Source organism: Streptomyces luteoverticillatus, assembly GCF_003970715.1.
Lineage (GTDB): Bacteria > Actinomycetota > Actinomycetes > Streptomycetales > Streptomycetaceae > Streptomyces > Streptomyces abikoensis.
On record NZ_CP034587.1, the window covers coordinates 4700934 to 4926572 of the forward strand.

Annotated in this window: 213 protein-coding genes, 2 tRNA genes, 3 pseudogenes and 1 riboswitch (2 of these 219 running past the window's edge); of the genes and pseudogenes, 115 read left to right on the top strand and 103 right to left on the bottom strand. The window is 71.8% G+C overall.

Annotation, left to right across the window (positions count from 1 at the left end):
• A protein-coding gene (locus EKH77_RS20995) for a TIGR00730 family Rossman fold protein (RefSeq protein WP_126915877.1) crosses the window boundary here: on the top strand, positions 1-424 show its 3' portion. Its footprint begins 326 nt before the window's first position; only the last 424 of its 750 coding nucleotides appear in the window; its start codon lies beyond the left edge, outside the window; its stop codon occupies positions 422-424.
• A gap of 10 nt (positions 425-434) precedes the next feature.
• Here EKH77_RS20995 and folP read toward each other — a convergent pair whose 3' ends face one another.
• Positions 435-1295: a dihydropteroate synthase gene (gene folP / locus EKH77_RS21000; protein WP_126915878.1), complete on the bottom strand. Its 861-nt coding sequence runs from the start codon at positions 1293-1295 to the stop codon at positions 435-437.
• 115 nt (positions 1296-1410) lie between these two features.
• Between folP and EKH77_RS21005 the strand changes: the two genes are divergently transcribed.
• Together EKH77_RS21005 and EKH77_RS21010 are read left to right on the top strand one after the other, a co-directional pair.
• Positions 1411-1839 (top strand): DivIVA domain-containing protein, encoded by a 429-nt coding sequence (locus EKH77_RS21005; protein WP_240667462.1) that lies wholly within the window; start codon positions 1411-1413, stop codon positions 1837-1839.
• The gene (locus tag EKH77_RS21010; protein ID WP_126915879.1) at positions 1836-2432 is read left to right on the top strand and encodes a DNA-3-methyladenine glycosylase I; all 597 of its coding nucleotides are present in this window, start codon (positions 1836-1838) and stop codon (positions 2430-2432) included. The genes EKH77_RS21005 and EKH77_RS21010 overlap by 4 nt, the downstream gene beginning before the upstream one ends.
• 6 nt (positions 2433-2438) lie before the next feature.
• Here EKH77_RS21010 and EKH77_RS21015 read toward each other — a convergent pair whose 3' ends face one another.
• The gene (locus tag EKH77_RS21015) at positions 2439-3239 is read right to left on the bottom strand and encodes an enoyl-CoA hydratase-related protein (RefSeq protein WP_126915880.1); all 801 of its coding nucleotides are present in this window, start codon (positions 3237-3239) and stop codon (positions 2439-2441) included.
• 314 nt (positions 3240-3553) lie between these two features.
• Between EKH77_RS21015 and EKH77_RS21020 the strand changes: the two genes are divergently transcribed.
• Positions 3554-3721: a DUF3117 domain-containing protein gene (locus EKH77_RS21020; protein ID WP_126915881.1), complete on the top strand. Its 168-nt coding sequence runs from the start codon at positions 3554-3556 to the stop codon at positions 3719-3721.
• A gap of 193 nt (positions 3722-3914) precedes the next feature.
• Here the strand turns inward: EKH77_RS21020 and EKH77_RS21025 are convergent, their stop codons facing one another.
• Positions 3915-4586, bottom strand: coding sequence for an O-methyltransferase (locus EKH77_RS21025; RefSeq protein ID WP_126915882.1), 672 nt, complete (start codon positions 4584-4586; stop codon positions 3915-3917).
• Between the two features lie 188 nt (positions 4587-4774).
• Here EKH77_RS21025 and sigE point away from each other — a divergent pair, with 188 nt between their 5' ends.
• The 6 genes from sigE to EKH77_RS21055 all read left to right on the top strand — a co-directional run bounded on the left by sigE (position 4775) and on the right by EKH77_RS21055 (position 9847).
• Positions 4775-5554 carry an RNA polymerase sigma factor SigE gene (gene sigE / locus EKH77_RS21030; RefSeq protein ID WP_126915883.1) on the top strand — a complete coding sequence of 260 codons (780 nt, stop codon included), beginning with the start codon at positions 4775-4777 and terminating at the stop codon, positions 5552-5554.
• A complete protein-coding gene (locus tag EKH77_RS21035; RefSeq protein WP_126915884.1) occupies positions 5551-6327 on the top strand; it encodes a zf-HC2 domain-containing protein in 777 nt (258 codons plus the stop codon). Before sigE ends, EKH77_RS21035 begins: the two co-directional genes overlap by 4 nt.
• Before the next feature lie 133 nt (positions 6328-6460).
• A complete protein-coding gene (locus EKH77_RS21040) occupies positions 6461-8104 on the top strand; it encodes a trypsin-like peptidase domain-containing protein (protein WP_126915885.1) in 1644 nt (547 codons plus the stop codon).
• Between the two features lie 178 nt (positions 8105-8282).
• Complete coding sequence (locus tag EKH77_RS21045; protein ID WP_126915886.1) at positions 8283-8741, top strand: sec-independent translocase; 459 nt, start codon at positions 8283-8285, stop codon at positions 8739-8741.
• Positions 8742-8858: 117 nt separating this feature from the next.
• Positions 8859-9551 (top strand): hypothetical protein, encoded by a 693-nt coding sequence (locus tag EKH77_RS21050; RefSeq protein WP_126915887.1) that lies wholly within the window; start codon positions 8859-8861, stop codon positions 9549-9551.
• 104 nt (positions 9552-9655) lie between these two features.
• Positions 9656-9847: a YegP family protein gene (locus EKH77_RS21055; RefSeq protein ID WP_126915888.1), complete on the top strand. Its 192-nt coding sequence runs from the start codon at positions 9656-9658 to the stop codon at positions 9845-9847.
• A 63-nt stretch (positions 9848-9910) separates the two neighbouring features.
• On the opposite strand, the gene EKH77_RS21060 is transcribed toward EKH77_RS21055, so the two are convergent.
• The 3 genes from EKH77_RS21060 to EKH77_RS21070 all read right to left on the bottom strand — a co-directional run bounded on the left by EKH77_RS21060 (position 9911) and on the right by EKH77_RS21070 (position 13015).
• Positions 9911-11071 (bottom strand): Mrp/NBP35 family ATP-binding protein, encoded by a 1161-nt coding sequence (locus EKH77_RS21060; protein ID WP_126915889.1) that lies wholly within the window; start codon positions 11069-11071, stop codon positions 9911-9913.
• 43 nt (positions 11072-11114) lie between these two features.
• Positions 11115-11639 (bottom strand): DUF1003 domain-containing protein, encoded by a 525-nt coding sequence (locus EKH77_RS21065; RefSeq protein WP_240667779.1) that lies wholly within the window; start codon positions 11637-11639, stop codon positions 11115-11117.
• A gap of 89 nt (positions 11640-11728) precedes the next feature.
• Positions 11729-13015 (bottom strand): magnesium transporter MgtE N-terminal domain-containing protein, encoded by a 1287-nt coding sequence (locus EKH77_RS21070; protein ID WP_126915890.1) that lies wholly within the window; start codon positions 13013-13015, stop codon positions 11729-11731.
• 185 nt (positions 13016-13200) lie between these two features.
• Between EKH77_RS21070 and EKH77_RS21075 the strand changes: the two genes are divergently transcribed.
• Complete coding sequence (locus tag EKH77_RS21075) at positions 13201-14016, top strand: hypothetical protein (protein ID WP_126915891.1); 816 nt, start codon at positions 13201-13203, stop codon at positions 14014-14016.
• 11 nt (positions 14017-14027) lie between these two features.
• Here the strand turns inward: EKH77_RS21075 and EKH77_RS21080 are convergent, their stop codons facing one another.
• Positions 14028-14537 carry a hypothetical protein gene (locus tag EKH77_RS21080; RefSeq protein ID WP_126915892.1) on the bottom strand — a complete coding sequence of 170 codons (510 nt, stop codon included), beginning with the start codon at positions 14535-14537 and terminating at the stop codon, positions 14028-14030.
• 35 nt (positions 14538-14572) lie between these two features.
• Between EKH77_RS21080 and EKH77_RS21085 the strand changes: the two genes are divergently transcribed.
• Positions 14573-15550 carry a DMT family transporter gene (locus EKH77_RS21085; protein ID WP_397612350.1) on the top strand — a complete coding sequence of 326 codons (978 nt, stop codon included), beginning with the start codon at positions 14573-14575 and terminating at the stop codon, positions 15548-15550.
• A gap of 3 nt (positions 15551-15553) precedes the next feature.
• Here EKH77_RS21085 and EKH77_RS21090 read toward each other — a convergent pair whose 3' ends face one another.
• Positions 15554-16669, bottom strand: coding sequence for a magnesium and cobalt transport protein CorA (locus tag EKH77_RS21090; protein WP_126915893.1), 1116 nt, complete (start codon positions 16667-16669; stop codon positions 15554-15556).
• 497 nt (positions 16670-17166) lie between these two features.
• Here EKH77_RS21090 and EKH77_RS21095 point away from each other — a divergent pair, with 497 nt between their 5' ends.
• The 4 genes from EKH77_RS21095 (at position 17167) to EKH77_RS21110 (ending at position 20272) form a co-directional block, all read left to right on the top strand.
• Entirely contained in the window at positions 17167-17766 is a 600-nt protein-coding gene (locus tag EKH77_RS21095) for a suppressor of fused domain protein (protein ID WP_126915894.1), read from the top strand.
• Positions 17767-17873: 107 nt separating this feature from the next.
• Positions 17874-18515: a DUF6758 family protein gene (locus EKH77_RS21100; protein ID WP_126915895.1), complete on the top strand. Its 642-nt coding sequence runs from the start codon at positions 17874-17876 to the stop codon at positions 18513-18515.
• Positions 18516-18596: 81 nt separating this feature from the next.
• Complete coding sequence (locus EKH77_RS21105) at positions 18597-19460, top strand: PHP domain-containing protein (RefSeq protein ID WP_126915896.1); 864 nt, start codon at positions 18597-18599, stop codon at positions 19458-19460.
• Between the two features lie 206 nt (positions 19461-19666).
• The gene (locus EKH77_RS21110; protein WP_126915897.1) at positions 19667-20272 is read left to right on the top strand and encodes a MarC family protein; all 606 of its coding nucleotides are present in this window, start codon (positions 19667-19669) and stop codon (positions 20270-20272) included.
• 86 nt (positions 20273-20358) lie between these two features.
• Here EKH77_RS21110 and EKH77_RS33045 read toward each other — a convergent pair whose 3' ends face one another.
• Entirely contained in the window at positions 20359-20511 is a 153-nt protein-coding gene (locus EKH77_RS33045; RefSeq protein ID WP_164737832.1) for a hypothetical protein, read from the bottom strand.
• 269 nt (positions 20512-20780) lie between these two features.
• Between EKH77_RS33045 and EKH77_RS21115 the strand changes: the two genes are divergently transcribed.
• Positions 20781-21560, top strand: a complete 780-nt coding sequence (locus tag EKH77_RS21115) for a VOC family protein (protein ID WP_126915898.1) — start codon at positions 20781-20783, stop codon at positions 21558-21560.
• Here the strand turns inward: EKH77_RS21115 and EKH77_RS21120 are convergent.
• Positions 21557-22432, bottom strand: coding sequence for an alpha/beta fold hydrolase (locus EKH77_RS21120; RefSeq protein ID WP_126915899.1), 876 nt, complete (start codon positions 22430-22432; stop codon positions 21557-21559). The genes EKH77_RS21115 and EKH77_RS21120 overlap by 4 nt on opposite strands.
• Positions 22433-22650: 218 nt before the next feature.
• Complete coding sequence (locus EKH77_RS21125; protein ID WP_126915900.1) at positions 22651-25344, bottom strand: DEAD/DEAH box helicase; 2694 nt, start codon at positions 25342-25344, stop codon at positions 22651-22653.
• 517 nt (positions 25345-25861) lie between these two features.
• On the opposite strand from EKH77_RS21125, the gene EKH77_RS21130 reads away from it, so the two are divergent.
• Complete coding sequence (locus EKH77_RS21130) at positions 25862-26596, top strand: ferritin-like fold-containing protein (RefSeq protein ID WP_126915901.1); 735 nt, start codon at positions 25862-25864, stop codon at positions 26594-26596.
• A gap of 64 nt (positions 26597-26660) precedes the next feature.
• Here EKH77_RS21130 and EKH77_RS21135 read toward each other — a convergent pair whose 3' ends face one another.
• The 4 genes from EKH77_RS21135 to EKH77_RS21150 all read right to left on the bottom strand — a co-directional run bounded on the left by EKH77_RS21135 (position 26661) and on the right by EKH77_RS21150 (position 28606).
• Positions 26661-26939 (bottom strand): hypothetical protein, encoded by a 279-nt coding sequence (locus EKH77_RS21135; RefSeq protein ID WP_206279896.1) that lies wholly within the window; start codon positions 26937-26939, stop codon positions 26661-26663.
• 203 nt (positions 26940-27142) lie between these two features.
• Positions 27143-27370 (bottom strand): DUF3107 domain-containing protein, encoded by a 228-nt coding sequence (locus EKH77_RS21140; RefSeq protein ID WP_126915902.1) that lies wholly within the window; start codon positions 27368-27370, stop codon positions 27143-27145.
• A gap of 193 nt (positions 27371-27563) precedes the next feature.
• Positions 27564-28196 carry a TetR/AcrR family transcriptional regulator gene (locus EKH77_RS21145; protein ID WP_126915903.1) on the bottom strand — a complete coding sequence of 211 codons (633 nt, stop codon included), beginning with the start codon at positions 28194-28196 and terminating at the stop codon, positions 27564-27566.
• A 182-nt stretch (positions 28197-28378) separates the two neighbouring features.
• Positions 28379-28606 carry a hypothetical protein gene (locus tag EKH77_RS21150; RefSeq protein ID WP_126915904.1) on the bottom strand — a complete coding sequence of 76 codons (228 nt, stop codon included), beginning with the start codon at positions 28604-28606 and terminating at the stop codon, positions 28379-28381.
• Between the two features lie 153 nt (positions 28607-28759).
• On the opposite strand from EKH77_RS21150, the gene EKH77_RS21155 reads away from it, so the two are divergent.
• The 12 genes from EKH77_RS21155 (at position 28760) to moeZ (ending at position 42538) form a co-directional block, all read left to right on the top strand.
• The gene (locus tag EKH77_RS21155; protein ID WP_126915905.1) at positions 28760-29752 is read left to right on the top strand and encodes an alpha/beta fold hydrolase; all 993 of its coding nucleotides are present in this window, start codon (positions 28760-28762) and stop codon (positions 29750-29752) included.
• A complete protein-coding gene (locus EKH77_RS21160) occupies positions 29745-31100 on the top strand; it encodes a DUF3152 domain-containing protein (protein WP_240667463.1) in 1356 nt (451 codons plus the stop codon). The genes EKH77_RS21155 and EKH77_RS21160 overlap by 8 nt, the downstream gene beginning before the upstream one ends.
• Positions 31101-31165: 65 nt before the next feature.
• On the top strand, positions 31166-31258 hold the full coding sequence (locus EKH77_RS34575; RefSeq protein WP_346429068.1) for an Ms4533A family Cys-rich leader peptide: 93 nt from the start codon (positions 31166-31168) through the stop codon (positions 31256-31258).
• Positions 31259-31420: 162 nt separating this feature from the next.
• Complete coding sequence (locus tag EKH77_RS21165) at positions 31421-33145, top strand: ABC transporter substrate-binding protein (RefSeq protein WP_126915906.1); 1725 nt, start codon at positions 31421-31423, stop codon at positions 33143-33145.
• On the top strand, positions 33142-34146 hold the full coding sequence (locus EKH77_RS21170) for an ABC transporter permease (protein WP_126915907.1): 1005 nt from the start codon (positions 33142-33144) through the stop codon (positions 34144-34146). Before EKH77_RS21165 ends, EKH77_RS21170 begins: the two co-directional genes overlap by 4 nt.
• Positions 34143-35132 carry an ABC transporter permease gene (locus EKH77_RS21175; RefSeq protein WP_126915908.1) on the top strand — a complete coding sequence of 330 codons (990 nt, stop codon included), beginning with the start codon at positions 34143-34145 and terminating at the stop codon, positions 35130-35132. The genes EKH77_RS21170 and EKH77_RS21175 overlap by 4 nt, the downstream gene beginning before the upstream one ends.
• Positions 35129-36760, top strand: a complete 1632-nt coding sequence (locus EKH77_RS21180) for an ABC transporter ATP-binding protein (protein ID WP_126915909.1) — start codon at positions 35129-35131, stop codon at positions 36758-36760. Before EKH77_RS21175 ends, EKH77_RS21180 begins: the two co-directional genes overlap by 4 nt.
• 155 nt (positions 36761-36915) lie before the next feature.
• Positions 36916-38454, top strand: coding sequence for a DUF3492 domain-containing protein (locus EKH77_RS21185; protein WP_126918200.1), 1539 nt, complete (start codon positions 36916-36918; stop codon positions 38452-38454).
• A 98-nt stretch (positions 38455-38552) separates the two neighbouring features.
• A complete protein-coding gene (locus EKH77_RS21190; protein ID WP_240667464.1) occupies positions 38553-39482 on the top strand; it encodes a hypothetical protein in 930 nt (309 codons plus the stop codon).
• Between the two features lie 96 nt (positions 39483-39578).
• A complete protein-coding gene (locus tag EKH77_RS21195; RefSeq protein WP_126915910.1) occupies positions 39579-40493 on the top strand; it encodes an NAD-dependent epimerase/dehydratase family protein in 915 nt (304 codons plus the stop codon).
• Positions 40481-41275 carry a spherulation-specific family 4 protein gene (locus tag EKH77_RS21200; RefSeq protein WP_126915911.1) on the top strand — a complete coding sequence of 265 codons (795 nt, stop codon included), beginning with the start codon at positions 40481-40483 and terminating at the stop codon, positions 41273-41275. The genes EKH77_RS21195 and EKH77_RS21200 overlap by 13 nt, the downstream gene beginning before the upstream one ends.
• A gap of 84 nt (positions 41276-41359) precedes the next feature.
• Positions 41360-42538, top strand: a complete 1179-nt coding sequence (moeZ, locus tag EKH77_RS21205) for an adenylyltransferase/sulfurtransferase MoeZ (protein ID WP_126915912.1) — start codon at positions 41360-41362, stop codon at positions 42536-42538.
• A gap of 56 nt (positions 42539-42594) precedes the next feature.
• Here the strand turns inward: moeZ and EKH77_RS21210 are convergent, their stop codons facing one another.
• The 7 genes from EKH77_RS21210 to EKH77_RS21240 all read right to left on the bottom strand — a co-directional run bounded on the left by EKH77_RS21210 (position 42595) and on the right by EKH77_RS21240 (position 53079).
• Entirely contained in the window at positions 42595-44190 is a 1596-nt protein-coding gene (locus EKH77_RS21210; RefSeq protein WP_126915913.1) for an alpha/beta hydrolase, read from the bottom strand.
• A gap of 64 nt (positions 44191-44254) precedes the next feature.
• Positions 44255-45295, bottom strand: a complete 1041-nt coding sequence (locus tag EKH77_RS21215; protein WP_126915914.1) for a hypothetical protein — start codon at positions 45293-45295, stop codon at positions 44255-44257.
• A 123-nt stretch (positions 45296-45418) separates the two neighbouring features.
• Positions 45419-46975: an alpha/beta hydrolase gene (locus EKH77_RS21220; protein ID WP_240667465.1), complete on the bottom strand. Its 1557-nt coding sequence runs from the start codon at positions 46973-46975 to the stop codon at positions 45419-45421.
• Between the two features lie 90 nt (positions 46976-47065).
• On the bottom strand, positions 47066-49045 hold the full coding sequence (locus EKH77_RS21225) for an ABC transporter permease (RefSeq protein ID WP_126915916.1): 1980 nt from the start codon (positions 49043-49045) through the stop codon (positions 47066-47068).
• Positions 49042-49806 (bottom strand): molybdate ABC transporter substrate-binding protein, encoded by a 765-nt coding sequence (gene modA, locus EKH77_RS21230; RefSeq protein WP_126915917.1) that lies wholly within the window; start codon positions 49804-49806, stop codon positions 49042-49044. The genes EKH77_RS21225 and modA overlap by 4 nt, the downstream gene beginning before the upstream one ends.
• A gap of 12 nt (positions 49807-49818) precedes the next feature.
• The gene (locus EKH77_RS21235) at positions 49819-50214 is read right to left on the bottom strand and encodes a TOBE domain-containing protein (RefSeq protein ID WP_126915918.1); all 396 of its coding nucleotides are present in this window, start codon (positions 50212-50214) and stop codon (positions 49819-49821) included.
• 162 nt (positions 50215-50376) lie between these two features.
• Positions 50377-53079: a lysylphosphatidylglycerol synthase transmembrane domain-containing protein gene (locus EKH77_RS21240; protein ID WP_126915919.1), complete on the bottom strand. Its 2703-nt coding sequence runs from the start codon at positions 53077-53079 to the stop codon at positions 50377-50379.
• A 189-nt stretch (positions 53080-53268) separates the two neighbouring features.
• Between EKH77_RS21240 and EKH77_RS21245 the strand changes: the two genes are divergently transcribed.
• The 5 genes from EKH77_RS21245 (at position 53269) to nudC (ending at position 62863) form a co-directional block, all read left to right on the top strand.
• Positions 53269-53625, top strand: a complete 357-nt coding sequence (locus EKH77_RS21245; protein ID WP_276319234.1) for an MGMT family protein — start codon at positions 53269-53271, stop codon at positions 53623-53625.
• A gap of 210 nt (positions 53626-53835) precedes the next feature.
• Positions 53836-57117 carry an ATP-dependent helicase gene (locus EKH77_RS21250; RefSeq protein ID WP_126915921.1) on the top strand — a complete coding sequence of 1094 codons (3282 nt, stop codon included), beginning with the start codon at positions 53836-53838 and terminating at the stop codon, positions 57115-57117.
• 31 nt (positions 57118-57148) lie between these two features.
• The gene (locus tag EKH77_RS21255; RefSeq protein WP_126915922.1) at positions 57149-60385 is read left to right on the top strand and encodes an ATP-dependent DNA helicase; all 3237 of its coding nucleotides are present in this window, start codon (positions 57149-57151) and stop codon (positions 60383-60385) included.
• Between the two features lie 47 nt (positions 60386-60432).
• Positions 60433-61857 (top strand): dipeptidase, encoded by a 1425-nt coding sequence (locus EKH77_RS21260; protein WP_126915923.1) that lies wholly within the window; start codon positions 60433-60435, stop codon positions 61855-61857.
• Between the two features lie 64 nt (positions 61858-61921).
• Entirely contained in the window at positions 61922-62863 is a 942-nt protein-coding gene (gene nudC, locus EKH77_RS21265; protein WP_126915924.1) for an NAD(+) diphosphatase, read from the top strand.
• Between the two features lie 36 nt (positions 62864-62899).
• Here the strand turns inward: nudC and EKH77_RS21270 are convergent.
• From EKH77_RS21270 to EKH77_RS21310, 6 genes and pseudogenes are all read right to left on the bottom strand, one after another.
• Positions 62900-62995 (bottom strand): annotated as a pseudogene (locus EKH77_RS21270) (NrdH-redoxin); the annotation flags it as partial.
• A gap of 248 nt (positions 62996-63243) precedes the next feature.
• Entirely contained in the window at positions 63244-63720 is a 477-nt protein-coding gene (locus EKH77_RS21275) for a hypothetical protein (RefSeq protein ID WP_126915925.1), read from the bottom strand.
• Positions 63721-63802: 82 nt separating this feature from the next.
• Positions 63803-64027, bottom strand: a complete 225-nt coding sequence (locus EKH77_RS21280; protein WP_126915926.1) for a DUF397 domain-containing protein — start codon at positions 64025-64027, stop codon at positions 63803-63805.
• Between the two features lie 802 nt (positions 64028-64829).
• Positions 64830-65678, bottom strand: coding sequence for a helix-turn-helix domain-containing protein (locus EKH77_RS21295; RefSeq protein ID WP_126915928.1), 849 nt, complete (start codon positions 65676-65678; stop codon positions 64830-64832).
• Positions 65679-65696: 18 nt separating this feature from the next.
• On the bottom strand, positions 65697-66221 hold the full coding sequence (locus tag EKH77_RS21300; protein ID WP_126915929.1) for a DUF6879 family protein: 525 nt from the start codon (positions 66219-66221) through the stop codon (positions 65697-65699).
• Between the two features lie 410 nt (positions 66222-66631).
• Entirely contained in the window at positions 66632-66889 is a 258-nt protein-coding gene (locus tag EKH77_RS21310; protein ID WP_126915931.1) for a mycoredoxin, read from the bottom strand.
• Positions 66890-67056: 167 nt separating this feature from the next.
• Between EKH77_RS21310 and EKH77_RS21315 the strand changes: the two genes are divergently transcribed.
• From EKH77_RS21315 to EKH77_RS21335, 5 genes are all read left to right on the top strand, one after another.
• Entirely contained in the window at positions 67057-69267 is a 2211-nt protein-coding gene (locus EKH77_RS21315) for an ATP-dependent DNA helicase UvrD2 (protein ID WP_276319235.1), read from the top strand.
• Between the two features lie 145 nt (positions 69268-69412).
• Positions 69413-69715, top strand: a complete 303-nt coding sequence (locus EKH77_RS21320) for a hypothetical protein (protein ID WP_164737833.1) — start codon at positions 69413-69415, stop codon at positions 69713-69715.
• 133 nt (positions 69716-69848) lie between these two features.
• The gene (locus tag EKH77_RS21325; RefSeq protein ID WP_126915934.1) at positions 69849-70211 is read left to right on the top strand and encodes a WhiB family transcriptional regulator; all 363 of its coding nucleotides are present in this window, start codon (positions 69849-69851) and stop codon (positions 70209-70211) included.
• Entirely contained in the window at positions 70208-70528 is a 321-nt protein-coding gene (locus EKH77_RS21330) for a hypothetical protein (RefSeq protein ID WP_126915935.1), read from the top strand. Before EKH77_RS21325 ends, EKH77_RS21330 begins: the two co-directional genes overlap by 4 nt.
• 92 nt (positions 70529-70620) lie before the next feature.
• Positions 70621-70833: a hypothetical protein gene (locus EKH77_RS21335; protein WP_126915936.1), complete on the top strand. Its 213-nt coding sequence runs from the start codon at positions 70621-70623 to the stop codon at positions 70831-70833.
• A 52-nt stretch (positions 70834-70885) separates the two neighbouring features.
• Here the strand turns inward: EKH77_RS21335 and EKH77_RS21340 are convergent, their stop codons facing one another.
• Positions 70886-72250 carry an ABC1 kinase family protein gene (locus EKH77_RS21340; protein WP_126915937.1) on the bottom strand — a complete coding sequence of 455 codons (1365 nt, stop codon included), beginning with the start codon at positions 72248-72250 and terminating at the stop codon, positions 70886-70888.
• Complete coding sequence (locus EKH77_RS21345; protein ID WP_126918203.1) at positions 72243-73457, bottom strand: ThiF family adenylyltransferase; 1215 nt, start codon at positions 73455-73457, stop codon at positions 72243-72245. Before EKH77_RS21345 ends, EKH77_RS21340 begins: the two co-directional genes overlap by 8 nt.
• 250 nt (positions 73458-73707) lie before the next feature.
• Here EKH77_RS21345 and EKH77_RS21350 point away from each other — a divergent pair, with 250 nt between their 5' ends.
• The 5 genes and pseudogenes from EKH77_RS21350 (at position 73708) to EKH77_RS21365 (ending at position 77674) form a co-directional block, all read left to right on the top strand.
• On the top strand, positions 73708-74304 hold the full coding sequence (locus EKH77_RS21350; protein WP_126915938.1) for a M48 metallopeptidase family protein: 597 nt from the start codon (positions 73708-73710) through the stop codon (positions 74302-74304).
• A 104-nt stretch (positions 74305-74408) separates the two neighbouring features.
• Positions 74409-74858 (top strand): annotated as a pseudogene (locus EKH77_RS34770) (TerD family protein); the annotation flags it as partial.
• A gap of 524 nt (positions 74859-75382) precedes the next feature.
• A complete protein-coding gene (locus tag EKH77_RS34775; protein ID WP_430980997.1) occupies positions 75383-76177 on the top strand; it encodes an AIM24 family protein in 795 nt (264 codons plus the stop codon).
• 17 nt (positions 76178-76194) lie between these two features.
• Entirely contained in the window at positions 76195-76896 is a 702-nt protein-coding gene (locus EKH77_RS21360) for an AIM24 family protein (protein WP_397612544.1), read from the top strand.
• Positions 76897-76915: 19 nt separating this feature from the next.
• A complete protein-coding gene (locus tag EKH77_RS21365) occupies positions 76916-77674 on the top strand; it encodes an AIM24 family protein (RefSeq protein WP_126915939.1) in 759 nt (252 codons plus the stop codon).
• Positions 77675-77749: 75 nt separating this feature from the next.
• On the opposite strand, the gene EKH77_RS21370 is transcribed toward EKH77_RS21365, so the two are convergent.
• Together EKH77_RS21370 and EKH77_RS21375 are read right to left on the bottom strand one after the other, a co-directional pair.
• Positions 77750-78271 (bottom strand): NUDIX hydrolase, encoded by a 522-nt coding sequence (locus tag EKH77_RS21370; RefSeq protein ID WP_126915940.1) that lies wholly within the window; start codon positions 78269-78271, stop codon positions 77750-77752.
• Positions 78268-79731: a zinc-dependent metalloprotease gene (locus EKH77_RS21375; RefSeq protein WP_126915941.1), complete on the bottom strand. Its 1464-nt coding sequence runs from the start codon at positions 79729-79731 to the stop codon at positions 78268-78270. Before EKH77_RS21375 ends, EKH77_RS21370 begins: the two co-directional genes overlap by 4 nt.
• Positions 79732-79935: 204 nt before the next feature.
• Between EKH77_RS21375 and EKH77_RS21380 the strand changes: the two genes are divergently transcribed.
• The 4 genes from EKH77_RS21380 (at position 79936) to EKH77_RS21390 (ending at position 83340) form a co-directional block, all read left to right on the top strand.
• A complete protein-coding gene (locus EKH77_RS21380) occupies positions 79936-81102 on the top strand; it encodes an SDR family oxidoreductase (RefSeq protein WP_126915942.1) in 1167 nt (388 codons plus the stop codon).
• 200 nt (positions 81103-81302) lie between these two features.
• The gene (locus EKH77_RS21385) at positions 81303-81794 is read left to right on the top strand and encodes a molybdenum cofactor biosynthesis protein MoaE (RefSeq protein ID WP_126915943.1); all 492 of its coding nucleotides are present in this window, start codon (positions 81303-81305) and stop codon (positions 81792-81794) included.
• Between the two features lie 197 nt (positions 81795-81991).
• Complete coding sequence (locus EKH77_RS33050) at positions 81992-82165, top strand: hypothetical protein (RefSeq protein WP_164737834.1); 174 nt, start codon at positions 81992-81994, stop codon at positions 82163-82165.
• A gap of 86 nt (positions 82166-82251) precedes the next feature.
• Entirely contained in the window at positions 82252-83340 is a 1089-nt protein-coding gene (locus EKH77_RS21390; RefSeq protein WP_126915944.1) for a YlbL family protein, read from the top strand.
• A gap of 71 nt (positions 83341-83411) precedes the next feature.
• Here EKH77_RS21390 and EKH77_RS21395 read toward each other — a convergent pair whose 3' ends face one another.
• The gene (locus EKH77_RS21395; RefSeq protein WP_240667466.1) at positions 83412-83996 is read right to left on the bottom strand and encodes a PPA1309 family protein; all 585 of its coding nucleotides are present in this window, start codon (positions 83994-83996) and stop codon (positions 83412-83414) included.
• Positions 83997-84185: 189 nt separating this feature from the next.
• Between EKH77_RS21395 and EKH77_RS21400 the strand changes: the two genes are divergently transcribed.
• The 4 genes from EKH77_RS21400 (at position 84186) to EKH77_RS21415 (ending at position 89595) form a co-directional block, all read left to right on the top strand.
• A complete protein-coding gene (locus EKH77_RS21400; protein WP_126918206.1) occupies positions 84186-87074 on the top strand; it encodes a UPF0182 family membrane protein in 2889 nt (962 codons plus the stop codon).
• Between the two features lie 44 nt (positions 87075-87118).
• A tRNA-Met gene (locus EKH77_RS21405) sits at positions 87119-87192 on the top strand.
• 365 nt (positions 87193-87557) lie between these two features.
• Entirely contained in the window at positions 87558-89414 is a 1857-nt protein-coding gene (locus EKH77_RS21410) for a tetratricopeptide repeat protein (protein WP_430980998.1), read from the top strand.
• 107 nt (positions 89415-89521) lie between these two features.
• Positions 89522-89595, top strand: a tRNA-Met gene (locus EKH77_RS21415).
• A 41-nt stretch (positions 89596-89636) separates the two neighbouring features.
• Here the strand turns inward: EKH77_RS21415 and EKH77_RS21420 are convergent.
• The gene (locus tag EKH77_RS21420) at positions 89637-90053 is read right to left on the bottom strand and encodes a Fur family transcriptional regulator (protein WP_126915945.1); all 417 of its coding nucleotides are present in this window, start codon (positions 90051-90053) and stop codon (positions 89637-89639) included.
• Positions 90054-90213: 160 nt separating this feature from the next.
• Between EKH77_RS21420 and EKH77_RS21425 the strand changes: the two genes are divergently transcribed.
• Complete coding sequence (locus EKH77_RS21425) at positions 90214-91689, top strand: catalase (protein ID WP_126915946.1); 1476 nt, start codon at positions 90214-90216, stop codon at positions 91687-91689.
• A gap of 115 nt (positions 91690-91804) precedes the next feature.
• Here the strand turns inward: EKH77_RS21425 and EKH77_RS21430 are convergent, their stop codons facing one another.
• Both EKH77_RS21430 and hisN read right to left on the bottom strand, forming a co-directional pair.
• Positions 91805-92209: a CBS domain-containing protein gene (locus tag EKH77_RS21430; RefSeq protein WP_126918208.1), complete on the bottom strand. Its 405-nt coding sequence runs from the start codon at positions 92207-92209 to the stop codon at positions 91805-91807.
• Between the two features lie 201 nt (positions 92210-92410).
• Positions 92411-93217: a histidinol-phosphatase gene (gene hisN, locus EKH77_RS21435; protein WP_126915947.1), complete on the bottom strand. Its 807-nt coding sequence runs from the start codon at positions 93215-93217 to the stop codon at positions 92411-92413.
• A gap of 137 nt (positions 93218-93354) precedes the next feature.
• Here hisN and EKH77_RS21440 point away from each other — a divergent pair, with 137 nt between their 5' ends.
• On the top strand, positions 93355-94062 hold the full coding sequence (locus tag EKH77_RS21440) for a TetR family transcriptional regulator (protein WP_126915948.1): 708 nt from the start codon (positions 93355-93357) through the stop codon (positions 94060-94062).
• A gap of 13 nt (positions 94063-94075) precedes the next feature.
• Here the strand turns inward: EKH77_RS21440 and EKH77_RS21445 are convergent, their stop codons facing one another.
• The 4 genes from EKH77_RS21445 to EKH77_RS21460 form a co-directional block, all read right to left on the bottom strand.
• Positions 94076-94399 carry a DMT family transporter gene (locus tag EKH77_RS21445; protein WP_126915949.1) on the bottom strand — a complete coding sequence of 108 codons (324 nt, stop codon included), beginning with the start codon at positions 94397-94399 and terminating at the stop codon, positions 94076-94078.
• 125 nt (positions 94400-94524) lie between these two features.
• Entirely contained in the window at positions 94525-95529 is a 1005-nt protein-coding gene (gene rsgA / locus EKH77_RS21450; protein WP_126915950.1) for a ribosome small subunit-dependent GTPase A, read from the bottom strand.
• 17 nt (positions 95530-95546) lie between these two features.
• Positions 95547-96893 (bottom strand): 3-phosphoshikimate 1-carboxyvinyltransferase, encoded by a 1347-nt coding sequence (gene aroA, locus EKH77_RS21455; RefSeq protein WP_126915951.1) that lies wholly within the window; start codon positions 96891-96893, stop codon positions 95547-95549.
• A gap of 27 nt (positions 96894-96920) precedes the next feature.
• The gene (locus EKH77_RS21460; protein ID WP_126915952.1) at positions 96921-97637 is read right to left on the bottom strand and encodes a M50 family metallopeptidase; all 717 of its coding nucleotides are present in this window, start codon (positions 97635-97637) and stop codon (positions 96921-96923) included.
• Between the two features lie 41 nt (positions 97638-97678).
• Between EKH77_RS21460 and EKH77_RS21465 the strand changes: the two genes are divergently transcribed.
• The 8 genes from EKH77_RS21465 (at position 97679) to def (ending at position 105645) form a co-directional block, all read left to right on the top strand.
• Positions 97679-98509 (top strand): SOS response-associated peptidase, encoded by an 831-nt coding sequence (locus tag EKH77_RS21465; RefSeq protein ID WP_126915953.1) that lies wholly within the window; start codon positions 97679-97681, stop codon positions 98507-98509.
• A 44-nt stretch (positions 98510-98553) separates the two neighbouring features.
• Entirely contained in the window at positions 98554-99195 is a 642-nt protein-coding gene (locus EKH77_RS21470; protein WP_240667467.1) for an alpha/beta hydrolase family protein, read from the top strand.
• A gap of 310 nt (positions 99196-99505) precedes the next feature.
• Positions 99506-100186 (top strand): sigma-70 family RNA polymerase sigma factor, encoded by a 681-nt coding sequence (locus tag EKH77_RS21475; protein WP_189451773.1) that lies wholly within the window; start codon positions 99506-99508, stop codon positions 100184-100186.
• Complete coding sequence (rsrA, locus tag EKH77_RS21480) at positions 100183-100515, top strand: mycothiol system anti-sigma-R factor (protein WP_126915955.1); 333 nt, start codon at positions 100183-100185, stop codon at positions 100513-100515. The genes EKH77_RS21475 and rsrA overlap by 4 nt, the downstream gene beginning before the upstream one ends.
• A 165-nt stretch (positions 100516-100680) precedes the next feature.
• Positions 100681-102027, top strand: a complete 1347-nt coding sequence (locus tag EKH77_RS21485; protein ID WP_126915956.1) for an HD-GYP domain-containing protein — start codon at positions 100681-100683, stop codon at positions 102025-102027.
• Positions 102028-102446: 419 nt separating this feature from the next.
• On the top strand, positions 102447-103694 hold the full coding sequence (locus EKH77_RS21490; protein ID WP_240667468.1) for an HD-GYP domain-containing protein: 1248 nt from the start codon (positions 102447-102449) through the stop codon (positions 103692-103694).
• 225 nt (positions 103695-103919) lie between these two features.
• Entirely contained in the window at positions 103920-104912 is a 993-nt protein-coding gene (locus tag EKH77_RS21495) for a tetratricopeptide repeat protein (RefSeq protein ID WP_126915957.1), read from the top strand.
• 91 nt (positions 104913-105003) lie between these two features.
• Positions 105004-105645 (top strand): peptide deformylase, encoded by a 642-nt coding sequence (def, locus tag EKH77_RS21500; protein WP_126915958.1) that lies wholly within the window; start codon positions 105004-105006, stop codon positions 105643-105645.
• Between the two features lie 63 nt (positions 105646-105708).
• Here the strand turns inward: def and EKH77_RS21505 are convergent, their stop codons facing one another.
• The 4 genes from EKH77_RS21505 to EKH77_RS33905 all read right to left on the bottom strand — a co-directional run bounded on the left by EKH77_RS21505 (position 105709) and on the right by EKH77_RS33905 (position 111478).
• Complete coding sequence (locus tag EKH77_RS21505) at positions 105709-106725, bottom strand: ribonucleotide-diphosphate reductase subunit beta (protein WP_126915959.1); 1017 nt, start codon at positions 106723-106725, stop codon at positions 105709-105711.
• Positions 106725-109127, bottom strand: coding sequence for a ribonucleoside-diphosphate reductase subunit alpha (locus EKH77_RS21510; RefSeq protein WP_126915960.1), 2403 nt, complete (start codon positions 109125-109127; stop codon positions 106725-106727). Before EKH77_RS21510 ends, EKH77_RS21505 begins: the two co-directional genes overlap by 1 nt.
• A gap of 158 nt (positions 109128-109285) precedes the next feature.
• Positions 109286-109412, bottom strand: a riboswitch (cobalamin riboswitch).
• 180 nt (positions 109413-109592) lie between these two features.
• Positions 109593-111224: a monocarboxylate uptake permease MctP gene (gene mctP, locus EKH77_RS21515; RefSeq protein WP_126915961.1), complete on the bottom strand. Its 1632-nt coding sequence runs from the start codon at positions 111222-111224 to the stop codon at positions 109593-109595.
• Positions 111221-111478: a DUF3311 domain-containing protein gene (locus EKH77_RS33905; RefSeq protein WP_276319236.1), complete on the bottom strand. Its 258-nt coding sequence runs from the start codon at positions 111476-111478 to the stop codon at positions 111221-111223. The genes mctP and EKH77_RS33905 overlap by 4 nt, the downstream gene beginning before the upstream one ends.
• Positions 111479-111985: 507 nt before the next feature.
• On the opposite strand from EKH77_RS33905, the gene EKH77_RS21525 reads away from it, so the two are divergent.
• Together EKH77_RS21525 and EKH77_RS21530 are read left to right on the top strand one after the other, a co-directional pair.
• Complete coding sequence (locus EKH77_RS21525) at positions 111986-112597, top strand: carbonic anhydrase (protein ID WP_126915963.1); 612 nt, start codon at positions 111986-111988, stop codon at positions 112595-112597.
• A gap of 100 nt (positions 112598-112697) precedes the next feature.
• A complete protein-coding gene (locus EKH77_RS21530; protein ID WP_126915964.1) occupies positions 112698-114203 on the top strand; it encodes a SulP family inorganic anion transporter in 1506 nt (501 codons plus the stop codon).
• A gap of 65 nt (positions 114204-114268) precedes the next feature.
• Here EKH77_RS21530 and EKH77_RS21535 read toward each other — a convergent pair whose 3' ends face one another.
• From EKH77_RS21535 to EKH77_RS21545, 3 genes are read right to left on the bottom strand one after another with little or no spacing between them, the layout of a single operon-like run.
• Positions 114269-115225 carry an ALF repeat-containing protein gene (locus EKH77_RS21535; protein WP_240667469.1) on the bottom strand — a complete coding sequence of 319 codons (957 nt, stop codon included), beginning with the start codon at positions 115223-115225 and terminating at the stop codon, positions 114269-114271.
• Positions 115226-115277: 52 nt separating this feature from the next.
• Entirely contained in the window at positions 115278-115652 is a 375-nt protein-coding gene (locus tag EKH77_RS21540; protein ID WP_126915965.1) for a hypothetical protein, read from the bottom strand.
• A 39-nt stretch (positions 115653-115691) separates the two neighbouring features.
• The gene (locus EKH77_RS21545) at positions 115692-118928 is read right to left on the bottom strand and encodes an ALF repeat-containing protein (RefSeq protein WP_164737835.1); all 3237 of its coding nucleotides are present in this window, start codon (positions 118926-118928) and stop codon (positions 115692-115694) included.
• 452 nt (positions 118929-119380) lie between these two features.
• Between EKH77_RS21545 and EKH77_RS21550 the strand changes: the two genes are divergently transcribed.
• The 4 genes from EKH77_RS21550 to EKH77_RS21565 all read left to right on the top strand — a co-directional run bounded on the left by EKH77_RS21550 (position 119381) and on the right by EKH77_RS21565 (position 125294).
• Positions 119381-119896 carry a hypothetical protein gene (locus EKH77_RS21550; RefSeq protein ID WP_126915967.1) on the top strand — a complete coding sequence of 172 codons (516 nt, stop codon included), beginning with the start codon at positions 119381-119383 and terminating at the stop codon, positions 119894-119896.
• Between the two features lie 128 nt (positions 119897-120024).
• Positions 120025-121572, top strand: coding sequence for a S1 family peptidase (locus EKH77_RS21555; protein WP_164737836.1), 1548 nt, complete (start codon positions 120025-120027; stop codon positions 121570-121572).
• 122 nt (positions 121573-121694) lie between these two features.
• Positions 121695-123584, top strand: coding sequence for an FG-GAP-like repeat-containing protein (locus tag EKH77_RS21560; RefSeq protein ID WP_126915969.1), 1890 nt, complete (start codon positions 121695-121697; stop codon positions 123582-123584).
• 78 nt (positions 123585-123662) lie between these two features.
• A complete protein-coding gene (locus EKH77_RS21565; protein WP_126915970.1) occupies positions 123663-125294 on the top strand; it encodes a lytic transglycosylase domain-containing protein in 1632 nt (543 codons plus the stop codon).
• A gap of 3 nt (positions 125295-125297) precedes the next feature.
• On the opposite strand, the gene EKH77_RS21570 is transcribed toward EKH77_RS21565, so the two are convergent.
• From EKH77_RS21570 to EKH77_RS21580, 3 genes are all read right to left on the bottom strand, one after another.
• Positions 125298-125801, bottom strand: a complete 504-nt coding sequence (locus EKH77_RS21570) for a hypothetical protein (protein WP_126915971.1) — start codon at positions 125799-125801, stop codon at positions 125298-125300.
• On the bottom strand, positions 125798-126025 hold the full coding sequence (locus tag EKH77_RS21575) for a hypothetical protein (protein ID WP_126915972.1): 228 nt from the start codon (positions 126023-126025) through the stop codon (positions 125798-125800). The genes EKH77_RS21570 and EKH77_RS21575 overlap by 4 nt, the downstream gene beginning before the upstream one ends.
• Positions 126026-126171: 146 nt before the next feature.
• Positions 126172-126942: a GntR family transcriptional regulator gene (locus EKH77_RS21580; RefSeq protein WP_126915973.1), complete on the bottom strand. Its 771-nt coding sequence runs from the start codon at positions 126940-126942 to the stop codon at positions 126172-126174.
• Positions 126943-127196: 254 nt separating this feature from the next.
• Here EKH77_RS21580 and EKH77_RS21585 point away from each other — a divergent pair, with 254 nt between their 5' ends.
• The 5 genes from EKH77_RS21585 (at position 127197) to EKH77_RS21605 (ending at position 133289) form a co-directional block, all read left to right on the top strand.
• Complete coding sequence (locus tag EKH77_RS21585; protein WP_126915974.1) at positions 127197-128468, top strand: extracellular solute-binding protein; 1272 nt, start codon at positions 127197-127199, stop codon at positions 128466-128468.
• Positions 128469-128631: 163 nt separating this feature from the next.
• Positions 128632-129612 carry a carbohydrate ABC transporter permease gene (locus EKH77_RS21590; protein ID WP_126915975.1) on the top strand — a complete coding sequence of 327 codons (981 nt, stop codon included), beginning with the start codon at positions 128632-128634 and terminating at the stop codon, positions 129610-129612.
• Complete coding sequence (locus EKH77_RS21595) at positions 129609-130448, top strand: carbohydrate ABC transporter permease (protein ID WP_126915976.1); 840 nt, start codon at positions 129609-129611, stop codon at positions 130446-130448. Before EKH77_RS21590 ends, EKH77_RS21595 begins: the two co-directional genes overlap by 4 nt.
• 10 nt (positions 130449-130458) lie before the next feature.
• A complete protein-coding gene (locus tag EKH77_RS21600) occupies positions 130459-131982 on the top strand; it encodes a glycoside hydrolase family 3 protein (protein ID WP_126915977.1) in 1524 nt (507 codons plus the stop codon).
• A gap of 263 nt (positions 131983-132245) precedes the next feature.
• A complete protein-coding gene (locus EKH77_RS21605; protein ID WP_126918211.1) occupies positions 132246-133289 on the top strand; it encodes an alpha/beta hydrolase in 1044 nt (347 codons plus the stop codon).
• Between the two features lie 70 nt (positions 133290-133359).
• On the opposite strand, the gene nagB is transcribed toward EKH77_RS21605, so the two are convergent.
• Positions 133360-134145 (bottom strand): glucosamine-6-phosphate deaminase, encoded by a 786-nt coding sequence (nagB, locus tag EKH77_RS21610; protein ID WP_126915978.1) that lies wholly within the window; start codon positions 134143-134145, stop codon positions 133360-133362.
• 452 nt (positions 134146-134597) lie between these two features.
• Here nagB and EKH77_RS21615 point away from each other — a divergent pair, with 452 nt between their 5' ends.
• The gene (locus EKH77_RS21615; protein WP_126915979.1) at positions 134598-136067 is read left to right on the top strand and encodes a sensor histidine kinase; all 1470 of its coding nucleotides are present in this window, start codon (positions 134598-134600) and stop codon (positions 136065-136067) included.
• Between the two features lie 136 nt (positions 136068-136203).
• Here EKH77_RS21615 and EKH77_RS21620 read toward each other — a convergent pair whose 3' ends face one another.
• Positions 136204-136461 carry a WhiB family transcriptional regulator gene (locus tag EKH77_RS21620; protein ID WP_004937597.1) on the bottom strand — a complete coding sequence of 86 codons (258 nt, stop codon included), beginning with the start codon at positions 136459-136461 and terminating at the stop codon, positions 136204-136206.
• A gap of 324 nt (positions 136462-136785) precedes the next feature.
• The gene (locus EKH77_RS21625; RefSeq protein ID WP_126915980.1) at positions 136786-137754 is read right to left on the bottom strand and encodes a diacylglycerol/lipid kinase family protein; all 969 of its coding nucleotides are present in this window, start codon (positions 137752-137754) and stop codon (positions 136786-136788) included.
• A gap of 82 nt (positions 137755-137836) precedes the next feature.
• On the opposite strand from EKH77_RS21625, the gene EKH77_RS21630 reads away from it, so the two are divergent.
• Positions 137837-138322 carry a hypothetical protein gene (locus EKH77_RS21630; RefSeq protein WP_126915981.1) on the top strand — a complete coding sequence of 162 codons (486 nt, stop codon included), beginning with the start codon at positions 137837-137839 and terminating at the stop codon, positions 138320-138322.
• A 34-nt stretch (positions 138323-138356) separates the two neighbouring features.
• Here the strand turns inward: EKH77_RS21630 and EKH77_RS21635 are convergent, their stop codons facing one another.
• The 4 genes from EKH77_RS21635 to EKH77_RS21650 all read right to left on the bottom strand — a co-directional run bounded on the left by EKH77_RS21635 (position 138357) and on the right by EKH77_RS21650 (position 140869).
• Complete coding sequence (locus tag EKH77_RS21635; protein ID WP_240667785.1) at positions 138357-139220, bottom strand: RNA polymerase sigma factor SigF; 864 nt, start codon at positions 139218-139220, stop codon at positions 138357-138359.
• Positions 139221-139440: 220 nt separating this feature from the next.
• Positions 139441-139857, bottom strand: a complete 417-nt coding sequence (locus EKH77_RS21640; RefSeq protein WP_126915983.1) for an anti-sigma regulatory factor — start codon at positions 139855-139857, stop codon at positions 139441-139443.
• Between the two features lie 198 nt (positions 139858-140055).
• Positions 140056-140580, bottom strand: a complete 525-nt coding sequence (locus EKH77_RS21645; RefSeq protein WP_126915984.1) for a GNAT family N-acetyltransferase — start codon at positions 140578-140580, stop codon at positions 140056-140058.
• 28 nt (positions 140581-140608) lie between these two features.
• Entirely contained in the window at positions 140609-140869 is a 261-nt protein-coding gene (locus EKH77_RS21650) for a UBP-type zinc finger domain-containing protein (RefSeq protein ID WP_126915985.1), read from the bottom strand.
• A gap of 53 nt (positions 140870-140922) precedes the next feature.
• Here EKH77_RS21650 and EKH77_RS21655 point away from each other — a divergent pair, with 53 nt between their 5' ends.
• The gene (locus EKH77_RS21655; protein ID WP_126915986.1) at positions 140923-142530 is read left to right on the top strand and encodes a Na+/H+ antiporter; all 1608 of its coding nucleotides are present in this window, start codon (positions 140923-140925) and stop codon (positions 142528-142530) included.
• A gap of 43 nt (positions 142531-142573) precedes the next feature.
• Here EKH77_RS21655 and EKH77_RS21660 read toward each other — a convergent pair whose 3' ends face one another.
• Positions 142574-143491, bottom strand: coding sequence for a 1-aminocyclopropane-1-carboxylate deaminase/D-cysteine desulfhydrase (locus tag EKH77_RS21660; protein ID WP_126915987.1), 918 nt, complete (start codon positions 143489-143491; stop codon positions 142574-142576).
• Positions 143492-143554: 63 nt separating this feature from the next.
• On the opposite strand from EKH77_RS21660, the gene EKH77_RS21665 reads away from it, so the two are divergent.
• Positions 143555-144466, top strand: coding sequence for a glutaminase (locus tag EKH77_RS21665; RefSeq protein WP_126915988.1), 912 nt, complete (start codon positions 143555-143557; stop codon positions 144464-144466).
• Between the two features lie 298 nt (positions 144467-144764).
• The gene (locus EKH77_RS21670) at positions 144765-144989 is read left to right on the top strand and encodes a hypothetical protein (protein ID WP_126915989.1); all 225 of its coding nucleotides are present in this window, start codon (positions 144765-144767) and stop codon (positions 144987-144989) included.
• Between the two features lie 14 nt (positions 144990-145003).
• Here EKH77_RS21670 and EKH77_RS21675 read toward each other — a convergent pair whose 3' ends face one another.
• The 3 genes from EKH77_RS21675 to tatA form a co-directional block, all read right to left on the bottom strand.
• A complete protein-coding gene (locus EKH77_RS21675) occupies positions 145004-145942 on the bottom strand; it encodes a beta-ketoacyl-ACP synthase III (protein ID WP_126915990.1) in 939 nt (312 codons plus the stop codon).
• 174 nt (positions 145943-146116) lie between these two features.
• Positions 146117-147472, bottom strand: a complete 1356-nt coding sequence (locus tag EKH77_RS21680; RefSeq protein ID WP_126915991.1) for an alkaline phosphatase — start codon at positions 147470-147472, stop codon at positions 146117-146119.
• Between the two features lie 96 nt (positions 147473-147568).
• Positions 147569-147838, bottom strand: a complete 270-nt coding sequence (gene tatA / locus EKH77_RS21685) for a Sec-independent protein translocase subunit TatA (protein ID WP_126915992.1) — start codon at positions 147836-147838, stop codon at positions 147569-147571.
• 168 nt (positions 147839-148006) lie between these two features.
• On the opposite strand from tatA, the gene EKH77_RS21690 reads away from it, so the two are divergent.
• Positions 148007-149485 carry an LCP family protein gene (locus tag EKH77_RS21690; protein ID WP_126915993.1) on the top strand — a complete coding sequence of 493 codons (1479 nt, stop codon included), beginning with the start codon at positions 148007-148009 and terminating at the stop codon, positions 149483-149485.
• Between the two features lie 112 nt (positions 149486-149597).
• Entirely contained in the window at positions 149598-150974 is a 1377-nt protein-coding gene (locus tag EKH77_RS21695) for a hypothetical protein (protein WP_126915994.1), read from the top strand.
• 121 nt (positions 150975-151095) lie between these two features.
• On the opposite strand, the gene mgtA is transcribed toward EKH77_RS21695, so the two are convergent.
• A complete protein-coding gene (gene mgtA / locus EKH77_RS21700) occupies positions 151096-153699 on the bottom strand; it encodes a magnesium-translocating P-type ATPase (protein ID WP_126915995.1) in 2604 nt (867 codons plus the stop codon).
• On the bottom strand, positions 153683-154090 hold the full coding sequence (locus EKH77_RS21705; RefSeq protein ID WP_126915996.1) for an ArsR/SmtB family transcription factor: 408 nt from the start codon (positions 154088-154090) through the stop codon (positions 153683-153685). Before EKH77_RS21705 ends, mgtA begins: the two co-directional genes overlap by 17 nt.
• 149 nt (positions 154091-154239) lie before the next feature.
• On the opposite strand from EKH77_RS21705, the gene EKH77_RS21710 reads away from it, so the two are divergent.
• Positions 154240-154500: a GlsB/YeaQ/YmgE family stress response membrane protein gene (locus EKH77_RS21710; RefSeq protein ID WP_126915997.1), complete on the top strand. Its 261-nt coding sequence runs from the start codon at positions 154240-154242 to the stop codon at positions 154498-154500.
• Between the two features lie 16 nt (positions 154501-154516).
• Here the strand turns inward: EKH77_RS21710 and EKH77_RS21715 are convergent, their stop codons facing one another.
• From EKH77_RS21715 to EKH77_RS21725, 3 genes are all read right to left on the bottom strand, one after another.
• A complete protein-coding gene (locus EKH77_RS21715) occupies positions 154517-155152 on the bottom strand; it encodes an HAD family acid phosphatase (protein WP_126915998.1) in 636 nt (211 codons plus the stop codon).
• A 95-nt stretch (positions 155153-155247) separates the two neighbouring features.
• Positions 155248-155904, bottom strand: a complete 657-nt coding sequence (locus EKH77_RS33055; protein WP_164737837.1) for a DUF3592 domain-containing protein — start codon at positions 155902-155904, stop codon at positions 155248-155250.
• Between the two features lie 79 nt (positions 155905-155983).
• Positions 155984-156682: a VC0807 family protein gene (locus tag EKH77_RS21725; protein WP_206279897.1), complete on the bottom strand. Its 699-nt coding sequence runs from the start codon at positions 156680-156682 to the stop codon at positions 155984-155986.
• A 204-nt stretch (positions 156683-156886) separates the two neighbouring features.
• Between EKH77_RS21725 and EKH77_RS21730 the strand changes: the two genes are divergently transcribed.
• The gene (locus EKH77_RS21730; protein WP_126915999.1) at positions 156887-158029 is read left to right on the top strand and encodes a methyltransferase; all 1143 of its coding nucleotides are present in this window, start codon (positions 156887-156889) and stop codon (positions 158027-158029) included.
• Between the two features lie 87 nt (positions 158030-158116).
• On the opposite strand, the gene sodN is transcribed toward EKH77_RS21730, so the two are convergent.
• Positions 158117-158512 (bottom strand): superoxide dismutase, Ni, encoded by a 396-nt coding sequence (gene sodN, locus EKH77_RS21735; RefSeq protein ID WP_126916000.1) that lies wholly within the window; start codon positions 158510-158512, stop codon positions 158117-158119.
• Positions 158513-158655: 143 nt separating this feature from the next.
• Here sodN and sodX point away from each other — a divergent pair, with 143 nt between their 5' ends.
• Positions 158656-159120, top strand: a complete 465-nt coding sequence (gene sodX / locus EKH77_RS21740) for a nickel-type superoxide dismutase maturation protease (RefSeq protein ID WP_126916001.1) — start codon at positions 158656-158658, stop codon at positions 159118-159120.
• Here the strand turns inward: sodX and EKH77_RS21745 are convergent.
• From EKH77_RS21745 to EKH77_RS21760, 4 genes are all read right to left on the bottom strand, one after another.
• Entirely contained in the window at positions 159012-159653 is a 642-nt protein-coding gene (locus EKH77_RS21745; RefSeq protein ID WP_126916002.1) for a CGNR zinc finger domain-containing protein, read from the bottom strand. The genes sodX and EKH77_RS21745 overlap by 109 nt on opposite strands.
• 151 nt (positions 159654-159804) lie before the next feature.
• A complete protein-coding gene (locus tag EKH77_RS21750) occupies positions 159805-160566 on the bottom strand; it encodes an amino acid ABC transporter ATP-binding protein (RefSeq protein WP_126916003.1) in 762 nt (253 codons plus the stop codon).
• Positions 160563-161702, bottom strand: a complete 1140-nt coding sequence (locus EKH77_RS21755; protein WP_397612386.1) for an amino acid ABC transporter permease — start codon at positions 161700-161702, stop codon at positions 160563-160565. Before EKH77_RS21755 ends, EKH77_RS21750 begins: the two co-directional genes overlap by 4 nt.
• A 59-nt stretch (positions 161703-161761) precedes the next feature.
• Entirely contained in the window at positions 161762-162730 is a 969-nt protein-coding gene (locus tag EKH77_RS21760) for an ABC transporter substrate-binding protein (RefSeq protein WP_126916004.1), read from the bottom strand.
• A gap of 588 nt (positions 162731-163318) precedes the next feature.
• Here EKH77_RS21760 and EKH77_RS21765 point away from each other — a divergent pair.
• Positions 163319-164533 (top strand): NAD(P)-dependent malic enzyme, encoded by a 1215-nt coding sequence (locus tag EKH77_RS21765; protein ID WP_126916005.1) that lies wholly within the window; start codon positions 163319-163321, stop codon positions 164531-164533.
• Between the two features lie 84 nt (positions 164534-164617).
• Here the strand turns inward: EKH77_RS21765 and EKH77_RS21770 are convergent, their stop codons facing one another.
• Complete coding sequence (locus EKH77_RS21770) at positions 164618-165961, bottom strand: PD40 domain-containing protein (RefSeq protein WP_126916006.1); 1344 nt, start codon at positions 165959-165961, stop codon at positions 164618-164620.
• 177 nt (positions 165962-166138) lie between these two features.
• On the opposite strand from EKH77_RS21770, the gene EKH77_RS21775 reads away from it, so the two are divergent.
• From EKH77_RS21775 to EKH77_RS21790, 4 genes are all read left to right on the top strand, one after another.
• Positions 166139-167101: a zinc-binding dehydrogenase gene (locus tag EKH77_RS21775; RefSeq protein ID WP_126916007.1), complete on the top strand. Its 963-nt coding sequence runs from the start codon at positions 166139-166141 to the stop codon at positions 167099-167101.
• A gap of 7 nt (positions 167102-167108) precedes the next feature.
• Entirely contained in the window at positions 167109-168527 is a 1419-nt protein-coding gene (locus tag EKH77_RS21780; protein WP_126916008.1) for a cellulase family glycosylhydrolase, read from the top strand.
• Between the two features lie 134 nt (positions 168528-168661).
• Positions 168662-171310 carry an ABC transporter substrate-binding protein gene (locus EKH77_RS21785; protein WP_126916009.1) on the top strand — a complete coding sequence of 883 codons (2649 nt, stop codon included), beginning with the start codon at positions 168662-168664 and terminating at the stop codon, positions 171308-171310.
• A 238-nt stretch (positions 171311-171548) separates the two neighbouring features.
• Complete coding sequence (locus tag EKH77_RS21790) at positions 171549-174191, top strand: ABC transporter substrate-binding protein (RefSeq protein ID WP_240667472.1); 2643 nt, start codon at positions 171549-171551, stop codon at positions 174189-174191.
• 129 nt (positions 174192-174320) lie between these two features.
• Here EKH77_RS21790 and EKH77_RS21795 read toward each other — a convergent pair whose 3' ends face one another.
• Together EKH77_RS21795 and EKH77_RS21800 are read right to left on the bottom strand one after the other, a co-directional pair.
• Complete coding sequence (locus EKH77_RS21795; RefSeq protein ID WP_126916011.1) at positions 174321-175319, bottom strand: PadR family transcriptional regulator; 999 nt, start codon at positions 175317-175319, stop codon at positions 174321-174323.
• On the bottom strand, positions 175319-176173 hold the full coding sequence (locus tag EKH77_RS21800) for a DUF4097 family beta strand repeat-containing protein (RefSeq protein ID WP_126916012.1): 855 nt from the start codon (positions 176171-176173) through the stop codon (positions 175319-175321). The genes EKH77_RS21795 and EKH77_RS21800 overlap by 1 nt, the downstream gene beginning before the upstream one ends.
• 131 nt (positions 176174-176304) lie before the next feature.
• On the opposite strand from EKH77_RS21800, the gene EKH77_RS21805 reads away from it, so the two are divergent.
• On the top strand, positions 176305-177126 hold the full coding sequence (locus EKH77_RS21805; protein WP_126916013.1) for a hypothetical protein: 822 nt from the start codon (positions 176305-176307) through the stop codon (positions 177124-177126).
• 48 nt (positions 177127-177174) lie between these two features.
• On the opposite strand, the gene EKH77_RS21810 is transcribed toward EKH77_RS21805, so the two are convergent.
• From EKH77_RS21810 to EKH77_RS21835, 6 genes and pseudogenes are all read right to left on the bottom strand, one after another.
• The gene (locus tag EKH77_RS21810; RefSeq protein ID WP_126916014.1) at positions 177175-177354 is read right to left on the bottom strand and encodes a DUF6104 family protein; all 180 of its coding nucleotides are present in this window, start codon (positions 177352-177354) and stop codon (positions 177175-177177) included.
• Between the two features lie 71 nt (positions 177355-177425).
• Positions 177426-178436 carry a ketoacyl-ACP synthase III family protein gene (locus EKH77_RS21815; protein ID WP_126916015.1) on the bottom strand — a complete coding sequence of 337 codons (1011 nt, stop codon included), beginning with the start codon at positions 178434-178436 and terminating at the stop codon, positions 177426-177428.
• Between the two features lie 111 nt (positions 178437-178547).
• Positions 178548-182360: a multifunctional oxoglutarate decarboxylase/oxoglutarate dehydrogenase thiamine pyrophosphate-binding subunit/dihydrolipoyllysine-residue succinyltransferase subunit gene (locus tag EKH77_RS21820; RefSeq protein ID WP_126916016.1), complete on the bottom strand. Its 3813-nt coding sequence runs from the start codon at positions 182358-182360 to the stop codon at positions 178548-178550.
• Positions 182361-182602: 242 nt separating this feature from the next.
• Positions 182603-183703, bottom strand: a complete 1101-nt coding sequence (locus tag EKH77_RS21825) for a HAMP domain-containing sensor histidine kinase (RefSeq protein ID WP_126916017.1) — start codon at positions 183701-183703, stop codon at positions 182603-182605.
• A gap of 49 nt (positions 183704-183752) precedes the next feature.
• Positions 183753-184490, bottom strand: a complete 738-nt coding sequence (locus tag EKH77_RS21830) for a response regulator transcription factor (protein WP_126916018.1) — start codon at positions 184488-184490, stop codon at positions 183753-183755.
• 101 nt (positions 184491-184591) lie between these two features.
• Positions 184592-185271, bottom strand: a pseudogene (locus tag EKH77_RS21835) (spermidine synthase).
• Positions 185272-185446: 175 nt separating this feature from the next.
• Here EKH77_RS21835 and EKH77_RS21840 point away from each other — a divergent pair.
• Positions 185447-186280 carry a rhomboid-like protein gene (locus EKH77_RS21840; RefSeq protein ID WP_206279898.1) on the top strand — a complete coding sequence of 278 codons (834 nt, stop codon included), beginning with the start codon at positions 185447-185449 and terminating at the stop codon, positions 186278-186280.
• A 144-nt stretch (positions 186281-186424) separates the two neighbouring features.
• Positions 186425-188836: an endopeptidase La gene (gene lon, locus EKH77_RS21845; protein ID WP_126916019.1), complete on the top strand. Its 2412-nt coding sequence runs from the start codon at positions 186425-186427 to the stop codon at positions 188834-188836.
• Positions 188837-188894: 58 nt separating this feature from the next.
• Here the strand turns inward: lon and EKH77_RS21850 are convergent, their stop codons facing one another.
• Positions 188895-189323 carry a MarR family winged helix-turn-helix transcriptional regulator gene (locus EKH77_RS21850; protein WP_126916020.1) on the bottom strand — a complete coding sequence of 143 codons (429 nt, stop codon included), beginning with the start codon at positions 189321-189323 and terminating at the stop codon, positions 188895-188897.
• An 80-nt stretch (positions 189324-189403) separates the two neighbouring features.
• Here EKH77_RS21850 and EKH77_RS21855 point away from each other — a divergent pair, with 80 nt between their 5' ends.
• A complete protein-coding gene (locus tag EKH77_RS21855) occupies positions 189404-190306 on the top strand; it encodes an MBL fold metallo-hydrolase (RefSeq protein WP_126916021.1) in 903 nt (300 codons plus the stop codon).
• Positions 190307-190366: 60 nt separating this feature from the next.
• Here EKH77_RS21855 and EKH77_RS21860 read toward each other — a convergent pair whose 3' ends face one another.
• The gene (locus EKH77_RS21860; protein ID WP_126916022.1) at positions 190367-190777 is read right to left on the bottom strand and encodes a VOC family protein; all 411 of its coding nucleotides are present in this window, start codon (positions 190775-190777) and stop codon (positions 190367-190369) included.
• 69 nt (positions 190778-190846) lie between these two features.
• On the opposite strand from EKH77_RS21860, the gene EKH77_RS21865 reads away from it, so the two are divergent.
• Complete coding sequence (locus EKH77_RS21865; RefSeq protein ID WP_126916023.1) at positions 190847-191293, top strand: MarR family winged helix-turn-helix transcriptional regulator; 447 nt, start codon at positions 190847-190849, stop codon at positions 191291-191293.
• Here EKH77_RS21865 and EKH77_RS34780 read toward each other — a convergent pair.
• The 6 genes from EKH77_RS34780 to EKH77_RS34785 form a co-directional block, all read right to left on the bottom strand.
• Positions 191178-191540, bottom strand: a complete 363-nt coding sequence (locus EKH77_RS34780) for a DUF6255 family natural product biosynthesis protein (protein ID WP_430980999.1) — start codon at positions 191538-191540, stop codon at positions 191178-191180. The genes EKH77_RS21865 and EKH77_RS34780 overlap by 116 nt on opposite strands.
• Entirely contained in the window at positions 191537-191863 is a 327-nt protein-coding gene (locus tag EKH77_RS21870) for a hypothetical protein (protein ID WP_126916024.1), read from the bottom strand. The genes EKH77_RS34780 and EKH77_RS21870 overlap by 4 nt, the downstream gene beginning before the upstream one ends.
• A gap of 128 nt (positions 191864-191991) precedes the next feature.
• A complete protein-coding gene (locus EKH77_RS21875; protein WP_240667473.1) occupies positions 191992-193239 on the bottom strand; it encodes a helix-turn-helix domain-containing protein in 1248 nt (415 codons plus the stop codon).
• 109 nt (positions 193240-193348) lie between these two features.
• The gene (locus EKH77_RS21880) at positions 193349-193624 is read right to left on the bottom strand and encodes a hypothetical protein (RefSeq protein WP_126916025.1); all 276 of its coding nucleotides are present in this window, start codon (positions 193622-193624) and stop codon (positions 193349-193351) included.
• Between the two features lie 329 nt (positions 193625-193953).
• The gene (locus EKH77_RS21885; protein ID WP_126916026.1) at positions 193954-194250 is read right to left on the bottom strand and encodes a hypothetical protein; all 297 of its coding nucleotides are present in this window, start codon (positions 194248-194250) and stop codon (positions 193954-193956) included.
• On the bottom strand, positions 194250-194459 hold the full coding sequence (locus EKH77_RS34785) for a toxin glutamine deamidase domain-containing protein (protein ID WP_126916027.1): 210 nt from the start codon (positions 194457-194459) through the stop codon (positions 194250-194252). The genes EKH77_RS21885 and EKH77_RS34785 overlap by 1 nt, the downstream gene beginning before the upstream one ends.
• Positions 194460-194621: 162 nt before the next feature.
• Between EKH77_RS34785 and EKH77_RS33910 the strand changes: the two genes are divergently transcribed.
• A complete protein-coding gene (locus tag EKH77_RS33910; RefSeq protein WP_240667474.1) occupies positions 194622-194792 on the top strand; it encodes a hypothetical protein in 171 nt (56 codons plus the stop codon).
• On the opposite strand, the gene EKH77_RS21900 is transcribed toward EKH77_RS33910, so the two are convergent.
• Both EKH77_RS21900 and EKH77_RS21905 read right to left on the bottom strand, forming a co-directional pair.
• Entirely contained in the window at positions 194764-195351 is a 588-nt protein-coding gene (locus EKH77_RS21900) for a GNAT family N-acetyltransferase (protein ID WP_126916029.1), read from the bottom strand. The genes EKH77_RS33910 and EKH77_RS21900 overlap by 29 nt on opposite strands.
• Before the next feature lie 98 nt (positions 195352-195449).
• The gene (locus EKH77_RS21905) at positions 195450-195842 is read right to left on the bottom strand and encodes a MerR family transcriptional regulator (RefSeq protein ID WP_126918215.1); all 393 of its coding nucleotides are present in this window, start codon (positions 195840-195842) and stop codon (positions 195450-195452) included.
• Positions 195843-195902: 60 nt separating this feature from the next.
• On the opposite strand from EKH77_RS21905, the gene EKH77_RS21910 reads away from it, so the two are divergent.
• The 3 genes from EKH77_RS21910 to EKH77_RS21915 all read left to right on the top strand — a co-directional run bounded on the left by EKH77_RS21910 (position 195903) and on the right by EKH77_RS21915 (position 199784).
• Entirely contained in the window at positions 195903-196811 is a 909-nt protein-coding gene (locus EKH77_RS21910) for an NAD(P)-dependent oxidoreductase (RefSeq protein WP_126916030.1), read from the top strand.
• Positions 196812-197036: 225 nt separating this feature from the next.
• Positions 197037-197876 (top strand): hypothetical protein, encoded by an 840-nt coding sequence (locus EKH77_RS34790; protein ID WP_430981000.1) that lies wholly within the window; start codon positions 197037-197039, stop codon positions 197874-197876.
• Positions 197877-197882: 6 nt separating this feature from the next.
• Positions 197883-199784: a M4 family metallopeptidase gene (locus EKH77_RS21915; RefSeq protein ID WP_430981001.1), complete on the top strand. Its 1902-nt coding sequence runs from the start codon at positions 197883-197885 to the stop codon at positions 199782-199784.
• A gap of 83 nt (positions 199785-199867) precedes the next feature.
• Here EKH77_RS21915 and EKH77_RS21920 read toward each other — a convergent pair whose 3' ends face one another.
• Positions 199868-200746 (bottom strand): lysozyme, encoded by an 879-nt coding sequence (locus tag EKH77_RS21920; RefSeq protein WP_126916031.1) that lies wholly within the window; start codon positions 200744-200746, stop codon positions 199868-199870.
• 223 nt (positions 200747-200969) lie between these two features.
• On the opposite strand from EKH77_RS21920, the gene EKH77_RS21925 reads away from it, so the two are divergent.
• Positions 200970-201494, top strand: a complete 525-nt coding sequence (locus EKH77_RS21925) for a MarR family winged helix-turn-helix transcriptional regulator (protein WP_126916032.1) — start codon at positions 200970-200972, stop codon at positions 201492-201494.
• A gap of 170 nt (positions 201495-201664) precedes the next feature.
• Here EKH77_RS21925 and EKH77_RS21930 read toward each other — a convergent pair whose 3' ends face one another.
• Positions 201665-202438: a protein phosphatase 2C domain-containing protein gene (locus tag EKH77_RS21930; RefSeq protein ID WP_126916033.1), complete on the bottom strand. Its 774-nt coding sequence runs from the start codon at positions 202436-202438 to the stop codon at positions 201665-201667.
• A 155-nt stretch (positions 202439-202593) separates the two neighbouring features.
• Here EKH77_RS21930 and EKH77_RS21935 point away from each other — a divergent pair, with 155 nt between their 5' ends.
• The 5 genes from EKH77_RS21935 (at position 202594) to EKH77_RS21955 (ending at position 208339) form a co-directional block, all read left to right on the top strand.
• Complete coding sequence (locus tag EKH77_RS21935) at positions 202594-205446, top strand: sensor histidine kinase (protein WP_240667476.1); 2853 nt, start codon at positions 202594-202596, stop codon at positions 205444-205446.
• A gap of 65 nt (positions 205447-205511) precedes the next feature.
• Positions 205512-205970, top strand: coding sequence for a roadblock/LC7 domain-containing protein (locus EKH77_RS21940; protein WP_397612547.1), 459 nt, complete (start codon positions 205512-205514; stop codon positions 205968-205970).
• A complete protein-coding gene (locus EKH77_RS21945) occupies positions 205967-206407 on the top strand; it encodes a DUF742 domain-containing protein (RefSeq protein WP_126916035.1) in 441 nt (146 codons plus the stop codon). Before EKH77_RS21940 ends, EKH77_RS21945 begins: the two co-directional genes overlap by 4 nt.
• A complete protein-coding gene (locus EKH77_RS21950; RefSeq protein ID WP_126916036.1) occupies positions 206388-207092 on the top strand; it encodes a GTP-binding protein in 705 nt (234 codons plus the stop codon). The genes EKH77_RS21945 and EKH77_RS21950 overlap by 20 nt, the downstream gene beginning before the upstream one ends.
• The gene (locus EKH77_RS21955; RefSeq protein ID WP_126916037.1) at positions 207074-208339 is read left to right on the top strand and encodes a styrene monooxygenase/indole monooxygenase family protein; all 1266 of its coding nucleotides are present in this window, start codon (positions 207074-207076) and stop codon (positions 208337-208339) included. The genes EKH77_RS21950 and EKH77_RS21955 overlap by 19 nt, the downstream gene beginning before the upstream one ends.
• Here EKH77_RS21955 and EKH77_RS21960 read toward each other — a convergent pair.
• The 5 genes from EKH77_RS21960 to EKH77_RS21980 form a co-directional block, all read right to left on the bottom strand.
• Positions 208297-209454, bottom strand: coding sequence for a C40 family peptidase (locus EKH77_RS21960; protein WP_240667477.1), 1158 nt, complete (start codon positions 209452-209454; stop codon positions 208297-208299). The two genes, EKH77_RS21955 and EKH77_RS21960, sit on opposite strands and share 43 nt — an antisense overlap.
• A gap of 154 nt (positions 209455-209608) precedes the next feature.
• Positions 209609-209887, bottom strand: a complete 279-nt coding sequence (locus EKH77_RS21965) for a hypothetical protein (protein WP_126916039.1) — start codon at positions 209885-209887, stop codon at positions 209609-209611.
• Positions 209888-209937: 50 nt separating this feature from the next.
• The gene (locus EKH77_RS21970; RefSeq protein WP_126916040.1) at positions 209938-210693 is read right to left on the bottom strand and encodes an AAA family ATPase; all 756 of its coding nucleotides are present in this window, start codon (positions 210691-210693) and stop codon (positions 209938-209940) included.
• 58 nt (positions 210694-210751) lie between these two features.
• Positions 210752-211474 (bottom strand): TetR/AcrR family transcriptional regulator, encoded by a 723-nt coding sequence (locus EKH77_RS21975; RefSeq protein WP_126916041.1) that lies wholly within the window; start codon positions 211472-211474, stop codon positions 210752-210754.
• A 51-nt stretch (positions 211475-211525) separates the two neighbouring features.
• A complete protein-coding gene (locus EKH77_RS21980; protein WP_126916042.1) occupies positions 211526-212464 on the bottom strand; it encodes an AurF N-oxygenase family protein in 939 nt (312 codons plus the stop codon).
• A gap of 267 nt (positions 212465-212731) precedes the next feature.
• Here EKH77_RS21980 and EKH77_RS21985 point away from each other — a divergent pair, with 267 nt between their 5' ends.
• Together EKH77_RS21985 and EKH77_RS21990 are read left to right on the top strand one after the other, a co-directional pair.
• The gene (locus tag EKH77_RS21985) at positions 212732-213826 is read left to right on the top strand and encodes a ferritin-like domain-containing protein (protein WP_126918217.1); all 1095 of its coding nucleotides are present in this window, start codon (positions 212732-212734) and stop codon (positions 213824-213826) included.
• Between the two features lie 151 nt (positions 213827-213977).
• On the top strand, positions 213978-214844 hold the full coding sequence (locus EKH77_RS21990; protein ID WP_240667478.1) for a polysaccharide deacetylase family protein: 867 nt from the start codon (positions 213978-213980) through the stop codon (positions 214842-214844).
• Positions 214845-215235: 391 nt separating this feature from the next.
• Here the strand turns inward: EKH77_RS21990 and EKH77_RS22000 are convergent, their stop codons facing one another.
• Positions 215236-215583: a DUF6247 family protein gene (locus tag EKH77_RS22000; protein WP_126916043.1), complete on the bottom strand. Its 348-nt coding sequence runs from the start codon at positions 215581-215583 to the stop codon at positions 215236-215238.
• A gap of 995 nt (positions 215584-216578) precedes the next feature.
• Between EKH77_RS22000 and EKH77_RS33915 the strand changes: the two genes are divergently transcribed.
• Positions 216579-216794: an endonuclease domain-containing protein gene (locus tag EKH77_RS33915; RefSeq protein WP_276319259.1), complete on the top strand. Its 216-nt coding sequence runs from the start codon at positions 216579-216581 to the stop codon at positions 216792-216794.
• A 613-nt stretch (positions 216795-217407) separates the two neighbouring features.
• The gene (locus tag EKH77_RS22010) at positions 217408-217803 is read left to right on the top strand and encodes a hypothetical protein (RefSeq protein ID WP_126916045.1); all 396 of its coding nucleotides are present in this window, start codon (positions 217408-217410) and stop codon (positions 217801-217803) included.
• A gap of 101 nt (positions 217804-217904) precedes the next feature.
• On the opposite strand, the gene EKH77_RS22015 is transcribed toward EKH77_RS22010, so the two are convergent.
• From EKH77_RS22015 to EKH77_RS22035, 5 genes are all read right to left on the bottom strand, one after another.
• The gene (locus tag EKH77_RS22015) at positions 217905-218663 is read right to left on the bottom strand and encodes a hypothetical protein (RefSeq protein WP_126916046.1); all 759 of its coding nucleotides are present in this window, start codon (positions 218661-218663) and stop codon (positions 217905-217907) included.
• A 213-nt stretch (positions 218664-218876) separates the two neighbouring features.
• Complete coding sequence (locus EKH77_RS22020; protein WP_126916047.1) at positions 218877-219716, bottom strand: DUF1932 domain-containing protein; 840 nt, start codon at positions 219714-219716, stop codon at positions 218877-218879.
• The gene (locus EKH77_RS22025) at positions 219713-220300 is read right to left on the bottom strand and encodes a guanylate kinase (protein ID WP_126916048.1); all 588 of its coding nucleotides are present in this window, start codon (positions 220298-220300) and stop codon (positions 219713-219715) included. Before EKH77_RS22025 ends, EKH77_RS22020 begins: the two co-directional genes overlap by 4 nt.
• Positions 220297-221304 (bottom strand): AAA family ATPase, encoded by a 1008-nt coding sequence (locus EKH77_RS33060; protein WP_164737838.1) that lies wholly within the window; start codon positions 221302-221304, stop codon positions 220297-220299. The genes EKH77_RS22025 and EKH77_RS33060 overlap by 4 nt, the downstream gene beginning before the upstream one ends.
• A gap of 240 nt (positions 221305-221544) precedes the next feature.
• Positions 221545-221895 (bottom strand): GntR family transcriptional regulator, encoded by a 351-nt coding sequence (locus EKH77_RS22035; protein WP_164737839.1) that lies wholly within the window; start codon positions 221893-221895, stop codon positions 221545-221547.
• 614 nt (positions 221896-222509) lie between these two features.
• On the opposite strand from EKH77_RS22035, the gene EKH77_RS22040 reads away from it, so the two are divergent.
• From EKH77_RS22040 to EKH77_RS22070, 7 genes are all read left to right on the top strand, one after another.
• Positions 222510-222689 carry a hypothetical protein gene (locus tag EKH77_RS22040; protein ID WP_126916050.1) on the top strand — a complete coding sequence of 60 codons (180 nt, stop codon included), beginning with the start codon at positions 222510-222512 and terminating at the stop codon, positions 222687-222689.
• Positions 222690-222795: 106 nt separating this feature from the next.
• Positions 222796-223563, top strand: coding sequence for a DUF4097 family beta strand repeat-containing protein (locus EKH77_RS22045; RefSeq protein WP_126916051.1), 768 nt, complete (start codon positions 222796-222798; stop codon positions 223561-223563).
• 75 nt (positions 223564-223638) lie between these two features.
• On the top strand, positions 223639-224028 hold the full coding sequence (locus tag EKH77_RS22050) for a RapZ C-terminal domain-containing protein (protein ID WP_126916052.1): 390 nt from the start codon (positions 223639-223641) through the stop codon (positions 224026-224028).
• Positions 224029-224133: 105 nt separating this feature from the next.
• Complete coding sequence (locus tag EKH77_RS22055) at positions 224134-224433, top strand: hypothetical protein (protein ID WP_126916053.1); 300 nt, start codon at positions 224134-224136, stop codon at positions 224431-224433.
• Positions 224433-224984 (top strand): DUF6303 family protein, encoded by a 552-nt coding sequence (locus tag EKH77_RS22060; protein ID WP_126916054.1) that lies wholly within the window; start codon positions 224433-224435, stop codon positions 224982-224984. Before EKH77_RS22055 ends, EKH77_RS22060 begins: the two co-directional genes overlap by 1 nt.
• A complete protein-coding gene (locus EKH77_RS22065) occupies positions 224981-225622 on the top strand; it encodes a GGDEF domain-containing protein (protein ID WP_126916055.1) in 642 nt (213 codons plus the stop codon). Before EKH77_RS22060 ends, EKH77_RS22065 begins: the two co-directional genes overlap by 4 nt.
• Positions 225619-225639 carry the 5' end (the start) of a DUF2637 domain-containing protein gene (locus EKH77_RS22070; RefSeq protein WP_126916056.1) on the top strand. 1002 nt of this gene lie beyond the right edge of the window, so 21 of the gene's 1023 nt are visible here — the first part of the coding sequence; its start codon is at positions 225619-225621; its stop codon lies off the right edge, out of view. Before EKH77_RS22065 ends, EKH77_RS22070 begins: the two co-directional genes overlap by 4 nt.

Genomic DNA, 225639 nt, shown 5'->3' on the forward strand with positions numbered 1-225639 from the left:
GCCCGGCGCGATGGAGGCCGCCAACAAGGGCGCGATGGAGGCCGGCGGGATCTCCGTCGGCCTCGGCATCGAGCTGCCCTTCGAGCAGGGCCTCAACCCCTATGTGAACCTGGGCGTCGACTTCCGGTACTTCTTCGTGCGGAAGACGATGTTCGTGAAGTACGCGAGCGGCTTCGTGGTGCTGCCGGGCGGCCTGGGCACCCTCGACGAGCTCTTCGAGGCCCTCACGCTCGTCCAGACGAAGAAGGTCACCCGCTTCCCCATCGTCCTCTTCGGCACCGACTACTGGCGGGGCCTGCTCGACTGGCTGGAGCACACGCTCGTCGACCAGGGCAAGGTGAGCGCCGCCGACCTCCAGCTCTTCCACGTCACGGACGACGTGGAGGAGGCGATCGGGTTGGTGACGAAGGAAGCCGGGACCTGACGGGCCCTGCCTACGCCAGCCCTCGCCGGGCCACCGCGGGCGCGCGGTGGCCGGCGATGGCCGCCACCATGTCCAGCACCTGCTTCGTCTCCGCGACCTCGTGCACGCGGTAGACCTGAGCGCCGAGCCACGCGGACACCGCCGTCGTGGCGAGGGTGCCGACGACCCGCTCCTTCACCGGCCGGTCGAGGGTCTCGCCCACGAAGTCCTTGTTGGACAGCGAGACGAGCACGGGCCAGCCCGTCTCCGTCATCTCGCCCAGCCGGCGCGTGGCCTCCAGTGAGTGACGGGTGTTCTTCCCGAAGTCGTGCCCCGGGTCGATCATGATGCCGTCGCGCCGCACACCCAGCTCCACGGCCCGCTCCGCCAGCCCCACCGTCACCCGCAGGATGTCCGCCATCACGTCGTCGTACTCGACGCGGTGCGGCCGCGTCCGCGGCTCCACGCCGCCCGCGTGGGTGCACACCAGGCCCGCGCCGTAACGGGCGGCCACCTCGGCCAGCTTGGGGTCCACGCCGCCCCACGCGTCGTTCAGCAGGTCCGCGCCGGCCTCGCAGACCGCCTCGCCCACGTCATGCCGCCAGGTGTCGACGCTGATCACCACGTCCGGGTGGCGCCGCCGGACCTCCGCCACGAACCCGACCGTGCGCCGGGCCTCCTCCTCGGCCGTCACCTCGGCGCCGGGGCCCGCCTTCACCCCGCCGATGTCGATGATGGCGGCGCCCTCCGCCACGGCCTGCTCCACCCGGGCGAGCGCCGGCTCGTCGCGGAACGTCGCCCCCTGGTCGTAGAAGGAGTCCGGGGTCCGGTTGACGATCGCCATGATCACCGGTTCGTGGGTGTCGAACTCGCGTCGTCCAAGCCGCAGCATTTTCCGTTCTTCCTCTCCCTGGTCCGCCAGCGACCTTAACTGTCAGTGGGGCATGGCACGATCGGAGTCGACGGTTTGGCCGACGCCGGCCTGTGGACGCAACGAGGGGACGGCCGTGTTCTGGTTCTTGCTCATCGCGCTGGTCGTGGTGGTCGCCGCGGTCACGCTCGCCGTCGCCGGGGGAGGCGGTGACGGCGCCGGCGGGGAGGCCGCCCTGCCCGAGGCCGTCCACGACCGGATGGCCTGGCCGCTGCCCGCCGCCCGTCCGCTGGGCCGGGCCGACGTCGAGGAGCTGCGGCTGCCCCTGGCCCTGCGCGGCTACCGCATGGCCGAGACGGACGACGCCCTGGACCGGCTCGGCGCGGAGCTCGCCGAGCGCGACGCCCGCATCGCCGAGCTGGAGGCGGCGCTCGCCGGGGCGCAGGCGGCGGCGATAGGGGTGCGGGGGCTGCTGGAGCGCGAGAGCGGCGGTGCGGCGGAGGAGCGGGAGCGGCCGGAGGAGCAGGAGCCGCAGGACAGCCCGGGGAAGGGGAAGACGTCATGAGCGGCGCCAGTGGAGTCGTCATCGGGGCGGACGGCCTGGCCCGTTGCCCGTGGGGGCTGGAGGGGGAGACCCTCGCGGACTACCGCGTCTACCACGACACCGAATGGGGCCGCCCGGTCCACGGCGACGACGCCCTGTTCGAACGGATCTCGCTGGAGGCCTTCCAGTCGGGCCTGTCGTGGCTGACGATCCTGCGGCGCCGCGAGGGCTTCCGGGCCGGGTTCGCCGGCTTCTCCATCGAGAAGGTGGCGGCCTTCACGGAGGAGGATGCCGAGCGGCTGCTGGCCGACCCGGGCATCATCCGCAACCGCGCGAAGATCGCGGCGACGCTGGCCAACGCGCGCGCCGCCGCGGAGCTGGCGCCGGGGGAGCTGGACGCCCTGGTGTGGTCCCACGCCCCCGACCCGGCCACCCGGCCCGCGCCCCGCTCGTCGGCCGACGTCCCGGCGGTCACGCCGGAGTCGACGGCGCTGGCCAAGGCCCTCAAGAAGCGGGGCTTCCGCTTCGTGGGGCCCACGACGGCGTACGCCCTGATGCAGGCGTGCGGCCTGGTCGACGACCACCTGGCGGGCTGTCACGTACGGACGGGCTGAGGCCCCCTAGCGGCCCACGAACCGCGGCTTCTCCTTCGCCAGGAACGCCGCCACGGCGATCCCGTGGTCCTCCGCCGTGGCGGCGGCGCGCTGCAGCCCCTCCTCCTTGGCCAGGGTCTCCTCCAGGCCGTGCGCCGCCCCATGGGCGAGCGACTCCTTGATCGCCGCGTACGCGGCCGTCGGCCCCTCGGCCAGCCGGCGGGCGACCTCCGTCGCCGCCGCGGCCAGCTCGGCCGCCGGGACGACCCGGTTCGCGATGCCCAGCTCGTACGCCTCCTGGGCGCTCACATTGCGCGGGAAGAGCAGCAGGTCGGCGGCGCGGCCGTGGCCGACGAGGCGGGGAAGGGTCCAGGAGACGCCCGAGTCGGCGGTGAGCGCCACCCCGGCGAAGGACGTGTTGAAGGCGGCCGAGTCCGCGACCACGCGGTAGTCCGCCGCGAAGGCGAACCCCGCGCCGGCGCCCGCCGCCACACCGTTCACCCCGGCCACGACCGGCTTGGGCATCCGGGTGATGGCGGTGACGATGGGGTTGTAGTGGTCCCTGACGGTGTCCATCGTCGACCGGGTGCCGTGCTCGCGGTCGGCGGCCAGCGAGGCCACGTGCTCCTTGAGGTCCTGACCGACGCAGAAGGCCCGCCCGGTGGCGGTCAGCAGCACGGCCCGTACGGCGGCGTCGTCGGCCGCCTGCCGCAGGACGTCGCGGAGGGCGATCTTCGTCTCGGTGTTCAACGCGTTCATGGCGTCGGGACGATTCAGTGTGATCGTCGCGAGCCCGTCGGTCACCTCGTAGAGCACGGTGTCCGCCATGGTGCGGTCCCTCCCTGGGTCGGCTTTGGTGCGATGCGTGCTCAGGATGCCGGAGATCATCGGGGCCGGATATGTGACCTGCGTCAAAGAATCGGCCATCGTGACGGCCGTGAGAGCGACGCACGAATACCGCGCGATCCCCGAATTGGGTGGTTTTGCGGCAGCGCGTTGCCGAAGGGATGCGGACTGATGTTGGTCATTGGGTCGCGCGATGCGGGATAATGGCCTGGAAGCAATGTGTTCGATGCCGGTGACGCGTGCCCTTCCCGGGGCCGTCGGCTGACGATGAGCTGGTTTCAGGAAGGGGAACGAGCATGGCGGCCATGAAGCCGCGGACGGGCGATGGCCCGCTCGAGGTGACCAAGGAGGGGCGGGGCATCGTCATGCGGGTTCCGCTCGAAGGCGGCGGTCGTCTCGTCGTCGAGCTGACCCCCGACGAGGCCAAGGCTCTCGGCGAGGCCCTGGAGAAGGTCGTCGTCTGACGCCCTTGGCCCTCGGCCACGGGCCACAGGCCCATAATCCTCTCGCACCGCCCCGGTCGCCGGCTTGTCCCGGCACCGGGGCGGTGGCGTATCCGCGTCCGGCCCGCCGGCCGGCGCCTCCGGCCCGTGCTTGCGGTAGGGCGGCGCGGTGCCGGGCCGCACCCGGCCACCGCCCCCGGCTACGCCGGTGCGGCTACGCCGGACCGCGCCTGACGGCGCACAGCAGCCCGTCGCCCACCGGCAGCAGGGACGGTACGAGCGCCGTGGACTCCCGGACGGCCCGCAGCAGTTCACGCAGCCGCTGGACCTCGGCGGGCGGCACCGCCGAGTCGACCGTCCGGCCGTCCGCGAAGACGCCCTCGAAGCAGACCAGCCCGCCCGGGCGCAGCAGGCGCAACGATTCGGCTAGGTAGTCGAGGGACTCCATCCGGTCACCGTCGCAGAAGACCAGGTCGTATCCGCCGTCCGCGAGCCGGGGCAGCACCTCCAGGGCCCGGCCGGGGATGAAGCGCGCCCGGTTGCCGGCGAAGCCCGCCGCGCGGAAGGCCTGGCGGGCGAACTGCTGGCACTCCGGGTCGCTGTCCACCGTGGTGAGCACCCCGTCCGGCCGCATGCCGTGCAGCAGGTGGATGCCGGAGACCCCGGTGCCGGTGCCGATCTCGGCGACGGCCTTGGCGTCCACAGCGGCGGCGAGCAGGCGCAGCGCCCCACCGGTGCCGTTCGACACCGAGTTCAGCCCCGCCTCGTAGGCCCGGTCCCGGGCCCAGCGCAGTGCCTCGTCCTCGGCGACGAACACATCGGCGAACGCCCAGCTCGTCTGCTGGTTGCCGGTAATGGCCCTCTCCTGTCCCCGTAGTCGACGCAACCGTGACTGTATCCGCTGCCCACGGGAACCCGCAGATGGGACCGGGCGTTGGAGAGTACGGAACGCAGGCGGAAGGGGGCGGGGACCGGCGGGAACCACCGGCGCGGGCCGTTCGTCACGGATGACAACGGATCAAGACCAAAATCCGGGTCAAAATTGCTTATCCGGAGCTAACGGGCGAGGTGGATATGGTAGGGGCTCCACTGGACACCACCAGAGCCGACAGGGGAGGTGCGGCTGCGGTTGGCGACCGCCGCGGAGTGCTCAGGCGCCTCCGCAGGTCCGCTCCCGAGCCGAAATCCGTGACCTACACCGCTGACCGTTCCAACGCCGCCGCCCGCACCGCGAACACCGCGACTTTCGCCACCGACGCGGACGCGCAGGCGTGGACTCCTCCCAGCTGGGAGGAGATCGTCAGCACGCACAGCGCCCGGGTCTACCGTCTCGCCTACCGCCTCACCGGCAACCAGCACGACGCCGAGGACCTCACGCAGGAGGTCTTCGTCCGCGTCTTCCGCTCCCTGTCCACGTACACCCCGGGGACGTTCGAGGGCTGGCTGCACCGCATCACCACGAACCTGTTCCTGGACATGGTCCGGCGCCGTCAGCGCATCCGCTTCGACGCGCTGGGCGAGGACGCCGCCGAGCGGCTCCCCAGCCGTGAGCCGTCCCCCCAGCAGCACTTCAACGACACCCACTTCGACGCGGACGTCCAGCAGGCGCTGGACACCCTCGCGCCGGAGTTCCGCGCCGCGGTCGTCCTGTGCGACATCGAGGGGCTCTCCTACGAGGAGATCGCCGCGACCCTCGGCGTCAAGCTCGGCACCGTGCGCAGCCGTATCCACCGCGGCCGTTCCCACCTCCGCAAGGCGCTCCAGCACCGCTCGCCCGCCGCCCGGGCCGAGCAGCGCGCGGTGGCGGTGCCGGCCGCCGGCGTTCCTCTCGGTGGGGAGGTCGGGATCGCGTGACCACCTCCGGCGGTCAGTCCCCCGCCGAGCACCATCTCGGCGACCGCCTCGCTGCCCTCGTCGACGGGGAGTTGGGGCACGATTCTCGGGAGCGGGTGCTGGCGCACCTCGCCACCTGCTGGACATGCAAAGCGGAAGCCGACGCGCAGCGTCGGCTCAAGAACGTGTTCGCGGAGGCCGCGCCGCCGCCGCTCTCCGACTCGCTGCTCGCACGGCTGCAAGGGCTGCCGGGCGGCATGAGCGGCCCGCCCGGGCCTTCCGGGCTGTCCGGGCCTTCCGGTGACGAGGGCGAAGGCGGCCACCCGGCCGTGGGAAGAGGCGCCTTCGGCGCCGAGGCGGAGGCCTTCGCCCTGCTGCCGGCGGTCGCCCCCCAGCCGCGTGACCGGGGCTTCCGCACCCACCCGGTGGGGCAGGGCGGCTCGCGCGGCCGCCGGTTCGCCTTCGCGGCGGCCGGGGCGGTCTCGCTGGCCGCGATAGCCCTGGCGGGCGCGCAGCCGCTGGAGACGCCCGTGGCGTCGCGGCAGGCCCGTGGCGACGGCACCAGCGCGGCCACGAGCTCCCTCGGCTCGGCGCAGGGCGTGCCCCTGGACCAGCGCGATCTGGGCCGGGCGCAGCCGGCGGCGCAGGAGCTGTCGGCGACGTTCGCGGCGCCGCTGGCCGCGGGCGTCTCCCTGCTGCGTCCCTCCGGCGCGCGGCTGCTGCCGCCGATGGTCCGCAAGCCCGCGACTCTCGCCGCGCAGCCGCAGGCCCGGCCGCCGGTACAGCCCCGCTGATCACGGCCGGGATCCCCGCCGGGATCCCGGCGGGCTCCCCCCTCCGCACCCGGCCGGGGACCTGGTGTAATCGTCTGTGGGGCGCGCGTGTTTCCGGCATGCGCGCCTCCGCGACGAACGGTGGGGATGAGGAATGGACGAGGGGAAGGCGCGGGCGTCCGCGCCCAAGCCGCACTGGTGGCACCGCCGCCGCACGCCGGAGGGCGTCCCGCCGCAGCCACTCGCGGGCCCGGGCGACACCCCCGCCGCGCCGCTGCACGCCCCCGACCCGTACAGCACCCCGCCCTACGGCCGCCCCGGCCCCTGGGCCCCGGCGCCCCCGGTCCAACGCCCCACCCTCACCCCGCCCCAGGGCACCCCGCTGGTGCCGGGGGCGACGCCGCCCCCGACGCCCCCCGCGGCCTACGCGCCGCCGCCGCCCGCCGAGCCGGCCACCCAGCCGCTGCCGCCGGTGCCCGGTGACGTGCCGTCGGCGGCCCACCCCCAGGACGGCCCCGGCGGCTTCGCCGAGCCCGAGGCCCCGGCCGCGCACCCGCGGCCCCAGCCGTACCCCGCGACGCCCCCCGACCCCGCCCCTCCCGTCGACCCGTGGGCGTACGACCCCTGGGCCGCCGGCGGCGCGCTGCCCGGGTACGGGAAGCCGGAGCCCGTCAAGCAGGTGACCGTGGCCCGGAGCCGGATCGTGGGCGGGGCCGTGGTCGTGGCGCTGGTGGCCGGCGGGATCGGCGGCGGGATCGGGATGTACCTGGAGCGGGACGGCGGCGTCGCCGGGCGGGTGACGCTGCCGCAGGCCGGGGCCGGGAGCGCCGACCGCGCGCCCGGGAGCGTCGCCGGGATCGCCGCGCGGGCGCTGCCCGGCGTCGTCACGATCCATGTGCGCGGCGGCGGCGACCAGAGCACCGGCACCGGCTTCGTGCTCGACAAGAAGGGGCACATCCTCACCAACAACCACGTCGTGCAGTCCGCCGCGTCCGGCGGCGGCTCCATATCCGTGACGTTCAACGGCGGCCAGACCGCCAAGGCGGAGCTCGTCGGCCGCGACGGCGGCTACGACCTCGCCGTGATCAAGGTGTCCGGGGTGTCCGGCCTCAGCCCGCTCGCCCTCGGCAATTCCGACTCCGTGCGCGTCGGCGACTCCGTCATCGCGATCGGCGCGCCCTTCGACCTCGCGGGCACCGTCACCACCGGGATCATCAGCGCCAAGGACCGCCCGATCACCGCGGGCGGCCGCAAGCAGGACGGCGCCGACATCAGCTACGTCGACGCCCTCCAGACCGACGCCCCGATCAACCCCGGCAACTCCGGCGGCCCCCTGGTGGACTCCCAGGCCCGGGTCATCGGCATCAACAGCGCCATCCGCTCCGCCGGGGACTCCGAGTCCGGCGGGGCGGGCGGGCAGGGCGGCAGCATCGGCCTCGGCTTCGCGATACCGGTCAACTCCGCCCGGCGGGTCGCCGAGGAGCTGATCAACACCGGGAAGGCCACCCATCCGGTGATCGGCGTGTCACTCGACATGGCCTATGCGGGTGACGGCGCACGGGTGAACACCGACGGCTCCAGGACCCCGGCGGTCACCCCCGGCGGTCCCGCCGACAAGGCGGGCATCCGGCCCAAGGACGTCATCAGGAAGGTGGACGGCGTCCCCGTGCACGCCGCCCAGGAGCTGATCGTCAAGATCCGCGGTCACCGACCGGGCGACAGCCTCGCCCTCACCCTTGACCGGGACGGCCGGGAGGAGACCGTCCGTCTGACGCTCGGCTCCGCGACCAGCGGCTGACCGGCGGCCGACCGGCGGCCGAGGGCGGCGTCGGCCGCCCATCCGCCGCCCACCGCGCGCTCACGATCCCCGAACCTTCGCCCGATTTTGACCGTCGTGTCTCCCGTCGCCCCCACCGGGCCAGGTACCGTGATACCCGGCCGGCCCGGCCGTCCACACCCCCAAGGAGCTGAGCAACGTGCTCGACATAGGACCCCTCGAGCTGATCACGCTCATCGTCCTTGCCGTGCTCATCTTCGGTCCCGACAAGCTGCCGAAGATGATCCAGGACGTGTCGCGCACGCTGCGCAAGATCCGGCAGTTCTCCGAGAACGCCAAAGAGGACATCCGCTCCGAGCTCGGCCCCGAGTTCAAGGACTTCGAGTTCGAGGACCTCAACCCCAAGACGTTCGTGCGCAAGCACGTGCTGGAGAAGGACGAGCTGGGCCTGAAGGAGATCCGCAACGGCTTCGACTTCAAGTCCGAGGTGGCCGAGATGGCCGAGGTCACCGACACGGCCCACGGCCGGACGGCCTCTTCGTCCTCGACCGCCTCCACTGGTTCCTCGAGCGGCTCCGGCACCCCGGACCTGCTCAAGAAGCGCGAGAGCGGCCTTCAGCCGGGAGAGCGTCCTCCGTACGACGCCGACGCCACCTGAGCCGTCGATGCGGGGCCCCATTGACGGGGGTGGCTATCCTCCCTTTGTTTGGGGTGCGGCCGGGAGCGAGCGGTCGGCGCGCCCAGGACGTCGGGGCTATGAGGAGGCGCCGCGCAGATGGAGACGACGAGTCGGGTAGGGGCGCGAGGGGCCGGCGAGGCCGACGCGTCCGCCGCGGGGACGCCGGACGGGCAGGGCGGGTCCGGTAACCGGCGCTCGGTCGACGGCTATCTCCTGGCGTCGTTCCCGTGGTACGGCCTGGACGAGGCCTACACCGGGCCGCGCTGGCTGATGCAGGTCGGCGCCGCCGCCGACGGCACGGTGGAGCACGGCTCCACGGGCCACGGCGCCGAGCCGCAGCTGCGCATGGGCCGCGTCGAGCACGACACCGCCACCCAGCGCTTCGCGGTCGTGGTCACCGTCGCCAGCCGTCCGGTGCGGCGCAGCGCCGACGGCACGGGCGTGCTGGAGGCCACCTCGGTCTCCTCGGCCGCCTGGCTGGCCGGCTCGGGGCTGCTGGCCTGCACCTGGCCCTCCCAGATGGAGCGCGCCCTGCGCCAGGACTGGCTGGACCAGCAGACGGCCCTCGCCTGGGAGCTCGCCGACCACATGGAGGATCCGGCCTGGTCGACGCTGTCGCTCCCGGTGGACGGGGTGCCCACGGACTTCCGCTACCGGGAGTCGGAGTACGGCTGGGTGCTCGCCGGTTCGGCGGAGGGCGTGCTCCTCGGCGCGTACGGGCGGGGCATGAGCGCGTACGGCATGGGTTTCGCGGTGATCCCGGACATCAGGGTCTACGACGCGGACTGAGCCGGCCGGGCTCGGGTCACCCGTCGGGCCGCCCCGGGCTGCGTGGCCCGTGGGGCCGGGCTTGAATGCCCGCAGGGGGCCGACTTCCGAGAGGGTGACGCACCATGCCGGGCAGGTTCGAGATGTACGAGGACAGGACGGGCCACTACCGCTACCGGCTGAAGGCGGGCAACGGCGAGATCATCGCCGTCGGCGAGGCCTACAACAGCCGGGCGGCGTGCGAGAAGGGCATCGAGTCGGTGAAGCGGAACGCCGCGACGGCGACCGTGAAGGATCTGGGCCACCAGGAGAAGTAGCCCGAGGACGTGCGGAGGGCGCCGGGCGGAATCCGCCGGGCGCCCTCCGCACACCCGCAAGGGTCAGAACTTGTTGCGCGGCGTGATGCCCAGCGACATGCCCGACAGGCCGCGCTGCCGCCCGCCGAGCTTGCCCGCGATGGCGCGCAGCGCGCTGCCCGCCGGGGAGTCGGGGTCGGTCAGGACCACCGGCTTGCCCTCGTCGCCGCCCTCGCGCAGCCGGACGTCGATCGGGATGGAGCCCAGTACGGGGACGGTCGCGCCCGTGGTGCGGGTGAGGCCTTCGGCGACCTTCTGGCCGCCGCCCGTGCCGAAGACGTCGACCATCTCGTCGCAGTGCGGGCACGGCAGCCCGGACATGTTCTCCACGACGCCGACGATCTTCTGGTGGGTCTGCACGGCGATCGAGCCGGCCCGCTCGGCGACCTCGGCGGCGGCCTGCTGAGGGGTCGTCACCACGAGGATCTCGGCGTTGGGGACCAGCTGGGCCACGGAGATGGCGATGTCGCCCGTGCCCGGCGGCAGGTCGAGGAGGAGCACGTCCAGGTCGCCCCAGAAGACGTCCGCGAGGAACTGCTGGAGGGCGCGGTGGAGCATGGGGCCGCGCCAGACGACGGGGGCGTTGCCCGGGGTGAACATGCCGATCGAGATGACCTTCACGCCGTTCGCCGACGGCGGCATGATCATGTTCTCGACCTGGGTGGGACGGCCGTCCGCGCCCAGCATGCGGGGCACCGAGTGGCCGTAGATGTCGGCGTCCACGACACCGACCTTCAGGCCGTCGGCCGCCATGGCGGCGGCCAGGTTGACCGTCACCGAGGACTTGCCGACGCCGCCCTTGCCGGAGGCGACCGCGTAGACGCGGGTCAGCGAGCCCGGCTTGGCGAAGGGCACCTCGCGCTCGGTCTGGCCGCCGCGCAGCGACGACGCGAGCTCGCGGCGCTGCTCGTCGCTCATCACGTCCAGCTCGACGGTGACGCCCGTGACGTTCTCGACCCGCGAGACGGCCTCGGTCACCATCGAGGTGATCTTGTCGCGCATGGGGCAGCCGGCGACCGTCAGATAGACCGCCACCGCGACCGTGCCGTCCGCCGCGATCCCCACCGATTTGACCATCCCCAGCTCGGTGATGGGGCGCTGGATCTCGGGGTCGTTGACCGTCGCGAGCGCGGCGCGGATCGCGTCCTCACTCGGCGCGGCGGTGTCGTACGTGTCGGTAGCCATAGCTCCGATGGTACGGCTCGGCACAGGGCCTCGGGAAAGCCTCTCAGCGGTCGCCTTCCTCACTCTCCGCCGGGAATACGCGCCGCTGCTCCAGCTCCCTGACCAGGTCCTGGAATTCCGAGCGGATCCAGTCCCGGGTCGCGACCTCGCCGAGGCCCATACGCAGCCCGGCGATCTCCCGCGTCAGGTACTCGGTGTCCGCGATGGAGCGCTCGTTCTGTTTGCGGTCCTGCTCCAGGTTGACCCGGTCGCGGTCGTCCTGCCGGTTCTGCGCCAGCAGGATCAGGGGCGCGGCGTACGAGGCCTGGAGGGACAGCACGAGGGTCAGGAAGATGAACGGATAGCGGTCGAACCGCAGGTTCCCGGGGACCGAGGTGTTCCACACGACCCACAGGACGATGACGACCGTCATCCAGACGATGAAGCGGCCCGTGCCCAGGAAACGGGCGATCCGCTCCGACATCCGCCCGAAGGCCTCCGGGTCGTACTCCGGCAGCCAGCGGGAGCGCTTCACCCGGGGCAGGTCCAGCCGGGCGCGCGGTGGCGGCGGGTGGGAGTGCGGGTGCACCGCCGCCGACTCGGCCTTGGCCCGGTCGGCGGACCGGTCCGGACGCAGCGCGGGCGCGGTGGCGCGGGCCCGGTCGCGGTCCCCGGGCCTCACGGCTCGCCGCCCTGGAGGTCCATGCCGAACGCGCCGTGGTGAAGCTCGGTCTCCCGCCAGTCGTCCGGCAGCAGATGGTCGAGGACGTCGTCCACGGTGACCGCGCCCAGCAGCGAGCCGCTGTCGTCCACGACCGGCACGGCGACCATGTTGTACGTCGCCAGGTAGCTGGTGACCGCGCGCAGCGGCATGTCCGGCGGCAGCGGCCGCAGCTCGGTGTCGGTCATCGAGCCGACGAGCGTGAACGGCGGGTCGCGCAGCAGCCGCTGGAAGTGCACGGTGCCCAGGAACTTGCCCGTCGGCGTCTCGTCCGGCGGACGGCACACGTACACCTGGGCGGCCAGCGCGGGGGACAGGTCGGGGTTGCGCACCCGCGCGAGGGCGTCGGCGACGGTCGCGTCCGGGCGCAGCACGATCGGCTCGGTGGTCATCAGACCGCCCGCCGACAGCTCCTCGTAGGACATCAGCCGCCGCACGTCGGCGGCCTCGTCCGGCCGCATCAGCGTCAGCAGCCGCTCCATCTCCTCCTCCGGCAGCTCGGAGAGCAGGTCGGCCGCGTCGTCGGGGTCCATGGCCTCCAGGACGTCGGCGGCGCGCTCCTCCTTCAGCTTGCCGAGGATCTCGATCTGGTCGTCCTCCGGCAGCTCCTCCAGGACGTCCGCGAGCCGGTCGTCGTCCAGGGCGGCGGCGACCTCGGCGCGCCGCTTGGGGGAGAGGTGGTGGAGGACATTGGCCAGGTCGGCGGGGCGCAGACGCTCGAAGGTGGCCAGCAGGTTCTCGGCGCCCTGGCCGTGCTCCTCCAGCGAGAAGCCGGTGACGGCGGACCACTCCACCGTCAGCGTCTCCCCCTTGCGGCGCAGGGCGCCGCCCTTGCCCCGGCGGACGAAGACCTTGTCGATCTCCCAGTCGCGGCGGGCGGGCAACTGGGTGATGGACACGTCGAGGACGGTCACCTCCTCGTCCGTGCCGACCATCCGCACGCGGCGGTCGAAGAGCTCGCCGAAGACCAGCGTCTCCGTGGGCCGCTGCTCGAACCGCCGCATGTTCACCACGCCCGTGGTGATCACCTGCCCGGACTCCACACCGGTCACCCGGGTCATCGGCAGGAAGATCCGCCGCCGGCTGACCACCTCCACGACCAGCCCCAGCACCCGGGGCGGCCGCTTGCCCACGCGCAGCATCGCCACGACGTCGCGGACCCGGCCCACCTGGTCCCCGTTGGGATCGAAGACGGCCACGCCCGAGATGTGCGAAACGAACACCCGGGGGGCGCCTGCTGCCATGGCCGCGTACCTCCTCCCACGCCGGGTGGTGTCCGATTCAGGCTAGCGTGACCGGCTTCGCCGGGCGCGGGAGAGACCGCCGTACGGAGCCTGTACGGATCCTGTACGGACTCCCCGCTTCCGCCTGTCGGCGGCACGGGTACGCTGCGCCGTAGCCCACCGGTGACCGGAGGACAGGAGCAGAGGTGCGAACGCGGAACGCGGCTCTCGTGGGAGCCCTGTGCGTCGGCCTGTCGGCCGTGCTCACGGCCTGCGGCGGCGGAGCCGAGGACCCGGACGCGGGGACCAACGGCGTCGGCAAACTCGAACCCGCCGCCATCCAGGACAAGGCCCGCGCCGCCGCGCGCGGCGCCGAGGCCGTCCACCTGTCCGGCAACGTCGTCAGCCAGGGCCGCACCTACCGCATCGACATGCGGCTGAAGAAGAACGGCGGCACGGGCCGGGTGTCCTCCTCCGCCGCCAGCTCCTTCGAGCTGCTGCGCGTGGGCGACGACCTCTACCTCAAGGCGCCCGCCGGGTTCTGGGCCAAGGGAGCCACGCCCGCGCCCTCCGCCACGGCCAAGGGCGACGCCTCCTCCGCCGCCGGCAAGCTCGACGACAAGTACGTCAAGGTGCCGGGCGACGACCCCGCCTACCAGCAGTTCCGGGGCTTCACCGACAAGGACGTCCTCCTCGACGGCCTGCTCGCCCTCCACGGCACCCTCGCCCGGGGCGACCACGGCACGGTCGGCGGCGTCCGCACCATCCGCGTCACGGGCGCGAAGGGCGGCGGCGGCACGATGGACGTCTCCCTCACCGGCACCCCGTATCCCGTGCGGGTACAGCGCGCGGGCGGCGCGGGCCAGCTGGAGCTGGACGGCTGGGGCAAGGACTTCGCCCTCGCCGTCCCCGACAAGAACCAGACCGTCGACTACGGCAAACAGCTGCGCATCCCCTCGGGCGGCGCCCTCCCCTCCTCGAAGGAAGGTTCCTCGGGAGAGGGCGCGAACCCGGGAGGCTGACCGGGCGCGCGTCAGCGCCCCGCGCGGCGCCCCCGGCGCAGCAGCCGCGGCAGTGCCGCCGGCATGGGCTCGCGCGTCGTCGCCGGCGTCGCCAGCGGAACCGCCACCAGGGAACCGTCCGGCAGCTCCGCGGTGGCACCGGACGGCGTCAGCCGCAGCACCCTGCACTCTTCGGCCCAGCGGTCCTCGAGCCGCTCCGCGTCGGGCGCGTTGAGCCGCTTGCCCTTCAGCTCGGCGACGGCCGCCGCCCACTCCTCCCCGCGCGCCGGGAGCTCGCTCACCGACGCCGTCCAGGAGACCAGCCGACCGCCCTTGTCCTTGCTGCGCACGGTCACCGTGGCCGTCGCGCCCTCGGCGAGCCCCAGCTCGTCCACGGGCTGCTCGCCCGGGCCGCCCACGAGGTGCGCGGCACCCTCGTGCCAGACGTGCCACAGCGCCCGGCTGGGCCCGGCCGGACCCTTCACCCAGATGAGGCCGGACTTCTTCGTGGCCTCTTCGATCAGCGCCTGCGTCATCGTCATGCGCCCTACCTTACGCAGCGCCCTAGGCTGGGTCCGTGAGTGCTGCCCGCGCGCGACGAGACGCGATACCGACGCCCAGGACGACCACCGGACCGGCGGAGGCATCCGGCGTATCCGGCGCGCCAGTGGCGTCCGTCCGCACCGAGCTGCTCCTCCTCGCCGTCGCCATCGCCGGCGTCTCCCTCTCCGCGCCGCTGATCGCGGCCACCGCCGCGCCGGCCCTGGCCATCGCCTTCTGGCGCAACGCCATGGCCGTCGGCGCGCTCACCCCCGTCGTCCTGTTCCGCCCGCGCCACCGCGCCGAGCTGCGCGGCATCGGCCGGCGGACGGCACTGCTGGCCGTCGCCGCCGGGGCGCTGCTCGCCGTCCACTTCGGGGTCTGGCTGCCCAGCCTCCAGATGACCTCCGTCGCCTCGTCCACGGCGCTGGTCACCACCACGCCCATCTGGACCACCCTGCTGCTGCGGCTGCGCGGCCACCGCCCGCCCGCGCTGGTCTGGGCGGGTACCGCGCTGGCCTTCCTCGGGGTGCTGACGCTCACGGGCGTCGACCTGTCCCTCTCCCCGCGCGCCCTCGCCGGGGACGGCCTCGCGCTCGCGGGCGGCGTCGCGGCCGCCGGGTACGTCCTGCTGGGCGCGGAGGTACGCCGGACGGTGGGCACGGTCGCCTACACCTACATCTGCTACACGACCACGACCGTGCTGCTGCTCGCCGCGTGCCTGTGCGGGGGAGTGTCCCTCGGCGGCTACAGCGGGGAGACCTGGCTGAAGCTGGCGGTGCTCACGATCGCGGCCCAGCTGCTCGGCCACTCGCTGATCAACAGGGTGGTCAAGGGCCTGGGCCCGTCCGTCACGTCCACGGCGATCCTGCTGGAGACGCCGGGGGCGGCGCTGATCGCGGCGCTGTGGCTGGGGCAGGAGCCGCCCGCCGTGGCGTACCCGGCGCTGGCCGTGATCATGGCGGGCCTGGCGCTGGTCATCATGGGCGGCAGAAGGGACAAGGCCCAGGCGTAAGCCCTAAAGCCACCCGTTCCGCTTGAAGCCGCGGTGGATGGCGACACAGATCACGACGGTGACCGCCATGACCCCCGGATAGCCGTACTTCCAGTGCAGCTCCGGCATGTGGTCGAAGTTCATGCCGTAGATCCCCGCGATCATCGTCGGCACGGCGAAGATCGCCGCCCACGAGGTGATCTTGCGCATGTCCTCGTTCTGCGCCACCGACGCCTGCGCGAGGTTGGCCTGGAGGATGGAGTTCAGCAGGTCGTCGAAGGAGACCACCTGCTCGTGGACGCGCGCCAGGTGGTCGGCGACGTCACGGAAGTACTTCTGGATGTCCGGGTCGACCAGCCGCATCGGCCGCTCGCTGAGCAGCTGCATCGGCCGCATCAGCGGGGTGACCGCGCGTTTGAACTCCAGCACCTCGCGCTTGAGCTGGTAGATGCGGCCCGCGTCGCCGCCCCGCCGGCTGCCCTTGCTGGGCTCGGAGAAGACGTCGATCTCCACCTCGTCGATGTCGTCCTGCACGGCGTCGGCCACGGCTATGTAGCCGTCGACCACCTGGTCGGCGATGGCGTGCAGCACGGCCGAGGGGCCCTTGGCGAGCAGCTGGTCGTCCTCCTCCAGCCGGTGGCGCAGGGCGCGCAGCGAGCCCTGGCCGCCGTGCCGGACGGTGATGATGAAGTCCGGGCCCGTGAAGCACATCACCTCGCCGGTCTCCACCACCTCGCTGGTGGCGGTGAGTTCGGCGTGCTCCACGTAGTGGATGGTCTTGAAGACGGTGAAGAGCGTGTCGTCGTAGCGCTCCAGCTTGGGCCGCTGGTGGGCGTGGACCGCGTCCTCCACGGCCAGCGGGTGGAGCCCGAACTCGCGGGCTATCCCCGCGAACTCCGCCTCCGTGGGCTCGTGCAGCCCGATCCACGCGAACCCGCCGTAGCTTCGCACCCGCCGCAGCGCCTCGGCGGGACTGATGAGCTCGCTGACGCGCTTGCCGTCGCGATAGACGGCGCTGTCCACCACGGCGCTGCTGACGGAGGCGTCCCGGGTGGTGCCGTAGCCGCCACCGCCGCTCTTGTCGGGCACCCGGCGCAGGGCGGGGCGGACTACGGCACGCAGGTCACGGATCATCGACATGGCTGGCTCCTTCACGGGCCGGCCGCCGGCCACGACGCGGGCGCAACGCTGCCTGGAAGGAGGACGTGGCCGGGCGCCCTGGGCGCAGGGGATCACGTCCGCGAATCAGGTGGCGCTTCGCGCGGTGCGTGCGACCGGCGACAGTTCGCGGAGAGTTCGCAGAGGACTGCGGAGAACACGGAACAAAGCGAGGGCAGGCGCTCTTCCGTCAAGTGCCGCGGGCGTGAAGGGACTTCCGGGATTCGGATCCGGCGAAGAGGGCCGGCCGCGGAAGCCTCGGGTCACGGGATGACGCTCGTCCGGGGCGAGGAGACGGGAGAACTGTCGGTACTGCACGGTCGACTAGGATCCACCGCAGCCCCACCTCCTCCGGCCGGTCCCCGCGTAAGGGACGATCGTCACGCCTGGACCAGAGGCCGAGGCGAGTCAAGGCTAGCAGTCGCCCGACACGTCAAGGCCCCGCTTTGCCTGTTCGATACGCGTTCTATGCTCACTGCATGTCAGACGTTCTCGCACTGGTCGAGGCCCGGCTGCTGACGGCCCTCGGTGAACCCGACGCGCGCGCCGCGATCACTTTCCTGGGCACCGACCGGATCGAGGTACTCCGGTTCGCTGCCTCCGACGACGCCGGGGACATCGTCCGCTACGCCACCCTCGGCATGTCCGCCCACCCCATGACCGACCCCACGGCCTCCCTCGCCGACCCCCTGCGCGGCCCCCGCGCCGAGCTGGTCCTCTCCGTGCGCGCGGGCCGCGCCGACACGGACAAGGTGCTCCGCCCGCTCGCCGTCCTCGCCGCGTCGCCGCAGGTGGAAGGGCTCGTGGTGGCCCCCGGCGCCTCCTTGGACACCGGCGAGCCGCTCTGGCCCGGCGCGCCCTTCACCTCCGTGCTCGTCGCGGAGTCCGGCGGCCTCGTCGAGGACCTGGAGCTGGACGCCCCGCTGGACCCCGTCCGCTTCCTCCCCCTGCTGCCGATGACGCCCAACGAGGCCGCGTGGAAGCGCGTCCAGGGCGCCGCCGCGCTGGAGGAACGGTGGCTGCGGCACGGCACCGATCTGCGCGACCCGCTGCGCGCCGGGGTACCGCTCGGCGACTGACCGGCGGCCGGCCGCCGGACGGGGTGTCCCGAAGGGTGGGAACGCCCCGACTCCGGACGGGTGATCGTCCTTGACGCGGGGGCGCCCTGGTAGGACCGTTGGAGGCTATGAGGGGCGAACCCAGTTGCCCGAAGTGCGGTGGCCGGGTGCGCGCGCCCGGTCTCTTCGCCGACTCGTGGCAGTGCGCCGTGCACGGCACCGTGCACCCTCTGCAGCCGGTCGTCCCGCCCAGCGTCGAGGCCCTGGGCGTCGCGGTGGGGCGCGCCCGGGTCCCGGTCTGGATGCCCTGGCCCCTGCCCGTCGGCTGGCTCTTCACCGGTGTGGCCTGCGCGGGCGACGACCGCTCGGGCGCGCGGGCGACCGCCGTCGCCTGCTCCGGGCCCAGCCCGCTGGGCGGCCCCGGCGAGCTGCTGCTCGTCGCCGAGGAACTCGGCGTCGGCCTCGGCGCCCGCTACGCCGGCGTCGACGGCCCCGACCCCGGCCCGTACCTCCGCGTCGACCTCTCGCCGCACGCCAAGGTCCACGCGGCGGGGCGGCCCACGCCGCTCTGGCACGTCGAGGGCGCCCCCGGCGACCGGGCGGTCTTCGCGGGCGAGGCGCGGGGGCTGTGGCTCTGGGCGATCGTGTGGCCCGAGCGGTCGGGGTTGCTGATGTACGACGAGCTCGTGCTGACCGATCTGCGGGACGCGGGGGCGGAGGTCGACCTCCTGCCGTGCGGGGCGCTGTCGCCGCGGATCCTCTCTCCCTGAACCGGCGCTCCGCACCACGCCTCCCACGACCGTTATCCTGAATCGGTCCTGTCGTGTTCCGGTGCTGTTGGGAGTCGTGTCGTGCGCATCGATCTGCACACCCACTCCACGGCCTCGGACGGTACGGACACCCCCGCCGAGCTGGTCCGCAACGCGGCCGCCGCCGGGCTGGACGTCGTCGCGCTGACCGACCACGACGGGGTCGGCGGCCACGCCGAGGCCATCGCGGCCCTCCCCGCCGGGCTCACCCTCGTCACCGGCGCCGAGCTCTCCTGCCGCTTCGACGGCCCCGACGGCTTCAGCGTCCACATGCTGGCCTACCTCTTCGACCCCCACGAGCCGGAGCTCGCCCGCGAGCGCGAGCTCGTGCGCGACGACCGCGAACCGCGCGCCCGCGCCATGGTCGCCAAGCTCAACGAGCTCGGCGTGCCCGTCGCCTGGGAGCGCGTCGCCCGCATCGCCGGCGACGGGGCCGTCGGCCGCCCGCACGTGGCCACGGCCATGATCGAGCTCGGCGTGATCGACAGCGTCTCCGACGCCTTCACCTCCGAGTGGCTCGCCGGTGACGGCCGGGCCTTCGTCGCGAAGCACGAGCTCGACCCCTTCGAGGCCATCCGCCTGGTCAAGGCGGCCGGCGGCGTCACCGTGCTCGCCCACCCCTTCGCCCTCAAGCGCGGCCGCTGCGTCGACGAGCGGGGCATAGCCGAGCTGGCCGCGGCCGGCCTGGACGGCATCGAGGTGGACCACATGGACCACGACGCCGCCACCCGCGCCCGGCTGCGCGGCCTCGCCGCCGACCTGGGCCTGCTGCCCACCGGCTCCAGCGACTACCACGGCAGCCGCAAGAGCTGCCGCCTCGGCGAGTTCACCACCGACCCGGAGATCTACGGGGAGATCACGCGCCGTGCGACGGGCGCGTTCCCCGTCCCGGGCGCCGGCGGCTGACCACTCAGCGCTCCGGTCCCGGCCGTCCGTCCACGGACGTCCACGGTCGGGCGAGCGCGCCCGTACGTCCCTTCCCCTCTCACCGCGTCGACGCGTACGCGTCGATCGTCCGAGGCGTACGAGCCGTTCGCGCACGCCCTTCCCGGCCCGGGCCCCTCATACCTCCCCCCACCGCTCCTGCTCGCTCCGCAATCGCAAGGCCTCACGTGTTCGACATCGCTGTCTTCGGCTCGCTCTTCCTCACCCTGTTCGTGATCATGGACCCGCCCGGGATCACGCCGATCTTCCTCGCCCTCACCGCGGGCCGCCCGGCCAAGGTCCAGCGGCGCATGGCCTGGCAGGCGGCGACGGTCGCCTTCGGCGTGATCGCCCTCTTCGGCATCTGCGGCAAGCAGATCCTCGACTACCTCCACATCACCACGCCCGCGCTGATGATCGCGGGCGGACTGCTCCTGCTGCTGGTCGCGCTGGACCTCCTCACGGGCAAGTCGGAGGAGCCCAAGCAGACCAAGGACGTCAACGTCGCGCTCGTGCCGCTGGGCATGCCGCTGCTGGCGGGCCCCGGTGCGATCGTCTCGGTGATCCTCGCGGTGCAGCGCGCCGACTCGGTGGCCTCGCAGGTCTCGGTGTGGTGCGCCATCGCGGCGATCCACGTCGTGCTGTGGGTGGTGATGCGGAACTCGCTGCACATCATCCGCGTGATCAAGGACGGCGGTGTGGTCCTGGTGACCCGGCTCGCCGGCATGATGCTCTCGGCGCTGGCCGTCCAGCAGATCATCAACGGCATCACCCAGGTGATCCAGCACCACTGACGCGCTTCCGTGCTTCCGCGCTTCATGCGGAACGCCCCCGTACGGTCGTCGTACGGGGGCGTTCGGCTTTCCGGAGCGCGTCGGCGCTACCGGACCGAGGAGTCGGCCGGGCGGATGTATATGCGTTGGCCGATGGAAGCGGCCTGCTGCACGATCCGGTTGACGGAGGCGGCGTCCACGACGGTGCTGTCGACGGCGGTGCCGTCGACGTCGTCCAGGCGCATGATTTCGAAGCGCATGCGCTTCTCCCTTCGTCTTGATCCTCCTGCGGAGAACTGTGAACAGTGACGCGCGCGGCGACATTGCGGCGCGCGTTCCAAGAGTGTCCAACGAGTTTAACCCTCGAAACATTCCCTACGCTAAGGAAATTTTTAACATGACTAATGAGTGACCGGATGGTGACCGGTTCACCCGGGCGACCCACCTGCCGGCCGCGCGTGCCGGAGTGCGTTCGGGGGAGCGAGTGGAACCCTGGAGACTCCCGGACACGGAAACGAGGCGATCGGCGATGGCGGCCACGGAGGGTGCCGGGCTGGGACAGCCCTGCTGGGTGAGCCTGCTGACCGCCGACCTCAAGGCGTCGCAGGAGTTCTACGCGGCCGTGCTGGGCTGGACGTTCCGGGCCGGGTCGTTCGGCGAGGGCTTCTCCGTCGCCATCTCCGAGGGCAAACCCGTCGCCGGGCTGAGCGACGCCGCCAGCAGCCTGGGCGTGGCCGTCTCCTGGACCTCGTACTTCGCCGTCGACGACGCCGACATGGTGGCCGCCCGGGTCCGGGAGCGCGGCGGCACGGTCGCGGTGGGCCCCCTCGCGGTCGGCCGCGGCCGCGTCGTCCTGGCGGCGGACCCGATGGGCGCCGTCTTCGGCTTCTGGGAAGGCGAGAACCTCCCCGGCTGGCGGATCGGCTCCGGCTCCGCGCCCGCGTGGCTGGAGCTCCGCACCCGCGACGCCTTCGCGGCCGCCATGTTCTACGGCGAGATCTTCGACTGGGCGATGGACCGCCCCGGCCGCTGCGAGGTCCGCTACGAGGACGACGCCGTGACCGTCCGCGCGGGCGGCCGCACCGTGGCCTCGCTGCGCGGCGGGGCCGTCGAGGCCGACCCCGACCCGCGCATCCGCCCCCGCTGGCACGTGTACTTCTGCGTCGACGACGTCGAGAAGGCCGTGGAGGCCGCCCTGGCCGAGGGCGGCGCGGTCGTCGCCGAGCCGTCCCGCTCACGGGTGGGCCGCGAGGCGACCCTGCGGGACCCCGAAGGGGGCCTCTTCACGGTCACGCAGAGGGCGGGCTAGGCCGCGTCGTTCCGGGGCGCGTCGTTCCAGAAGCGGACGAGCGCCTCGGCCGTGGCGGCCGGCTGCTCGGCGTTGGGGGAGTGGCCCGCGCCCCGGATCACCGTACGGACCGCCGACAGCTTCTCGGCCATCGCGTCGATCTCCGGCACCGGCCAGGCGTAGTCCAGCTCCCCGGAGACCACGTGCTTGGCCAGCGGCACCCCCGCCAGCTCGGCGGTACGGTCCGGCTCGACCGTCAACTGGACGCCGGTCGCCATCAGTTGCTCGGGAACCGTGAGCAGCCAGCGCCGGTGGAGGAACTCCGTCAGCTCGGCCGGGGTGTCGAGGGCCGCCGCGGCCTCCGCGCCCTCGCGCTGCATCTCCCGCCAGACGCTCTCCATGTCCAGCAGGCCGAGGGCCTGGACGAGCAACTGTGTACGGGCCTGCTGCGAGGCGGAGATCGCCCCGGGGCCGCTGCTCATGACGGTCAGCGAGCGGAAGGGCGACGCGTCCGAGAGGACGGCGGCGCGGGTGATCAGGCCGCCGAGCGAGTGCCCGAGCAGATGCACGTCGCCGCCGAGCGCGGCCGCTTGCGCGAGGACGTCGCGGGCCAACTCGTCCTGCGCGTACGCGGCCTCGTCGCGCGGGCCCGGGCTCTCGTGCTGCCCCCGCCCGTCCACGGCCACCGCCCGGAACCCGGCGGCGGCGAGCGGCTCCAGCAGCGCGATGAAGTCCTCCTTGCTGCCGGTGAACCCGGGCACGAGGAGGGCGGTGCCCCGGGCGGGGGCCGCGGGGGCCGGGCGGGCGTCGTGCACGGCGAACTCCCCGCGGGCGGTGGTGAGGAGGTATGCCTCGGCGCACGGCGGGAGGGCGAGGAAGGGGGGCCGGCTCATGGCACGAGGCTAGCGCGGGGGGTGGGCGGGGCCCTTTCCGGGTGCCGGGGCCGCCTGCGGGGCTGCCTGCGGGGGAGGGGGCCCCGATCCCGCCCCTTCACCGTTTCTTCCAGGGGCTTCGCCCCCGGCCCCTTCGTGCCGAAACACGAGCGCCGGGGCGGGCTGAGACCAGCCCGCCCCGGCGCTCGAGGGCGACGCGCGTCAGCGCGGACCTGCTATCAGGCGTCGGCCTTCGGGGCCGCTGCCTTCCGGGTGCGCTTCGGCTTGGCCTCGGCGGTCTCGACGGCGTCGGTCGTCGCTGCGGCAGCCTTCTTCGCGGTGGTGCGGGTCCGCTTGGGGGCGGTTTCCGCTGCCTCGGCGGTGGCGTCGGCGACCTTCTTGGCCGCGGCGCGGGTGCGCTTGGGCTTGGCCTCGGCCGTCTCGGCCGTGTCGACGGCCTCGGCGACGGCGACGGCCTTCTTGGCGGTCGCGCGGGTGCGTCGGGGCTTCGTCTCGGTCGCCTCGACGGCGTCCGCGATCACCTCGGCGGTCTTGACCGCGCGGGTGCGCTTCGGCTTCGCCTCGGCGGTGTCGACAGGGGCTTCGGCCTTCTTCGCCGTGGCGCGGGTGCGCTTCGGCTTCGCCTCGGCGGCTTCGGTGTCGACGACGGCTTCGGCAGCCTTGGCCGCCGTGGCACGGGTGCGCTTGGGCTTGACCTCCACCGCTTCGGCGGTGTCGACAGCGGCTTCGGCAGCCTTCTTCGCGGTGGTGCGGGTCCGCTTGGGGGCGGTTTCCGCTGCCTCGGTGGCGGCCTCGGCGACGGCCTTCTTGGCCGTGGCGCGGGTGCGTCGGGGCTTCGTCTCGGTCGCCTCGACGGCGTCCGCGACCACCTCGGCGGCCTCGACGACGGCCTCCGCCTTCTTCGCCGTCGCACGGGTGCGCTTGGGCTTGGTCTCCGCGACCTCAGCGGCGCGCTTCGGCGCGGCCTCCACCGCCTCGACGGTGTCAACGACGGCCTCGGCGGCCTTCTTCGCCGTCGCGCGCTTGCGCGCCGGCTTGGTCTCCGCCACGACCTCGGCCGTCTCGGCGGCCGTCTCGACGACCTCAACGGTCTCGACCGCGGCGACGGCCTTCTTGGCCGTGCGCGTGCGGTTACGGGCGCGCTTCGGCTTGGCCTCGGTGGTGTCCACCGGCGCCACCGTCTCCACGGCCTCCGCCACACGGGCGGCCGGGACGGCCAGGGCCGCCGCGGCGCTCTCGACGGTCTGGAAGTCGAGGGCGTCGCTCACCGGGGCGACGACCGGCCGCACGCGGCGGCGCGGACGGGCCGGAGCCTTGGGCTCCGCCGCCGGGGCGGCAGCCGGGGCGGCAGCCGGGGCCGGGGCGGCGGTCACGGCGACGGGCGCCGCGGCCACGGGCGCACCCGTACCGCCACCCGCACTGCCACGCGTGCGGCGACGGCGACGCGGACGCGCCGGGGTCTCCGGGGCACCGGAAACAGCGGCGGACGTACCCGACACGGCCTCGGTCGCCGTGGCCGGCTCCGCCGGAGTCACGGGCGTGACGGCCGCCACGGCCGCCGGAGCGTCCGTGCCGAGCGTCGCTCCGCCCCGCGTGCGGCGCCGCTGGCGCGGCGCACGGGCCGGACGCTCCTCCTCCACGCGATCGCGGTCGCGGCCGCCGTCGCGGCCGCCGTCACGGCCACGACGGGCGCCGTCACGCCCGCGGCCACGGCCGCCGCCGACCTCGCCGAGGTCCTCGATCTCCTCGGCCGCGAGGCCGGCGAGGGTGCGCTCGGAGCGGGGCAGGATGCCCTTGGTGCCGGCGGGGATGCCCAGCGCCTCGTACAGGTGCGGGGACGTGGAGTACGTCTCCTCCGGGTCGTCGAAGGACAGCTCCAGCGCCTTGTTGATCAGCTTCCAGCGCGGGATGTCGTCCCAGTCGACCAGCGTGACGGCCGTACCCGACTTGCCCGCGCGGCCGGTGCGGCCGATGCGGTGGAGGTAGGTCTTCTCGTCCTCGGGGGTCTGGTAGTTGATCACGTGCGTGACGTCGTCGACGTCGATGCCGCGCGCGGCGACGTCGGTGCAGACCAGGACGTCGACCTTGCCGTTGCGGAAGGCGCGCAGCGCCTGCTCGCGGGCGCCCTGGCCGAGGTCGCCGTGGACGGCGCCGGCGGCGAAGCCGCGCCGGGTGAGCTGCTCGGAGATGTCGGCGGCCGTCCGCTTCGTACGGCAGAAGATCATCGCGCGGTTGCGGCCCTCCGCCTGCAGGATGCGGGCGACCATCTCCGGCTTGTCCATGTTGTGGGCGCGGAAGATGTGCTGCGCGATGTTGGCGTGCGTCTGGCCCTCGTCGTCCGGCGAGGTGGCGCGGATGTGCGTGGGCTGCGACATGTAGCGACGGGCGAGCGAGATGACCGCGCCGGGCATGGTCGCGGAGAAGAGCATCGTCTGGCGCTTGGCCGGGAGCATCGTGATGATGCGCTCGACGTCGGGCAGGAAGCCCAGGTCCAGCATCTCGTCGGCCTCGTCGAGGACGAGCGCCTTGACGTGGGCGAGGTTCAGCTTCTTCTGGCCGGCGAGGTCGAGCAGTCGGCCGGGGGTGCCGACGATCACGTCGACGCCCTTCTTGAGGGCCTCGACCTGGGGCTCGTAGGCACGGCCGCCGTAGATCGCCTGGACGCGGACGTTGCGGACCTTGCCGGCGGTGAGGAGGTCGTTGGTGACCTGCTGGCAGAGCTCACGGGTGGGGACCACGATGAGCGCCTGCGGGGCGTCGGTCAGCTGCTCGGGCTTCGCCCGGCCCGCCTCCACGTCGGCGGGGACGACGACGCGCTCCAGCAGGGGCAGGCCGAAGCCCAGGGTCTTGCCGGTGCCGGTCTTGGCCTGGCCGATGACGTCGGAGCCCGAGAGGGCGACCGGAAGCGTCATCTCCTGGATGGGGAACGGATTCACGATGCCTACGGCCTCGAGGGCCTCGGCGGTTTCGGACAGAATCCCAAGATCGCGGAAAGTGGACAGAGTCTTGCCTCTTCTGTGAGACGCGGCGCGAGGCGGCGAAGGGGGTCGTACGTGAGGGACGTACGGACCGCGCCGGGGTACTGAGCCGGCCACCGGATGGGGCCGGGCGCGGCGCGGGACCACTGCCTTCGCTCGAGCACACGTGCCGCGAGCGGATCCCTCCAGGTACGCACGACTCGTGCGCACCGCGCGGAGGGCGGTCGGTTGTGTGGAAGCCGATCGGGCCACCGACCGGGCATCCGCTGGAGTCCTGGAGACTCGCCTCCAGAAGACACAGCATGAGTTGGGCCGGCCGAATACTCGGCTGGCCTATTAGCACTGTACCCCGGAAAGGCGCATGTGTGTCCGGACAATCCCGTGTCCGGATCGGGATGAACTGTCTGACCAGGGGGTTCGCCGTGTCGTATGGCGGGCTATCGTTCGCTGCATGGAGACGCCCGACACACCCGAGAACGCCACCGAGCCCACCGGAATCGCCGCCCAGGACTGGGCCACGGCCTCCGCCGACCCGCGGTACCGGGCGGCCGTCGTGGATCTGCTCGGCGCCCTCGCCTACGGTGAGCTGGCCGCCTTCGAGCGGCTGGCGGAGGACGCCGCGCTCGCGCCCAGCCTGGACGACAAGGCCGCCCTGGCCAAGATGGCCGCGGCCGAGTTCCAGCACTTCCAGCGGCTGCGGGACCGGCTGGAGGCCATCGACGCGCCGCCGACCCCCGCGATGGAGCCCTTCGCCGCCGGCGTGGACGAGTTCCACCGGCTGACCGCGCCCTCGGACTGGCTGGAGGGCCTGGTCAAGGCGTATGTGGGCGATTCCATCGCCAGTGACTTCTACCGCGAGGTGGCGGCGCGGCTGGACTCCGACACCCGGGCGCTGGTGCTGGCCGTGCTCGACGACACGGGCCATGCCTCGTTCGCGGTCGAGAAGGTGCGGGCGGCCATCGAGGCCGACCCCCGTGTGGGCGGGCGGCTCGCGCTCTGGGCGCGCCGGCTGATGGGCGAGGCCCTCTCGCAGGCGCAGCGCGTGGTCGCCGACCGTGACGCCCTGTCGACGATGCTCGTGGGCGGGGTGGCCGACGGCTTCGATCTGGCCGAGGTCGGGAAGATGTTCTCCCGGATCACCGAGGCGCACACCAAGCGCATGGCCGCGCTGGGCCTGGCGGCATAACCGGCACCGGAGCAGCGGGACGGTCAACGCTCACCACCGGTATCCCGTCGCGGGCCCGCGGTCGTCAGGCCGTGGCCGAGCGGCGGGGCCGGCCGGTGGGGCGCAGCAGCAGCGAGAGCAGCGCGACGCAGACGCCCAGGGAGACGCCCAGCGTGGCGAGGGTGTGGCCCGGGCCCAGCACGGTATGGCCCAGGAGGGCGCCGAAGAGGGCCGCGCCCGGCCCGGTGGACAGGGCCAGGCCCCGGGAACGGATCTGCCCGAAGCGCGCGGGAAGCCAGCGCAGGGCCGCGTAGGAGACGGCGAGGCCGATGAGGACCGAGCCGAGCGCTTCCCAGAGGATCATGCTCAATACCCTCCCAGTGAGGTGGCCGAGAAGCGGGGTGCAAATCGGTCGTAGCGGTCTTACCCCGGGTCCGCCCCGGGCAACCCTCGGCCACGATCCCGGTACGCCGCTGTTGACGGCCCCGTACCGGATACGAACAACGGCGGGGCCCCGGTGAATTCCACACCGGGGCCCCGCCGTTCGTCATTCCGCCGGGCAGCGGGTCACATCGCGCCGAAGCCGACCTTACGGGTCGTCGGCTCGCCGATCTCCACGTACGCCAGGCGGTCGGCCGGCACCAGGACCTTGCGGCCACGGTCGTCCGTCAGGCTCAGCAGCGCGGACTTGCCGGCGAGCGCCTCGGCCACCATGCGCTCGACTTCTTCGGCAGCCAGCCCGCTCTCCAGAACGATCTCGCGGGGCGCGTGCTGCACGCCGATCTTGACCTCCACGGTCTGTCCCTCCGAAGGTTGGGGTCCCCCATGGCTGAGCCCAGGGGAGGGGTGCGCGGACCAGCCGCGCCGTACGTTGCACACATTAGCCCGGTACGGGCGGTCCGCCGGGCCCCGCCCGCACGCTCGCAGCGAACACACGGGACACGCCCGGCCGCGGGGTGCGGCGCCCGGCCGGACGCCCCGGCCGGGGCTACTCGGGCGCGACCTTGGGGAAGCCCGCGATGCCCCGCCAGGCCAGCGACGTCAGGAGCTGGACGGCCGTCTCGCGCGGGACGGCGCTCTCGCTGGAGAGCCAGTAGCGGGCGACCACCTGGGAGACGCCGCCGAGGCCCACGGCCAGCAGCATGGCCTCGTCCTTCGACAGGCCGGTGTCCTCGGCGACGACCTCGCTGATCGCCTCCGCGCACTCCAGCGAGACCCGCTCGACGCGCTCGCGCACGGCCGGCTCGTTGGTGAGGTCGGACTCGAAGACCAGACGGAAGGCGCCGCCCTCGTCCTCGACGTAGGCGAAGTAGGCGTCCATGGTGGCCGCCACGCGCAGCTTGTTCTCGTTGGTGGAGGCGAGCGCCGTGCGGACCGCCTGGAGCAGGTTGTCGCAGTGCTGGTCCAGCAGGGCCAGGTAGAGGTCCAGCTTGCCCGGGAAGTGCTGGTAGAGGACCGGCTTGCTCACGCCCGCGCGCTCGGCGATGTCGTCCATCGCGGCCGCGTGGTACCCCTGCGCCACGAAGACCTCCTGGGCCGCGCCCAGGAGCTGATTGCGTCGGGCTCGGCGCGGCAGGCGTGTGCCCCGCGGGCGCGCCTCGGTCTGCTCGATGGCTGTCACGCCGCCTCCCATGTCGTTTTCTGTGCTCCCCCCGGCGGCAGCCGGGAGGTGCCCGGTGTGCACGCGCCCGCCATCGTACTTTTGGGTAACCGGGGCGTGCGCGGTCGGAGCGGAGAATTTCATGGACCGGACGCTGTGGGAAATCGACAAATCACCGATTATCGGCACAGGTGTCCCGCGGGTCAGCGGTAGTCGTCCTCGTCCAGCTCCACCACCCGGGCCTGTTCCGCGCGGTCCGCCTCGTTCGCCGCGGCCGGGTCGACGTGCGTGAGCGGGTCGTCCTCGTGCGGGGACAGGTCCGCGTGCTGCTCGGCGGCGTCCGCCTCCGGGGTCTCCGCGTCGAACTCCATGGCGACCTCCTCTTCGTCTGCTTCTTCGAAGGTGTCCGGGTCGGTCGGGTCGACAGGCATGAGTGGGATCCCTTCCGGTATCCGGTGTGAGCGCCCCTCTTACTCCTTGATACTCCCTGTTGGGCAGCCTAGGAGAGAGTGCCCCGCGCCGCCAGGCGATCTGTGACCCCCGCCACAAGGGCCCCGGCGTGATCGTCTCGTAACATTGCCCGCATGTCATCGACCGAGTCGCCGGACACCGGTGCCGTGCCCGTCGTGCCGCCCACGCGGTCCTCGCGGGTCAGCCCGGGGGAGGTGCTGCGCACGGTGGCCCTGCCCGGGGTCACGCTGACCGTCCGCGCCCGCCCGCCCGTCCGCGCCGGCCTGGCCCCCGCGCTCTTCGTCCACGGCCTCGGCGGCTCCTCGCAGAACTGGTCCGAGCTGATGGACCGGCTCGCCGACACCGTCGACGGCGAGGCCCTCGACCTGCCGGGCTTCGGCGACGCGCCCCCGCCGGAGGACGGCGACTACTCCATCACGGCGTACGCCCGCGCGGTCATCCGCCACCTCGACAGCAGCGGCCGCGGCCCCGTCCACCTGTTCGGCAATTCGATGGGCGGCGCCGTCGCCACCCGCGTCGCCGCGGTCCGGCCCGACCTCGTCCGCACGCTCACCCTCGTCTCGCCCGCCCTGCCCGAGCTGCGCCCCCAGCGCACCGCGGTGCCCACCGGGCTGCTGGCCGTGCCCGGCGTCGTCTCCCTCTTCGCCCGGATGACGAAGGAGTGGACGGCCGAGCGCCGCACCCGCGAGGTGCTCGCCCTCTGCTACGGCGACCCCGCCCGGGTGACGCCCGAGGGCTTCGCCCTGGCCGTCGCCGAATACGAGCGGCGCCTGGAGCTCCCCTACTTCTGGGACGTCATGGCCCGTTCGGCGCGCGGCATCGTCGACGCGTACACGCTCGGCGGACAGCATTCGCTGTGGCGTCAGGCGGAGAAGGTCCTTGCCCCTACTCTGCTCGTGTACGGAGTGCGCGATCAGCTCGTGTCCATCCGCATGGCCCGCCGCGCGAGCAAGGCTTTCCGCGACTCGCGGCTGCTGACGCTTCTCGAGGCGGGGCATGTCGCGATGATGGAGGACCCGGACACGGTGGCTCGCGCCTTCCGGGAACTGCTCGCGGACACCGCCACGACACCGACACCGGAACGGAGCGCCCCGCCCCGTGGGTAAACACAGCGCACGCGCCGACCGGCCCCCCTACGGGGGCGCCGCGGGCGCGGCCCCCGGCTCGGGCCGCCGCCGTACCGAGGGCGGGCCCGGCCCCGCGGCCTCGCTGCCCGACGCCGGGCAGCCCGTGCCCGGTCCCGGCCCGGGGCGCCGGCGCGGTACCGCCTCCGGCCGGGAGGCGGCGGAGCTCGCCGCCGATTTCGACGCGGGCTTCGAGGCCGGCTTCGACCGCGAGTACGACGCCGGCTACCACGCGGGCTACAGCTCGGGCTTCACCCCGCAGGCGGCCGCCGAGCCGCGCGAGCCGGTGCTGGGCTGGGGCGTCATCGGCGCCCAGCGCGCCCAGGCGGCCCCCGGCGCGGCCGAGCCCGCCGTCCCGCCGGCCGGGCCCACCCGCTACACCACCGGATACGCGCCCGCCGACGCCCTCCACGGTGACCCCCTCCCCACGGTCCCGGCCCCTGCCGGACCGCCGGCCGAGCCCGCCCCGCCCCGGCCCCGCCGTGAGGGCGGGCGCTCGGCGGCCCGTGGCGCCGGGACCCGCGGCGGACGCGGGCGGACGGTGATCGGCGTCGCGGCGGCCCTGGTGACGGCCGTCCTCGCGGTGACGGTGACCACCCAGCTGCGCGACGGCGGGGACGACGCGGCACGGGCGCGCGCCGCGGACGTCGGCAAGCGCGTGGACCCCGACACCGCCTCGCGCTCCGACAGCAGGCCCACGCCCAAGGGCGGCGCCGAGGTGCCCGCCACGTACGAGCAGAAGATGGCGAAGAAGTACCCGCTGGAGGCCGACGCGGGGGCCTCGGGTGAATTCGTGACCGTGGCGGGTCATGACAAGGCCCCCGGTAAGGGTGATGTTCTCCGGTACCGCGTTGACGTGGAGAAGGGGCTGCCGTTCGACGGCTCGCTCTTCGCCACCGCCGTCCACCGCACCCTCAACGACGACCGCAGCTGGGGTCACGGCGGCAAGCGCACCTTCGAGCGCGTCTCCTCGGGCGACGCCGACTTCGTCGTCACCCTCGCCAGCCCGAAGACGACGGCCGCGTGGTGCGCCAAGTCCGGCCTGGACACCACGGAGGACAACGTCTCCTGCGACTCGGCCGCGACCGACCGGGTGATGATCAACGCCTATCGCTGGGCACAGGGCTCGCAGACCTTCGGCGACCGGATGCACGAGTACCGGCAGATGCTGATCAACCACGAGGTCGGCCACCGCCTCGGCCACGATCACGAGACCTGCCCCAAGGAGGGCGCGCTCGCGCCCGTGATGATGCAGCAGACCAAGTTCCTCACGACCGACGGGAAGACCTGCCGCCCCAACGCCTGGCCCTTCCCGGGATCCGGTTCCTGAGACGATCGGTCTCGCGACCTGAGACACCTTTGCGGCGGGGCGAAAATTCGTTCAGTCTTCTCGGCATGTCGTCCCGCCCCGCCTTCGAGAACGCCGCCTTCGAGCTGGCGCTGATCGGCGTGGCCGCGCACTCCGTCGCCGACATTCACTGTCGCTGAACGACCCGTTCCGGCATCTCCCCGCGTACTTCCGCGCGCCTTCACGCGTCGCGTCCGCCGGGGGCGGTACGGGCGCTTCCGCGCGCTCTTCTCCCACCGCCTTCCGCCGAACGCGTTCCGCGCTCTCCTCCCCTCGCATTCCCGCGAAAGGCCTGACCTGTCATGCGTCAACTGTCCGTCATATCCCGCCGCGTGGCCGCGGCAGCCGTCAGTGTGGTCCTGGTCGGCGGCGCGGCGGCGTGCGGCCCGAAGGGGAGCGGCGGTGACTCCGCCGGTGGCGGCGCCGACGGCGCGCCGAAGAAGGGCGGCACGCTCACGGTCCTCAACAGAGCGCCGCAGAAGCAGTTCGACCCCGCCCGCCTCTACACCTCCGGCGGCGGCAACATCCCCTCGCTCGTCTACCGCACCCTCACCACCCGCAACCGCGAGAACGGCGCCGAGGGCACCAAGGTCGTCCCCGACCTCGCCACCGACACCGGCACCCCCAGCGACGACGCGAAGACGTGGACGTACAAGCTCAAGGACGGGCTGAAGTACGAGGACGGCACGCCCATCACCGCCGCCGACGTCAAGTACGGCGTCGAGCGCTCCTTCGCCCCCGAACTCTCCGGCGGCGCCCCCTACTTGCGTGACTGGCTCATCGGCGGCGACACCTACCAGGGCCCCTACAAAGAGCAGAAGGGCCTCGACTCCATCGAGACCCCCGACGCGAAGACCATCGTCTTCAAGCTGAAGAAGTCCGAGGGCGACTTCCCCTACTTCGCGACCTCCACCCAGTTCGCCCCCGTGCCCAAGGCCAAGGACACCGGCGCCAAGTACGCCGAGCACCCCGTCTCCTCCGGCCCGTACAAGGTCGTGAAGAACGCCAACGACGGCGAGCAGATGGTCCTGGAGCGCAACCCCAACTGGTCCGAGGAGACCGACAAGGAGCGCCACGCCTACCCCGACCGCATCGAGGTGAAGTCCGGCCTGGCCCCGGCGGTCATCAACCAGCGGCTCTCCGCCGGCCAGGGCGCGGACGCGGCCGCCGTGACCACCGACACCAACCTCGGCCCCGCCGAGCTCGCCCAGGTCACCGGCGACAAGAAGCTGGCCGCCCGCGTCGGCACCGGCCACTTCGGCTACACCAACTACTTGGCCTTCAACCCCAAGGCCAAGCCCTTCGACGACCCGAAGGTGCGCGAGGCCATCGCCTACGCCGTCAACCGCACCAGCGTCGTCAACGCCGCCGGCGGCTCCGCGCTGGCCGAGCCCGCGACCACCTTCCTGCCCAACCAGAAGTCCTTCGGCTTCACCCCCTACGACCCCTTCCCGGCCGGCGCCACCGGCAACGCCGCGAAGGCCAAGGAGCTGCTGAAGGAGGCCGGTCACGCGGACGGCCTGGACATCACCCTGACCCACTCCACCGCCCAGAACTTCGAGACCAGCCCGGAGATCGCCACCGCGCTCCAGGCCGCCCTCAAGGAGGCCGGCATCCGGGTCAAGCTGGAGGGCCTGGAGGAGAACGACTACGACGAGAAGACCCACAGCGTCGACAAGCAGCCCGATCTCTTCCTCGCCCACTGGGGTGCCGACTGGCCCTCCGGCGGTCCCTTCCTCGCCCCGATCTTCGACGGCCGGCAGATCGTCAAGGACGGCGCCAACTTCAACGCCTCCCGCCTCGACGACTCCGCGGTGAACAACGAGATCGACGAGATCAACAAGATCACCGACCATGACGCCGCCGCCAAGCGCTGGGGCGCCCTGGACCAGAGGATCGGCGCCCAGGCGCTGACCGTGCCGCTCTTCCACCCGGTCTACAAGCGCCTCGTCGGCAAGGACGTCAAGAACGTCGTCATCAGCGACTGGACCGGTGTCCTCGACGTCTCCCAGGTCGCCGTCAAGTGACCACGGAACTGATCACCACCCAGGAACCGGAGGCGGGAGTCGCTCCCGCCTCCGGCGCCCGGCAGGTGTGGCGGCGGCTGCGCGCGCGCAAGTCCGCGCTCGCGGCCGCCGCCGTGCTGGGCCTGCTCGCGCTCCTCGCCCTCGGCGCGCCCCTGCTGGCCGCCCTGGAGGGCCAGGACGCCAACAGCTACCACGACACCCTCGTCGACTCCGCCCGCGGCGGCGTCCCGCTCGGCGGCCTCGGCGGCATCAGTGCCGAGCACTGGCTGGGCGTCGAACCCGGCACCGGCCGCGACCTGTTCGTCCGCCTCCTGTTCGGCGCCCGCGTCTCGCTGCTCGTCGGCATCGGCGCCACGCTCGTCCAGGTGCTCCTCGGCCTCGCCGTGGGCCTCGCGGCCGCGCTCGGCGGCCGCGCCGTCGAGAGCGCGCTCGGCCACCTCACCGACGTCATGGTGGCCATGCCCCTGCTGGTCTTCGCCATCGCCCTGATGGCCGTCGTCCCGGCCGACTTCCCCCGGCCCGTACTGCTCGTCATCGCCATCGGGCTGCTCAACTGGGGCGGCATGGCCCGGCTCGTCCGCGCCCAGGCCCTGGGCCTGACCAAGCTCGACTTCGTCTCGGCCGCCCGGCTCACCGGCGCCTCCCGGCGCCGCATCGCCCGCCGGGAACTGCTGCCCTCCCTCGCCGCCCCCGTGATCACCTACGCGGCCGTGCTGCTGCCGGCCAACATCGTCATCGAGGCGAGCATGTCCTTCCTCGGCGTCGGCGTGAAGCCGCCCACCCCCTCCTGGGGACAGATGCTCTCCACGGCCACCACCTGGTTCCGCGCCGACCCCATGTACGTCCTGCTGCCCGCCCTCATGCTCTTCGTCACGACCCTCGCCTTCACCGTCTTCGGCGACGGACTGCGCACGGCGCTCGACCCGCGCCAGGCGTCCCGGCTCGGCGTCGGCCGCAAGCGGCGCACGACCCGCACGAGCGGCGCGGGAGGCACCGCATGACCGGCTACTTCCTGCGACGCGCCCTCGGCGCGCTCGCCGTCGTCCTCGTCCTCTCCGCCGTCGTCTACGCGACCTTCTACATCGCCCCCGGCGACCCCGCGCGCCTGGCCTGCGGCCCCCGCTGCAACCCCGAACAGATCCGCCAGGTACGCGAGCAGCTCTCCCTCAACGACCCCGTGTACCTCCAGTACTGGCACTTCCTCCAGGGCATCGTCAGCGGGCACGACTACTCCACCGGCACCGGCGTCCTCCACTGCCAGGCACCGTGCTTCGGATTGTCGTACCAGAACGACCAGCAGGTCACCGACCTGATCGTCCAGCGGCTGCCCGCCACCGCCTCCCTCGCGACCGGCGCCATGGTCGTCTGGCTGCTGCTCGGCACCGGCACCGGACTGCTGTCCGCGCTCCGCCGAGGCGGCCTCACCGAGCGCGTGCTCACCTGGCTCACGCTCGCCGGCACCGCCACCCCCGTCTTCATCAGCGGCCTCGGCCTGCTGATGCTGTTCTGCGCCTACCTGGAGTGGCTGCCCTTCCCCACCTATGTGCCGCTCATGGACGACCCCGAGCAGTGGGCCTGGAACATGCTGCTGCCCTGGCTCGCCCTCGGCCTCCTCGAGTCGGCGAAATACGCCCGGCTGACCCGCAGTTCCATGCTGGAGACGCTGGCGGAGGACCACATCCGCACCTTCCGCGCCTACGGGGCCACCGAGCGCTCCCTGATCGCCCGGCACGCCCTGCGCGGCGCCGTCGCCCCCGTCGTCGCGCTCACCGCCGCCGACTTCGGGTCGATGTTCGGCAACGCGATGCTCACCGAGATGATGTTCGGCCTGCCCGGCATCGGACAGCTCCTGGTGAACGCCACCCGCACCATCGACCTGCCGGTCGTCGTCGCCGTCGTGATGGTCACCGGCACCGCCGTCGTGATCGCCAACATCGTGGCGGACCTCCTCTACGCCGCCGCCGACCGAAGGGTGGTGCTGCGATGACGACCGTTACCGATACGCCCCTCGTCGTCGTGGACGATCTGTCCGTCCGCTTCCCCACCGGCACGGGCGACGGCGTCGTCCGGGCCGTCTCCGGGCTCTCCTTCACCCTCGCCCCCGGCGGCGCCCTCGCCGTCGTCGGCGAGTCCGGATCCGGCAAGTCCACCGCCGCCTACGCCCTCCTCGGCCTCCACCGGGGCACCGGAGCCGAGGTCACCGGCACCGTGCGCGTCGCCGGCCAGGACGTCCAGGCCGCCGACGACACCGCCCTGCGGAAGCTGCGCGGCGGCGTCGCGGCCATGGTCTTCCAGGACCCGCTGTCCTCCCTCGACCCCTACCAGGCCATCGGCGACCAGATCGCCGAGGTCCACCGGCTCCACCACCCGGGCGCCGGCCGCCGCGCCTCCCGCGCCCGCGCGGTCGAGGTCCTCGACCGCGTCGGCATCCCCGACGCCGCCCGGCGCGCCCGCTCCCGCCCGCACGAGTTCAGCGGCGGCATGCGCCAGCGCGCCCTCATCGCCATGGCGCTGGCCTGCGAACCCCGGCTCCTCGTCGCCGACGAGCCCACCACGGCCCTCGACGTCACCGTCCAGGCCCAGATCCTCGGCCTCCTGCGCGAACTGCGCGAGGAGACCGGCATGGGACTCATCCTGGTCACCCACGACCTGGGCGTGGCCGCCTCCAGCGTCGACGAGCTGCTGGTGATGAAGGACGGCCGGGCCGTCGAGCACGGCCCGGCGCGCGAGATCCTCGCCCGCCCCCGGGAGGACTACACCCGCGAGCTGTTGGCCGCCGTTCCGCGCGTAAACGTCCGCCGCGAGACCGTCAGCACTCCGACGGACGACGACTCCGTCCTGCTCGAAGCCACGGGCCTCCGGCGGGAGTTCGGGCGCGGGAAGAAGACCGTCACCGCCGTCGACGACGTCTCGCTCACCATCCGGGCCGGGGAGACCGTCGGCATCGTCGGCGAATCCGGCAGTGGCAAGACCACTCTCGGCCGGATGCTGGTCCGTCTGCTGGAACCCACCGGCGGCGAGCTGCGCTACGAGGGCCGCGACATCGGCGGCCTGAAAGACCGTGAGCTGCGCTCCTTCCGCAGTGAGCTCCAGATGGTCTTCCAGGACCCCGTCTCCTCGCTCAACCCGCGCCGCAGCGTCGGCGAGTCGATCGCCGACCCGCTGCGGGCCGCCGGGCGCCTGGACGACGCCGCGATCGTCGCCCGCGTAAGGGAACTCCTGGAGCGCGTGGGCCTCGACCCCGACGCCTACCACCGCTACCCCCACGAGTTCAGCGGCGGCCAGCGACAGCGCGTGGGCATCGCCCGGGCACTGGCCCCCGAGCCCAAGCTGATCGTGTGCGACGAGCCCGTCTCCGCGCTCGACGTCACCACGCAGGCGCAGGTCGTGCGGCTGCTGGGCGAGTTGCAGCGCGAGCTGGGGCTGGCCGTGGTCTTCATCGCCCACGACCTCGCCGTCGTCCGCCAGGTCAGCGACCGGCTCGTCGTCATGCGCGGTGGCCGGATCGTCGAGGAGGGCCCCGCCGACACGGTCTACGAGCGGCCCCGGCACGCCTACACCCAGGGCCTCCTCGCGGCGGTGCCCCGGCTCGAACCGGCGGAAGCCACCGCATAGCGCGGATCAACGCCGCATCTGGCCGAAAGTCACTTGCGTTCACCCCTTCCGGTGGCGCGACGGACAACCGTCCGCCGCGCCACCGGGAAGCGCGCATAGCGTGCTCCCCGCTGCCGTAACGGCGGTTGCCGACAAGGGAGAACGGGGGTGTGTTCGTGCGCGTGGGACTGCTTTCCGAAGGCGGTTACCCATACGCCGCCGGCGAGGGCGGAGAGTGGTGCGACCGCTTGGTGCGCGGGCTCGGCCAGCACGACTTCGAGCTCTACGCGCTGAGCCGGACGGCCCGTCAGGAGGACAGCGGCTGGTACGCGCTGCCCGGCAACGTCCGCCGAGTGAGAGCGGCCCCCCTGTGGGGCGGACCCGCCCCCGGAAGCAGCGGCCGAGCCTACGGCGCGTACGGGCGCGACCAGCGACGGCGGTTCACCGCGCACTTCGGGGACCTCGCGGCGGCCATCACCCTCCCGGGAGATCAGGCGTACCGTTTCGCCGACGGCCTGGGCGGCCTCGCCGACCTCGCCCGCGAGGAAGGCGGCCTCGCGGCGGCCCTCCGCTCCGAACTGGCCCTGCGCGCCCTGGAGACCGCCTGCCGAGCACCCGGCGCCCACCCCGCCGCCTACGGCACCCGCGTCACCGACCTCCTCGTCGTCTCCGGACTGATCGAGCGCGCCCTGCGCCCGCTCTCCCTCGACTGGTACGGCACCGCCGACGGCGACCGCGGCCTGGCCGCCGTCGACCTGTGCCACGCCACCTCCGCCGGCTCCGCCGCCCTCCCGGGACTCCTGGCCAAACGCTTCTTCGGTACCCCCCTGCTCGTCACCGAGTACGAGATCGGGCTCCGCGAGTACTACCTGTCCTCCGCCCCCGCCGACCTCTCCCCGTCCGTCCGCACCCTCCTCTCCGCCTTCCACCGCCGCCTCACCGCGCTGATCTACTCCGAGGCCGCCGTGATCACCGCCGGGGACGGCCAGGGCCGCCGCTGGCAGGAGCGCTGCGGCGCCGACCGCTCCCGGCTGCGCACCGTCCACCCCGGCATGGACGCCAGCCTCTACGAGGCCGTCGGCGAGGGCGACGAGAGCGCCGCCCCCCACACCGACGGCCCGCCCACCCTGGTGTGGGTCGGCGGCGGTACCGAACCCCACCTGTGGGAGGCCCTCGCCACCCTCCGCGCATCCGAACCGGAGCTGCGGCTCAGAGTGGTCGGGGTGCCCCCGGATACCGACACCACCCCGGAAGGCGTCTCCTTCGGCCCCGCCTGCGGCCCCGAGGACTACGCGGCGGGCAGCGTCGTCCTCCTCTCCGGAGCCGTCGACGGCTTCCCCGCCGCCCTCGCCGAGGCGATGTTCTGCGCCCGCGCCACGGTCTCCCCGGACGTCGGCGCCGTCCGCGAAGTCATCGGCGGCACGGGCCTGATCGTCCCCCCGCGCGACCCGGCCGCCCTCGCCGCCGCGTGCCTGGCGCTGCTGGGCGACCCCGAGCGCCGCGCCCGGCTGGGCGCCGCCGCCCGCGCCCGCGCGCTGGAGCTCTTCACCGTCGAGCAGAACGTCGCCGGGTTCGGGGCGATCTACCTGGAGGTCCTCTCCCGCGCCCCCGTCCACCTCGGCCACCCCGACCCGTCCGTCCCCTTCTCCCACGCGGCGGCCCCCCTCTCCGCGACCTCCCGCACGGCCTCACCGACATGGGCGGGCCGCCGATGACGACGTCGATAACTGAAGACACCGTGTGGGCAGGCGTTCCGCAGGGCGGAACGGGTGGGCACACGCCACCCACGGACGCGCGCGGGCAAGCGGACCCGGTGAAGACGCTGCTCCAGCGCCACCACCGGCTGTGCGCCAGAGCGGTGGACCCGCTGGAGATCGCCGCCGGCCTGGAGGCACGCGGCATCTGCGACCGCCTGGCCGCCACCGACTACCGCCACCGCGACGTCTTCTCCCTCGCGGAGGAACTCCACGCGAGAGTGGAACGCACGGAGAGCGACGTGCCGCTCCACGCCGCACCCGGCGAAGGCAAGGGCCACCGCCCAGGCCCGTGCGCGGCCCTCCGCACAGGATGGGGCCCCGCCGGCGCCCTGGCCTGCCTCTGGCTGACCGCCTACGCCCTCGTGGGCGACCCGCTGCTCACGGCCCTGCTCCACGGCCACCGGGCCCTGGCCGGCCGGACGGGCCCGCTCCCGGCCGCCCTGGCCGGGGCGGCGCCCACCGCCCTCGCCCTGGCCTGCGCCGTCGCCCCCGCCGCCTGGTGCGCCCACTGGTTCGCGGCCAGGGCGCGCCGGGTGCTCCCGGCCAGCCGGGACCTCGCAGAGTTCGGCAGGAGGACACGGCCCGCTCTGCTGGTGGCGGTGACGCTCTTCCTGGGCGCCCTGCTCGCGTTCCTGTGGCCGGCCCGCTCGGCCGTCCCGGCCACCCCGAACCCCGTCCTCCACTACCTGACCGCGGCGGCGCTCGGCCTGCTCCTCTTCCTCGCCGGGCTGCTCACCGCCCACGGGCTGCCCCGGGCGGCCGTCGCCGCCACCCTGGCCGCCGCCGCGGCCGAGGCCCTGCCCCCGCTCACCCTGCTCGCCGCCCGGCTACCGGGCTGCGAAGCCCTGCGCTGGCCCGTCGGCTGGGCGGCCGGGGCCTTCGGCCCCACCGCCCTGTCGCTCGCCGCGTGCGTCCCGCCGGCCCTCGCCCTGCTGGCCCACGCCGTCTCCGCGCTGTCCCGGGCCTCGGTCCACGGACACCGGTGACGTCACCACCCGCCCCACCCCGTCGTCAGGAGAGAGAGCAAGCACGATGACCGTTTCCCCTCCGCGCACCACCGGGCGAGAGCGAGGGCCCGACCGATGAGAGTCCTGCTCCTCGGCGCCAACGGCTACCTCGGCCGCTTCGTGGCCGACCGGCTGCTCGCCGACCCCGCCGTCCAGCTCACCGCCCTGGGCCGGGGCGACGACGCGGACGTCCGCTTCGACCTGGCCTCCGGCAGCCCCGGTGCCCTCACCCGCTTCCTCAACGCCGTCCACCCCGGCGTCGTCATCAACTGCGCGGGCGCCACCCGGGGCGGGGCGCGCGAGCTCACCCGGCACAACACCGTCGCCGTCGCCACCGTCTGCGAGTCGCTGCGCCGCAGCGGCTGCGGCGCCCGGCTGGTGCAGGTGGGGTGCTCCTCCGAATACGGGCCCTCGCAACCCGGCTCGTCCACCGCCGAGGACGCGGTGCCGCGCCCGGGCGGCCCGTACGGGGTGAGCAAGCTCGCCGCCACCGAGCTGGTGCTCGGCTCCGGGCTCGACGCGATCGTGCTGCGGGTCTTCTCCCCGGTCGGGCCCGGCACCCCCGCCGGCTCGCCGCTGGGCCGGCTCGCGGAGGCCATGCGACGGGCGATGCAGAGCGGCGACAACGAGCTGAAGCTCACCGGCCTCGGGGTGCAGCGCGACTTCGTCGACGTCCGCGACATCGCCCGGGCCGTCCACGCCGCCTCCCTCTCCGCCGCCCAGGGCGCCGTCAACATCGGCACCGGCCGCGCCGTACGGCTCCGCGACGCCGCGACGCTGCTCGCCCGGGTCGCGGGCTTCGGGGGCGCCCTCCACGAGCTGGACGACCCCCACCTGGGCAGCCCGCCCGCGTACCCCTATCCGGACGGCTGCGGCGGCTGGCAGCAGGCCGACGTGCGCACCGCCCGGGACCGCCTCGGCTGGCGGCCGCGCATCGCCCTGGAGGAATCGCTGGCCGACATCTGGATGGAGGCGGCGTGTCGTATCTGATCTCCCCGGGATACCGTCGCGCCCTCGCCGCCCGCAAGGCCCCGCTGCGCCTCGCCGTGCCGGGCTTCGCGCATCCGCTGGTGGCCCCCGCCGAGTGGGGCGGCCTCCAGCGGGCGGGCCTCCCGCTGGACTGGGTGGCGATCGGCGGCGGCACGCCGGGGGAGCGCACGGCGGGGGAGCCCGACGGCACGAGCGGCGGCCCCGGCTCCCGGCAGGACCCGTACTGGCTGTCCGCCGTCGTCCCGCTGCGCACGTCCGGCGTCCGGGTGCTGGGCCAGCTGGACGCCCGGTACGGCACCCGGTCCTTCGGGGAGCTGCTCTCCGACGCGCAGCGCTACCTCAACTGGTACCGGGTGGACGGCTTCACGCTGGCCCGCTGCCCGGACGACGAGGCCGGGCTCTCCGGCATCCGGCGGATGACCGGCGCGCTGCGCACTCTCCTCGACGGGGCGTATCTCGTGCTGTCCCACGGCACCCATCCCAGCCCCGGATACGCCGACGTGGGCGATCAGTTGGTGACGTACGCGGGCCCCTGGTCCGGGTACCGCTGGTCCCGGGCCGCCGAGTGGACGGCCGACCATCCGCCCGAGCGCTTCTGCCACCTGGTGCACGGCGTGCCGCGCACGCATCTGGACGAGGCGCTGCGCGTCGCCCGCTGGCAGGGCGCGGGCACCGTCTACTTCACGGACCGCACCGACCGCGACGCCCTGGACCCCTGGGAGTCCCTGCCCGGCTACTGGGACGATTTCGTCTCGCGCATCGGACCTGGTGTCTCGGAATGAGACGGGGCGTGGCAGTGTTACGGGGGAAGAACGCACTGTTGCCTCTACCTTCCCCACGGCCGTGGGGATGATCCTGGAGTCCCCGTGTCGCTGCCACCCCTGGTCGAGCCGGCATCCGAGCTCACCGTCGACGAGGTCCGTCGGTACTCCCGCCACCTGATCATCCCGGACGTCGGGATGGACGGACAGAAGCGCCTGAAGAACGCGAAGGTGCTCTGCGTGGGGGCCGGCGGCCTCGGCTCGCCCGCCCTGATGTACCTGGCCGCGGCCGGCGTCGGCACCCTGGGCATCGTGGAGTTCGACGAGGTCGACGAGTCGAACCTCCAGCGCCAGATCATCCACAGCCAGGCCGACATCGGCCGCTCCAAGGCCGAGTCCGCGCGCGACTCCGTGCTGGGGATCAACCCCTATGTGAACGTCGTCCTGCACGAGACCCGGCTCGAGGCCGACAACGTGATGGAGATCTTCTCCCAGTACGACCTGATCGTCGACGGCACGGACAACTTCGCCACCCGCTACCTCGTCAACGACGCGTGCGTGCTGCTGGGCAAGCCGTACGTGTGGGGCTCCATCTACCGCTTCGACGGCCAGGCGTCCGTCTTCTGGAGCGAGCACGGCCCCTGCTACCGCTGCCTCTACCCCGAGCCCCCGCCGCCGGGCATGGTCCCCTCCTGCGCCGAGGGCGGCGTGCTGGGCGTGCTCTGCGCGTCGATCGGCTCGATACAGGTCAACGAGGCCATCAAGCTGCTGGCGGGCATCGGCGACCCGCTGGTCGGCCGGCTGATGATCTACGACGCCCTGGAGATGACCTACCGGCAGGTCAAGGTCCGCAAGGACCCCGACTGCGCGGTCTGCGGCAAGAACCCGACCGTCACCGAGCTCATCGACTACGAGGCCTTCTGCGGCGTCGTCTCCGAGGAGGCCCAGCAGGCCGCCGCCGGCTCGACGATCACGCCGCTCCAGCTGAAGGAGTGGATCGACGAGGGCCGGGACATCGACATCATCGATGTCCGCGAGCCCAACGAGTACGAGATCGTCTCCATCCCCGGCGCCCGGCTGATCCCCAAGAACGAGTTCCTGATGGGCAGCGCGCTCCAGGGGCTGCCGCAGGACAAGAAGATCGTCCTGCATTGCAAGACGGGTGTCCGCTCCGCGGAGGTGCTGGCCGTCCTGAAGTCCGCGGGCTTCGCGGACGCGGTGCACGTGGGCGGCGGCGTGATCGGCTGGGTCCACCAGGTGGAGCCGCAGAAGCCGGTGTACTGACGGTCCGGGTGTGAACCGGCCCTGCTCGCCCGGTGGCGAGCAGGGCCGGTCGGTGCTTACGGGCAGGTCGTGCCGTCCGCCGGGAGCCTGCCGTCGAGGAACGCGGCGTCGATGGTCTTCGTGGCGCACGCGTCGACGCCGTACGTGCCGTGGCCCTCGCCCTTGACGGTCAGCCGGACCCCGACGCCCTTGCCGAGCCGCTCCGCCATGTTCGCCGCGCCGGCCACCGGCGTCGCCGGGTCGCCCGCGTTGCCGACGACCAGGATCGGCGCGGCTCCCGCGGCGCTCACCTCCGGGGTCTTCCACTTGCCCTTCACCGGCCAGCCCGTGCACGACAGCAGCGACCACGCGGCGGACTCCCCGAAGACCGGCGAGGCCGCCTTGAACTCCGGCAGCAGCCGCCGGACGTCGTCCACGCTGTAGCGGTCCTGTGAATCGGCGCAGGAAATGGCCCGGTTGGCGGCCTGGAGATTGTTGTAGCGGCCGTCGGGCGCACGGCCCGCCATGGAGTCGAAGAGCAGGAGCAGGGTGTTGCCCGTGCCCTTGACCCTCGCCTCCTGGAGCCCGGCGGTCAGGTACTTCCAGGTGTCCTTGGAGTACAGCGCCGTCGCGATGCCGTTGGTGGCCTCGTCCTGGGTGAGCTCGCGCCCCTGGCTCGTCGGCAGGGGCTTCGCGTCGAGGTCCTTGAGGAGCGTGGTGATCTCGTCGAGGGTCGGGCAGCGGCCGCCGGTGCCCGCGGCGCCCGCCGAGGCGCAGTCCTTGAGGTAGTCGTCCAGCGCGAGCTGGAAGCCCTTGGTCTGGCCGAGGTCGCCCTGCACGGTGTCCTGCGTCGGGTCCACCACCGCGTCGAGAACGGTGCGTCCGACGTTCTTCGGGAACAGATGGGCGTAGACGCCGCCGAGTTCGGTGCCGTAGGAGATGCCGAAGTAGTGGAGCCTGGACTCGCCGAGCGCGGCCCGGATCCGGTCGAGGTCGCGGGCGGCGCTGACGGTGTCCACGTACGGCAGGACCTTGCCGGAGTTCTTGGCGCAGGCGTCGATGTACGCCTTGTTGACCGCGAGGGTCTGTTTGAGCTCGGCGTCGTCGTCGGGGGTGCCGTCCACTTGGTACGCCGCGTCGAGCTCCTTGTCGCTCTGGCAGCGCACGCCCGCGCTCTCGCCGACGCCGCGCGGGTCGAAGCTCACCAGGTCGTAGCGGGCGTGGAGGGTGGCGTAGCCGTCGGCGAGGGCGGGCAGCGCGGAGACGCCCGAGGCGCCGGGGCCGCCGAAGTTGAAGACGAGCGAACCGACGCGGTGGGACGAGTCCGTGGCCTTGCCGCGGATCAGCGCGAGGTCGATCTTCTCGCCGTCCGGCTTGGTGTAATCGAGCGGCACCGGGAGCTTCGCGCACTGCCAGGCCCTGCCGGGGGCCTTGCCCGTGCCCTGCGCGGCGGTCGGGGCGTCGCACGTCTTCCAGCTGAGCTTGACCACGGGGGAACCGTTCTTGCCCCCGTTGGTGTCTCCGCCGCTGCCGGCACCGCTGCCGCTGCCGCTGTTCCGGCCGTTCGCTCTGTCGCCGCCGTTGTCACCGCATCCGGTGGCGGCGAGGGCGATCACGAGGACGGTGGCGGCGAGGGAGGCGAGGGCCGTGACCCGGGGCCGTGTGGGACTCATTCCACCGACTCTACGGATGAATCGCCCTTTCCCGACCCCCTGACGACCCGGCGTACGGGCGTTGTCAGGCGGAGCGCAGGGGCGCACAGCCGATCCGGCCCGCGACGGCGTCGACGAACGCCGGGAAGGCGTGGCGCGGATCGTCGGCCCGGGTGCCGGTGCGGCCGGGTCCCGTGCGCATGGTGAACACCGTGGGGCGGCCCGCGCAGTCGGCCCGTATGAGCGCGCCCGTCGCCTCGATCCGCCCGTGGGCACGCCAGCCGGGCGCGGGTGGGCTGTCGCCCGTGAGCCCGTCGAACAGGGCGACGATCCTGGGCCGGGCGGTCATCGCGAACCGGGCCGCCCAGCGGAACGCGTCCGTCGCCGCCAGCGCGCACGTCTCGAAGTCGGGCTCGGAACTGCCCGTTCCGGCGGGTCTGCCCATCCCTGGGCCCGCTATGCCCGGTATTGCGCAGGCCCCGGGCGCGCGGGGTGACGCCAGTGGCCGCGCCTGCCGGGCGCATCCCGTCATCTTCGCGGCCCGGTTGGCCACGTCCAGCAGGAGCCTGCCCGTCCGTGCCGGGGAGGCGTCCGGGAACGATCCTGTCAGCGTGACCACCGACGGCCGGCCGCGCACGTCGCACGACTTCGGCAGCACCAGCGTGCCCGAGGAGGCCGTGACGAAGCCCGGGAGGGCGTCCGGGAGCGGCGAGTCGCCCCCGGCGAACAGCCCCGTCAGCCAGGCCCGGCGCTCGTCCGGCGCCTCGGGGCCCGTGCCGTAGCTGACCTCCAGTCGGTGCTCGACCCAGTGTTTGTTGCCGTTGCCGTTGCCGTTGCCGTCGTGGTCGTTGCCGGGGTCGTTGCCGCGCCAGCTCAGCGTGCACCGGCCGTGGGGGCGGCCCGGGCCCGGCGCGCTCTCCTGGGACACCCGATGCCGGGCGCCCCCGGCCTCCCCGCGGAACGGGCCGCTCTCCTCCGACCATGTGCCCCAGCAGTAATCCTGCCTGGCCAGCGGCCTGAACTGCGTCTGCCACAGCGCCATCAGGGCCGCCAGCAGCGCCGCTATGGCCAGGGCGCCGGTGAGCAGTCTGGCCCTGCGGCCCGGGTGTTCGGCCGTGCGTAACACCTCTGTCCCCCTCCGTCGCCCGTGCTGCCGGTCCGAGTGAAACTCTGTGCGGGCGATGGTAGTGCGGGCCACTGACATTCGAGCCGCAGGAGTTCGTAGTACCGGTGTGATGTGCTATGGGTGCTATGAGCACACCTTCCCGGGTGCCGGAACAGTACCTTCCAGCAGGTATGCGTCAACCGCGCTCTTCACGCACGCGTTGCCGCTGTCGTACGCGCCGTGGCCTTCTCCCCGGTACGTCATCTCGACTCCGACGCCCTTGCCGAGCTCCTGGGCCATCTTGCGCGCTCCCTCGTAAGGAGTCGCAGGATCACCGGTGTTGCCGACGACGAGGATGGGCGCCGAGCCCTTCGCGCTGACGTCGGGCGTCTGCCATTCGCCCTTTACGGGCCATCCGGTGCACTGCAGCAGGCTCCACGCCATGAAGTCCCCGAAGACCGGTGACGCCTTGTGGAACTCCGCCGCCCTCCGCTCGATGTCCGCCGCCGTGTAGCGCTGGGAGAAGTCGGCGCATGTGATGGCATTGAGCGACGCCTGGAGGGAGCTGTAAGTGCCCTCCTGGCCACGGCCGTTCATGGAGTCGCCCAGCATGAGGAGGATCTTCCCGTCACCGTTCTCGGCGTCCTCGACGCCCTCGGTGAGGTAGTCCCAGAATTCCTTCGAGTAGAGCGACTGCGCGATGCCGCTGGTCGCGAGCGACTGCGTGAGGTCGCGGCCCCCGCCGCCCGGCACCGGCTTCTTCTCCAGCCGCTCGAGGAGCGAGTTGATCTGCTGCTCGGTGGGGCAGTTGTCCGACGTCTTCGTGCAGGCCGCCATATAGTCGCCGAGGGCGAGCTGGAACCCGGCGGCCTGGGCGAGAGCGCTCTGCAGCGGATCGCTCGACGGGTCCACCACGCCGTCCATCAGCGCCCGGCCGACGTTCTTGGGGAACAAGTGGGCGTAGACGCCGCCCAGTTCGGTGCCGTACGAGACGCCGAAGTAGTGGAGCTTGTCGTCGCCCAGGACCTGGCGCATGAGGTCCATGTCCCGGGCGGCGTTCGTGGTACCGATGTGGGGGAGGAACTTGCCCGAGCGCTTCTGGCAGCCCTCCGCGTACTTCTTCACCCGGTCCACGAGGGCGTTCTGCTCGGCGGGGGTGGCCGGGGTGGCGTCCGCCGCGTAGTACGCGTCCAGTTCCTTGTCCGGCAGGCACGTCACCCCGTTGCTGCGGCCGACCCCGCGCGGGTCGAAGCTGACCAGGTCGTAGCGGGTGCGCAGGGTGCGGTAGTCGTCGGCGAACGCCGGGAGCGTCGTCACTCCCGATCCGCCGGGGCCGCCGAAGTTGAAGAGGAGCGAGCCGATGCGGTGCGACTGGTCGGTGGCCTTCGCCCGGATCATGGCGATGCCGATCTTCTCGCCGTCCGCGTGGGCGTAGTCGAGCGGCGCGCGCAGGGTCGCGCACTCCCAGTCCGGGCCGGGGGGACGGCCGGCGGTGCCCGCGTCCTCGCTGCGGCTGGGGGGTGGGCAGGGTTTCCAGTCCAGTTTCTGGTTCTGGAGGGGGGCGGCGGCGCCGGCCGTGGCGGCATTCGTGGCGGAGGGCGTCACCTGCCGTGCTTCGCCGTCGGCGTCGCCGCTGCAACCGGCGAGCCCGGTGACCGTGGTCAGCAGCGCGGCGGCGAGCAGCGCTCGCCCTCTGGACACGCGTACGGATCTGGACACGCCTCCCACTTTTGGGCGGCGGGGGCCGGGGCGCGCGCAGGGCGGGCCGTATGGGTTACGGCGGGCCTGTGGTTACAGAGCGACGAACCTTACTTCCGTCGCCTTCGCGCCGGCCCAGACGGGGGTGGCCTCCGTGAGCTTCAGCTCCGCTGCGGCGGCGGGGGTGATCTCAGCGACGATCTCAAGGTCGGCGTCCACGAGGACGCGCATTCTGCTGCCTTGTGAGGTGAGCTCGCGGACCTTGCCCTGCCAGACATTGCGGGGGCTGCTGGTGGTGGCCGTGGGGTGGGCGGTGTGGAGCGACACCGCTTCGGGGGTGATCACGGCTAGGCCCGGGCCGGGGGTGGGGGGTGGGTCCGCCGTGGTCAGGGTCGCGCCGTTGGGCAGGCGGAGGGTGCCGTCGGCTGTCGCCTCCGTCGGCCACGCGTTGAGGCCCAGCATGCGGGCCACCCAGGGGGAGCGGGGGTGCCGGGCCAGCTCGGCAGGGGGCGCGTACTGGGTCGTCCGGCCGTCCTCCAGGACGAGCACCTGGTCGGCGAGCGAGACGGCTTCCACGGGGTCGTGGGTAACGATCAGGCACACACCGGGAAAGTCGGCGAGGTGGGTGCGCAGGGTGTGGCGCACCTGGGCGCGGGTCGACTGGTCCAGGGCGGCGAGGGGTTCGTCGAGGAGGAGCAGGCTCGGGCCGGCGGCGAGGGCCCTGGCCAGGGCCACGCGCTGGGCCTGGCCGCCGCTGAGCAGGCCGGGCCTGCGGTGGGCGAGGTGGCCGATGCCCAGGTGGTCCAGCCACTGCTGGGCGGTGGCGTGGGCCTCGTTCTTCGGGGTGCCCTGGGCGCGCAGGCCGTAGGCGGTGTTGGCCAGGGCCGTGAGGTGCGGGAAGAGGGCGCCGTCCTGGGGGACCCAGGCGATTCGGCGGCGGTGGGGTGGGGCTGCTGATACGTCTTGGTCGCCGAGTGTCAGCGTTTCCGCCTTGGCGCGGTTTGTCAGGGCCAGGAGGGTGCGGAGGAGTGTTGTTTTGCCCGCGCCGTTGGGGCCTACTACGGCGATGGTGGTGCCGGCTTGGGCGGTGAGCGTTGTTTCCACAGCGCCGGTGACCGTGGTGCGCAGGGGGCGGGGGGTGGGTGCGGTCGGGGCCGGTGCGGGGCGGACCCCTCTGGGACTGAACTCTTCGTGGCCTCGGGCATCACGTGACGTCGTACCCGGCACGCGCCACGAAGAGTCCTTTACGTCCCTGCCGGGGCCCGCCCCGCCCCGGCCCCGACCTCCCGCCGTCGGCGTCTGCGGCCAGTGGCCCCGGAGGGTGAGGAGCACGGCTGTCGCTATGGCCAGGAGGAGCAGGCTTACGGCTGTCGCTCCTTCCGGGTCGTCCTGGAGGAGTAGGTAGACCTGGAGGGGGAGCGTCTGCGTGACGCCCGGAAGGTTGCCCGCGAATGTGATCGTCGCCCCGAACTCGCCCAGGGCGCGGGCCCAGCAGAGGGCCGCTCCCGCGAAGAGGCCCGGCGCGATCATGGGCAGGGTGATCGTGCGGAAGGTGTGGAGTGGGGTCGCTCCCAGGGAGGTTGCCGTCTCCTCGTAGCGGGGGTGGAGTCCGTTGAGTGCTCCTTCCAGGCTGATTACCAGGAAGGGCATGGCCACGAAGGTCGAGGCCGTGACCGCTGCTGTGGTGGTGAAGGGGATCGTGATGCCGAACCACTCGTCCAGCCAGGGGCCCAGGACGCCCCGGCGGCCGTAGCCCTGGAGGAGGGCCACGCCCGCGACGGTGGGCGGGAGGACCATCGGCAGCATCACGAGGGAGCGGACGAGCGCCTTGCCCGGGAAGTCCACCCGGGCCAGCAGCCAGGCGAGCGGGACCCCCAGGACGAGGGACAGCGCCAGGGAGTACGCCGAGACCGTGAGGCTCAGCGCGAGGGCCTGGGTGACCTCGTGGGAGGTCAGGCGGGACGGGAGGCTGCCCCATGGTGTGCGGGTCAGGACGCCTGCCAGGGGGAGGAACAGGAAGCCGATGGCGAGGACGGAGGGGATCGCCAGGGGCAGGGGCGTACGGGCCCTCATGGCTGCTGGAAGCCCGCTCCACGGAGGAGCTTCTGGGCCTCGGCCGAGCCGAGCCACTTGACGAAGTCGGCCGACTCCTTGGTGTGCTTCGAGCCCTTGAGGGTCGCGGCGGGGTAGGCGGCCACCGCGTTCTGGTCGTCGGGGATGGTGACGGTCGCGACCTTGTTCCCGGCGGCGGTGGCGTCCGTGACGTACACGATGCCCGCGTCCGCCTCGCCGAGGGTGACCTTGCTCAGCACGGCGCGGACGCTGGGCTCCTGGGAGACCGGCTTGACGTCGACGTGTTGCTGGTCGAGCACCTTCTTGCTGTAGCGGCCCGCGGGTACTTCGGGCGCCGCCAGGACCACCTTGAGGGTGGGGTTGGAGAGGTCGGAGAGGCCCTGGATCTTCTTGGGGTTGCCGGGGGCCGTGGCGATCGTCAGGCGGTTCTTCGCGATGGTGGTGGGGGCGTTCGTCTGCTGGGCGAGCCCGTCCATCGTCTTGGTGTCGGCCGTCACGAGGGCGTCGGCGGGCGCGCCCTGGCGCACCTGGGCGGCCAGCTCCTGGGAGCCCGCGAAGGAGAAGTTCACCTTGGTGCCGGGGTGCTCCTTCTCGTAGAGGGCCCCGGCTTGTTTGAAGACGTCCGTGAGGGAGGCGGCGGCGAGGACCGTCAGGGTGGTCCGCTGCTTGGCGTCGTCGCTCTTGTCGCCGCTGCCGCAGGCCGTGGCCAGGGGGAGGAGGAGCGCTGCCGCCAGGGCCGTGCGTACGAGGGTGCGGGGCATGGACTCTCCTGGTCAGGCGCGGTCGATGTGGACGTTGGTGGCCTTCACCCGGGCCACGGCCTCCATGCCCACGGCCAGGCCCAGCTCCTCCACGGCCTCGCGGGTGAGGAGGGAGACGAGGCGGTGCGGCCCGGCCTGGATCTCCACCTGCGCGGCCACGTCGCCGAGCTTCACGGCGGTGATGATCCCGGGGAAGGCGTTGCGGGCGCTGGTGTGCGGCTCGTCGTCGCTCTCGTTCGCCTCGGCGGCGAGGCTCACGGAGAAGGCCGCGAGGTCGGGCCCCTCGACGATCCGCTTGCCGGCCTCGTCGCGCCGGGTGGGGATCCTGCCCGCGTCGGCCCAACGCCGGACGGTGTCGGGACTCACGCTCAGCAGACGGGCTGCCTGCCCGATGGTGTACGACCGCATGTGCGGCACGTTATGTCGATTCAGCTCGCATCTGCAAGGCTGGATGTATCCCCTGCCGGGTAAATCCAGCCCCTCCGGCGTTTGAGGAGCGGGGGTCCGGGGGCGGAGCCCCCGGGAAACGGTGAAAGGGCGGGACTGGGGCCAGCCCCGCAGGGCCGCCCCCTAGATCGCACCCTTCCGCGTCAGATGCGTGAACGACGCCCAGCCGGGCAGTACGGGAAGCCAGAGGGTCATCAACCGGAACAGCAGCACGGCGGGAGCCGCCTGCTCCGCCGGCAGCCCCGCAAAGGTCAGCGCACCCGTCAGCGCGAACTCCACCGCCCCCACACCGCCCGGCGTCGGCGCCGCCGACCCCAGCGCGTTGGCGGTGAGGAAGACGACCGCGATACTCGCGTAGCTGAGGTCGCCCCCGAACGCCCGGATCGACGCGTCCAGGCACATGACGTTCGCCGCCGTCAGCAGCAGCATCCCGCCGATGCCGAAGAAGAGCTTCTGCGGCCGCTGGAGCACGTCCAGCATGCGCGGCACGACGCCCGCGAACAGCGACCGCACCCGGGTCGAGACGAACTTCCGCAGCACCGGGATCGCGGCGACCACCAGCACCAGGACCGCGGCCGTCAGCAGGCCGCCGATCACGGTCCGGGAGGGGCCCAGGGACGAGCTGCGTTCCGTGCCCGTCACATAGCCGAAGGACAGCAGCAGCATGATGTGGCAGGCCAGGCCGAAGAGCTGGGACGCCCCGACGCTCGCCACGGCCAGGCCCGGGCGGATGCCCGCCCGCTGGAGGAAACGGGTGTTCAGGGCCACGCCGCCCACCGCGGCGGGGGCGACGATCTTCACGAACGAGCCCGCGACCTGCGCCATGACCGTCCGGCCGAAGGTCACCTTCTCGGGGACGAAGCCGAGGAGGCTCATCGCGGCGGCCACATAGGTCAGCGCCTGGAAGGCCACGGCCATCGCGACCCACGCCCAGTTGGCCTTGTCGACGAGATCGCCGAACTTGACGTGCGTGAGCTGGGACAGCAGGAAGTACGCGGCGATCGCGCCCGCGACGAAGCTGATCAGCGTGCGGGGCTTGATCCGCTCCAGGCGCACCGGCTCTATCGGCGCCTGCGGCCGGATGAGCAGGACCTGGCGGCGGATCTGGGCGAGGAGGTCCTCCTCGCGGGCCTCCTCGAGGGCCTCGCCGAGCGCCTTCTTCTCCGCCTGGCGCTCGGCCTTGAGGGCCTTGCGGCCGGCCTCGACGGGCTCCGCCTCGGCGGCGCGTTCGGCCTCGCGGGCCTCCTTGGCCAGGCGGGCGTTCTCCAGCACCCGTTCGCGCTCGCGCTCCGACCGCTCGCGGGCGAGCTGGCGCAGGGTCGCGCGGCTGACGCGGGTGAGGGCGAGGGGTTGGAGGAGGGGGAGGCTGTCGGCCACGGCGTCGGGGCCGAGGACCTCGACGGCGGTGGCCACGGCCCGTTCGGCGCCGACCCGCAGGCCGAGGGTGACGAGGAGCTGGGCGACGTCCATGCGGAGCACGAGGTCGCCGGCCGCGATCTCGCCGCCGCGCAGGTCCGTGAGGACCACATTGCCGGAACGATCCACCAGCAGGGCGTCGCCGTCGAGCCTGCGGTGGGCGATGCGGCGCGACTGGAGGGCCTTGAGCTGGTGCCAGGCGCCCCGCATCAGCTCGTCGGTGATCTCCTCGGTGGGGACGGAGACCAGCGGGCGGCCGCCGATGTGCTCGTAGACGAGCATGACGGCGTCCGGGCCCAGCTCGGAGGTGGCGATGAGCTTGGGCGCGTTCGCGCCGGCGGCGATGGCCGCGTAGGCGAGCAGCGCCTCCTGCTCGAGGGCCTGGCGCAGCGACAGCAGGCTGCGGCGCTGGATGATCCCGCGCAGGGCCAGGCGCTGCCAGACGCGGTAGAAGAAGCCCTGGGCCTGCTGCTCGCGGTCGACGACGGTGACGTCGAGGGGCGGGCCCTCCTCCAGGGTGACGATGTAGCGGCGGCCCCGGTCGGGGTGCTGCTCGGCGGTCTCGGTGTCCTCGGCGCGCAGCGCGGTCTCCGGGCGGAAGCCGACGCGCCGGAGCCCGGCGAGGAGGTGCTGGCCGGTGGGGCGGACGTTGGGGGAGCCGACGGCGTAGAGGGTGGCGTAGGCGACGGTCCAGCCGATCAGGACGGTGATGGCGATGGAGAACGGCGTGGTGTAGCCGTTGACCAGCACCGCGAAGGCGTCCAGGAGGAGGACGGCCCACATGGCCACGCGCCAGCGGGGCCGCCGGGACATGCCGACGGCCGTCATATAGGCGATCACGGGCGCCAGGTAGCCGTGCACCGGGTCGGTGAAGCCGCCGGCGGGCGAGGGCTGGGAGAGCGCGGCGCGGATGGACTCGGGCGCCGAATCGGCCACCCACAGGTCGGTGGCCAGGGACACGCCGTGGGCCAGCACGGCGGCCAGGACGCCGTCGGCGATGCGCAGCCCGTCGCGTTTGATCAGCCGTTCGATGGCGAAGGCCACCGGGACGATGAAGACCGCGATGTTCGCCGTGAGCCCGGCGAAGCTGGCCAGCAGATGGGGCGCCTTGCCGGTGCTCGCGCTGATGTCCTGCGCCAGGCCGGAGGTGGTGGCGTGGGCGAAGGCCGCGAGCGCGAGCACGAGGGCGATGCCCACGATGCCCAGGAAGAGCCGGACCAGATCGGCCGGGCGGTGGACACGGGCGGGGAGCAGCGGCTCGTCGCCGGAGACCTTGTCGATGTGGCCCTCACCGTCCTCGCACGGGTACGCGCCGGCGCGCCCGTCACAGGGCAGCACTTCGCGGGCGCGGGCCTCGTCCGGAGGCTGCGCGCCCTGCTGCTCGTCGGTCTCTTCTCGGTCTCGTATCACCAGTCACCGCCCGGAAGATGGTGGCATGGCCCGGCCGGGCAAGGGGGTATCAGGGTGCATTTCGGGGGGCGCGGACTCCGGATCGTACGCCCTGTAGTGCGATGACGCACTCTGGGTGATCTTGCGGACCGCCCGGTTCCGGCCGCCGGGGCGGCCCCGCCGGGCGGGCGATGCGGCAGTATGCACCGGATGGACGAGCTTCCCGAGTACGCGGAACGGGTGCTGGCCGTCGCCGAGCTGATTCCGGCCGGCCGGGTGATGACCTATGGGGACGTCGCCGAGTGGCTGGACGAGGGCGGCCCCCGGCAGGTCGGCCGCGTCATGGCCCTCTACGGCGGGGCCGTGCCCTGGTGGCGCGTCGTGCGGGCGGACGGCCTGCTGCTGCCGGGACACGAGCGGGACGCCCTGGCCCACTACCGCGCCGAGGGCACCCCGCTGCGGGAGCCCGGCCGGGCCGCCGGGGGACGGATGCCCCGGATCGCCATGGCCCGCGCCCGCTGGGACGGCGGCGGGGATGTGACTCCGCCCACGACTCCGCGCACCTGACGGCCGGAGGACCGCCGCCACCGGGCCGCGCCCCGGCCCGTGACCGCAAGGCGTTACCCGAACGGATGAGGTCACCCGGGAGGGACGAAGGCACCCGGGACGCACTGCGCCACACGGGTCTCCTGGCGTAGCGTCGGGGGTCGCCCTCCGCGCCGTGACACGTCCCGGCCGACCGACCACCCGTACCTCCCCCCAGGACCGGCGACACACGTGAGCTCCTCCTCGTCCCACCAGCGGCCCGACACGGGCGCGTACCGCCTCGTGCGCACGCCGCCGGGCCCGGTGGTCCCTCCTGAGCTGGACGCGTGCCAGCGCGCGGTGGTTGACCACGGGCGGGGGCCGCTGCTGGTGCTCGCCGGACCGGGCACGGGCAAGACGACCACGCTCGTCGAGGCCGTGGCCGAACGGGTGCGGCGGGGCACCGACCCCGCGCGGATCCTCGTCCTCACCTTCAGCCGCAAGGCGGCCGTCGAACTGCGCGACCGGATGGCGGCCCGGCTCGGCGGCGCCCAGGGCCCGCGAGCCACCACCTTCCACTCCTACTGCTACGCGCTGGTCCGCGCCCACCAGGACGTCGAACTGTTCATCGAGCCCACCCGGCTGCTGTCCGGCCCGGAGCAGGACGTCATGGTGCGCGAGCTACTGGAGGGCGAACTGCAGCTCGGCAAGGAGGGGCGCGGCCGGGTGCGCTGGCCCGACGAGCTGCGCGCCTGCCTGACCACACGCGGCTTCGCCGACGAGATGCGCGCCGTCCTCGCCCGCAGCCGGGAGCTAGGCCTCGGCCCCGGCGAGCTCGACGCCTTCGCCCGGCGCGCCGGCCGCCCCGACTGGCGCGCGGCCGCGTCCTTCCTCGCCGAGTACCTGGACGTCCTCGACGCGCGCGGCGTCCTCGACTACGCCGAGCTCGTCCACCGCGCCGTCCTCCTCGCCGGGCGCCCCGAGGTCGCGGCCGAACTGGGCCGGAGCTACGACGCCGTCTTCGTCGACGAGTACCAGGACACCGACGTCTCCCAGCTCCGGCTGCTGCGCGCGCTGGCGGGCGGCGGCCGCACCCTGATCGCCTTCGGCGACCCCGACCAGTCCATCTACGCCTTCCGGGGCGCGGACGTCGGCGGCATCCTCGACTTCCCGCACGCCTTCCCGCGCGCCGACGGCACGCCCGCCCCCGTAGCGGTCCTCAACACCTCGCGCCGCTCCGGCGCCGCCCTCCTCGCCGCCACCCGGCTGCTCACCCACCGGATGCCGCTGACCCGGCTGCCGGCCGCCGCCGTACGCGCCCACCGCGAACTCGCGCCCGTACGGGACGGGGGCCGGGTGGAGGCGTACACCTACCCGACGGCGGGCGCCGAGCTCGACAACATCGCCGACATCCTCCGCCGCGCCCACCTGGAGGACGGCGTCCCCTGGCAGGACATGGCCGTCCTCGTCCGCGCGGGCTCCCGCTCGATACCGTCCCTGCGCCGCGCCCTGACCTCGGCGGGCGTCCCCATCGAGGTCGACGGCGACGACATCCCCCTCCGCCACGAACCAGCGGTGGCCCCCTTGCTGACGGCGCTACGAGCGGTGGCGGATGCCTCAACGGGTGGGCGGGTGGGAGACACCGCGCCGAAGGCGCGGAACTGGCTCACGCCGGAGACGGCGCTCACCCTCCTCACGTCCCCCCTGGGCGGCATGGACAGCGCGGACCTCCGCAGACTGGGCCGCGCCCTGCGGGACGAAGAACGGGCCGCGGGCGAAACCACCCCGCGTCCCTCGGACACCCTCATCGCCGAGGCCCTCGCAGACCCCGCACGCCTGGTCGCGCACGACCCCGCGTACGCGCGCCCCGCCCAGCGCCTGGGCGCCCTCCTCGCAGGGGCGCGTGAGCTCCTGGCGCGCGGCGGCACGGCCGAGGAAGCCCTGTGGCACCTCTGGGACGGCACTCCCTGGCCCACCCGCCTGCGACGCGCCGCGCACCGCGGCGGCCCGGCCGGCCGCAACGCCGACCGCGACCTCGACGCCGTCTGCGCTCTCTTCGAGACCGCCGCCCGCGCCGAGGAGCGCACCGGCGGCCGCGGCGCCCTGAACCTCCTCGACGAGCTCGACGCCCAGGACATCGCCGCCGACACCCTCACCCGCAGGGCCGTGCGCCCCGACGCCGTCCGGCTGATGACCGCGCACCGTTCCAAGGGCCTGGAGTGGCGGCTCGTCGTCGTCGCGGGCGTCCAGGAGGGCCTCTGGCCCGACCTGCGCCGCCGCGGCTCGCTCCTGGAGGCCGACCGCATCGGCCGCGACGGCATCGCCGAGCCCCTCGGCGCGGGCGCGCTCCTCGCCGAGGAGCGCCGGCTGTTCTACGTGGCCGCCACCCGCGCCCGCGACCGGCTCGTGGTCACGGCGGTCAAGGCGGCCGCCGAGGACGGCGACCAGCCTTCCCGCTTCCTGACCGAGCTGGGCACCGAGCCCGTCGACGTCACCCAGCGCCCGCGCCGCCCCCTGGCCGTGGCCGCGCTCGTCGCCGAGCTGCGTGCCACCACCGTCGACCCCGCCGCCGCAGGCGCCCTGCGGGCCGCCGCCGCCGAACGGCTCGCCCGGCTCGCCGCCCTGCGCGACGAGGAGGGCCAGCCGCTCGTCCCCGCCGCGCACCCCTACCGCTGGTGGGGCCTGCACGAGCCGACCCACAACGAGGTGCCGCTGCGCGACCCGGAACGGCCCGTCACGCTGTCCGGCTCGGCCCTCGGCCAGCTCACCGAGGACGGCTGCTCCCTCCAGTGGTTCCTGGGCCGCGAGGTCAAGGCGGACGCCCCCGCCACCGCCGCCCAGGGCTTCGGCAACGTCGTCCACGTCCTCGCCGACGAGGTCGCCTCCGGCCGCACCCCCGCCGACCTCGCCGTGCTCATGGAGCGCCTGGAGACCGTCTGGGAGTCCCTGGCCTTCGACGCCCCCTGGAAGTCGCGGCAGGAGAGGGAACAGGCCCGCGCCGCCCTGGAGCGCTTCCTGCGCTGGCACGTGATGGAACGCGCCCGCGACGCCGTCGTCACCGAGCACCCCTTCGACGTCACCCTCAAGGCCCGGCAGTACCAGGTGCGCATCCGCGGCTCCATGGACCGCGTGGAGCAGGACGACCAGGGCCGCGCGTATGTCGTCGATTTCAAGACCGGCAAGAACGCGCCCTCCGCCAAGGACGTCGAGCGCCACCCCCAGCTCGCCGTCTACCAGCTCGCCGTCGCCGAGGGCGCCGTGGACGACGCCTTCGGCGGCGCCCGGCCCCGGCCCGGCGGCGCCGAACTCGTCCACCTGCGCCAGGGCGCGGCGAAGAAGGACGGCGGGGAGACCCTGCCCAAGGTCCAGGCGCAGGAGCCCCTCGACGGCGAGTGGATCGGCGAGCTGCTCGCCGAGGCCGCGGGCCGGGTCCTCGAGGAACGTTTCACTCCCCGCCCCGGCCGGCAGTGCGACCACTGCTCGTTCCGCGCCTCGTGCAGTGCCCGGCCCGAGGGCCGGCAGATCGTGGAGTGAGATGTCAGTGCCTCCCGCTAACGTCACCGGCATGCCCGCGCGCCTGACCGATCCCGAGCAGCTCAAGGAGCTCCTCGGCATCCCCTTCACCCCGGAGCAGACGGCCTGTATCACCGCGCCGCTCGCCCCGCAGGTCATCGTGGCCGGCGCGGGCTCCGGCAAGACCACGGTCATGGCCGCGCGCGTCGTCTGGCTGGTCGGCACCGGGCAGGTCGCGCCCGAGGAGGTCCTCGGCCTGACGTTCACCAACAAGGCGGCGGGCGAGCTCGCCGAGCGCGTCCGCAAGGCCCTGGGGAAGGCCGGCATCGGCCTGGAGCCCTCCGAGGGGGAGACCGGCGGCGAGCCCCGGATCTCCACCTACCACGCCTTCGCCGGCCAGCTCCTCAAGGAGCACGGCCTGCGCATCGGCCTGGAGCCCACCTCCCGCCTCCTCGCCGACGCCACCCGCTTCCAGCTCGCCGCCCGCGTCCTGCGCTCCTCGCCGGGCCCGTACCCGGCCCTCACCCGCCCCTTCGCCGACCTGGTCACCGACCTGCTGGCCCTGGACGGCGAACTGGCGGAGCACCTGACCGAACCGGAAGAGCTCCGCGCCCACGACCACGACCTGCTGGAAACCCTCGGCCGCGCCAAGCTCACCAACGCGGACCTGCGCAAGATCCCGGAGACGGCGCGCGCCCGCCTGGAGCTCCTGGAGCTCGTCGAGGCGTACCGCGAGGAGAAGCGCTCCCGCGACCTCCTCGACTTCGGCGACCAGATCGCCCGCTCCGCCGAGCTCGCCCGCACCCGGCCCGAGGTGGGCCGCCTCCTTCGCGAGCAGTTCAAGGTCGTCCTCCTCGACGAGTACCAGGACACGTCCGTCGCCCAGCGCCTGCTGCTGGCCGGTCTCTTCGGCGCCGGCACGGGCCACGCGGTGACCGCCGTCGGCGACCCCTGCCAGGCCATCTACGGCTGGCGCGGCGCCTCCGTGGCCAACCTCGACGACTTCCCGGCCCACTTCCCGCACCCCGACGGGCGGCCCGCCGAGCGCTACTCCCTCAGCGAGAACCGCCGCAGCGGCGGCCGCCTCCTGGACCTGGCCAACACCCTCGCGGCCCCCCTCCGCGCCCGCCACGAGGGCGTCGAGGCCCTGCGCCCGGCCCCGGGCGCCGAGCGCGACGGCGTCGTCCGCTGCGCCCTGTTGCCCACCCACGCCGAGGAGCTCGACTGGCTCGGGGACTCCCTCGCCCACCTCGTCCGCACCGGCACCCGCCCGGGCGACATCGCCGTCCTGTGCCGCACCGCCACCGACTTCGCCGAGATCCAGGCCGCCCTGGTCCGGCGCGACATCCCCGTGGAGGTCGTCGGCCTGTCCGGTCTCCTCCACCTCCCCGAGATCGCCGACCTCGTCGCCGTCTGCGAGGTCCTCCACGACCCCACGGCCAACGCCTCCCTGGTCCGCCTGCTGACGGGCCCCCGCTGGCGCGTCGGCCCCCGCGACCTGGCCCTGCTGGGCCGCCGCGCCAGGACGCTCGTCCCCTACGGCCCCACCGGCACCGACCCCGACCGCCGCCTGGCCGAGGCCGTGGAGGGCGTGGACCCCACGGAGACGACGTCCCTGGCCGACGCCCTCGACACCTTCCTGTCGGCCGCCCCCGAGGACGACCTGCCCTTCTCCACCGAGGCCCGCGTCCGCTTCGCCCGCCTCGCGGCCGAGCTCCGCGACCTCCGCCGCAGCCTCGGGGACCCCCTCATGGACGTCCTCCACCGCGTCCTTGCCACCACGGGCCTGGAAGTCGAGCTCTCCGCGTCCCCCCACGCCCTGGCGGCCCGCCGCCGGGAGACCCTCACCCAGTTCCTGGACATCGCCGCCGGCTTCGCCGCCCTCGACGGCGAGGTCACCCTGGCCGCCTTCCTCGGCTTCCTGCGCACGGCCGCGCAGTACGAGAAGGGCCTGGACAGCTCGCTGCCCGGCGGCGAGGACACCGTCAAGATCCTCACCGCGCACAAGTCCAAGGGCCTGGAGTGGGACGTGGTGGCCGTCCCGGGCCTGGTCGCGAAGACCTTCCCCAGCGAGCAGTCCCGCGACTCCTGGACGTCCCAGCCCAAGGTCCTCCCGCACGCCCTGCGCGGCGACGCCGACACCCTCCCCGACGTCACCGACTGGACGGCCAAGGGCCTGACGTCCTTCAAGGCCGCGATGAAGGCCCACCAGCACACCGAAGAGCTGCGCCTGGGCTACGTCACCTTCACCCGCCCCCGCAACCTCCTCCTGGGCTCCGGCCACTGGTGGGGCCCGAACCAGAAGCGGACGCGCGGCCCGTCGGAGTTCCTGGAGGCCCTCCGCGAGCACTGCGAAGCGGGACACGGCGAGATCGAGGCATGGGCGGACGCTCCGGAAGAGGCCGCGGAGAACCCGGCCCTGACCCGGGAGACGAACCACGCCTGGCCCCTGCCGCTGGACAAGGCTTCCCTGACCCGCCGACGGGAGGCGGCGGAAGCAGTCCTGCAGCACTTGAAGCACCTGGAAAGGGAGGGCCCTGCCCGCCCCGGCCCCGCCCGACCCACGACGCACCCGCTGCTCCCCGAGGAGACCCGCACCGTCGCGTCCTGGGACCGCGATCTGAACGCCCTCGCCGGCGAACTCCAGCGCACCCGCGCCAAGGTCCACGACGTAGTCCTGCCCTCCAGCCTGACCGCCACCCAGCTGATGCACCTGGCCGCCGACCCCGACGGCTTCGCGAGCGACCTCGCGCGCCCCATGCCGCGCCGCCCCCAGCCCGCCGCCCGCCGGGGCACCCGCTTCCACGCCTGGCTGGAGTCCCGCTTCGAGGCGCTCCCCCTGCCGTTCCTGGACCTGGACGAACTGGACGAGCTGCATCTGGACGGGCTCCCCGGCGTTCCCGAGATCACCGACGAGCAGGACCTGGCCGAACTCAAGGAGGCCTTCCAACGCACCCCGTACGCGAACCGCACCCCGTACCGGGTGGAGGCCCCCTTCCAGCTCACCCTCGCGGGCCGCACGATCAGGGGCCGCATTGACGCGGTGTACCGCGAGCGGGACGCCGGCCACGACACGTACGAGATCGTCGACTGGAAAACGAGCCGCACCCGGACCGCCGACCCCCTCCAGCTGGCGATCTACCGCCTGGCCTGGGCCGAGCAGCAAGGACTGCCGCTCTCCTCCGTGACGGCCGCGTTCGTGTACATCCGCGACGGCGAGAAGGCGATCCCGCCGGACCTGCCGGACCGGGCCGGGCTGGAACGGATCCTCCTGGGGGAGGACGTGTGACGAAACCCGGTCCTGGTCGCCCCGCGTGTCCGGATAGGCTCGATGGCATGAGCACTGCCCCGGACAACGCCGTCCGCGCGTACATCGACGTGCACCGCGCCGCCTTCCTCGCCGACCTGGCCGAGTGGCTGCGCATCCCTTCCGTGTCGGCCGACCCGGCCAACGCGGCCGATGTGCGCCGGAGCGCCGAGTGGCTGGTGGCGAAGCTCAAGGAGACGGGTTTCCCGACGGCGGAGATCTGGGAGACGGGAGCCGGGAACGGCGCCCCCGCCGTGTTCGCGGAGTGGCCCTCCGGCGAGGAGGACGCACCCACGGTCCTGGTCTACGGCCACCACGACGTCCAGCCCGCCGCCCGCGAGGACGGCTGGCACACGGACCCGTTCGAGCCGACGACGATCGACGGCCGGCTGTACGCGCGCGGCGCGGCCGACGACAAGGGCCAGGTGTTCTTCCACACCCTGGGCGTCCGCGCCCACCTGGCGGCCACCGGCCGCACCGCCCCGGCCGTCAACCTCAAGCTGATCGTGGAAGGCGAGGAGGAGTCGGGCTCGCCGAACTTCCCCGCGCTGATCGCCGCGCACGCGGACCGGCTCGCCTGCGACGCCGTGATCGTCTCGGACACGGGCATGTGGTCGGAGGACACCCCGACGGTGTGCACGGGCATGCGCGGCCTGGCCGAGTGCCAGATCGACCTGTACGGCCCGGACCAGGACATCCACTCCGGTTCCTTCGGCGGCGCCGTGCCCAACCCGGCCACGGAGGCCGCCCGCCTGGCGGCCGCCCTCCACGACGAGGACCGTAGGGTGACGATCCCGGGGTTCTACGACGGGGTCGTGGAGCTGACCGACCAGGAGCGCGAGCTGATCGCCGAGCTGCCGTTCGACGAGAAGCGCTGGCTGCGTGCCGCGCACTCGCACGGCACCCTCGGCGAGGCGGGCTACAGCACCCTGGAGCGGGTGTGGGCCCGTCCGACCGCCGAGGTCAACGGCATAGGCGGCGGCTACCAGGGCCCCGGCGGCAAGACGATCGTCCCGTCGTCGGCCCGGCTGAAGCTGTCCTTCCGGCTGGTCGCGGGCCAGGACGCCGACCGCGTCCAGGAGTCCGTGCGCGACTGGGTGGCGGCCCGCCTCCCGGAGGGCGGCGGCATCCGCCACGAGATCACGTTCACCGGCTCGACCCGCCCCTGTCTGACCCCGCTGGACCACCCGGCGCTCCAGTCGGTCGTACGGGCCATGACCAAGGCCTTCGGCCAGAAGATCCGCTTCACGCGCGAGGGCGGCTCGGGCCCGGCGGCGGACCTCCAGGACGTCCTGGGTGCCCCGGTGCTGTTCCTCGGCATCTCGGTGCCGTCGGACGGCTGGCACGCGCCGAACGAGAAGGTCGAGCTGGACCTCCTCATGAAGGGCGTGGAGACGGCCGCCCACCTGTGGGGAGACCTGGCCGCCACGGCCCGCACGGGCGCCGGCGCCTAGGGGCCATGCGCGGGCCCGCGCCCAAAAGCACAAACACTGTCAAGAGGGGGAGTTGGAAGCAGCCGTGACCACCTGGACCGAATTCACCGCCACCCGGCCCGACACGCTCGACGTCGCACTGAGCGGCGCGAGCGGCATCGACCGTGCCGCGCACCACCGTCTGGACGAGGCGTGGCTCGCCGCCGCGTGGAGCCACCCCACGACGCGGGTCTTCGTGGTCTCCGGCGGTCAGGCGCTGATCGACGACACCCCCGACGGCCGCACCGAGCTGGTGATGACACCCGCCTTCGAGGCGCCGGTCACCGAGACCCACCGCTACTTCCTCGGCAAGGACGAGGACGGCGTGGCCTACTTCGCGCTCCAGAAGGACGCGCTGCCCGGCCGCATCGACCAGTCCGCGCGCCCGGCGGGCCTGCGGGAGGCCGGCCTGCTGCTGTCCCCGCGCGACGCGGGCCTGCTCGTCCACGCCGTGGCCCTGGAGAACTGGCAGCGGCTCCACCGCTTCTGCTCGCGCTGCGGCGAGCGCACGGTGATCGCGGCCGCGGGCCACATCCGCCGCTGCCAGGCCTGCGGCGCCGAGCACTACCCCCGTACCGACCCCGCCGTGATCATGCTGGTCACGGACGAGAAGGACCGGGCGCTGCTGGGCCGCCAGATGCACTGGCCGGAGGGCCGCTTCTCGACGCTCGCGGGCTTCGTGGAGCCGGGGGAGTCCATCGAGGAGGCGGTGCGCCGGGAGGTCTCCGAGGAGGCGGGCGTCGTCGTCGGCGACGTGGAGTACATCGCCAGCCAGCCGTGGCCGTTCCCGTCCAGCCTGATGCTGGGCTTCATGGCCCGGGCGACGTCCTCGGACATCCAGGTGGACGGCGAGGAGATCCACGAGGCGCGCTGGTTCTCCCGGGACGAGCTGCGGGCCGCGTTCGAGAGCGGGGAGGTCCTGCCTCCGACCGGCATCTCCATCGCGGCCCGCCTGATCGAGCTCTGGTACGGCGAGCCGCTCCCGTAGGGGAGCGCCGCCACCAGGCGCCGACGCCCATGGGCGTCAGGCGCCGACCTTCGCCTTCACCTGCGCCAGCGAGGGGTTGGTGAGCGTGGAGCCATCGGCGAAGAGCACGGTGGGCACGGTCTTGCGTTTTCCCGTCGGGATAAGGTCCATAACGGACAAAGCCCGATGCAAGGAACAAGAACGCAGTGAAGCGCGCACTCGGAGTCATACGACTCTCAGTCGGCAACGTCGGTCAGACAGGAGACGATACCCAGCGGCGGCGCATTGACAAGCGCATCGCGGCCGTCTCCCGAGCCACCCTCTACCGGCACATCGGTGAGAGCGCCTGAGACAGGCGCACGCGGACATGAGCAGGCCCCCGGCATCACGTCGGGGGCCTGTCACGCGTAGGTCTGCCTGGCTGGGCACGGGAGCTCGGGAGCAGCACGGTTCGGGGAGCACGTCACGAGGGCGACGGAGTGGAAGACAGTGCCGTTCAGGTAGTGGCCAAGGGACACGTCGCCTCCCCACGTAAGCCGCTCGACTGCGGCCTTCACCAGGACAACCAGCCTGGTCACCTCCCGGTCCTCCTCGGAGGCGAACCTGGGGGCGAACTCCGCGAGCTGGAGGCCGAGCCAATGGCCGGCATCCTTGGGCTCCTCCCACGTTCCCCGGATCATCGAGGGCGGTTTCATCAGCCAGTGCGCCGTCTGGATCGGCGGCACGTCGGACGTCGGGAACACGGCCACAGCCTCCCGGTACCGGTCGACGACATCCTTGTCACTGGTCGCCGTCGGGGCCTGGCCGGGTGGTCTGCGGATGCTCTCCTTGTCGAAGGTCTTCTTCTCCCCGAGCCATGCGTAACCGTGATGGTGCACTCCCGCTCCGTTCCATGGGAATGGCGACGGCCCCGCCCGTCGGCGCGAGGGCAGGGCCGTCAGTTCAGGTGGTCCGGGTGGTTCAGGCGGACAGTTCGAAGCGAGCGGGGTCGATGCCCGCCGCGTTCAGCTCCGCAGTGGTGAAGCGCAGCGGTACGGCGCCTGGGCGCTTGCTGTCGCCCATGGCCCACGCGTCCGGCCCGATCTTCGCGAGCGTTACGCATGCCTCGCCGTCCGGGTGGGTGTTGCCGCCGCACGCCTTGGAGAACTCGGCTCCGTCGATGGGGAGCTCGTACAGGTCGGTCATCGCTGTGTGTCCTTCCTGATCTGCCTGACGGCCGTTGGAGGCCGTCCTCCGCCCTCGGTGGGCGGAAGTTTTGAAGGTGGGGGGCTCCGGCTTCCCTGGGTCCGGAGCGATGCCCTCACCGCCCAGGGCGGCACCCCAGCCAAGGGGCGGACCGGGGGAGAGAACCTGAGCACGTCAGCTCAGACGGGACACGTCCTGTCCCTGTTCAAGCCTTGTCCGGTCGGGGGCGTACCTGTCACTCCGCCGGGGAGACGGAGCAGTGACAGGAACCTGTGCACACTCACGGAGTCGAGGGCGCTCTCAGCGCCTGCGCGATCCGCTCGATGGCGTCAGCCGGAAGCATCCCGAGATGCACGTAGGGACGGCCGGTGTGCGTCACCGTCGGGCGTATGCCGCTCCACACGGACTCGGGGAGACCGAGAGCGGACAAGGCCGCCCGCATCGCTTCCGTGGCGTCAGAGGCCCGCGTACGGCCGTCTCTCCACGTCCGCATGTCCATCACGCCGCAGCCGTTCCCCGCCGGGGGCACTTCCCCGCATGCCGGTACACCACCACGGGCGGACCCGAAGCGCGCTCAATGGTTCCCCTGCGGACCGGGTCGAGAGGCTTCACGCCACAGCGGCACACGGAACACTTCTCACCCTGGGGCGCGTAGGTCACGTACTCCCATGCGCCCGGGTCACGCTCCGGCGTCTTCCCATTCGCCGATGCCATATCGCCGCCTCCGCGTAGCTTGGTGTGCGGACGACGCTAGAGACGGGGCTGTACGCGGCTCCACCTTGTTGCACCCCGTTGCACGGAATCACCCAAGAGCGGTGAGAGCCTCGCGAATGAGGTCGCGAGCTGGCTCCCCTCGTACAGCCGACTGGGAAAGCTCTGTGAAGGCGCGTAGGTAGGTACGGATCTCCCCAGGGGTGGTCAGGTTGATCTCGGCGGTGAGCGTCTCGACGGCCACCTGTTGGTCATCGAACGCGTAGAAGGCTTCGAGGGGCCACACCGTCCGAGACGCTCGCTTCGGGATGATGCCGAGCGAGACATTCGGTCGCTTCATGATGGTCAGCAGATGGCCGAGCTGCTCGCCCATGGCCTCGTCATCGCACACCCGGTAGTAGAGGACCGTCTCTTCGAGGAGCAGGGCGAACCGGTGGTCACCTTCACGGACGACCCGGGACCGGTCGAGTCTCGCTTTCACCGCGTCGGCCACGTCATCCGGCGTCCCCTGGAAGGCGGTGATCGTCCCGAGAAGTCCTGTCGCGTATCCGGCGGTCTGGAGCATGCCCGGCACCACGTTCGACGCGTAGACACGAAATGAGCGGGTCCGCTGGTACAGCGGCACGGTCTTCTCATGAACCCGCCGCATGCCGTCTTTGTGGATCTGCTTCCACTCGACATACATGGACTCGGCGTTCCGCGAAGCGGCGATGATGTCCGCCGCCTGGTCTTCGGCGCCACAGGCTATGCACCACGCACGAATGTCGGCGTCCGAAGGCGGCGTGATGCCCCGTGCGATGCGGGATGACTTGGCCCGGTGCCAGCCGCACCGGACGGCCAGCTCATGCCCTGAGAGCCCAGCGTCCTTCATCAGCCCCTGGAGGCGGGTGGCGACGGCCTTGCGCGCGGCTTGGGCGCTGGAGAGCGGAGAGGTAGGCATGAGCTGGTCGTCCAGGGATCAGACGGTGTATTTCTCGTGAGGGATCGCGCGCTCCCACACGGCTTCAAATGCTGCGGCGCACTGAGCGGCGACGGCAGGATCTTCCGTCTGGTCCGTGTGCACCCACCGGCCGATGCCATCGAAGATGTTGAACTGGACGAGCCGACCGTCGAACAGCCAGAAGTCGTTCCCTGGCAAGAGGAGGTCGGACGCGGCGCGACGCGGCAGCCAACGAATCTGCTCCCCGGCCGCGACGTTGGTGAACGTGCCCGAGTGCTCGAAGGCGATGTAATCGCTGACCGGCTCGGACACGATCCGGGCCCGCCGGATCAGTACTCCCTTCGCCGTCACCTCCTGCACGAGGTCGAGCCAAGGCAGCCACCAGGACGCCCGGTCGTCCGGGTCCAGCCGGTGACCTGCCTTCCACGCGGCGAAGCCTTCGATCTCGTTGTCGACGCCGTAGCCGTCCCGCATCTCCAGATGCACGGCCGACTCCCGGACCGACCTTATGAGGCTGGAGAAGTCAGTCAGACTCTGCGACACGGAGCGCCTCCCGGAGAAGCGGGATCATCCGCTTCGGAACCCTGATCACCGACTCGTGGCCAGGGATCGGAACATCCCGCGAGCTTGCACTCGTGGTCTCCTCGTCCGCCGTCCACCCCTGCACGACGAGATCCCTCGTCTCCTCGTCCACCCACACAGCGGGTGATCCGTGATCTCCGGACTCGGGATCTTTACCGACGAACCGTAAGGCCATGGCGTCCCTCCCTGTCGAGCGCGTTGCGCCTGGTTGCACGCCCTCACTCTGCCCGAGAGGCGCGGTTGAAGAGGGGGAATCCGCGATGCCGATCAGCCGCGAAGCACAGCCTCACGCTGAGGATGCTCATGGACGCGACCCGGGCATGAGGAAGCCCCCGCCGTAGCGGGGGCTCCTTGCCTCGGAAGATCAGGGATCAGGCGCCGATGGCCTGCTTGACCTGGGCCAGGCTCGGGTTCGTCATGGTGATAGCCTCGCCACCCCCGGAGGGAACGATGTGGACCGTCGGGACCGTCTGGTTCCCGCCGTTCGCCTTCTCCACGAAGGCCGCCGACTCGGGGTCGAGCTCGATGTTGATCTCGTTGTAGGCGATGCCCTCGCGGTCCAGCTGGGTCTTCAGACGGCGGCAGTAGCCGCACCAGGTGGTGCTGTACATCGTCACGGTGCTCGGCATGCGACCCGCGCTCCTTCTTCCTCGGGGGGAGATTCCGGAGGAAGAACGCACACCCGCGGCCCAGCATTCCCGACCGTTCCCGACGCATCGCGGTATTAGTACGACCGGTCTGCCCCACCTGTGGACGACATTCCCGGTCGCCCCGCCGGACCTGGCAGCATGGCGGGGTGACAGCAGCAACGCACTCCACTCTCTTCCCGCAGGTGCCGGACTCGGCCGACGCGGTGCTCGACGGGCTCGACCCCGAGCAGCGCGAGGTCGCCATGGCCCTGAGCGGGCCGGTGTGCGTGCTGGCCGGGGCCGGTACGGGCAAGACCCGTGCGATCACCCACCGCATCGCCTACGGCGTCCGGTCCGGTCTGCTCCAGCCCGCGAGTGTGCTCGCCGTCACCTTCACCAACCGGGCGGCGGGCGAGATGCGCGGGCGGCTGCGCCAGCTGGGCGCGGGCGGGGTCCAGGCCCGTACATTCCACTCGGCCGCGCTGCGCCAGCTCCAGTACTTCTGGCCCAAGGCGGTCGGCGGCGAGCTGCCCCGGCTGCTGGAGCGCAAGGTCCAGGTGGTGGCGGAGGCGGCGGCCCGCTGCCGGATCCGGCTCGACCGCAATGAGCTGCGCGATGTGACGGGCGAGATCGAGTGGGCGAAGGTCACCCAGACCGTCCCCGAGGACTATCCGGCCGTCGCCGCCAAGACCGGCCGGGAGGTCCCCCGGGACCCGGCCGAGATCGCCCTGGTCTACGGGACGTACGAGCAGCTCAAGCGCGAGCGCGGCGTGATCGACTTCGAGGACGTGCTGCTGCTGACCGTGGGCGTCCTCCAGGACCGGCACGACATCGCCGAGACCGTCCGCCGCCAGTACCAGCACTTCGTGGTCGACGAGTACCAGGACGTCAGCCCGCTCCAGCAGCGGCTGCTCGAGCTGTGGCTGGGCGACCGCGACAATCTGTGCGTGGTCGGTGACGCCAGCCAGACGATCTATTCGTTCACCGGCGCCACCCCCGACCACCTGCTGAACTTCCGGGTCCGGCATCCGCACGCCACCGTCGTCAAGCTCGTCCGCGACTACCGCTCCACCCCCCAGGTGGTCCACCTGGCCAACGGGCTGCTGGCCCAGGCCCGCGGCCGGGCCGCCGAGCACCGGCTGGAGCTGGTCTCCCAGCGCCCCGCCGGCCCCGCCCCCGTCTACGGGGAGTACGCGGACGAGCCCGCCGAGGCCGAGGGCACCGCCCGCCGGGTCCGGGAGCTGATGGACTCCGGGGTGCCCGCGAGCGAGATCGCGATCCTCTACCGCGTCAACGCCCAGTCCGAGATCTACGAGCAGGCCCTCGCCGACGTCGGGGTGCCCTACCAGCTGCGCGGCGCCGAGCGCTTCTTCGAGCGCCCCGAGGTGCGCGAGGCCGGCCTGCTGCTGCGGGGCGCGGCCCGCGCGGGCGGCCACTCCGACCCCCAGCTGGCCGGTGTGGACGACGTGCCTTCCCAGGTGCGCGCCGTGCTCGGCACGCGCGGCTGGAAGCCCGAGCCCCCGGCGGGCTCGGGGGCGGTCCGGGACCGCTGGGAGTCCCTGGCGGCCCTGGTGCGCCTCGCCGAGGACTTCGTCCGGGCCCGCCCGGCGGCCACCCTCGCCGACCTGGTGGCCGAGCTGGACGAGCGGGCGAGCGCCCAGCACGCGCCCACGGTGGAAGGAGTGACGCTCGCCTCACTGCACGCGGCCAAGGGCCTGGAGTGGGACGCCGTCTTCCTGGTGGGGCTCACCGAGGGCATGATGCCGATCACCTACGCCAAGACCGACGAGCAGGTGGAGGAGGAGCGCCGGCTGCTCTATGTCGGCGTCACCCGGGCCCGGGTCCATCTGTCGCTGTCCTGGGCGCTGTCCCGGACCCCGGGCGGCCGGCCCTCCCGGCGGCCCACCCGCTTCCTCAACGGCCTGCGGCCCGGCTCCGCGGCCGTGCGCCCGGCCTTCTCCGGCGCGGCCGGCCAGGGGGGCGTCGAGCGCGGCGCCGGGGCGGTGCGCAAGCGGCGCGGCTCCGCCCGGTGCCGGGTCTGCGGCCGGACGCTGACGGACGCGGGCGAGATCAAACTGATGCGCTGCGAGGACTGCCCCTGCGAGCTCGACGAGGCGCTCCACGAACGGCTGCGCGACTGGCGGGCCGAGCAGGCCCGGCTGCTGGGCCAGCCCGTCTACTGCGTCTTCACCGACAAGACGCTCCTCGCGATCGCCGAGGCCGTTCCGGGAACCGAAGCGGAGCTCGCGCGCATCTCAGGAGTCGGAGGACGGAAGCTCGGGAAGTTCGGGGCCGACGTTCTCGCCCTGTGCGCGGGCGATGATCCGGGCTCGGCGGATGTGTCCCAGGACACCTCCCAAGAAACTCCGGAAAAATAGTTTGCGCGTGTGGAGGCAGTGCCCATAGCCTTCCGAGCAGGGAAGCGACGGGTTCTTTCAGGATCCGTTGGGTCCGTGCTGTACTGAAACCGAAGACTTGACCGTGTCACAGCGGTCCCCGAGACGCCGAGAGGAGGCGGAGACAATGATCAGCTTTATGGCCAGCGACAAAATGACCGATCGCCAGATCGGCTCCGCCGTCATGCTCGGCTTCCTCGGCTCCTTCCAGGGCACCGGTCTGTCCGGCGCCACCCAGGTCGTCACCCCGGTCCGGCCGGAACAGCGACCGACCAAGGGATCCGAGGTAAGGGCAGCAGCTGAGGCGCAGGCCATTCAGGCCTATGCCCTCTCGGCGGTCGCCAATGGCGCCGGATCCCTGAACGCAGCGCACCACCTTCCCAAGACGTGGGCCTTCCGTGGGCTCGAACCCTGGAGAGATCCAGCCTGATCGGCATGATCAGGTCGGCACCTTCCAGGGCCGCGGAACCCACACCGGGATCCGCGGCCCTTTTGTTTGCCCCCGAGCCAGGGGAAAACCAGCCCGGCCACCAGCCGGAACAACAGACGAGGAAACACCCACCGTGCAACTCAAGGCGCACACCCCGTCCGTAGCGACCGACCTGATCCCCCCGCCCGTCCCCACGGAGGACACCTTGACCCCGCTGACCGCCCTCACCGACCTCGACGAGGCCATCGAGAACCTCGACGTCCCGGTTCCCTGCCGCAGCTATGACCCGGAGGTCTTCTTCGCCGAGTCCCCGGCCGACGTCGAGTACGCCAAGTCCCTCTGCCAGACCTGCCCGCTGCGCGCCGCCTGCCTCGCCGGGGCCATGGACCGCCGCGAGCCCTGGGGCGTCTGGGGCGGCGAGCTGTTCGTCCAGGGTGTGGTCGTCGCCCGCAAGCGGCCGCGTGGCCGCCCGCGCAAGAACCCGGTCAGCGCATGACCGCCAACGGCACCATCGACCGCCCCTGGACGCACGACCCCAAGAAGCAGGACCCGACGATGCACTCCACCTCCGAGCCATTCGCCCCCGACACCGCTCATGAACGCTCCGGCGCGACCGCTTCGCGTCAGAACAGGAACCACGCCATGCAACTCATCCCAGAAGCCCTGGCCAGGGCTCATATGCACGACCGGCTGAGGGAGGCCGAGTCGCAACGGAGGGCCGTGCGGCTGGTCAGCGCCCGCCGGATGCAGCGCCGCGCCGAGCGCGCGTCGCTGCGGGCCCGCCGGGCCCTGGCCATGGCCGTGATGCAGTGACCCACCGCGGGGCCGGTCCTTTCGGACCGGCCCCGCACCCCGTTCGGGTGTGCCACCCACGCCGGGCCCGCTCACGGGGATATCGTCTGGGAGTGGACCGCAAGACGCATGAATCCGCGCGGCTGGACCCCGGGGCCGACAAGCCCGTCGTGTGCGCTCGCTGTGGCGCCCCGGCACCGGGCGGGACACCGCCGCCGACCTGGATCTGTTCCGTCGAGAACGGCAGCCGCCACTACTTCTGTGACGACTGCGCCCGCGCCAACCTCAGAGCCATCGAAGGACGCCTCGACTCGTCCTGGTGGTGAACCGGGACGAGCCGGGCCGCTCCGGTTCGCCCCAGCCCATCCCGGCCTGTCCTCAGGCGGAGTTGCCCTGACTACGGTCGTCGGTGGTGAAACCGGGCACCCACGCCTCCATTTCGTCACGCAGCCGCACCGTGGCGCCCAGTTGGCACAGCACCCCTATGGTGCTCATCGTCACCCGGTGTATCAGCAGATAGGCCGGGGGCAGATTGAGCTGCCGGGCCAGCTGGTAGGCGGGGGAGCGGGGATCGGCTATCCGGGTCGCCTGCGCCCGGAGCCAGTCCCGGGTGAAGGTGAACTCCTCCACCTGTGCCGGCTCGATGATGGGCAGGAGATAGTCGAGCACCGCCCCCGGGTCCAGCTCGATCTCCGGCTTGACGAAGCCCTCGTCGCGCAGCAGTTCGTGGACCGCGTCCGCCTTGCCGTCGAGGGTCAGTCGCAGCGCCGTGCCGATCTCGACGGGCAGCCCTCTCGGCAGCCGGTCGACCGTGCCGAAGTCCAGCACCCCCAGCCGCCACTTCTCCGGCGGACCGTCGGGCGCGTCCCCGGTCAGCAGCCGGAAGTTGCCCGGATGCGGGTCGGCGTGGAGGAGCCCGGTACGGGCCGCGCCCGAGAAGAGGAAGCGCGCCAGCAACTGCCCGGCCCGGTCCCGCATCTCCTGGCTGCCGTCCGCTATCACCTCGGACAGTGGCACCCCGTCCAGCCACTCCGTCACCAGCACCTGATCCCCGTGGTGGACGACGTCCGGCACCGTCACATCGGGATCCCCGGCGAACTCCCGGGCGTGCGCGCTCTGGGCCCGCGCCTCCAGCTCGTAGTCCAGCTCCTCCGACACCCGGTCGCGCAGCTCGGAGATGAGCGGCTTGATGTCCATTCCGGGGACCAGCGGACCCAGCAGCTTGGCGAACCGGCCCAGTTGCGTCAGATCGGAGAGCAGCGCGTCACCCGCTCCCGGATACTGCACCTTGACGGCCACCTCGCGCCCGTCGTGCCAGACGGCCCGGTGCACCTGCCCGATGGACGCGGCCGCCGCCGGCTTGTCCTCGAACTCCTCGAACAGCTCGCGCCAGTCCTCGCCGAGCCGCTCCGCCAGCGCCGCGTGCACCGAGGCCACCGGCATCGGGGGAGCCGCTTCCTGAAGCTTGGTGAGCGCCGCCCGGTAGGGACCGGCGATCTGCTCGGGCAGGGCCGACTCGAAGACGGACAGCGCCTGCCCCAGCTTCATGGCACCTCCCTTGAGCTGCCCCAGGGTCGAGAAGAGCTGCTCCGCCGTGCGCTGCTGCAGCTCGGCGGCGATCATCTCCGCCGGGCGGCCGCCGATACGCTTCCCCAGCCCGAGCGCCGTGCGCCCCGCGAACCCCAGTGGTAGCGCGGCCAACTTGACGGTACGGGTGACCGCCTTGCGGGGTAGATCAGACATGCGCCCCTCCAACTAGCTGAACAGCCACGCCTCGTACGGCGGTTACCGGGTCATTCTCCCGTGCGCCGCCTCCGCGATCCCTGGACGTTCCGTCGCCCCGGGCCGCGGCGCCGCACGGGCACCGCGGATGCGGTGCGACGGGCTTGGGGTGCTGCCGGACCGGACCCGGAAGGGCCAGCTCCAGCCGGACCCCGGCGCCCGGCGCGGCCCCACCGTCGAGAAGGGCGAGCGCCCACGCCACGGTCAGCCCCGCCACGACCGTGGCCAGTGCCATGTCGCAAGACGGTACCCCCGAGGCGCGCCCGGACCTCCACTGGGCGAGCATCCGTGGCCATACCGCGTCCCGTTCGGACCGTTCCCGATCAATACAGCCCGCACACGCCGTTTTGCCCGGCAGTACCAGCGGACCCACCAGCCCGGTGGCCTCCAGCACCCCCGCGTACAGATGAGGAGTCCCGGCCGCGATCAGCTCCTCGGCAGCCGCCGGGTCCGGCGCGAAGGCCGCCAGACCGTCGCGCGGCGCGAACACCACCAGCCCCAGCGGTCTCTCCCCGCCCTCCCCGCCCTCCGCGCGTTTCCCTCGCTCGCCCCGGGAGCCGCCCGGCCGGCCCCGGGGCGGGGGCACCGGCGCGGCCTGCCGTACGGCGTGCCGCGCGGCGACGTCCCGCCGCTCCCCGGTCCGCTCGGCGCCCACACCCCCGGGCGCCACGTCCCACGGCTCCACACAGCCGCCGTCCCGCACGTCGACCCGGCCCACTCCCGACGCGGACAGCAGCGCCGCGACCGTCGCCCCCACCCGCCCCGCGCCCCGCACCTGCACCCGCGCCTTCTGCCGCTCCGCCATCACCCGCAGCGCCGCGCCGGGCCCGGGATGGAGCACGGACAGCGCGGCCAGGTCCGGCCGCAGCCGCTCCAGGGCGCCGCCCCGCCCCCGCAGCGCGGCGGCCTCGGCGCCGCCCCCGCGCGGATCGTCCAGCAGCCCGGCCGCCGCCAGCCGCCCCACCAGCTCGTCCGCCCGCCCCTCCGGCAGCCCCATCCCCCGGGCCTCCTCGCGGAGCAGGGGCATCCCCCGCGTCCCGTCGAGCAGCCCGAGGAAGGAGCCCGTCGCCGTGTCCACCGGCCCCAGCAGCACCGCGTGCGCGGGGGCGACCCCGAACTGGACCGTGTCCCGGCTGCGCCAGGCCCGGCGCAGCGCGGGCTTGAGCATCGGATGCGCGGCGGTCGTGGTTGTCGTCGTGGCCGTAGCTGTGGCCGTGGCCGTAGCTGTGGTCGTGGTCGTTGTCGGCATGGCTCCCCCTTCGTCCGTGCCACAGCCTGCCCGCCCCGGCCGTCCGCCGTGCGGCGTTGTCCACAGGGAGGGGGCGTTAGTCATACAAGCCGTGCGCTCCTTGGGGTCTTTCCCCGACAACCGACGGAGGGGCGGGACTTCCCGCACCGCCAGCGGGTAACGTCGGGGCGTGCCCGTCGACCCCCTGCACAGTGCCGCGAGACCGTCGCGCAGCGCCCCGAGCCCGCTCTCCCGAGGCCAGGAGGGCGACGCGGTCGAGGTCCGGCGGAGCACGCGCCGCAGGAGGACGGTCTCCGCGTACCGCGAGGGCGATCGCACGATCGTGCTCATTCCCGCCCGGATGTCGGACGCGGAGGAGCGGCGCTGGGTGGGCGTGATGCTCGACAAGCTCGCGGCGCAGGAGAGCCGGCGGATGCTGGGCGACGCCGAGCTGGCCGACCGGGCCCACCGCCTCTCCGAGCAGTACCTGGACGGCCGCGCCCGCCCCGCCTCCGTGCGCTGGGTCACGAACCAGAACACCCGCTGGGGCTCCTGTACCCCCGCCGAGGGCAGCATCCGCCTCTCGCACCGCCTCCAGGGCATGCCCGAGTACGTCGTCGACTACGTCCTCCTCCACGAGCTGGCGCACCTTCTCGTCCCCGGTCACGGCCCCGAGTTCTGGCGCCTCCTGGAGGCGTACCCGCGTACCGAGCGCGCCCGGGGCTACCTCGAGGGCGTGGTCGCCGCCGACCGGCTGCCCCACCTCCCGGCCGCCCGCGGCGAGTGACGGGCCCGTAGGCGGGCCGCCCCGGCATCGGCGGCTGTCGCCGCCAGCGGTTAGCCTGGCGCAACGCATTCACCACGGGTACGGATGGGGGACGGGCGTCACGCATGTCCAGGGAATTCCAGCGCGGCCACAAGGCCAAGATCAGTGACCTGACGGCGGGGACGGATCTGTATGTGGGAGTGCAGATCGGCGGCCCTGGCCTGACCTTCGACGTCAGCTGCTTCGGCCTCGACGCCGACGAGAGGCTCTCGGACGACCGGTACTTCATCTTCTTCAACCAGCCGAAGTCACCGGAGGAGGCCGTCCAGCAGCTGGGCGCGCAGGCCGGTGACACGGAATCCTTCCGGGTCACCCTCGACCGCGTCCCGGCCCACATCCGCAAGCTCAGCTTCACGGCGACGCTGGACGGCGACGGCCGGATGTCGCAGGCCGGCCCGGGCTACCTCCGGGTCGTCGCGGGCGGCGTGGAGGTCGCGCGCTACTCCTTCACCGGCACGGAGTTCACCACCGAGCGCGCGGTGATGCTCGGTGACATCTATCTGAAGGACGTCTGGCGGTTCGCCGCCGTCGGGCAGGGCTTCGACGGCGGGCTCGAAGCGCTGCTGAGGAACTTCGGCGGCGAGGTACTCGAGGAGGAGGAGCCCGCTCCGGCAGCGGCCGCCCCCAACCCGGGCGCCGCCGTGCCCGCCTTCGCGCCCCCCGCGCAGACCGACGCGCCCCCGGCCTTCGCACCCCCGGCAGCGCAGCAGCCCCCGGCGGCACAACAGCAACCCCCTGCCGCCGCCCCGGCACCCCAGCCTTCGGCGGCCTCCCAGGTACACGCCGCCCCCACCCTCGCCGCGCCCATCGCCCCGCCCGGCTACTTCTCCGGCGGCGGCCACGCGAACCCCGGCGGTCTCGCACCCACCAATGGTCACTCCAGCGGTCAGACGCCCCCGGTGGCGTCGTCCCGCCGCCCGGTCCGCCCGGCGTCCCGGGGCAGCACGCCTCGTACGGCCGGCAGGCCGCGCCGGCCCACGCGTACCCCGCCCAGCAGCCCTACGGCGCGCCGCCCCCGCCCCCCGGGCAGCCCCACGGCATGCCCGCCGCGCCCGCCCAGCCCTACCCGGGCGCCCCGCAGGCCCCGTACGGCCAGCAGCCCCACGGCCAGGCCCCGCAGGGCCACCCCGGCCCGTACGCCCCGGCGGCCCCCGGCACGCCCCCGCCCCACGTCCCCGGCGTCCAGGCGGCGCTGGACAAGTACCGCGAGGTGCCCACCGGGCAGCGCTGGACGCTGCAGAACTCCAAGCTCATCAGGGTCGACCTCGGCGCCGACCCCCAGCCCGTGCTCGCCCGGCAGGGCAGCATGGTGCTCTACCAGGGCAAGGTCGACTTCGGCTACAAGGGCGCCGGCTTCATGGGCCGCATCGTCGGCGGGGCCACCGGCCAGGAGATGCAGCTGATGCGCTGCACCGGCCGCGGCCAGGTCTTCCTCGCCGAGAACTCCGCGCACGTCCACCCCATCCAGCTGGAGAACGACGCGATCTGCGTCAGCGCCGACGCGGTGCTCGCCTTCGACGAGTCGCTGCACCACGAGGTGCGCCGGATCGACGGTCACGGCATCCCCGGCGGGGCGCTGTTCACCATGCAGTTCCAGGGCACCGGCACCGTCGTCGTCAAGACCCACGGCACGCCCGTGGTGCTGCCCGTCACCCCCACCACCTTCGCCGACAGCAACGCCATCGTGGCCTGGTCGGCGGGCGCCCAGGTGATCATCTCCAGTCAGGTGCGGCTGCGCCGCGCCTCCTACCCGGGACACAGCGGAGAGGCCGTGAACCTCCAGTTCCGGGGCGCGCCCGGCAACTTCATCGTCGTCCAGCCCTACGAGGTCTGAGGGAAGCCGAAATGACCATGCATCAGATGCCGATGGGCCAGCCGCCGTTCCCGGGCCACGCCGCCCCCGTACCGTCGGGGCCGCGCATGGAGAACCACGGCAGCAGCATGCTCAAGGTCGCCATGCGGACCGGCCAGGACCTCTTCGCCCGCACGGGCTCGATGGTCGCCTACGAGGGCTACGTCCAGTACGACCCGAACCCGCCCGCCGTCCGGCAGATGGCCTCCCAGTGGCTCACCGGCGAGGGCGTTCCCCTCATGCGCTGCCACGGCGACGGCCTGCTCTATCTCGCCGACTACGGGGCGGACGTCGTCTGCCTCCAGCTCAACGGCGACTCCCTGTCCGTCAACGGCACCAACGTCCTCGCCTTCGACTCCCAGCTCCAGTGGGGCGTCGAGCGCGTCAAGGGCATGGCGAAGTTCGCCGGACAGGGCCTGTTCAACGTGGGCATCAGCGGCACCGGCTGGGTGGCGCTGACCTCCCGCGGCACACCGATCGTCGTCGACTGCGGCCGCGGCGACGACGAGACCTATGTCGACCCCGACGCGCTCGTCGCCTGGTCCAGCAATCTCCGGATGAAGGGCAAGCGCAGCTTCAAGGCGTCCTCCCTGATCGGCCGGGGCAGCGGCGAGGCCTACCAACTGGGCTTCTCCGGCGAGGGCTTCGTGGTCGTCCAGCCCAGCGAGGACAGCACCGACCGGCTCCGGGCCCGGGGCTGAGGGGGAGAACGAGAACGTCATGCAGAGCCCGCTTTTCGCCTACACCGAGGCCCAGTCGCAGGACCGCTACGCCCTGCAGAACGCGCAGATGCTGCGGGTCTCCCTCACCGGCCACGAGGACGTCCTCGCCCGCAAGGGCTCGATGGTCGCCTACCAGGGCATGGTCGAGTTCGACGCCGAGTACCAGACGCGCGGCCAGCAGCACTCGCGCACGTACACGGGCGAGGGCCTGGACCTGATGCGCTGCTCCGGCCAGGGCACGGTCTACTTCGCCAACCTGGCCCAGCACGTCCACATCATGGACGTGGACCGGGACGGCCTGACCGTGGACGGCTCCTACGTCCTGGCCCTGGACTCCAGCCTCCACTGGGAGACCGTCGCCGTGGACAGCCAGTACGGGATCTCCGGTACGGGCTCGTACCAGCTGAACATCTCCGGCCAGGGCAAGGTCGCGCTGATGACCTCCGGTCATCCGCTGATGCTCCAGGTCACCCCCGAAAGCGTCGTCAGCGCCGACGCGGACGCGGTGGTCGCCTGGTCGGCGTCACTGCGGGTGCAGATGCAGGCGCAGACGTCCTCGTCCGGCGTGTGGCGGCGCCGCGGCGGCACGGGCGAGGGCTGGGAGCTCAGCTTCTCCGGTCACGGCTACGCGCTGGTGCAGCCCAGCGAGCTGCTGCCGCCGCAGGGCACGGAGATCGGCCAGGGCCTCATGGCCCAGTACGGCCTGGGACAGCACGGCGCCCACGCCCAGAACCAGGGCAACATCTGGACCAACTGACCAGAGGCACCCGGATGTAAGGGGCGGTCACCATGGGTGACCGCCCCTTACGTCACTCCGTGACGCCTACAGGGCCTACAGGCGCGCGAGCGTCCGGCGCAGCAGCTCGACGACCGAGTCGTCGGCCACCGAGCCCACCTCGTCGTACGGGAACCAGCGCAGGTCCAGCGACTCGTCGCTGATCGCCTCCACCGCGCCCTCCGGCACCAGCGCCGCGTACTGCACGTCCAGGTGCCAGTTGCACGGCGCCGGGATCGGGTGCCGGTCCAGCCGGACCGGGCCGCCCGGCAGCAGCGTCAGGCCCGCGATGCCGGACTCCTCCGTGGCCTCGCGCAGCGCGGCCTCCTCGAGCGTGGCGTCGCCGGGCTCGCAGTGGCCGCCCATCTGGAGCCACATCCGCAGCTTGCGGTGGAGCGTGAGCAGCACCCGGCCGCGCGCGGGGTCGATCACCAGGGCGCTCGCCGTGACGTGCCCCGCCTGGCAGGGCTTCCACATGCCGTCCGGGTGGGTGGCGAGGTGGTCCAGGTAGAGGCCGCGCAGCTCCCCCTGGTCCGCGTACTCCTTGAGGACGAGGACCGCGTTCTCGTGCAGGCTCACTTCTTGTCGCCCTCGTCGCCCTTGTCGGCTTCACCGGACTCGTCCCGCTTCTTCTCCGGCGAACCGGAGGAGTCCTGGGAGCCCTGAGAGCCGTGCGCGCCCTTGGCGGCCTCGCCGAGCATCTTGTCGAGCTCGGAGAAGTCCAGGTGCTCACGGTGGACGAAGCCGTCCGGGTCGTCCAGGTCGGCGGCGGTGGGCAGCATGTCGGGGTGCTCCCACAGGCCGTCCCGGCCCTCCAGGCCGCGCGCGTCCGTCAGCGACGCCCACAGACGGGAGGCGTCCCGCAGCCGGCGGGGGCGCAGCTCCAGGCCGATCAGCGTGGCGAAGGTCTGCTCCGCGGGGCCGCCGGAGGCGCGCCGACGACGGAGCGTCTCGCGCAGCCGGTCGGCGGACGGCAGGTGCGGGGCGGCCGCCGCGTGCACGACCGCGTCCACCCAGCCCTCGACCAGCGCGAGCGCCGTCTCCAGCCGGGCCAGTGCGGCCTTCTGCTCCGGGGTGTCCTCCGGCTGGAACATGCCCTGCTGGAGAGCTTCCTGCAGCTGCTCGGGGTGCGTGGGGTCGAGCTGACCGACCACGTCCTCCAGCTTGGACGTGTCGACCTTGATGCCTCGGGCGTAGCCCTCGACGGCACCGAACAGATGCGAGCGCAGCCACGGCACGTGCGCGAAGAGCCGCTGGTGGGCGGCCTCGCGCAGGGCGAGGTAGAGCCGGACCTCCTCCTGCGGGACCTCCAGGCCCGAACCGAAGGCCTCGATGTTCACCGGGAGCAGCGCGGCCTTGCCCGCCGGGCCCAGCGGCAGGCCGACGTCGGTCGAGCCGACGACCTCGCCCGCGAGCACGCCCAGGGCCTGCCCGATCTGGGTGCCGAACATGGCGCCGCCCATGCTGCGCATCATGCCGAGCAGCGGGCCGGCCATGGCCTGCATCTCCTCGGGCAGCACACCGCCCATGGCGGCGCCGACGCGCTCGGCGACCGGGTCCACCAGGTCCTTCCACACGGGCAGGGTCGACTCGACCCACTCCGCGCGGGACCAGGCGACGGCCGTGCCCGCGCCGGACGGCAGGGACGTCACGCCGTCCAGCCACAGGTCGGCCAGGCGCACGGCCTCCTGGATCGCGGCGCGCTCGCCGTCGGTGACGCTGGCGTCCTTGGAGCCGTCGGCGGTGCCACGGGCGACGGTCTGGCGCGCGATGTCCTTGGCCATGTCCCAGTTCACCGGGCCGCCCTCGTAGGAGAGCATCTGGCCGAGCTGCTGGAAGGCGGCGCCAAGATCACCGGGGTTCATGGAGCCGCCGAACATCGCGGCGAAGGGGTTGTCCCCGCCGCCGGGGAGCCCGCCGAACCCGAAGGGATTCGCGGGCCCCTGGCCGCCTCCCTGGCCACCGCCCTTCTTCTTGCCGTCGTCGCCGTTCTCCGGCTCCTCCGGCGGAAGACCGAATCCGAATGGGGTGTCACTCACGGGTTTCCTCGGCTCGTAGGGCCGCCGGCTCCGGACCGGCGGCGAATGCCCGACAACACCACCAAGCGTAGACACCCCGCCGCTATCCGGGCTTGGTGCTCCGCTCGTCCGGGGCCTGCGGCAGGATGGACGTCACCTGGTACGTACGCGTCATGACAAACGTGATGGCACATACGTACTGAAGACAACCGCTGGAGACGCCCGGTGAGTTCCCCCGACCGAGAAGCCGACCGAGAAGTTCGCGCAGCGCGAAACGGTTCCGCGCGCGAAAGCGCGATCCCGCGCGCCCTGGCGCCGCGCGGCATGCCCGCGCGCGGCCGCCGGCCCGTCGTCGCGGTCACCGGTGCCGCACGCGGCGTCGGAGCGCTGCTCACGCGGCGCCTCGCCGCGTCCGAGGAGATCAAGCACGTGGTGGCGATCGACGAGCGCCGCGGCGACGTCACCGAGGCGCAGTGGCACGTCCTGGACGTCCGCGACCCGGTGATCGCCGAGAAGCTGCGCGGCGCCGACGTCGTCGTCCACCTCGCGCTGGACCTGGACCTGGAGGGCGACGCCGCCGCCCGCACCGCCTACAACGTGCGGGGCACCCAGACCGTGCTGACCGCCGCGGCGGCCGCCGGGGTGCACCGGGTGGTGCTGTGCACCTCCGCCATGGTCTACGGAGCGCACCCGGACAACGACGTGCCGCTCGCCGAGGACGCGGAGCTGCGCGCCACCGCCGAGGCGACGGGCGTGGGAGACCTGCTGGAGATAGAGCGGCTGGCCAGGCGCGCGCCCCGGGCGCACCCCGGCCTGAACGTGACCGTGCTGCGGCCCGCCGTCCTGGTCGGCGGCACCGACACGGCCCTGACCCGCTACTTCGAGTCGCCCCGCCTCCTGGTCGTCGCCGGCTCCCGGCCGACCTGGCAGTTCTGCCACGTCGAGGACCTGGTGAGCGCGCTGGAGTTCGCCGCCCTGGAGAAGGCGGAGGGGGAGCTGGCCGTCGGCTGCGACGGCTGGCTGGAGCAGGAGGAGGTCGAGGAGCTCACCGGCATCCGCCGCATGGAGCTGCCCTCGGCGGTCGCCCTCGGCGCGGCCTCCCGGCTGCACCGCCTGGGGCTGACCCCGTCCCCGGCGGGCGACCTCGCGTACACGATGCACCCCTGGGTCGTCAGCGGCCACCGGCTGCACGACGCGGGCTGGCGGCCCCGGTGGACCAACGAGGAGGTCCTCGCCGAGCTGCTGGAGGAGGTCGCCGGCCGCCACACCGTCGCCGGCCGCCGGCTGGGCCGCAAGGACGCCACCGCGGCGGGCGCCGCCGGCGCGACCGTCGCCCTGCTGGGCACCGCCGCCCTGGTCCGCAGGGCCCGCAAGGCCCGCCGCCGGCTGTAGCGGTTCGTACGGGGGCGCGGAGGGCACGGATGTGCGGGCGGTACGGGCCGGGAAGGACCCTGTGCGGCCGGAGGGGGCCTGATCGGCTTCCCGGTCCGGGAGCGGGGCCGCCGGGCCCGTAGAACCGCACAGGGCGCCTCACGCGGGCACTGGGGGAATCGCCACGATCGCCGGCCGGGGGCATACGGCACGATGGCTTCATGGCACCTCACCCGCCCTCCGGCACGCCCAGCCCCCGTACGCGTCACGACCACCCCGGCGAGCTCGCCGCCGGGGACCCCGTACGCCTCCTGGCGATCCGGGACACCCCGCTGTCCGTGGACGAGGTCTTCGCGGCGGTGGGCGACGGCGCGGCGGGCGGTACGGCCCTCTTCGTGGGCACGGTCCGGGACCACGACGGTGGCGCGGACGTCACCGGGCTCGGCTATTCCGCGCACCCGACGGCCGAGGCCGAGCTGCGCCGGGTCGCGGAGAAGGTCTCGGCCGACTTTCCGGTGCGGGCGCTGGCCGCCGTCCACCGGGTGGGGGAGCTGGCCGTGGGCGACCTGGCGGTGGTCGTGGCGGTCTCGTGCCCGCACCGGGCGGAGGCCTTCGAGGCGTGCCGTCGGCTGATCGACGACCTCAAGCGCGAGGTGCCGATCTGGAAGCACCAGACATTCGCGGACGGGACAGAAGAATGGGTCGGCGCGTAGCGCCGTCGGTCTGGGGGCACCTCCCAGCGGTAGCTGGGGGAGGGTGGGGGCGTAGGAGGACACGCAGGGTGTCCGAAGCTGTCCACTATTGGGTCGTCCCTGGTTGCGTAACCGGCCCCCTGACGTAAGCGTTGAGACCGAAGATGATTAATCTGCTCATCGGTTCAATGGCGATTGCGTAGGGGTCGGAGGCCGGCATGGCGGCGCTCGCTTGGTTGCTGATTCCCGCTGCGGCGGCCGTCGTGGCCGCGCTCTGGGGAAGCTGGGCGGCCAGAAACCGCAAGTCCGGGGATGTCGCGGAACTGGCCGGTTATGCCAAGTTCCGTGAGGCGATGGAACGGGCCGAGTCCGGATCCGGTCCGGCGAGCTGACCTGATTCGCCGGAGGGTTTTCGATGTCCGCCCCGGACGGACCGCCCCGGCGGTGGACTGTCGGACCGGTCCCGTACTGTCGTTCCATGCCCCGCCGCACAGCGACGATGCTCGCCTCCCTTCTGATGCTGATCGCGCTGCTCTGCGCAGGCGTGCTGATCCCCGTGCCCTACGCGGAGATGTCCCCGGGGCCGACGGTGAACACCCTGGGCGAGCACGGCGGTGAGCCGGTGCTCCAGATCTCGGGGCGCAAGACGTATCCGACGACCGGTCACCTCAATATGACGACGGTCCGCGTCACCGGCTCGCAGTACCGGATGAACCTGGTGGAGGCGGTCTGGGGCTGGCTCGCCCACGACAATCTGGTCGTCCCGCACAGCACGCTCTACCCGGACGACAAGTCCCCGGACGAGCTGAACCAGGAGACGGCGGAGGAGTTCAGCCAGTCCCAGGAGAGCGCCAAGGTCGCCGCCCTGAAGCAGCTGGACATCCCGGTGGGCACCCGGGTCGTCGTGTCGTCCGTCGTCAAGGGCAGCCCCGCCGAGGGCACGCTGCACGCCGGGGACGTCATCAAGGCGGTCGACGGCACGGAGATCAAGCAGCCGGGTGACGTGGCCAAGCTGGTCACCCGCCACAAGCCCGGCGAAAAGGTGACGTTCCGGGTCGTTCCCGTCAAGGAGGCGGCCGCCGCGGAGAAGGAGAAGCGGCAGCCGAAGACGGAGGACACCGTCACCCTCGTCACCAACAAGGCCCCCGACGACAACAGGGCCATCGTCGGCATCCAGGCCGGTACGGACCACACCTTCCCGTTCACGATCAACATCAAGCTCGCGGACGTGGGCGGGCCCAGCGCCGGGCTGATGTTCGCGCTGGGGATAGTCGACAAGCTGACGCCGGACGATCTGGCCGGCGGGAAGTTCATCGCGGGCACGGGCACGATCGACGACGACGGCAAGGTCGGCCCGATCGGCGGCATCGAGATGAAGACGGTCGGGGCGCGCTCCAAGGGCGCCCGCTACTTCCTCACGCCCAAGGACAACTGCGCGGCCGCCGCGAAGGACACCCCGTCGGGCCTGACCCTGATCAAGGTCGACACGATCAAGGACGCCCTCCAGTCGCTGGAGAAGCTCCGCAAGGGGGACACGGCCGGCCTGCCCCAGTGCAAGGCAGGCTGACCGGTCCCCCGCGGAGCCGCCACTTTCCAGGACGGCTCCGGACCCAGGACGGCTCTGGTCCTGGGACGGCTCTAGTCCTCGAAGGTGGCGGCCAGCGCCTCGGCCAGGCCCGGCACCAGGTCGGCGCCGGTGAGGACCTCGGTCGGCGAGTCCTTCTCGCGCAGCCGGACGGCCGACTCGCGCGCGCCGTCGCGCAGCACGGCCACCGTCATCCGGACCTCCTGGCGGTCCGGGTGCTTGGCGACCCACGCGGCGAGCTGCTTGTCCTTCATGCCGTGGGGCACGGACGCCTCGGCCGACGGCGGCAGCATCAGCCGCTCCACGGTCAGGGCGCACCCGACCACGGCGTCGGGCCAGGCGATGGTGCCCAGGAACTTGTCGAGCGCGGTGCCCGGGGGAAGCTCCTCCTGTTCCACGGGCGTGTAGGAGGCGCTGGAGGCCGCCTCGTCGTCGAGGCCGAGCTGGGCGGCCAGGCCGGGCTCCTGGGCACGCAGCCGGGCCGTGTCGACCAGGGCGAACAGGCGCGCGGGCTGATCCCAGCCCAGGGTGGAGGCGTACTCGTCGATCTCGAGCACGGCACGGGTGAGCGGACTGGCCGCCATGGGGACGCTGGGCTCCTGGGAGCCGGGAAGGTTCGAACCGGTATTGCTGGACATGGTCAATATCGTGCCCTGACCGAGCCCGAAAACGGGAACCGAGTAAAGCGTCGGTAAGTTGCCACAGTGGGTCCTACTATCGCGTGGGCCTGATCGACAGCTCGTTTCCCAAGCTCCAACGGCTCGGTCGAGCTCGATCGACAAGCTTCATCGACAGCGAACTTCGAGGTGCGCACCTTGGCTTTCCAGATGCCGGACCGCGGCGGAGGCCCGTCCGGGCCACGGATCAGAGTCGGCCGACCGTCCCGGCGTGTCCGGACCCTGCTGATGACCCTGGGCGTGCTGGCGGTGCTGGCCATGCTCTTCGTCATGTTCGCCGGGTTCTGGACCGACTGGCTCTGGTACCGCTCGGTCGACTACTCCTCCGTTTTCACCACCACCCTCGGCACCAAGATCGGCCTGTTCGCCGTCTTCGGCCTGCTGATGGCCCTGGCGGTGGGAACGAACATCTGGCTGGCGCACCGGCTGCGGCCGCCGCTGAGCGCGATGTCCATGGAGCAGCAGAGCCTCGACCGCTACCGGATGAGCATCGCCCCCTACAAGAAGTGGGTGCTGCTGGCGGTCACGTCGCTGGTGGGCCTGGTCGCGGGCGCGTCCGCCGCCGGCCAGTGGCGCACCTGGCTCCAGTGGGTCAACGGCGTGTCCTTCGGGCAGCGGGACCCGCAGTTCCACAAGGACATCTCCTTCTACACCTTCGACCTGCCCTGGTACCGCTTCCTGCTGAGCTTCGGCTTCGCGGCGGCGGTCCTGTCGCTGATCGCCGCCGCCCTGGTGCACTACCTCTACGGCGGACTGCGGCTCACCAGCCCGAGTGGCCGGGCCACGGCGGCGGCCACGGGGCACCTGTCCGTGCTGCTCGGCGTCTTCGTGACGCTGAAGGCCGTCGCCTACTGGCTGGACCGCTACGGGCTGGCCGTGAAGTCCAGCGGCCTGAAGTCCACCGAGGGCTGGACCGGGCTGCGCTATGTGGACGCCAACGCCTATCTGCCGGCCAAGACGATCCTGTTCATCATCGCGCTGATCTGCGCCGTGCTGTTCTTCGCCACGCTCTGGCGGCGCACCTGGCAGCTGCCGGTGATCGGCTTCGGCCTGATGGTGCTGTCGGCGGTGCTGATCGGCGGGCTCTACCCGGCGATCGTGCAGAAGTTCCAGGTCCAGCCGAACGAGCAGGCCAAGGAAGCGCCCTACATCAAGAAGAACATCACCGCGACCCGTGAGGCCTATGGCATCGACGGCTCCGAGGTGACGGACTACGTGGGCAAGAGCGACCTGAAGGGCAAGAGCCAGCAGGACAAGGAGCGGTTGCGCGCCGCGGCGGACTCCACCGCGAGCATCCGCCTGCTCGACCCGAACATCGTCTCGCCCACGTTCCAGCAGCTCCAGCAGGTGAAGGGCTACTACCAGTTCCCCTCCACGCTGGACGTCGACCGCTACAAGGTCGACGGCAAGGAGCAGGACACGGTCATCGGTCTGCGCGAGCTGAACATCAACGGCATCCCCGAGCGCAACTGGATCAACGACCATTTCAAGTACACCCACGGCTACGGCGCCATCACCGCCAAGGGCACCACCGCCGTCGGCGAGGGCGACCCCGCCTTCACCGAGCGGGACCTGCCCACCAAGGGCGCGCTCGGAAAGTACGAGCAGCGGGTGTACTACGGCGAGAAGACCACCCAGTACTCCATCGTGGGCGGCCCGCAGAAGGAGCTGGACTACTCCGGCGACAGCGGCGAGAAGAGCTACAGCTACGAGGGCAAGAGCGGCGTCAGCCTCGCCAATCCGGTCAACCGGGCCGCCTACGCGGTGGCGTTCGGCGAGCCGCAGATCCTCTATTCGGGCGCCATCGGCGACGGCTCGCGGATTCTGTACAACCGCACTCCGAAGGAGCGTGTCGAATCCGTCGCCCCGTGGCTGACGATCGACGGCGACGCCTATCCGGCGGTGGTCGACGGCCGTATTCAGTGGATCGTCGACGCGTACACCACGACCAACGGCTATCCCTACGCCTCGCGCACCACGCTCGGTGACACCACGGCGGATTCGCTGACCACCGGTCAGCGCGCGGTGGTGGCCCAGCAGAATCAGGTCAACTACATCCGCAACTCCGTCAAGGCGACCGTGGACGCCTACGACGGCACGGTGAAGCTGTACCAGTGGGACACCAAGGACCCGGTGCTCAAGACCTGGATGAAGGCGTTCCCGGGCACGGTGAAGGCGAAGAGCCAGATCAGCGCCGGTCTGCTGGACCACCTGCGCTACCCGCAGGACCTCTTCAAGGTGCAGCGCGAACTGCTCACCCGCTATCACGTCACCAACCCCGGCACGTTCTACACCGGCAGTGAGCGCTGGCAGGTCCCGGACGACCCGACCAACAAGTCGGGCAACGCGGTTCCGCCGTACTACCTGAGCATGCGGATGCCGGGCCAGCCGGCGCCGGCCTTCTCGTTGACGACGACGTTCACGCCGAAGGCCCGGGAGAACCTGGGCGCCTTCATGGCCGTCGACGCCGATGCCAAGAGCTCCGGTTACGGAAAGATCAGAATTTTGAAGCTGCCGTCGGAGACCACGACCTCGGGTCCCCAGCAGGTGCAGAGCAAGTTCAACGGCGACCCCGAGATCGCCAATAAGATCAATATTCTGAAGCGCGGCGATTCCGAGATCGAGTACGGAAACCTGCTGACCGTGCCGTTGGACGACGGCCTGCTCTATGTGGAGCCGGTCTACGTGCGCGGCGCGGGCTCCAACTTCCCACGTCTGAAGAAGGTGTTGGTCACCTACGGCGACAAGACGGCCTTCGAGGACGACCTCGGCAAGGCCCTCGACGCCGTGTTCGAGGTGAAGAGCCCCGCGCCCGGCACCCAGCCGCCCACCACCGGCACCACGCCCCCGGCCAGTGAGAACCCGACGGTCAAGCAGGCCGTGAAGGATGCCCAGGACGCCTTCGACGCGGGGCAGAAGGCGCTGGAGAGCAAGGACTGGGCCGCCTACGGCAAGGCCCAGCAGGACCTCAAGGCCGCCCTCGACCGGATCGCCAAGGCCGAGGCCGCGGCGCCCGCCGGCACCAAGCCCGGCAGCTGACCGCCCCGCCCCCGCGTCGTCGTGGTACGGTTGTGCCACAACGACGCGGGGTGGAGCAGCTCGGTAGCTCGCTGGGCTCATAACCCAGAGGTCGCAGGTTCAAATCCTGTCCCCGCTACTCAAAGACAAGGCCCGGAGTTCTCGGACTCCGGGCCTTGTTCGTGTACCCGGACCGCCGGGACGGCCGCCCGAGTGCCGTGCGCGAGGCCGCTGTCGGCTGTCCGGGTGGTCTGTGCGGGTTGTGTGCGGGGCTTTTGATTAGAGTTTGAGGCATCGCCGTGTCGGGAAGTCGGGAAGTCGACAAAACGCTGAAGTGACCTCACTGACTGCGGTATTCGTGGTGTACGCAGGTTGCGGGAGTGCGACGATGGGACTTATGGGGGACAAGGCGAGGCTGTTGGAAACACGTCGGCTTGTAGAGGCTCCCGGGGACGGGAGCCACCGGGATGATCAGGACCCGTCGTCGTCCGGCCCGGGGGGCCGGTGAGGACCACCGAGGCACGGGAGGGAGCCGAGGCCTCCTGCGCCACCGAGGCGGCCGACCTGGAGCTGGAGACGGCCCGCCGCCGCGCCGCCGAGTCCGGGGACCCCGCATCCCTGAGCATGCTCGGCGCCCTGCTGCTGCGCCGCGGCGACCTCGACGGCGCCGAGCGCCACCTGCGCGCCGCCACCGCCGAGGGCGACCGCTCCGCCGCCAATAACCTCGGCGTCCTGCTGCACCAGCGCGGCTACGCCGACGAGGCCGCGAGCTGGTGGCGCGTCGCCGCCGTCGCGGGCTCCGCCGCCGCCGCCCACGCCCTGGGCCGCTACCACCGCGAGCGCGGCGACGAGCCCGCCGCCGAGTACTGGCTGCGCCAGTCCGCCGAGTCCGGGCACGCCCTGGGCGCGTACGCCCTCGCCGACCTGCTGGAGCACCGCAGCGACGTGGGCGCGGAGCGTTGGTTCCGCTCCGCCGCCGAGCGCGGCCACCGCGAGGCCGCGTACCGGCTGGCGCGGATACTCGACGGCCGGGCGCCACGAGCCGCCCAGGAGCCGGCGAACGGTCTCGCCGCCGGCCTCGGCCCGCCCACCGGCACCCGCCACGTGGGCGCCGGCGGCGGGGACACCTCCGTACGCGAGCTGCGCGCCGCGGCCGCGGGCGGCCGCCGCCAGGACGGCCCCGCCGGCGAGGCCGAGCAGTGGTACCGGCAGGCCGCCGCCCGCGGCCACCGCCGTGCCGCCCTCCACCTGGGCACCCTGCTGGAGGGGCGCGGCGAGACCCAGGAGGCCGCGCGCTGGTACCTCACCTCCGCCAAGGACGGCGAGCCGCGCGCCGCCTGCGCCCTGGGCTTCCTGCTGCGCGACGCCGGGGACAGCGACAGCGCCGCCGTCTGGTGGCGCCGCGCGGCCCAGGAGGGCGACGGCAACGCCGCCAACGCCCTGGGCGCCCTCCACGCCGACCGGGGCGAGTCCCAGCAGGCCGAGCGCTGGTACCGCGCCGCGCTGGACGCGGGCGACATCAACGGCGCGTACAACCTCGGCCTGCTCTGCGCCGAGCAGAGCCGCAACGCCCAGGCCGAGCAGTGGTACCGCCGCGCCGCCTACGCCGGGCACAAGGAGGCCGCCAACGCGCTGGCCGTCCTGCTGCTCCAGCACGGCGACTCCGCCGGCGCCGAGCCGTGGTTCTCCAAGGCCGCCGAGGCCGGCAGCGTGGACGCCGCCTTCAACCTGGGCATCCTCTACACCGGCCGGGACGAGGAGGACCTGGCCTTCCAGTGGTACGAGCGCGCCGCGGCCGCCGGGCACACGGACGCGGCGCTCCAGGTCGCCATGGCCCTGCTGCGCGACGGCGGCGCCGAGGACGCCTACGAGGCCGAGCGCCATCTGCGGATCGCCGTCAGGGGCGGCAACGCCGAGGCGGCCTTCCGGCTGGGCGCCCTGCTCGACCGCGACGAGGAGACCCGTGGCGAGTGTGAGGAGTGGTACGAGCGGGCCGCCCAGCAGGGCCACCGGCGGGCCCAGGTGCGCCTGGGCATGCTGGTCGCCGAGCGGGGCGACGTGGCCGCGGCCGCCCACTGGTACCGGGCGGCCGCCCAGGCGGGCAGCCGCAACGGCGCCTTCAACCTGGGGCTGCTGCTGGCCCGCGAGGGCAGCGAGCAGGAGGCCGCGCTGTGGTGGGCCCGGGCCGCCGAGGCCGGGCACGGCCGGGCCGCGCTGCGGCTCGCGCTGCTCGCGGCGCGGCGCGGCGATCTGGCCGAGGGGCGGCTGTGGTGCGCGCAGGCGGTCGAGCTGGGTCCGGCGGAGGTCGCCGAGCGCGCGGCCCGGCTGCGGGACGCGCTCCAGCAGGAGCTCAGTGCGTAGGCGGGGGCCCGGTGGCCGCACCGCGGCATGAGCGGGACCGTGACGTAAGCGGGCTCGTAAGGGCGTTTGCATCAGCGGTCACGAACGGGTTAGAGTAAGTGCACCGACGCGGGGTGGAGCAGCTCGGTAGCTCGCTGGGCTCATAACCCAGAGGTCGCAGGTTCAAATCCTGTCCCCGCTACTGATACGAAAGGCCCGGATCCTTGGGATCCGGGCCTTTCGTCATGCCGTGGCGCAGTTCGGGCAGACGCCGCGGTAGGTCACCTCGACGGCGGAGACCTGGAAGCCGAAGCGCTCCTCGGACGGGAGGTCGGCCAGCAGGTCGCCGGCGGGGTGGACGTCGCGGATCGTGCCGCACCGGGAGCACACCAGGTGCTGGTGGGCGTGGTGGGCGTTGGGGTCGTAGCGCTTGGCGCGGCCGTCCGTGCTCACCTCGAGGACCTCACCCAGGGAGACCAGCTCGCCGAGCGTGTTGTACACCGTGGCGCGCGAGATCTCCGGCAGCAGATCGGCGGCCTTGGCGTGCACCTCGTCGGCGGTGTAGTGCACATGGTCCCCGTCGAGCACTTCGGCGACGACCCGTCGCTGCGCGGTCAGCCGCCAGCCGCGGCCCCGGAGTCGTTCCAGCAGGTCACTCATGCCATTCACCTATCAGTCAGATAGGACCAGCGTAGCAGCGAGCCTTGTCCACCACTGGATCCCATATTTGTGTCGTTCGCATCTTGACTTAGACAAAGTCCAATGTAGGATCGATCTCGGCTCAGGCCAAGGGACAGACGATCTGACGACGGAGGCGTAAGTGTCGACGAACGGCGAGGCGGCAACGGCGACGGGCCCGCTGACCACGGAGTCCGGTGCTCCGGTCGCGGACAACCAGAACAGCGAGAGCGCGGGTGCCGGCGGCCCCATGCTGATCCAGGACCAGCTGCTGCTGGAGAAGCTCGCGCACTTCAACCGCGAGCGGATCCCGGAGCGCGTCGTGCACGCCCGTGGCGCCGGTGCCTACGGCACCTTCACCGTCACCGCCGACGTCACGCGCTGGACCCGCGCGAAGTTCCTCTCCGAGGTGGGCAAGGAGACCGAGACCTTCCTGCGGTTCTCGACGGTCGCCGGCAACCTCGGCGCGGCGGACGCGGTCCGCGACCCCCGGGGCTTCGCGCTGAAGTTCTACACCGAAGAGGGCAACTACGACCTCGTCGGCAACAACACCCCGGTGTTCTTCATCAAGGACGCCATCAAGTTCCCCGACTTCATCCACACCCAGAAGCGCGACCCGTACACCGGCTCGCAGGAGGCGGACAACGTCTGGGACTTCTGGGGCCTGTCGCCCGAGTCCACCCACCAGGTGACCTGGCTCTTCGGCGACCGCGGCATCCCCGCCTCGTACCGCCACATGAACGGCTACGGCTCGCACACCTACCAGTGGAGCAACGAGGCCGGCGAGGTCTTCTGGGTCAAGTACCACTTCAAGACCGACCAGGGCATCAAGAACCTCACCCAGGACGAGGCCAACCGGCTCGCGGGCGAGGACCCCGACAGCCACCAGCGCGACCTGCGCGAGTCCATCGAGCGCGGCGACTTCCCGAGCTGGACCGTCCAGGTGCAGATCATGCCGGCGGACGAGGCGGCGAACTACCGCTTCAACCCGTTCGACCTGACCAAGGTCTGGCCGCACGAGGACTACCCGCCGATCGAGATCGGCAAGCTGGAGCTCAACCGCAACCCCGAGAACATCTTCGCCGAGGTCGAGCAGTCGATCTTCTCGCCGGCGCACTTCGTGCCGGGCATCGGCCCGTCCCCCGACAAGATGCTCCAGGGCCGGCTCTTCGCCTACGGCGACGCCCACCGCTACCGCGTCGGCATCAACGCCGACCACCTGCCGGTGAACCGCCCGCACGCCACCGAGGCGCGCACCCACTCCCGTGACGGCTTCCTCTACGACGGCCGCCACAAGGGCGCGAAGAACTACGAGCCGAACAGCTTCGGCGGCCCCTTCCAGACGGACCGGCCGCTGTGGCAGCCGGTGACCGTCACCGGGGACACCGGCAACCACGCCGCTCCCTCGCACGCCCAGGACAACGACTTCGTCCAGGCGGGCAACCTCTACCGCCTGATGTCCGAGGCCGAGAAGGAGCGCCTGATCGCCAACCTCGCCGGCTTCATCGCCAAGGTGTCGCGCGACGACATCGCCGAGCGCGCGATCAACAACTTCCGCCAGGCGGACCCCGACTACGGCAAGCGGTTGGAGGCCGCCGTCCAGGCCCTGCGCGGCTGACGACCCTGGACGCTTGCCGTACAAACCGAAGAGGCCGGACGCCAAGGGGCTCCGGCCTCTTCGGCCTGCCCGCTCCCGGCCTGTTCGGCTCGTTCCCGGCGTCTTCCGCCCCCGCTCACGCGGAGACCGCCGCCTGCGCGCGTCGGCGCGCGGGCAGCCAGCAGCGGATGATGTCGCGCACCGAGACCACCCCCACCGCCTCGCTGCGGTCGAGGACGATCAGGTGCCGGAACTCGCCGCGCGCCATCGCGGCCGCGGCCTCCTCCAGCGTCCACTCGGGGGTCGCGAAGACGACGTCGGTGGTGGTGTGGCCGTGGGCGGTCTCGCGGTCGGGATCCTGGCCCGCCCCGACCGCGTCGAGTATGTCGCGCTCGGTGAGGATCCCGAGGCCATAGGTGTCGGGGTCGAGGACGACCGCCGCGCCCACGCGGCGGGCGGACATCAGGCGGGCGGCCTCGCGGAGGGTGTGCGCGGGGCCGATGGTGAGGACCAGCGTGCTCATGGCGTCGCGGACGAGCATGGCCGTGGCCACCTCCTTGGTGGGCTGCGAACGCGTTCCCGGAACCGTGAACTCCAGCAGGAAAAGCCGGACTTCACAAGTTCACAAACCGGGGAGGCTGTCATCGTCACACACCGTCAAGAGCGCCAACAAGGCCTGGACGGGGATGATTTTTGCCAGATTTTTACGACCACCTTGTGGGTTTAAGGCGGTCCGGAGTACTTACCGCCGCAGGTAATTCAGCATCTCGTCGTGCAGCAGTCCGTTCGACGCCGCCGCGTTGCCGCTGTGCGGCCCCGGACGCCCGTCCAGGCCAGTGAAGCGGCCGCCGGCCTCCTCGACGATGACGACGTTCGCCGCCATGTCCCACAGCGACAGCTCCGGCTCGGCGCAGATGTCCACCGACCCCTCGGCGACCATCATGTACGGCCAGAAGTCGCCGTAGCCCCGCGTCCGCCAGCAGGCGCGCGTCAGCTCCAGGAAGCCCGGCAGCATCCCGCGCTCCTCCCAGCCGCTCAGCGAGGAGTAGGCGAACGAGGCATCTCCCATCCGGCCCACCCGGGAGACCTGGAGCCGCTGGGCCGAGGTCAGGCTGCGCCCGGTGTAGGCGCCCGACCCCTTCGCCGCCCACCAGCGGCGGCCCAGCGCCGGAGCCGACACCAGCCCCACGACCGGCTCGTAACCGATCTCGCCCTGATACTCCGTCTGCACCATCAGGGAGATCAGCGTCGCCCAGACCGGCACTCCGCGCACATAGTTCTTGGTGCCGTCGATCGGGTCGATCACCCAGCGGCGCGGGCCCGTGCCCTCGCTGCCGAACTCCTCGCCCATCACCGCGTCACGCGGCCGGGCGCGATGGAGCTGGCCCCGGATCAGCTCCTCGGCGGCCTTGTCCGCCTCGCTCACCGGGGTCATGTCCGGTTTGGTCTCGACCTTGAGGTCGAGGGCCTTGAACCGGTCCATGGTGGCCGCGTCGGCGGCGTCCGCCAGGACATGGGCCAGACGCAGATCATCGTGGTAATCGGACATGCCACGCACACTACCCGTGGCCGCGGCCGGGGCGTGCGCGGCACGACTTGTGAAGGCTCTTGACACCGTCTGGCGTCGCGTCAATTCTGTGCCCTGGCCATCCACAGTCGTGCGGCCGTACGGCCGGGGAGGCGACGATGCCCGCGGCACGAGAGCTCTTGCTGGACGCGGCCTTCACGGCGCTCGGCACCCGGCCCTGGCACGGGGTCCGGATGGTCGACGTCGCGGCCGCCGCCGGGGTCTCCCGGCAGACCCTCTACAACGAATTCGGCAGCAAGGACGGCCTCGCGCGCGCCCTGGTGCGCCGGGAGGCCGAGACGTTCCTCGCCGGGGTGGAGCACTCCCTCGCGACCGCGCGGGATGCCACCGGCCCGGACACCACCGGCCCGGACACCACCGGCCCGGACACCACCGGCCCGGACACCACCGGCCCGGACACCGCCGGCCGGGACCCCGTCAACGCCGGGGACCGGTGCGCCGCCGCGGCCCTGTGGACGCTCCGGACGGCACGGGCGAACCCCTTCGTCCGCGCCGCGCTCACCGGCTGCCGGGGCGACCGGCTGCCGCCCGCCGCCGCGCCCTCCGTACCCGCGCCGCGCGCCGGGCGCGAGGCGCGCCCGCCCAGGGGCGCGCTCTCACCGGGCGCCCTGGTCGGACGGATCCGCGACAGCGTGGCCGGTGCCGTGGGCGCCGACGCGCCCGGCCTGCCCCCCGACGCCGTCCTGCGCGCCTGCGAGGCGGCGGTCCGGCTGACCCTCTCGTACGTCGTCGCCCCGGCGCCCTCGGACGAGGAGGTCGCGGCGGAGGTCGCCGGGCTGGTCCGGGCGTTGCTGGCCCAGGAGTGAGCGGGGGACGGGCTCAATGGGACGAGCCGGACAGCTGGAGCCCGATCACCCCGACGATCACCAGGGAGATGGAGACGATCTTGAGGGTGGAGACCAGGTCGTCGAGGAAGACCATGCCGTAGATCGCCGTCCCGGCCGCGCCGATGCCCGTCCACACGGCGTAGGCCGGGCCCACGTCCAGCTTCTTCAGCGAGAGCGTCAGCAGGCCGAAGCTGCCGAGGGCGAAGGACGCGAACGCGATCGTGGGCCACAGCCGGGTGAACCCGTGCGAGAGCTTGAGACACACGGCGAAGCCGGTTTCCAGGATTCCGGCGACGACGACCAGCAGCCACGCCATCAGATTGCCTCCCGTTCCGCGGACCGCCCCGTGCGCACCGGTGCTGTGGATGTCCTTGCATGCCCTTGCCGCTGGAGGTCACTCGCAAACGTGGGCGATCGCGGACGCGGTCGGCGGACGGCCGGTCAGTCGCCGTCGCGGCGCTCCCGGGTCGCCAGCAGCCGCCGCAGCGAGTACAGGCGCTGGGGGTCGGCGTGGCCGTCGGCCACCCACTGGTCCAGCGCGCAGTCCTGCTCGTCGTGGCTGCACGCGCGGGGGCAGCCCTCGGTGCCGGGCTCCAGGTCGGGGAAGGCGTGGATGACCCGCGCCGGGTCCACGTGGTGCAGCCCGAAGGACCGCACGCCCGGGGTGTCGATCACCCAGCCGGAGCCGTCGGGCAGCGGCAGGGCCAGCGCCGAGGTGGTGGTGTGCCGGCCCCGGCCGGTGACCCGGTTGACGTGGCCGGTGGCCCGCTGCCGCTCCACGAGCGCGTTGACGAGCGTGGTCTTGCCGACGCCGGAGTGCCCGACGAACGCGGTGATCCGGCCCTCCAGCTGCTCGCGCACCCGGCGGGCGGCGGCGCCCTCGGCCAGCTCCTCGCGGCTGGTGACCACGTAGCGGATGCCCAGCGAGCCGTAGGACTCCATCAGGGTCTCGGCGGACGCCAGGTCCGACTTGGTGAGCACCAGCAGCGGCTCCAGCCCGGCGTCGTACGCCGCGACCAGGCAGCGGTCGATCAGCCGCGGGCGCGGCTCGGGGTCGGCCAGGGCGGTGACGATCGCCAGCTGGTCGGCGTTGGCGACGACCACCCGCTCGTACGGGTCGTCGTCGTCGGCCGTCCGGCGCAGCACGGAGCTGCGCTCCTCGACGCGGACGATCCGGGCGAGGGTGTCCTTGGCGCCGGTGAGATCGCCGACGACCGCGACGCGGTCGCCGACGACGGCGCTCTTGCGGCCCAGCTCGCGGGCCTTCATCGCGACGATCGGCCGGTCCTCGACGAGGACGGTCAGCCGGCCGCGGTCGACCGTGAGGACGAGTCCCTCGGCGGCGTCCTCGTGCTTGGGCCGGATGCTGGTGCGAGGGCGGTTGCCCTTGCGGTTGGGGCGGACGCGGACGTCGTCCTCGTCGGTGTGCTTCCCGTAGCGGCGCATGGTGCTTCCAGGATCTCTCAGCTTCTCGGTGCCGTCGTCGCCCCCGCGACGGAGCCGAGCATCCCGGTCCACAGCTCCGGGAAGTCGGGCAGGGTCTTGGCGGTGGTGGCCACGTTCTCCACCTGGACGCCCTCGACGGCTAGGCCGATGACGGCGGCGGCGGTGGCCAGCCGGTGGTCCTCGTAGGTGTGGAAGACGCCGCCGTGCAGCGGGCGCGGGCGGATGCGCAGGCCGTCCTCGGTCTCGATGACGTCGCCGCCGAGCTCGTTGATCTCCTTGGCCAGGGCGGCGAGACGGTCGGTCTCGTGCAGCCGGAGGTGGGCGATGCCCCGCAGGACGGACTCGGAGTCGGCCAGCGCGGCGACCGCCGCGATGACCGGCGAGAGCTCGCCGACATCGTGGAGGTCGACGTCGATGCCGGTGATCCGGCCGGTGCCGGTGAAGGTCAGGCCGGCGTCGGTGAGCTCGCAGCGGCCGCCCATGGCGGTGAAGATCTCCCGGAGGGAGTCGCCGGGCTGGGTGGTGCGCTCGGGCCAGTCCGGGATGGTGACCCGGCCGCCGGTGATCAGGGCGGCGGCCAGGAACGGCGCCGCGTTGGACAGGTCCGGCTCGACGACCAGGTCGCGGCCGAGGAGGGCGCTGGGGGAGACCCGCCAGACGTTCGGCTCGCCGCCGGACTCCGGGGTGTCGACCTGGGCGCCGGCCGCGCGCAGCATGTCCACGGTCATCCGGATGTGCGGCAGCGACGGCAGGGCCGCGCCCACGTGACGGACCTCGACGCCCTGGTTGAAGCGCGGGCCCGACAGCAGCAGCGCGCTGACGAACTGGGAGGACGAGGAGGCGTCGATCTCCACCGGGCCGCCGTCCAGGGCGCCGGCGCCGTGCACGGTCAGCGGCAGGGCGCCGCGGTCGTTGTCGTCGATGCGGGCGCCCAGCGCGCGCAGCGCGTCGATCACGCCGTGCAGGGGGCGCTCGTAGCTGCGGGGGTCGCCGTCGAAGCGGACCGGGCCGTCGGCGAGGGCCGCGACGGGCGGCAGGAAGCGCATGACCGTGCCGGCGTTGCCCACCAGGACCTCGGCCGGGCCGTGCAGCCGGGCGGGGATCACGCGCCAGGCCTCGCCGGTGCCGTCCGGGCCCACGCCTTCCTCGATGCCGACGCCCATGGCGCGCAGCGCGTCGGCCATGAGGACGGTGTCGCGCGAGCGCAGCGGGCGGCGTACCCAGCCGGGCTCGGCGGCGAGGGCGGCCAGCACCAGGGCCCGGTTGGTGACCGACTTCGATCCGGGCACGGTGACGGTCGCGTCGACGGCCCCGTTCGCGACGGGGGCGGGCCAGAGGTCGGTGTGCGCGGGGCTCTCGGTCATGCCCTCACCTTAGTGGTTCGCCGCCGGTCACCGTCCGAGCAGCCAGCGGCCTCCGCCGGCCAGGGAGCACAGGGCCACGACGTGGAAGAGGCCCAGCCACACCACCGGGGGCACGTTCGTCAGCCGTGCCAGCTGGTCCGCGTCCGAGTCCGGGGCTCCGCCGTGCCGCCGCTTGCGCTGGAGCTCGAAGGCCGGCCGCACACCGCCCAGCAGCAGGAACCACACCACCCCGTAGGCGAACGCCGCCTGCACCTGCGGCCCGGCCAGCCAGGACACCAGGAAGAACGCCGCCCCCGCGAGCACCACGGTCAGCGCCCCGTAGGCGTTGCGGATCATCACCAGCATCGCGGCCAGCAGCGCCGTCGCTCCCCACAGCAGCGCGGTGATGTGCCCGGCCGACAGCAGGGCGGCGCCGGCCAGGCCCAGCAGGGAGGCGGCCGGGTAGCCGGCCGCGGCGGTCAGGACCATGCCGAGGCCGGTCGGCCGGCCCCGGGAGACGGTCAGCCCGGAGGTGTCGGAGTGCAGCCGGATGCCGTCCAGGCGGCGCCCGCTGAGCAGGGCGACGAGCGCGTGGCCGCCCTCGTGGGCGATGGTGATCGCGTTGCGGGTGACGCGCCAGACGCGGTGGGGGGTGACGGCGGCGAGGGCTATGACGCCGGTGACCAGAACCAGCCAGAGCGAAGGGTGGGGCTGGGTGCCGGTGACGCGGTTCCAGAGGTCGGTGGCGGTGGTGCTGCTGTCCATCTGTGAGCCGCTCCTGGCGTCGTCGTGGCAGTGTGGCACCCATGTGCGGGCGATATGCGGCGAGCCGGCGGCCGGAGGACCTGGCCGGGCTCTTCGAGGTGGAGAAGTGGGTACCGGAGGAGACGCTGGCTCCGGACTGGAACGTGGCGCCGACGAAGAGCGTGTACGCGGTGCTCGAACGTCCTCTGAAAGACGCAGCGGACCGTCGTCCGGTTCGCCAGCTCCGGGCGCTGCGGTGGGGGCTGGTGCCGTCGTGGGCGAAGTCGCCCGAGGGCGCCGCGAAGATGATCAACGCCCGGGCGGAGACGGTCCACGAGAAGCCGTCCTTCCGGCGGGCCTTCGAGTCCCGGCGCTGTCTGCTCCCGGCGGACGGCTACTACGAGTGGGTCACCGGCGCGCAGGAGCGCGAGCTGGAGGAGAAGGGGCGCCGCAAGCGCGCCCGGAAGCAGCCGTACTTCGTCACGCCCGTCGACGGCTCGGTGATGGCGATGGCCGGGCTGTACGAGTTCTGGCGCGACCCGACGCTCCCGCCGGACCATCCGCAGGCCTGGTGGGCGACCTGCTCGGTGATAACCACCGAGGCGGAAACGGAGCCGTTCGCCATGGCGACACCCTCCGTTTCGGCCGAGCCCGGCCCCCGCTCGCTGGCGGAGATCCATCCGCGGATGCCGCTGCTGCTCACCCCCGACCGGTGGGCGGCCTGGCTGGATCCCGCCCGGACGAACCCGGAGGAGCTGCGCGCGCTGCTGGCGCCCCCGCCTCCCGGGCTCGTCCGGGCGTACCCGATCGCCACGGCGGTCAGCGACGTCCGCAACAACGGGCCCGAGCTGCTGACCGAGCTGGCGGCGCCGGAGGAGACGACGCTGTTCTGAGGAGGCGACGCCGTTCCGAGGGCGCCCGGCGGCAGGATGGACCCGTGACCACAAAGATCGCTGAGACCGTGCAGGACGTGCCGACCCCTACCGGGGACGCCCGCGTCCACTGGTACCTCGCGCCGGACGCCCGCCTCGTGCTCGCCCTGGGCCATGGCGCGGGCGGGGGAGTGGAGGCCCGCGACCTGCGGGCGCTCGCCACCGCCCTGCCCCTGGACGGGGTCACCGTGGCCCTCGTCGAGCAGCCGTGGCGGGTGGCCGGCAAGAGGGTGGCCCCGGCCCCCAAGGCGCTGGACGAGGCGTGGCGGGCGCTGTGGCCCGCGCTCACCGCCCCCGGGCTGCCCGTCGTGGCGGGCGGCCGCAGCGCGGGGGCCCGCGTGGCGTGCCGGACGGCCGCGGAGCTGGGGGCGGCGGCCGTGCTCGCGCTCAGCTTCCCGCTCCACCCGCCGGGCAGGCCGGAGAAGTCCCGGGCCGACGAGCTGACCGGCGCGGGACTGCCCACGCTCGTGGTGCAGGGCGCCCGCGACCCCTTCGGCAGGCCCGAGGAGTTCCCGCCGGGCATCGAGCCGGTGGCGGTGCCGGCCGGCGATCATGGCTTCGCGGTGCCCAAGAAGGCGGACATCACCCAGATGGAGGCCCTCGCCGTGATCACCGACGAGGTGGGGATGTGGCTGAAGGCGATCTGAGGATCTGCCGGGAAACTTGAGGTTATTGAGGCTCCTGAGAATCTTCGCGAGAAGTTTCCTACCGCCGGGAATGATCCACGAGAGCGTGCTGTTGTCCGGTCTGTAGTCAGGTACCGGCACAGACGAAGGAATGGGAGCTCCCCGCATGGGTTCGATCGCATGCCCGTCCCGCCCGCACACGGCCGACCCGGGTTGGGCGGTCCTGAGCATGGCGGAGCCGGCCGTGGCTGGAGCGGCGGGCGGACCGGATCGTCGTCTATTCTCCGATTCGAGCGGGTCCGGCAAGGACGCCGCCATGCTGTTGGAGGAGGTGGGTCCGGTCACTGGGACCGACGCGGAGAACACCGCGAGCGGGCGGGACGCCGAGACCACGGCGGAGCGCAACGCGCGCTTCGAACGCGACGCCTTGACCTTCCTCGACCAGATGTACTCGGCCGCGCTGCGCATGACGCGCAACGCCGCCGACGCCGAGGACCTGGTGCAGGAGACGTATGCCAAGGCCTACGCGTCCTTCCACCAGTTCCGTGACGGCACCAACCTCAAGGCCTGGCTGTACCGCATCCTGACCAACACGTTCATCAACTCCTACCGCAAGAAGCAGCGCGAGCCGCTGCGCAGCGCGTCGGAGGAGATCGAGGACTGGCAGCTCGCGCGCGCCGAGTCGCACATGTCGACAGGGCTGCGCTCCGCCGAGTCCCAGGCGCTCGACCACCTCCCCGACTCCGATGTCAAGGAGGCCCTCCAGGCCATTCCGGAGGAGTTCCGCATCGCGGTCTACCTGGCGGACGTCGAGGGCTTTGCGTACAAGGAGATCGCGGACATCATGGGTACCCCCATCGGCACGGTGATGTCCCGGCTGCACCGCGGCCGTCGTCAGCTGCGCGGCATGCTGGAGGACTACGCCCGCGAGCGCGGACTGGTCCCGGCCGGTGCCGCCTCCGCGCCGAACGGGCCCGACGCGTCGCACAACCGGAAAGGGTCGGACTCATGAGCTGCGGAGACCCGCACGAGACGGACTGCTCTGAAGTCCTCGACCATCTCTACGAGTTCCTCGATCACGAGATGCCCGACGGCAAGTGCGCCGAGTTCGAGGTGCACATCGACGAGTGCTCGCCCTGCCTGGAGAAGTACGGCCTGGAACAGGCCGTGAAGAAGCTCGTCAAGCGCTGCTGCGGCCACGACGACGTGCCGGCCGACCTCCGCTCGAAGGTCATGGGCCGGATCGAGCTGATCCGCGCCGGCGAGTCCGTGCCGGACCAGGACGTGGTCGACGAGGCGCGGGCGGCCGCGGCCGCCGAGGCCGCCGCGCGGCGGGACTGACCGCCGGTCCGGCGTCGGCGGTAGGCCGACGCCGTTGATCCAAACCACCGCACCCGGGAACGTCACCCGAACGGACGGCGCAATACCGGCAAGGCGGTTTTCGAGGCTCGGCTGAGCCTATTCTCCCCATCCAGACGCCAGGTCCGAGGTCGGGGAGGACGCGCCATGGGGGCACTTCCGGCGGCGGCTCGCGCGTACATCGCGGGGGCCGTGCTCGCCGCCGCGCTGTGCGCCGTGCCCACCGTGCGGGACGCCTCCGCCGTGCCCTGGGGCGCCGTCGCGCTCCTCGCGGGCCTCTGCGCCGTCTCCGAGCGCCTGCCCCGCTGCCCGCTCACCATGCCGGTGCTGCTCGCCGGGGTCTTTCTGCTGCCGCCCGGGGCCGCCGGGCTGGTGGCCGTGCCCGGCGCGCTCCTGGGACGGGTCGGCCGACGGCCCGTGTGGGTGCGGCGGCTGTGGCACGCGGCGCAGTTCTCCCTCGCCGCGAGCGCGGCCTCCTACGTCCACGGGCTGGGCACCCCGCCCGGCGCCCCGCCGCCCCCCTTCCCGTACGCCCTGCTGCCCGCGCTGGCCGCGGCGCTGACGCTCGCCCTGGTCGTCACCGCGCTCGACGGCGGCGTCCTGGTCGCCGCCGAGGGCCGCTCCCCGCGCGCGGCCTGGGGCGCGCCGCTGCCGGGGGCGCTGGTGCCGCCGCTGCTCCACGGGCCGACGGGCCTGATGACGGCCCTCCTGTGGCACAGCGCCTACGGGCCCGTGGCGGCCCTGCTCGTGCTGCTCCCCATGTCCGTGTCCTCCTGGGTGCTGGACCGCTGCCGCCGTGAGCGCGCCGCGCACCAGGCGACGGTCCGGGCGCTGGTCCAGGCCGTCGACCTGAAGGACCGCTACACGCGCGGTCACAGCGAGCGCGTCGGCCGCGCGTCCGTGCTGATCGCCCGCGAGCTGGGCATCACCGGCGACCGCCTGGAGGCCGTCCGCTTCGCCGGCACCCTCCACGACGTGGGCAAGCTCGGCGTCCCCACCCGGCTGCTGCGCAAGGACGGCCCGCTCACCCCTGAGGAGCGCCGCGTGATCGAGCTCCACCCCGAGTTCGGGCACGAGATGGTGCGCGGCATCGGCTTCCTCGGCGAGGCGCGTGACGCGATCCTCCACCACCACGAGCGGCTGGACGGCAGCGGCTACCCCTATGGGCTGATAGGGCATCAGATCCCGGAGTTCGCCCGGGTGGTGGCCGTGGCCGACGCCTTCGACGCGATGACCTCCACCCGCAGCTACAGCCGCGCCCGCCCCGTCCCGGTGGCCCTGGCCGAGCTCCACCGCTGCTCGGGCTCCCAGTTCGACCCCCGCATGGTCGCCGCCCTCTCCCGCGCCCTGGACCGCCACGGCTGGTGCCCCGCGAGCGATCGGGAACGCTCCCCGGAAGACATCATTCCGCCCAGCCGAAACGTCCCTGTTGATCACCGTTCGCCGACGGGTTCGCCTGCGGCGGGCTTCGCACACCCGGGCGGCCCGTCATGACCGGGGCCCGCCCGCCGGGCCGGGGCCCCCGCGCGACGGCCGCCACGGAGGACACCGTCCCGGGGTCGCGGCGGGCGCCGGGCGCCGCAGGCGCGTCGACGCATGGCGACCGCGACGGGCGCGCGGCACGGGACCTGCCGTCGACGGGGCATGGCCCCGCGCCTGGCGGCGCCTCGGCCCCCCGCAGCCGGAGCGGTCGGCCCCCACGGGCGCTGCCGAGTGCCCGGCAAGCGCCCGGCTCCCCACCCCGGGACGGCCGGAGCGGTCACCCCGCGGGTGCGGCCCCGGCCGACAAGCCACCGGGCGCCTCGCACGGCCCCGCGTCCGCCCCGCCGCCCCCCGCCCGCCCCGGGCGCGGGTCGGCGCGGGCGGTCGGCCGTCGCGCGCCCTCGCGGGGGCGCCCGGCGCTTGTGCGGGGGGTGCACGCCCTCGCCGGGGGCGCCGCGCTCGGGGCGCTCGTGTGGACCGCCTGGCGCGGGGTCGCGCAGCCCGGGGTGGCGCTCGCCTACGGGGCGCTCATCGCGCTGGGGGAGGCCGCGCGGCGGCGGTCGGGCGGGGGCGGCGGGGTGCGCGAGACCGCGCCCGTCGGATCGGCCGGGACCCTCGCGTACGCGCTGCTCGGCGAGGTCGGCGGCGAGCCCGCCTCGCACGGGGCCGCGCAGGTCGTCGCCGTCGTCCTCGGCGCCACCCTCGCCGGAGCCGTCGGCCGGCCCCCCGCCCTGGACCGGCTCGCCCGCCGCGTGCTCAACGCCGGGTTCGCCGCCGTCTGCTTCCAGCCCCTCCACGCCTCCGGCGCGCTCGGCCCCCGGTTCGCCCACAGTCCGTACTACCCCCTGTTCCTGCTGCTCCTCCTCGCCCTCACCGCCCTGTGCGACGCCGTCCTGGCGGCCGTCCTCGCCCGCGCCCGCACCGGCGGCCCGTACGGCCCGGCGCTCCGCGAGGAGCTGCGCGCCCTGCCCGGCATCGGCTCGGCGATCGGCGCCACCGGCGTCGTACTCGCCCTGGCCGTGGCCGTCGCCGGCCTCTGGGCGCTGCCCGTGTTCTGCCTGCCGATGCTGGTCACCCAGCTGTCCGTGCACCGCTACGAGGCCGTACGGGCCACCCGCCGGCAGACCGTCGCCTCCCTCGCCCGCGCCACCGAGATCGCCGGCTACACCCCCGCCGGGCACGCCCGCCGCGTGGCGACGCTCGGCCGGGCCGTCGGCCGGGAACTGGGCCTCTCCGCCGCCGACCTCACCGTCGTCGAGGAGGCGGCGCTGATGCACGACATCGGCCAGCTCTCCCTCCTCGAACCCGTGCCCGCCGGGGCCACCGAGCCGCTGCCCACCGAGGAGCGCCGCCGGATCGCCCTGCTGGGCGGCGCCGTGGTGCGCCGCACCGGCGTACCGCCAGAAGTCGCACTGGTGGTCGAGCGCCAGGCGGATCCGTACCGGGACCAGCCGCTCACCGCCCGTATCGTCCGGACGGTCAACGCCTACGACGACTTCGCCGGCGACCCGGCGTGCGGCCCGCTGCGCGCGCTGGAGCGGCTGCGCCTGGCCACCGCGCACGACCACGAGCCCCGGGTGGTGGAGGCGCTCGCGAGGGTGCTCGCGCGCGGCGGCCCGCACCACCGCACTCACGGGAGTGCGGGCGAACCGGGACTAGCCCGCCGAACCCACGGGTAATGAGCGGGCGTCCGGAAGGGCATGGTTGGATGCGAAGAAGACAAAGAGAATGGCGAGAACGCGGGAATCGGGGGGTGTCATGCGCGCCGTCGTCGGCAAGGAGACGGGGAGGGCGGCAGCGCTCCCCGGAACCCATGGGGTGTGGCGGGCAGTCGTCGGGGAGGACGGCGGTCGCCACCCGGTCCATCCGGCGTGGTCGCACGCAGAAACCGGCAGGCGGGAATCGTGAGGATCTTCGGCAGGGTACGGCACCGGCCTTCCGCCTCGTGGCGGCAGGCCACCGACCGTGCCTTCACGCTCATCGGCGACGGCCGGTACGAGGACGCGGGCGCGCTGCTGACGCGGGCCGCCGACATGGAGCCGTGGCTCTCCGAGTCGTGGTTCAACCTCGCCCTGCTGCACAAGTTCCGGCACGACTGGGAACAGGCCCGCGCCGCCGGCCTCCGCGCGGTGGCCCTGCTCGACCGTGAGGCGGGCGCGCCGGACTGGTGGAACGTGGGCATCGCCGCCACCGCCCTCCAGGACTGGCCGCTGGCCCGCCGCGCCTGGCAGGCCTACGGCCTCAAGGTGCCCGGCGAGGGCGGCCCGGCCGGTGAGCCCGTCGGCATGGAGCTGGGCAGCGCGGCCGTGCGGCTCTCCCCGGAGGGCGAGGCCGAGGTCGTCTGGGGCCGCCGGCTCGACCCGGCGCGCATCGAGGTGCTCTCGATCCCGCTGCCGTCCTCCGGCCGCCGCTGGGGCGAGGTCGTGCTGCACGACGGCGTCCCGCACGGCGAGCGCGTCACCGCCGCCGGGCCCGCCTTCCCGGTCTTCGACGAGATCGAGCTGTGGGCCCCCTCGCCCGTCCCCACCTGGGTCGTGCTGCTGGAGGCCGCCACCGAGGCCGACCGGGACGCCCTGGAGCGGCTCGCGGCCGACGCGGGCTTCGCGGCGGAGGACTGGTCCTCCTCCGTGCGCCTGCTGTGCCGGACGTGCTCGGAGAGCCGGATGCCCAGCGACGAGGGCGACGGCGAGCACCTCGACCCCCACGACCACAGCGAGCCCGGCCACCCCGGCCCGCTCGGCCACCGCACGGCCGGCTCCGGTTCCGGCTCCCTGTGGGTGCCCGAGCGCGAGTGCGGCATCGCGGCCCCGCCCGGCCTGGTGCGCGGCCTGCTGGACGGCTGGGTCGCCGACAGCCCCGACACCCGCGAGTGGCGGGATCTCGAAGAGGTCTGCTGAGGTCCCGCCCCGGCCCCCGTACCCTGTATGGGGCCCCGTGGGTTCAGGGCAAAATATTGCTTTCGGGTTGTGAGAGAGGCGTACGGCGGAGATGTCGCAGCAAGACACTGAGCAGTCGGTGAACGACGAGCCGAAGAGCGAGTTCATCGTGGACACCGAGGACTGCGAGGAGCGCGAGCTCGCGCACCGCGAGCGGGGCACCTCCCGGCCGATCACCGTCGTCGGCAACCCGGTCCTCCACAAGGAGTGCCAGGACGTCACGGAGTTCGACGAGAAGCTCGCGCAGCTGATCGACGACATGTTCGCCAGCCAGCGCACCGCGGAGGGCGTGGGCCTGGCCGCCAACCAGATCGGCGTCGACCTCAAGGTCTTCGTCTACGACTGCCCCGACGACGAGGGCGTCCGCCACGTCGGCCATGTGATCAACCCCGTGCTGGACGACCTGCCGGCCGACCGCCGCGTCCTGGACGACTCCAACGAGGGCTGCCTGTCCGTGCCGACGGCCTACGCCGCCCTCGCCCGTCCCGACTACGCCGTCGTGCGTGGTCAGGACATGCACGGCAACCCGATCGCCGTCGAGGGCACCGGCTACTTCGCCCGCTGCCTCCAGCACGAGACGGACCACCTGTACGGCTACCTGTACATCGACCGCCTCTCGAAGCGCGACCGCAAGGACGCGCTGCGGCAGATGGCGGAGGGGACGCCGCGGTACGAGGTCGTCTCCAACGACTGATCTTCAACGCGCCGAAGGGCCCGTACGGAACGTGTTCCGTACGGGCCCTTCGGCATGTCGTGGCTAGAACTCGTCGTCGAAGGAGACCGAGCCCTCGACCGCCACCTGGTACGCGGAGGCGCGGCGCTCGAAGAAGTTGGTCAGCTCCTGGACGTTCTGGAGCTCCATGAAGGAGAAGGGGTTCTCCGAGCCGAACACCGGCGGGAAGCCCAGGCGCTGCAGACGCTGGTCGGCGACGGTCTGCAGGTACTCGCGCATGGAGTCGGTGTTCATGCCCGGCAGGCCGTCACCGCACAGGTCGCGGGCGAACTGCAGCTCGCACTCGACGGCCTCCTTGAGCATGTCCGTGACCTGCTGCTGGAGCTCGTCGTCGAAGAGGTCCGGCTCCTCCTCGCGGACGGTGTCCACGACGGAGAACGCGAAGTCCATGTGCATGGACTCGTCGCGGAACACCCAGTTGGTGCCCGTCGCCAGGCCGTGGAGCAGGCCGCGGCTGCGGAACCAGTACACGTAGGCGAAGGCGCCGTAGAAGAACAGGCCCTCGATGCACGCGGCGAAGCAGATCAGGTTGAGCAGGAAGCGACGGCGGTCGGCCTTCGTCTCCAGGCGCTCCAGCTTCTCGACCTCGTTGATCCACTTGAAGCAGAACTGGGCCTTCTCGCGGATGGAGGGGATGTTCTCCACCGCGTCGAACGCCGCGGCGCGGTCGTCCGGGTCGGGCAGGTAGGTGTCGAGCAGCGTCAGATAGAACTGGACGTGCACGGCCTCCTCGAACAGCTGCCGCGACAGGTACAGGCGCGCCTCGGGGGAGTTGATGTGCTTGTACAGCGTCAGCACGAGGTTGTTGGACACGATCGAGTCGCCGGTCGCGAAGAAGGCGACCAGGCGGCCGATCATGTGCTGCTCACCCGGGGACAGCTTGGCGAGGTCGGCGACGTCCGAGTGGAGGTCGACCTCCTCGACGGTCCAGGTGTTCTTGATCGCGTCGCGGTAGCGGTCGTAGAAGTCCGGGTACCGCATGGGGCGCAGGGTCAGCTCGAAGCCCGGGTCGAGCAGGTTCTTCTGGCGTTCGGTGGACATTACTGGCACGCCTCGCAGGACTCGGGGTTCTCAAGGGAGCAGGCGATGGCGTCCGCGTCGGGCGCGGCCTGCTGCACGGGGATGGTGGTGGCGGCGCCGGTGGAGGCGGAGGCCGCGCGGGCGATCCGGGTGGCCGGGCGGGATCGCAGGTAGTACGTCGTCTTGATGCCCTGCTTCCAGGCGTACGCGTACATCGAGCTGAGCTTGCCGATGGTGGGCGACGCCATGAACAGGTTCAGCGACTGGCTCTGGTCCAGGTACGGCGTACGGGCCGCGGCCATGTCGATCAGGGCGCGCTGCGGGATCTCCCAGGCCGTGCGGTACAGGTCGCGGACGTCCTGCGGGATCCACTTCATGTCCTGGATCGAGCCGTTGGCCTCGGTCATGGCCTCGCGGGTGGCGCGGTCCCACACGCCGAGCTTCTTGAGGTCCTCGACCAGGTAGGTGTTGACCTGCAGGAACTCACCCGAGAGCGTCTCGCGCTTGAACAGGTTGGAGACCTGCGGCTCGATGCACTCGTAGACGCCGGCGATGGAGGCGATGGTCGCCGTCGGGGCGATGGCGAGCAGCAGCGAGTTGCGCATGCCGACCGCGGCGATGCGGGCGCGCAGCGCCTCCCAGCGGTCCTCCCACGCGGAGACGGCGTTGGGGTAGTGGTCCGGGTGGAGCACGCCGCGGGCGGTGCGGGTGGCCTCCCAGGCCGGGTGCGGGCCGTGGCGCTCGGCGAGGTCGGCGGAGGCCTCGTACGCCGCGAGCATGATCCGCTCGGAGATCTTGGTGGACAGGGCCGTCGCCTCGGCCGAGTCGAAGGCCAGGCGCAGGCGGAAGAAGACGTCCTGGAGGCCCATCAGGCCCAGGCCCACCGGGCGCCAGCGGCTGTTGGAGCTGCCGGCCTGCTCGGTCGGGTAGAAGTTGATGTCCACGACGCGGTCGAGGAAGGTGACGGCCGTACGGACCGTACGGTCGAGCTTCTCCCAGTCCATCTCGCCGTCGGCGCCGAGGTGCTGGGCGAGGTTGACCGAGCCCAGGTTGCAGACCGCGGTCTCGCCGTCGTTCGTGACCTCGAGGATCTCGGTGCAGAGGTTCGAGGAGTGGACGACGGCGCCCTTCTCGGCCGTCTGGTTGGCCGTGCGGTTGGCGGCGTCCTTGAACGTCATCCAGCCGTTGCCGGTCTGCGCGAGGGTGCGCATCATCCGGGCGTAGAGCACGCGCGCCGGGATGGTCTTGACGGCCTTGCCGGCCGCCTCGTACGCGCGGTACGCGGCGTCGAACTCGTCGCCGTAGAGGTCGACCAGGTCCGGGGTGTCGGCGGGGGAGAAGAGCGACCAGTCCGCGTCCGTCTCGACGCGGCGCATGAACTCGTCCGGGATCCAGTGCGCGATGTTGAGGTTGTGGGTGCGGCGGGCCTCCTCACCGGTGTTGTCGCGGAGCTCCAGGAACTCCTCGATGTCGGCGTGCCAGGTCTCCAGGTAGACACAGGCCGCGCCCTTGCGGCGGCCGCCCTGGTTGACGGCGGCGACGGAGGCGTCGAGGGTGCGCAGGAACGGCACGATGCCGTTGGAGTGACCGTTGGTGCCCCGGATCAGCGAGCCGCGCGAGCGGATGCGCGAGTACGACAGGCCGATGCCGCCCGCGTGCTTCGACAGACGCGCCACCTGGTGGTAGCGGTCGTAGATGGAGTCCAGCTCGTCCAGCGGGGAGTCCAGCAGGTAGCAGGACGACATCTGCGGGTGGCGGGTGCCGGAGTTGAACAGCGTCGGGGAGGACGGCAGGTACGAGAGGGTGCTCGTCAGCCGGTAGAGCTCCGCGACGTCGTCCAGGGCCCGCTCGGAGTGGTCCTCGGCGAGGCCGCAGGCGACGCGCAGCAGGAAGTGCTGCGGGGTCTCGATCACGTCGCGGTGGATCGGGTGGCGCAGCAGGTAGCGGCTGTGCAGGGTGCGCAGGCCGAAGTAGCCGAAGCGGTCGTCCGCGCCGTCGGCGAGGGCGGCCTCGACGAGGGCGTCCAGGCGCGCGGCGTGGGTGCGTACGAAGGCGGCCGTCTCGTCGGCGATGAGGCCCTCGCGGTGCCCCACCTCGACGGAGGCGGAGAAGGAGGTCGCGCCCTGGCCGGCCGCCTCGTCGGCGATGGCCAGGGTGAGCAGGCGCGCGGCGAGCCTGGAGTACTCGGGCTCCTCGGCGATGAGGCCGGCGGCGGCCTCGGTGGCGAGGGAGCGCAGCTCGGCGTCGTCCGCGGCGGCGCTGCGGCCGCGCAGCGCGGCGGCGGCGACCTTGCCCGGGTCGGTGGCCGGAAGGTCGGCGGTGAGGTCGGTCAGGGTGCGCAGGAGCGCGGTCCCGGGGCCGCCGGTCGCTTCCGCGTTCGCTGAGACCGGTGCTGAAGCCGGATCTGCGGGCGCGATGGTCACTGAGGCTCTCCCTCGCTCGGCTGGGTGGGCCGGGCGGGAGAGCGATGAGCGCGCACGCGCATGCCTCTTGCACCAGGGCATGCCTCGTAGGCGTCCATCGGCCCAACCCGCGAGGCCCGGACGAATTCAACGCCCATGGCCGAGCCGGGGCAGGCTCGGTGGTGGGCGCGCTGTCGGCAGGTCGTCGGACTTCAGGTGCGCTGGGTATATGCGCACACATACACCGTTGCGGGACAGTTCCGGATTTCCACCGGATTCCCCTGCGACGACAGCGGAGACGAGCATACATCTAGTGCCGGGCCTCGCACGCGCCCCCACATGTTGTGTCGTCGCGTCATGAAGCGGTCGCGGAATGTGCTAACGGGCGTCCCTGGCAGGGCAAGAGAAGAGGGCCGCCACGCCCCCTGGACGGGGATGTGGCGGCCCTCCGGAGGGGCCCCGGGCGGTGGTCCCGGGAGCGGCGGATCAGTGGCCGCCGGGGGCCCCTGCGGTGGCCGGCGGGAGCTCCGCGCGGACGCCCGGGTCACCGGCGTCGGCCGTGTAGTCCGAGGGCCGGGTCAGGTCCACGCCGTCGGGCGCCTTCAGCGCCCTGAGGGCGAAGGTCGCGACGATGACGACGATCACGTTGAGGACAAAGGCGGTGAGCCCGATATAGCCCTTTTCGCCGATGAGGGGGATGAGGTTGGTGTTCCCGAAGTGATCCTGGGTGGCGCTCGGTGTGGCGTACGCCCGCCACGTCCCGTACGTCATGCCGACCGCCCAGCCCGCGAGCAGCGCCCAGCGGTGGGGCCAGCGGGTGAAGAGACCGCCGACGAGCGCGGGCACGGTCTGGAGGATCCAGATCCCGCCGAGCAGCTGGAAATTGATGGCGACCGTTTTGTCCAGGGTGAGGACGAAAACGAGCGCGCCGACCTTGACCAGCAGGGACGCGAGCTTGGACACCTTCGCCTCGTGTTCGGGTGAGGCGTCCGGTTTGAGGAAGTCCTTGTAGATGTTGCGGGTGAAGAGATTTGCGGCGGCGATCGACATGATGGCCGCCGGCACGAGGGCGCCGATGCCGATCGCGGCGAAGGCCACGCCGGTGAACCAGTCCGGGAACATGTCCTCGAACAGCTGGGGGATCGCCAGCTGGCCGTTCTTCACCTTCACCCCGGCGGCGATGGCCATGAAGCCGAGCATCGCCAGCAGGCCCAGCATCAGGGAGTAGAGGGGAAGGATGGTGGTGTTCCGGCGGATGACATTGCGGCTCCTGCTGGAGAGGACCGCCGTCACCGAGTGCGGATAGAGGAAGAGCGCCATCGCCGAGCCGAGCGCCAGCGTCGCGTACGACCACTGGGCGTCCGCCCCCGGCACCAGCGAACCACGTGGTTTGCCCGTTGCGGGATTCTCGGCCGCGAACGCCGCGCCGGCCTTGCTGAAGATGCTCTCGAAGCCGCCCAGTTTGATCGGTATGTAGATGATCGCCACGATGATCACGATGTAGATCAGCGCGTCCTTGACGAAGGCGATCAGCGCGGGGGCGCGCAGCCCGGAGGAGTAGGTGTAGGCCGCGAGCACGCCGAAGGCGATGAGGAGCGGCAGGTCCTTGACGAACCAGTTGGCGTTCTCGCCGCCGCCCACGCCCATGACGTCGAGCACCGCCTGGATGCCGACCAGTTGCAGCGCGATGTACGGCATGGTGGCCAGGATCCCGGTCACCGCGAGGGCGAGGGAGAGGCCCCGGGAGCCGAACCGGCCCCGGACGAAGTCCGACGACGTCACATAGCCGTGCTTGTGTGCCACCGACCACAGGCGGGGCAGGAAGGTGAAGACCAGCGGATAGGTGATGATCGTGTACGGCACGGCGAAGAAGCCGGCCGCGCCCGCCGCGTAGATCGCCGCCGGCACCGCCACGAACGTATAGGCGGTGTAGAGGTCCCCGCCCAGCAGGAACCAGGTGACCCAGGTGCCGAAGGACCGGCCGCCCAGTCCCCATTCGTCGAGGCTGTCGGCGTTCTCCGCCTTTCGCCAGCGGGCGGCGAGAAAGCCCATGGCCGTGACGACGACGAAGAAGAAGAGGAAGACGGCGAGCGCCACGCCGTTCACACCGTCCTTCACTCCTCCTCACCTCCCGCGTGCCGCTCCCGCCGCACCGTCTCCTCACGTCGTCGCACGATGACGTAGGCGACGACCGTAAGGAGGGTGGACACCAGCACCCAGAGCATCTGGTACCAGTAGAAGAAGGGGATGCCGATGAGGGCCGGGGTGAGCCGGGCGTAGGAGTCCACCCACAGCATCGCCACGAAGGGGATGGCGAGGCACGCTCCCGCGACGATCAGCGGGACGGTCAAGACCGGGTTGCCTACGGTCAAGAGTGGTTTATGGCCGTCCGCGGAGGCTTGTGCGGCCGTGCGGCCGGGTGGATGCTCGGGTGGTTCCGACATGCGGTGACTCCGTCCCCTGTGCGATCACTTGCGGTAATGCGCTGGAAATCTAGGTGAGGGCCCCTCCGGGCGTCACCCCCTTTCCGGATATCGGAATGGCAACACCAGCAGAGGTACGGGCGGAATCCCATCGTCCGGACGGTGGGTTGATGGCGGGCCGTGTTCATATGGCGTCAAGTCGCCTTGCGTCGGCCCGGGTTGTCCAGTATTTGACGAAACTTCAAGCTGTCATCGGCGGGTAATGCGCAGGTAAAGTGTTCGTCGTGGCGGCCGGGCAGAATCGGGCCCGGGCAGCCGGTGCGCCCCGAAGCAGTGGCCCCGGCACGCCACATCCGGACACCGGGGCCCCCGGTGTCCGTCGCTCTTGATCCGACCCGACCACACCGTGCCCGGCGCGTCCCCACACGCGTCACGGGCGCAGGAGGCAGGCCCATCATGAAGTCGCTCATAGCCCACGCCCGTTCCTTCGCGGCCCACGTCGCGGACTCCGAACGCGCCGAGAGTTTCCGTGCCCTCCAAGCCGGCCAGTCGCCGGAGGCACTGTTCATCACCTGCTCCGACTCACGCGTCGTCCCCTCCCTCATCACCGGCGCCCGGCCCGGGGAACTCTTCGAACTCCGCACCGCCGGCAACATCGTTCCCGAGTACGGCGGCGGTCGCCCCATGGGCGAGACCGCCACCATCGAGTACGCCGTGCGCGTCCTCGGCGTCCGCGACATCGTCGTCTGCGGCCACTCCCACTGCGGCGCGATCAGCGCCCTCGTCCAGGGCGACGACCTCTCCGCCGCCCCCGCCGTCCGCGACTGGCTCGCGACACAGACGACCGGCGCGCCCTTTGACGCCGGTCGCGCTGGTCTCGCCGACCTCGCCGACGCCGTCCAGCGGCACGCTGTGGCCCAGCTCGACCGGCTGCGCACGTATCCGTGCGTACGCGAACGGATCGAGGAAGGACTGCTCTCGCTCCATGCCTGGTACTACGAGGTGCACACGGGTGCGGTCCGTGCGTACCGGCCCGGCGGCGGCAGCCGTACGTTCGGGCCGCTCTGAGCGGCCCCATCGAGCGCCCCGGATTCGAGCGTCCCCCGATTCGAGCGTCCCTCGATTCGAGCGTCCCCGATTCGAGCACCCCACAAGGAACCCCACCTTCATGCTCTCCACCCTCACCTCTTTCACCTCTTTCACCCCTTTCAAGAACGACCGTGGCGCGCTGCGCCGCGACGCCCTCGCCTCCCTGGTCGTCTTCCTGGTGGCGCTCCCGCTGTGCGTGGGCGTGGCCGTCGCCTCGGGCGTACCGGCTGAACTCGGCCTGATCACGGGCATCGTCGGCGGCCTGGTCGTCGGCGCCCTGCCGGGCAGCACCTTCCAGGTCAGCGGGCCCGCCGCCGGGCTGACCGTCCTCGTCTTCGAGGCCGTCAAGGAGTTCGGCCTGGGCGCGCTGGGCGTCATCGTGCTCGCGACGGGCGTGCTCCAACTCGCCCTGGGAGCGCTGCGCTTCGGCCGCTGGTTCCGCGCGATCTCGGTCGCGGTCGTCCAGGGCATGCTCGCGGGCATCGGTCTGGTGCTCGTCCTCGGTCAGCTCTACACCATGGCCGGCGCCCGGCAGCCGGGCTCGGGTCTCGCGAAGATCGCGGGGTTGCCGGGCCTGGTGGCGGACGCGGTGACCGACCGCGGCCGGCTGACCGCGTGCGCGGTCGGCGTGGGCACGATCGCCGTCCTCGTGCTGTGGAGGAGACTGCCCGCCAAGGCGCGGCTGGTCCCCGCCCCGCTCGTGGCCGTCGCCGCGGCCACGGCGGTCACCGCGGCCGCCGGTCTGGACATCGCCCATGTAGAGGTCAAGGGCCTCACCGACGCCATTCAGCCCCCGGGCCTCAACGACCTCACCTCGCTCGGCAGCGTCACCGTCCTCGGTACGGTCCTGGCCTTCACCCTCATCGCCTCGGCGGAGTCCCTCTTCAGCGCCGCCGCGGTCGACCGCATGCACCAGGGCCCGCGCACCCACTACGACAAGGAGCTCCTTGCCCAGGGCGTGGGCAACACGGTCTGCGGCGCCCTGGGCGCCCTGCCCATGACCGCCGTCATCGTCCGCAGCGCGGCCAACGTCCAGGCGGGCGCCAAGACATCGCTTTCCCGAGTGCTGCACGGCGTGTGGCTGCTGATTTTCGCTGTCGCGCTGCCCGCCGCGATCGGTGTCATCCCGCTGGCCGCACTGGCGGGCGTCCTGGTGCACGCGGGCTGCAAGCTGGTGCCGGTCAAGGAGATCGGCCCGCTGTGGCGGGAGCACCGCGGCGAGGCGCTGGTACTGGCGGCCACGGCGATCGCGATCGTGACGACCAGCATGTTCGAGGGCGTGGTGCTGGGGCTGCTGCTGGCGGTGGTCAAGACGGCGTGGGAGGTCTCGCACGTCCACGTCGAGACCCACGAGCTCACCGGCGGCCGCCTGGTAGTGACGATCACCGGCAACGCCACCTTCCTCCGCCTCCCCCGCCTGCTGGAAACCCTGGAGGCCCTCCCGCAGAACCGCCCGGTCGAACTCGACCTGTCGGAGGTCCGCCACCTGGACCACGCGTGCCGCACGGCCCTGGAGGGCTGGGCGGCCCAGCGCGGCGAGGTGGGGGTGCGGGAACCGCGACTCATATCCGCAGGACGGGGATAGCGGAAAGGGGGGAGGGGCGGCGCTCCGCCCCTCCCCCCTGCCCGTTCACTGGGGTGCCGTGCCGGTCAGCTGGTGGCGCGGCGCCGCCGGGCCGTCAGGACCATGCCCGCACCGGCGGCGAGGGCGAGGGCACTGCCGCCCACGGCCCAGGGGAGCGCGGCGTCGGCACCGGTGGCGGCCATCTGCCCGCCCTGGTCCGTGTCCTTCGCGACGGGCTTCCCGGCGACGTCGGCCGTCGACTTGGCATCGCTGCCGCCGCCGTTCTCCGGCTTGGCGCGGTCGCCGGTGGACGGCTTGTCGTCCTTGCCGCCCTTGTCGCTGCCGGCGCCGTCCTTCTGCTCCTTCTCCTTCTTTTCCTTCTGCTCCTTCTCCTTGGCTTCCTCGGCGGCCTTCTCGGCGGCCTCGTCCTTGGCACGCGCCTCGAACTGGCCGACCTCAAGGAAATGCCGGACGTCCTCGGGCGTCCCCTTGAGCGCCTTCTTCGCGGCCTCCCGCACGGCGGGTCCGCCAACGCTCAGAATCTGCACGGTACGGACGCGCTCATCCGCGGTCCGGGCCTGCTGGTAGCCGGTCTCCAGGAACTTCACCCGGTCCTCGGGAGTTCCGCTGAGCGCCTTGTTAGCGGCTTCCGTAACGCCCGGGCCGACGTCCTTGCCCAGTCCGAGGATCCGCAGGATCGCGACGCGATTGTCCTCGTCACGGCCCGCGTACTGACCGGTGGTGAGGAAGGCGCGCATGTCCTCGGGAGTGCCGTTGAGCGCCTTCTCCGCGCGCGTCTTGAGACCGCGGCCGATGTTCTTCTCGCCGAGGATCTTCAGAATCGCGACCTTGTCCTCTTCGGCCTGCTTCTTGGCGGCGTCGCCTTCTTCCGGCTTCACCTCGACGGCCTTCTCCGGCGCGGCGACCTCGGATGCATTGACGCTGTCCTTGGCGCCGTCGGAGGCGACCGCCGGGGAGGAGAAGAGAACGGCCGGGGTGAGTGCGGCGGCCAAGACGGCCGCGGAAACACGGGCCAACTTCATGTGCTGTACACCTACTTTTCAAGCAAGATCAAAATTTTAATGGATGTGGTGCCTAGCCCCAGGTGAGCCAGCACCACGCCAGAAACATGACGACGACCGAGGCGCACATCTGGACGAAGAGCTTCATGGGAGGCAAGCCCTCTTCCGCCCCCATCAGTGAGTTTCTTTCCTGCTGCTCCAACGCCTCCCGCAGTTCCTTACGACGGCCGACGAGGGCGAGCGGGAAGATGAGGACAACGGTCGAATAGATATGAAGCAGCTCTTCTGCTCCGTGTCCCCGGAGCGCTCCGGCGACCAGCAGGCATGCGATGGTGACGGGAGGGATGAAAGCCATCCGGACCTTGTGCTGCCGCCTCGCCATCATGGGCAGGCACACCGCATAGAACGCGCCCGTCGCGACGGCGGAAATGATCCACCAGGTTTCCACCGAGAAATGTGGGGGGTGCAATGCGTTCTCCCTTGACCGCTAGCCGAACAAGCTTGTGAGCGGCGAGGTGATGTCGTTGACGAAGCCTACAACCTTCTTGGTTCCAGCCGAGATGTCCTTGTATTTACCGACGGCCTTGTTCAGCCCCATTCCAAGGGCTCCCATTCCAGTCCCGATTACGGAGGTGGCGAACTGGCTGCTCCATCCATGCGCCTTGAAGGTGTAGATGCTGCTGATGACACCAGCGGTAAGTGAGGCCCATCCCAGACCGGCAGCGAGGATCTGGGCGCCAGGGATCGGCGTGAGGGCAAGGCCTGCGGCTGCGACGCCGGTCCATGTGCTGATGTTGCTGAACAGCTTGGCCTGTTCCTCGTTTCTTGTTTTCTCGGGGTCGTTGCCGCTCTGGCCGTCACCGCCGCCGGGCAGCCGGGCCTCGTCGTTCTTGGAGTCGCGGTCAGGACGCTGGGCGTTCTTCGCGGCTTCCTCGGCCTGCTTCCGTGCGGCCTCCGCGGCCGCCCGCTGCTCCGCCTCGTGCTTCTCCTGCGCGATCTGCTTCGCCTCGGTCGCCGCCCGGCGTGCGGCTGCCGCGTCCTGGCCGGCCTGGACCGCGGCCTGCTGGGCCCGGCTTGCCGAGGCCTGGGCGTTGGCCGCCGAGGCCACCGCCTGCTCTGCGGAGAGCGTGGCCTGGGTGGCCGAGTAGTTGGCCTGACGGCTGGCGACGCGTGCCTTGGCAGCGGCGTCCTTGGCCTTCTTGGCGGAGGCGGCCGCGCTGGCGGCCGACGCGTCGGCCTTGTCGGCGAAGTCCCGCGCCCGGGTGGCGTGGCCCTTGGCCTCGTCCGCCGAAGCCTTCGCCTGGGCGGCGTGACCCTTGGCCTCGTCCGCCCTGCCCTGGGCACGGGCCGCGGCCTCGGCCGCGGTGGCGGCGTTCCCGTACGCCTCGGACGTGGCCTTGGACGCGATGCTGATCTGGGCCTGGACCGCCGCGATGTGGGCCGCAGTGTCCTGGTCCGCCTGAGCCGCACGGAACTGGGCCCGCTCGATGAAGGCGCGCCGCATCGACACCGTGCCCTCGAGCGCGACCTGTGCGGTGGCCTTCATGACCGATCCGCCCTGCTCCAGGAGCCGGAGCGTCTGGAAGCGGTCGTCCTCGGCCTGTGCCTTGGCATAGCCCGTGGCGAGGAACGCGTGCAGCGCCTCGGTGGAGCCGTCGTCCAACGCCTTGGTCGCGGCGTCCTTGACCGCCTTGCTCGCGTCGTTGATGATCCGCAGGATCTGGTAGCGGTACTCCTCGCGCTGCCCGTCGAAGGCGCCCTTCGTCAGGAAGGTCCGCACCTCGGCGGTGCCCTTGGCGAGGGCGTCCTGTGCGGCCGCCGCCGTCTTGGGGGAGCCGATCCGGCTGAAGAAGACGGCCCTGTCGCGGTCGTCCAGGTCCTCGGCCTTGGCCCGGTCCTGTTTCACCCAGGCCAGCACGTCGTCGTCCGAGCCCGAGAGGGCGTCCTCGGCCGCCGCGCGGGTCCAGGTGCCCGTGCTCGACAGCAGATTGACCGCCGCCTGCCGGGCGAGCTTCACCGCGCCCGGGTCGTCGTTGCCCAGCTTCCCGCCGGCCTCGGAGACCAGCTTCTTGGTGGCCTCGTCCGTCTGGGCGGCCTGGGTCTGCTGCCGGTCGATGACCGACCGCGTCTCGTCCTCCTCGGCCTTGCGGTCCCGTGCGTCGTCGAGGGCGGTGGCGAGGTCCGCCTGGAGCTTCGTGTCCTCGGCCTCGCGAGCGACCTTGAACACACTCTCGGCCTGCTTGGTCGCTTCACCCGCCGTCTTGGCGGCCTCCAGCGCGGCAGCGGCATGTGCCTTGGCCTTATTGGCCGCGTCCTGGGCTTTGCCCGCCTCGTCCGCCGCCTTGTCGGCGGCCTTGGCCGCGGCGTCCGCGTGCCGGGCCGCGTCGTTGGCCGCCGTGCGGGTCGCACGAGCGGCGGCGGCCGCCTGGTTCGAGAGGGACACGGCGCTGTTGGCCGCGCGCGTCGCGCGGTCGGCCTCGGCACGGGCCGTGGCCGCCGCCCGCTTGGCGCGCGCCGCCTCGGCCTGGGCGACACCGGCGTGCGCGCTCGACTCCGCGGCGGCCTCGGCCGCGGCGGCGGCGTTACGGGCGGCGCTGGCAGCTGCGGCGCCGGATTCGCCGGCCGCCGCGGACGCGCTCGCCGCCTGGTCGGCCGCGGCCGCCGCGGTGCGGGCTCCCGCTGCCGCGTCACGGGCCTGCTCGGCGGCCTGGCGTGCGGCCTTGGCCTGACCGGCGTCCGCCACCGCGGCGCTCGCGGCCTGGTAGGCGCGGGCCGCGGCCTGACCGGCGGCGGCCGCCGCGGCGGCGGCGTTGGCGGCGGCCCGTGCCGCCGTCCGGGCCGCGGACACCGCGTTGTTGGAGGCGCTGATGGCCGTGCGGGCCGCCGCGGCGGCGCCCTCGGCGGCCTGGGCGGCCTTCGTGGCGTACCGCCCGGCCTTGTCGGCGTCCGACTTCGCCGCGGCGGTCTCCCTCGCCGCCTCTTCGGCGGCTTCCTTCGCCCTCGCCGCGGCCTTGTCGGCGACGGCGGCCGCTTCCAGCGCCGCCTCGGTCTCCGCCTTGGCCTTCTTGCCGGCCTCGGTGGCCACCTGGGCCAGCTGCGCGATCGTCATCGACTCCTGGTCGCGTGCCCGGGCCAGGTCCAGGCCACGCTCCAGGAACTCGGCCCTGTCGCCGGCGTCCCCGTTCAGGGCGCGCTCGGCGGCCTGCTTCACGGCGGGCCCGCCGAAGTTCATGGCGCGCAGCACCTCGAACCGGTCGTCCTCGGCCGTGGCCTTCTCCAGGCCCTTCTGGAGGAAGTCGTCCAGAGCCTCGGGCGCGCCGTTGTCGAGGGCTCGCTGCCCCTCACGGTTGACGGCCTTGCCACCCTGGTTCATGGCGCGCAGGACCGCGAAGCGGCGATCCTCCTGCAGCGGCTTCTCGTACCCGGACTTGAGGAATTCGAGCACGTCCTCGTCGGAGCCCGACAGCGCCTTGTCGGCCGCTGCGGCCACCCCCTTGCCGGCGCCCGACATCGACCTGAGGATGGCGTACCGGGCGTCTTCGACCTGGGCCCGGCGCAGCGCGCCCCCGAGGAACTTGCTCATGTCGGCGGCCGAGCCGGTCAGTGCCTTGGCCGCCTCACGCTTGGCCGCCGTGCCACCGGACCGCCAGGCCTGTACGGCCTGGGTCCGGGCATTTTCGGGAAGCGTGTTCTCTCCGGTCCGTGCCGGGAGCGCTTCGGCCACGGAGGTTCCGAAGATGACTGCTGCCGTGGTCAGCGTGGCCAGGGCGGTGAGTCTTCTGCGCGTGTGCCTCAACCGGCGTGATGCATTTGACGGTTTCATGTCAGGGGCTTCCCCGTTCGGGATTGCGTACTGAATGCAGAGGGGGCGTGGCCACGCGTCCGCCAAGCATGATCGCATGGGTAATGTAAAGGTAATGCACTCATAAAGGAGAGGTCATGGAGATGTTGATCTTGATTCGCGGCGCGATTCGGATCGTCAACTTCCCGCCCCTCGGGGAAAGCTGAAAGCCGCTCACTTCCGGGCTCTGCTGTGCGAGGGTGGCGGAATGAGCTTGTGTGACGGTTCGATAACACTCGTCACGGCTTGAGGTGTTCTGGTGCCAAGTGGTAGTCATGCAGGTCGATGGGGCGTTCTGCCCCTTTCAGAAACCACTAAGCGAAATGTGAGTCACCATGCGGATACCCTCACGCCTGCCGGCGCTCGCTCTCGTGGGCAGCGCCCTCGCCGGCGGCGTCCTCCTGCTGACCGGAGCGGCCAACGCTGCCAACGGGGCCGGCGCGGCCCGTACCGCCGAGGCCCGCTCGACGGAGCAGCCGCCCTCCGCCGTCGAGGACTTCTCCTACCCGAACGCGGAAAAGATCCTCAAGGAGAAGGGGCTCAAGCTGAAGAGCGGGGATGGGCACATCCTCCTCGCCGAATGCGACAGCAGCCCGAATCTCCTCAAGTTCATCGCCCGTGACCGTGAGGACTTCTGCTTCAAGGTGACCGGGAAGACCGGCTACCTCTCCCTGGAGGTCCCCTCGGTCGGCGGCGTGCAGAGCCACGACTACCAGGCCACCGTCAACATGAAGGTCGGCGAGCAGGAGAAGTCCTTCGACATCCCGAAGAACTCCTGGAAGGGAATCGGCGAGAACGCCGACCCGGCGGGCCGCGAGCACACGCTGATCGAAATCATCGCCAGTAAGTAGCTTCGGCCGGGTCGGTAGCGGCCGCTGCCTCGTCAGGGCCGTACGTCACCGTCGGTCCAGGTAATGAGTAAGAAGAACACCACACCATGGAAAGAAACGTGCTCGGTATACGTTCTCGTGCCGCCTTCATGACAGGGGTTTCGGCGACCGCCGCCTTGGCCTGCGCACTCTCCGCCGCCCCGGCCCAGGCCGTCGTCGGCGACGCCGCCAAGGACAGCGCATACGCGTTCGCGGCGAAGCTCGACATCGGTGGCGGCAAGCGAGCCTGCACTGCCACCCTCGTCGAGAAGCAGTGGCTCGTCACCGCGGCCAGTTGTTTCGCCGACGGTTCCACCTCGGGTGGCAAGGTCGCCGCCGGCGCCCCCAAGCTCAAGACCACCGCCACCTTGAGCGGCCGTGCTACCGACGTCGTCGAGCTCGTCCCGCGAGAGGACCGCGACCTGGTGATGGCCAAGCTGGCCAAGCCCGTCACCGGCATCGCCCCCGCCGAGATCGGCTTCAAGCCGCTCGCGCAGGGCGAGGAATTGCGCGTCGCCGGTTATGGTCGCACCAAGGACGAGTGGGTGCCCGACAAGCCGCACTCGGCGAAGTTCAGCGTGAGTGCCCTGCGGGACGGCTCTGTCGAGCTCGCCGGCGCGAGCGCCGACGCCGCCGTCTGCAAGGGTGACACCGGCGGACCCGCCTTCCGCGAGGTCGGTGGCCGCTATGAGCTGGTCGGTGTCAACAGCACCTCCTGGCAGGGCGGCTGCTTCGGCAATGAGGACGAGACCCGCAAGGGTGCCGTCGACGCGCGGGTCGACGACATCGCCGGGTGGGTCCAGTCCGTCGCCTCCCGCACGCTGCTGCCGCGATCGAGCTGGAAGTACGCCGCGTACACCGCGTCCGGCTACTTCACCGGTGGTTCGAACGACGGCAAGCGCCGTATGGACCTGTTCGTCGTCTGGAAGGACGGCGAGGCCACGCTCTTCCAGGGTGCCGATCACGACGACCCCAAGCAGCCCTTCTCCGCTGAGTACAAGATCGCTGACAAGGGAAGCTACTGGCAGGACGCCCGCGCGGTCACCGGTGGCAAGTTCACCGAGAACGGCTCCGACGGCATCACCGTCCGCTGGGCCAGCGGCAAGGTGTCGACGTATACGCACGTCGACCAGAACGGTGTCCACGACGAGAAGACGCTCCGTCCCGGTGGCGGCGACAACCCGTTCTGGAAGAACGCCCGGCTGATCACGGCGGGCCGGTTCACGGAGAACTCCCTCCGTGACGACCTGCTCGTCCTCTGGGAGGACGGCTCCACGTCGATGTACTCCGACATCGGCACCAAGGGCCTCAGCGGCTGGACCCAGCTGACCAAGGCGGACAACGGCTGGAAGAACGCCGTCCAGATCAGCGCCGGCGAGTTCACCGGCAAGAAGACCGCCGACCTCCTCATCCGCTGGAACGACGGTCAGGCGCAGCTCTTCCCGGGTGTCGACACCGCCGGCTACCACGGCAGCCGGATCACCGTCCGGCCCGTCGGCTCGGCGTGGAAGAACGCCCAGACGCTGACGGTGGGTTCCTTCACGGCCGCGGGCAAGGGCCCCAACGACGTCCTCGTCGGCTGGAACGACGGAAACGTCAGCTACTACCCCGGCGTCGACGCCGCCGGCACGCACGGCGAGGTCCAGCTCGTCGGCTGAACCGGCCGACGCACATCAACCGCCGGCGCACATCAACCACGGTACGGCCGCCGTCGATCCCGGTGGCGGCCGTACCTGAGCGTGTCCTGCCCACGCACGCCAACCACTCTGAAGGAAAACACATGAACCGCAGTAGTTCGCGCGCCGCGTGGGCAGCCGGTTTTCTCACCACCGTCGTCGCGACCAGCGCACTGGTCGTCGCCACCCCCGCGCACGCCGTCATCGGTGACGCGGCCAAGGACGGCCGGCACGTCTCCACCGTCAAGCTCGACATCGGCGAGGGCCAACGCGCCTGCACCGGCACGCTCGTCGACGAGCAGTGGGTGCTGACAGCCGGCAGCTGCTTCGCCGAGAGCGCGCAGCCGGGTGGCAAGGTCGCCGCCGGGGCGCCTCAGATGAAGACCAAGGCGACCGTCGGCCGGGCGGATCTCGCCACCGAGGCCGGGCAGGTACGGGACGTCGTCGAGCTCGTCCCGCGTGACGACCGTGACCTCGTCATGGCACGGCTCGCCGCCCCCGTCGCCGACGTCGAGCCCGCGACGCTCGGCAGCGGCGCCCCCGCCAAGGGGGACGTCCTGCGCGTCGCCGGCTACGGGCGTACCAAGGACGAGTGGGTGCCGGACCGGGTGCACTCGGGCGCCTTCGGCGTCGACGCCGTGAAGGGCACCAGCCTCGACATCACCGGCAAGGACGGGGCCGTCTGCAAGGGCGACACCGGCGGGCCGGTGGTCCGGGAGCGCGACGGGCGCGAGGAGCTGGTCGCCGTCAGCAGCGCCTCCTGGCAGGGCGGCTGCTTCGGGAACGAGGACGAGACCCGCAAGGGCGCCGTCGCCAGCCGGACCGACGACGTCGGCTTCTGGATCCAGCAGGTGCGTGCGCTCCCGAAGCGCTACGCGACGACCACCGGCGACTTCGACGGCGACGGCAAGGCCGATGTCGCCATGCTGACCGACTACGGTCCGTCGAAGGACGGCCGGGGCCGGGCGGCGCTGTGGGTCCACACCGCCACCGGCGAAGGCTTCGAGGAGCCGCGCGCCGTGTGGGACACCGGCTCGGACAGCTGGCGGTGGGACGCCGTCAAGCTGACGTCCGGTGATTTCAACGGCGACGGCAAGACGGATGTCGCCGCACTGTACAACTACGGCAAGACCGCCGACGGCCTCTACCGGACCGGTCTGTTCACCTTCACCAGCACCGGGACCGGCTTCAACGCCCCCGTGAAGGTCTGGGAGAGCAGTTCCAGCTCCTGGAAGAGCTGGAACTGGGACGCCAGCAAGGTCGCGGCCGGTGACTTCAACGGTGACGGCAAGGCCGACATCGCCGTCCTCTACAACTACGGCAACAGCGGATCCCGCAACGAGAGCGGCCTGCTGACCTTCACCAGCAACGGCAACGGCTTCACCGAGCCCCGCAAGGCGTGGGAGAGCGGCTCGACCAGCTGGAACTGGAACAGCAGCAAGATGGTCGCCGGTGACTTCAACGGCGACGGCAAGAGCGACATCGCCGTCCTCTACGGCAACGGCACGACCTCCGACAGCCGCAACGAGACGGCCCTGTGGCTCATCGCCGACAACAGCAACGGCTTCGTCGAGCACCGCAAGGTCTGGAACAGCCTGACCTGGGAGGGCCGTAGCTGGAGCTGGGAGGCCAGCAAGGTCACGGCCGGTGACTTCAACGGCGACGGCAAGGCCGACATCGCCGTCCTCTACGACTACGGCAAGGTCTCCGGCAAGAACAAGACCGGCCTGTGGATCTTCTCCGGCACCAAGGACGGCTTCACCGACCCCCGCAAGGTCTGGGAGAGCGGCACCACGGTCGACAGCTGGAACTGGGCCGCGAGCGAGCTCACCGCCGGTGACTTCAACGGCGACGGCAAGGCCGACATCAGCGTCACGTACGACTACGGGCAGGGCGCCGACGGCCGTACGTCGGTCGCGCTGTGGACCTTCACCAGCAACGGGAGCGGCTTCAACGCCCCCGTGAAGGTCTGGAACAGCGACCTGAAGCGCTGATCCACCCAGTGGGGCCGGGCACATGGTGCGCCGGCCCCACACCCGCAAGCAGCACTTACGTCAGGAAACCGCCTCCCCGTGAAGCTCGCTCCCCTCCACCTCACCGGCCGTACCCGACGCGGCTTGTGCGGCGCCGCCCTGGCGGTCTCCCTCTCCACCGCCGCGGCCGCCGGGCCGCTCACCGCCGACGCCCGGCCCGCCGCACCCGGGCCGGACAGCGCGCAGGCGTTCCCCTCCAGGGGCGTGCCGAGCCTCGTCCTCCCTGATCTGCGGAAATCTCAACAGCCGGGCCCGTCGGGCAGCGGGGAAGCCGGTATTCCGGCCACCGCCCTGGACGCCTACAAGAAGGCCGCGCAGGCGCTGGCCGTGAGCCAGCCGGGGTGCCGGATCCCGTGGGAGCTGGTCGCCGGGATCGGGCGCGTGGAATCTGTGCACGCCTCCGGGTACGGGCTGCGCTCCGACGGCTCCACCGAGCAGCCCATCCGGGGGCCGCGGCTGGACGGGAAGCAGTTCGCGCTCATCCGCGACACCGACGGCGGACGCTGGGACGGGGACACCGAGTACGACCGTGCCGTCGGCCCCACCCAGTTCATCCCCTCCACCTGGGCCACCTGGGGCGCCGACGGCAACGGCGACGGAGTCAAGGACCCCAACAACATCTACGACGCCGCCCTGGGCACCGCCCGCTATCTCTGCGCCGGCGACGGGAACCTCACGGACCCCGCCGAACTCGACAAGGCGATCCTCAGCTACAACAACTCCCGGGAATACGTCAACGCCGTCCTGGAGTGGATGCGCACGTACCAAGGTGGCAACGTCACCGCAGTCCCCGACGACACGCCCACCGTGCCCCATCGCCCGGATCCGGCCGATGCGCGGGCCGTCACCCCGGCGCGCGGCGCCGTACGGACACCCACCCCTGGTTCCCCGGCGCCCGAGCCCAAGCCGCAGCTCAAGCCACAGCCCAAGCCCACCTCCGTTCCGGAACCCGAGCCCGAGCCCCGGCCGAAGCCCGACGCCCGTGCCGTCGCCCGCCTCACTCCCCTCGGGGAGCAGAGCCGCGACGCCGAGACCGGGCAGGACCTCGCCCGGATCGCACGGGTCCGGGCGAGCAACGCCTACGGTGACCCCGTCCCCGGGGCCGACGTCACCTTCGAGATCGTCGGCGTCACCACCGACGCCCGCTTCCCCGGGCACGGGGACGCCACGACCGTCACCGTCACCACCGACGCCCAGGGCCTCGCCGTCGCACCACCGCTGCGCGTCGGTGACCGGCCGGGCGGCTTCGTCGTCATGGCGAGCACAGCCGGCAAGGACGTGACGTTCCGGGTGAACGCCCGCCTTTCCGGCTCCGCCACCGCCGACACCTTGACGTGGATCGGCGAACAGCCCCCGAGCGCACCGGCCGACGGTACCTTCACCGGGAGTCTTCAGGTCAAGGCCACCCGCTACGGGCAGGCCGCCCTCGGGACCGTGCTCACCGCGACGCTCATCGCGGGCAAGGAGAACGCCACCGAGAACACCCTCGGTCCGTACTTCGTGGACGCGGCGGGCAAGGCCGTCCGTACCCTCGTCCTGCCTCCGCCCGGCCCCGACGGTGTGGTCACCCTCCCGGCGATCCACGCCGACGCGCACCCCGGTACGTACGTCCTGCGGCTCACCGCCGCCGACGGCGTCACCCTGGATGTCGAGCTGACCGTCACCGCGTGAGCGTCAGTGGCCCGTCTCGCCGCGGTTGACTGCCATGACCATGACGGCGCCGATTAGGACCAGACGGTCTGTCAGCGCGTCGAGCTGCCGGCGCTGTTCCGTCGGGAGGTGCCAGTCCTCCCAGGAGGAGGTGTCCTGCTTCGAGGGCGGGGCCTGCCACTCGGCGGACCAGTCGCGGCCCAGCCGGGCGGCGAGGGGGGCGGCGGTGCGGGCCAGGCCGCCGTAGGCGCCGAGGAGGCCGATCATGTGGCCGTCAGGGAGCCAGGCGCGCCAGGCGGTCAGCAGTTCGCCGGCGAGGTGGGCGACGTCTTCCAGCCACAGGACGTGCTGGGTGACCCAGCCCTGGGGGCTGGGGGACTGGGGCATGCCCGGCAGCAGGCGCTGAGGTATGGCGTCGCGACGTGTGAAGAAGTCGCGCGCGAGGGTCAGCTCGTGGTGCGAGGGGGTCCAGGAACGGTCGTTCAGGGCGATCGCGGCGGCATCGACCGCGTCGACGGCGTGGCTCATTCGGATACCGTACGTGCCCCGCACGCCGAGGGGCGAGCGGGCCGGGGAGCCGGCGCCGTGCCGTACCGGGCCCGGCGCCCCGCGGCCAGCCATTCGGCCCGCAGCCGCTCGTAGACGCCGCGCTCGGCGCTGGTCAGCGTGCGGCCGCTGCGGGCCGTGAGGAACATGCGTATCTCGTGGTTGAGCTGCTCCGGGGTCGGGGTCAGGGTCGCGTTGCATGACATGCCCTCAGGCTAGGGGGTGCCACTGACAACGGGCCCGCACCAAGGTCGTGTTTGCGGAACGCTCATCGAATGGTCATGAAGTCGACGGGTGATTCCTTAGGCGTTCCCTACCCGTCGTCACGCCGCTCCTGCTCCGCCACCGGCTCTTACTCCGTCACCGGCCGCCGCAGTCTCGCGACGAACTTGTAGCGGTCGCCCCGGTACACCGACCTCACCCACTCCACCGGCTTGCCCTCCGCGTCCAGCGAGTGGCGGGAGAGGAGCAGCATCGGCAGGCCCACGTCCGTGCCCAGCAGGCCGGCCTCGCGCGGGGTGGCCAGGGAGGTCTCGATGGTCTCCTCCGCCTCCGCGAGGCGGACGTCGTAGACCTCGGCCAGCGCGGTGTAGAGGGAGGTGTACTTCACCAGGCTCCGGCGCAGGGCCGGGAAGCGCTTCGCCGACAGATGGGTGGTCTCGATCGCCATCGGCTCGCCGCTGGCGAGCCGCAGGCGTTCGATGCGCAGGACGCGGCCGCCGGCCACTATGTCGAGGAGCCCGGCGAGGCGGTCGTCGGCGGTGACGTAGCCGATGTCGAGGAGCTGGGAGGTGGGCTCCAGGCCCTGGGCGCGCATGTCCTCCGTGTAGGAGGTCAGTTGGAGGGCCTGGGAGACCTTGGGCTTGGCGACGAACGTGCCCTTGCCCTGGATGCGCTCCAGCCGTCCCTCGACCACCAGTTCCTGGAGGGCCTGGCGTACCGTCGTGCGGGAGGTGTCGAACTCGGCGGCCAGGGTGCGCTCCGGCGGCACGGGAGTGCCGGGAGGCATGGTTTCGGTCATATCCAGCAAGTGTCGTTTGAGCCGGTAATACTTGGGAACACGCGCGGTCCGTCCGCCGCTCGCGGCGCTGCCGCCCTCCGCCGTCTCGCCCTCGGTCGCCATGGCGTGCCTTCCCGACCTTCCCGACTCCGATGATCCTGCTGCCGTCACCGGCTCCTCCGTCTATAGCGGTCACATGGTGGCACGGGCAGAGCCCGAGGAGACCGGAGATACCCGCGTCGACCTCGAGGTGTCGGTCCGGTAACGGAGCCGACAGCGACTCTTATACACCCTTGACACCCCAAAAGGTCTAGGCCAAGCTGCGGGCACTGGTCTAAACCATTAAAGACCACATTCGGTCCTCAAGGGAGAGTGCTGTGAAGCGTGGGCTCATAGCGGCGACGGGTGTCGTGGCCATGATGGTGAGTGTCGCTGCCTGTGGGTCCAGCGACAGTGACAAGGGATCGGCCGACGGCGGTTCCAAGGACAAGAGCCTCACCGTCTGGTTCATGGATGGCTCGAATCCACCGGGTTGGACGAAGGCCGTCCAGGCCGAGTTCGAACAGAAGACCGGTGCGAAGCTCAACGTCCAGGTCCAGAAGTGGGACGGGATCCAGCAGAAGCTCACCACCGCCCTCTCCGAGTCCAGCCCGCCGGACGTCGTGGAGATCGGCAACACCCAGACGCCCTCCTACGCCCAGACCGGTGGCCTCGCCCAGCTGGACGACCTGAAGAAGGAGATCGGCGGGAACTGGACCGAATCCCTCAACAAGCCGTCCGTCTTCGAGGGCAAGCAGTACGCGGCCCCCTGGTACGCCGCCAGCCGCGTCGTCATCTACAACAAGAAGGTCTGGGCCGACGCGGGTATCAAGGACACCCCGAAGACCCGTGACGAGTTCTTCAAGGACCTCGAGGCCATTCAGCAGAAGGGCGACGCCGAGCCGCTCTACCTGCCCGGCCAGAACTGGTACTTCTTCGACGGCCTGACCATCGGCACCGGTGCCGACCTGGTGAAGAAGGACGGCAAGAAGTACGTCTCCAACCTCGCCGACCCCAAGGTCACCAAGGCCATGGAGATCTACAAGAAGTACCAGTCCTTCAGCAAGGCCCCCAAGGACAAGGACGAGGCCACCCCGCAGCAGGCCGACGTCTTCGCCAAGGGCAAGACGGGCGCCTTCATCGGCATGGGCTGGGAGGCCGCCACCGCCATCAAGGCGAACCCGGAGATCGAGAAGGAGATCGGCTACTTCACCATCCCCGGTGAGACCGCCGACAAGCCCGAGGGCGTCTTCCTCGGCGGCTCCAACCTCGCCATCTCCGAGGGCAGCAAGAAGAAGGACCTCGCCAAGGAGTTCCTGAAGATCGCGCTGTCCGACAAGAACGAGGGCGCGCTGGCCAAGGAGGTCGGCTCGCTCCCCAACAAGGACGCGCTGCTGCCCAGCCTGAAGGGCCAGCCGGCCGCCGAGGCCGCCGCCCCCGCCGCCAGGACCGGTGGCACCACTCCGCTGATCCCCGAATGGGCCAACGTGGAGAACGCGCCGAACCCGATCAAGGCCTATATGACCGCGGTTCTGGGCGGCAAGTCTCCGGAGGAGGCCGCCAAGCAGGTCGAGGGCGACATGAACAAGCGGCTCGCCCAGAAGCAGTAGCCGGCCAGAAGCAGTAGCCGGCCAGAAGCAGTAGTCGGCCGGAGGCAGTAGTCGGCAGGCAGCCGTAGTCATCTGACCGGTCCCGTACGGGCCGCCGTGGGGGCGGCCCGTACGGGACCCCGCACCACGCACAACCGTTCCACAGGGGAGAAGGCGGACGACGATGTCAGCGCAGATCGAAGAGGCGGCGGCCACCGGCCCGGCGCCCCGGATCGGCAAAGGCGGCGCCCCGCCGCCCCGCCGCGGCCGGGGACGCGGGGCCGGAAGCGTGCCCTACCTGCTGATCCTCCCCACCGTCGCCGCCGTCGTCCTGCTCCTCGGCTGGACGCTGGTGAAGAACGGCCTGCTGTCCTTCCAGAACCTCAACAAGCGCCAGCTGATCCAGCGCGTCACCGAGTGGACCGGCGTCGACAACTACGACACCGTCCTCCGCAGTTCCGAGTTCTGGCACGTCACCGGCCGCTCGGTCGTCTTCACCGCCGCCAACGTCGTCCTGATCATGGCGGTCGGCTGTCTGATCGGCCTGCTGCTCGCCCGGCTCGGCACGAAGCTGCGCCTGCTGCTCTCGCTCGGCCTCGTCCTCGCCTGGGCCATGCCCGTCGTCGCCGCGACCACCGTCTTCCAGTGGCTCTTCGACCAGCGCTTCGGCGTCGTCAACTACGTCCTCGACGCGCTCGGCTGGCACTCCATGGCCGGCTACAACTGGACCAGCGGCCAGCTCTCCACCTTCTTCGTGATCACCGTGCTGATCGTCTGGCAGTCTGTGCCCTTCGTGGCGATAAACCTCTACGCCGCCACGACCACGATCCCCAAGGAGCTCTACGAGGCCGCCTCGCTCGACGGCGCGGGCACCTGGAAGCAGTTCACCTCGGTGACCTTCCCCTTCCTCAAGCCGTTCTTCCTGGCCACCACGTTCCTCGAGGTCATCTGGGTCTTCAAGGCCTTCACCCAGGTCTTCGCGATCAACGAGGGCGGCCCCGACCGGCTCACCGAGACCCTGCCCGTCTACGCCTTCCAGGAGGGCATGGGCAGTCAGCACTTCGGCATGGGCGCGGCGATCTCCATCCTCACCATCGTCATCCTGCTGGCGCTGACGGCCTACTACCTGCGACTGGTTCTCAAGCAAGAGGAGGACGAGCTGTGAGGCGCTCGCTGCCCAGGACCATCAGCCGAGTGTGGCCGGGGGCGACGGCGGTCGTCCTCTTCGCCTTCTTCGCGTTCCCCGTCTACTGGATGTTCTCCACGGCCTTCAAGGCCAACAAGGACATCGTCGGTGACACCCCCGTCTGGTTCCCCACGAGCCCCACCTTCGAGCACTTCGACAAGGCGGTGAGCGCCGACGGCTTCTGGACGTTCGTCGGGAACTCCCTCACCGTGACCCTGGTGGCCGTGGCCCTGTCGCTCGTCATCGCGCTGCTGGCGTCCTTCGCCGTGGCGCGCATGCGCTTCAAGGGCCGCAAGAGCTTCATCCTCGTGATGATGATGGCCCAGATGGCGCCCTGGGAGGTGATGGTCATCGCGTACTACATGATCGTGCGCGACGCGGACATGCTGAACAGCCTGCCGCCGCTCATCGCCATCTACACCGTCATGGTGCTGCCCTTCACCGTCCTGACGCTGCGCGGCTACGTCGCCGCCGTGCCCAAGGAGCTGGAGGAGTCCGCCATGGTCGACGGGTGCACCCGCACCCAGGCCTTCGTCAAGGTCATCTTCCCGCTGCTGGCACCCGGCCTGATGGCCACCTCGCTCTTCGGCTTCATCACCGTCTGGAACGAGTTCCCGATGGTCCTGATCCTCAACAAGGACCCCGGATCGCAGACCCTCCCGCTGTGGCTGACCGGCTTCCGCACCACCTTCGGCGACGACTGGGGCGCCACCATGGCCGCCTCCTCGCTCTTCGCGATCCCGATCCTCGTCCTGTTCGTCATCCTCCAGCGCAAGGCGGTCGGAGGCCTCACGTCCGGCGCAGTGAAGGGCTAGGAGCAACGACATGACCATCCTCACCCAGCACCGGTCCCCGCACCCGGACACCCTGACCCGGGACGCCCTGACCGTCCTCCAGCCCGGCTTCACCGGGACGACCGCCCCCGACTGGCTGCTGCGCCGGCTCGGCGAAGGGCTCTCCTCCGTCGGCCTGTTCGGCCGCAACATCGCCTCCCCCGAACAGCTCGCCGCCCTCACCGAGCGGCTGCGCGCCGAGCGCGGGGACGTCCTCGTCGCCATCGACGAGGAGGGCGGCGACGTCACCCGGCTGGAGGTCCGCACGGGCTCCTCCTTCCCCGGCAACCTCGCCCTCGGCACCGTCGACGACACCGGGCTCACCCGGGCCGTCGCCCACGAGCTGGGACGCCGCCTCGCCGCCTGCGGCGTCAACCTCAACTGGGCGCCCTCCGGGGACGTCAACTCCGACCCCGACAACCCCGTCATCGGCGTCCGGTCCTTCGGCGCCGACCCGGCGCTCGTCGCCCGGCACACCGCCGCGTACGTCGAGGGGCTCCAGGCCGCCGGGGTCGCCGCCTGCACCAAGCACTTCCCCGGTCACGGCGACACCGCCGTCGACTCCCACCACGACCTGCCCCGCATCGACGCGGACCTCGCGACGCTGCACGCCCGCGAGCTCGTGCCCTTCCGGGCGGCCGTCGCGGCCGGCACGAAGGCCGTGATGAGCGCGCACATCCTGCTGCCCGCGCTCGACCCCGCCCTGCCCGCCACGCTCAGCCCTCTCGCCCTCCACGGGCTGCTGCGCGCGCCCGTCACGGCCGGGGGCCTCGGCTTCGACGGGCTGATCGTCACCGACGGCATGGAGATGCGGGCGATCGCCGGTACGTACGGCATCGATCGCGGCAGCGTCATGGCCATCGCGGCGGGCGCCGACGCGATCTGCGTCGGGGGCGGCCTCGCCGACGAGGAGACGGTGCTGCGGCTGCGCGACGCGCTCGTCGCGGCCGTGCGCGACGGGGAGCTGGCGGAGGAGCGGCTCGCCGACGCGGCGGCGCGGGTGCGGGCGCTGGCGGCCTGGACCTCGTCGGTGGTCGGTTCGGACGCGTCGGCGTCCGACCCCGAGGTGGGGCTCGTGGCGGCGCGACGCGCGCTGCGGGTCACGCGCTCCGGCTCTGGCCCGGCGTACGAGCCCCCTGCCGGGCCCGTGTACGTCGCCGCGTTCACGCCCGTCGCCAACATCGCCGTCGGCGACGAGACGCCGTGGGGCGTGGGCGCCGAGCTGACCCGGCTGCGGCCGGGAACGCTCACCGAGACGTACGGGCCCGAGTCGGCCGGCGCGGAGGCGGTGCTCGCGGCGGCGGGGGAGCGGCGGATCGTCGCGGTCGTGCGGGACGTCCACCGGCATCCGTGGATGGCGCGGGCGCTCGGCATGCTGCTGGCGGCGCGGCCGGACACGATCGTCGTCGAGATGGGGCTGAACGAGGCGCCGGCGAGTGGGGCGCTGCATGTCGCGACGCACGGGGCGGCGCGGGTGTGCGGGGTCGCGGCGGCGGAGGTCGTGGCGGGGGTGTGAGCGACGGCTCCGGCTGCGCGGGCCGATGGGGGGCGAGGGGGGCGACGGAGTCCTGATCTGTCAAGTCTCCTCACGAGGGAACCTGAGGCTTCATTTTGTCCGTCCCCATGGGCGGAACAGCCGATATGCCCCTCGGGTAGTCCCTTCGGGCAGCAGCAGCCGGAGCATGTGTGAACACGCACCAGACACACCAGACGCGCCCGCCGTCTGTCGCGCCCTACCAGTCCCAGGGAAAGCGCCGCGCCAATCGTGCGCGGCGCTGGATGATCGTGGTCGCGTCGGTGGTCGCGCTCGGCCTGATCGCCTGGCCGGTGATGAGCTACTTCCACATACCCCCCTTCACCGACAAGGGCGACCCGGTCAGCTACGACCAGGCCGACGGCGCGAACGGGGGCAAGGGCGGGAAGCCGGCCGACTCGAAGACCCTGATGCCCACGGGCCCGAAGGCCGACTTCCGGAACGAGAAGACGATGGGCGACGGCACGCACGTCAGCGTCGTCTCGATCACCGGCCCCAAGTCGGGGTTCAAGGGCAAGGTGTGGGTCTGGGCACCCAAGGAGTACACGGACCCCAAGTTCGCGAAGAGCGGCTTCCCCGTGCTGATCGCCCTGCCCGGCGGTCCCGGCCACGACGGCAACTACTGGGCGTTCGGCGCCTTCGGCAAGGACAAGCTCTCCCTCGAGGACAGCGTCACCAAGTGGTACCAGCAGGGGAAGAGCAAGCCCTTCCTGCTGGCCATGCCGATCCTCAACCCCGGTCCGGACGACGGCGGCATCTACTGGGACGGCAGCGACATCCCCGGCCAGCCCAAGATGGGCACCTGGCTGACGGAAGACGTCCCGGACCTGATGAAGCAGAACTTCCGCACCCTGAAGCCGCGTGACGGCTGGGCCTTCATGGGCTCGTCCACCGGCGGCTTCGTCGGCCTGAAGTCCGTGCTGCAGAAGCCCGACAAGTTCAAGGCCGTCATAGCCTCCGGCCCCGACATCGTGCCCGACTCCCCGCTGTGGAAGGGGCACGAGACGCAGCGGCAGGAGAACAACCCCGAGGTCCTGGCCAAGCGGCTGATCGCCGCCAAGGGCCCCGACGTCTACCTGTCGTTCCAGTACGGGACGAAGGAGAACGCGAAGATGATCAGCGACGTCAAGAAGTTCATCGCGACGTACGGCGACAAGGGTCCGATCCACACCAAGCTGAACGTCATCGAGGGCGGTACGCACAACGCGGCGACCTACCTGCGCGGCATGGACGCCGGACCGATCCAGTGGATCAGCGAGCACCTGGAAGGCCCGACTCCGTCTTCCTGACCTCCGGGTCCCCACGTGTCCTCAAGCGCCGGACGGACCTGATCAGCCCGTCCGGCGCCCCCGGAAACGACTACAGCCCCTGCCACACCGGCTTGTTCGCGTACGTGTGCCGGAAGTAGTCCGCGAGCTTGAGCTTCGACGCCGCCGCCTCGTCCACGACGACCGTCGCGTGGGGGTGGAGCTGGAGGGCCGAGGCGGGGACGAGGGCGGCGACGGGGCCCTCGACGGACGCGGCGACCGCGTCGGCTTTGCCCTCGCCCGTGGCCAGCAGCACCAGGTGGCGGGCCTCCAGGATGGTGCCGATGCCCTGGGTGATGACGTGGTGCGGCACCTGGTCGATGTCGCCGTCGAAGAAGCGCGCGTTGTCGACGCGGGTCTGCTCCGTCAGCGTCTTGATGCGGGTGCGGGAGGCCAGGGATGAGCACGGCTCGTTGAAGCCGATGTGCCCGTCGGTGCCGATGCCCAGCAGCTGGAGGTCCACGCCGCCGGCCGCCGGCAGCGCCCGGTCGTACGCCTCGCACGCGGCCTGGACGTCCTCGGCGGTGCCGTCGGGGCCCATGAAGGAGGACGCCGGCAGCCCCAGCGGCTCGACGACCTGGCGCAGCACCGTCGAGCGGTAGGACTCGGGGTGGTCGGCGGGCAGGCCGACGTACTCGTCGAGCTGGCACACGCGGGCGCGCGAGACGTCCACCTCGCCGGCGCGGACCTTGGCCGTGAGCGCCTCGTAGACGGGCAGCGGGGTCGAGCCGGTGGCGACACCGAGCAGCGCGTCGGGCTTGCGGCGCAGCAGGGCGGCCATGGCCTCCGCGATGAGCTCGCCGCCTGCCTGGGCGTCGGGGACGATGACAACTTCCACGCTGAGCCTGCCGATCTGGAGAGGGTGGTGGTATAGACCAATTTAGCAGAATGGCCGCATCCCGGCCCTGTCGGCGGGGGTGGGTGGGAGGGGGCGAGGCCCCGAGAACGCCCCCGGAAACGACTACGGGCCGCGGCGCCCGCCGGGACCCTCAACCCAGCCGGCACCGCAGCCCGGAGCGAATCGGCCGGACCGGCGCTCGTGAGGTGTGCGGGCCCCACGGCCGGGTCGGCCGACGGGAGGCCCTGGCCGCCTGGGGCGGGCCGGGCCTCGCTCCGCCCTCCTGTGCGGGGAGGACGGACGTCTTGGCGCCCATTGTGGACTAGACCAATCATCGCTGTCCATGCTGTTGCCGTACGGACTCCCTGGGTATGCCGATCATCATGTGTCCTCCACCGACCGGCCCGTCCCACGCCCCGCGGAAAAGAACTAGGCTCACCACCGTGCCCTCCATGAACGACCTCGTACGCCAGCACACCGCACTCGACGACTCCGATCTGGAGTGGCTGCATCTGCTGGTCTCGGAGTGGCAGCTGCTCTCCGACCTCTCCTTCGCCGACCTGGTCCTCTGGGTGCCCACCCTGGACGGCACCCGGTACGTCTCCATCGCCCAGATGCGGCCCAACACCGGGCCCACCTCCTACCACGACGACATGGTCGGCCACCTCGTCCCGCGCGGCCGCCGCCCCATGCTCGACGCCGCCCTCGACGAGGGACGGATCGTCCGGGAGGGCGACCCGGAGTGGCGGGAGGAGGTCCCCGTGCGGGTCGAGTCCATCCCGGTCCGCCGGGACGGGCGGGTGCTGGGGGTCATCGCCCGGAACACCAACCTGCTGACCGTGCGGACGCCCAGCCGGCTGGAGCTCACCTATCTCCAGAGCGCCTCCGACCTGGCGCAGATGATCGCCGGCGGCTCCTTCCCCTTCCCGGGCCAGCAGGTCGACATGGACGCCTCGCCCCGCGCCGGCGACGGGCTGATCAGGCTGGACGCCGACGGCACCGTCCAGTACGCCAGCCCCAACGCCCTCTCCGCCTACCACCGGCTCGGCCTCGCCGCCGATCTCGTCGGGCATCATCTGGGCGAGACCACCGCTCAGTTGGCACCCTCTCGCGCGCCCGTCGACGAGGGCCTGGCCAAGCTGGCCAGTGGCTGGGCGCCCCGCGAGTTCGAGGTGGAGGCCAATGACGGGGTCATTCATCTGAGGGTGATCCCGCTCAAACCCAAGGGCAGCCACATCGGTTCGCTCGTCCTGTTGCGCGATGTGACCGAACTGCGACGGCGCGAACGCGAGTTGATCACCAAGGACGCCACCATCCGGGAGATCCACCACCGGGTGAAGAACAACCTCCAGACCGTGGCGGCCCTGCTGCGCCTCCAGGCGCGCCGGATCGGCTCCGCCGAGGGCCGCGAGGCGCTGGAGGAGGCGGTCCGCCGGGTCGGTTCCATCGCGATCGTCCACGAGACGCTCTCGCAGAACCTTGACGAACGGGTCGAATTCGACGAGATTGCCGACCGGGTCCTCGCCATGGTCGCCGAGATCTCCCCGGGCCGGGTCACGACGCGGCGCACGGGCCGCTTCGGGGTGCTGGACGCCGAGGTCGCCACGCCGCTGTCGATGGTCCTCACCGAACTGCTGCAGAACGCCCTGGAGCACGGCTTCGGGCCGGGGGAGCAGGGCACGGTCGAGGTCACCGCGGTCCGTGGGGGCACCCGCCGGGACGCCCGGCTGCTGATCTCCGTCCAGGACGACGGGCGTGGCCTCCCCGAGGGCTTCGACCCCCAGCGCGCCGGCAATCTGGGACTCCAGATCGTACGCACCCTGGTGGAGGGCGAGTTGGGCGGAACGTTCGACATGGTGCCCGCTTCCGGGCAGGGGACGCGCGTGGTGCTCGACCTTCCCGTGGTGGCGGAGAAGCCGTAACGCCCTCGCGCGGAAAGCAGACGGAAAAGCACTGAGCCCCGGCCCTCTCCTGAGAGAGGGCCGGGGCTCAAAGCTTTGTTGTGCTTAGCGCACGGGTGGGGGGTGCTGCGCGCTGCGGCTCGGGGGCCGAGGGGTGTCAGGCGGTCGCGTTACGCGCCCGGTTGCGAGCGGCACGGCGCTTCATCGCGCGGCGCTCGTCCTCGCTGAGGCCACCCCAGACGCCGGAGTCCTGGCCGGACTCGAGCGCCCACTGCAGGCACTGCTCCATGACGGGGCAGCGGCGGCAGACGGCCTTGGCTTCCTCGATCTGCAGCAGCGCAGGACCGGTGTTGCCGATGGGGAAGAACAGCTCGGGGTCTTCCTCGCGGCAAACGGCGTTGTGACGCCAGTCCATGGCTGCTCCATCTCCTCGTGTTACGGCTACGTGGCTTGTGAATGTGAACGCTTTCACGAATCCCCCCGCAAGGGAAGGGCCGACCTCCAGCCAGGCAGACTGGTGCGGTCCAAGAAGTTAAAGGAGGGGGTTCGGGCTCTTCGGGGAAGCCTTGATGGCGGGCTGTCCCGATCGCCACGAAAAGACTCGCAAACCTCGGCGGCGGATACAACCCCTTCTGGAAAGTTTTTTTTGATTCCTCGGTGTCGGCTAGGTCACAGCCGTCATTCCAGGGGGTGGAACCCAGTCTAAACGTTCGAGTGGAAGGACTTTAGGCCCTAGCACTCACACAATCACACGCAGTGCACGGCGAACGCCTGTGAACGTCACGCTCGTGCGCAGTCCCAGGTGGTCGCCGTCCATCTGGAAGGGCAGGGGGGCCTGGGAATGCAAGGTGAACGAGTCCTGGTCATGCAGTGACACAGCGTGTTTGCCCTGCGGGCCGCGCTCCGGCGTCGACGTCAGCAGCTGGGTGCCGTAGCGGGTGGCCGCCAGAGTGGACAGCTTGGTGAATCCCAGCACGTCAAGCGCCGTGTCGAAGGACGCCTGCGGCAGTGCGTACATCGGCCGGTTGCCGAAGTACGTCCATGGGGCCGTGTTGCAGATTATCGACATGACGAGATTCTCGAGTGGCTGCTCGCCAGGCCGTTCGAGGGTGATCGTGCCGTGCCGCCGGTTCGTTTCTCCGAAGAACTGGCGCATCACCTGTCGCACGTACAGGGAGTGCGTCGAACGCTTGCCGCGCTCCCGCTGCTGCTCCACCCGGCCGACGACCCCCGCGTCGAAGCCGAAGCCCGCGCAGAACGTGAACCAGCGGGCCGGCACCGCCTCGTCCTCCGAGCCCGGCGTCCCGGCCGCGAGGCCGAGCCCCACGGTCCGCTCCGAGCCCTCCCGCAGCGCGTCCAGCAGGGCGCCCGTCGCCTCCACCACGTCATTGGGCAGGCCCAGCGCGCGGGCGAAGACGTTGGTGGAGCCGCCCGGCACCACCGCGAGCCGCGGCAGGGCCTCCGGATCGGGCCCGGAGTGCAGCAGTCCGTTGACGACCTCGTTGACCGTGCCGTCCCCGCCGAGCGCGACGACCAGCTCGACATTGCCGCTCTCGGCCGCCCGGCGCGCCAGGTCGCGTGCGTGACCCCGGTACTCGGTCGTGGCGACGTCCAGCTTCAGGTCGCTGGCCAGGGCGTGCGCCAGGACATCGCGAGTACGGGCACTGGTGGTGGTGGCCGAAGGATTGACCACAAGAAGCGCACGCATGCGCGCCAGCCTACCTACCTGTCGGTACACGGCCCGTCCCAGGCCCGGCTTCGAAGGATTTGCGTACCGATACCCTGCAGGGGTGAGCAGCAAGCAGTCCGCGTCGAAATCCGCCCGGAAGGGTGCGTCCAAGGGGGCGTCCCAGGGAGCCTCCCCGGCCCCCGTCGCGCCCCCGCTCCGGCCCGCCCGGCTGACGGCGGCCGCCGCTCTGGTCGCCCTGGAGGGGCTGGCCCTCGCGGGCTCGGGCCTCTATCTGCTGATCATGGGCCTGCTGGGCAAGCCCGACAGCCCGCAGCAGGCCGAGATGGGCGGGCTGACCGTCCTCGCGCTGGCCGCGCTGCCGCTCCTCGCCGCGCGCGGCCTGTGGCTGCTGCGGCGCTGGAGCCGCGGCCCCGCCATGATCACGCAGATCATGGCGCTGCCGGTCGCCTGGACGCTCTACAACGGCGGCGCCGGCGCGCTGATCGCCGGCGCGGTGGCGCTCGTGCTGACCGCCGTGGCCACGCTCGTCCTGTTGGTGAACCCCACCGCGACCGAGGCGCTCGGCGTCGGCCCGCGCGAGTCCTGAACTATTTCCCGACTGCTCCCCGACCGCTCCTCGGCTACTCCTCGATCAGCAGGCGGTCCCGGAGCTGGGCGAGCGTGCGGGCCAGCAGCCGGGAGACGTGCATCTGGGAGATGCCCACCTCCTGGGCGATCTGCGACTGCGTCATGTTGCCGAAGAAGCGCAGCAGCAGGATCTTCTTCTCGCGCGGCGGCAGGTCCTCCAGCAGCGGCTTGAGGGACTCCCGGTACTCCACGCCCTCCAGCGCCTCGTCCTCCGCGCCCAGGGTGTCCGCGACGGCCGGCGACTCGTCGTCCGTGTCGGGGACGTCCAGCGAGAGCGTCGAGTAGGCGTTGGCGGACTCCAGGCCCTCCAGCACCTCCTCCTCGGAGATCCCCAGGTGCTCCGCCAGCTCGTGGACGGTGGGGGCGCGGCCGTGCCGCTGGGAGAGCTCGGCCGTGGCCGTCGTCAGCGACAGCCGCAGCTCCTGGAGCCGGCGCGGGACCCGCACCGCCCAGCCCTTGTCGCGGAAGTGCCGCTTGATCTCGCCGACCACCGTGGGGGTGGCGTAGGTCGAGAACTCCACCCCGCGGTCCGGGTCGAAGCGGTCCACGGATTTGATCAGGCCGATCGTGGCGACCTGGGTGAGGTCGTCGAGCGGCTCGCCGCGGTTGCGGAAGCGCCGGGCCAGGTGCTCCACGAGGGGCAGATGCATCCGCACCAGGTGGTTGCGCAGCTCGGCCCGCTCGACGGAACCGTCGGGGAGCTGCCGCAACTCGATGAACAGCGCGCGGGCGCCGCTGCGGTCGTGCGGATCCCCGTGCTGGTGGCGCTGCCGGCGCTGGTGCTGATCCATGTGGTCCGCCCGGTGGTCCGCCCGTTCTGATGGGTCGCTCACCCGCTCGGCCACCCGCTCGGCCACCTGCTCCGGCGCCGGGACGGCCGGATCCACGGGCGTCGCCGGGGCCGTCGGAGTCGCCGGGTCGGCCGGAGTGGCCGGGTCCGTCGGAGTCACCGGGGCCGCCAGGTCCGGCGCGGTGGCCGGATCGAGGTCTTCCGGATCGGGCCGGGCAGGCTGCTGCGGGATGGCCGGAGCGCGCACTCCCCGCGATGACGCAGTACTCACGGAGCCCCCTCTTCCGTCACGGCTGCCCGGGGCCGGCGCCGCGCTTCTTGTGCAGGCTGATGCTCACCGTCCGGTCCTCCGCGACGGTGGAGTCGACCTCGCCGGCCAGGGCGGAGAGCACCGTCCAGGCGAAGGTGTCGCGCTCGGGGGCGCGGCCGTCCGTCGTCGGCGCCGAGACGGTCACCCGCAGCGCGTCCCCGACGAGGCGGAAGACGCAGCTGAGCACGGAGCCGGGAACGGCCTGTTGCAGCAGGATGGCGCAGGCCTCGTCCACGGCGATGCGCAGGTCCTCGATCTCGTCGAGGGTGAAGTCCAGCCGGGCCGCGAGTCCGGCTGTCGCCGTCCGCAGCACCGACAGGTAGGCACCCGCAGCGGGCAGCCGGACTTCCACGAAGTCCTGGGTCGTCCCAGGCTCGCCAGCGATTGGGGACACCCTCACCTCCAAGGTGGCACAAGCTCATTGAGCTGTCGGGAGCGCCGGTCCCACGGCCCCCGGACGAGGGCGGCGTGGGCCGGTGCGGCACATGGTCCGGCTGAGACGCTATCGCGATCTGCGGTTCCGCGCCGCAGGCCCACGACTGTCACTCATGGTAAACCCGTAAGCACAGACGGTGGGTAGGGCTGTGCGGCCTCAAATCGAAAGCGAGGTCGGCCTGTTGGGATTTTCGTCACTCTGTGCGAGCGCCGCAAGGGCCTGGAGCGGTTCTCCTGACAACCTGCGGACCGTCCACTCGTCCATCGCCTCCGCGCCCAGCGATTCGTAGAAGGCGATCGACGGCGCGTTCCAGTCCAGCACTGACCATTCGAAACGCTGATAGCCCCGCTCCACGCAGATCCTGGCGAGCTCCGCCAGGAGCGCCCTGCCGTGGCCGCCGCCGCGGGCGTGCGGGCGCACGTAGAGGTCCTCCAGGTAGATACCGTGCGTACCCGTCCAGGTCGAGAAGTTGCGGAACCACAGGGCGAAGCCCACCGTTTCCCGACGGTCCGCGTCACTCTCCGCTATCAGCGCGAAGACCGCCGGGTCCGCGCCGAACAGCGCGTCGCGCAGCTGTTCCTCGGTCGCCCGCGCCTCGTCCAGCGCCCTTTCGTAGTCCGCCAGTTCGCGGATCATCGCGTGGATGCGGGGGACGTCGGCCGGAGTCGCGGGTCGGATCATGCGGGCATGATCTCAGACGGCACGTGTCTCAGACGATGTGTTTGTCCAGGTAGCACCAGCGCCAGCTCTGGCCAGGCTCGAAGCTCCGCATCACCGCGTGCCCCGTCTCCTCGAAGTGCGCGGTCGCGTGGCGGTACGGGGACGAGTCGCAGCAGCCCACGTGCCCGCACACCAGGCACAGCCGCAGCTGCACCGGGTGGCTGCCCGCCGCCTCGCACTCCGGGCAGGTCGGGGTCAGCGGCGCCGGTTCGGGGCGCGGCATCTCGTCCACATGCGAACACTCGATCATGATGGCCAGGTTAGAGCGCGAGCGGAGCGCCGGATGGAAGGGGTGGAGGAGCCATGGACGTCATGCCGCTGCTGACGCTGATCGCGGGCGGCGCCGCGGTCGCGGGAGTCGCCCGCAGGACCCCCGTGCCCGCGCCGCTGCTGCTCGTCGCGGCCGGCCTCGTCGCCTCGTACGTCCCCGGCGTACCGGACTACACCCTCGACCCCCACATCGTGCTGCCGCTGGTGCTGCCGCCCCTGCTGCACACCGCCGCCCTGGAGAGCTCCTACCTCGATCTGCGGGCCAACCTGCGGCCCGTGGCGCTGCTCAGCGTCGGGTACGTCCTCTTCGCCACCCTCGCCGTCGGCTATGTGGCCTCGCGTGCGGTGCCCGGGCTGCCGCCCGCCGCCGCGCTCGTCCTGGGCGCGGTGGTGGCCCCGCCGGACGCGGTGGCCGCCACCGCGATCGCCCGGCGGCTGGGGCTGCCGTCCCGGATCACCACGATCCTCCAGGGCGAGTCCCTGGTGAACGACGCGACCGCCATCACCGCCTACAAGGTCGCCCTCGCCGCCGCCGTCGGCATCGGCGCGACCTGGGCGGACGGCATCCGGGAGTTCGTCCTCGCCTCCGTCGGGGGCGTCGGCGTCGGCCTGATCCTCATGGTGCCGATCCACTGGCTGCGCACCCATCTGCGGGACCCGCTGCTGCAGAACACCCTCTCGCTGCTCATCCCCTTCGTCGCCTACGCCGCGGCCGAGCAGTTGCACGCCTCCGGGGTGCTCGCGGTGGTGGTGGTCGCGCTGTACCTGGGGCACCGGTCCTGGCAGGTCGACTTCGCCACGCGGCTGCAGGAGGCGGCCGTGTGGAAGGTCGTCTCGTTCCTGCTGGAGTCGGCCGTCTTCGCCCTCATCGGGCTCCAGTTGCGGATCGTCCTGCGGGACCTGGGGGCGTACGGGGTGGGGGAGGCGCTGGGGTACGCGGCGGTGGTGTTCGCCGCGGTCGTCGTCGCGCGGTACGTGTGGGTCTTTCCGGGGACGTTCGTGCCGCGGATGCTGTTCCCGCGGATCCGGGAGCGGGAGCCCGACACGGACTGGAAGGCGCCGATGGTGGTCGGGTGGGCCGGGATGCGGGGTGTGGTCTCGCTGGCCATCGCCTTCTCCATTCCCGTCACCGCTGATGACGGGTCGCCGTTTCCCGCTCGGAGCCTGATCCTTTTTCTGACGTTCGCGACGGTGATCGGGACGCTGGTGGTGCAGGGGCTCACCCTGCCCCCGCTCATCCGCCGGCTGCGGCTTCCCGCGCGGGACGTGGGCGCGGAGACGCTGGTGGAGGCGCAGGCGCAGAGCGAGGCGTCGGCGGCGGCGGAGCGGCGCCTGGCGGAGCTCCTCGCCGACGGCGAGCGGAACGCGCTGCCGCAGCCGTTGGCGGAGCGGTTGCGGGCCGTGCTGGAGCGGCGTCGCAACGCGGTGTGGGAGCGGCTGGGGGCGGTCGACGAGCGGACGGGGGAGTCGGTGGACGATACGTACCGGCGGCTGGCGCGCGAGGTGATCGGGGCGGAGCGGGAGGTCTTCGTGGCGCTGCGGGACGCGCGCCGCATCGACGACGAGATGCTGCGGACGCTGCTGCGGCGGCTGGATCTGGAGGAGGCGGCGGCGTACCGGGAGGGGGAGGCGGAGGGCTGAGGCCGTCGTTCCGGGGCGGGGGCGGGTCGGGGCGGACGGGCCCTTACGGCGCCCCCGTGATGACGGCCACCACTCGCGTGCCGGGTGCGAACGCGCCCTCGCGGGCGAGCGTCGTCAGGCCGTGCAGCATCTTCGCCACATACACGCGTTCCAGCGCGATGCCGTGCCGGTCGGTGAAGTCCGTTGTGAATTCGTCCAGCTCGGGCGTGCTCTTCGCGTAGCCGCCACCGTGGAAGCGGTCGTCCAGGGTCCAGGTGCCCCGGCGGCCTCCGAATGCCTCTTCCTGGAGGTGGAGTATCTCCTGCTCCAGGAAGCCGCCCTTCAGGACCGGGAAGCCGATCGCCCGCTGTCCGGCGGACAGCCCCGCCGCCAGGCCCGCGAGCGTCCCGCCCGTGCCGCAGGCCACGCCCACCACGTCCGCGACGCCGCGCAGCTCGCGGCCGAGCTCGGTGCAGCCGAGGGCGGCCGCCGCGTTGCTGCCGCCCTCGGGGATGACGAACGCGTCCGGCGGGGCGAGGGACGCCAGGGTCTCCGGTTCCGTCTTGCGGCGGTACGTCGCGCGGTCGACGAAGCGCAGCCGCATGCCGTCCGCCGCGCAGCGGGCCAGGGACGGGTTGAGGGGCCGGCCGGCCAGCTCGTCGCCCCGGACGACGCCGATCGTGCCGAAGCCCAGCAGGCGGCCGGCCGCCGCCGTGGCCCGGAGGTGGTTGGAGTACGCCCCGCCGAACGTGAGCAGCGTCCGGGCGCCGGACGCTGCCGCCGCGCGCAGGTTGGGCTCCAGCTTGCGCCACTTGTTGCCCGGCAGGTCCGGGTGTATCAGGTCGTCCCGCTTGAGCAGCAGCCGCAGGCCCCGCTCGGCGAAGCGGTCGTCCGCGAGCTCCGTGAGGGGGGAGGGCAGACACGGCCGCAGCGCCGCGAGACCGGCCGCGCCGGGGGGATTGTCGCTGGTCACGCAGTCCATTTTGTACTCTTGCGGTCGCCGACGACGACGTCGGTGACACCGCCAGGAAAGCGCAGAGCACCATTGGACTACCAGGCCGTCCTTGAAGAGGTCGCCGAATTCGCCCGGCCGCTGATCGGTCGCGGGCAGGTCGCCGACTACATCCCCGCCCTCGCCGAGGTGGACACCGGCCAGTTCGGCATCGCCGTCGCGGATGTCGACGGCCAGGTGTACGGCGTGGGGGACTGGGAGCGGCCCTTCTCGGTGCAGTCCATCTCGAAGGCGTTCAGCCTGGCGCTGGTGCTGGCCGAGGGTGGCGACCGGATCTGGGAGCGGGTGGGCACCGAGCCCTCCGGCAACCCCTTCAACTCGCTGGTGCAGCTCGAGTACGAGCACGGCATTCCGCGCAATCCGTTCATCAACGCCGGCGCGCTCGTCGTCACCGACCGGCTGCAGACGCTGACCGGGGACGCCAGCACGACGATGCTGGAGTTCCTGCGGGCGGAGAGCGGCAACCCGGACGTCTCCTTCGACGCGGCGGTGGCCAGGTCCGAGTCCGAGCACGGCGACCGTAACGCGGCGCTGGCCCACTTCATGGCCAGCTACGGCAATCTCGACAACCCCGTGCCGACGGTGCTGGAGCACTACTTCTGGCAGTGCTCCGTCGAGATGAGCTGCCGGGACCTGGCGCTGGCGAGCGGCTTCCTGGCCCGGCACGGGCTGCGGGCCGACGGGACGCGGCTGCTGCCGCGCCGCGAGGCCAAGCAGATCAACGCCGTGATGCTGACGTGCGGCACGTACGACGCGGCCGGCGACTTCGCCTACCGCGTGGGACTGCCGGGCAAGAGCGGCGTGGGCGGCGGCATCGTCGCGGTGATACCGGGACGATGCACGCTGTGCGTCTGGAGCCCGGGCCTCGACGCCCGGGGCAACTCCGTCGCGGGCGTCGCGGCGCTGGATCACTTCACGACCCTTACTGGGTGGTCCGTTTTCTGACGCCGGGTGCCTCCGGTGGCGGCCGGGGGTCCGGGGGTTGTCCCCGGGGGATGCAGTACGACCCTTACTGGGTGGTCCGTTTTCTGACGCCGGGTGCCTCCGGTGGCGGCCGGGGGTCCGGGGGTTGTCCCCGGGGGATGCAGCACGACCCTTACTGGGTGGTCCGTTTTCTGACGCCGGGTGCCTCCGGTGGCGGCCGGGGGTCCGGGGGTTGTCCCCGGGGGATGCAGCACGACGCTTACCGGGTGGTCCGTTTTCTGACTCGCGGCGATGCGTCGCGCGGCGCATCGTGGGTGCCATGGAGCATGAGCTGCGCGCCGAGTACATCGACGGCAGGGCCGCCGCCGACCCCCGGGCCGAGATCAAGATCTGGCACGTGGTCCGGGATGACGGCGAGACGACCGCGATGTGCGGACGGGAACTGGAGAGCGCCGCCGCCGCGCGCTCGACGGACGACTGGGGCAGCCCGGACGTGCCGATGTGCCACTCCTGCGGGGCGCTCTACCTGCGCGAGCAGCCCTGAGGGACCGCCCCCGCTTACGGGCAGCGGATGACCTGCCCCGCGTACGACAGGTTGCCGCCGAAGCCGAACAGCAGGATCGGCGCGCCCGGCGCCACCCGGCCGGAGGCCACGAGCTTCGAGAGCGCCAGCGGGATGCTCGCCGCCGACGTGTTGCCGGACTCGGTGACGTCGCTGGCGACGATCGCGTTGACCGCGCCCAGCTTCCGGGCCACCGGTTCGATGATGCGCAGGTTCGCCTGGTGGAGGACGACCGCCGCCAGCTCCTCCGGCGCGACCCCGGCCCGCTCGCAGACCGTGCGGGCGATCGGCGGCAGCTGCGTCGTGGCCCAGCGGTAGACGCTCTGGCCCTCCTGCGCGAAGCGCGACGGCGTGCCCTCGATCCGTACGGCGTGGCCCATCTCCGGCACCGAGCCCCAGACGACCGGGCCGATCTCCGGTTCGGCCGAGGCCGTGACCACGGCCGCGCCGGCGCCGTCGCCGACCAGGACGCAGGTGGTGCGGTCGGTCCAGTCCGCGACGTCCGTGAACTTCTCCACGCCGACGACCAGCGCGTTCGTCGCCGACCCGGCGCGGATGGCGTGGTCGGCGGTGGCGAGGGCGTGGGTGAAGCCGGCGCAGACGACGTTGATGTCCATGACGGCCGGGGAGGGCAGGCCCAGCGCGGCGGCGACGCGGGCGGCCGTGTTGGGGCTGCGGTCGACGGCGGTGCAGGTCGCGACGAGGACGAGGTCGATGTCGGCGGGGGTCAGCCCGCTGTTGGCCAGGGCCTTGGCGGCGGCCTGGCCGGCCATGTCGGCGACCGTCTCGGTGGGCTCGGCGACCCGGCGGGTGCGGATGCCGACGCGGGTGCGGATCCACTCGTCGCTGGTGTCGACCATGGCGGCCAGCTCGTCGTTGGTGAGCACCCTGGCCGGCTGGTAGTGGCCGAGGGCCAGTACACGTGATCCGGACATCGGCGTTCCTCCTGCGCGCGGGGAATCGGGGGATCTCCCAGTGTTGACGCTGCGCGGTGGTGGCGAGGTACGCGATCCGCCAATGTTCCGGCGGGTAAGTGGTGAGAAACGCACAGGGCCCGGCCGCCGGGGCGGCCGGGCCCTGACCCTACGGGTCGGTCACCTGGCGGTGGGTCAGCGCAGCGAGAGCGCCGTGCGGATCGTCGTGAACAGCTCGGTCTGGTCGGTGACGCCGAGGACGCGCTGGGACTGCGGGCCCTGGGCGGCGATCCGGACCTCGGTGCCGGTGTGCTCCTGGGATTGGCCCGGCGTGTTGGTGGAGTAGTTCACCTTCAGCTGCTGGCCCTCGTTGGTGACCAGGGTCGAGGACAGGCCGGGCGGGTTGGCCTCCAGCGGCACGATCTGGCTGCTGTGGCCGTGGTCGGCGGTGGTGACGACCAGGGTGTCGGGGTGCTTGGCGGCGTACTCGCGGGCGGCCTTGACCGCGCGGTCGAAGGCGGCGGTCTCGCCGATCTGGCCACACGGGTCGGCGGCGTGGTCGCGCTTGTCGATGGAGGCGCCCTCGACCTGGAGGAAGAAGCCCTTCTTCTTGCCCTTTCCGGTGTCCAGCAGCTCCAGCGCCTTGCGGGTCTGGCTCTCCAGGTCCGGGGTGCCGGCCTTGCGCTCGGCGTTGCTCGTCACACAGCGCTGGGCGGCGGTGCCGCCGACGGCGGCGCTCTTGCCGGTCCACTCGACGGGGACGTTGCCGGGGGCGAAGAGGCCCAGCACCGGCTTGCCGGCCCGCGCCGAGGAGAGGCCCTTGGCGTCGGTCACGATCTGATAGCCCAGCTTCTCGGCCTGCTGGGTGACGGTCAGGCCCTGGTAGCGGCCCTCGGTGATCTTTTGGTCGAAGCGGTTCCTGCCGCCGCCGAGGAGGACGTCGACCTTGTGGTTGACGCTCTGCTCGGCGATCGAGCCCGGGCCGCCCTTGGCGATCGTGTCGTTCGGGCAGGCCTTCATGTCGGCCGGGCCCTGGCAGCTGCGGTCGGTGGCGTGCGAGGCGAGGACGGCCGGGGTGGCGTCGGTCAGCTCGGCGGTGGTGACGCTGCCGGTGGCCAGACCGCCCTGCTGGGCCAGCTCCAGGATGGTGGTCATCGGCTTGTCGGTGCCGGGGGTCTTGGATATCCGGCCGTTGACCGTCTTGCGGCCGGTCGCCCAGCCGGTGCCGCTGGCGGCCGAGTCGGTGACGTAGTCGGGCTTGCCGTTCTTGTCGACGGCGTACGTCGTGTAGGCGCCCGTCATGGGGAACTTGTCCATGTTGAGCCGGCCGGCCGCGCCCACGGTGTAGTCGCGGGCCAGGGTGATCTCCGAGTCGCCCATGCCGTCACCGATCAGCAGGATGACGTTCTTGGCGTTCTTCGGGGTGCGGCTCGAGACGTCCGACGGACCGTGGTGCTCGGCCGCCGAGGCCGCGGCGGGCACCGCGATCCCGGCGACGAGCAGCGCGGCGGCGCCCCACGCGAGACGGCGTCGGTACGGACGAGAACCCATGGGATATTCCTTCCTGGAGGTCCGGGCGGGGTGCTCGGACGCACGAAGGACACCAGGGGCGGGTGTACCGCGGGGGTCGTACAGGTGACCTGGAGGTCACCGGGCGCTGTCGACGGTGCTTCCCTGTGCGACGTGGGGGGCCGGCGTGGCGGACGGGGCCGCGGGGGTGGCCGCGGGAGCGGCGGCGGAGGTGGGGGCGGGCGCTTCGGCAGCCTCGCCCTTCATCGCCTTCGTCTCGCTCTTGAGAATGCGCATGGATTTACCGAGGGCCCGTGCCGTGTCGGGCAGTTTCTTCGACCCGAACAGGACGACCATGACGAGCACGACCACGAGGAGATGCCAGGGCTCCAGTGCGTTCCGCAGCATGACGGCTCCACCGCCTCTCTACCGATCTCTACCGACTCTTGTGACGTTCTGGCCTGATGGCTGTCCACACAATACTTGCTAGATTGCGCAACTGGACAACCAAAGTTCGTGACAGCCCGTCCTACCGGGCAGAACGGCACGAACCGGGGGAGCGATGAGGGTACGGACATGACGGGCGCGCGAGGCAGGCCGAGGCGTCGGGTGCGGGTCGTCACCGTGGCCGTGGTGTCGTTCCTCCTGCTGCTCGTCGCCGGCGCCGGATGGGTGTACCTGCGGATCAACGGCAACATCAGCACGTTCGACGCCGACGGCCTGTCCAAGAACCGCCCCGGCGCGGGGGCGTCCGGCCGGAACGTCCTGGTGATCGGCTCCGATTCACGGGCCGGCGACAATGCCGGGCTGGGCGGCGGCGAGGGCGACGTCGGTCGCTCGGACACCGCCTTCCTGCTGCACGTCTACGGTGACGGCGAGCACGCCGTGGCCGTCTCCATCCCCCGGGACACCCTCGTGGACATCCCGCCCTGCCTGCTTCCCGACGGCAGTTGGACGGCCGAGCAGCAGCACGTGATGTTCAACTCGGCCTTCACCGTGGGCGGATCGTCCAAGGGCAATCCCGCCTGCACCCAGAACACCGTCGAGCGCCTCACCGGGCTGCGCGTCGACCACACGGTCGTCGTCGACTTCGCGGGCTTCTCCGCGATGACGTCCGCCGTGGGCGGCGTCGAGGTGTGCGTCCCCAAGGACGTCTACCGGGGCGACCTCAACCCCAACCTCGGCTCGCGCGGCGAACTCCTCTTCCCTCAGGGCCGGCAGACCGTCTCCGGCCAGAAGGCCCTGGACTACGTACGGGTGCGGCACGGCATCGGGGACGGCTCCGACATAGGGCGCATCCAGCGGCAGCAGGCCTTCCTCTCCTCGATGATCAAGAAGGTCCGCTCCCAGGGCTTCAAGCCCTCCACCCTGCTCCCGCTCGCCGACGCGGCCACCAAGTCGATGACCGTGGACCCCGGGCTGGGCTCGGCCGACAAGATGCTGTCGTTCGCGATGTCGCTGAAGCACATCGACCTCCACGACATGAAGTTCATGACCCTGCCCTGGCGCTACGACGGCAACCGCGTGGCGGTCGTCCAGCCCGACGCGGACGCTCTGTGGGCCTCGATCCGGGCGGACCGGACGATCGACGGCAAGGACGCGGGCGGGAAGGACGCGGGCCGGAAGGGGGCCGGGGGTGGCCCTTCGCCTTCGGAGTCCGTTTCCGGCGCCGGGGTGAAGGTCTCCGTCCGCAACGGCACCACCGTCGACGGGCTCGCCGCCCGCGCCGCCGCCTCCCTCACGGGCAGCGGCTTCGAGGTCACGGACACCGTCACGGCCGGCTCGCAGGACGTGACGGGCACGGTGATCGAGTTCGGGCCGGGCGCGGCGGGCGACGCGCGGACCGTCGCCCGGCTCTTCCCGGGGGCGTTCGTGCGCGGTGCCGACATCAGCGGCGTCGTGATCACGCTCGGGCGCGACTACGCGGAGGCGCCTTCGGCCACGCCCGCGCCGTCGGCGTCCTCGTCGCCGTCCGGGTCCTCCTCGCCGTCCGGGGCCCCCGGCGGCGCCCGCTCGGCCGACGACGACCCCTGCGCCAACCTCTCGTACGGCTGAGACAAGACGACTGAGACACGACGACTGAGACACAGGGGGAACCAATATGCCTGATTGATCCGTTTTGGTGTTAGGTGCACAGTAGACCGTGAAGACGCCGAGGAGCCATGCCATGTCCGCCGTCGCTGTCCCCCGGGTGCCCGCCAGGCCGTTCCGGACCTGGCTCGTCCCCTTGATCGCAGCCTTGCTGACCTGCGCCGGCGCGCTGCTGTACGCCCCCGCCGCGCACGCCGCCGACACCAGCCTGGACGCCGCGGCCCAGGCGCTGCGCAAGGGTCCCGTCTACGTCGACCCCAGGGCCTCGGCACAACTGCCCGCCGCCGACGCCGACGCGCTGGCGAAGAAGATCAAGGACGCGGGCAAGCCGGTCTTCGTCGCCGTGCTGCCCAACGCCCCGGAGTTCCCGCAGAGCACGGTGCTGCGCGACCTCCGCACCAAGGTGGGGATCGCGGGCGTCTACGCCGTCCACCTCGGCGACAAGTTCAACGCGGCGGCCGACCGCTCGGTGGTGTCCCGCAACGCCGTGAGCAACCTCGTGGGGTCCGTCCAGCGGTCCGGCGGCGACGCGAAGACGCAGCTGAACGCCTTCGTCGACCAGGCCGACCGGACGGCGAAGGGCCACGCCCCCGGCTCCTGGGGCGGCGGCACCAAGGGCATCGGCGCCACGGGCCTGATCACCGGCGGCGCGGTCGTCGTCGCGGGCGGCGCCGGGGCGTACGCCCTCTACCGGCGCAACAAGCGCAGGCGCGAGGAGCGCGAGCGCGCCGAGCTCGACAAGCTGCGCGTGGTCGTCGACGAGGACATCACCGCGTTCGGCGAGGAGCTCGACCGGCTGGACTTCTCGCCCGCCGAGGCGGGCGCCACCGATGAGATGCGCGCGGACTACGCGCGGGCGCTGGACGCGTACGAGGACGCCAAGTCCCGGATGGCGGCGGCGGGGAGGCCGGACGAGGTCCAGGGGGTCACCGAGACCCTCGACAACGGCCGCTTCGCCCTGGCGACGCTGGCCGCGCGCCGCGCGGGGGCGCCGCTGCCGGAGCGCCGGCTGCCCTGCTTCTTCGACCCGCGGCACGGGCCGTCCGTCCAGGACGTCCAGTGGGCGCCGCCCGGCGGCGCGCTGCGCACCGTACCGGCCTGCGCGGCGGACGCGGCGCGGCTCGCGGACGGCCAGGAGCCCATGACCCGCCAGGTCCAGACCGAGGCCGGTCCCCAGCCGTACTGGAACGCGGGCCCCGCGTACGGCCCCTGGGCGGGCGGCTACTTCGGGGGCGGCCTGCTGCCGGGGTTGCTGGTGGGGACGATGCTGGGCGGGATGATGACGGGACCGGCGTACGCGGCCGGTACGGATTACTCCGGCCCGGAGGGCGGGGACGACACGGGCGCCGACTTCAACCCCGACGACTTCGGGGGCGGGGGTGGCTGGGGCGACGGCGGGGGCGGCGGGGACTTCGGGGGTGGCGGCGGCGACTTCGGTGGCGGCGGTTGGTGATGCCCCAGTCCCGCCCTTTCACCGTTTCCTAGGGGGCTCCGCCCCCTAGAACCTCCGAGCGTCGGCCGGAGGATCCGGGGGTTCGGGGGCGGAGCCCCTGAAAGAAACGGGAAGGGGCGGGTCAGGGGAGAGAAAACCGCCCTGACCGGGCCACCCACAGCACTCCGCCGTACACCGTCAACACCAACGCCAGCAGCCCGTAGTACAAGGCCGGCAGCGGCGACATCGACAGCATCGCCCCCAGCGGCGACAGCGGCAGCAACAGGCCGACGATCGCCAGCCCGGCGACAGCCACCCGCACGGGCCGCGGCGCCCGCAGCCGTCCCGATCGCAGCAGGGCCATCACCATCGCCTGCGTCAGCAGGTTCTCCGTGAACCACCCCGCGTGGAACGCGTCCTGCCCCGCCTCCGCCCCCAGCGACCGCACCGCCAGCGCGAGCACCGCGAACGTAGCGAGGTCGGCCGTGGCGTTGAGGAGGCCGAAGCCGGTCACGAAGCGGAGCAGGGCGCGGGGGCGCAGCACCGCCGGGCGGGTGTGGGCGCGGTCGTCCTGGCGGTCGAAGGCGAGGGCGAGCTGGGCCGCGTCGAAGAAGAGGTTCTGGACGAGCACCTGCGCCGGCAGCATCGGCAGGAACGGCAGCATCAGCCCGGCCACCAGCATCGCGATCACGTTGCCGAAGTTCGACGACAGGGTGATCCGCAGATAGGCCGAGATGTTCGCGGTGGCGCCCCGGCCGGCGACGATGGCCCGGTCGAGGGAGGTGAGGTCCTTCGAGGCGAGGACGACGTCGGCCGCCTCCCGGGCGACGTCCACGCCGTCGCGCGGGCAGACGCCGACGTCGGCGGCGTGGAGGGCGGCCAGGTCGTTGACGCCGTCGCCGAGGAAGCCCGTGGCGTGGCCCGCGCCGCGCAGGGCGCGGACGACGCGGGCCTTGTGGGCGGGGGCGCAGCGGGCGAAGACGGTGGTGCCGGCGGCGAGGCGGGCGAGCTCGGCGTCGTCGAGTTCGTCGACGCGGTCGCCGGTGACGGGGGTGCCGGGGTCCAGCCCCAGTTCGCGGCAGACCCGGGCGGCGGTGCCCGGGTGGTCGCCGGTGAGGACCTTGACGGTGACGCCGTTCCGGGCGAGGGCGGCGAGGGCCTCGGCGGCGGTGGGCGCGGGGGCGTCGGCGAGGCCCACGAAGCCGGTGAAGGTCAGGTCGCGCTCGTCGGCCTCGGTGTACGGGCGGTCGCGCGCGGGGCGCTCGGCGCGGGCGACGGCCAGGACGCGCAGGCCCTCGGCGGCCAGGTCGTCCGCGCGGCGGGTGAGCCGGGCCCGTTCGGCGGGGTCGAGGGCGCAGCGGTCCAGGACGTCCTCGGGGGCGCCCTTGACGACGAGCGTGTGGGTGCCGGCGAGGGCGAAGCGGGGGTCGCCGGGGAGGCGGACGACGGCGGTGGACAGTCGGCGGCCGGGGCCGCAGGGCAGCGCGTCGACACCCTCGAAGAGGGCGAACCGGGGGTCGTCGCCGTGCGCGAGCGCGTCCGTGGCGTCGGCTTCGAGGACGGCCTCGTCGAGGGCGTCGGGCACGGGCAGCTCGGCCAGGTGGAGCGTCCACAGGGCGTTGACGGCGGCCCAGCGCAGGACGTCCTGGTCGGCGTGGCCGGCGGGGTCCTCGGCGAGGGCGAGGACGGGCCGGTCCTCGGTGAGGGTGCCGGTCTTGTCCACGCACAGCACGTCGACCGCGCCCAGGTCGTGGAGGGCGGGCAGCCGGCGGACGATCACCTCGCCGTCGCGGGCGAGCAGCGCGGCGCCGCGTGCCAGCGCGGAGGTGACGATCACGGGCAGCATCTCGGGCGTCAGCCCGACGGCGACGGCGACGGCGAACGGCAGGGTCGCGAGCCCCCGGCCGCGCACGAGGGCGTCGGCGAGGAGGACGAGGGGCGCGGTGAGCAGCATGAACCGGATGAGGGTCCAGGCGATGCCGTTGACCGACCGGTCGAAGGGGCGGGGAAGGCGCCTGCCGTGGGTGACTTGCGGGCCGTTCGCCGGGAGGGCGCCGGAGAGGACGGTGTCGCGTCCGGTGGCGACGACGACGCCGCTGCCGGTGCCCGAGACGACGCTGCTGCCCTGGAGGCACAGGTGGCCCGGCGCGGTCGCGGTGGTGGCGCCCGGCGCGGACTTGTCGGCCGGCGCCGACTCGCCCGTCAGCGCCGCCTCGTGGACGGTCAGTCCCGTGGCGCGCAGCAGGCGCAGGTCGGCGGGGACGAGGTCGCCGGGGCCGAGGAGGACCAGGTCGCCCGGGACGAGCTGTTCGACGGGGAGTTCCCGGGTGGCCGGGGGCGCGGACTCGGTGGCCCTGCGGCGGACGGTGGCGGTGGTCGCGACCAGTTCGCGCAGGCCGGCCGCCGAGCGGTCGGCGCGGTGCTCGCCCGTCGCCCGCAGCACGCAGCTGACCGTGACCAGGACGGCGATGACGCAGGCCGTGCCCCAGGAGGCCATGACCGAGGAGACCAGGCCGAGGAAGATCAGCACGGCGGTGAAGGGGTCGCGCAGGCTGCGCGCGAAGCGGCGCGGCCAGGAGGCCGGGCGGCGGCCGGGGAAGACGTTCTCGCCGTGGCGCGCGAGGCGTGCCTCGGCCTCCGGCTCGGTCAGCCCTCGGGGCCCGCTGTCCAGGGCGCGCAGCACCTCCAGTGAGGTGCCGCCCGTGTCCCGGCCGGGGGCCGTACGGGCCTCAGGCGCCCAGGCCACGGAGGCGTCCGGCGCCGGCGTTCACCCCGGTGTCGGCGGTCCCGGCCCTGCGGTCGGCGAGCTGGCCGACCATGAGCCGGACGATGGTCACCACGTCGGGATCGTCCACCAAGTAGACGACCCGGCGGCCCTCGCGCCGGGAGCGCACCAGGCCGGCGAGCTTCAGCTTCGCCAGGTGCTGGCTGATGGCGGGCAGCGCGCCGCCGACCCGCTCGGCCAGCCCGCTGACGTCGCTCTCGCCCTGGGCCAGCGCCCAGACCAGGTGCAGCCGGGCGGAGGAGGCGAGCAGACCGAAGGCGGCGGCCGCCTCGGCCAGCACCTCGGCCGACGGGTCGCATGGGCCGTCGAGGGACCCTTCGAGACTCCCGAAGCTCCCGACGCCTGCCGTCACTGTCGCTCTCCCATCCCCGTGATTTCCCGCGGCGCTCCGCACGCCCGGAAGGCCCCAGTCTAGGCATCGCGCCGGGTGGGCGGTCCGACATGCACCCGTCGCGGGATGGGCAGGGTGTATCGACAGGAACCGGTCACAAGGGGGAGGTCATGGAAATCTCGGGAATCGTCAGTGCGATCGTGATCGGCGCGTTCATCGGTGTCCTGGGCCGGCTGGTCGTTCCGGGCCGTCAGCACGTGGGCGTCGTGATGACGGTCGTCATCGGCATCGTGGCGGCCTTCGTGGGCGCCCTCATCTCTCATCCGCTCGGTCTCTACGACACCAAGGGCATCACCTGGCTCGTCTGGGTGGTCCAGATCGTCCTGGCGGCCCTGGGCATCGCCTGGTACGACCGCCGGAAGCGGCGCTGAGAGTACCCATGGTGATTCAGGAGAGCTTGCCGTCGTAGTCCGGCAGCTTGAAGGTCCGCTCCGCGTGCCCGCCGACCAGGTCGGTGGTGTTGTTCCCGATGTTGGCGACGATCGTGTAGCCCTTGGCCTCGATCTCCGCCCGCTTGGCGGTCTTGTACGTGCTCACGTCCTGGAAGAGGTCCGGGAGGTGCCGCACGTACAGGCCGTCGACCGGGTAGCCGACCTTGCGCAGGTTCCACTCCGTGGCCGGGGTGAGCACGCCGGGGCGCGCGGTGACGAAGAAGACGGCCGCCCCGCGCTCGTGCGCGAGGCGCGCGAGTTCCAGGACGGGCGCGACGGCGGGCGTGGGCACGGTGGCCCAGTGGAAGTCCGTCTCCAGCGAGGTGTTGTCGATGTCGAGGACGACGGCCTGCTTCCGCCCCTCCGCGTGCGCGGTGCGCTCGGCGACGTAGGGCTCCGCCTGGTCGACGACGGCCCGGACGTCGCGGATCCACGCGTCGTGGTCGATGCCCTTGAGGCCGGCCGTGCCGGACGTCCGCGCGGTGGCCGCCTCGGCGGGGGTGGCAGGGGCGGCGGCCGTACCCGCCATGGCCAGCGCGGCGGCGGCCACGACGGTCGCGGCTGCTCGGCGGGCCGTGATCGTTTCGCTCATGCCTGGCATGCTCACGACGGCCGATGGCGGGGCGGCGACGCGCGCCTGAACGGCACGCGTCGCGGGGATGCACCGTTGCCCTGTCAGGACTGTGGTTACCGCAGGGGCGGGGGCGGCGGCATGTCGCTCGGCCAGTCGCCGGGAACGCCGGTCGGGAATCCCGTGGGGAAGCCCGGGGGGAATCCGGTCGGGGCTCCGGTCGGGGTCCCGCCGGGCGGTCCGGGCTCCGGGCTCTCCCGGACATGACGGACCGTGTCCCTGACCCGGTCCTCCACCGTGTCCGCCACCGGCCGGAAGACCGTCAGATAGAAGCCGATGAACGAGAGCGCCCCCAGGACGAAGACCGTCAGGAAGGCGAGCAGACAGCCCGTGGCGAAGAGGGTCTTGTTCCGCTCGCCGGGCGGAATGGCCGTGGCCCGGTCGGGCCGCCCCTGCGGATAGCGGACGACAACCCGGTCCCCGCCCACCACCGTGCGCGGCCCGCCGCCTTCCTCGAACCGCCGCACCTCCCCTTCCGGGGTGGTGAATTCGTAGACGTGGTGCCACGTGCTGTGACTCGACCCGCCGATGTTCCCGTGCCCGTGCCCCCGGCTCGTGGTGACCACATACGCGCTGACGCACACCCCCTCGGCCGTGACCCCGCCGCGCCAGGCGGCGTTCAGCCGCCGCATCCGCACCACGGCCCACACCATTCCGGCGATGCCGCCGGCAGCCAGCAACCCCGGCAGGGCCAGGAAGAACACGTCGCGCATGGATCCCTCGTCGATTGGATGTTTTCGATCATCCAATCGGCCGGAATTGGTCCAGGCCATCGATTAAGCCGAGGGCTTCCTACGGAACCTCGTGCCCTTTTTCGGCCTCCGCCGCCACCATCTTCTCCATCGGGTCCACGGCCAGCGGCCCCGTCACCACGATCGCGAGGACCACCGCCGCCCCCGCCAGCACATTGCCCAGCCACACCACCGTGTGCGCGGGCAGGGTGTACGCCGCGACCACCCGGGACACGGACTCGGCCAGCAGGACGGCGCCCCACACGAGGGAGAAGCGGCGCTCGGCACGGCGGAAGCGGACGGACCCGCGCATGAGCCGCTCCCACGCGGCGGTCTTCGCGGGGTCGCCGCCCTTGGTGATCCACGGCTTGAGACCCGCGGTCATCATCGGCCGCCCGGCGAGCACGGAGACCAGCACGCCCGCGCCGATCATCCCGCTGCCGGCGCTGTCCTTGGCGAGCATCAGCCGGGCGTCGCCCGTGACAGCGCTCATCGCCAGCCCCACGGCGTTGACGACGAGCATCAGGGTGGCGAGCGCGTTGAGCCGGCGGTCCTTGACGACCGACCAGAGCGAGCGCGCCGCCGGCAGGACGCTCGTCCAGGCGAGAGCGGCGACAGCGCCCATGCCGAAACCGTCGGTCAGGACGTAGTACCCGGCCATCGGCACCACGGCGTCCACGACCAGCGGCGTCAGACTCCGCGCCAGCGCCCGGCCCTCCCCGGCGGGCGCGGGGGCGGGGGTGGTGGTGAGTGTCTGCATGGGCGGGCCCCTCTGTGTCGTCGTCCGGTCCCCGGCGGGGACATGTACAGACTCACGGGAGGGCCCCCTCCGGCAGCAGAGCGAAGCGTCCCCAAGCGGCCGTGACTTTTGTCAGCGTGAGGAGGCGCGGACCGTCCGCCGCCCCGGAACGTCCGGGCAGCTCAGGTAGGGTGGATCGGTTGGTGGCGAGGAGAACAGGGCCTGATGACGAACGCTGAGCACGAGATCACCTGGACCGACGCCGAGGGTCTCGTCCACTCCGCGCTGTGGTACGCGGAGAACGCCGCCCCGCCGCCGCGCACTGTCGTCGTCGCCGACGACCGGCTCAAGGCGGACACCGCCTACCGCATGGCCTCCGAAGGCACCGCGATCCTGTGGACCGGCGACTTCCAGAACGCCCGTCAGCTGCTGTCGGCGATGGGCCGCCGGGCCGACCGCAAGCGACGCCGGTTCGCGGACGATCCCGCCGTCGCCTTCAACCAGCACCGCCAGGCCCGTGCGCTGCGCGCGCGCGTCCTCGGCAGTCTCCTGATCCGGCTGGACGAGGGCGCCGTGGCCGACCTGCGGCGCGCCCCGGACGTCCGCGAGGCCTGCGCCGGGGCCGGCTGCCCTCTCGACCGGCCGTTCGTCTGCTCGCTGGTGGCCCTGCTGGGCATGATCGGAGCGCACGAGTGGCGGCGCAAGGGCGTCGAGGTGCCCGCCCTCGGCGCGCGGATCCACCCGTACTACGGCGTCTTCTCCCCGGTCCGCGGGGAGTACGTCGACCTGGTGGCACAGGCGCCCCTGCCGCCCGGGGACCCCGCGCGGTCGGTGGCGTTCGACATCGGTACGGGCTCGGGCGTGCTGGCGGCGGTGCTCGCCCGGCGCGGTGTCGGCAGTGTCGTCGCCACGGACCAGAACCCGCGCGCCCTGGCCTGCGCGGAGGACAACATCGCCCGGCTCGGCCTGGCCGACCGGGTCCGGGTGGTCGAGGCCGACCTGTTCCCCGCGGAGGGGCGCGCCTCGCTCGTGGTGTGCAACCCGCCGTGGCTGCCGGCCAAGCCCACCTCCGCGCTGGAATCGGCGGTGTACGACCCCGGTGGCCGCATGCTGCGCGAGTTCCTCCGGCTGCTGCCCCGCCACCTCGAGCCGGGCGGCGAGGGCTGGCTCATCCTCTCCGACCTCGCCGAGCACCTCGGCATGCGGACCCGGGAGGACCTGCTGGAGCTCATCGACCGCTCCGGGCTCCAGGTCCTGGACCGACTGGACATCGCGCCCCGGCACTCACGGGCGAGCGACCCGGACGATCCTCTGCACGCCGCCCGCTCCGCCGAGGTCACCTCGCTCTGGCGCCTGGGAGTGCGCTGAACACGCCGAAGGGGCGCCCCCGGCCGGAACCGGCGGCGCCCCTCGGCGCGCTGCGAGCGGAACGCGCCACAAGCGGGAGAGAAGGCGTCAGGCCTTCTTCGTCTCCCAGAAGATGCGGTCGATCTCGGCGATGAGCTCCAGCGCCTTCTCACCCGTCTTCGGGTCCGTGGACGCCTTCGCGGCGCTCAGGGCCTTGAGCGTGTCGTTGACCAGCTGGTGCAGCTGGGGGTACTTCTCGAAGTGCGGGGCCTTGAAATAGTCGCTCCAGAGCACCGAGACGTGGTGCTTGGCCAGCTCGGCGCGCTGCTCCTTGATGAGGATCGCGCGGGCGCGGAACGCCGCGTCCTCGTTGGCCTGGTACTTCTCCTGGACGGCCTTGACCGACTCGGCCTCGATGCGGGCCTGGGCCGGGTCGTACACACCGCAGGGGAGGTCGCAGTGGGCGCTGACCTTCACCTTGGGGGCGAACAGGCGGGAGAGCATGTGCTGTCCTTCCTCGTGATCGTCTTCTCAGGTGCGAGATTACTCGGTGCGGGAAGGCTTTTCTCGGGGGCCCCGGGGGGCTTAGGACAAAAGTCCAGTGTCAGTCCGGTACTGGCGGAGCGACGGACGCGGAGGTTGCCGTGATGCAGGACCAGCTGGACGAGCGCGGCTACGAGCTGGAGCGGGAGCGCCGCGGGCTGCTGCGCGTCGGGCTGGCCGAGGTGTACAACCCGTCGATGGTGCCCACGCTGAACCCCGGCGATCAGTTGATCGTGCGGTACGGGGCCCCGGTGCGGCCCGGGGACGTGGTGGTGCTGCGCCACCCGTTCCGCCAGGATCTGCTGATCGTCAAACGCGCGGTGGAGCGGCGCGACGGCGGCTGGTGGGTGATGGGCGACAACCCGCTGGTGGAGAACGACAGCCGGGAGTTCGGCACGGTGCCGGAGGAGTTCGTGGTGGCCCGGGCGTGGCTGCGGCTGCGGCCGCCGCCCGGGGCCGGTCAGCGGTCGGCGGGGGCGCTGCTGTCCTGGGTGACCGAGGCCGTGCGGCCGCTGCGCTCGGCCGGGACGGCGGGGCGGGCGTTCTCCAGGCGCTTGCGGGCGCGGTAGGCGGCGACGTTCGCCCGGGTGGCGCAGCGGTCGGAGCAGTAGCGCCGGGAGCGGTTGGTGGAGGTGTCGAGGTAGGCGTTGCGGCAGGGCGCGGCCTGGCAGATGCCGAGGCGGTCGACGCCGTACTCGGTGAGGTGGACGGCCAGACCCATGCTCGCGGTGGCGGTGTAGACGGCGCCCGCGTTGGCCGCGTGGTCGGCGATGTGCATGTGCCACTTGGGGCGGCCGTCCTCGTCCCGGTACTCGTGGCCCGAGATCTGGGGGCTGACGGGGAACTCCATCAGCAGCGCGTTGAGCAGGTCCACCGCCCGTACCTCGTCGCCCTCCGACGCGGCCTCGAAGACGGCGCGCAGCCGGGCCCGGGCCGCGCGCATCCGGGTCAGGTCGCCGTCGACGAGCCGGCGGGCCGCCTGCGACGCGGTGCCGAAGAGCTCGCGGGCCGTGTCGAGGGTGGTGAGGGTGTCGGTGCCGCGCGTGGGCTGCTCGGTGTTGACCAGCCGCACGGCGAAGTCCGAGTAAGAGGCCAGTTCCACTTGTAGTCCTTACGCAGCCGGGCCGAGGTCGCTGTCGTCGACCAGTAATGGCCGATTCTGCTTCGAGGGTATTACAAGGACGTCGTGGTGCTCGTGCCGAGGGGCGGCACGGCCGTCAGGCCGTACCGCCCCTCGCCGCACCTCCTGGCGGCTACAGCACCTTCGACAGGAACGACTTCGTCCGGTCGTGCTGAGGATTGGTCAGCACGTCCCTCGGGTGGCCCGACTCCACCACGACGCCCTGGTCCATGAAGACGACCGAGTCGCCGACCTCCCGGGCGAAGCCCATCTCGTGGGTGACCACGATCATCGTCATGCCGTCCTCGGCCAGGCCCCGCATGACGTCCAGGACGTCACCGACCAGCTCCGGGTCCAGCGCCGACGTCGGCTCGTCGAAGAGCATCAGCTTCGGCTCCATCGCCAGCGCCCGGGCGATGGCCACGCGCTGCTGCTGGCCGCCGGAGAGCTGGGCGGGGTAGTTGCCGGCCTTGTCGGCGAGGCCGACACGGTCGAGGAGCTTCAGGGCGCGCTCCCGGGCCACGGCCTTCGTCTCGCCCTTGACCTGGATCGGCGCCTCCATGATGTTGGCCAGCGCCGTCATGTGCGGGAAGAGGTTGAAACGCTGGAACACCATGCCGATGTCCCGGCGGTTCTGGGCGACCTCGCTGTCCTTGAGCTCGTAGAGCTTGTCGCCCTTCTGGCGGTAGCCGACGAGCTGGCCGTCGACGTAGAGCCGGCCGGCGTTGATCTTCTCCAGGTGGTTGATGCACCGCAGGAAGGTCGACTTGCCCGAACCCGAGGGGCCGATGAGGCAGAACACCTCGCGCGGGGCGACCTCGAGGTCGATGCCCTTGAGGACCTGCACGGCGCCGTAGGACTTGTGGACGCCCTGCGCCTTCACCATCGCGTTCATGCGCTGACGCCTCCCTTGGAACGGTTGCCGAAGGCCGTCAGGTTGGCCCTGACCTTCTGCCACGGGGTGAGCGGCAGGCTGCGCAGCGCGCCACGGGCGAAACGCCGCTCGAGATAGAACTGGCCGACGCTGAAGACGCTGGTCAGGATGAGGTACCAGGTGGCGGCGAGGAACAGCATCTCCACTGTCGCACCGGTCGTCTGCCCGATGTCGGAGGTGGAGCGCAGCAGCTCCAGGTACTGGGCCGCCGCCGCGGCCAGCGACGAGGTCTTGAGCATGTTGATGAACTCGTTGCCCGTCGGCGGCACGATCACGCGCATCGCCTGCGGCAGCACGATCCGGCGCAGCGTCCTGCCCTGGCTCATGCCGAGCGCGTGGGCGGCCTCGGTCTGGCCCTCGTCGACCGACTGGATGCCGGCGCGGACGATCTCGGACATGTAGGCGGCCTCGTTGAGCCCCAGGCCGAGCAGCGCGGCCATGAAGGGGGTCATGAAGTCGCTCATCTCGTCCCGGTAGATCGGGCCGAGGTTGATGTAGGGGAAGATCAGCGCCAGGTTGAACCACAGCAGCAGCTGGACGTAGACCGGGGTGCCCCGGAAGAACCAGATGTAGAGCCAGGAGACCGATGAGGTCACCGGGTTCTTCGACAGCCGCATCACGGCCAGGACGATGCCGAGGACCAGGCCCAGCAGCATCGCGAGCAGCGAGATCAGGACGGTCTTGCCGAGGCCCGAGACGACGGAGGAGTCGAAGATGTAGTCCGGGATCGCGCTGTAGTGGACGTTCGCCGAGGCGAAGGCGTTGACGATCAGGCCGAGGACGGCCAGCACGACGACGGCGGAGATCCACCGGCCGTAGTGGCGGACCGGGATGGCCTTGATGACCTCGGGCTCGCCCGGGCTCGCGGACGCGGTGGCCTTGCCGGCGGGCGGGTCCGCCGGGGGCGGGTCGTCGGCGGGCGGATCGGCTGCGGGCGGGTCGGCCGGGGCCTTCTGCTCCGGCTCGCTCGTCTTGTCAGCCGTCTTGTCAGCCGTCTTGTCGGCCGAAGCCTTCTTCTCCGGCTGCTCGGCCTCGGAGGGTTCCGCTGCCTTGTCGGGCTCGGACGCCTTGTCGGGCTTGTCGGGGGAAGCGGTCACGGGGGATGCCTTTCAGCGTTTGCCGTACGAGGAGGGGGGACAGCCAGGACAAACGAAGGTCAGGAACCGCCGTTGATCTTCGCTTCCTTGATGGCGCCCGCATCGACGCCCCAGGTCTTGATGACCTTCTCGTACTCGCCGTTCTTGATGATCGCGTCGAGCGCTTCCTTGAGGGCGTCGCGCAGCTGGGCGTTGTCCTTCGAGACGGCGATGCCGTACGGCGCGGCCTGCACCTGGTCGCCGACGATCTCGAAGTCGTTGCCGCCGCCCGAGGTCTTCACCGCGTAGGCCGCGACCGGGAAGTCACTGGAGACGGCGTCGACGCCGCCGGCCTTGAGGCGGGTCTGGGCCTCCAGGTCGTTGTCGAAGGCCTCCATGGAGATCTTGTCCTTGCCGTCCTTCTCGCACTTCTCCGACTGGGACTTGGACAGGTCCTCGGAGACGGTGCCGCGCTGGACCGCGATCTTCTTGCCGCAGAGGTCGTCCCAGCCGTTGATCCCCTTGGTCTCGCCCTTCTTGGTGTAGAGCGAGACACCGGCGTTGAAGTAGTCGACGAAATCGACACCTTCGCCCACCTTCTTGTGGGTCTTGGAGTCGTTGCCCTCCTGCCGGTCCTTGGTGTCCGTCATCGCCGACATCGCGATGTCGTAACGCTTGGATCGCAGTCCGGTCAGCAGGGCGTCGAAGGTGCCGTTGTTGAAGTCGACCCGGACTCCGAGCTGCTTGCCCAGGGCCGCGGCGATGTCGGGATCGATGCCGACCGTCTTGCCGTCCTTCTTGAACTCGACGGGCGGGTAGGCGATATCGGAGCCCACCTTGATCACCTTGGCGCTCTGGATGCTCTTCGGGAGCTTGGCGAAGAGCGGGGCCGAGGCGCCCTGGGCGGACGACTGGCCGCCCTCGTTGCCCGTCTTGTTCCTCTGGTCGCCGCAACCGGTCAGCAGCAGGGTGCCGGCGACCGCGATCGCGCCGACGGCGGCCAAACGGTTCCAGGCGGCAGCCGGGCGAGGGGTGGTGCTTGCGGTCATTGCTCGTTCCTCCTGCGGTTGAGGGGGTATACGACAGGTAATTCGGCAATCACGCGAAACCACGGAAGAAGTCGCAGCACACTTCCTCGTGCGACGCGACCTCGTGCGGTCTGCGCATCTTGCCATCCGGACTGCCCCATTCGGGGGCCAGCCATGTCAAAATCGGATAACGGGTGATCCCCATTCGTTACCGGGCGGTTCACACCCCTTGGGCTGCTGTGTCTGTTCTGATCGGCTTCCTGGCGCGAGACGCAGCTCACGCCCGCCGTGTCTCACTTCGTGGACACCTTGGCGCGTCCGGGACCAGTTGACACGTTTCCGCCGTGATCGCGTGTCGGGTTCGCGCCACCGGGGCCCGGAACTCACTCGTCGGCCGTACTGGTCTTCCGGTAGAAAGACCAGTTACACCCCTCACCCGGGGCTCAGGGCGCGCATGTGCGGCGCGCCCGCTTTGTCCGTACCGCCCCGTCGCACGGAAGTCATCCGCCGTCCGGGGTCCGGACATGGTTCGGACATGTGCCCGACCCGCCTCCCACACCCAGAGGCGGTTACCCTCGATCTGCACTTACGACAAAGGGGTCAAGAAAAGTGGCAGCGGAGATCGTGAATCCTCGCAGCGACAGCGGCACGGACGAAGGGGCTCGCGCAGAGTTCTTCGATCCGGCCTTCGCGCTGCACCGTGGCGGCAAGATGGCGGTTCAGGCGACCGTTCCCCTCCGGGGGAAGGACGACCTGTCCCTCGCCTACACGCCGGGGGTCGCCAAGGTGTGCAGCGCCATCGCCGAACAGCCGGAGCTGGTGTACGACTACACCTGGAAGTCGCAGGTCGTCGCGGTCGTGACGGACGGCAGCGCGGTGCTCGGCCTGGGGGACATCGGCCCCGAGGCGTCCCTGCCCGTGATGGAGGGCAAGGCCATCCTCTTCAAGCAGTTCGGCGGCGTGGACGCGGTCCCGATCGCCCTCGACTGCCGTGACGTCGACGAACTCATCGACACCGTCGCCCGCATGGCGCCCTCCTTCGGCGGCATCAACCTGGAGGACATCTCCGCGCCGCGCTGCTTCGAGATCGAGCGCCGGCTCCAGGAGCGCGTGGACATCCCCGTCTTCCACGACGACCAGCACGGCACCGCCGTCGTCACCCTGGCAGCGCTGCGCAACGCCGCGCGGCTGACGGGCCGTACGCTCGGCGAGCTGCGCGCGGTGATCTCGGGCGCGGGCGCGGCCGGTGTGGCCATCGCCCGGATCCTGGTGGAGGCGGGCATCGGCGACGTCGCCGTGTGCGACCGCAAGGGCATTGTCTCCGGCGACCGCACCGACCTGACGGACGTCAAGCGCGAGCTGGCGGGCTTCACCAACAAGGCCGGTCTGACGGGCCCGTTGGAGGTGGCGCTGGACGGTGCGGACGTCTTCATCGGCGTCTCCGGCGGCACGGTGCCGGAGCCGGCGGTCGCGAAGATGGCCGAGAACTGCCTGATCTTCGCGATGGCCAACCCCAACCCGGAGATCCACCCGGACGTCGCCCACAAGTACGCGGCCGTCGTCGCCACCGGGCGCAGCGACTTCCCCAACCAGATCAACAACGTCCTCGCCTTCCCCGGCATCTTCGCGGGTGCCCTCCAGGTGCGGGCGTCGCGGATCACGGAGGGCATGAAGATCGCGGCGGCCGAGGCGCTGGCCGCCGTGGTGGCGGACGAGCTGAGCGCGGACAAGGTGATCCCCTCGCCGTTCGACGAGCGGGTCGCCCCGGCGGTCACCGCCGCCGTGGCCGCGGCGGCGCGGGCGGACGGCGTCGCGCGACGCTGACGCCCCGAGCTTGAGGGGAGGGCCGGTCCGGACCATGGGGTCCGGGCCGGCCCTTCGCCGTTCATGCCGGGCGGACCGGGCGCGTCACCGGACCCGGCGGACGAAGGCGTCGTACACCTTGTTGGTGTCGCCGGGCACGAGGTTGTCCGCCGCGCTGCCGAAGACGAGCGTCCGACCGGCCAGGTCGACGCTCGGGCCGCCGGACCAGCCGTTGGCCTGGGAGCCGTCGGCGGCGACGCTGACCCGTTCGACGGCGCCGGTCACCAGGTCCTTGGCGAAGACGTCCTCGACGCCGTTGGTGTCCCCGGGCACGAGGTTGGCGGCCAGGGACATGAAGAACACGTGCCGGTTGTCGGCGCTCATCACCCCGCCCCGGTACGAGCTGTTGTCGGCCTGGGAGCCGTCGGCCGCGACGCTGACGCGCCGGACGACGCCGGTGACCAGGTCCGTGGCGAAGACGTCGGCTTTGCCGTTGGTGTCGTTCTCCACCAGGGCGTCGGAGTCGGACGAGAAGAGCGCGTACCGGCCGTCGGGGCTCAGCGCGAAATCGCCGTCGACCGCCACGCCCCCGCCGTCGCGGGTCGGCGCCCCGCGCTGGGTGCGGCCGGTGCGCAGGTCGTGGACGTACAGGCCCCGGGCGCGCGGCCGCTGGAGCGCCTTCTCCCCGCCGGGCGGCGTGACCAGGTCGGACATGCTCAGGAAGGCGACCTTGCCGCCGTCCGCGCTGATCTGCGGCGAGACGGAGAAGCCGTCGGCCTGGGCGCCGTCGCTCGTGACGCTCACCCGCTTCGTGGTGCCGCGCAGGCGGTCGCGGACGAACACGTCCGTCCGGCCGTTGGTGTCACCGGGCACCAGGTCGTCCCGGTCGGAGGAGAAGGCGACATAGCGGCCGTCGGCGCTGATGGACGGGGCCGAACTGTGCGCGGGCTTCGTGCCCTTGTTCTCGACGAGCACCTCGGTGCGGCCCGTGACCCGGTCGTGGACGAAGACGTCGTAGTAGTCGCCCGGATTGCGGTTCGGGGCCAGGTTCTTGGCCTCGGAGTCGAAGGCGACGTACCTGCCGTCACCGCTGATCGAGGTCGTCCACGACGACCTGTCGGCGGGGGTGCCGTCGGAGGCGACACTGGCGAGCTCGGTGCGGCCGGTGCGCAGGTCCTTCACGTAGACGCGGCGCATCGACTCGGTGGCGCCGGGCACGAGGTTCGTGGCGCCGGTCTCGAAGGTGACGAAACGGCCGTCGGCGCTGATCTTCTCGCCGATGCTCTCGGCGTTCGCCTGGGTGCCGTCGGAGGCGGTGTTCACCCGCTCGACGCGGGCGTGGGCCCCCGGCGCGGCGGCGCCCGCGATATCGGCGCCGGTCAGGGGCAGGACGGCGGTGCAGCCGACGAGTAACGCGGCGGTGGCGGTGGCGCGTCTGGAACGTCGCATGGTGTTCCCCTCGCGTGGTCGCGTCTCGCGTGATCGCGCGTATGCGCGTGGAGCGCGCGGAGGAAGCCAACAGTCCGGTCGGCCCCCGGTCAAGACACCCCGCACCCGATCACGACGCGGCGCGTGTCACAGCGCCATGTGGTTTCCTCCGCCGCGCCCCGCCACTAGGTTCGGCTCATGTTCGCCGCCTACGCCGCACGCATCGACCGCGACCAGCCCCTGAACGGCCTCGATCTGGGGGAGCGCCCCGAGCCCGTGGCGCGCCCCGGCTGGACGGTCGTCAACGTCAAGGCCGCCTCGCTCAACCACCACGACCTGTGGACGCTGCGCGGCGTGGGGATCGGCGAGGACGCGCTGCCGATGATCCTCGGCTGTGACGCGGCGGGCGTCGACGAGCACGGCAACGAGGTCGTCCTCCACTCCGTCATCGGCGAGACCGGCCATGGCGTGGGGCCCGACGAGCCGCGCTCGATCCTCACCGAGCGTTATCAGGGCACCTTCGCCGAGCGCGTCGCCGTGCCCTCCTGGAACGTGCTGCCCAAGCCGAAGGAGCTGTCCTTCGAGGAGGCCACCTGTCTGCCCACGGCCTGGCTGACCGCCTACCGGATGCTGTTCACCAAGGCGTGCGCGCGGCCCGGGCAGAGCGTGCTGGTGCAGGGCGCCGGCGGCGGGGTGGCCACGGCGGCGATCGTGCTGGGCGCGGCGGCCGGGCTGCGGGTCTTCGCGACCAGCCGCGACGCGGCCAAGCGCGAGCGCGCCGTGGAGCTGGGCGCCGAGGCGGCGTACGAGCCGGGGGCCCGGCTGCCGCACCGCGTGGACGTGGTCGTCGAGACGGTGGGCGCGGCCACCTGGTCGCACTCGGTCAAGTCGCTCAGGCCCGGCGGCACTCTGGTGATCTCCGGCGCGACCAGCGGCGACCGTCCCCCGGCGGCCGAGCTGACGCGGATCTTCTTCCACGAACTCCATGTCGCGGGCGTGACGATGGGCACCAAGGAGGAGCTGTCCGGCCTGCTCGCCTTCTGCGCGGCCACCGGCGTCCGGCCGGTGATCGACACGGTGCTGCCCCTGGACCGGGCGCGTGAAGGCTTCGAAAAGATGAACAGCGGCGATCTGTTCGGGAAGGTCGTGCTGACGGTATGAACGGCGGATGCCGAAGAGACGCTCGCGCACGGCGGCGTTCCTTGCCGCGATCACCTGTGTCCTGACCTTCCTCACGCCCCAAGCCGCCGGTGCCGACACCGGCCCCGGCATCCCCCGGCTGACCGACGAGCACGGCCGGGCGCTCACCCTGCGGGGCTGGAACCTCGCGGACAAGGAGCACCGGGGCGAACGCGCCCTGGAGGACATCACCGAGCGCTCGCTGCGCGACATGGCCGGGCAGGGGTTCAACTTCGCCCGGCTGGCGGTCTTCTGGGACGACCTGGAACCCCGGCGCGGTGAATACAGCGAAACGTATCTGCGGAAGATCGAACGTGTCCTGGACTGGGCGGCCGAGTACCGGGTCCGGATACTGATCGACGCCCACCAGGACGTCTACGGACCGGCCTTCGGCGGCCACCGGGGCATCCCCGCGTGGGCCACCCGCACCGACGGGCTGCCCTACCGGCAGCACCCCGACGACTGGTTCGCCGAGTACTTCGAACCGGCCGTCCAGGCCGCCTTCGAGCACCTCTACGAGGACGCCGACCTGCGCCTCGCCCAGGCGCGGATGTGGCGGGTCCTGGCCGGCCGCTTCGCCGGCCACCCGGCCGTCCTGGGCTACGACCTGATCAACGAACCCATGGGCCGACTGCGCCCGGGCGAGGACCTGTTCACGGCCGCCCGCCGCATCGAGGCCACCCAGGTCACCCCCATGTACCGGCGCCTCGCGCGGGCGATCCGCGACGTCGACCGGAAGCACCGGATCTTCATCGAGCCCACCCCGGCGGCGGGCGAGGGCAAGCCCACGGGGCTGGGCCGGGTGGCCGACCCGAAGATCGTCTACGCGCCGCACTTCTACAACGCCGCCATGGAGCTGGGCCGGGACTACGATCCCGCGTCCGGCTGGCTGGAGGCCTACGAGGCGGCCGTCGTCCACTATCCGCGCGAGCAGCGCGTGCCCGTGCTGGTGGGGGAGTGGGGTCCGCTCGACAGCTCGCTGCCGAACATGGGCCGGTTCTACGAGGACGCCATCGCCTCCATCGGGCGCTACGCGTCCGGGTGGGCGAGCTGGCAGTGGTGCTACGGGGGGACGTACTGCGCCATGGGCGAGCAAGGGCGCTTCCGTCCCAACAAGGAGCGCACAGCCCGGCCTTACGCTCCGGCTGTGGCCGGTACGCCCCGCGCCGAGGCGTACGATCCCGGCGCGCGCTCCTACCGGCTCACCTATCTGCCCTCGCCCGGGGGAACCAGCGAGCTCTCCCTGCCGCCCGACCCCCGAGGCTGGCGCGTCACCGTGACCGGACCGGCCCGGACCAGCGGCGGAACCGTGCGGCCGGGCCGGCGCGGCACGGTGTTCGTGCACGCGACGGGAAGGGCGGCGGGCCCGGTCACGGTCATGGCCACGGCGGGACACGCTGTGAAGTGACGAGGAGCGGTGGCGCGGTTCGGGAGCGCTGAGGATGATGCACTCCGGGGCGCTCGCCCTGCTGTTCACCGCGCGGTCGCGCGTCGTTGTGAATGAACGTGCCGGTCCGGTTCCGGGCCGCCGGGGGTGAAGCCATGTCCTCGTCGATTCCACTGCTGCCGTCCGTGGGCGACTTCATCGCGGCGTTCGAAAGGTTCGTCGTGGTGCCGCCGAAGCGGCGGGGACCCTCCGCCAGGTTCGTGCTCATGCCGCAGGGCGATCCGGACGTGGCGGCGCAGATCGCCACGGGGGAATGCGGACGGCTGCGGGTGGAAGGGCGCGCGCTCGTCCCGTACGCCCGGGTCCTGGAGTTACCCGGGACCCAGGGCCCGGACGTCTTCGAGCAGATCGAGCAGGGCCTGCTGGGCAACCTGCCCGAGGGGTTCGGCCGGCTGCGCCTGCCGCGCTACCGCCTCGTGCGGACCTTCGCCGAGGCCCGCTCCCGGGAGCGCGATCCGGACGTACGCGCCCGGGATCTGCGCGACAAGTGCTTCGAGGAGCGGCGCAAGAGCTCGGTCGTCCTCAAGGCCTTGCGTGCCATCAGCCTCGCCGACGTCCCGGGGATGCCGTCCTGGGCGTGGCAGCCCCTGCGGCCGCTGTTCGAGGTGCTGCCGCGCTGGCTGTACGGGCGGCGGCAGCAGCGCCGCATGATGAGGGAGGGCGGCTGGTTCCGGCAGTGGGCGGGACTTCCCGACGGGCGCGGCGACTTCTTCGGGCAGCACGAGAAGGTGACCGGCCGCAAGGCCGACGCGCTGCTGCACGCGCTGCTCGGCGATCTGGAGGACGCGGTGGGGCGCCGCCGCCTCTCGCCGTGGGTCCGGCGGCGCCGCACCCGCTTCGTCCTGGTCCTCCCCAAGGCGGGCGCGGCCGGTTCGCTCACCCAGAGCGTGGTCGAGGGCTTCCCGAAGGCCGTGGAGCGGACCCGGAGCACCGCCGTGGCCCTGCTGGCCGTGGGCTATCAGGACGGGCGGGAGGCGCCCCAGTCCTTCGCGACGGTCACCGGCACCATCGACTCCTGGACGCCCGGCCGGAGCAGGGGCCGGGGCCGGTCCGTCCACGTGGCCGTACCGCCCCACGACGGCGGGACCGACGCGGAGGCCGACAGCTTCTTCGACAGCTACCCGGAGATCGGCCTCGACGGCGGGGCGCCCTCCGCCGCCGCGCCGCGCTGGGAGGCTCTGGGCCTCGCCCTGGCCGGCGTCCTGGTGCTGTCGCTCCTCGCCTACGGCGGTGTTCTCTGGTTTCCCCGGGCGGCCGACACCCGCTGTCTCGGCGCCACCGTCCCCGAGGCGAAGTCGGCCCCTCCGGGCAAGGCCACCGGCCGCAGCCCCAAGGTGGTGTACCAGCAGGCCCTGGACGCGATCAAGAACCAGAACGACCTCGCCGACGTGGCCGCACGGGTGAACAACGCGATGGTCCGCACCGTGGTCTACCTGGGGGTGCCCGCGCTCGCCGACACCTGGAAGGAGGGCATCTACAGCGGTGCCATCCCCGAACTGCGCGGCATCGCCCTGGCCCAGGGGGAGCTCAACGGCGAGGCGGCCAGGGTGACCGACAAGGTGTGGCTGAAGGTCAGGGTCGAGGACGCGGGGATGCGCTTCTCCAAGGCGCCCGAGGTGGCCGAGCGGCTGGCGCGGGAGATCCGGGCCGAACCGTCCGGCGCCCAGCAGATCATGGGCGTGGTCGGGCTGGCACAGAGCCGCCCGGACACCCTCAAGGCCCGTGACACCCTCGCGGCCGCCAATGTGCCGATGGTCGGCACCGTGGCGACGGCCGAGGCGATGCAGCGCAGCGACCTCTACCGGCAGGTGGCCCCCGACAACCGGCGCGAGGCCCGGATCGCGGCGGCCTTCGCCGGCCAGGGCAACCTCGTGGAGACCGCGCCCGGCCGGTGCGTCCCGGCCCGCCGGGCGGTGGTCGTGGCCGACCCGGAGGACACCTACAGCGACAATCTGAGCACGCGGTTCGTAGCGGCGTTCCCCGACGCCCGCACGATCTGGTACTCGCCGAACCCCGGCAAACCGTCCGATCGGCGTGATCCCCCGAACGACCGCACGGAGTGGGCGCGTTCCCTGTCGGACATGGCCCGGACGGTGTGCGCGCGGATCAAGGAAGACCCGCGCACGGTGCTCTACTGGGCCGCGCGGCAGAACGAATTCGCCGCGTTCCTCGACGAGTTCGACGGGGGCACGTCGTGCAACGACGGGCTGACGGTGCTCGGCGGCGACGACCTGACCGGCGTCGTCCTCGACGACCAGCAGCCGGGCAAGCGCCACCCCAAGGTGCGGCTCTACTACGCCGCGCACGTGCTGCCGAACGGCTACCCCGCCAACGCCATGGGCGAGCGCTTCCGCCAGGAGTACCGCGATTCCTACGGAGACGACGACCGGTGGAGCGACGACGGCCGGGCCCCGCTCGCCTGGGACGCGCTGCAGGTGCTGTCGAAGGCCGTCAACTCCGCCTACCAGGACTCGCATTCCTCCCTCCTCACCCGGGGCATGGTCGAGTCGGACCTGGTGAAGGGCGTCGGAGGCCCGTCCGGCATCCAGGGCACCACGGGGGCGCTGGCCTTCGCCAACGGCGGGAAGGTGCCCGTGAACAAGCGGCTGCTGATCCTCCACGACACCCGCGACGGCCCCGAGGTGTCGCTGGAATGCGGGTACCGCGACAGCGGGACGGAGCAGAGGACCTGGGGGCCGGGCGGGGCGTTCGACTGCCCCCGGGACGAACAGGACCCGGACTGAGCCTGGCGCGGTGGCGGTCGCGCGGTGAGGGTCGCGCCGTGACGCTCGCGCCGGGGCGTGCGACGAAGTGCGCCGGAGTGGGTGGCGCACCCCGGGAGTGCTGAGGATGATGGGCTCACGGGGGCGTATCCCCGTGTTCCTTGCCGCGACCGCCTGTCGTGGAAGGGGCTTGCCGGCCCGGCGCTCCGGGCCGTTCGGGGGGTGAAGCGTGTCCACGCCTGTACCACCATTGCCGTCCGTGGGGGACTTCGTCACGGCCTTCGAGGAGTTCGTCCTGGTGCCACCGGGCCGGCGCGGGCCCTCCGCCAGGGTGCTCCTCGTGTCGCCGCCGGGCGGCGTCGAGGCGGAGCGGATAGCCGACGGCGAGTGCCAGCGGCTGCGCGTCCGGGGGCGCGCGCTCGTCCCGTTCGCCCGGGTCCAGGAGACGACGCGGCGCGCCGGCTCCACCTCGCGCACCCACGACGTCTTCGAGCAGATCGAGATCGCCCTGCACGAGAACCGGCCCCCCGGCTTCGGCCGGCTGCGGCTGCGGCGCTACGACCTCGTGCGCGCCTTGGCCGACGCCCGCACCCGGGAGACCCAACCGGCGGTGCGGGCGAGGGACTTCCGCGACCAGTGCTACGCGGAACGGTGCAAGACCTCGCTCTTCCTCAAGGCCCTCTACGCGATCAGCGGCGACGACCAGGCGCCCGCGAGCATCCCGGGCTGGCTGTGGCACTGGGCGCGCCGGCCGCTCTTCGGTGTGCTGCCGCGCTGGCTGTACGGGCGGCGGCAGCAGCGCCGGATGATGGGCAAGAACGGCTGGTTCCGCGGCTGGGCGGGGATCACCGCCGGGCGCGGCGACTTCTTCGCCCACCACGACGCCGTCGCCCGCGGCCGGACCGACGCGTTGCTGTGCGCGCTGCTCAGCGATCTGGAGGACGCCGTCCAGCGCAGGCGGGCGCTGTCACCGTGGGTCCGGCGGCGCCGGAGCCGGTTCGTCCTCGTCCTGCCCCGGGTGGGGGCGCCGGGCTCGGTCACCGAGAGCGTGATCCGGGGGTTCCCCGCGGCGGTCGAGCGGACGGGCAGCACGGCGGTGGCGCTGCTGGCCGTCGGCCGGGACGGCCGGGACACCGCCCAGACCCTCGCGGCGGCCACGACCACCATCGACTCCTGGACCCGCAGCCAGGGCCGGGGCCGGGGCCGGACCGTGACCGTGGGCGTGGGCCCCTACGACGGCCGCCCAGACGAGGAGGCCGAGAGCAGGCTGCGCGGCTACCCCGAGATCCAGCCCCGCAAGGTGTACTCCGACGGCGCGCCGCGCGTCGAGGCCGCCGTGATGACGGTGGCGGCGGTCGCGGCGCTGTCGCTCGTCGCGCAGTTCGCGGTGGCCCGGATCGGCGCGGAGACCAGCACCGAGTGCGTCGGCGCGAGCGTCGCCATGCCGGAGTCGGCCGCGCCGGGCAAGGTCCCCGAGATCTCCCCGAAGGAGCTGTACGAGCAGGCGCTGGCCTCCATCAGGACGCAGAACGCGGAGGCCGACGCGGCGGCGAAACGCCCCAACACGGCCGTCCGCACCGTCGTCTATCTCGGGGTGCCCGCCGTCGCCGAGACCTGGAAGGAGGGCATGTACAGCGGCTCCATCCCCGAACTGCGCGGCATCGCCCTCGCCCAGGAGGCGCTCAACCGCGAGGCGTCCCGGGACGGGGCCCGCAAGGTGTGGCTGCGGATACGGGTCGAGGACGCCGGCCAGCAGTTCGCGAAGGCCCCCGAGGCGGCCGAACGGATCGCCAAGGAGGCCGAGGAGGAGCGGAAGAGCGGCGGCAGCCAGCAGATCATGGGCGTGGTCGGGCTGGGCCAGAGCCGGACGGCCACCCTGAAGGCCCGGGACATCCTCGGCGCCGCCGGACTCCCCCTGATCGGCACGGTGACGACGGCGGAGGAGATGCAGCAGCACCACATGTACCGGCAGATCGCGCCGGACAACCGGCGCGAGGCGCGCGTCGCCGCCGAGTTCGCCCGCCGCGGCAACATCGTGGAGACCTCGCCCGGGGTGTGCGCCCCCGCCCGGGAGACGGTGGTCGTGGCCGACCCGACCGACCGCTACAGCGACAATCTGCGCCGCCGCTTCGTCCAGGAGTTCAAGAACACCCGCACGATCCTCTACTCGGCGGACTCGGAGACCCCCTTCGACCCGACGCAGGACGACCGGACCGAACGGGCCCGCACCCTGGCGGACATGGCGGCCTCCGTCTGCCGGCGGATCAAGGCCGAGCCCCGCACGGTGGTGTACTGGGCGGGCCGGGGCACGGAATTCTCCGCGTTCCTCGACGAGTTCGACAACGGCACCTCCTGCCGGGGACATGTGACGGCCCTCGGGGGCAACGACCTGACCAGCGCCGTCGTGGACGCCCAGCAGCCCAGCAGCCGCCACTCGGGCGTACGGCTCTACTACGCGGCGCACGCCGTGCCCAAGAGCTACTGGCCCAACGAGGTCGGCCGGGCCTTCCGTACGCAGTACCTCGACGCGTACGGCAAGGACGACCTGTGGAGCAACGACGGCCGTGCCCCCGTCGCCTGGGACGCGCTGCGGCTGCTCGCCACCGCCGTGAACACCGCCCGCCAGGCCTCCGGCACCGGCTCCTTCTCGCGCGACACGGTGCAGACCGTGCTGGCGTCGGGAGCCGGGGGCGGCGACGGGGTGCGCGGCGCCACCGGGACCCTGGTCTACGACCAGGGCCGTAAGGCGCCCCGGGACAAGCGGCTGCTGATCCTCCACGACACCCGCCAGGGCCCCGAGGTGGCCCTGGAGTGCGGGGTCCGCGACAGCGGCGACGAGAAGACGGCGTGGGGGCCGGGGGGTTCGTTCGAGTGCCCCCGGGACGCGGGGGACGCCTTGTAGCGGGGACGCCCCGCAAGGGGCGCGGGGAACTGCGCGCTCAGCCCAAGGCGGCCCGCAGTTGCAGGATGCTCCTGGGCACCGAGGGCGGCTGCGGGCCGCCTGTGGCTGGTCGCGCAGTTCCCCGCGCCCCTACGGCGCCTGCGGCGCCTTCAGCAGCCCCCCGATCCGCGCGGCGGCATCCGCCAAGCGGGCCCGCGCCTCGCGGAGCTGATCCGGCGTCACCCCGTGATCGCGCGCAGCGTCCCGTACCTCGTCGCGGAAGCGGTCCAGCAGCCGGTCGAGGTCGCGGGCCGGTTCCTTGGAGAGGGCGTCGTCGGCGACCGCCCACTCGGGCAGGGGGTACGAGGCGCGCAGCGGCTCGTCCTCCGCCCGCTCCACGACGATCACCGGCTCGTCGGCGGGCTGCCCCGGTGCCCGTCCGGACCGCATCTGCCCCGCCAGTACGCCGAGATCCTTGGCCAGCGCGCCGACGCCTTCGGCGATGCCCGCGGGCCAGTCGCCGTGCCGGGCGTGCTCACGGACCTGCTCCTGGACGCGCTCGGCGATGCGCCGTACCTCCTGGCGCGTCTGCTCCTGGGCCTGCCGGGCCTGGCGGCGGGCCGTCTGGGCGTCCTGACGGGCGCGGCGGCTCTCCTCCTTCGCCCGGCGGGCCTGCTCCTTCCACTCCTCCTTGGCCTTGCGGAACTCCTCCTTCGCCCCGGCGAAGTAATCCCCTCCGGAGCCGGCGGCCCCCGTCTCCGTGCGGGCCTTCAGCGCGTCCTCGCGCATCTCGCGGCGCAGGTCGCCGGCGGCGCCGCGCACGTCCTCGCGGATGTCGGCGGCCAGCGCGGCGACGGACTCGCGGATCTCCAGCTCCAGCTCGGCCAGCTCCCCACGCCGGTCGGCGAGTTCGGCGCGGCCGGCGTCGGTGATCGAGTAGACCTTGCGGCCGCCCTCGGTGGTGTGGGTGACCAGGCCCTCCGCCTCCAGCTTGGCGAGGCGGGGGTAGACGGTGCCGGCGGAGGGGGCGTAGAGCCCCTGGAAGCGCTCCTCCAGCAGGCGGATGACCTCGTAGCCGTGACGCGGGGCCTCGTCGAGGAGGCGCAGCAGGTACAGGCGGAGCCGGCCGTGGCCGAAGACGGGGGGCATCAGAGGACCTTTCCCGACGCGGGGGCGTCGTCTTCGGGGGACGGCGGCCGGCGCAGCAGCGCGACCGCGCCGGAGACAGTGGTGATCTTGAGCTTGCCGCCGCCCGAGCCCAGCGTGCCGGTGATCCGCTTGGCGCCCCACTGCCCGCCGACCCGCAGGTTCTCGAAGGCGCAGGAGACGGGGCCGCTGGTGGTGTTGGCCTCGACGTCGGCGTCGACCGGCTGCGGCAGCCGGATGGCGACCTCGCCGGAGACGGTGGTCAGCGCGAGGTCGGGGGTGCGGGCGGTGCCGGCGAGGTCGATGGTCATGTCGCCGTTGACGGTCTCCGCCTTGACCCGGCCGCCCGTGCCCTCGATCAGGGTCAGATCGCCCGAGACGGAGTTGAAGCGCAGGTCGCCGCCGAGGGCCTGGGCCTCCAGCCGCCCGGAGACGGACTCCGCGCGGACGTCGCCCCGTACGCCGACGAGCGTGACGTCCCCCGTGACGCCGCGGACCTCCGTGGGGCCCGCGATGCCGGAGACGACGGCGCTCGCGCCGACCACGCCGGTCTCGACGCGGGTGGCCGTGGGCACGGTCAGCGTGATCGTGACGGAGCGCTTCCACTCGTCGCGGTCGAACCACTTGAGGATGTTCTTCCAGGGCAGGTCGTCATAGGCGACCGTGAGGACGCCCTCCCGCAGGCTGACGACGAGCGGGGCTCCCTCGATCTCCGACAGCTCCAGCCCGGCGGGGCCGCTGTCGGTGCCCACGACATTGACGGTGCCGCCCACGACGCGCACCGCGAGCGCCGTGACGGGCTCCTCGAAGGTGAGCTTCTGGGGTGCGGCCAGTGACCACTGCGACCGGTCCGGCATTCCGGGCCTCCTCCGTTGGCGTAGTGCTGCGCGCGGCACCGCCGCGACGCAACATATCGCGTCTCCTGCAGAACACGATATATCGTGGCCCCGGGAAGTCAAGGGTCTTCCGAGTGGCATAGCGTTGACGCATGTCCGCTACTGATCACAGCCCGGCAGCGGGAGTTCTGCTGCTCTGCCGGGCCGAGCCCGACCGCGTCCGTCCGTCCGCGCAGCTCCTGCGCGAGCCGCTGCTCCTCGCCCCGGCGGGTGAGGAGTGGACCGTGCTGGTGCCGGGGGAGGACGCCTGGCACGCGGAGGGCGCGAGCCCGGCCGCCTTGACGGCCGAGTGGGCGCACGCCCTGACCGTCGCCGAACCCTGGCCGGCCGTGGGCCTGTGGTGGGACGCGGAAGGAGCCGGCTTCGTCGTCGCGGTGGGCTTCCGCCGCACGGTCGGCTACACCTGGCTGGCGGACGGCTCCCCGCTCGGGGAGGAGAGCGCCATGACGGCGCTGCGGGCCCGGCTGGGCCTGGACCCGGTGCTCGACGCGGAGGCGTTCGACCGGCTCACCCTGCCGGACTCGGACGCCGACGCGGCCGCGCGGGTGCTCGGGCTCGTCGCCGTCCTTGCCCGGGCCGGCCTCCACCTGCCGCCCGGCCTGACCCCGGGCACGGGCGCGGCCGAACTGCGCGCGGCGGCGGACGCGGCGCCGGAGGCGGAGCCCGTCGAGTGGCCCGGCTGGCGCACGATGGTGCGCGACGGCCTCGACGCGTCGGAGCGGGGGCCGCTGGGGCGGTGGGTACGGGGGCCGCGGGCGCGGGCGCTCGGCGCGGTGGAGGTTCTGGCGGGGGTGTCGCTCTGGGCGCTCGGGCGGCGCGGCGGCCGTCGGGGGATGAAGACCGCGGGCGCGGTCCTCGTCGCGGACGGCGCGCTCACGCTGGCGTACGACGTGTGGCGCTCGCGCGAGCGCTGAAAACGCCGGACGGGCCGACGAAGTCGGCCCGTCCGGCGCCTGCGCGTGTTACTCGTCGTCCTCGTCGTCCAGCCGTGCCAGCCACGTCGCCAGGCGCTCGACCGGGACCTCGAAGTCGGGGTTGAGGTCGACGAACGTACGGAGCTGCTCGGCCACCCAGCCGAGGGAGACCTCCTCCTCGCCCCGCCGGTTCTCCAGCTCCTCGATGCCGCGGTCGGTGAAGTACAACGTGATCTCCGTCAGGGGATGAGTCAATCGGTCCCGCCAAGGATAGGCGGCGCGCCCCGCGTCCCCCTCCGTCAGTCCACCCAGCGCGGCACCGTCACGATCTCCACCACCGCCGCCGACCAGGTGAACCCGGCCCCCACCCCCACCAGCAGGACGAGCTCACCGGGCGCGACCTCCTTCGCCTCGACCAGCCGCGCCAGTCCCGCGAACTGGTCGCCCGCCCCCAGGTGCCCCACGCCCCGGCTCCAGCCCCACGTCGTCCGTTCGGGATCGATCCCGAACGGAAGGAAGTACGCCGCCTCCAGCCGCCGCCCGCCCAGGTGCGGAAGGACGAACCGGTCCACCTCCCCGAGGCCGATCCCCGCCGCCTCCACCGCCCCCGTCAGCGCCCGGCGCTGCCCGCTCGCCACCCAGGCCACGGCCGCCGGCCGGCCCACCCGGCGCAGGAACTGCCGCTTGCACGCGTCGAGATCGACCGTCCCCGCCCGCCCGAAGGGCCGGTCGCCCCGGTGCATGCCCTCCAGCCGGGGTTCCGAGCAGGTCACCAGTGACCGCAGGCGCGCGAACCCACCGGCCCGGGAGAGCACGAGCGCGGCCCCGCCGTCCGCGTAGACCGTGCCCGGATCGCTGTGCCAGCGGTCGAAGCCGGGCGGGCGATAGGCGTCACCGGCCGTCAGCAGCGCCGCCGGCCGGTCCGTGCCCGCCCGCAGATACGCGGACGCCAGCTCCAGCGCGGCCATCCCGCCGTTGGAGACCTGCCGCACCTCCAGCGCCGGGCAGGCGGGCCGGGCGCCCGGCAGGGCCAGCGACTGGACGTAGGAGGCCGAGCCCCACAGCTCGTGCCCCTGGTCGTAGAGCGCCGCGTGCAGCAGCAGCCCGACGTCCGCCGCCCCGCACCCGGCGCGCCGCAGCGCCGCGCGGGCGGCCCGGGCGGCCATGCCGGGCCCCGAGTCCTCCGCCCCGGCGACGGTCACGGACACGGCTTCCGTGCGCCGGGCGATCGTCTCCGGCACCGGGACCGCCGGCGGCAGCCATGCCGCGCAGCCCGCGATGTACAGATCCTCGAAGGTCCTCGTCGTCATGGCCCACTGTGGCCGCCCCCGCCTCAAGGGCGGCTGGACCCACGGTCGATACGACGGAAGGCGGGCTCCCCCTCACAGGGGGAGCCCGCCTTCCGTCGTACTACAGAACCGCTAGGCGTCGAAGACCTCGGCGATCAGCGCCGCCTGCTCGGCCTGGTGGCGCTTGGCCGAGCCGACCGCCGGGGACGAGGAGTGCGAACGGGAGATCCGCCGCAGTCGCTCGCGGGCCGGGACGTCGGCGCCGACGGCCAGGTCCAGGTGGTCGATCAGGTTGAGCGCGATGAACGGCCACGCACCCTGGTTCGCCGGCTCCTCCTGCGCCCAGATGTAGCTCTCGGCGTTCTTGAACTTGGCGATCTCGGCCTGGAGCTCCTCACCCGGCAGCGGGTAGAGACGCTCGAGACGGATGATGGCGGTGTCCGTGCTGCCGCGCTTCTGCCGCTCGGCCTCCAGGTCGTAGTAGACCTTGCCGGAGCAGAAGACGACCTTGCGGACGGCCTCGGGCTGGACGCTGTCGTCGCCGATGACGGGACGGAAGCGACCGGTGGTGAACTCCTCCACCTTCGACGCCGCGGCCTTCAGACGCAGCATCGACTTCGGGGTGAAGACGATGAGCGGCTTGTGGTGCGGGTTGTGGACCTGCCAGCGCAGCAGGTGGAAGTAGTTCGACGGCAGCGTCGGCATGGCGACCGTCATGTTGTTCTGCGCGCAGAGCTGGAGGAACCGCTCGACACGGGCCGAGGAGTGGTCCGGGCCCTGGCCCTCGTAGCCGTGCGGCAGCAGCAGGGTGACACCAGAGGTCTGGTTCCACTTCTGCTCGGAGGAGGAGATGAACTCGTCCACCACCGACTGGGCGCCGTTGACGAAGTCGCCGAACTGCGCCTCCCACAGCACCAGCGCGTCCGGGCGGGCCAGCGAGTAGCCGTACTCGAAGCCCATCGCCGCGTACTCGCTGAGCAGCGAGTCGTAGACGTTGTAGCGGGCCTGGTCCTCGGAGAGGTAGAGCAGCGGGGTGTAGTCCTCGCCGGTCTCCCGGTCCACCAGCACCGCGTGGCGCTGGCCGAAGGTGCCGCGGCGGGAGTCCTGGCCGGCGAGCCGGACCGGGGTGCCCTCCATCAGCAGGGAGCCGAAGGCCAGGGTCTCGCCCATGCCCCAGTCGATGGTGCCGTCCTCGACGCTGGCCGCGCGGCGCTGCAGCTGCGGCAGCAGACGCGGGTGCACCGTGACGCCCTCGGGGAGGGTGACCTGCGACTCGGCGATGCGCTTGACGACCTCCTGGGAGATCGCGGTGTCCACCGCGACCGGGAAGCCGTCCAGCGGCGCCGCCGGGACCTCGGCGGGAGCCGGGGTCGTGTCGGCCTCGCGGACCTCGACGAACACCTTCTCCAGCTGGCCCTGGTAGTCCTGCAGGGCCTGCTCGGCCTCTTCCAGGGTGATGTCGCCACGGCCGATCAGCGACTCGGTGTAGAGCTTGCGCACCGAGCGCTTCTTGTCGATCAGGTCGTACATCAGCGGCTGGGTGAAGCCCGGGTTGTCGGACTCGTTGTGGCCGCGACGGCGGTAGCAGATCAGGTCGATGACGACGTCCTTGTTGAACGCCTGGCGGAACTCGAAGGCGAGCCGCGCGACGCGGACCACGGCCTCCGGGTCGTCACCGTTCACATGGAAGATCGGCGCCTCGATCATCCGGGCGACGTCGGTGCAGTACATCGACGAGCGCGAGGACTCCGGCGGCGCGGTGAAGCCGACCTGGTTGTTGATGACGATGTGCACGGTGCCGCCGGTGCGGTAGCCGCGCAGCTGCGACATGTTCAGGGTCTCGGCCACGACGCCCTGGCCCGCGAAGGCCGCGTCGCCGTGCAGCTGGATCGGCAGGACGGTGAAGTCCGTGCCGGCCTTGCCGATGATGTCCTGCTTGGCGCGGGCGATGCCCTCGACGACCGGGTCGACCGTCTCCAGGTGGGACGGGTTGGCGGCCAGCGAGACGTTGATCTGCTCGCCGTCCAGGCCGGTGAAGACGCCCTGGGCACCCAGGTGGTACTTCACGTCGCCGGAGCCGTGCATCGACTTCGGGTCGAGGTTGCCCTCGAACTCGCGGAAGATCTGCGCGTAGGACTTGCCGACGATGTTGGCGAGGACGTTCAGACGGCCACGGTGGGCCATGCCGATGACGGCCTCGTCCAGGCGGGACTCGGCGGCCGCGTCCAGCACCGCGTCCAGCAGCGGGATGACGGACTCGCCGCCCTCCAGCGAGAAGCGCTTCTGGCCGACGTACTTCGTCTGCAGGAACGTCTCGAACGCCTCGGCCGCGTTCAGGCGGCGGAGGATGCGCAGCTGCTCCTCGCGCTCCGGCTTGTGGTGCGGACGCTCGACGCGCTCCTGGATCCAGCGGCGCTGCTTCGGGTCCTGGATGTGCATGTACTCGATGCCGGTGGTGCGGCAGTACGAGTCGCGCAGCACGCCCAGGATGTCGCGCAGCTTCATCATCGACTTGCCGGCGAAGCCGCCGACCGCGAACTCGCGCTCCAGGTCCCACAGGGTGAGGCCGTGCTCGGTGATGTCGAGGTCGGGGTGCTTGCGCTGGCGGTACTCCAGCGGGTCGGTGTCGGCCATGACGTGGCCGCGGACCCGGTAGGAGTGGATCAGCTCGAAGACGCGGGCGGCCTTCGTGACGTCGTCGTCGTGCGAGGCGTCGATGTCCTTGAGCCAGCGGACCGGCTCGTAGGGGATGCGCAGCGCCTCGAAGATCTCGTCGTAGAAGTCGTTCTCGCCGAGGAGCAGCTGGTGCATGATCCGCAGGAACTCGCCGGAGGCGGCGCCCTGGATGACCCGGTGGTCGTACGTCGAGGTCAGGGTCATGACCTTGGAGATGCCCATCTTGTTCAGGGCGTCCTGCGAGGTGCCCTGGAACTCGGCGGGGTAGTCCATGGCGCCCACGCCGATGATGAGGCCCTGGCCGGGCATCAGACGCGGCACGGAGTGGACCGTGCCGATGCCACCGGGGTTGGTCAGCGACGCGGTGACGCCGGTGAAGTCCTCCATCGTCAGCTTGCCGACGCGGGCGCGCTTGACGATGTCCTCGTAGGCCTGCCAGAACTCGAAGAAGTTCAGGGTCTCGGCCTTCTTGATGGCCGCGACGACGAGCTGGCGGTCACCGTTCGGCTTGACCAGGTCGATGGCCAGACCGAGGTTGACGTGCTCGGGCTTGACGAGGGTGGGCTTGCCGTCCTTCTCCGTGAAGGAGTAGTTCATCGACGGCATCAGCTTCAGCGCCTGCACCATGGCGTAGCCGATGAGGTGCGTGAAGGAGACCTTGCCACCGCGGGCGCGCTGCAGGTGGTTGTTGATGACGATGCGCTGGTCGAACAGCAGCTTCACCGGGACGGCGCGGACGGACGTGGCCGTCGGCAGCTCCAGGGAGGCGTTCATGTTCTTGGCGACCGCGGCGGACGGACCGCGCAGCGTCACGAACTCGGGGCCCGCGCCCGGCTCGGCGGCCTTGGCGGCGGCCGGCTTGGCGACGGCGGGCTTCGCCACGGCGGGCTTGGCCGGAGCCGCTGCGGGAGCGGGCTTCGCGGCGGGAGCCGCGGCCGGAGCGGCCGGGGCCTGCGCCGCGGGGGCGGCCTGCGGGGCGGCGGCCGGAGCGGCCTGCGCCTGCGGCGCGGCGGCCGGGGCCTGGGCGGCGGCCGGTGCGGCCGAAGCGCCCCCGGTCACAGCCTGCCCCGGCGGAGCCGGGGCAGTGCCCGGCTTGTAGTCGGCGAAGAAGTCCCACCAGGCTCGGTCGACCGAGTTCGGGTCCTGGAGGTACTGCTGGTAGATCTCGTCGACGAGCCACTCATTGGGACCGAACACGTCGGCAGGACTCTTGGCCTGCCCCGCTTGGTCGGTCGAGATGCTCGAGGTGTTGGGGGACTGTGGCGACACGGCGGCAACCGCCCTCTTCCGCTTCCTAAGGTGGTGGACAGCGGGAATAAAGGCTACGCCTGTCGGGACCCCTAATGCAGGCCACCCGGGCCAGATCGTCGCCTAAGTCACACTCGACCTCTGGTTTCAGGGCACGAAGAGCTGGGAAAACCCGAAGGTTCCGCTTGACCCCGGGCTTTCCTGGGTTCGCCGAATCCTGCCCCACACCGGGTCGGATGTGTGCTCCCACCACCGACCCTACGTCAACTCGGCTCACGAGGACCTCCCGGAAGCGTGACCTTGATGCGGCACCCACGCGGGGACTCGGCCACCCCGATGCTCCCGCCGTGGAGGTCCACGGCCCAGCGGGCGATGGCCAGGCCCAGGCCCGTCCCGCCGTCCGCGCCGGGCCCCTGCGAGGCGCCGGAGCCCCGGTTGAAGCGCTCGAAGACGCGATGGCGCTCGGCCTCGGGGATGCCCGGCCCCTCGTCCACCACCTCCAGGGCCAGCGACTGGGCCCCCTCGCCCCGGCGGGCCCGCACGGTGACCCGGCCGTGCGGGGGAGAGTGCTTGACGGCGTTGTCCACCAGATTGGCGACCACCTGGTGCAGCCGTTCGGCGTCCGCGTGCGCCGTGAGCTCCGGGGGCGAGACGTCCAGGTGGAGATGGACGTCCTTGCGGGCGCGCGGCGAGGAGCCGCTGCCGCAGGCCATGCTCGCCTCCTTGAGGACCCCCGCCAGATACGGCCAGACCTCGAAGCGCCGGGCGTGCAGCGGCACCACCCCGTTGTCCAGCCGGGACAGGTCCAGCAACTGCTCCACCAGCCGGCCCAGCCGCTCCGTCTGCCGCAGCGCGGTGCGCATCGTCTCGGGGTCGGGGGCCGAGACCCCGTCCACCACGTTCTCCAGCACGGCCCGCAGCCCCGCGATGGGCGTGCGCAGCTCGTGCGAGACGTTGGCGACCAGCTCCTTGCGGTGGGTGTCCACCGCCTCCAGATCGGCCGCCATCCGGTTGAAGGCCTCGGCCAGATCCCCGAACTCGTCCCGCCGCCCGGCCCGCACCCGGCGGGTGTAGTCACCCCGTGCCATCGACCGGGTGACCGCGGTCATCTCGTCCAGCGGCGCGGTCAGGCCGTGCGCCACGAACTGGGTGATCAGCAGGGAGGCGATGATCGAGAAGACGGTGATCACCCGGAGCTCGGTCGCCGAGTGGATGGCGACGAACACCAGGAACGTCGTGATCACCACCGAGCCGATCACCAGCGCGCCCAGCGCCGCCTTCACCGACCGATAGGGGTCCAGGGGACGCAGCGCCTCCCAGAGCCTGCTCCACAGCCCCTGCGGCGCTCGGCCGTCACCGGGCACCGGGATCACCGTAACGAGTCATGCCGCCCGCCCCGCACCACAGGTGCCGTCATGCCGCCGGGGTCTCCAGCGCGTAGCCCACCCCGTGGACCGTACGGATCCGCTCCGCCCCGATCTTGCGGCGCAGCGCCTTGATGTGGCTGTCCACCGTCCGGGTGCCGGAGGCGTCCGCCCAGTCCCACACCTCCGCGAGCAGCTGCTCGCGGGAGAGGACCGCGCGCGGGGTGTTGGCCAGGCAGACGAGCAGGTCGAACTCGGTCGGCGTCAGATGGACGTCCCCGCCGCGCACCCGCACCCGGCGCTGCGCGTGGTCGATCTCCAGCTCGCCCAGCCGCAGGATGCCGCTGCGCGGGGTGTGCGCGGCCAGCGTGGCCCGCTCCACCCGGCGCAGCAGGACGTGCACCCGGGCGGCGAGCTCGCGCATCGAGAACGGCTTGGTCATGTAGTCGTCCGCCCCGACGCCGAGACCGACCAGCATGTCGGTCTCGTCGTCGCGCGCGGTCAGCATGAGGACGGGAACCGGCCGCTGCGCCTGCACCCGGCGGCAGACCTCCAGGCCGTCGAAACCGGGCAGCATCACGTCCAGGACCAGCAGGTCCGGCTGCCATGCCTCGGCGGTGTCGACGGCGGCGGGCCCGTCGCCCGCGGTGCGTACCTGAAATCCCTCGGCCCGCAGACGGGCCGCGATGGCATCGGTGATCGTCCGGTCGTCCTCGACGATCAGTACCCGACGCTGTGCCCCGGTGGAGGCCACGACGCCGCTCGGGCCGATGTGTGTGTGCTCCATGCGCCCCGCCCCTAAGCGTGTTCCCGTAGCGATGTGACTACGGGTCCTGCACCTGTGGAAGGCAGGGTACGGGCACCCGGCGGGACTCGGCTACGCGGCGGCTACGCGGCGCGGATGCCGAGGTGAACGACGTCCGGGACGCCTCGGGCAACGGTGATCTCTTCCGTCGTTACCCCGGCGAACCCGGCATTACGGAGGGCCTGTTCGAACGCCTCCGAGGGCTGCGCGGACCACACGGCGAGCACCCCGCCGGGCGTCAGCCGGTCCCGGCACGCGGCGAGTCCGGTGGGGGAGTAGAGGCTGCCGTTGTCCTCCGTGACGGTCCAGTCGGGGCCGTTGTCGATGTCCAGGCAGAGCGCGTCGAAAGCGGGACCCGGCGCCCGGAGGTACGCCAAGAGGTCGGCGTGGACGATCTCGGTGCGGGGGTCGGCGAGCGCCGCCGCCGAGTACGCGCCCAGCGGGCCCTCGCGGTGCCAGTCCACGACGGCCGCCTCCCGTTCGACGACGGCGATCCGCCCCAGCGCGGCTCCTCCGCCGCTCTGGCGAGCGAGAAGCCCACACCGAGGCCACCGATCAGGACGGCCGGTTCCTTTCGCTCGGCGGGAAGGGCGGCCAGGGCCGCGTCGACGAGCAGCCGCTCGGAGCGCCCGTCCGAGGTGTCCATCAGGAAACAACCGTTGGCGATGATCTCGAAGTGCTCGCTCCGCCGTCTGAGCACGACCTCTCCATAGGGGCCCTCGCGGCGGTCGATGACGGTGGCGGGCGAGTCGTAGCGGCGCATTGCTTACTGCCTCCTGTTGACCGTTCGGTGACTGTCGACGAACCGGCCGACGCCAGTAAGCGTCAAGAGGTTGACAAAGGTGACAGGAGTCACGACCAGAGGTTGATCCGGCGCCCGACCGTGGACCTTAATGTTCAAGGAAGCCCGGAGGAACGCGCGGAAAGGGGCCGACCGAGTGACCGCGGTTGACGCCGACCGGAACGCCCACGCGACGCCCGCCGCCCCCGGCCGCCTCCGCACCGCGCTCCGCCGCCTCGGCCGACTGCTGCCCACCCCCACCGGCACACCCTTCACCTTCTGCTACGGCCTGATCCTGCTGGGCACGGCCGTCTACGCCGACTTCGGCGACCAGGCCACCGTCGACCAGCTGCTCCGCGACTCCAGCACGGACGCCGCCCACCTGACCGACCAGCCGCTGGTCGTCCTGGTCGCCAGCGCCCTGTGGGTGGCCGGCGGGCTCTACTCGGCGTACGGCGTGGCCTTCGCGCTCGTCCTCACCGCGCTGGAACGGCGCGTGGGCGGCGCCCGGACGGCCGGGGTCTTCCTCGTCGGCCACGTCCTGGCCACCCTCGCCACGGAACTCCCGGTGGCTGGCGCCGTCGCGGCCGGGCAACTGCCCGAATCCTCGCTGCACCGGCTCGACTACGGCATCAGCTTCGGCCTCATGGCCTGCATCGGCGCGCTCTCCGGGCTGGTGTCGCGCCCGGCGCGATGGGCCATGCTGGGCGTGGCGGGCGCCATGTGCGCCCAGGACCTGATCGAGCTCATCGATCCGCTCGCCAGCGCGGGGCACCCCATCGCGCTGCTCACGGGCATCGCCTGCCGGTCGCTGATCCGCGACGGACTGCCGAGGCCGGTCGGGGCGCGGGAGCGGGCGGAGGCAGAGGCGGACGTTGTGCCGCCCGCCGCGGTGCCGCCCGCGCGGGCGGCGGTCCCCGCGCCCCCGCGCCAGCGGGTGGAGGGCGACGAGCCGCGTGCCGCAGCGGACAGCGCCCTCCACAGCCGCTGAGCGGCCGGATCCGAATTCACCCCGACGGGCTACCCCCGCACCGCCCCTCGACGATCGCTCACGGCGAACAAACCCCTGGGAACAATCACCCCTGCCCCGAGCATTGAGTCGGCATAGCTCAACTTGCCTGCCGAAGGGGAGATCATGGCTTCGATGTCCGCACCGCTCACCCTGCCCGTGCTGCCGCTCGACGACGAGGTGGTGCTGCCCGGCATGGTGGTGCCGCTCGACCTGTCGGACACGGAGGTCCGGGCGGCCGTCGAAGCCGCCCAGGCCGCGGCGAAGGGCTCCGGCGGCAAGCCACGCGTCCTGCTCGTCCCACGCGTGGACGGCACATACGCGGGCGTCGGCACGCTGGGCACGGTCGAGCAGGTGGGCCGGCTGTCGGACGGCGACCCCGGCGCGCTCATCCGCGGCGACCGCCGCGTGCGCATCGGCGCGGGCACGACCGGCCCCGGCGCCGCCCTGTGGGTCGAGGGCGCCTCGATGGAGGAGCTCACCCCCGACCCACTGCCCGGCGCGGTGTCGGAGCTGATGAAGGAGTACAAGGCCCTCGCCACCAGCTGGCTGCGCAAGCGCGGGGCCTGGCAGGTCGTCGACCGCGTCCAGCAGATCGAGGACCCCGGGCTGCTCGCCGACAACTCCGGCTACTCGCCCTTCCTCACCGTCGCCCAGCGCGTCGAGCTGCTGGAGACCACCGACCCGGTGGCCCGGCTGAAGCTCGCCGTGAAGTGGCTCGGCGACCACCTCGCCGAGCAGGACGTGGCCGAGTCCATCGCCAAGGACGTCCAGGAAGGCGTCGACAAGCAGCAGCGCGAGTTCCTGCTCCGCCGCCAGCTGGAGGCCGTCCGCAAGGAGCTCGCCGAGCTCAACGGCGACCCGGAGAACGAGTCCGAGGACTACCGCGCCCGCGTCGAGGCCGCCGACCTGCCTGGACACGTCCGCGAAGCGGCCCTCAAGGAGGTCGGCAAGCTGGAGCGCGCCTCCGACCAGAGCCCCGAGGGCGGCTGGATCCGCACCTGGCTCGACACGGTCCTGGAGCTGCCGTGGAACGAGCGCACCGAGGACGCCTACGACATCCCCGGTGCCAAGGCCGTGCTCGACGCGGACCACGCGGGCCTGGAGGACGTCAAGGAACGGATCACCGAGTACCTGGCGGTGCGCAAGCGGCGCGCCGACCGGGGGCTGGGCGTGGTCGGCGGGCGGCGCGGGGGCGCGGTGCTCGCGCTCGTCGGCCCGCCCGGCGTGGGCAAGACCTCGCTGGGCGAGTCCGTCGCCCGGGCCATGGGCCGGACGTTCGTCCGCGTCGCCCTCGGCGGCGTCCGCGACGAGGCCGAGATCCGCGGCCACCGGCGGACGTATGTGGGCGCGCTGCCCGGCCGGATCGTCCGGGCCATCAAGGAGGCCGGCTCGATGAACCCGGTCGTCCTCCTCGACGAGATCGACAAGGTCGGCTCCGACTTCCGCGGCGACCCGGCCGCGGCCCTTCTGGAGGTCCTCGACCCCGCCCAGAACCACACCTTCCGCGACCACTACCTGGAGGTCGAACTCGACCTCTCCGACGTCGTCTTCCTGGCCACCGCCAACGTCCTGGAGGCCATCCCCGAGGCCCTCCTCGACCGCATGGAGCTCGTCCGCCTCGACGGCTACACCGAGGACGAGAAGGTCGTCATCGCCCGCGACCACCTGCTCCGCCGCCAGCTGGAGCGCGCCGGCCTGGAGGCCGACGAGGTCGTGCTGGAGGACGACGCCCTGCGCAAGCTCGCCGGCGAGTACACCCGCGAAGCGGGTGTACGGAACCTGGAGCGCGCCATCGCCCGGCTGCTCCGCAAGGTCGCGGCCAAGCACGAACTGGGCGAGCGGGAGCTGCCCTTCACCATCGGCACGGAGGAACTGCGCCCGCTGATAGGACGCCCGCACCACACGCCCGAGTCCGCGCAGGACCCGGCCGAGCGGCGCACGGCCGTCCCGGGCGTGGCCACGGGCCTCGCGGTCACCGGCGCGGGCGGCGACGTGTTGTTCGTCGAGGCGTCCCTGGCCGACCCGGAGAGCGGCGGCGCGGGCCTGGCGCTCACCGGCCAGCTCGGCGACGTCATGAAGGAGTCGGCGCAGATCGCGCTCTCCTTCCTCCGCTCGCATGGCGCCGAGCTGGAGCTGCCCGTCGGCGACTTCAAGGAGCGCGGCGTCCATCTGCACGTCCCGGCGGGCGCGGTCCCGAAGGACGGCCCGAGCGCGGGCGTCACGATGACCACGGCCCTGGCTTCGCTCCTCTCCGGCCGCCAGGTCCGCCCGGACGTGGCGATGACGGGCGAGGTCTCCCTGACCGGCCGCGTCCTGCCCGTCGGAGGCGTCAAGCAGAAGCTGCTGGCCGCGCACCGGGCGGGCATCACCACGGTGATCATCCCCAAGCGGAACGAGCCGGATCTGGACGATGTGCCGGCCGAGGTGCTGGAGAAGCTGGAGGTCCACCCGGTGTCGGACGTCAGGAGGGTGCTGGAGCTGGCGCTGACGCCGGCGACGGTCTCAGACGAGCAGGTGCCGCTGGCGGCGGCGTAAGACGGTGATGACGATGGCCCCCAAGCGTGCTTGGGGGCCATCGTCATACGTTCATTCGTCAGGGATGGTGGCTGACGGCCCGGTCGAGGAGGGCGTGGAGGGTGGCCTTCTCGTCGTGGGTGAGGGCGCTCAAGGGGGAGTCCTCGGAGAGGGCGGCGATGAGGCGCTCACGCAGCGCCGTGCCCTCGGCCGTCAGGATCAGCTGCTTGGCGCGGCGGTCCGTGGGGTGGGGGTGGCGCTCCAGGAGCCCCAGGCACTCCAGCTTGTCGATGACGAACGTCGCGTTGGACGGCTCGCAGCTCATGCGGTCGGCGAGCTCGCGCATCGTCATCGGGCCGTTGAGCTCGCGGAGTGCCGTGGCCTGGGGTGCGGTGAGGCCGAGGCCGGTCGCTGCCACGCGTACGTGGTCGGAGATCTGGCGGGCGAGGCCGTTCACCAGTCCGCAGAGCTGTCGCTCGGCGAGGGTCTGCGGTTCTGGGCTGCTCATGGAGCCATCTTAAGGCAACTGCATCAAGCGGACATCTTTATAGCTTGAATCATTCAAGCTGGAAGATTATCGTGGGACGCATGACGACCAACTCCCAGCACGGCCTGGGCGATCGACTGCGCCGCCCGTCGGGGATCCGCAGCCTCCAGCTCGGCGACATCAAGGTCACGTACGTCCCGGACGGCGTGGTCCAGCTCTCGGCGCGCGGCTGGCTGCCGACCAGCACGGAGGAGGAGTGGGCCGCCCACTCCGCGTATCTGGACGACTCCGGCCATTTCGTGGCGGGCATGGGTGGTCTCCTGGTGGAGCACGGCGACCGTGCACTGCTGATCGACGCGGGCTTCGGCCCCCAGTCCTTCCCGGCCGGGGAGGGCGGCCCCATCGGGGCGATCTCCGGCGGCGGCCTGCTCGACAGCCTCGCCGAGATCGGCCGGGCCCCCGTCGGCATAGAGGCCGTGGCCGTCACCCACCTCCACATCGACCACATCGGCTGGCTCTACCAGCCGGCCCCGGGCACCGAGGAGCTCCCCTTCGCCCACGCCGACCACCTCGTCAGCGAGGAGGAGTGGACGAACCGCCACCTCCTGGAGGCACACGGCATCACCAAGGAGACGACCGCGATCCTGGAACCCCGGATCCGCACCGTCGCCGACGGCGAGGAGATCTTCCCGGGCGTCCGCGTCGCGCTCTCGCAGGGCCACACGGCGGGCCACGCCTCGTACGTCATCTCCGGCGGCGACGGCCGCCGTCTGATCGCCTTCGGCGACGCCATGCACACGCCCGTCCAGATCGCCCACCCGGAATGGTCCGCCGTCGTCGACCACGACGCGGAGCGATCGGCGACCCACCGCCGCCGACTGGTCGAGGAGCTCGCCGAGCCCGGCACGATCGGCTTCGGCATCCACTTCGCCGACGTGCCCTTCGGCCGCGCCCGCCGCGACGGCGCCGGAAGCCCGGCGGTCTGGGAGCCGGTCGACGCGTAACACCCAGGGCCCGCCGCCGGTGGTCCCCCGACGGGGGTGGGGGACCACGCGGGCGGCGGGTCAGTACGCCTGAAGCTCAATCAGATTGCCGCCGGGATCGCGCAGATGGGCGGTACGCAGCCCGGGACCCCACTCGGGCCGGTCGGTGGCGGGTGCGACCTCCGTCGCGCCGTGCCGCAGACATAGCGCGAGCCCGGCGTCGACGTCGTCCACCCGGCAGACGAACATCACGTGATCCTGCGTGGGTGCGGCGGCCTGCGCAGGCAGATGCGTGGTGTCGGCGACGGCCGCCATCGCGGCGCGGTCGAAGAGCACGAGCACGGCCTCGTCGCCGACGTCCCAGTTGGCGTACGGGCCTGAGGGCTCGCCCTTCCTCCGCACGGCGCCGATGAGTTCCGGCAGGACGGCGTCGTAGAAACGGAAGCTGTCGGCGAAGCGGTCCGTGAGCAGGCGCGGGTGCAGTGCGTCCATGGGTGCCGCCACCTCCCCCTCAAAATAGTAGGTTTGAACCCACTATAGGTGCGAGCCTAGAATCTGCCTATGGAACCCGCCGCGACCCCGCCCACCCTCATGGGCCTGAGCACGTACCTGCTCGCCACGATCGGCAGAACAGCCCGGGCCCGCCTGGCCGACCGCCTCGCCGCACGAGGCTTCCGCCTCTGGCACATGGCCCTCCTCGCCGCCCTCGCAGACTTCGGCCCCCACGCCCAGCGCGACCTGGCCCGCCGGCTGTCCATCGACCCCAGCGACATCACCAAGCTCGTGGACGAACTCGCCACCACGGGCTGCGTGGAACGCACCCGCGACCCCGCCGATCGCCGCCGCGTCGCGGTGACCCTGACGGAGGCGGGCCGCGCGGCCCTGGCGGAACTCAACGCGGAGGCGGCGGCGGTCCAGGACGAAGTCCTGGCCCCGCTGTCCGCGTCCGAGTGTGAGCAGTTGGCGGGGCTGCTGGGGCGGGTGTTCGCGGGGCTGGGCGGCGGGTGAACGGTTCCGGGCGTACCTGATCGCCGGGTGAGTCGTTGGACGGCGTGGACTCGTGGCGGCAGCGAGGAGGAGCCCGGGTGACCATGGGCCCGGACGGCGTCACCGCCTCCGGGAGCCCCGGGGGCCGCACGCCCCCGTAGTCCGTGAAACGCCGCACCCCACAGGCCGTACAACGCTGCTCCCCGTTGTCGGAAACCCAGCATCCGTCGTGCGGGCAGTGGTTCACGAGCCGCCCGACCGCCCTCATCGACGCCCCTCCGTCACCACGCCGTGCGTCACGATCCAGTGCGTCCGCGCTGTCGCCGCCGCGCGGGCACGGTCCTCGCCGACCGCCCTCATCTGGGCGTCCTCCAGCTCGACGCACTCGGCGCAGCCGCTCAGATACGGCCGCAGTCCCGCCGCGTTCCGGTCCTCGCGCGTCGCGAGCCGCAACGCCGAGGGCGGCACCTCCCAGACCGACCCACCGCCCGGCTGCCGGACCGCCACGAGGGTCTCGCCCTCGCCGACCACCTGGGCGATCCTGTCGTCGCGGGTATCCACGACATAGGCACCGATCCTGTACGTCACCATTCCGGCCTTTCGCTCGCTCTGCTCTCGGCTCGCAAGGAACGTATGGCCGTCGTATACCGCGAACCAGATTCGGAACGTGGTAGTTCGCCGGGGCGCGGCTTAGGAACTACCACGCTCCGTGGTAGTTCCTAACTCACGCCCAGGTGATTCGCCATCTCACGCATATCGGCGGTCAAGGTGCGCTTCCGTGTGGCGAGCAGGTCGCTCATGACGTACCGGGCCATGGGCTGGTGCTTCATCCATGTGCCGGACGAGTGCCGCAGTTGCTTCAGTTCGCTCATGGCGTCCTGATGGGAGCCGAGGGCGACGTGCGCCTTGGCCACGTCCAGTCGGTGCCGACCCCAGTTCGGGGGACTGGGCTTTCCGTAGTGATTGACGGCCTTCTGGCTCAGCAGTCCGTCGTCGGAATGACGGAGAACGGCCTGTGCGTCGCCCATGAGCGACAGATCTTCCACGACCTTCAGTTCCGCCGTCACCGGGCCGAACTGTCCCCAGTTCTCCCCGAAGGCCATGTATTCCTTGTCCAGCGCGATGGCAGCCGTGCCGGCTAGCCTCCGCGCCTCGTGGGCGACGTCCGGCCGGTTGTTGCGGACGCTTGCTGACGCGACGCGGAGCCACAGCTCGCCCCACGCGGATAGATGCCCGGAGCTCGCGTCCGACATCCGTGGTTCCATCTCGACGGCCGTGGCGGCGGCGAGCTGCTCACACTCGTCGAACCGGTCCTGCCGCAGCAGGAGCCAGCACATGCCGACGACACCCGTCGCGGCCATGCCCCGTTCACCGTTCTCGCAGGCGAGCCGGATTCCCTCGGCCAGGGCGTAGTACGCCATGTCGTACTGGCGGACCTGGGTGAGGTACTTGCCTGCCATCAACAGCGCGTGTGCTCGCACGGTCTCCGCCTGCCTCCGCTCCTCGCCTTCCAGAACGGAAACCGTTGCCTCGGTCGATCGCAGGAGTCCTGGAAGCCTCCGGGCCACGGAGCCATACCTGTCCGCATGGTAGAGCGCGTGCGTGTCGGCGATCTCCCGCCGGAGTACGGACAGTTCACCCGCCTCGCCCGGCTCGGTCATGGGCGAGGCGCCGAGCCCGATCGGCGGCATCAGCGCCTTCCGTAGTTCCAGCAGGTATCGCCGGTTCGCCTCGTCCCCCACGACGGGATTCGCTGCCTCAGTGGCGAAGAGGGCGGAGGTCGTCACCCCCAGCCCCCGGGCAAGCGCGTGCAGCGTCTCGACGCGCGCGTCGCCGCCCTGCTCCACCTTGCGTACGACGCCGATGGACAGGCCGGACTCATGAGCCAGGCCCTCCTGGCTCAGGCCGGCCGCACGGCGGTACTTCCTGACGTTGTCTGCCAACCCTGACGACATCGGGCTCACCATCCCCTCACCAAGAGGCTATGCCCGCCGGAGACTTGACGTATCGGTCCGACGTTCGAGTCACCCGTTCGATGAGGGGGAGGGGGATGGCCGGTGTGGTGCCGACTCGCTATCAGTAGCCGAAAAGCTCCAGCTCGGCCGACTCCTCGACACCGAGCATCCGGCACTCGCCCGTCTCGCCGTCCACACAGACGTACCCGATGCCGATGAGCATGTCTGAATTCTTGCCGCTTTCGATATAGGCAGGGGACTGGACGTCGAAGATGAAATCCCCGTTCACCAACTCGTAGTTCCGCTCGTTGAGGGTGAGGGGCAATCCGGTACGCTCCGCCTCCTCGGCCAGGAAGGCGTGGGCCAGCTCGGCGGGCCGGCGGAACTCGGGCGGCATCGGAGGGTCCGGCCAGAGGATTCCCCGGGCCGTCAGGTCGTCCAGCTCCTCGCGGGTGCTGAACCTGCACTCACCCGTTTCGAGGTTTACGACGATGGGTGAGTTCCCGGCGAGTCGGTACTCATCGCGACCATGGTCGACGTACTCGACGTGATCGAAGGGTGCGAAGAACCAGCCATCCGCAGTGACGCATTCTTCAGCGATGACCTTTGCTTCATCGCTCGCCCCCCACCATGGTGTGCTTCGCCCGCCAGGAAATCCGGTGCTCTTGCACGAGCCGTTTCTTCATCAAGCATCTTTCCCGCCTGAGTCGTTCAGGACTTGCGGATCTACTCGGGTGCACCCGGAAAATCGTCATCCTCGAACAGGTTGAGCTCTACCGACTCCACGGCCCCGAGCATCCTGCAATCGCCGGTCTCGCCGTCCACGCAGATGTATCCTGTCCCGATTACCATGTCGGACGGGTTTCCGCTCTTGAGGTAGGCGATCGATTGGCAATCGAAGTAGATCTTCCCGTCGAGCAGGGCGTGATCTTCTTCGACGATATCCATGGGCAGCGTTGAATACCTTGATTTTTCGGCCAGGAAAATTCGAGCCAACTCGGCCGCCTGCTCGAAACTCAGCATCAGTCCGTCCCTAGCAGTGAGAAGTTTCGCCAGGGTGAGGGGTTTGCGTGCCCGGACTGGCCATCTATGAAGATGACGTCTCCCTTGACATTCACAATATTGAAGACGTGCCCCCGCCTGCCCCTCCAGCCCATCACGATACCCCGTGAACCATCTCCTGCATTCTTGATCTCACTGACGATTCCAGAAAGTGTGGCCTGCGGGCCCACGACGCCCCTCGAAAATCTCTACGGTGGACGGCGTTTCAAGCCCGTACAGGATCCCAAGGGGCACTGGCGCTAACAGGACGTGGAGTTCGTCGCCGAATCGATCTCCCGGGGCGCCGGAAGAACGACTATGGCCCGAAGAGAGGCGTCTACGCACAGGCAGGCGTGCCCGCCTACCTCATCGCGGACCCCTGTGAGGGGCAGTGCTTCCTCTGCGCGGAGCCCAAGAACGGCAGCTGTCGCGTGAGCCCGGCGATCAGGTACGGCGACCCGATCGACCTCACCGCCACGGTCGCCGGACTGACGATCACGCCTGACGAACTCGGCCGGGACTGAGCCGCTGCGGCTCCCACCCCGCCCGGGTGAGCTCATACTCCACCTCCCCGTGCTCCGAGCCATCGATCGTCTCCGGCCAGTCCCCGGTGAAGTTCCGTACGAACAGCAGGCCCGCCTTCTCCATCACGCGCCGGGAGCGGGTGTTGACGGCCATCGTGTTCGCGGTCACCCGCTCCACGCCCAGCTCCGTGAATCCCTTGTGGATCAGGGCCTTCGAGCCCTCCGTGGCGTAGCCCCTGCCCCACGACGCCCGGTTCAGCCGGTAGCCGAGTTCGACCACGGCCGGGCTGTGGTCCTCCAGGGGGCGGAATTCGAACCAGCCGAGGAAGGCCCCGGTGGTCTTCTCCTCCGCCGCCCAGAAGCCCCGCGTCCCGAAGCACGGGTGGTCGTGGAGCAGGCGCGGCAAGGTGCGCGTCCGGATCGCCTCGGGGGTCGTGGGGCGGCCGCCGTTGATGAAGCGCATGACCTCCGCGTCGTTGTCCAGCGCGACCAGGTGGTCGGTGTCGGCCTCGGTGAACGGGCGCAAGGCGAGGCGGTCGGTCTCCAGGAAGGGGCGCATGCCGCGATTCTCACCACGGGGTGCCGGTCGTGCCACGGAATATCGGGGCGTCGGCGGGCAGGTGCGACAGCTGAAATCTGTATGGCGGGCCGAAATCACTAGTGGTTTCCGCTGGCGACAGGCCTGGCCCGCGCCGGCTCCCCGCCCCAGCGCACGATGATTCCGTCCAACAGACGCAGCACATCCCGTAATTCCTCGATGTCGTCATGGATCCGCTCCCGTTCCTTCACCAGTCCGGCCACCAGTTCCGGGCAGCCCGGCGTCAGGAACTCGCCGTCGTCGACGGCGCACGGCAGCAGCTCGGCGATGGTGACCGTGCCCAGGCCGGCGGCGAGGAAGCGGCGGATGTGGCCCACCGTCCGTACGTCGTCCTCCGCGTACTCGCGATAGCCGCTCGGCCGGCGCGAGGGCCGTAGCAAGCCCTGTTCCTCGTAATAGCGAAGGGCTCGTTCGCTGACGCCCGTACGCCGGGACAGTTCTCCTATGCGCAATGTGTCCTCCACCACAGGACGTTGACTCTCACGCCGACGTGAAGCTTTAGCTTCCTCCGCATGACATCGATTCCCGTCACTGTTCTCGGCCTGGGCCCCATGGGCCGCGCTCTCGCCTCCGCGTTCCTCGCCCAGGGGCACCCCACGACCGTATGGAACCGTTCTCCCGGAAAGGCGGACGAGTTGACCGCGCGCGGCGCGGTGGAGGCGAAGGACGTCGCCGACGCCGTGGCCGCCAGTCCGCTCGTCATCGTCTGTGTGCTGGACTACGACGCCGTGCGGGAGATCCTCGCCCCCGCCACCGACGCCCTCCGCGGGCGCGCGCTCGTCAACCTGACCGCCGACACCCCGGACCGGGCCCGTGCCATGGCGGCGTGGGCCGCCGGCCACGGCATCGACTACCTCGACGGGTCGATCATGACGCCGACCGTCACCATCGGCACCGACCAGGCCCTGGTCCTCTACAGCGGCCCGGAGGACGTCTGGACCGCTCACCGCGCCGCGCTCGCAAGCTTGGGCGGTACCGCCGACCACCTCGGCACCGATCCCGGGCGGGCTTCGGCGTACGACGTGGCGCTGCTCGACCTGTTCTGGACGACTGTCAGCGGTTATGTGCACGCCCTCGCCCTGGCGCGGGCGGAGAACGTCAGCGGGAAGGAACTCGCCCCGTACGCCCTGGGGATCACCGGTCTGATGTCCCGGATCATTCCGCGCTTCGCCGAGGCGGCGGACGAGGGCCGTCACCCCGGCGACGAGGCCGGGCTCGCCACGGCGGCCGCCGGTATGGCGCACGTCATCCACGCCGCCGAGGCGCACGGCCTCGACACCGGGGTGATGGCCGCCGCCCACGCGGTCGCCCGACGGGCCGTCGAGGAGGGGTACGGCGCCGACGGGATCTCCCGTCTCGTCGAGGTCCTGGGCCGGGAAGCCCCAAACCGCAAGGGCCCGGTGGGGCCGGCGCAGAGGTGAAAGGAGGCCCATTGGTTGCCTCCCCGCCCCACCCAACCCACCTAGGCCGAAAGTAACCCCCCTCCACGCGCGAACCATTGATCAGCCCCCGCCCCGCCTGTTGCATATGCCCCGACCACAGATGTTCCGGCGTTCCGTACGTACGGAGGGGGAACCTTGCGTAAGTCCAGAGCACGTTCAGGAAGACAGGTCGCGAAGAGCGGCATAGCAGGGGCGGCGGCGCTGATGGGCGCTGCCGCCCTTGTCGTCTCCGCGATGCCCGCGCAGGCGTTCGCCGCGCCGGCCGCCGGCGATCCGGCGGATGTCATTCCGGGGAAGGGAACCTCCACCCCCTCCCTGGTCGACGGCATCCGGGAGGGTGTGAAGGCGAGCGGGAGCGCGGCCGACGCCGCCCGTGGGCACCTCGCCGACAAGAAGAGCCGCTATCGCATCGCCGATCCGGCACGGGATCTGAAGCCCGTCCAGGCCGTCACGAACGGCGCCGCCGAGACCGTACGGCTTCAGCAGAAGCACCACGGCGTCGACGTCCTCGGCGGCCAGTACGTCGTCAGGATGGAGAAGAAGGACGGCAAGCGCGTCGTTACCGGCACCTCCGGCAAGTACTTCACAGCACTCACCACCGGCACCACGCCCTCGGTGAGTGAGGAACTCGCTGTCCAGCGCGCGGTCGGCGCCACGCTCGCGCAGGTCGGTGGCAAGCGGCTCGGCACGAAGGCGAAGCCGTCGCTCAAGGGCACCGCGCGCGGCCTCGTCGTCCTGCCCAAGGGCGCCGGCGTGCTGACCCACCACGTCACCGTCCGGGGCACCGACCCCGCCACCGGGCAGCCCGTGCTGCACGAGGTGTACGTCGACGCCAAGTCCGGCTACCCGGTCCTCCAGTACAGCGGGATCAAGACCTTCGGGACGCCGAAAGCCGCCCCCGCGGCCGGTGGGGTGAAGGCGGACGCGGGCGAGGCCAAGGCCCCCGGCGGGCCGGCCAAGCACCCCGGCGTCGCCGGCTCCGGCGTGAAGTACGACGGCACCACCGTCGAGCTCGGCCTGTTCTTCGACACGGCCCGCGGCTAGTACGTCATGAACGACCACTCCCGCATGTGGGACACCAGCAAGAACGTGATCTCCACCTGGGACGCGCGCGGCAAGGACGTCTCGGAGGTGGGCGGCGGCCGCTGGCCCGACGGGCTCAAGGAGTTCGGCTCGAAGGCCCCGCAGTTCGGCAAGGACGCCACGGACGCGGGTGCGGTCGACGCCCACTGGGCCGCGGGCAAGGTCTACGACTACTACAAGAAGGTCCACGGCCGGGACAGCCTCGACGGCCGGGGCATGGCGATCAACTCCCTCGTCGGCGTGACGAACTTCGGGATGCCGTACGTCAACGCCTTCTGGGACGGCTCCAAGATGGTGTACGGCGGGGGCGACGAGGAGTTCAAGACGCTCTCCGCCGACCTCGACGTGGTCGGCCACGAGATGACGCACGGCGTCGTCGAGAACAGCGCCAACCTCGTCTACGCGGGCCAGTCCGGCGCCCTGAACGAGGCGATCGCCGACTACTTCGGCAACGCCATCGCCGTCGACGCGGCCGGCATGGCCATGGACGACCCGGACGCGGGCCTGATGGGCGGCAACCTCTGCCGGACCAAGTCCCCGCGTCAGTGCGCCTTCCGTGACCTCAACGACGGGGCGACGACGTCCAAGAACTTCCTGGGCGTCTCCTTCGCCACCGACAACGGCGGCGTGCACCTCAACTCCACCATCTTCTCGGGCGCCCTCTGGGACATCCGCGAGGACCTGGGCCGCACCCTCGCCGACAAGATCGCCTACAAGGCGCTCACCGAGTACATGACCCCGCTCGACGGGTTCACCGAGGGCCGCGACGCGGTGATCGCCGCCGCCAAGGCGCTCAAGGTCTCCGCCAAGGACCTGGGCGTCGTCAAGCGCTCCTTCAACGCCCACGGCATCGTCCCGAACTGGGAGGAGGCCATGGGCGTCGACTCGGACCAGCTGCTGGGCAGGCTCAACGTCTACAGCACCAAGGTCGGCGCGGGCGGCGGCTGGTGGGCCACGTCCAAGTCCAACGACGACGGCACCGAGGCCTTCTCGGTGTGGGCCGGCCGCACGGACGGCTCGGGCGCGGCCAAGCTGATCAGCCCCAATGACGGGCGTTTCCACGTCAACCCGGCGACCGACGGCAAGACCGTGGCGTGGGCGGCGTACGGCCCCGCCGGGGTGGACGTGCTGGCGCGGCCGCTCGCGGGCGGGCCGACGAAGAAGCTGTACAGCACCTCCGACAACGTCCAGGACGTCCGGGTCGAGGGCGGTGTCGTGGCCTTCGAGAAGATGGACGCCTTCGGCGCCCGGCACGTGGGCTTCCTCCGTACGGGTGACAAGGAGCCGACCTGGGCCGACGGCGGCAAGGCCGACACCGGTTCGGCGTCCCCCTCGCTCTCCGGCGGCCGGCTCGCCTACGCCAAGGCCTACGCCGACGGCGACGACTACCGCATGGGCGTCGAGGTGCTGGACCTCAAGAGCGGCGAGCGGAAGCTGATGAACCAGCTCGGCCGGCCCGAGAGCGTCGGCGAGACCGCCATCAACGGCAAGTACGTCTTCTGGCTGGCGGACGAGGTCGTCGACGACGGCCAGGTGGCCGTGCGCCGGGCGAACCTCGACGGCACCGGGACCGTGGACCTCAGCAAGGAGAAGGGCGAGGGCGCCCTCTTCGCGTCCGCTCTCACCGCCTCCGAGGACGCGCTGACCGTGACCGCGTCGCTGCCCGACCCCAAGTACCACAACGAGACGATGTCGAAGCTGTGGCAGTTCGGCGGGGCGAACGGCACCGACCGCGCCCGCGTCTCCTGCAACCGCGGTGAGCAGCTCTCCGCGGCGGCGGCCGGCGGCAAGCAGGTGGTGTGGATCGACGGCACCACCGGTTACACCGACCTGGTCACCCGCACCCGCCCGGCGGGCAACTGCGGCTAGCGCCACCGCACGTCACGACCGGGCCCCGGCGCCGACACGCCGGGGCCCGGTCCCTGTGCTTTCGGGGCGCACGCGCGGGCGCGTCAGCCGTAGGCCAGCGCCTTGAGCCTGCTGTACGAGCCGTTGAAGAGGTTGTGGTCGCCGACGGTCGAGCCGGTCTCGGTGTACTGCCAGAAGGTGTGGAAGTCCCAGCCGTTCGGGAGCTCCCCGGTCGAGGAGCCGTAGCGCGGCACCCACAGCGGGTGGTCCGAGCCGAAGCGGCCGTAGTTGCCGGTGCACTTCTTCCACCAGGCGGTGGTGGTGTAGATGACCGCGTCGCGCCCGGTGCGGTGGCGGTAGACGGCGAGGAAGTCGGCGATCCAGTCGAGCAGCGCGTCGGCGCTCATGCCGTAGCAGGTGCTGCCGTAGGGGTTGTACTCCATGTCGAGCACGCCCGGCAGCGTTCTGCCGTCGTCCGACCAGCCGCCGCCGTGGTCGACGAAGTAGTCGGCCTGGTCGGCGCCGCCGGAGTTGGACGGCAGGGCGAAGTGGTACCCGCCGCGGATCATGCCGGCGTCGTAGGCGCCGTTGTACTGCTGGGAGAAGGAGGGGTTGCGGTAGCTGGTGCCTTCGGTGGCCTTGACGTAGGCGAAGCGCGCGCCCTTGTTCCAGAGCGTCGACCAGGGGACGTTGCCGTTGTGGCTGCTGACGTCCACGCCCTCGACCGAGGCGAGCGCCTCGCCGACGCCGGTCAGGGGTCTGCCCTCGTGGGCGGGGACCGTCGAGCCCATCCAGTCGCGCTCGGGGTGGAAGGGGCGCTGCCGGGAGCCGCCCGTGGCCGCGGCGGCGGTGCCGGGCAGGGCGAGGAGAGTGAGGAGCAGGGAGAGTAGGGAGAGCAGGGGGATGAGGGGGGCCAAGGGGGCTGGGCGGGCCGCGGGTCTGTAGGGGACCGGGCGGCCCGGCCCTGAGCGATGTGCGGGCATATGGTGCCTCCGAAAGCCAGGGTGGCGGGAGAGTGGGGGAGAGTTCAACGGCTATCAAATTGGTATGACCATGTCATTAATGGGGTGAGAGGCGGTGTCGCACACCGTGATGGGGACCCGGGGTGCTGCCCTTGCACTAATCCTGCGAAATACTGACGGAGCTGCGGCGACACGACGCGGCCGAAATGCATTCTCAGCGGCTGAAAGCAGGAAAGGGCCTCACGTGCAGGAGACCCCCGAGACCAGTGCCCCGCTCCCGGAGGAGGCGGACCCCGGCCGGGGCGCCGACGCCGGCGCGGAGCCATGCGGTCCCGCCGTCGACCCCGCCTTCCTCGCCCTGGAGCGTGAGCTCGCGGTCTTCCTGCGCCGCGCCCGCGCGTCCTCCGGCGAGATGGCCCGCGAGGTCCACCCCGACCTGGAGCCCGCCGCGTACGGGCTGCTCGTGCGGCTGGAGGAGGGCGGCCCGCAGCGGGCCACGGAGCTCGCCGCGTACTTCGGCGTCGGCAAGGCCACCATGAGCCGTCAGCTGCGCGCCCTCGGCGACCTCGGCCTCATCGCCCGCGACCCGGACCCCGCCGACGGCCGCGCCGCGCTGATCCGCATCACGGGGGAGGGGCGGGAACGATTCACCCGTGTGCGGGACGCCCGTCGTGCGCAGTACATCCGCAAGTTCGCGGACTGGAACCGCCTCGAGGTCGCCGAGCTGGCCCGCCTGCTCCACCAGCTGAACGAGCGCGCCGAGGCGTAGCGCCTGACGGCCGGTCGGGCGGGGGCGTGCTCGCTCCCCACTGGGCGCCGGGTCATCGCTCCGCCGGGAGCGCGGTCCGGTCGCCGCGGGCCGGTGGGGGCTGGTCGCGCCCACGCGGCGGTAGCCGCATGTCGACACAGACCCGCGCCCCTTACGGGGCCCGGCCCGCCTCACAGCTCCGCGTAGAGCGCCGCCGCGTCGTCGTGGGGCTTGCCGCGGCGGAACGCGTGGCCGTGCGGGTCGGCCAGCTCCGCCTCCCGGACGCGGTCGATCAGCGCCTGCGGGCCCTCCTTCGCCAGGAGCGCGAAACAGTCCGTCCAGCGCCCCTGCCGGAAGACCTCCACCCAGCGCGCCGCGCCGTCCGTGAGCGCCGCCAGCGCGCGGACGTCCCCGCGCGCCGTCGTGCCCGTGACCGCGCGGGCGCTCACCGCCGGATCGGCGGCGGCCGTGAAGAAACCGCCCTCGGCGTTGCGCTGTGCGTCCGTCACCCGCCCGGTGGCGGCCAGCCGGGCGATGCGGTCGTCCAGGACGGCCGACACCGTGCCGTCCACGCCCTCGATCAGCAGCGCCGAATCGGACAGCACCAGGTGCTCCACCACCTCCGCGTCCCAGCGCGCGACCACCACCGTCGCCTGCGGAGTCAGTCGGTGCGTCAGGTCGCAGCCGTCCCGATGGGCCTCGGCCGTACGGGAGATGGCGGCCGACAGGCAATCCGCCAGGGTCATCTCGCGCCGTGAGGCGGCCAGTTCCAGCAGCGCCCCGCCCAGCCGCGCCGTGAACCACGGAACCCCGTGCGCGCACCCCGACTCCCCGGCCGGCGGCGGCGTCACCCCGTCCAGCAGCACCAGGGCCCCGCCCTGCCCGCCGGCGGGCAGCGCGACGGACACGAAATCCTCGTTCGGGCGGCCCGGATCCCCTGGCTGGGTGGAGAGTTCGATGCGCATGCGACCAGTGTGCCGGATGCCCGAATTTCCTTGCCCGTTGACGCGCATCCTTCCGGCGTGCTCGGCGGTTGATGTGGTGGGGCACTTGCCGGGGGGAAGCGGTGGGTGACATCCGGCAGGGGCCACCAGCGGGTGGAGCGGAAGACCAGAACAGAATGCGAGCACCGGTGCGCAAGAAGCGGCTTCGCGGCGGCACGCGCGAACAGCAGACCACAGGAGTACCGGAGCGCACCGCCCGCGTACGCAACAGGCTCGTCGCCTCCGTCGCCGTCGTCTCGCTCGGCGCCCTCGGCGCGGGCGCCTTCGGCATCGCCGACGCCATACGCGACCTCACCGACTCCCGCCGCCTCGCCGGGCAGGCCACCACCGCGAGCGGCGCCGTGGCCCTCGCCCACGCCCTCGCCGACGAGCGCGACGCCATGACCGAGTACGTGGCCGGGGGCCGCGCCGACTCGGGCGGGGCGGGCGCGGCGTCCGAGGAGCAACGGGCCGGGGTGGACCGGCAGATCGAGGAGTTCCGCGCGAGCGCGCCCGACTCCCTGCGGCGCCGCCTCGCCGCCCTGCCCGAGCTGCGCCGCCGCGCCCTGGCCGGGCCCGACGACGCCCTCGCCGTCTTCACCGCCTACACGGCCACCGTCCAGGCCCTCCACGCCGTGGAGACCGGGCTCGTCCAGCGGCTCCCCGCCCGGGCCCAGCCCGGCGAGGCCGTCGCGCTGCCCGCGCTCGGCCGGGCCGTCCAGGAGGCCTCCGCCACCCGCGGCCTGTTCCTCGCCGCGCTGGCGGCGCGCGGCGGCGGCCAGGCGCCGCTCCTGGCCGCCGCCCAGCAGCGGCGTCTGCGGGAGGAGGCCGCCCTCGCCGACTTCCACCAGCTGGCCCCCGCCTCGCTGCGCGCCGAGTACGCACGTACCGTCAGCGGCCCGCAGACCGCCGTTGCCGAGGCCCGGCTGGGCCGGCTGGCCGCCCGGCCCCAGGCCGTCGCCGCCGAGCCGGAGCGGCCCGGCACGGTCCGGGGGCAGCTGACCGCCCGCGTCGACCAGATGCGGGATCTGGAATCCGGCCTCGGCACCGAGGAGATGGCCCGCCTCGCCGGCCTGCGGGAGCACGACACCACCGCGCTGGAGGTGCGCGCCGCGCTCGCCGCGCTGGGCTTCCTGCTGATCCTCGGCACCGGCACGCAGTCCGCCCGCTCGGTGACCCGCCCGCTCGCCGCGCTCCGCATCGGGGCGCGCCGCGTCTGCGCGGACCCGGTGGACAGGCAGCCGGTCGCCTTCCGGGGCCGCGACGACGAGTTCGCCGAGGTCGCCCGCTCGGTCAACGTCCTGCACGGCACGATCGTCCGGCTGCGCGAGCGCGTCGCCCTCCTGGAGGGCGAGCGCAACCGCCTCGACGTGGCCCGCCAGGACCTCGCCGACGAGCGCGACGCGCTGCGCGCCCGCTGCCAGGAGATCGACGACCGGATGAGCGGGCTCTCCGGCCGGGTCCACGCCACCTTCGTCAGCCTCTCCCGCCGCACCCTCGGCCTGGTCGAGCGGCAGCTCACCGTCATCGAGTCCATGGAGGCCCACGAGGCCGACCCGGACCGGCTGGAGGTGCTCTTCAAGCTCGACCACCTCGCCACCCGGATGCGCCGCCACAACGAGAACCTCCTCACCCTCGCCGGCGCCGACCACCACAGCACCCACTCCGGCCCCGTGCCCCTGCTGGACATCCTGCGGGCGGCCGTCAGCGAGATCGAGCGGTACGAGCGCGTCCGGATCCACTCCCTGCCCGCCCGCGCCCAGCTCGCCGGGTTCGCCGCCGACGACGTCAGCCACCTCGTCGCCGAACTGCTCGAGAACGCCACGACGTTCTCGCCGCCGGACGTCCAGGTCCAGGTCTCCGGCTGGCTGCTGGAGAACGGCGAGGTCATGCTCTCCATCCAGGACGAGGGCATCGGCATGCCCCCCGAGCGGCTCGACGAGCTCAACTCCCTCCTCGCCGAAGCCGATCCGGACCCGCGCGGCACCGGATTCGGGGAGCGCGGCGACCCCGTCATGGGCCTCGGCCTGTACGTCGTCGCCCGGCTCGCCGCCCGGCACGGCGTCCGCGTCCAGCTGCGCGAACAGCGGCCCGGCGGCATCACCGCCGTCGTCGTCCTGCCCGGCCATCTGCTGCCCGCCGAGCCCCCGGCCGCGACCGACCCCGCCGGGAACCGGATCCCGGGCGCCGTACGGGCGATGCCCCACACCGACCTGCCCGGCGTCGTCGCCGAAGTCAACTCCCATACGCTGCACGGCCGGTCCCACCCCCAGGGGCCGTCGCCCGCGGTGCCCGGGCCCCGGCGCTCGGGCCCCTGGGCCCAGCAGGACGAGCACACCATCCAGCTCACCACCGTGCGCAGGCCCGCGCCCCCACCGGACGAACCGCGCCCGGCCGCGCCGTATCCGGCCGCGTCCCATGCGGCGCCGCCGCACTCGGCCGCCCCGCATTCGGCCGTCCCGCATTCGATGGCCCCGCACTCGGCCGGGCGGCACTCCCGGAGCGCCACGCCCCCGCCCGCGGCCACGCCCCCGCCCGCAGCCCCGCCATCGGCCCCGGCCCCCGCGCCGGTTTCCCCCGCGCCGATTCCGGAGCCCCGGTGGCAGCAGCCCGCCCATGGGTCCGTGGGGCCGTCGACGGCGGCCGGCGCCGCACCGGCAGGCCCGGCGATGGCACCGCCCCCGGTGGGCTACGGCGCCACGGACGTACCCGGCATGACCGGCAACGGCCTGCCCAAGCGCACCCCCCGGGTCGTCGCCCGCAAGCCCGTACCCCTCAGCGTCCGCCACGGCGTCGACGCGGAGGCGCTGCGCCGCAAGCTCGCCGGCTTCCAGCAGGGCGCGCGCGACGGACGGCGGGACGTGGAGGCGGAGTTGACGCACATGACGGGGTTGACGGGAAGTGATCACGGCGCGCGTGATCGTGGTACTGATCGGAACCGAGCGGGGGCGCCGGACGAGGGCGGCACTGTCGAGGAGGCACGCGGTTGACTGCATTTTCCCAGGGGGCGACGCCCGTAACCCCCACCCGCACCACGGGCGTCACCGCCTACGGACTGAGCGAGGAGGCCCGGAGCCTGCACTGGCTGCTCACCGATCTGGTGGAGGAGGTACCGGGCGTGCGTTCCGTCGCGGTCGTCTCCTCCGACGGACTGCTGCTGCTCTCCTCCGCCCCCGACCACCCGGGCGCGCACGGCGTGGGCGGGGCCGCCGAGGGGCCGCGCGGCTCCACCGCCGACCTCGCCACCATCGTCGCCGGGCTCGGCAGCCTGACCTCGGGCGCGGCGGCACTGATGGACGGCGGGCCCGTCAAACAGACGATGGTCGCGATGGCCGGGGGCGGGCTGTTCGTCATGACCATCAGCGACGGCTCGCTGCTGGGCGTCCACACCGCGCCCGACTGCGACATGGGCGTGGTCGCCTACCACATGGCCCTCTTCGTGGGCCGGGCCGGACACGTCCTGACCCCCGAACTCCGCAGGGAGCTGCGGCAGTCGGTGGAGGCCGCCGGATGAGCACCGCCGCCCCCGCGCTGCGCGCCCCCGTCGGCCCCGTACCGGACCGGCCCACCGCGCGTGTACGCCCGTACTCGCTCACCGGCGGGCGGGGCCGCTGCGGCCATGTGCTGCTCATGGAGACCTTCGTCGCCGCCCTGGCCGAAGCCGACGAGGGCCGTGGCGACGCCTGTGGCCCCGGCGCCCCGGCCGGGCCCGGCGGAGCGCTCGCCTCCTGGCTGCTGCCGGAAGTGCGCGCCGTCCTGGGGCTGTGCCGGCGGCTGCGCTCGGTGGCCGAGGTCTCCGCGCTGCTGAGGATGCCGCTGGGCGTGGTCCGCGTCCTCCTCGGCGACCTGGCCGACCAGGGAAGGATCCGCGTCTACGGCACCGGCCACCTCACCGGACGACCCGACCGCGCGCTGCTCGAAAGGGTGCTGAGTGGACTACGCAGACTCTGACGCGACGGCCCCCCGCGACCCGGGACCGGGCCCCGGCTGGCAGACCGACCTGTCCCGCGCCCCCGCCGCCACGAAGATCGTGATCGCGGGGGGCTTCGGGGTCGGGAAGACCACCTTCGTCGGCTCCGTCTCCGAGATCACCCCGCTGCGCACGGAGGCGGTCATGACGACCGCCGGGGAGGACGTGGACGACCACACGGCCGTCCCCGCCAAGGCGACGACCACCGTCGCCATGGACTTCGGCCGCATCACCCTCGACACGGACCTCGTGCTGTACCTGTTCGGCACCCCCGGCCAGCAGCGCTTCTGGTTCATGTGGGACGACGTGGTGCGCGGCGCCATCGGCGCGGTCGTGCTCGTCGACACCCGGCGGCTGGCCGACTGCTTCCCGGCGCTCGACTACTTCGAGAGCTGCCGGCTGCCCTACATCGTCGCCGTCAACCACTTCGAGGGCACCGCGCGCCACTCGCCCGAGGCGGTGCGCGAGGCCCTGTCCCTGGAGCCGGACGTCCCCGTGATCACCATGGACGCCCGGCACCGGATCACCGTCGTGGAGACGCTGCTGACGCTGGTGGGCCGGGCCCTGGAGACCACCCCGGGAGCCGTCTCCCGGGCCGTTCACCGTGCCGCGCCGAGCGCCGCACCCGAGCCGAGCCGAGGCGGGCGTTGCGACGGATCCTCATAGTCGGAGCCGGCCAGTCCGGGCTCCAGCTGGCCCTGGGACTGCAGGCCAAGGGGTACGACGTGACCGTCATGTCGAACCGCACACCGGACGAGATCCGCTCCGGCCGGGTCATGTCCACGCAGATGATGTTCCGCACCGCGCTGCGCTACGAGCGCGAGCTGGGCCTCAACTTCTGGGAGGGCCTGGCACCGCGCGCCCTGGGCCTGGGCTTCTCGGTCGCCGGGACGGTCCCCGGCGTGCCCGGTGTCCAGCGGCCCGTCGACTGGATCGGCCGGCTGGACGGCTACGCCCAGTCCGTCGATCAGCGGGTGAAGATGGCCGGCTGGCTGGACGCCTTCGCCGAGCGCGGCGGCCGGCTCGTCGTCCACGCGGCGGCCGTCTCCGACCTGGACTTCCTCGCCGCCCGGCACGATCTGGTGCTGGTCGCGGCGGGCAAGGGGGAACTGGTCTCGCTCTTCCGCCGCGACCCGGCGCGCTCTCCGTACACCACGCCGCAGCGCGCTCTCGCGCTCTCCTACGTCCACGGCCTGGGCCCGCGCGCCGAGCACCCGGAGTACGACGCGGCGCGCTGCACCATCGTCCCCGGCGTCGGCGAGCTGTGGGTCATCCCCACGCTCACCACCTCCGGCCGGGCCGACATCCTCTTCTGGGAGGGCCTGCCGGGCGGGCCCGTCGACGTCTTCCAGGACGTCGAGGGCCCGGGCGAGCACCTGACGCGGACACTGGAGCTGCTGGAGTGGTTCGTGCCCTGGGAGTACGGGCGGGCCACCGCCGTGGAGCTGACCGACCCGGGCGCCACGCTGGCCGGGCGGTACGTCCCGGCCGTCCGCGACCCGGTCGGCCGGCTGCCGTCCGGCGGGCTGGTGCTGGGCGTCGGCGACGCGGTCGTCGTCAACGACCCGCTCACCGTGCAGGGGGCCAACTCGGCCGCGAAGTGCGCCGCCTCGTACCTCGCCTCGATCGTGGAGCGCGGTGACGAGCCGTTCGACGCGGAGTGGATGCGGACGGCCTTCGAGCGGTACTGGGCCTCGGCACGGCACGTCACCCGCTGGACCAACACCATGCTCGGCCCGCGCTCCCCGCACATCCGCGCCCTGATCGACGCGGCGGCGCGGCTCCAGCCGGTCGCCGACCGCATCGCCAACGGCTTCGACGACCCCTCGGACTTCGACGACTACTTCTACGACGCGGCGTCGGCCGGGACCTATATGTCGGAGGCGAAGGTGCCGGCGGCGGGCGGGACGTAGTCCACCATCTCCACCACGGGCGGTTCGCCGGCGTCCGGGCGCACGGCCCCCAGCAGCGGGTTCGTGGCGATGGGGGAGACCTTGACGACGTCGCCGGGGCGCGGGGCCTGGACCACCTGGCCGTGGCCGACGTAGAGGGCGACGTGCGTGGCGCCCTCGAAGTAGAGGACGAGGTCGCCGGGGCGCAGCTCGTTCAGCGGCACCTTGGGCAGCGTCTTCCACTGCTCCTGGCTGGTGCGGGGGATGACGTCCCCGGCGTGGGCCCAGGCCTGGGAGGTGAGCCCGGAGCAGTCGAAGGCGTCCGGGCCCTCCGCGCCCCAGACGTAGGGCTTGCCGACCTGCTGGAAGGCGTACTCCAGGGCCTTGACGCCCTCCTCGGACGGCGCCCGGTCGCCGCCGAGGGAGCCGTTGAGCGCACCGGAGGCGAGCAGTCTGCGCTGGGCGTCGCCGATGCCGTCGGCCTCCGCCCGGCGGAGCGCGGCCAGCTGCGCGCCGTCGAGCGAGGCGAGCAGCCGCTCCACCTCGCCGAGCCGCTCCTGGACCGCGTCGCGCTGCCGCTTCCGCTCGGCGGCCAGGGTCAGCTGTTTGTTGAGCGCCTCGCGGGCCTCGCGGGCGAGGCCGGCGGCGCGCCGCTCGCCGTCCGTGAGCCGTTCCACGGCATTGGCCCGGTGGTCGGCGGCGCGTCTGATCTCGTGGCCGCGGTCCATGGCCTGCCGGGGGCTGTCGCTGAGCAGGAACTGCACATAGGGGGAGAGGCCCCGGCTGCCCCGGTACTGCTCGCGGGCGATGCGGCCCGCCTCGGCACGGCCGGCGGTGAGCGCGATCCGGGCGTCGGCGAGTGCCTCGTTGAGCCGGTCGGTCCGCGCGCGCTGCTTCTTCAGCTTGTCGTCGGTCGCGTCGTAGGCCTCCGTGGCCTCCTCGGCCTGCCGGTAGAGCGCCCGGAGCCGGGTGAGCAGGGCGCTGACCGGCTGTCCGGGCGGTTCGGCGGGGGCCGCGACCGCCGTCGGCGCGGGGGCGGCGGTCACGGCGAGCACGGTGCTCACGGCCAGCGCCGACGCGTGGACGAGGCGTACGGCACGGACGAGGCGGACGACGCGCTCGAACCGTCCTGACACAGGCTCACCTCCGGGACGGGCGTGTCCGGGGACGGGTGTGATCACGCCCGGAAGTGATCCTGCCATGCACGGTATGACTAGTAGGAAAGACGTGGACGAAACCCCCCAATGGGCGTCATCGGGGTCACCCGTACGTTGACGTGGAGCGCCTGGATCAGCCCGTCCGGGAACTCCGGGACCAGGGCCACTTCAGCTCCGTACCGGGCTTCCCCTCCGGGTCGTGGACGTACTTCCAGCCCTTGGGCAGCCCGAGGCGCCGCGTCACGGCCGCCGGCTCCCGCCGGTAGACGTACACGGTGGGGGCCGCGCCGGGCTCCTCGGCCGGGACCGGCACCTCGTACTTCTTGGGTGGCAGCCCGTTCAGCCCGAGCAGGACGTCCAGCACACGGCCGTCCAGCGGCCCGCCCTCGAAGGGCGTCTTCTCGCTTCTCACGCCCCCAGTCTCCGTCAGCGCCCGTCAGCCCCGCTCGCCGGCCGTCCTCGTCAGCCCCGCTCGTCGGCCGGTATGAGGTGCCGCAGATAGGCCTCCGGGTCGCTCAGATAGCGCCCCCAGTGGTCGACCAGCAGCAGATCCCGCCATTCCACCGGCTGAATGCCGTGCTCGCCCACCTCCAGGATCCGGGCGCCGGGGGTCGAGGCCAGGATCGGGGAGTGGGTGGCGCAGACGACCTGGGCGCCCGACTGCCCCAGCCGGTGCATCAGGGAGACCAGCCGCAGACAGGACGCGAAGGACAGCGCGGCCTCCGGCTCGTCCATCACATACAGGCCCGGCTGCCGGAACATGGCCTCGAAGACCGCGAGGAAACCCTCGCCGTGGCTCATCTCGGAGGTGTTCTCCTCCCAGTAGCCGGGCAGCCCCCACACGTTCTCCATCAGGCCGAAGGCCGTCTCGGCCCGGAGGAAGAAGCCCTTCTTCTTGGCTCGCGGGCCGGTCATCATGCGGGCGCCGCGCGAGGTGAGGTCCAGGCGGACACGCTCGCCGAGCGCCGTCTTCGGCCGGTTGTTCCCGTACTTCCGGCCGGCGCGGCCGCCCTGCGCGTCCAGCCCGAAGCCCTCGGCTATCGCCTCGACGACCGTCGACTTCCCGGAGCCGTTCTCCCCGACGAGGAAGGTGACGGGCGCGTCGAAGACGATCCCGTCGGCCAGCAGCTCCTTCACACAGGGCACCGACCAGGGCCAGGCGTCCGCCTCCTCGTCACCGACGAGCTCGGGCGGTACGTAAGCGCGGTTCACGAGCATGCGTACGAGCGTAGGGGCGGGGTCTGACAACGGCCCGGTCTCCGGCCGTCGGCGCAGGTCAGAGCAGGTGGCCCGCGTCCTCCAGCAGGGGGAGCACCCGGCGGGCGAGGTCGCCCACCGGCCCGTCGGCCGGCTCCCGGGCCAGCGCCGCGCGGGCCACCGCGGCGACCTGGGGATCGCCGGCGCCCGTCGTCAGGAGCAGGGCCACGAAGTGGTCGACCAGCCAGTCGCGCAGCTCGCCCAGCGGGGGCTGCTTCCCCTCGTCCAGCCAGATCAGCGAGGCGGCCTCCACGGCCGTTATCCACGTGCGCACCATGGTGCGCAGCCGCACCCCCGGCTCGGCCACGGACAGGTGCTTGAGGATCTGCGCGACGGCGGCCCGGCGCACCTCGTCCACGATGGCGCCCGTCCGCGAGGTCTCCGCGACGCTGCCGCCCTGGAGCAGGGCGGCGAAGCCCGCGTCGTGCTCGTCGACGAAGGCGAGATAGCGGTCGAGGACCGCGGCGAGCCGGCCCGTGAGCGGGCCGGTCTCGGGCTCGGCGAAGCACAGCTCGAGCTCGTCCGCCGCGCTGCGCAGGGCCGCCTCGTACAACTGCTGCTTGCCGCCGGGGAAGTAGCGGTAGACCAGCGGGCGGGAGACCTTGGCGGCGGCCGCGACGTCGTCCAGCGAGACGTCCTCGGGCACGCGGTGGGCGAACAGGCGGAGCGCGGTGGCGATCAGCTGGGCGCGGCGCTCGGCGACGCCGAGCCTGCGGTAGGAGGTGGTTCCGCTGCCGGTCATGGATCGCAGCGTAACGGTCCGGAACCGGCGCGGGCCGGTGCCGAGGACCGCTCAGGCCAGCAGCCCGGAGCTGCGCCACAACCGCCGTCCCGCGCCGCGCAGCAGACCGATCTCGTCCAAGAAGTCCGTCAGGCGCTGGGCGCCGGCCCGCATCACCTCGCGGCGGTGGCCGCTGGCCCGGACCTGGGCGACGGCCTCGCGGCGGTCCAGCCCCACGTTCGTGTACACCTGCGGGTTGATGAACGCGGCCGTGAAGACGCGGGCCGCCTCGCCCGTGCTCACCCGCGTCAGCTCCGCCTCCCAGCGCGGGCACGACGCCATCTGCCGCCGCAACTCCTCCCGCGCGTAGCGGACGTGGCGCGCCTCCTCCACGACGTGGATGCGGGTGACGCCGCGGACGAGCGTCTGGACGCGCTCGTCGGGGAAGGTCAGCCGCTGCATGTGGTCGAGGATCTCCTCGCCCAGCAGGGTGCACGCGAAGGAGCCCGGGGTGGTGGAGACGGTCTTCAGGACACGGGCGAGGTTGTGGTGACGGCGGGCGACGGGGTAGGTGGGGGCGCCGACCTTGTCGATCATCCGGGCGAACATTCTCGAGTGCCGGCACTCGTCGGCGATCTCGGTCAGCGCGTAGTTGACGTGCGAGCTGGTCACGGGCTTGTCGTAGATGTGCCGGACCAGCAGCTGCATCAGGATGATCTCGAACCAGATGCCGAGGGAGGCGAGCGAGGCTATCTCGTGCCGGGAGAGGTCCATCCGCTGCTCCTCCGGCATCCGCCGCCACAGCGGCGTGCCGTAGAGGGAGACCAGCTCCGGCGGGCAGTACCACTTGCCGGGCTCCAGGGGCGCGGCCCAGTCGAGGTCGGTGTCGGGGTCGAAGGAGTGCCGGGCGGAGGACTCGAGCAGCCGCTGGGCGACCCGCTCACGGTCCTTGAGTGGGCCGAGCGCGTCGCGGGCGCCGGGGACACCACTGGTATCGGGGACGGTCGCCATGACGGAAGCCACCTCAGGTCTCTGAGTCTTCGGACTATCGGACTACCGGCGGTACGCCCTTATGAGACTACTTGTCAGCAAGCCCGTCAAGGCTTCCGGAGCGCTTCCGGAGCGTTCCCGCCGACCCCTCGAACGGCTCATTGACCCGGCGGTACCCCCGTGTGAGCCTTCAGAAGAGTCAGTCATCACAGTCATATGAACAGCCATGTGAACAGCCATGTGACCTGCCCGAGAGTGCTGATGAGCGAGGGACAGGAGGCGTCCACGATGACGCGCGACCTCTACCGCCACGACCCCGGCCCGCCCGTCTGGGAGGTCCCCGCGACCGGGGCGGCACGCTTCAGCTGGGACTACGACGAGGGCCGCGAACGGCTCCTGGCCCTCTACCAGAAGGGCAAGGACAAGCAGTGGGACGGCACCAAGCGCGTCGACTGGGAGCTGGAGGTCGACCCCTACGACCCGCTCGGCGTCCCCGACGAGAACCTCGTCGTCTTCGGCACCCGCTACTGGGACAAGATGAGCGAGCACAACAGGCGTGATCTGCGCCGCCATTACGCCTCCTGGAACTTCAGCCAGTTCCTCCACGGCGAACAGGGGGCGCTGGTGTGCGCGACCCGCATCGTGGAGGCCGTCCCCGACCTGGACGCGAAGTTCTACGCCGCCACCCAGGCGATGGACGAGGCCCGGCACGTGGAGATCTACAGCCGGTTCCTCCAGGAGAAGATCGGCATGGTCTATCCGGTCAATCCCAGCCTCCGCTCACTGCTGGAGGACACCCTGCGGGACTCCCGCTGGGACATGCCCTCGCTCGGGATGCAGGTCCTGATCGAGGGGCTCGCCCTCGCGGCCTTCGGAATGCTGCGCGACTCGACCGAGAAACCATTGCCGAAGCAGATCCTCGCCTACGTCATGCAGGACGAGGCCCGGCATGTGGCCTTCGGTCGCATGGCGCTGCGCGAGTACTACAAACAGCTTTCCGACGCCGAATTGCGTGACCGCGAGGAATTCGTCATCGAGGGCTGCTACCTGATGCGCGACCGGCTGCGCGGCGAGGAGGTCCTCGCGGACTTCGGCGTGCCGGCGGCGGACGCGGTGGAGCTGAGCGAACGCTCCGAATTCCTGCAGATCTTCCGGAAGTTGCTCTTCAGCCGCATTGTGCCGTGTGTGAAGGACATCGGCCTGTGGGGCGAGAGGCTCCAGCGCGCCTATGCCGACATGGGGGTCTTCGAGATGGGCGACGCCAGCCTCGATCAACTCATGGCCCAGGACGAGGAGATCGCCGAACAACTGGACGCCCAGCGCTTCGCGGCGGAGGAGGCGGCCCGTACGGAGGAGGTCTCCCGGACGATCGCGGAAGCGTAACAGTAGTGGGGCAACGGGGAACTTTACAGAGGAGACGTGGCTGTCCTGTCTGAATTCTGTGAGCGATGCCGTGTCGCGGAACGCTTTGCGGTACATCGCCGTCCTACGCGGGCAGGACATTGGTCAGCTGCACGAGGGGGGTGGGGAAGTCATGACGCGATTGACGGCCCATAGGCGGCATTTGGTGATCGCGGCGGGAGGGATGATCGCCATCGCGGGGGTGATATCGGGCACCGTGGCCGTGGCCACCGAGGGTTCGGGAAACTCCCGGGGTGAGGAAACGATCGCCCAGGGTCCGACACCGGCCCCGGACGGCAAGGGCGGCACCCCGCCCCCGCCGACTCCCAGCGCACCGGGCGCACCCAGCGCACCCGGCACACCCGCCTCCGCCGCCCCGACCGGCCCGGTCTCCCCGGAGATCGTCCACGAGACGGAGACCGGCGGAAAGACCGTGGCCCTCACCATCGACGACGGCCCCGACCCCAGGTGGACCCCGAAGGTCCTGGAACTGCTGAAGAAGTCCGGCATCAAGGCCACCTTCTGCATGATCGGCCCCCAGGCCAAAGCCCGCCCGGACCTCGTCAAACAGGTCGTGGCCGAAGGCCACCGCCTCTGCGACCACTCCGTCGACCACAACACCGCCATGGACAAGCGCTCCGAGGACTACCAGAAGCAGCAGATCCTCGACGCCAAGAAGATGATCGAGGAAGCGGCCGGCGGCGGCCCTGGCGGAACGATCCGCTACTACCGCGCCCCCGGCGGGGCCTTCACCCCCTACAGCCGCCACCTGGCCGCCGACAACGGCATGCGCCCCCTCGGCTGGGACGTCGACACCCGAGACTGGCAACGCCCGGGCGTCGACCGCATCATGGAAAACATCAAACGCGAACTCCCCAACGGCCCCATCATCCTCTTCCACGACGGCGGCGGAGACCGCACCCAGAGCGTCGAGGCCCTGGCCCGCTGCATCGACTGGCTGAAGGGCGAGGGCTACGGATTCGGGTTCCCTAAGGTGTGAGGGAGCGAGGCTCGTGGAAGCACGGTCGCCTCCGGCAGGACCGGGGGCGACGCGGCCGGGTCAGCGGCAGGCCCGGACGGCTGTGCGCCCCCTGCCATCGGGGTCGTCGCTCCCGTCCCCGTCCGAGGACGGCGCTCAGCCGTACCAGGTGATGTTGCAGACGTAGACGCACTGCTGGCGCGGCACCGCCAGGAAGTGATGAAGCCGCGCCCGTTGAGGATGTCGAACTCCCGTAGTCCGCCGTCCCGGTCGATCGGCCTGCCGACCGTCGCCGCATCGGGTCCCAACGCCGCGAGTTCGACGGCCGGTCGCTCCACCTCCGCCACCACGCCGGGCGGGAACCCGTGAGCCACATGCTCTTCGCTCGGGTTGTACTCCCACGTCCAGTCGCTCATAGGCCGGCCTCCGCGCGTGCCGCCTCCTGGATCCGGTGGATCTCGGCAATGGCCTCGGCCGGGTCCTGGCTGCCCGCGTCCACGATGCGTTCCAGTTCGCGGAGGCGGTTGGCGCGCTCCGGGTGCCGCTGGATAGCGACGAACACGGCCCAGGAATGGACGAAGGCACGCAGCGGCGCCAGGCTCTGCGACTGCTGGGCGTGGGTGGTCGCTTCGAAAAGGTGCTGGGTGAGCGCGGGGAGTCTGCTGGGGGCGATCCTGGCCACGGCGGCCCGCAAGGCGTCGGGCGTGAGAGCCGGCATGGGGATGAGCGGCTGGTGGGGGCCGTCATGCTGTGTGCTCACCGCGTCCTCCAGGACGTATGGGAAAAGGCCTCGCGATTGACGTACCCGTCATTCGCGAGGCCTCTCGGCACTTCTTGCGAAGTGCCCCCGGCAGGATTCGAACCTGCGCACACGGCTCCGGAGAGCATGTGCCCCTCGCGATGAATTGGGTGCGTGACCTGGGCCAACGTTGCTTGCGAGGGTAGCGCTGGTCGCTCTCACTCGCCACTCACGCGCGACAGTACTCTCGTCTGACGTGCGAGCCCTGTCCGACGTCCCAGTGGCAGGGGGCGGGCCAAGGTATTCAGGGCACGACATCCGCTCCCCGCGCACGGCGGGGATGACCCGAAGCAACGCAGGTCCCGCAGGTACTCGTCGTACTGCTCCCCGCGCACGCGGGGATGGCTCTTCCTAGGCGTGGGGGCACGGTTCCCTGATGCCTGCTGGCATGCCACTCTTGGGGCATGACGGACCACTTACCGGTTCGCATCGTCGGTGGACGCGTAGTTACAGAACCCGGCACCGGCCCAGTGGCGATGGTGTGGCTCCCGCTGCACGAGCATGTCATCGCGAAAATTCCGGCCCGGAAGGGCAACCGCCGTTGGCTGCACGAGACGGTTCGCATTCGTTCCCCGGAGTTGAACGGTGACCGATGGGACTTGCCACGCAACTGTTTGGTGCGCCTTGTGACGGCTGCGGTCGACCGCTACGGGTTCGTTGTGGTCTGGCGAGACATGTCAAAACTGTCGCGATGTACGAGGGCGTGCCTGGAGGCGACAGGAGTTGAATGCGACTGTTCGTGTCTCGGAGCACACCACGGTCAGGATTCCGAAAGCTGGTTCGAGCGTGTCGGGGACGCGGTGGTGGCCGACCTCGGCGAGCGCACCCGCACCGCAGTCGTCTACGGCACGAGAAGCAGCGATGTGGATGCTGTGGTGTATGACGGGCAACTTGCAGGTGAGCGCTACCGTGTAGATCGCGCTGGTCGTCTGGGCTGGCCAGCGGCTGCGCAGTTCATGTGCGCGAGCTGTATGAGCGTGCGTGCAACGGTGTGGGACCACTGCCACACGCACGGATTCGTGCGGGCACCACTGTGCAATCGCTGTAACACCCGTCATTGGGGCGGATGGAAGCCCCAGAATGGTCGGGCAGTAATCAGCCGTAATTTCGACGACAGCTACTACCGATGGTGTCCCGAACACATCGATGGGTGGGGGCCGTGCAGTGCTTAGCCGTGATCGGCACCCCTCTTAGCGGCGCCACGCCTAGCAGGTTTTAGGTGCTTGGTGAAGCCTGTCCAAGCATTCATTCGGACCCAAACTTAGATCCTTTGGCTCGCCTTAAGCACGGGCTAACCGCAGGCTCAGGAAGGGAAGCAGAAACCCGCCAGCTCACCTGCGTCCAAGCGGCACCGCTGTCCGCCTCGGTCCATGCCCGTCCGCAGTCGGACGCCCTGATTGGCTCCCTGTTTGGCTCCCCGGGGAGCCGGACCAGGTCACTTCTTACGGGACTTGGCCTGCTTCTGCTTGGCCTCCTTGAGCTCCCTCTCCCGCCGGTCGAGGACGCCCAGCGCTCCATCAACCTCCCCTTCGATGCGCCGCGCCGCGTCTCGATGACGGGCGCGAGTGCCCAGCCTTCCGCCGGGCGATGGTCAGCGGTTGCTGTTCTTTCGGGCGCGCCAGTTCGCCCAACCTGAGCGAGTGCCCTCACAAAGGGAAGTAGCGGTTCACATTCCGGAAGGATGGGTCCTGTGTGGGAATTCCTTGTAGAGGAAGTGGGGGTCTGGTTCTCCCTGCGGGGGGCATATCACCCCTGAGTCGCAGAAATAGAGCGGGGCGGGGCAGCATGGCAGAACTGAGGGACGACATAGTCCGCCAGGTAGAGCAGTTGAAGGGGCACGTCACCAAGAAAGAGTATGCAGAGGCCGTTGATAGGCTCAAGGCCCTCGGAGGCGAGATGGGCGCCTTCGCCGCCATGCATGCTGCCCTGGCCGGCGCTGCCGCTGGCGCAAGTGCCGGAATCGGCTGGGCCATGGCCTCCATGAACCCTATCGGGGTGTGCATCACGTTTACCGCTGGCGTCGGCGTAGTGACCATGGCGTACCTCTTCGCCGCAGACAAGCTCAATGACTGGTATGGCGAGCTCGACACGGAGGACCGAGTCGCGTTGACGAAGGTCATCGCATTCGGAATCGCAAAGTCGACTCTGCTGCTAAAGATGTGGAAAATGATCCGTAAGTGAAGCAGGCTGGCGCACTCGCGTAAGAGCGGCTGTAGCGGGCCAGGGGCTGGCCTGCTACAGCGACAGGTTCGATGAACACACCAATCACGCTCTTTCAGGTGTCAATTGACCTTGTTGAGCCACCCTTGCTCGACGCCCACACGGACGAAGTCGGTGATAGACCTGTAATAGTAGTCCAATAGAAACTGATTTGAACTCTCGCTACTGCTCTCGAAGTACAAGCCAGCCCTGGCCGCATACGAGCGCGGAGCCAATAGGTACGGCAACACAAAGCCAAATGTGCCATTTGGCGCTCGCTCCCCCGATTGTTGCGCAGTGTTGGGAACCGACAGAAAAGCAAGATAGAAGTGGGGGACAGTGCTGCTTAGTACATCCCATCGATCATTGCAGGTAGCGCACGCATTACGCAGCAGATCAGTTCCCGCATCGTAAGTCACGCCATCTTCAGGGGCGTTTACGACAAGCATTCGGCGTTGCAATAGATATGCTTCCGCCTGATGAAAGATCCAGACGACGCTTATGTCTGAATTCTTGACCTTATACGCAACGGACCGAGGTTCCGACTCCCTGCCGAGCCAAGGGGCAAACCCGTGAGGGTCCGTGGTAACGAAGTACCACGTTGCCGATTTCGACTTGTCGTACTGCCGCTTGAGACGCTTGCCGTAGCTACCAGAAAAGCGGACCAGATCGGCCCATGATTCCTCTACACCATAAAGGCCAGAGGATAGCTCTTGGCGCCGCCTCCGGGCCTCAGAGATCAGCACTAAAAAGTGATTCTTAAGTAACCAGCCAGCCCCTGCGGCCAAGGCGGCTGAGGAAAGAGAGCCGACTATGAATGCGATTGCCGAGCTCAGCGTCATAGGGCCCCCTCGCTCACCTAAGAGCATGCACCTATGGATCGTCCGCGTAAAGCTCCTCCCGTCACCTCTTACCGACGGCGGCGCGGTTAGAGCGAAGGTTCGGTGAACCAGTTTTCGGGAAAGAGGGCTTGGTTGAATCTGAGCACTGTGCGGCTCGCAAGTCCCAACTGATATCCCCGTACACTTGCCTACCTCGGGCGCAAGGGACTGGTGTTAGTCCGGCATCTCGTGCAGGCGTTCCAGTGCCTCCGGTAGCTCCATGGGCAAGTCCTTGGCATCCTTCCAGCGTTCCATGACGGCTGCGGCCGCCGCGACCAGCTCTGTTGGAAGGGACGTCTCGGCGAGGCTGCTCTCCGCCTCTCGCATCTCTGGGGCCCAGCGCCAAGCGCGGGCGGCGACCTTGGGGATGTAGGTGGTCTCCGCGAGGTAGCTGCTTGTGCGGTCACGCGCGATGTCGACCAGTTGCTCGTCAACACCCCAGTCACGAGCCAAGGCATGCGAGACAGCAGCCAGCACACGACTCGCCTTCTGGAAGGTGCTGTACGAGAGCTTGAGCGCCGATGCCTTTCCAAGGCCACCCTGCAGTGTGATCACGTTGACCGTTGTGCCCTCAAAGAGGCCTGCGACGATCTCGACTGGGGACTCCGGGCCGGAGAGGTACAGCCGTGGCGATTTAGTCGCTGATGGCGGTGAGCCAATGACGGAGCCGTCGACCAGCTGGGCTCCTGCGGACGCCACGATGGCGCCGATTGCCTTCACGTTCGCCGGCGAGATGGCGTTGCCATCCACGTAGACACCCGAGAAGGAATGCGCGGCGACCGAGTGCGCGACCTCCACGGCGTTGGCCGGCGGGCAGAGGCTCAGGATCACGTCGGCGGTGTGCGCCATTTCGGTGATGGTGTCGACTGCCGTTAGGCCAGCCCTGGTTGCCCGGTCTTTGGTCGCCTCGCTTCGGCCCTCGGGGTACCACAGGACCTCGGTGCCAGCGGAGACGACTTGTGCCGCTACAGCAGCTCCCATGCTGCCCGGGTGCAGGATGCCCAATGTTGTCACGCGACCAGCCTCCGAATGTGATGTCTCCTGCCTTCCGCCTTCTGCTCCACGGCTCGATGGATAGCGCTGGCGGATTCGCGGGGGCTCAGCAGGTTGGTCTCCAGTGCCAGCGCCCACGAGTCGGCCGAGTGGTTCAGTAGGTCCTGTTGAGTCTCGCGCCACGCCTTCAGGCGGGCTTCAATGTCCTTGTCGCCACGTTCGGTACAGCGCGCTTTGGTGACCTCATACGGGCACCACAGCAGCACTCTTATCCAGTGGAGGGGGAACACCTCGACCGCCTTGACGCCCGCCACCTGTCCCATGTGCAGCACCGGGGTGTGACCTCCGTCGATCAGCTCGGAGAGCCCGCCGCGGTCGATCGCGTACTCGGCTTCATACCGGACATTCCGGTAGAGGATCTCTCCGGCCCGGTCGAGGCTGTCGATGTGCTGGACCGATGTGAGCCGGTAGCCGGCCGTCCGGCCTGGTCCCGCCTTAAGCCGCTCGAAGAGCGCGTAGGACGGGTCCTGCTGGACCAGTTCTGCAGTGACCGTGTCCTTGCCCGCCCCGGGTGGGCCGTACAGGATGACGCCGGCAGCGTTCACAGTCCACCCCCGCTGAGCACGTCGCGGGCCTGGTCGGCCATGGCGATGGCTGCCCCGAGGCGGTTGTCGACCACAAAGTGGGGGCCTTGCGGGCGCATCTCCAGGTCAATGGTGGCGAGGTACTCGTCCCACGCTTCCATCTTCCATGTGTCGCGGGCAGCACCTCGGAACTCGATGTAATCCCGCATGGATTCGGGATCGCACTCAACCCATATGGTTGCGACGGAAACCCGCTTCGACTTGCATCGATTGTAGAAGCGCTGCATCCACGACGACTGCGAGAACTCCGATACAAACGGAGCATCGAGGATCGTTGAGACTCCGCAGTCGACGTTGTCCCAAGCGGCTTCCATCAGGCATCGGTATTCTAGCGGCCGGACCTTCTCTCGATACAGCTCTGAGCTTCGGTCATTGGCCATCCCACCTAGGGCGACGAGCAGTTGGTCCACCAACGGGCGTGTGAGCGAGTCCTTGTCGAGGATTGGCCATCCCGTCAGCCTGCCCAAGAACTTTGCGAACTCCGATTTACCGGACCCGGCATATCCGCCCACCAGCACAACCGTCGGGCCCTGGCCACTCGTCCATTCGCTGTGAGCGCGCCAAGCGCCTAGTAGGCGGTTGCGCAGCTCCTCGCTGCTTACATCCTCCGTTCCCTCCTGGATGCTGCCGAGCGCCGCGCGAACGGCTTCCGACTGATCGGGGAGTTGCGGATTCGACGGGGTGGCGACGGGTTCCACCTGAGCGTCCTCTCCGGGGAGAGCTCGACGGAAACCGAGTTCGGCTTCATTGCGACCGTATAGCAGGCAGTAGGCCCGGCGATAATGAGGGCCAGGATAGATATTGTTCTCGTGACCCCAAATGGTCTGAAAGTTCGCGGCGATGTTGAAGCTGTGCCGCTCGGCGATTTCTCGCAGCTTTTCGCCGGTGTCTTCCAGGGTGAGCCCGTGCTTTTCTCGGTGCTCACGTAACGCTGCCGGGTTCCAATCGGTTCGCTGTCGAGCCATCTTCCCCTCCTAGATAGCTTCCGGGTCGCGAGTGTAGCGACTCGTGAAGGCGTAGGAAAAGCCGTGATAGTGGATGTGTAAGCGCCTGTATAAAGACCGTGAGGGTTCTTCAGGTAAGACGATGTGATACCAACTTCCCAACCCCTGAAGTGAACTGATGGCACACCCGATCACGGAGGTGCGGATGATGACGAACAGGGGCAAGGGGGTGCGAAGCGTGTGGTTCGAGGGCGTTGGCCGTCAGCTCGCTTCCAGGGTCGCGATTCGCTCGCGTAGCTCACCGACCTCCCTACGGAGAACCTCGACTTCTTGCCGGAGCGCGTCGACGGCCGCGTTGGGGCCAGCACCCCTGGCGAGACCCGGGGAGTCTGGCGTGAGGAAGGCTCCCTTGCCCTGGTGGCTCACAGCGAGACCTTCGGACTTGAGGGTGCGAATGGCTTCGCGGGCCACCGTGATGGTGACCTTGTAGCCCTCCTGGAGTTCTGCGAGCGACGGCAACTTCCCAGACTCCGTGAACTCATCAGCGGCGATCCTCCGGCGGAGGTCATCCGCCACCTGCTGGTAGGCGGGTCTGCCGGTCCACTCGATCATCTGCACTCCAAAGCCTCTTTTCTGCCTCTGCCTCATAGTGCCCAAGGTCAGAACGTGAGGCCAGCAGCCCTTTGAACTCCGGTCGGAGCAAAGGGGGTTGACTGTCTCTGCCTCACAGTGCACTCTGAGGCAGAGCTGCCCGCAGTGCCCACCGGCTTCCGGAGGGCGGGTGCTTGCACGACCTGCATGACCTGCACGACGAATGGGGCCCGAGAGATCGGGCTCAAGGGGCCCGGGACAGAGCGGGCCGAGGGCGCACCCGTTCCCTAGTCAACGGGAGGGCTTAGACCGAAAGGTCATGTCTCCATACGCCTTCGCCGGGCATGGCGGCTCTACCTCATACGGGAGCTGCAGACCCGAAGGAGACACAGCACGTGTTCAACCTCTTCGTAGCGTCGAGACGCTACGGCCGGTTGCCTCCTCCGTCCGTCTCGTACGGACGGGGTCGAGGGGAGCCGGATCTTCCAGCGCCGAGCCTGTGCCGCTTCTGCGGTTTCGGGGCGCTGGGATCTCGTAGCTCTGCCGGGCTGTGGCCCGGTCATCAGACATGAAGGAGGGCGCGCCCCTCGCCTGGACAGCTTCCGGGCGCGCCCCGTGACCCTCGAAGGATCGTGATGAGCATATTCCGCTCGCACAGCGATGCCCAGAGCGAGGTCGAGCAGTTGCTGGCCGAGGCTCGTGAGGACTACCGCCGGCACAACTCTGCGGAATCGCAGGGTGCGGCGCGTGAGCAGGCCGGGCACGCCCGGACGCACGGCAACGTGACCGCCGGCGGCTGGCACGGACACAAGTAGCCGGGCCGCGAGTCCAGCTCAGCACCACCAGGTGAGAGGCCGAGCCCCGGCGGGGCGGTCGGCCCCGCCTCCTTTGATCGTTCTTCGACGCAAGGAGTTCAAGGCAATGACTGAGCGTCTCTTCAAGGCCGAGGGCAGGGGCCCGATCGTTCTGGGCCTGTCGCTGTCGCTGGGGAAGGTCCTGGTCAGCGTGGACCCGACCGTGAGCCAGGCCGAGGTGATGCTGCACACCGAGGACGCATCCGGCCCGGGTGCGGACGCGGTGCTGGGAGCCCGTGTCCAGCAGGACGGGCGGGTGATGTCCGTGGTGGTCCCCGAGATCGCCAACGCCATGGTCGGCGGCGGTGGCGGCATGCACATCGTGCAGAACTTCGGCACCGTCACCGGCTCCGTCACCGGAGTCACGATCGTCAACGGACGCGTCATCTCCGGTGCCGCGGCGATGCCGACGATCCAGCCGTTGAAGGCGGTGGTCATCCTCCCGCCGGGTTCCTCCCTGGCCGTCGTGACGACCTCGGCTGACGCCGTGGTCGCGGGCGAGATCGAGCGGCTGGAGTTCCGGTCGGTCTCCGGAGCCGTGGCGGTGGAGAACGCACGGAGCCTGACGGTGGATACGACATCCGGGCGCGTTCGGGTCGACCGGGTCACCGGCGAGGCGGCCATACGGTCCATCTCCGGGAGCACCACGATCCACTCCTACTCCGGCACCTCGGCCAGCGTCACCTCCACCTCCGGGGCCATCAGCATGACGGCCACGCCGCAGGCCACCGGCTACATCCGCGCCGAGTCGGTCTCCGGCGACGTCCGCGTCACCGGCGGCCATCACCTCAGCGTCCGCGTGCACAGCCTCTCCGGCTACGCCCGAGCCTCCTGACCCAGCGCGCCTGATCCGCTCCGAGGAGCGGGTCGGGCCTCCTGTGACCTCATTCATCGACTCTCGGAGTCACGCATGACCGCCATCGAAGTGGTGATCGTTTCCTTCGGCTACCTGCACGGGGAGCCGCCCCCGGCGCACCTGACGATCGACTTGCGGGACCACTTCCGGGACCCGCACATCAGCCCGGACCTGCGCTACATGACCGCCGACGACGAACCCGTCCGTACCGCCGTGCTCGGCACCCCGGGCATCCCGGACCTGGTGGAGGCCGCCGTCGTCGCGGTCCACGCCTACGCCTCCGGTCCCAGCGCCGGGCTGGTCACGGTCGCCAGCGGCTGCGCGGGAGGCAGGCATCGGGCCCCCGTCTTCGCCCGCGAGCTCGCCAAGAGGCTGCTGCGCCAGGACGGATCCCTCGTATCCCTGCACGACCGTGACCTGGACAAGCCCGTCGTCCAGCGCTGAGCGCATCGCACATCCGATCCGCCCGGGGCGGCGGCACTCCCCTGCAAGGACACACCGCCGCCCCGGGTCTCCCCATCCCGCTTCTTTCGAAGGAGCTGTACTGCCATGAAGGCATTCATCGGCGGACATCAGGTCGTCACGGACGACGACTTCCTGGAGCTGTCGCTGGGCACCCCGCTGGAGCTGTGGCTGGGCGCCGACGACGAGAGCCCGCAGGAGCGCGCGGCGCGGCTGGACGCGGCCCGCGACATCCTCGCCGACCAGCCTGAACTCCTCGACACCGTCACCCGCGTGGCGGCCGAGGTCGCCGAGATGGCCGGCGCCTGCATCCCGGACCGGTTCGCCACCGCACGTCTGGGGCGCTCGCGCCGCATCGCGCCCGCCGGGTCCCGGAGGGCAGCGTGATGGCCCACACCCCCTCGACGTCGATCCAGTGCCTGGACGTGCCGCTGAGCCAGCTCCTCGCTGAGCTGCGCGCCTGCCAGCCGAGCCGTGAACTGGCCGAGCAGCGACACCAGTTCCTTGACCTGGACCCGCACCTGATCCGCGAGGACTACACCCGGCCCGCCCGCCTCCCGCGCCCGCGCTCGTCGGTTCCGCCGAGGTGGAGCACGGCGATTATGGTGCGCCGCTGCTGCGACTGGCCCGCGATGCGCAAGGGCGAGGCGGCGGCCCGGTGGATCCTGTTCATCGGGCTCCCGCGTAGCGGGGGGTCCGATGAAGTGGACGAATGGCCCGAGCACCTCTGGCCCGCCTGCCGCCGCGACCATATTCCCACCCTCGCCGAGCGCTTCGACGCGCTCACCGGCTTGGGCTGGAGGGTCGCCCCGGACGCCGAATGGGAGTGGGACGAGGAGCCTGGGAAGACCGGCCACGGGCACCCGGTGGTCGTCAACCTCTTGGCAGCCATCCGCGTTGTCCCGCTCGCGACCCATGAGGGCGGGGTGGCGGGATGACCAGCACGCTCACCACGGTCCTGGCCAGCGCGCCCCTGGCGGCGGGCTGGTCGCTGCACGCCTTATGGTGGCGCCACCGCATTGACCGGGCCCGCCGTGACCCGCTCACCGGCCTTCCCGGCCGCCAGGTCTTCCAGCGCCGGGCCGCCAAGCTGCTGCGGGCTCGTGGGGCGGCGGTGGTCCTGGTGGACCTCGACCGCTTCAAGGCCCTCAACGACACCTACGGCCACGGCGCGGGCGACGCGGTCCTGGCCACCTGCGCGGCCCGGCTGTGCCGCTGGGCCGAGGAGCACGGCGGGTGCGCGGCGAGGCTGGGCGGGGACGAGTTCGCCGCCGTCATCCTCGCCGCCGACAACGACCTGCCGGTCGTCCTCGACGGCCTGTACGTGTCGATGTGCCGGCCGGTCTCCTACCGCGACCGCGCTCTGGTCGTGGGCGCGTCGGTGGGGGCGTATTTCGCCGGGCTGCTGCCCGAGCCTCCGCTGGAGCGGGCGATGCGCCGGGCGGACGAAGCGATGTACACGGCGAAGCGTGCCGGTGGCGGCTGGAACATCGCCGATACCCCCACGCCCGCGATCACGACAACGAACGGGCGCCGTACCGGGCGCCCCGGCACGTCGTCCGGAGGCGGCCGGTGAACGCCGTTCAGATCCGT

Excerpts from the sequence above, each read along its gene's own strand:
- folP (WP_126915878.1), bottom strand. The coding sequence starts at position 1,295 with ATGCTGCGGCTTGGACGACGCGAGTTCGACACCCACGAACCGGTGATC.
- EKH77_RS21010 (WP_126915879.1), top strand. The coding sequence starts at position 1,836 with ATGAGCGGCGCCAGTGGAGTCGTCATCGGGGCGGACGGCCTGGCCCGT.
- EKH77_RS21015 (WP_126915880.1), bottom strand. The coding sequence starts at position 3,239 with ATGGCGGACACCGTGCTCTACGAGGTGACCGACGGGCTCGCGACGATC.
- EKH77_RS21020 (WP_126915881.1), top strand. The coding sequence starts at position 3,554 with ATGGCGGCCATGAAGCCGCGGACGGGCGATGGCCCGCTCGAGGTGACC.
- sigE (WP_126915883.1), top strand. The coding sequence starts at position 4,775 with ATGGTAGGGGCTCCACTGGACACCACCAGAGCCGACAGGGGAGGTGCG.
- EKH77_RS21040 (WP_126915885.1), top strand. The coding sequence starts at position 6,461 with ATGGACGAGGGGAAGGCGCGGGCGTCCGCGCCCAAGCCGCACTGGTGG.
- EKH77_RS21050 (WP_126915887.1), top strand. The coding sequence starts at position 8,859 with ATGGAGACGACGAGTCGGGTAGGGGCGCGAGGGGCCGGCGAGGCCGAC.
- EKH77_RS21055 (WP_126915888.1), top strand. The coding sequence starts at position 9,656 with ATGCCGGGCAGGTTCGAGATGTACGAGGACAGGACGGGCCACTACCGC.
- EKH77_RS21060 (WP_126915889.1), bottom strand. The coding sequence starts at position 11,071 with ATGGCTACCGACACGTACGACACCGCCGCGCCGAGTGAGGACGCGATC.
- EKH77_RS21070 (WP_126915890.1), bottom strand. The coding sequence starts at position 13,015 with ATGGCAGCAGGCGCCCCCCGGGTGTTCGTTTCGCACATCTCGGGCGTG.
- EKH77_RS21080 (WP_126915892.1), bottom strand. The coding sequence starts at position 14,537 with ATGACGATGACGCAGGCGCTGATCGAAGAGGCCACGAAGAAGTCCGGC.
- EKH77_RS21090 (WP_126915893.1), bottom strand. The coding sequence starts at position 16,669 with ATGTCGATGATCCGTGACCTGCGTGCCGTAGTCCGCCCCGCCCTGCGC.
- EKH77_RS21095 (WP_126915894.1), top strand. The coding sequence starts at position 17,167 with ATGTCAGACGTTCTCGCACTGGTCGAGGCCCGGCTGCTGACGGCCCTC.
- EKH77_RS21100 (WP_126915895.1), top strand. The coding sequence starts at position 17,874 with ATGAGGGGCGAACCCAGTTGCCCGAAGTGCGGTGGCCGGGTGCGCGCG.
- EKH77_RS33045 (WP_164737832.1), bottom strand. The coding sequence starts at position 20,511 with ATGCGCTTCGAAATCATGCGCCTGGACGACGTCGACGGCACCGCCGTC.
- EKH77_RS21115 (WP_126915898.1), top strand. The coding sequence starts at position 20,781 with ATGGCGGCCACGGAGGGTGCCGGGCTGGGACAGCCCTGCTGGGTGAGC.
- EKH77_RS21120 (WP_126915899.1), bottom strand. The coding sequence starts at position 22,432 with ATGAGCCGGCCCCCCTTCCTCGCCCTCCCGCCGTGCGCCGAGGCATAC.
- EKH77_RS21125 (WP_126915900.1), bottom strand. The coding sequence starts at position 25,344 with ATGACGCTTCCGGTCGCCCTCTCGGGCTCCGACGTCATCGGCCAGGCC.
- EKH77_RS21130 (WP_126915901.1), top strand. The coding sequence starts at position 25,862 with ATGGAGACGCCCGACACACCCGAGAACGCCACCGAGCCCACCGGAATC.
- EKH77_RS21135 (WP_206279896.1), bottom strand. The coding sequence starts at position 26,939 with ATGATCCTCTGGGAAGCGCTCGGCTCGGTCCTCATCGGCCTCGCCGTC.
- EKH77_RS21150 (WP_126915904.1), bottom strand. The coding sequence starts at position 28,606 with ATGCCTGTCGACCCGACCGACCCGGACACCTTCGAAGAAGCAGACGAA.
- EKH77_RS21155 (WP_126915905.1), top strand. The coding sequence starts at position 28,760 with ATGTCATCGACCGAGTCGCCGGACACCGGTGCCGTGCCCGTCGTGCCG.
- EKH77_RS34575 (WP_346429068.1), top strand. The coding sequence starts at position 31,166 with ATGTCGTCCCGCCCCGCCTTCGAGAACGCCGCCTTCGAGCTGGCGCTG.
- EKH77_RS21165 (WP_126915906.1), top strand. The coding sequence starts at position 31,421 with ATGCGTCAACTGTCCGTCATATCCCGCCGCGTGGCCGCGGCAGCCGTC.
- EKH77_RS21175 (WP_126915908.1), top strand. The coding sequence starts at position 34,143 with ATGACCGGCTACTTCCTGCGACGCGCCCTCGGCGCGCTCGCCGTCGTC.
- EKH77_RS21180 (WP_126915909.1), top strand. The coding sequence starts at position 35,129 with ATGACGACCGTTACCGATACGCCCCTCGTCGTCGTGGACGATCTGTCC.
- EKH77_RS21195 (WP_126915910.1), top strand. The coding sequence starts at position 39,579 with ATGAGAGTCCTGCTCCTCGGCGCCAACGGCTACCTCGGCCGCTTCGTG.
- EKH77_RS21210 (WP_126915913.1), bottom strand. The coding sequence starts at position 44,190 with ATGAGTCCCACACGGCCCCGGGTCACGGCCCTCGCCTCCCTCGCCGCC.
- EKH77_RS21225 (WP_126915916.1), bottom strand. The coding sequence starts at position 49,045 with ATGAGGGCCCGTACGCCCCTGCCCCTGGCGATCCCCTCCGTCCTCGCC.
- modA (WP_126915917.1), bottom strand. The coding sequence starts at position 49,806 with ATGCCCCGCACCCTCGTACGCACGGCCCTGGCGGCAGCGCTCCTCCTC.
- EKH77_RS21235 (WP_126915918.1), bottom strand. The coding sequence starts at position 50,214 with ATGCGGTCGTACACCATCGGGCAGGCAGCCCGTCTGCTGAGCGTGAGT.
- EKH77_RS21245 (WP_276319234.1), top strand. The coding sequence starts at position 53,269 with ATGGACGAGCTTCCCGAGTACGCGGAACGGGTGCTGGCCGTCGCCGAG.
- EKH77_RS21255 (WP_126915922.1), top strand. The coding sequence starts at position 57,149 with ATGCCCGCGCGCCTGACCGATCCCGAGCAGCTCAAGGAGCTCCTCGGC.
- EKH77_RS21260 (WP_126915923.1), top strand. The coding sequence starts at position 60,433 with ATGAGCACTGCCCCGGACAACGCCGTCCGCGCGTACATCGACGTGCAC.
- EKH77_RS21280 (WP_126915926.1), bottom strand. The coding sequence starts at position 64,027 with ATGACCGACCTGTACGAGCTCCCCATCGACGGAGCCGAGTTCTCCAAG.
- EKH77_RS21295 (WP_126915928.1), bottom strand. The coding sequence starts at position 65,678 with ATGCCTACCTCTCCGCTCTCCAGCGCCCAAGCCGCGCGCAAGGCCGTC.
- EKH77_RS21310 (WP_126915931.1), bottom strand. The coding sequence starts at position 66,889 with ATGCCGAGCACCGTGACGATGTACAGCACCACCTGGTGCGGCTACTGC.
- EKH77_RS21320 (WP_164737833.1), top strand. The coding sequence starts at position 69,413 with ATGATCAGCTTTATGGCCAGCGACAAAATGACCGATCGCCAGATCGGC.
- EKH77_RS21330 (WP_126915935.1), top strand. The coding sequence starts at position 70,208 with ATGACCGCCAACGGCACCATCGACCGCCCCTGGACGCACGACCCCAAG.
- EKH77_RS21340 (WP_126915937.1), bottom strand. The coding sequence starts at position 72,250 with ATGTCTGATCTACCCCGCAAGGCGGTCACCCGTACCGTCAAGTTGGCC.
- EKH77_RS21345 (WP_126918203.1), bottom strand. The coding sequence starts at position 73,457 with ATGCTCAAGCCCGCGCTGCGCCGGGCCTGGCGCAGCCGGGACACGGTC.
- EKH77_RS34775 (WP_430980997.1), top strand. The coding sequence starts at position 75,383 with ATGCCCGCCGCGCCCGCCCAGCCCTACCCGGGCGCCCCGCAGGCCCCG.
- EKH77_RS21360 (WP_397612544.1), top strand. The coding sequence starts at position 76,195 with ATGCATCAGATGCCGATGGGCCAGCCGCCGTTCCCGGGCCACGCCGCC.
- EKH77_RS21365 (WP_126915939.1), top strand. The coding sequence starts at position 76,916 with ATGCAGAGCCCGCTTTTCGCCTACACCGAGGCCCAGTCGCAGGACCGC.
- EKH77_RS21385 (WP_126915943.1), top strand. The coding sequence starts at position 81,303 with ATGGCACCTCACCCGCCCTCCGGCACGCCCAGCCCCCGTACGCGTCAC.
- EKH77_RS33050 (WP_164737834.1), top strand. The coding sequence starts at position 81,992 with ATGGCGGCGCTCGCTTGGTTGCTGATTCCCGCTGCGGCGGCCGTCGTG.
- EKH77_RS21390 (WP_126915944.1), top strand. The coding sequence starts at position 82,252 with ATGCCCCGCCGCACAGCGACGATGCTCGCCTCCCTTCTGATGCTGATC.
- EKH77_RS21395 (WP_240667466.1), bottom strand. The coding sequence starts at position 83,996 with ATGTCCAGCAATACCGGTTCGAACCTTCCCGGCTCCCAGGAGCCCAGC.
- EKH77_RS21400 (WP_126918206.1), top strand. The coding sequence starts at position 84,186 with ATGCCGGACCGCGGCGGAGGCCCGTCCGGGCCACGGATCAGAGTCGGC.
- EKH77_RS21420 (WP_126915945.1), bottom strand. The coding sequence starts at position 90,053 with ATGAGTGACCTGCTGGAACGACTCCGGGGCCGCGGCTGGCGGCTGACC.
- EKH77_RS21430 (WP_126918208.1), bottom strand. The coding sequence starts at position 92,209 with ATGCTCGTCCGCGACGCCATGAGCACGCTGGTCCTCACCATCGGCCCC.
- hisN (WP_126915947.1), bottom strand. The coding sequence starts at position 93,217 with ATGTCCGATTACCACGATGATCTGCGTCTGGCCCATGTCCTGGCGGAC.
- EKH77_RS21440 (WP_126915948.1), top strand. The coding sequence starts at position 93,355 with ATGCCCGCGGCACGAGAGCTCTTGCTGGACGCGGCCTTCACGGCGCTC.
- EKH77_RS21445 (WP_126915949.1), bottom strand. The coding sequence starts at position 94,399 with ATGGCGTGGCTGCTGGTCGTCGTCGCCGGAATCCTGGAAACCGGCTTC.
- rsgA (WP_126915950.1), bottom strand. The coding sequence starts at position 95,529 with ATGCGCCGCTACGGGAAGCACACCGACGAGGACGACGTCCGCGTCCGC.
- aroA (WP_126915951.1), bottom strand. The coding sequence starts at position 96,893 with ATGACCGAGAGCCCCGCGCACACCGACCTCTGGCCCGCCCCCGTCGCG.
- EKH77_RS21460 (WP_126915952.1), bottom strand. The coding sequence starts at position 97,637 with ATGGACAGCAGCACCACCGCCACCGACCTCTGGAACCGCGTCACCGGC.
- EKH77_RS21465 (WP_126915953.1), top strand. The coding sequence starts at position 97,679 with ATGTGCGGGCGATATGCGGCGAGCCGGCGGCCGGAGGACCTGGCCGGG.
- rsrA (WP_126915955.1), top strand. The coding sequence starts at position 100,183 with ATGAGCTGCGGAGACCCGCACGAGACGGACTGCTCTGAAGTCCTCGAC.
- EKH77_RS21485 (WP_126915956.1), top strand. The coding sequence starts at position 100,681 with ATGGGGGCACTTCCGGCGGCGGCTCGCGCGTACATCGCGGGGGCCGTG.
- def (WP_126915958.1), top strand. The coding sequence starts at position 105,004 with ATGTCGCAGCAAGACACTGAGCAGTCGGTGAACGACGAGCCGAAGAGC.
- EKH77_RS21505 (WP_126915959.1), bottom strand. The coding sequence starts at position 106,725 with ATGTCCACCGAACGCCAGAAGAACCTGCTCGACCCGGGCTTCGAGCTG.
- EKH77_RS21525 (WP_126915963.1), top strand. The coding sequence starts at position 111,986 with ATGAAGTCGCTCATAGCCCACGCCCGTTCCTTCGCGGCCCACGTCGCG.
- EKH77_RS21530 (WP_126915964.1), top strand. The coding sequence starts at position 112,698 with ATGCTCTCCACCCTCACCTCTTTCACCTCTTTCACCCCTTTCAAGAAC.
- EKH77_RS21535 (WP_240667469.1), bottom strand. The coding sequence starts at position 115,225 with ATGAAGTTGGCCCGTGTTTCCGCGGCCGTCTTGGCCGCCGCACTCACC.
- EKH77_RS21550 (WP_126915967.1), top strand. The coding sequence starts at position 119,381 with ATGCGGATACCCTCACGCCTGCCGGCGCTCGCTCTCGTGGGCAGCGCC.
- EKH77_RS21555 (WP_164737836.1), top strand. The coding sequence starts at position 120,025 with ATGACAGGGGTTTCGGCGACCGCCGCCTTGGCCTGCGCACTCTCCGCC.
- EKH77_RS21560 (WP_126915969.1), top strand. The coding sequence starts at position 121,695 with ATGAACCGCAGTAGTTCGCGCGCCGCGTGGGCAGCCGGTTTTCTCACC.
- EKH77_RS21570 (WP_126915971.1), bottom strand. The coding sequence starts at position 125,801 with ATGAGCCACGCCGTCGACGCGGTCGATGCCGCCGCGATCGCCCTGAAC.
- EKH77_RS21575 (WP_126915972.1), bottom strand. The coding sequence starts at position 126,025 with ATGTCATGCAACGCGACCCTGACCCCGACCCCGGAGCAGCTCAACCAC.
- EKH77_RS21580 (WP_126915973.1), bottom strand. The coding sequence starts at position 126,942 with ATGGCGACCGAGGGCGAGACGGCGGAGGGCGGCAGCGCCGCGAGCGGC.
- EKH77_RS21590 (WP_126915975.1), top strand. The coding sequence starts at position 128,632 with ATGTCAGCGCAGATCGAAGAGGCGGCGGCCACCGGCCCGGCGCCCCGG.
- EKH77_RS21600 (WP_126915977.1), top strand. The coding sequence starts at position 130,459 with ATGACCATCCTCACCCAGCACCGGTCCCCGCACCCGGACACCCTGACC.
- EKH77_RS21605 (WP_126918211.1), top strand. The coding sequence starts at position 132,246 with ATGATCGTGGTCGCGTCGGTGGTCGCGCTCGGCCTGATCGCCTGGCCG.
- EKH77_RS21615 (WP_126915979.1), top strand. The coding sequence starts at position 134,598 with ATGAACGACCTCGTACGCCAGCACACCGCACTCGACGACTCCGATCTG.
- EKH77_RS21620 (WP_004937597.1), bottom strand. The coding sequence starts at position 136,461 with ATGGACTGGCGTCACAACGCCGTTTGCCGCGAGGAAGACCCCGAGCTG.
- EKH77_RS21625 (WP_126915980.1), bottom strand. The coding sequence starts at position 137,754 with ATGCGTGCGCTTCTTGTGGTCAATCCTTCGGCCACCACCACCAGTGCC.
- EKH77_RS21645 (WP_126915984.1), bottom strand. The coding sequence starts at position 140,580 with ATGATCCGACCCGCGACTCCGGCCGACGTCCCCCGCATCCACGCGATG.
- EKH77_RS21650 (WP_126915985.1), bottom strand. The coding sequence starts at position 140,869 with ATGATCGAGTGTTCGCATGTGGACGAGATGCCGCGCCCCGAACCGGCG.
- EKH77_RS21655 (WP_126915986.1), top strand. The coding sequence starts at position 140,923 with ATGGACGTCATGCCGCTGCTGACGCTGATCGCGGGCGGCGCCGCGGTC.
- EKH77_RS21660 (WP_126915987.1), bottom strand. The coding sequence starts at position 143,491 with ATGGACTGCGTGACCAGCGACAATCCCCCCGGCGCGGCCGGTCTCGCG.
- EKH77_RS21670 (WP_126915989.1), top strand. The coding sequence starts at position 144,765 with ATGGAGCATGAGCTGCGCGCCGAGTACATCGACGGCAGGGCCGCCGCC.
- EKH77_RS21675 (WP_126915990.1), bottom strand. The coding sequence starts at position 145,942 with ATGTCCGGATCACGTGTACTGGCCCTCGGCCACTACCAGCCGGCCAGG.
- EKH77_RS21680 (WP_126915991.1), bottom strand. The coding sequence starts at position 147,472 with ATGGGTTCTCGTCCGTACCGACGCCGTCTCGCGTGGGGCGCCGCCGCG.
- tatA (WP_126915992.1), bottom strand. The coding sequence starts at position 147,838 with ATGCTGCGGAACGCACTGGAGCCCTGGCATCTCCTCGTGGTCGTGCTC.
- EKH77_RS21690 (WP_126915993.1), top strand. The coding sequence starts at position 148,007 with ATGACGGGCGCGCGAGGCAGGCCGAGGCGTCGGGTGCGGGTCGTCACC.
- EKH77_RS21695 (WP_126915994.1), top strand. The coding sequence starts at position 149,598 with ATGTCCGCCGTCGCTGTCCCCCGGGTGCCCGCCAGGCCGTTCCGGACC.
- EKH77_RS21710 (WP_126915997.1), top strand. The coding sequence starts at position 154,240 with ATGGAAATCTCGGGAATCGTCAGTGCGATCGTGATCGGCGCGTTCATC.
- EKH77_RS21715 (WP_126915998.1), bottom strand. The coding sequence starts at position 155,152 with ATGAGCGAAACGATCACGGCCCGCCGAGCAGCCGCGACCGTCGTGGCC.
- EKH77_RS33055 (WP_164737837.1), bottom strand. The coding sequence starts at position 155,904 with ATGCGCGACGTGTTCTTCCTGGCCCTGCCGGGGTTGCTGGCTGCCGGC.
- EKH77_RS21725 (WP_206279897.1), bottom strand. The coding sequence starts at position 156,682 with ATGCAGACACTCACCACCACCCCCGCCCCCGCGCCCGCCGGGGAGGGC.
- EKH77_RS21730 (WP_126915999.1), top strand. The coding sequence starts at position 156,887 with ATGACGAACGCTGAGCACGAGATCACCTGGACCGACGCCGAGGGTCTC.
- sodN (WP_126916000.1), bottom strand. The coding sequence starts at position 158,512 with ATGCTCTCCCGCCTGTTCGCCCCCAAGGTGAAGGTCAGCGCCCACTGC.
- sodX (WP_126916001.1), top strand. The coding sequence starts at position 158,656 with ATGCAGGACCAGCTGGACGAGCGCGGCTACGAGCTGGAGCGGGAGCGC.
- EKH77_RS21750 (WP_126916003.1), bottom strand. The coding sequence starts at position 160,566 with ATGAACGCGATGGTGAAGGCGCAGGGCGTCCACAAGTCCTACGGCGCC.
- EKH77_RS21760 (WP_126916004.1), bottom strand. The coding sequence starts at position 162,730 with ATGACCGCAAGCACCACCCCTCGCCCGGCTGCCGCCTGGAACCGTTTG.
- EKH77_RS21770 (WP_126916006.1), bottom strand. The coding sequence starts at position 165,961 with ATGCGACGTTCCAGACGCGCCACCGCCACCGCCGCGTTACTCGTCGGC.
- EKH77_RS21775 (WP_126916007.1), top strand. The coding sequence starts at position 166,139 with ATGTTCGCCGCCTACGCCGCACGCATCGACCGCGACCAGCCCCTGAAC.
- EKH77_RS21780 (WP_126916008.1), top strand. The coding sequence starts at position 167,109 with ATGCCGAAGAGACGCTCGCGCACGGCGGCGTTCCTTGCCGCGATCACC.
- EKH77_RS21785 (WP_126916009.1), top strand. The coding sequence starts at position 168,662 with ATGTCCTCGTCGATTCCACTGCTGCCGTCCGTGGGCGACTTCATCGCG.
- EKH77_RS21795 (WP_126916011.1), bottom strand. The coding sequence starts at position 175,319 with ATGCCCCCCGTCTTCGGCCACGGCCGGCTCCGCCTGTACCTGCTGCGC.
- EKH77_RS21800 (WP_126916012.1), bottom strand. The coding sequence starts at position 176,173 with ATGCCGGACCGGTCGCAGTGGTCACTGGCCGCACCCCAGAAGCTCACC.
- EKH77_RS21805 (WP_126916013.1), top strand. The coding sequence starts at position 176,305 with ATGTCCGCTACTGATCACAGCCCGGCAGCGGGAGTTCTGCTGCTCTGC.
- EKH77_RS21815 (WP_126916015.1), bottom strand. The coding sequence starts at position 178,436 with ATGACGACGAGGACCTTCGAGGATCTGTACATCGCGGGCTGCGCGGCA.
- EKH77_RS21830 (WP_126916018.1), bottom strand. The coding sequence starts at position 184,490 with ATGGAGCACACACACATCGGCCCGAGCGGCGTCGTGGCCTCCACCGGG.
- lon (WP_126916019.1), top strand. The coding sequence starts at position 186,425 with ATGGCTTCGATGTCCGCACCGCTCACCCTGCCCGTGCTGCCGCTCGAC.
- EKH77_RS21850 (WP_126916020.1), bottom strand. The coding sequence starts at position 189,323 with ATGAGCAGCCCAGAACCGCAGACCCTCGCCGAGCGACAGCTCTGCGGA.
- EKH77_RS21855 (WP_126916021.1), top strand. The coding sequence starts at position 189,404 with ATGACGACCAACTCCCAGCACGGCCTGGGCGATCGACTGCGCCGCCCG.
- EKH77_RS21860 (WP_126916022.1), bottom strand. The coding sequence starts at position 190,777 with ATGGACGCACTGCACCCGCGCCTGCTCACGGACCGCTTCGCCGACAGC.
- EKH77_RS21865 (WP_126916023.1), top strand. The coding sequence starts at position 190,847 with ATGGAACCCGCCGCGACCCCGCCCACCCTCATGGGCCTGAGCACGTAC.
- EKH77_RS34780 (WP_430980999.1), bottom strand. The coding sequence starts at position 191,540 with ATGAGGGCGGTCGGGCGGCTCGTGAACCACTGCCCGCACGACGGATGC.
- EKH77_RS21870 (WP_126916024.1), bottom strand. The coding sequence starts at position 191,863 with ATGGTGACGTACAGGATCGGTGCCTATGTCGTGGATACCCGCGACGAC.
- EKH77_RS21875 (WP_240667473.1), bottom strand. The coding sequence starts at position 193,239 with ATGGTGAGCCCGATGTCGTCAGGGTTGGCAGACAACGTCAGGAAGTAC.
- EKH77_RS21880 (WP_126916025.1), bottom strand. The coding sequence starts at position 193,624 with ATGCCGCCCGAGTTCCGCCGGCCCGCCGAGCTGGCCCACGCCTTCCTG.
- EKH77_RS21885 (WP_126916026.1), bottom strand. The coding sequence starts at position 194,250 with ATGCTGAGTTTCGAGCAGGCGGCCGAGTTGGCTCGAATTTTCCTGGCC.
- EKH77_RS21900 (WP_126916029.1), bottom strand. The coding sequence starts at position 195,351 with ATGCGCCCCTTCCTGGAGACCGACCGCCTCGCCTTGCGCCCGTTCACC.
- EKH77_RS21910 (WP_126916030.1), top strand. The coding sequence starts at position 195,903 with ATGACATCGATTCCCGTCACTGTTCTCGGCCTGGGCCCCATGGGCCGC.
- EKH77_RS34790 (WP_430981000.1), top strand. The coding sequence starts at position 197,037 with ATGGGCGCTGCCGCCCTTGTCGTCTCCGCGATGCCCGCGCAGGCGTTC.
- EKH77_RS21915 (WP_430981001.1), top strand. The coding sequence starts at position 197,883 with ATGAACGACCACTCCCGCATGTGGGACACCAGCAAGAACGTGATCTCC.
- EKH77_RS21920 (WP_126916031.1), bottom strand. The coding sequence starts at position 200,746 with ATGCCCGCACATCGCTCAGGGCCGGGCCGCCCGGTCCCCTACAGACCC.
- EKH77_RS21930 (WP_126916033.1), bottom strand. The coding sequence starts at position 202,438 with ATGCGCATCGAACTCTCCACCCAGCCAGGGGATCCGGGCCGCCCGAAC.
- EKH77_RS21935 (WP_240667476.1), top strand. The coding sequence starts at position 202,594 with ATGCGAGCACCGGTGCGCAAGAAGCGGCTTCGCGGCGGCACGCGCGAA.
- EKH77_RS21945 (WP_126916035.1), top strand. The coding sequence starts at position 205,967 with ATGAGCACCGCCGCCCCCGCGCTGCGCGCCCCCGTCGGCCCCGTACCG.
- EKH77_RS21970 (WP_126916040.1), bottom strand. The coding sequence starts at position 210,693 with ATGCTCGTGAACCGCGCTTACGTACCGCCCGAGCTCGTCGGTGACGAG.
- EKH77_RS21975 (WP_126916041.1), bottom strand. The coding sequence starts at position 211,474 with ATGACCGGCAGCGGAACCACCTCCTACCGCAGGCTCGGCGTCGCCGAG.
- EKH77_RS21980 (WP_126916042.1), bottom strand. The coding sequence starts at position 212,464 with ATGGCGACCGTCCCCGATACCAGTGGTGTCCCCGGCGCCCGCGACGCG.
- EKH77_RS21985 (WP_126918217.1), top strand. The coding sequence starts at position 212,732 with ATGACGCGCGACCTCTACCGCCACGACCCCGGCCCGCCCGTCTGGGAG.
- EKH77_RS21990 (WP_240667478.1), top strand. The coding sequence starts at position 213,978 with ATGACGCGATTGACGGCCCATAGGCGGCATTTGGTGATCGCGGCGGGA.
- EKH77_RS33915 (WP_276319259.1), top strand. The coding sequence starts at position 216,579 with ATGTGCGCGAGCTGTATGAGCGTGCGTGCAACGGTGTGGGACCACTGC.
- EKH77_RS22010 (WP_126916045.1), top strand. The coding sequence starts at position 217,408 with ATGGCAGAACTGAGGGACGACATAGTCCGCCAGGTAGAGCAGTTGAAG.
- EKH77_RS22015 (WP_126916046.1), bottom strand. The coding sequence starts at position 218,663 with ATGACGCTGAGCTCGGCAATCGCATTCATAGTCGGCTCTCTTTCCTCA.
- EKH77_RS33060 (WP_164737838.1), bottom strand. The coding sequence starts at position 221,304 with ATGGCTCGACAGCGAACCGATTGGAACCCGGCAGCGTTACGTGAGCAC.
- EKH77_RS22035 (WP_164737839.1), bottom strand. The coding sequence starts at position 221,895 with ATGATCGAGTGGACCGGCAGACCCGCCTACCAGCAGGTGGCGGATGAC.
- EKH77_RS22040 (WP_126916050.1), top strand. The coding sequence starts at position 222,510 with ATGAGCATATTCCGCTCGCACAGCGATGCCCAGAGCGAGGTCGAGCAG.
- EKH77_RS22045 (WP_126916051.1), top strand. The coding sequence starts at position 222,796 with ATGACTGAGCGTCTCTTCAAGGCCGAGGGCAGGGGCCCGATCGTTCTG.
- EKH77_RS22050 (WP_126916052.1), top strand. The coding sequence starts at position 223,639 with ATGACCGCCATCGAAGTGGTGATCGTTTCCTTCGGCTACCTGCACGGG.
- EKH77_RS22055 (WP_126916053.1), top strand. The coding sequence starts at position 224,134 with ATGAAGGCATTCATCGGCGGACATCAGGTCGTCACGGACGACGACTTC.
- EKH77_RS22060 (WP_126916054.1), top strand. The coding sequence starts at position 224,433 with ATGGCCCACACCCCCTCGACGTCGATCCAGTGCCTGGACGTGCCGCTG.
- EKH77_RS22065 (WP_126916055.1), top strand. The coding sequence starts at position 224,981 with ATGACCAGCACGCTCACCACGGTCCTGGCCAGCGCGCCCCTGGCGGCG.